Here is a 224,248-nt window from a genome sequence, read left to right on the forward strand (position 1 = left end):
GCTGCCAGAGGTGAAGATCACATACATCAAATCGGTTTCCGGCGCGTCCAGATCAGGATCCAGCGCATCGGCAGAGGCGGAAAGGTCTGCCGCGCCGATCACCGGCAAGCTGACGCCGTCAATCGGCCCGTCGCGATCCGGTGTCACGATAAACTCAAGATCAGGCAGATCGGCAACGATCTCAGCGAGGCCGGCGGCACAGGATTGTTCCACAACCAGCGCCTTGGCACCGGCGGCTTTCAGGATCAGCCGGTTCCGGCTATCGGGAAAACGGGGGTTTAAGGTCACGTAGGTCGCCCCAGACGCCATCACGCCCAGAATCGATGCGTAAAGCGTGGGTGTGCGCTTGCCGAGCACAGCCACCCGCATGCCCCGGCCAAGGCCTTGCGCGCGTAATTTGGTGCCGATGAGCGCAGCCCGGTCCCGGAACTCACCATAACTCAGGGTTTTCGCCCGCGCCCAGACCGCCAACCGGTCCGAATGCGCCTCGGCCATGTCAAATACAGACCGCGTAATATTGCTCACAAGACCCCCCGCAAAACTTGCCTGTCTTCGCTTTGATTTACTCGCAATCTGCCAGACAAAAAGCAAGCACCGCGCCGCGCTCATTGTCAGCAACCGGTGCGGCAGAGTTAGCGCGCTTGAACCTCATCAAGCCCGCGCGAGAAGAGTGTTGCCAGGAGCGCCATACCGGCCATCAGAGCCAGAACCAGCACCGGCCCGGCCAGCGCTGCGATTAAGCTGAATAGAGCCCCCGCGATCAAAACCAGGCCGACAATCGTGTTGGACAAGGCTGTGTAGGCGGCGCGGGTGTCTTCTGTGGCCATGTCGGTCAGATGCGTTGACCGCCCAAGCCGGACGCCTTGATAAGCAATCATGACGAGGAAAATCATGGCCGGCAGGGCAAAGAGCGGGTGCAGCCATCCGGCCAACGCCAGAGCGGCGCTTGCCACCAATCCGCCCGCACCCGCCAAGCCTGCTATCATCAACACTTTCCGGCTCGACCGGTCTGACAGCCATCCCCAGACATAGCTGCTGACAAGCGCTGCAGAGGCCGAGGCCAGGACAAGCGCACCCAGCGGCAATGCCCCGGTGGCCGAAGCCGCCGCCACCATGAAAGGCGGGGCCAAAGCTGTGGAGGTCAACAATGAGCGAACCAGGATAAACCGGCGCAGCTGGGCATCCTCTTTGAGGTAACCCATATTCTCGATCGCGGCCGAGAACGCTGCTTTTCCGCCGTCTGTTGCTCCGGAATGTTCCCTCAGTGTGATGAAATCACACGAAGCGGCCAGCCAGGCGAGTGCCGCCAAAAACAGCGCGCCGGTCACCAACGAAACGCGTTCGACCACGCCGGTCATAAGAGCCAGCGCAAACACAATCACCGTGACGGACGCGATAGTGCCCGCCAACCCGGTCGCCCGGCCCCGTCGTGTTTTGTCGACCGTCTTGCCGAGCACGTCCTTATAGCAAACCGAACAGACGCTGCGCGCCAGGGCGAGAACCGTCAAAGCAAGGAGGATCAAGGCTCCAGCCAGCGCGCCCTCCAGAAATACGGCGATCAACCCGATCGACAGAGCGGCCAGCGCCTGGAGCGCAGCTCCTGCCGCCCAGGCCCATTTGCGCTGTGGCAAGCGACGCAGAGCGCCTGCGGTAAATAATTGCGGTAAAAGCGCGCCAGCCTCGCGGATCGGCACCAGAAACCCGACAAGGGCAGCGGGTGCGCCCAGCTGCAGGATTAGCCAGCTCAACACCAGTTTCGGATCAATCAATCCGTCGGCGCTCTTCGACAAGGACAGCGCGCCCACATGGCGGAAGAAATTCCCGGCTTCCTCGCGACAAGCGCTGTCAGGAATATCCCGGCAGGTCCGCCCCTCATCGTCGATCGCGATCGCCTGAAAGGCAGGGGCCAGCCAACTACGGGATGCTTTTTCTGTGCCATCGGCCATGTCCGCACAGCTAGAGCAGACAACCTGCCTTACAAGACGTTAGAGATGATTGCCGCCGGGCCGAAACCGGCCTAAGTCGAGATCAACAGGTATTGGAGCTGGATATGAAACTGTCTTCCTTGATCGCCCTGGCCGCAACTGCAGTGTTTCTGACAGCCTGTGGCGGAGGCGGTGACACCGGCGAGGATGGCGTGATTTCGCACAATGGCGAGGACACCAGCCCGCCCGCCATTCCGACGGTTGATCTCTCCGCCCTGCCCGCTCCTTACAATGCTGCAGACTATGACACCGGCCGGCGCATGTTCCGCCGATGCGCTTCCTGTCACACCGTCACACCGGACGGTGGAAATCGGGTCGGCCCCAACCTTTATGGCATGTTCGGCCAAGTGGTCGGTACCCAGGATGGATTTGACTATTCCACGGCACTCGAAGAGGCCGATTTCATCTGGACGCCGGAGCAACTCGACGCCTGGCTGGCAAACCCGCGCGAGTTCCTGCCGGGCAACCGTATGTCATTTGTAGGCCTTCGCGACGAAGAGGACCGCGTGAACGTGATCGCCTATCTGATGCACGAAACCGGGTATTCGGCAGACTAGAAGCGGCGCCACCAGCTGACAATTACACCGGATTCGTCGATTGAGTTACGGCCATCAATCGTCGTGAACGCCCCGAACATCAACGTGCCATTGCCGATCGCCCGCCCCGCCGAGACCTGCAGCTTATGCTGACGGAACGCCCGGTGACTGCGTTGGCGGTCCGCTTCGCCTTGCGTGTAGAAGGATTGTGCGAGCAGCTGATAGCGCTCTGCCCATCGCCATCCCAGAGTCGCATCCAGCCGGTATTCCTCAGGATAGCCCTCGGCCCTCCAGGTATAACCGGCTTGCAGGTCTGCAAAACCGTTAGTGCCTAAAGACCGGCCGATAAGCAGGCGGGCTTCGGCTCCATTTGCGCCATCACCCAGGGGGCGATCCGCAATATTCTCGCCGCCCCCGGGGATAACCGCCGCCAACTGCGCCGATACAACAATTCTTCCCGATTGCCACAATCTCGCTTGAAGTCCTGCCCGGCTAGCGGAAAGGCCTTCGGCGGTGTCGGTGATGCCATTATTGTCCTGGCTCACGCGTTGGCTGGCCAGCTGAAGGATCAGAGTCAGGCGGTCGCTCAAACCGTATTCGGCATAGATCGAGGTTTCAAACTTGGAAAAAGAAAGGCCGGGGATTGTCTCCCCGGCCGCACCCAGCCCCGCTTCAGCCTGCGAGATTAACAGGCCTGAAATCATGATGCCTTGGCCTTTTTCCTGAACCCAGGCTCCAGCATGCACTGCCGGAGTCCAGATCAGCGCTGCGGCGAGGCTTACTGATCGTATCCCGGCGATTCCCGATCGACGCGGGTGCGCAGCGCATGCCAGGCGATTTCGGCAAACAGCTCGTTGTTTACCCCCTCGTTCGCCTGCGAAAACACCAGGTCCTGTTTTTCCTGATCCCATTCGATCAATTCCGAGCCACCCGATTGGGCCATGATCTGCATGTTACACGCCCGTTCGAGATTGAAAATCCTCAAGTAAGCCTGAAACGGATTTGCACCTACAGATAGTGTTCCATGATTGCGCAGAATCATCAGGTGTTTTTCCCCCAGATCCGCGACAAGGCGCGCCTTCTCGTCTTCGATCAGCGCGATGCCTTCATAATCATGATAGCTGACATCATTGAGGATGGTCATAGCCGTTTGGGAAATCGGCAGAAGGCCCCGCTTCTGCGCCGAAACGGCGACGCCCTGATCCGTATGCAGATGCAGCGCGACTTTCACATCCGGACGGGCCGCATGAATGGCCGAGTGGATCGTAAAACCCGCTGGATTGATTCCATACATGGACGGCGGGAGGACATTCCCGTCCAGATCTACTTTCACAAGATTGGATGCCGTAACATCCTCGTAAAGCAGGCCGAACGGATTGAGCAGGAAATGCTCGTCCGGACCCGGGACACGCATGGAAATGTGAGTGAAAAACAAATCATCCCAGCCGTGCATTCGCACCAGCCGGTAGAGCGCAGCCAGATCACAGCGGGCTTTCCACTCGTCTTCACTCACCTGTTCTTTGACGCTTGGCGGTTTTTGATCGTCCATAAAGGCCTCCAGATTTGATCCTAAAATTGAACGCTGTGCGGATGGCGTCAATGACCTACCTTTAGATGTGCCTTAACGAGCGCGTAACCATGTCTGTCATCGTGTGCAGACTCACGGTAATTTCGTTGACGGAAAACAGGCAGGCCAATGAGCGATATCGCTTCCGCCTTAACACAGATGGCGCGCATCAAGACGCCGGAAAGCCGCGCGGCTTTGGCCTTGGGCGTGACCGATATCTGCACGGCCAAACCCTTGTCCAATCGCGTGGAGCCGATTGCCAATGACCTGCTGCTCTCCCTTGCCCATAAGGTTGAGGAGCAAGTCCGCGTTCAGATGGCCAACAAGCTCGCCGGATGTAACTGGGCTCCGCGCGGCATAATCCGCTTTCTGGCATTTGATGCACCGAGCGTCGCGGAGTCGATTATTGCGCAAAGCCAGGTCCTGGAGGCCGAGGATTTGGTCGAACTGGCCGAAACCGGCAGCGAAAAGCACCGCATAATGATCGCAGAACGCCTCCATATCGGGATCGCTGTCAGCGATGCGGCTGCGTTCAAATCTGAAATCCGCGTTCTTCGCAGTCTGGCGCAAAACCACACTGCGCGGCTCTCGGAACGTACGCTCGACAAGTGCTTCAACGCGGCTGACGAAGATGACGAGATCGCGCACGATCTGCTCGAGCGCGATGACGCGCCGCCCAGCCTGATTGATACGCTGACCAGGAAGATCTCCGGCGCGGTCCGCGATCAGGTGGAAAAACATTTCGATCTCAAGCCGGGTGCCTTGGCGGAAACAGTAATTGAAACCACGACCCTGCAGCCAGCAGAAGATGAGGAAGAAGAAATCAGAAAACTGGTCGAGCAAATGTCGGCCATGGGCGAACTGGACGGAACGCTCGTCGTGCGCGCGCTAACTGACGGGAAAATCCTCTTCTTCGATTACGCCCTTGCCGATCTTTGCGGCCTGCCCGTGGAAAACTGGCGCGCAGCACTCGGGGCCTCCAGCATGCGGGCTACGGCACTGGCTTGCCGGGCGGCACGTATCGATAAATCACTCTTCCCGTCCGTTGTCCGTGGCATGCAAAAAGCCGGGCGAATCCAGGACGATCTGCCATCTGATGCGATGATGAGCGCTGCGAACATCTTCCAGAAGTTTACGCCGGGCAGCGCCTATGATGCCTTGCGCCGCCTTGCGCTAAGCGTTTGAATAATCCGGACCGTTTCAGGAGCCCGGAGTGAACGCTACCGCCTTGCCAGAAAAACCTGCTCTCGCCTTTCTGGCGAGTGACCGCCCCGAAGCACAAGAGGCCCGGACGCGCCTTGTGGCTCAGTATCGCCAGGTCACGGTGGACAAGGCGGATGTCATCATCGCACTCGGCGGCGATGGAATGATGCTCGAAGCCTTGCACGCTTCCATGGCCACCGGGGCGCCTGTCTATGGTGTCAATTATGGCTCGGTTGGTTTCCTGATGAACAGCCCGGCAGAAGATGATTTGATTGGTCATCTGCGACGTGCTGAACGCACATCAATCCATCCACTCAGAGCGGTCATGACAGATGAGGCCGGACACACGGCCACCCTTCTGGCTATCAATGAAGTCTCACTCTTGAGGGAAACCCGGCAGACCGCAAAAATCCGGATTTCAGTCGATGGCCGTGTTCGCCTCGACGAGCTGGCAGCAGATGGTGTCATGGTCGCCACGCCAGCAGGTTCAACCGCCTATAATGCCTCGGCTCATGGACCCATTTTGCCGCTCGGATCCCGCGCTCTTGCGTTGACCCCGATCAGTGCCTTCCGGCCCCGCCGATGGCGGGGTGCCTTGTTAAGCCATGACAGCACGGTCCGGTTTGATGTGCTCGAGCCGGCCCACCGCCCGGTCGCCGCTGTGGCCGATAATCAGGAATTCCGGGATGTAGTGTCCGTCGACATCAGCGAAGCCACCGACGTCACCCTGACCATGCTATTCGATGAAGGCCGCGCTTTGGGCGAACGCATCCTGATTGAACAGTTCCAGACCTGATCCCGCTTAGTCAGGCGTTAAACATACTCTGATAGCCATTATCCCAATCCGCATAATAAGCGCGGGATAGGGATGGTGATTATGGATAACGCGTCGAATGGATTGGGTATGACGGTGCTGATTTACAGCCGCTCGCGGCCTTTGCAACAAGCGCTACAGGCCATGCTTGGCGCGCTGGGATGCCCGGCCACCCCGACGGCTGGCACAGCCGAGGAGGCCAGCAATGTCTTCGCGGCTCAGGCCGTCGATGCCATTATTCTGGGACGCGATAGTGACGCCGCCGATCTGGCCGACACTTCACTTCCGATTGTTGACTTTACGCGCCCCTGCCGGATCAGCGAGCTAAAGTCTGCGCTCATTTCGGTCCACGCAACGCCGGCTGCTTCGCAATCAGCACTTGCCACCCAAGCCCACGCATAGGGAATTCTGACATGGTCAAGAAAGAACAACCGATTGAAATGATCACGCCGCCGAACATGCTACGCGTGAAGGTCGGCGGCCGCATCGGTCCAATTGATGAAAAGGCGATCGAACGCGCCGAAGCCGCGCTCGACGACATGAAAGAAGTTTTTTCCAACTGGCTGGAAAATGAGGTCGAAAAACTCGAAGACGCGGCTACTCATGTGGCGCGCGACGGGATCAACAGCCCGGCTGGTGAGACTTTGTTTGCACGGGCACACGATCTGCGCGGTATGGGCACGACCTACAATTTTCCGATTGTCACCCGCATGGCCGGATCACTCTCAAAATTGATTGAGACCGAAGAAAAGCGTGCCATTGCCCCCACCAAGCTGGCTTTGGCGCATACGCACGCCATCCGCGCGGCCCTTCGTCAGGGCGTGAGGGATGATCAAAATCCTGTTGGCAAAGCGCTGGCAGAGGAGCTTGAAAGCCAGGTTCTGGATCTAGTGGCAGAGTTTGAAGATCAGCCGGCGATGCGGGCTGCAGGCTGATCGTCTGCTTCATCCTGATCGAGGCGCGACAGGATATATTCCAGATCTTCTTCGGGAACGCCCTGAAACTTTGTCAGCGAGCGCTCAACAAGGCGGCGTCTGAACAGGATGCGCCCCTCTTCGCCCGGCCCCATTTCGATTGAGTGAACCGTATCAATAGCGGCACGAATGGCTGGCAGCAGTCTCTGCGGCAATCCTGTGCGCTCAAACACGGCCTTCAGCCCCAACGGGCCGGCATCATGGATCAATAGCCAGGCTTTGGAATGGGGAACACCAGCAAGCCGGGCAATGGCGTGCTCGAAGAACGCAATATGCCCGCGCAGCAGGCCGCGCAAAATAATGGATGGCGTCAGGCGTCCTGACGACTGCAATTGTTCGACAAAGCGGTCCATGTCCGGGGCAACGCCGGCTTGATCCACCAGATCAACGGTTGCCCGCTCTCGCGCGCCCTCGGCCAGATCAACAGCGATTTGCGGCGGCAGGGCGTGCTTCCTGACAAGGCGTTGCAACGCATCATCGCTGACGCGGGCAATAATTTTCTCGGTAATTTCAATAGGCAGGATGGAACGCGATACGAAGGAATCCATCACCGTTTTGGATTCACCAAAGCGGCTGATAGAGCGCTCGTAAGCCTCATCATCGAATTCCGCGCCGTCATTTGCCGCCACAATCCCCATCGCGGTTTCATCCGCATGATCGATCAGCGACATGACAACCGGCTTCGAAACGGTCTCGCGCGCCGCAACCGCCGCCAATTTCGCGCCAGGCTCGGATCTGACGATCTCGATCAATTCGGCATCGGTGAAGACCGGACTGCCGGCAATCACAGGCACGGCGATGGAATCGATATCCTTCGCCAGCTTAAGTGCGACATCCTTGGGCAGGTGCGGAGATTGACGCAGGGTGACGGCCAGCGCGCGGCGCACCAGCGTCGCAGCATCTTGAGCGATCATATTGATGATCGCATCGGCGGCCTGGCGCTCTTCCGCCGACAATTCCGGCGAATCAATGCGTTGGCAAATCTTGCGGGCCGCGAGCGCGCGATCTTCGGCATTCTCGCCTTTTACAAGGCGCCGGATATCTTCGTCAGTAAGGCGCGAACGCATCGCCACGATGCTCATGAGCTTCGTCCTGCAGCTTGCCAAATCACCCCATGCGATTCGGCCTCAAGGTAGAGGGTCCGACTCTCGTGTTAACGAAACCTTAGATTCGCGTGCCGGGGATTAACTTTCGTTCCGGTCTCGGCTGCCGGGTGCTTCCAGAGACGCCAGAATCGCAACGACTTCAGGCGACAGCGTCCCATCGCCGGTAATTCCCAGCCCGCGCGTAAAGAAGGCTTGCGCTTGCGCAGACACCGGCCGGTTGAATTCCAGCCGCGAGGGCGGCGACGGCGCATCTGGCACCGTATGTGGCGCTGACACCGGTGTTTCCCGGGTCAGCCCTGCCAATACTTCCTGTGCCGAGCGGGCGCGTCCGGCATCGAAAAACACATTGCGGTTCGCTGCTGCGGCTGCCGGGAACAGCTCGCTGGCGCGCATTCCCGGCGTTTCGGACGCCGTGTTGATCAATTGCGAGGCGCCACTCGCTCCGAGGAAATGTGCGGCATACAGCTCACCGGACGTCGGCTGACGTCCGATTCGCGATTGCAGGATGGACGCGTTTTCCGCCGCCAGCTCACCCGCCATTCGCGCCGCCAGCCCTGCGTTAAAACGAAGATCAAGAATGCGCTGTCGTTCAGCTGGGTCGGCAACAGTATAGCGGCCCTGAGCATTCTGTTCGATCTGAGAAGCCTCCATCGCCATCCCGTGTTGGGCACCATGACGGTTGACCATGGCCAGCCAGGTTTGATCGAGAAACTGGTACATGCCCGCAGCTGATGACGTCGTCGCACGGGCATTGGCGTCAAAATTCGATTCCCGTGCGGCGGTCCGCACCATGAAGTCAAAATCCGCACCGGTTTCCTGTGATGCCCTGGCAATCAGGGCATGTGTTGAATCGCCCGCAGGTGAAATCGTGCTCATAACCAGCCTCAACTTAGCTGAGCGCAGTCTTCAAAGCGTCGGCTAATGCCGCGTTAATGCGGTTCAAACCGACTTGGAGACAAGGCCGACATCCCGCTCGCGCCGGTCAGAATCATATCCGCCATCGATTCCGCCACCGCCGGTGCCAGCAAAACGCCATTGCGATAGAGCCCTGTCGCAAGAAAGACTCCACCGGTCTGGCCCGCGCCAAATATAGGAAGCCCATCGCGCGTTCCCGGCCGGATACCGCACCAGCGTTCCAGCTCGGTTTGCTCTTTCAAACCGGGAAGCAACAGGTTGGCGCGGTCCCGAAGCGCGGCAATAGCGGCCGGATCCACTTGGTCGTCGCATACCCCGGTTTCGCTGGTCGCGCCGATCACAACGCGGCCGCCTGGCTTCTGGGAGAGATAGACATCTATCGCACGCACACAGGCCGGCAGGTTCAGATGTGTAGCTTCAACCGACAACATCTGGCCTTTGACAGGAATAAGCTGAGACAGGGCCGGCTCAAATCCAGCAAGCTGCGCAGCTTCATGCCCTGTTGCGAGGATGACCGCATCCGCTTCAAACGCACCTCGGGCGTGTTGAACAACAACGCCGCCATTGATGTCGACCCCTATTACCGGCGTATTTTCATACACCTGACCACCAAACTGCCGGACGGCATCGGCCAACACCGGGCCGAGCCTCCGATTATCCAGTTCGCCATCCTGATTGAAGATCAGAGCGGTTTCAGCATTCAGTCCCGCAGTTTCCGGCTTGGCCGATTGAGTCCTGAAGCCGTGTGCCTTCGCATAGGCGGCAAGACCGTCCAGCCAGCCCTGCTCTACCGATGTTAAAGCCGATGCCAACACGCCGCTCGCACGGAAACCGATCCGGTCAGGCCCCAGCTCCTGCGCCCATTGATGCCAGAGCGACATGCTGCGTCTTGAAAGCTCGGCAAGATCAGGCGGCGCATTATGCGCTGCGCATTCAAATCCGCCTGCCAGCATGCCGCCGGACGCCCAGAGCGCGCCGCGCCCCACCTGTCCGGCCTCGAAAAGACTTACCGCCGCGCCCCTTTGCAGAAGGACGTAAGCACAGGCCAATCCGGCGATTCCACCGCCGGCAATCGCAACCTTCATACGTGGATTTAACTTGAAACTCATGCGGCACAGTCCCATCATTCCGTCAGCGGGGACATAACTCGTAGCAAGGAGTACGAGATGAGAACCTTGATTCTGGCGTCAATCGCCGCGTCAGCCTTTGCGGTAGCACCTGCCGGGGCGATGGGTGAAGAAGAAGACTCACCCCGCTGCCTGCGAATGACCAATATCAACAGCTACAGCGTCATTGATCGCGAACATGTGGTGTTCCGCGGCGGGGCCAGCCGGCACTATCTGGCGACAATGCGGCATCGCTGCCCGGACCTGAATTTTGGCATTCAGATCGCCACCTCATTCGGCAGCAATGCTACAATCTGTCATCCGGTTGTGGAATTCATTACGCCGCAGAACGGGTTTCGATGCGCCATCGACACGATCGAGCAAGTCGACAGCATGGATGAAGCACGCGCCTTGATCGCCGAACGGGCGGAAGCGGAAGCCGAAAGTCAGGAATAACCGCGCGAGGCGATATGCTCGCGCATGGCCGCAATCCGCGTATCGTCGGATGGGTGTGTCGACATGAATTCCGCAGACGATCCGCGGTGCAGCGACGACATGGCCACCCAGAAATCCAGTGCATGGTGAGGCTCATAACCTGACGCCACCATGTAATCGACGCCCAGACGGTCGGCTTCCAGCTCGTGTTGACGCGAATACGGCAAGATCACGCCATAAGTGACCCCGGCCCCGAGTGCCGCAGCCATATTGTCATCGAAGTTTACACCTTGCGACTGGAGCAGAGCGCCGGCGAGCTGCATTCCGATCTGGCTGGCTTGTTGCTGGCTGGCGCGCTCGCCCGCATGCCGCCCGGCGACATGGCCCATCTCATGGCCCATCACGGTCGCGACATGCCCGTCTTCTTCCATGATATCGAGAATGCCGCGATAAAAGGCGACCTTCCCGTTTGGCAAGACCCAGGCATTGACCTGATCGGAATCGATCACCACGAATTCCCAATCGAGATGCGACATACCGGAGCGGGCAACCATGTTGGAGCCGACGCGTTGCAGACGGCGATTATAGCCCGGGTCGCGCAGCACCCGTTCACGGGAAATGGCCTGGGTCCAAGCCTGCTGGGACAAATACATGATCTGATTATCGGACACGAGCTGCAGCTGGCTGCGGCCCAGCGCATCATTTTGTGCGCATCCTGCGACCGGAAGAATGCTTCCCGCCGCCAACCCAAGAACGATGTCGCGGCGATTCATCGGAAATTTCTTCATTGTCATAACTCGCCCCCTGAACGGCCATAATTGTTTGCGCTATACTAGCCACAAAATCCCGGCATGAAACCGGATACGCGCCAAAAAAATCGGAGACCTTTATGATTCGCCGCCTTCTGACCGTTGTGATCGGTCTCGTTCTGATCCTGATAATCGCTGCGATCCTGATCCCGATTTTGCTGCCGGAATCCTTCTATCGTGACCGCGCGCAAATCGCCGCAAGCGAGGCCTTGGGACGCGAAGTGACCTTGGCAGGTGAAGTACGACTGACCATCATCCCGAACGTCCAGATTACCGCCACGGATGTGTCCATTGCCAATGCCGAGGGCTTTGGTGACGCAGCTTTCGCGGACATGGCGGAAATGCGCGTCGGCGTTCAACTCTGGCCGTTGCTCTCGCGAAACGTGATCATTGACGAGTTTGTACTTGTGGACCCGGCGATACGTCTCCAACAACAGGGCAACCGCAATAACTGGACATTGGGCAGCCCGGCTCAATCCGCCGATGCCTCACCTGCATCCAGTGAGGGGTTTGTTCGTCGTCCCGGCGCCCTGCCCTTTGAAGCATCGCTGGGTGATATCCGGATCCGGAACGGATTCATCAGCTATGAAAGCGGGGCCACACGCCGGGAAATTCGGGGGCTGGATCTGAATATACAGATGCCCGGGCTTGATGAAGCGCTCGATCTGGACGGATCGCTTGCTGCTGATGGTGAAGCCATGACCCTGACGGCGCATCTCGGGTCTCTGCGCGGCTTTTTTGAAGGCGATCAAGTGGCGGCTCGTCTGACACTGGGAGGTGATCTGATTGATCTCAGCTTTGATGGCGATGTCCTGGAAGGTGAAAGCATCAGCTATGCCGGTTCGGCAGATATCAATATCCCCTCCATTCGCCAGCTTGCTGCTTTTGCCGGCTCGCCCCTGCCGCCTGGCGAAGGGCTTGAAGGATTTACCTTGAACGGTCCGGTTTCCGGCGACCTTGGCAGCATCCGGGTGGGAACAACGGAAACACCGGCACGCTTGCGCCTTGACCAGACATCGGGCACCGGCAGGATCGGCGCCGATTTCAGCGGCACCAAACCGGTTCTGTCCGGCACGTTAAACCTGCCGCGATTAAACGTAACGCCCTACATCCCGGTCGCCCCGGCAACGACGGCCCGCACCGGCGGCGTGTCGCCCTGGTCTGAAGACCGCATCGACCTCTCCGCGCTGGATATGCTGGATGCCAATCTGAATCTGAGCGTGGGAGAGCTGGAAATCCAGGATGTCGAAATCGCGGATGCCGTCCTGAATGTCGAGTTGGTGAATTCGCGCCTGGAAGCCAATCTATCGCAAATATCATTGTACGAAGGTGGTGGCAGTGCGCTTTTCGTCGCCAATGGCCGGGGGGCAACACCGTCTTTCCGCATACGATCGGACATGGAGTCGATTGCGGCCTTGCCCCTGTTGCAGGCAGCAGTCGGATTTGATCGGCTGTCGGGAATTGGGCTGGTGAATATTGATGTCCTGATGTCGGGAAACAATCAGGCTGAATTGATGCGCAGCATGGATGGGAATGGCCGCTTCGGCTTTGATAATGGCGCCATTCGAGGCGTGAATCTGGCGCAAGCCATTCGCGGCATTGAGACCGCTTTGACGACACGCCGCCTGCCCGAAGGCTTTGGCGAAAACGAGGAAACAGACTTCTCAACATTGGCGGGCAGCTTCACGATTCAGGATGGCGTTGCCACCAATAATGATCTGCTGATGCTCTCGCCGCTATTGCGGGTCGAGGGGCTCGGGACAATCGATATCGGCCAGCAGCGCCAATCCTATCGCCTGCGTCCGCGTGCTGTGGCCAGCATCCAGGGTCAGGGCGGTGACCGGGACCTGCGCGGCATTGTCGTGCCCATCGTGATTGGCGGCACATTTGACCAGCCCACCGTCGGCATCGATTTCAGCACCTTGCAGCAAAATCTGGTGCAGGGCGTGGTTCAGGGCATTGCCGGCGGGCAAAGCCCGGAAGACGCCATCCGCAACGCGATTGGTGATGTGCTGGGCATTGGCGGCAATTCCGGCACATCAGATCAAGGCGGAGAAGAAACCCAGGAACCTGAAGACCCGGCGGAACGCCTGCTACGCGGGCTGTTTGGAAATCGCGGGAACTCCGGTCAGAACACTGGAAACGAAGAGGGCGATGAGCCGGACGGCAATAATCCGCAATAAACGCAGATTTGTTGCCGCAGGTTCACCTTGATCGTAACAAGATAGCGGAGCTTGATGGATTTTTTGGCCAGACCGGGAGCTTGAAATGAACTGGAAGTGGGCATTAACCGCACTGATCGGGGTTTTGGTTTTCTCCGCCGCTGCGGACGCACAACGCGGAAACCGCGCGCTGACATTTTACTCGCAACCTAATTTCCAGGGTCAATCGGTCACGATCAACACGGATGTGACCAATTTCCAGTCGATCGGCTTCAATGACCGTGCCTTGTCGGTACGCGTTGAAGGCCGTGGCACCTGGACGGTCTGCCAGCACTCCAACTTCGGTGGCGTTTGCCGGCAAATCTCGACGGATATTCCGCATCTCAATGCGATCAGCCTGGACGGCCATATCTCCTCTGCCCGAATGGAATATGGCGCGGGACGTCCGGGTGGCACGCGGCCCGGTGGTCGCCCTGGCCGGGGGAACCGGGCGCTGACCTTCTATTCCCAGCCCAACTTTCAAGGCCAGTCCGTTACCATCGATACGGATGTCACCAATTTCCAGTCGATCGGTTTTAATGACCGCGCCCTGTCGGTGCGCGTTGAAGGGCGCGGCAGCTGGACCATTTGCCAGGACTCAAATTTCCGCGGTGTCTGCCGGGAGATTTCGCGGGACATCTCCCATCTCAACCAGCTCAGCCTCGATGGCCATGTGTCATCAGCGCGTATGGAATTTGGCGCCGGCCGCCCCGGCGGCGGTTCAGGAGGTTGGTCGGGCGGCGGTTATCGCGATGATGGCTCCATCACCTTCTGGTCCGGTCCGAACTTTACCGGGCGGTCCGTGACGCTTGATAGAGAAACCAGCAGCTTCAATCGGTTGGGTTTTAACGACCAGGCCATGTCCGCACAGATCAATGGTTATGGCAGCTGGACAGTCTGCGAAGACAATAATTTTGGATCTCCCTGCCGGCGCATTGACCGGGATATCCGCAACCTCAACCAGATCGGACTGGGCAATCGCATCTCTTCGGCCCGTCCGGACTATGATGATGGCGGATTGAACGGCGGCTACTATCCGGGTGGCGGCTATAATGATGGATATGGCGAGAGCGTCCTGATTCTGTTTGCCGGGCCGAACTTTACCGGCCCCTCGGTCCGCGTCCGCCGCGAAAACAACAATCTCAGCAACCGGAATTTCAATGATCAGGCCATGTCAGCCATCGTTGAGGGTCCGGACTCTTGGACCGTGTGTGAGGACGCCAATTTCGGATCTCCCTGCCGCCGGATCGACCGGGATATCCGCAATCTCAACCAGATCGGGTTGGGTAACCGCATCACGTCGGTCCGGCCCGAGCCCAGCTATAATTACTACGGACCCAAGTCCGGATATCGCGATCAACGCTGGAAAGGATAAAAATCCGATCCGAGATCAAGAAGGCCGGTCAGAGCATCCAGCGCTGTCCGGCTTTCTTCTATCAAGGCGGGGTCGCCGAGATCATCCGGGTGCAGCGCGTCGCGATAATGGGCTCGCGCCCAGTCACACAGCGTTTCATACCGCGCATCATTCATCAGGCAGGCGGGGTTAACCGACGCCAGCTCAGCCGGTGTCAGCACCACGCGCAACCGCAGACAGGCCGGCCCGCCGCCATTCCGCATGGACTGGCGCACATCGACGAAGTTCACTCGCCCGATGGGCCCATTCCCGGCCGTCAGCATGTCACAATAATTTCGCGTCGAGTCCGTTTCCTCGCACTCGATCGGCGCATTCAGCATCAACCGGTCGTCACCCGGCATGGCCAGTAATTGCGAGTTGAATAAATAGCTGCTGATCGCATCCCTGATCGGCACGTCGGCCTCGGCCACCTCGACAAATATAGGATCGAATAGTCCGGCCGCAGCTTGCCTGATCTGCTCGAGTGCCTCAGCCTTATCTTCGAAAGCAAGTGTATGGAAGAAAAGGGTTTTCAGCGTACCAACGCAAACAACATCATTATGAAAAGCGCCGGCATCAATCGCCGCCTGTGCCTGACGGATGAACACGCAACGCTTCATGTCCAGACCATGGGCGCGGGCGATGGCCTCGCAGGATTCGCGTGTCTGCCGGGCCGGATAGCGGCCCTGCCAGGTTTCTCCGCTTTCGCGGCCATAAACAAAAATTTCAACGCCCGGCTCACCGTGCTCGGCACACAAGCGGACATGATTGGCCGCCCCTTCATCCGCAAAAGTCGACTGAAGCGGCAGCGGGGCATGGACCTTGAACGCCTGCCCCGGAAAAACCGCGTTAAGCGCGTTCTGGGTTGACTTACCCTCGATGGACCGATGCAATGTCGTCGCCAGATTTGCCGGCGTCATGTGCAATCGCCGGTCCTGTGTATCTGCTGACGGAGATACCATGGCGGCGTTCGCCGCCCACATGGGCGAAGCAGAATAGACGTTTCGCACAAGCACCGGGTCAGCCCGCCATGCGGTTTCAAGCACGCTTGTGTCGGACCCTGAAAACCCCAGCCGCCGCAGATATTCCGTGTCCGGCCTCGCCTGTGGCGGCAATATTCCCTGCACAAGGCCGGCATCTGCCAGAGCTTTCGCCTTGCCCAGGCCTTCCAATACAGCGCCGAGCGGTGAGGAAACCGCGCCCCGGTTTTTATCCGAAGCGACATTGCCGAAGCTGAGTCCGGCATAATTATGGGTCGGGCCGATCAGGCCATCAAAATTAGCTTCAATCGCGCTCATTTCACGCCTTTCAAGGCGATCCGTTCCGGCTTTTCAGCGATCTGGCTGGCAACCGGATAGGCGCAATAATCTGCCGCATAGTAGGCCGATGGGCGCAGATTGCCTGATTGCCCCGGCCCGCCAAACGGCATGCTGGATGCCGCGCCCGGTGTCGGACGGTTCCAGTTGACGATCCCCGCGCGCGCTTCGATCCGGAACCGGTCCCAGAGGTCTGCATCATCGCTGACCAGCCCCGCAGACAGCCCATAGGCCGTATTATTCGCCTCCGCCAAAGCTGCGTCGAAATCTGAAACCCGGATGATCTTGACCAGGGGTCCAAATATCTCGGCATCCGGGTGATCGATCCCCGTTACATCAACTATTCCTGGCGTCACAAAGGCTTTGCCGCGCTCAAGAAGCGACGCCTCACGAATGGACTGTGCGCCCGCTTCCAGCAGCCTGGCCTGGCCCTGGATCACCTGATCGGCTGCGGCCTCGGTCACAAGCGGCCCCATAAACGGTTCAGGATCATCGCTCCAGGCACCCAGTGTCAGCTGATCGGTGAGAGCCGCAAAAGCCGCAACAATGTCATCACCGGCTTCACCCTCTGCAATAATGATTCGCCGGGCACAGGAACATCGCTGGCCCGACGTGATGAAAGCAGAAAACGCCGCAAGCCTCGCAGACGCTTCGGCATCAGCGGCATCCCAGATCACCAGCGGATTATTGCCGCCCATTTCCAGAGCCAGTTGAATGCCGGTTCGACCCGCAAATTTCTTATGAATGAACTGCCCCGTATTGTGCGAACCGGTAAACAACACCCCGTCCAGCCCGGACTGATCCAGCGCAGCCGCACCGGTCTCGCGCGCACCCGGGATCAGGTTCAAAACACCTGCTGGAAGGCCAACAGCCTCCCATTGCCGGATCATCCACTCACCCACTGCGGGCGTCAGCTCCGAGGGTTTGAAAACACAGGTATTTCCGGCAATCAAAGCCGGCACGATATGGCCGTTAGGCAAATGTCCGGGAAAATTATAGGGACCCAGCACAAACATTACGCCCAGCGGTTTATGGCGCAATTCCGCCGCGCCGAAATCTGTTTCCAGATGAGTTGCGCCGGTCCGGTCATCATAGGCCTTGATCGAAATGCCGATCTTTCCGGCCATAGCCGCTGCTTCACCCTGACTGTCCCAGAGCGCCTTGCCGGTCTCGCGCGAAATAAGCTCAGCCAGTTCGCTCTTTTGATCGGCCAACCGCCTGCCAAAGGCTTCCACAACGGCAATGCGTTCCGCCAATGGTGTACGCGCCCAATCAGGAAACGCTTTCCTCGCGGCGGCAAACGCCGCATCAACTCTACCTTGATCAGCGCTTTCGCCCCGCCAGACGACGTCACCGCTTGCAGGGTCCACCGACTGAAAGGCGCTACCGCCCCCGGCAGTCCACTTTCCATCGATATAGGATTGTCCGCTCAGTTTCATTCTGCACTCCAGAGTCGAACGGTTTCACCGCTTGTCACATCCAGCGCGCTTTGGGCTTCGCCATCCAGCAAAAGAAAATCGTCCTCAAATCCGACGCGCGTTCGCACCACGCGGAAGTCTTCAAATCGATTCGTCGACACCAACGCTTCGATCTCACCACTGCCGGATCCGACTGCCAACAACCGGCTTTCGCGGCCGGTCCGCGCCTCCCGTGTCGGCACCGACATCAGCGGGCCACCGTCAAAGACATCGACATAGCCGTTAAATCTCATGCCTTCCCATTCCAGCAATTTACGCGCGCCGATCCCGTGCTTGTGGGTTTTGCCGATCACGTCGCGGGCGGCTTCGGGCAGGATTTCCAGATAGATCGGAAATTTCGGCATCAGATCCAGAATGAACTGATTATCCGAGCTGGCGCTCATCTGATCCGCTTCCTCGAACGTCATCTTGAAGAAGGGCCGCGTGACATGATCGAAGAATGGAGAGGACCCGTCTTCGCGGACAACGCCCCGCAATTCAGACAACACGTTCGGGCCAAAGCGGCCATAATCCGTAGCGATCAGCAAATACCGTGATTGAGCGACTAAGCGTCCGGCGCCCAAACCGCGCGCTTTTTCACCCACGAAGAGCGTGCCGACCTCTGTGTCACCGGCAAAATCATTGACCAGCAGCATGACATGCATGTCAAAACGCCGGCCTGCCTCCTTCGAGGATTGCGCCAGCGTGACAATTTTGAAGTCATAGTAAGGCTTGGACAGGCCGACCGCATCCTTCACCGCCGAACAGCCCAGAACCGCACCGCTTTCCGTATCTTCCAGCATCAGCTGATAGACCAGTTCTGCGGGTGCGCCATGATCCGAGCCAAACGCCGACAGCGATGTTTCCAGCCGCGCGGCGAGCTCGTCGCGGCCAACGGCCAGGCTCGTAAAACCTGTGCCCGCCGCATCTGCCAGCTTCACAAATTCATCGATGTCATCACGGCGTGCCGCCCGCACTCTCAGCATCTACATTCCCCCTGCCGCCAGAGCGCGTGCAGCTTTGGCGTCAAATTCTCCCGATGCAAACTTCATCAGCATGATCGCGGACAGCTTGGCCCGTTCAGGCAGGCTGGACAGCAGAACCATCTCATTGTGTGAGTGGATGTCGGCACCACATGCGCCAAGCGTGTCCACATTGGGACAGCCCGCGGCCCAGAGATTATTACCTTCGCAGACCCCACCGGTCGCATTCCATTTGATGTCGAGCCCCAGAGCCGAACCCGCAGCCCGCGTCCATTCAAACATCTGGGCATTGGCCGGCGTCATGGGCTTGGCCGGACGGGTAAACCCGCCGAATAACTCCGCGGTAATTCCATCCCGTTCTGCAGTTTCCGCTGTCAGCCGGTCCAGATGGCCAATCACCCAGTCCTGATCCGCTTCCTCTGCAACCCGGACGTTGAAACGCACAACACCATTGGCCGGCACGACATTCGGCGGCCCACCGCCATCAATCCTCGACACATTAAAAGTCACCCCTTCGCGCTGACCATTCAGCGTATCCAGGGCCAGAGCGAACTCCGAAGCGGCGATGATCGCATTCCTGCCCAGGTGATGCTCCCGGCCCGCATGGGCTGCGCGGCCGGAGACTTTCAACGACCAGTTGCCCGACCCTTTGCGTGCACCGGCCAGCGAGCCGTCGGCCAGAGCCGGCTCATATGTCATGCCAATATCCGCCTTTGACCCCAGCCTGTGGATGTGCGGGCCAGATCCCAGTGAACCGATTTCCTCATCCGGGCTGATGAAGACATCATAGCCGATCTGCTCGCGGTCCGGATGTCGTTCAAGCGCCATCAGCGCATGAAGCATAACCAGCAACCCGCCTTTCATATCGGCGCCACCGGGCCCGTTCATCCGGTCATCATCCCACATCGACCAGGACTGGAAACTGTCTTCCTTGGGAAAGACAGTATCGTGGTGACCGGTCAGAACGATCCGTATCGGGGCATCAGGGCGCTGCCGCAGATGGAAGGACGGCGTATAGGTCTGCTGCGTGACCTCTCCGTTTTTCTCCACCACGGTTGTCGACTCAAGCGCTTGAGCCGCAATCTCGCCACAGAGCGGAGAAAAGGCCTCCTCCAGACAGGTCCGCATCTTTTCCAGACCATCGGCATTGTGGCTGCCAGAATTGATGTTCACCCAATCCCTCAGCCGGGTCACCATCCCGTCCGCTTGCTGATCGATCCAATCGAGCGCCGCTATTTCCCCGGTATTGAGTGAAATCTTACCGCTCATGAATTGCCTCAATTGAAAGCGTGAAAACCGGGACTGACTGCCGTTCTAGGAAGCCCGTCCAACCGGTCAAGCCTGCGGTGTATTGTTCGCCAGTGCGGCAGGCAGGCGCCCGCGGCGGCCACAAGCGAAAGCACAAAAGAAAACGGCCCGGCCTTATGGCCGGACCGCTTCTTTAGTCAGCTAACCGTCAGATTAGCGGAGGTCGATAAGGACCTCGGCGCGACGGTTGAGCGGCTCACGGACACCATCAGGCGTCTGAACCGCCGGGCGGCTTTCGCCCAGGGCCTGCAGCGAGACCGCGCTAGCCGGAACGCCGAGGCGGACCAGTTCGTCGCGAACCGCACGTGCACGGCGCTCGGAGAGGCCGACATTGTAGGCCGCAGCACCCGAACGGTCAGCGTGACCGTCGATCGAGACGCTGGACACGCCGCAATTGCGAGCCTGGTTGACCGCCTGGTTGATCACCGCACGAGCCTGATCGGTCAGGTTCGAACGATCCCACTCGAAGTAGACCACGAAGCCAACATCTTCACACACCGGGCCCGGAGGCGGCGGAGGCGGAGGCGGAGGCGGAGGCGGCGGCGGCGGCGGCGGAGGCGGCGGCGGAGGTGGAGGCGGCGGAGGCGGCGGAGGCGCTGCGAAGAGATAACGCAGACCGATCCATGCTTCATGACCGCTGAAACGATCCACTTTCAGCTGGGCCTGGTTGGCCGACGCCGCATTGCCTTGACCACCACCGGCTTGGGCGTTGATCGGCAGTGTCGTCGGGAACGGACCGTTATAGGACAGACCGTTGAAATCAGTCTCGCCGACCCAGACATAGCGATATTGCGTGTCAAGGATCAGCTGCTCCGACAGATGCCAGCCAACACCCGCAATCAGGTTGGCGATATAGGTCGCATCATTGTCGTCAACATGAACATAGGCGGCACCGATTGGATTCAGGACGGTGCCGGCTGTGCCGCCACCACCGAATGTCGGCACGCGGCCGCTGTCCCAACCGCCGATGCTGGCGTCAACCAGCGCGGCACCGATACCGGCACCCACGTAAGGAATCGCGAAACCGCTTTCGCCAAAGTCACGATACACATTGACCATACCGGACCACATGTGCATCGAGCTAAAGCTCTGCCCATGATGACCGACCGCACCAAAGTCGTTGAAACGGTGAGCTGCTTCCAACTCGATCCGCCAGCCATCGGCCCAGTCATAACCAAACGCGGCATTCTGGCGCCAGTCACCTGCCCCATCAATGTCGTCGCCTGGGAACAAACCTTCAACTTCAGCAGAGCCGAAGCCGCCATTACCGACGCCAACGCTGGCGTACCAGCCTTCGTCAGCATGTGCGGCACCGGACGCCACAGCGATGGCACCGGTCGCGGCTGCTGTGAGAAGCCACTTTTTCATTTTACCCCCTCCGGAGGCAAAAGCCTCCATCGCGTGAACAAGATCGTCTGGTCTAAAATCCAGACACAAAAGACGCGCTGTTTGAAAACGCGCTGCAAGGATAACTACAGGAATTTTTTTCGGGATGCCACCCCAAAGAGCGCTGAGATGCGTAAGCGGGACAGGCTTTTTTCAGCGCGGAAAGACTTAATAAAAACTCGCTTCTCAGGCGAGAATCCCGCGTCCAGCATTGAATAATGGCCCCAGACTCGCACGCAGCGGGTAATCTGCGTTAAGCAAACTGCGCCTCAGGCGGTGTTGCAATTACGCACCGGTTTGCAGGGATTTGGTCACACGGCGGAGCGGCGCAGTAAAATTGCACTCAGTTTCCAACACAGTGATCGATGTTCGCGGATAGAGATTCGCCCACATCGAAAACAGGAATCCATCACCGCCATTGCAGGGGTCAAAAACAGGGTCGGGGAAAATGGTGAGCCCGCACGGGTTCGAACCGTGGACCTACTGATTAAAAGTCAGTTGCTCTACCAGCTGAGCTACGGGCTCCCAAAGGAGGAGGCACGACGTATAGCGTCCGTCCGGCAAGGTCAATCTTCCGGTTAGAATAATCACATTCTTTCGTGCAGTTCGGAAAGGGTGACGATAGTATTCCGCACCATGAGATCATCACTGCCCCTTCTTGTCACCGCAATCATGATCGCCGGGTGCTCCAGCATGAGCGAGCGGACCGGTGGCGTGGCGTCATCCGGCGTTGAAACAACTCAAAGCGCGGTGCTAGATGCGCTCGGCCGCCCACAGGACCGGCCCGGCCAGATCATGGTCGATGAAGGCGATGAAACTGTTCCGACGCCCTATGGCGGCGAAGGGGCCCGGCGGGTCTGTTCAACCACGGCCCGGGATATTGCGCGGTTGACGGCCGTACTCGGGCCAGAGGCGATATACGTGCCTGAGCGTCAACAGAACGAAACCGAAGATGAACGCACCTGGCGCGAACGCAGCGCCATGTGGGCGCAGCGCGGCGGATCGGCTGTGGGTGATGGCGCTGTAGATCTCTATCGCTCGACGATTGTCGGTCTTAATCCAGCGCGGCCGATACTCCGCTTCGTCGGGCGGGCGGGTGAAATTGAGCGCGAAGCGCGTCAGCAGCGCACGACGGCCCTGAATCGCCGGGCTTATCTAAGAGGTCTTTTCGACGGCTTTGGATGCGGTGAGCGCTATCTGACCCGCGCATTTGACGAGTATGAATTGTCGCTGCCGGGTCAGGCCGACTAGGACCGGCGCGCTTCGCCTTCTGCCCAGCGCACGCGGAACTCACTGGCAAAACTATCAAACTCACCAGAGCGGATCGCCGCGCGCATACGCTGCATAAGATGCTGATAATAGGCTATATTATGCCAGCTTAGTAGCATGGCGGAGAGATATTCCCCGGCCCGGGTTAAGTGGTGCAGATAGGCCTTGGAATAATCCCGGCTGGCCGGACAATCGATCTCGGGCGCCAACGGTGTGTTGTCCTCAGCAAACTCGGCGCGTTTCAGATTAACCGGTCCATAGTCTGACCACGCCTGGCCATGGCGGCCCGAGCGGGTCGGCATGACACAGTCAAACATGTCGATTCCGCGCGCGACCGCCTCCACCAGATCAATCGGCTTGCCCACGCCCATCAGATAGTGCGGGCGGTCATCGGGAAGCGTCGGCACCGTGAAGTCGAGCACCTCGCACATCGCCTCTCGCCCTTCACCGACGGCCAAGCCTCCGACGGCATAGCCGTCAAAGCCAATCTCAGTCAGACGCTGTGCCGACTCCCGGCGGAGGTGTTCATAAACCGAGCCCTGAACGATCCCGAATAGAGCCTGAGCATCCCGCGCGCCGAACGCGTCCTTGCAGCGTTGCCCCCAGCGCAGCGAAAGCTCCATGGAGGTCCGCGCCTCCTCCTCCGTGCAGGGGAAATTCGTGCACTCATCAAGCTGCATCGAGATATCCGCGCCGAGCAAATCGGCCTGGATTTCTATCGCACGTTCCGGGGTCAACTGGTGTTTGGAGCCATCGATATGCGACTGAAACTCCACACCTTCCTCGGTCAACTTGCGCAAGCCCGCCAGGGACCAAACCTGAAAACCGCCGGAATCGGTCAGGATCGGTTTGTCCCAGCGCATGAAGTCATGCAGCCCGCCAAGGCGCTTCACCCGCTCCGCGCCAGGGCGCAGCATGAGATGATAGGTATTGCCCAGAATAATATCGGCCCCGGCCGCCCTCACCTGTTCCGGATAGAGCGCCTTTACGGTCGCCGCCGTTCCAACTGGCATGAAGGCCGGTGTACGGATATCGCCTCGCGGCGTTTTCAGAACACCGGTCCGCGCCGCGCCATCCCGGGCCTGGATCTCAAAGTCGAAACTCACTTCGCGCGCTCGATCAAGCTGGAATCGCCATAAGAGAAGAAGCGGTAATTTTCCTTGATTGCGTGGGCATAGGCCACCTGCATCCGGTTTAGCCCAGCCAGCGCGGACACCAACATAAAGAGCGTGGACTTCGGAAGGTGAAAATTCGTCATCAGCGCATCGGTGATCTGGAATTGATAGCCCGGCGTGATGAAAATATCTGTATCCATTGTGCCGGTTTTTACGCGCCCCTTATCCGCCATGCTTTCAATCGTCCGCAAGGCGGTCGTACCAACCGGGATCACGCGGCGGCCTTCTGCCATGGCGGCATTGATCATGCCGGCAGCCGAATTGGAAATTTCACACCATTCTGAATGCATCTGGTGCTCGGCGACATTTTCGGTTTTGACCGGCAGGAAGGTGCCCGCCCCGACATGCAAGGTGACTTGCGTCATCAAGACGCCGCGCGCCTTCAGAGCGTCCATCAAGCGGTCGGTAAAGTGCAGGCCTGCTGTTGGTGCGGCCACGGATTCAGACTTGTCATCATCGGCATAGATGGTCTGGTAATCATCGGCATCCGCCGCATCGACCTCCCGCTTGGACGCGATGTAGGGCGGCAGGGGCGGCGTTCCTGTGGCTTCAATAGCCGCATCAAGCTCATCGCCCGCCAAATCAAACCGCAGAATAACATCGCCAGCTTCGGTTTTCCGCTCGATCTCCGCGGAGAATGCGCCAAACTGAAGAATGTCGCCTTCGCGCAAACGCTTGCCAGGTTTGACAAAGGCCCGCCAGCCATCGCGGCCATCGCGCTGATGCAAATTCACCGAGACCGCCACATTCTGGCCCGTCGCATCGCGTGCCGGGCGGGTGCCGGACAGCGCGGCAGGCATCACGCGGGTGTCGTTGAACACCATCACATCGCCGGGATGTAAAAGATCCGGCAGATCGCGCACGCCACGATCCGCCAGCGCGCCCTTTGCCGGTACATGCAGCAGGCGCGCAGCATCGCGCGGCCGCGCCGGGCGCAGCGCAATCAGCTCTTCGGGAAGCTCGAAATCGAAATCACTCAGTTTCATCGCGGCGGGGTCTATATTCTGCCGCAAATCCCGGCAAGTAATGTTCTGCGTGTGATGGGAGATAGGGCGTGGCGTTGAGGTTCAAGCGGCGATCAATTGGACGACCCTATTTAACGGACCTCGCGGCGATCGGCCTGGGCTTTGTCGCCATTATGCTCTGGATTGCCCCGGCCTTTGGTTTTGCCGATCTTTACCGCCAGATCTGGCCGCTCTGGGCTCTTGCCTGCATCGCCCTTGTGATCTGGGCAGTCTGGCGCGTGCCATCCAGAGGGATCGCAATCGCGGTGTTGACCCTCGCCATCTGGCTGCCCTCCGCTGGCAGTTTCTGGCAAACCGCGTTTCAAGACACGTCGCGCGGCGACTCCGGCGATGCGATCACCCTCGCCAGTCATAATCTCTGGGGCCGCAATCGCGCCCATGATTTGACGATTGATGTCTTGCGCGAGATCGATGCTGACATCCTTGCCCTGCAAGAGGCCGGGGTCCGCACGCGCGCGATCCATACGGCGCTGGATACTGACTACCCGTTCGAAGCGGAATGCGGCCGGGCACCGGTGCGGCTGTATTCACGGCTACCGATCATCGACTCAGGCTGTATGCGCGACCTGCTGGATGCCAATCGCAGCCTCGGCGATCCGGAATGGTATTGGGATTTCCCGGCCAGCAATTGGGCGCGGATCCGTCATCCCGGTGGCGAAGACTTTGTGGTGGTGAATGTCCACTTCACCTGGCCCAACCCGCTCTCCCTGCAGGATCAGGAACGCATCAATTTCGCCCAGATCGTGAGGCTGTTTGAACAGGACACACTCATCATTCTCGGTGATTTCAACGCTGCAGCGCCTTCGGCGGCACTGGCCCGCTTTGATCGGGACCTCACGCCGACGCGGCGCACACATTCCATAGCGACCTGGCCTTCTCAGGGACGCTGGATAGATGAGCATGGAAACGCCCTGCCCATGCCGACCCTGTTCGCCGGAATTGATCACATCTATGCAGGGGTGCGTTGGCAGACGGTCGATATCAAGGTGGGTCCAAACACCGGTTCCGATCACCGCCCGGTCATTGGCAGGTTTGTGCTCTGGTCAAGACGAGAGCGTTAAGGCCCCAGCAAGCCAATCGTATTGCCCGCCGGGTCTTTCACCCAGGCAAAGGTCTCACCTTGCGGCGTGGGCAATGGCCCCACGATCGCCTCTCCGCCAGCTTGCGCGACCTCATCGACCGACGCCGCCACATCCTCTACGCGGATATAGATATTGACGTAGTTGTGCGGTTCATGACCCAGCGACGTGAAGTGTCCAGACATGCCGTCCGGGCCTGTCGATTCGACGGTACGGGACATGTCGCTGCCCGGCGACACATCCCAGCCGAAGACGCGCTCATAGAACGCCACGGTCTGTTCCAGGTTTTCACACCCGATTTCGAAATGAACAACCGGGCTGGGCATGGCTTAGGCCGCTTCCAGACGCGCCTGGATGATCTTACCCGGCTTGGCCGGCGGCTCACCCTTGGGCAGAGCATCCACATGTTCCATACCGGAAATCACCTCGCCCCAGACGGTGTACTGACCATCCAGGAAAGTCGCATCGTCAAAGCAGATGAAAAACTGGCTGTTCGCACTGTTCGGATCATTCGTCCGGGCCATGGAACACACGCCGCGCACATGCGGCTCACGCGAAAACTCGGCATTCAGATCCGGCTTGTCAGAGCCACCGGTGCCACGGCCCGTCGGATCACCGCCCTGGGCCATGAAGCCATCGATCACGCGGTGAAACACGACACCGTCGTAAAACCCTTCAGAGGCCAGCTCGCTGATGCGCGCCACATGATTGGGCGCGAGATCATCGCGAAGCTTGATGACGACGTCACCGCCATCGAGTTGAAACACCAGGTTTTGATCGGCCATTCATCCTACTCCGTTATGCGGACCGGCACATCAATCTCGCAAATGTCCGTTCCCTGAACCGTATAGGGCTCCAGCCAGCTGGCAAAAGCCTCGCTTGTTGTATCGACCACTTCCACCGTCACCTGACCGTCAAAGCCATCATCGGATCCTACGCGCATTGACCGGATGGTATCCGGCTGAAAGCCGATATCTTGCCCCATCGTACCCACCGCAATGGAATCCACCGCGTCCTGTCCGGCGCGCACGCGGCCCCAGACCGTGTATTGGGCATTCAGATGCTCGGCATTGCCGCGCGTGATGTAAAACTGGCTGCCGGCGCTATTGGGATCATTCGTCCGCGCCATCGCGGCCGCACCTACACAATGCAAAAGCCAGCTTTCCACGCGGCCATCTGCCGTGATGCCAGCCAGAGCAGACGCTTGCGTGCCCGCAGGGAAACCATTCCAGAAGCCCGCCCGGGCCATCGCCGGATTGCTGCGTTCATTGATGACACGGTCTTGTGTTTCCATGATCGTGATCTCGTTCGGATCGCGGCGGACCGTAAATTCACCCGGCACGGGCGGCAATTCGGTACGGTGGTTGGGATTGGTGCGGCTGCCTCCGCCCTGGGCCACAAATCCGTCAATCACCCGGTGCCAGACCAGGAAGTCGTAAAACCGCTCATTGGCGAGCGTGGTCATCCGTTCGACATGCAGCGGGGTGAACTCCGGCGCCAGTTCGACAATGACCATGCCGTGATCTGTTTCGATATAGAGCAGACGGTCTTGCGGCACTTCGCGCCAGGCCTCATCCGGAAACTCCACGGCGGCCACAGCCTCTTCTTCGACCGCTTCGGTCTGAGTTTCGGATTGTGACACCGTTTCCGTTACCGTGCCGGTTTCACTGGCAGCGTCAGCTGCGGCGCTCCCGGTTTCCGCGGCCGCGGTTTCAATTTCGGCTTCCGGCGCGCTTTCCGCGCAGGCCACAGCACTGAGCGACAGGGCGAAGACCGAGGTCAGCCAGATTTTTTTCATCACGCAAATTTCTCCAGCAACATGGCTTTGACCGAGGGGGACACAAAAGCGCTGACATCCCCGCCCAGCCGGGCAATTTCCTTGACCAGCCGCGATGCGACGGCCTGATGGCGCGGGTCCGCCATCAAAAACACGGTCTCGATATCAGGATTGAGCCGTTGATTCATCCCGACCATCTGAAATTCATATTCAAAGTCCGACACCGCGCGCAGCCCGCGGACAATGCTGGAAGCCCCCACCTCTTGGGCAAAATGCATCAGCAGCCCGTCAAAGGGACGCACTTCGATCTCGGTATCGGTTTTCAGCTGCTCAGCAACATGCTCGGCCATCGCCACGCGCTCGGTCAGCGAAAACAGCGGGCCTTTGTCTTCATTAATGGCAACGCCGATTACCAGCTTGTCGACCAGCTTCACCGCACGGTGAATAATGTCGACATGGCCATTGGTGATCGGGTCAAATGTGCCCGGATATAGCGCGATCCGCGAGGTCATGCGTCGGTTTCGCCTTCGGCTGCCGTCTCGTCGTCTTCATCCTCGCCGCTTTCCGCGATGCGGACAACCGAGACCACGGATTCCCCGTCTCGCGGCTTTAAGAGCGTCACGCCCTTCGTGGCGCGCCCGGCAATGCGAACACTGTCGACCGGGAAGCGGATCAACTGTCCGCCATCGGTGACCGCCATGATCTGATCGGCCTCTTCGACCGCGAAGCCGGCCGCCAGCGGCACGCCGCGCGACAAATCATGCCCGGCCACGCCTTGCCCGCCGCGATTCATCACGCGGTATTCATAGGCTGACGAGCGTTTGCCAAAGCCGTCGCAGGCCACCGCCAGGACAAATTCTTCCTTGCCGCCCAGTTCCGCGATGCGTTCCGGCGTGAGGGCCGCTTCCTCGCCCTCTTCCACGGAAATTTCTTCGACGTCTTCGCCGTCTTCGGCCCCGGCCACCGCCCGGCGCATGGCCGCAGCATGTTTCAGATACGCACGTGCTTCTTCTGGTGTGACATCGACATGATGCAGGATCGCCATCGAAATGACGTGGTCTTTGTCGGCCAGCTTCACGCCGCGAACGCCCACGGAATTGCGGCCTTTGAAGACGCGCACATCGGTTGTGGCAAAGCGGATCGCCCGGCCTTTTCGCGTGGTCAGCAGAACATCATCGCCTTCGGTACACAGGCGCACATCAACGATCTGATCTTCGCCTTCCAGCTTCATGGCGATTTTGCCATTGCGATTGACCTGGACAAAGTCTGACAGCTTGTTACGGCGGACCGTGCCGGACGTGGTGGCGAACATCACATCCAGATTTTCCCACTCGCTCTCATCTTCTGGCAGCGCCATAACGGAGGTGATGGTGACGCCTTCCTCCAGCGGGAAGATGTTCACCAGCGCTTTGCCGCGCGTATTGGGCGCACCAATCGGCAAACGCCACGTCTTGGACTTATAGACCATGCCGTCCGACGAGAAGAAGAGAAGCGGCACATGGGTATTGGCAACGAAGAGTGTGGACACAAAGTCCTCATCCTTCATCGACATGCCTGAGCGGCCTTTCCCGCCGCGGCGCTGCGCCCGGTAGTCCGAGAGCGGCGTGCGTTTGACATAACCGCCATGGGTCACCGTCACGACCATCTCTTCGCGCGCGATCAGGTCTTCGTCTTCGACTTCCAGTTCGACATCCAGAATTTCGGTTCGGCGTGGAACCGCGAATTTCTCTTTCGCTTCGAGCAATTCTTCCTTGATAATCGCCTGCACCCGGGCACGCGACTTCAAAATATCCAGCAAGTCCTTGATCTTGTCGGCAAGCCCTTTGGCTTCATCGCCCAGCTCTTCCCGGCCCAAAGCCGTCAGGCGGGCAAGACGCAGATCCATGATGGCCTGCGCCTGTTCCAGGGTCAGGCGCAGCGTATTGCCATCACTGATCACCGAACGCGGATCCGCCACCAGCGCCACCAGCGAGGCGACATCTTTCGCCGGCCAGTCGCGCTCCATCAATTGTTCGCGGGCTGTGGCCGGGTTCGGAGCTTTGCGGATCAGGGCGATCACTTCATCGATATTGGCCACGGCCAGCGCCAGGCCAACCAGGACATGGGCGCGTTCCCGCGCTTTTTTCAGCTCGTGCCGGGCGCGGCGGGCGACGACTTCCTCGCGGAATTGCAGGAATGTCTGCAGATAACCGCGCATTCCCATCAGCTCGGGTCGTCCGCCGACGAGCGAGAGCATGTTGACGCCGAAATTCTGTTGCAGGGGAGACCAGCGATAAAGCTGGTTGAGGATCACCTCCGCATTGGCATCTTTCTTCAGTTCGATGACGACCCGCATGCCATTGCGGTTTGATTCATCACGCAGATCAGAAATGCCTTCCACGCGCTTGTCGCGAACCAGCTCGGCAATCTTCTCGATCATCGAGGCCTTGTTCACCTGATAGGGAATGGCCGTGATGATGATGGCCTGCCGGTCCTTGCGGATCTCTTCAACAGTTGAGGCGGCCCGCATCACCACCGAGCCGCGGCCGGTCGACAGGCCTGCACGCGAACCGGCCCGGCCCACAATCTGACCGCCGGTCGGGAAGTCGGGTCCGGGAACGATGTCCAGCAATCCGAGATCGTCAATCTCCGGATCTTCCAACAGGGCAACCGTTGCGTCGACAATTTCGCCGAGATTGTGCGGCGGAATATTCGTCGCCATACCCACTGCGATACCGCCACCGCCATTCACCAGCAGATTGGGATAACGCGCCGGCAGGACGACCGGTTCGCTTTCCGAACCGTCATAGTTTTCGGCAAAATCAACGGTGGATTTGTCGATATCGGCCAGCAGCGCCTCGGCCGGCTTGTCCATGCGCACTTCTGTGTAACGCATGGCGGCCGGCGGATCACCGTCCACCGAACCAAAATTACCTTGCCCGTCGAGCAGTGGCAGGCTCATGGAAAAATCCTGCGCCATGCGCGCCAGCGCGTCATAAACGGCCTGATCGCCGTGCGGGTGATATTTACCGATCACATCACCGACGACGCGGGCCGATTTCCTGTACTGCTTGTCGCGGGTATAGCCCTGCTCATGCATCGACCAGAGAATGCGCCGGTGCACCGGCTTCAGCCCGTCGCGCGCATCGGGGATGGCGCGGCTGACGATGACGCTCATTGCATAATCGAGATAGGAGCGCCGCATCTCATCTTCGATGGAAATCGGCGCGACACCGGGATCCTCAGGTGGCAAATCGTCGGAAATCGGTGGCTCGTTTTCGTCGCTCAAGGAAGGCCTCTCAGGTCTGCCAGCCTCCGGCGATCCAGTGCGCCGGACAGGCAAATCGCCGGGTCAGGAATCACCAGCGGAAACGAACCTTCAAGCTAGCCGGAAACCCGTTGATTTACAAACATCGAAGGCCGCTCGATCACACCTGCGGCTTTCCCTAATCACACGCAATGAACGGCCTAACGTGTCCGCCATGAACTCACGGAAACTCAGCTGATTGTCGCCATCGCTATCGAGCTCTGTCACACGGCGCTCAGCCGCCTCCAGCGCCTCTTGGCCGGGCGCAAATCCGGTCTCTCCCGGCGCGATCGCCAACTCGTTAATCGACACCACTTCATCCACATTCCGATCCAGTAAGACGAAGCTGGCGCGCATCAATCATTTCCCGGACCGCTTCGCGGAGGCGGGTTCCGCGTTCTTCGCAGCGTTTCAGAAAAGCCTGTTTCATCGAGTACGGCACGCGCACTTCGATCATCTCGCTTTTCTTTTTGGGCCGCTTGGCGTTCGGGTCATTCTACTCTCCTCGTGTTGTCCGGTCGGGCAACAAGGCACAAAGCCCAGACTGCCGGAAGACGCCGACAGTTTGAGGAAACGCCTGTTCCAACACGAGAAAATATGTGTCCGGACACGCCGGAGTTCGGCCCTAGGGCTGCTCCGTCAATTCGCGCGTGCCCATCGTGATCGCCAGCAGCGCCTGATTTTCGCGAATATTGCGGATCACGCTTTGCTGGATATCCGGCCACAGGGCTTCGCCTTTCAACCATTCCGCTTGCGGCATGGCCGCATTGTTGGCTGCGGCATAATAAGCGCTGTCCGACCCGGAACAGATCCACCAGGGCGAAGCGGTACTGTTGAAAATATCATTCGACGAAAGCAAGCGATCCAGCGCCGCCTGCATACGCTGGGTCCGCGGCGTGATCTGGCCATCGGTGGTGATGTTCATCAAGGCGGCCACTTCCGCACCGGCCATATCCGTCATCACCGGCAGGCCATGTACGGCGGTTGAGTCCACACAGCGGCGTGCATCATAGATCGTCCGCGCCCGTGCGAGTAAAAACACATAAACCGACTGATCCGGATTGAAGGAAGCAAATCGCCGCGCGGATTCATACAGGAAAGCCGGCGGAATCGTATCCCGTACCGAATAAAGACGCTCGGCAATCTCGCGGTCACGCGAGGCCGGCTCTGCCCGCAGAAGGCCGACTTCGGAAAGCACTTCGCCCCAGGCCGACTGGCCAATAACAAATTGGGCCACCTGCCCATCCGGCGTCTGAATCTCTTGAAGCTGCGGATACCGGGTGCCGCCAAACTCGGTGTTCTGAGCTGCGGCCAGACCCGACATCATGATCGCGGCCAGAAGGCCGCCAAAAATACTCTTACGCGTCATCAAAACGGAATCTCGTCATCCATGTCGTCATTCCGGAAATTGTCGCGATTGTCGGACACCTGTCCGCTGCCACCGGAACGATCGCTCGCACGATCATAGCTGCCCCCGCCCTGATTGTCGCCACGGCTATCCAGCATCTGCAGTTCACCCCGATAGCGCTGTAAAACAATTTCAGTCGTGTAACGGTCATTGCCGTCACGGTCCTGCCACTTGCGGGTTTGCAGCTGGCCTTCGATGTAAATTTTCGAACCCTTGCGCAGATAGTTCTCCGCCACCTTGCAGAGGTTCTCGTTAAAAATCACTACGTTGTGCCACTCGGTTTTTTCTTTTCGCTCACCAGATCCTTTGTCCCGCCAGTTTTCGGAGGTCGCAATCCGCAGATTGCAAACCGGGTCGCCAGAGTTTAATCGGCGCATTTCCGGATCGGCTCCGAGATTGCCTACGAGTATCACCTTGTTGACGCTGCCCGCCATTTGCCCATCTTCCCTTCTCTGCTGGTGCCTGCCTTAACGGTAGACCCACACATGATGTTCACATAATGTTCTCGCGGTCAATTGCGCGATTCCCTGCAGTTGAACGCACCAAGAGGTTCGAGTCTATGGCCGATACCATGAAGTCCATTCGCGTCCAGGGCGCGCGCGAACACAATCTAAAGAACGTCACGCTGGAGATTCCGCGCGACGAGCTGATTGTGTTCACGGGCCTGTCCGGCTCGGGCAAATCCTCACTGGCCTTCGATACCATCTATGCCGAGGGTCAGCGCCGCTATGTGGAGAGCCTTTCCGCCTATGCGCGTCAGTTTCTGGAGCTGATGAGCAAGCCGGATGTGGATTCCATTGAAGGACTTTCCCCGGCCATCTCGATTGAACAGAAAACCACCTCGAAAAACCCGCGCTCGACCGTCGCGACTGTCACCGAGATCTATGACTATATGCGCCTGCTCTGGGCGCGAGTTGGCATCCCCTATTCACCCGCCACGGGACTGCCGATTGAAAGCCAGACGGTCAGCCAGATGGTCGACCGGCTGATGGAGCTGGAAGAAGGCTCGCGGCTCTACCTGCTGGCGCCTGCCGTGCGCGGACGCAAAGGCGAATACCGCAAGGAATTCGGCGAATGGCTGAAAGCCGGCTTTCAACGCGTGAAAGTCGATGGCGAGTTTTATTCCCTCGAAGAACCGCCCACGCTGGATAAAAAGTACAAGCACGACATTGATGTGGTCGTGGACCGGGTCATCGTGCGCGAAGGCATGGAACAGCGCTTTGCGGAATCCCTCGAAGCGGCACTGAAAATCGCCGACGGTATCGCGGTCGCCGAATTTGCGGACAAGGCTGAGGGCGAGGACGAGCCGCGCCGGATCATCTTCTCGGAGAAATTCGCCTGCCCGGTGTCTGGCTTCACGATTGAAGAAATCGAACCACGCCTGTTTTCCTTCAACAATCCGTTTGGCGCCTGCCCGGCCTGTGATGGTCTGGGACAAACGCTGAAATTCGACGAACAGCTCGTCGTGCCCGATCGCGGCAAGAGTTTGTATGACGGCGCAGTGGCACCGTGGAGCCGCACGACCTCAAAGCTCTATCAACAGACGCTGACAGCCCTCGCCGATCATTTCGGCGCGTCCATGTTCGAGCCCTGGCGCGACCTGTTGGATGATTTCAAGAAAGTCGTTCTTTACGGGACGAAAGAGAAGATAAAATTCAAATACGAGGACGGGCTTCGGACCTTCGAGACGACCAAAACCTTCGAAGGCGTTATTCCCAATCTGGAGCGCCGCTGGCGGGAGACCGATTCCAGCTGGGTACGCGATGATCTCGCCCGCTTTCAATCCTCCCAACCGTGCGAAACCTGCGGCGGCAAGCGTCTGAAACCCGAAGCTTTGGCGGTAAAAATCGCGGGGACGGACATCTCCGACGCCAGCCGGGTTTCAACCCGCGAAGCGGCAGAGTGGTTCGGCGAAGTGGCTGAAGGTTTCACGCCGAAAGAGAAGGCCATTGCCGAACGGATTTTGAAGGAAATCCGCGAGCGCTTGAAGTTCCTGGTCGATGTGGGTCTGGATTATCTCACGCTGGACCGGGCCTCCGGTACGCTCTCAGGTGGAGAAAGCCAGCGCATCCGCTTGGCCTCGCAGATCGGTTCGGGCCTGACCGGGGTGCTCTACGTGCTCGATGAGCCGTCCATTGGCCTGCATCAACGCGACAATACCCGCCTGCTGGAATCGCTTCAGGGGCTGCGCGATCTCGGCAATACGGTCATAGTGGTCGAGCACGATGAGGAAGCCATTCTGACGGCAGATCATGTCGTCGATCTGGGTCCGGCGGCCGGCGTCCATGGCGGGGAAATCGTCGCCTCTGGCAAGCCGGAAGAGATCAAGGCCAATCCAAAGAGCCTGACAGGGCAATACCTGTCCGGCACCCGTGAGATCGAGATCCCGGAGGCCCGCCGCAAGGGCAAAAAAGGCAAGAAGCTCATTGTTGAAGGCGCGACCGGCAACAACCTCAAAAACGTCACAGCGGAGTTTCCGCTCGGCGTTTTCCTGTGCGTCACCGGCGTGTCCGGCGGGGGCAAATCCACGCTGACGATCGAGACGCTCTACAAGGCGGCCGCACGCAAGCTGAATAAGGCCCAGAACGTGCCCGCGCCGTATGAGCGCATCAAAGGCCTCGAACATCTCGACAAGATCATTGATATCGACCAGTCACCGATTGGCCGGACGCCGCGGTCAAACCCGGCCACCTATACCGGCGCGTTCACGCCGATCCGCGAATGGTTTGCGGGCCTGCCGGAATCCAAAGCGCGCGGTTACAAGCCGGGCCGCTTTTCTTTCAATGTAAAGGGCGGGCGCTGTGAGGCTTGTCAGGGTGATGGCGTCGTAAAGATTGAAATGCACTTCCTGCCGGACGTTTTCGTGCCGTGCGATGTCTGTCACGGCAAGCGCTTCAATCGCGAAACGCTGGAAGTCACCTTCAAGGGCAAATCCATCGCCGATGTTCTGGATATGACGGTGGAAGAAGGCGCAGACTTCTTCAAGGCCGTGCCGGCGGTTCGCGACAAAATGGAAACGCTCAAACGCGTGGGCCTGGGCTATGTGAAGATCGGCCAGCCGGCGACGCAGCTTTCCGGCGGGGAAGCCCAGCGCGTCAAGCTGTCCAAGGAGCTATCCAAACGCGCGACCGGCAAGACGCTCTATATTCTGGACGAACCGACCACCGGCCTTCATTTCGAAGATGTCCGCAAGCTGTTGGAAGTGCTGCACGAGCTGGTCGAGACCGGAAATTCCGTGGTGGTGATCGAGCATAATCTGGACGTCATCAAGACCGCCGATCACCTGATTGATCTGGGTCCGGAAGGCGGCGATGGCGGCGGCGAGATCGTCGCCACCGGCACGCCAGAACAAGTCGCCGAGGTCGAGGCCAGCTGGACCGGCCGCTATCTCAAACCCATGCTGGACCGGGATGCTACACGCAAAAAGTCCAGGCGCAAGAAAAGCGCCTGACGGCGGCAATCCGCCTATTCAAACGTATCTGCGAGCGGACGTCCGCCATCATCAATCCGGAGCGCCGCATAGCAGGCAATCCCGCGCAGCATCGCCGCCGGGAAAATCGCCAGCGCCTGGAAGATGGCGTAGTAGACGATCAGCGAGCCCAGACCGGCCGAGCCGCCGCCGGGCAGCTGTCCATATTCGTTGAACGGCATGGCCGCATTAACCGACATGAGCACGAAATAGACAACGACGGCCGCCAGAACGGCCACGATCACACATCCCAGCAAGGGCCAGAAAATCTGGCGCGCACCGCGCATCCCTTCGATCAGGGAAACACGTTGGCGCAGGATGGTCAGCGCTGGCACGGGCGTAATGAGAATGCAGGCAAAGATGAACACACTCATGAACAGGATGAAGCCCAGCATTCCGCCGATAAACGCACCGGCCACGCCGCCGAAGCTGAACAGGAGCATGACGAGAAACATGCCGATGGTACTGACGACCAGGCCAATCAGCATCACCAGCAAGACCAGCACGCCCGCCAGCGCATAAACCAGCTCGTCGGCGCCGAGCCGGAAGGGGAACAGGCCTGTATTCTCGCCCCGGACGAACACGCGCAACCAGGCCGCCTCCAGAACAACACCAATAATCAGACCCACCGCCAGGTAGGGAAGCATGGCCGAAAAATAATTCCCGAAGGCGTTGAGCACCGCTTGGGTGTCGTCTGTCGTCGGATCCGGCCCCAGAGCCGAAACATCAGCCAGCGCCGCCATCTGAGGCCCCATCGCCTGCAGCTGGAGCGCGCTGATGACCGACCCGTACAGAATGGTCCAGACCGACAGGATCACAAAGGCGGACGGACGCGCGCGGATGACTTCAATGAAAAAGCCCAGCGCTTTGCCAAAATCGAATTCGAGCTTCATGGTACAATACGACTCCTGGCTGATATGCGTCTTACAGACCAGCCGGGAGCGAAAGGCAAGCCAAACCGGTCAGCCGGCGGGCGAAGTATCCACAGGCGCAGCGTCAGCCCGGTTATTGATCGCGATGTAAGCGCCCACGCTGTGCCAGATGGCCTCGATGATGGTTTGCATGAAGACCGACAGGGTTCCAATGGCGATAAAGGTCCCGATCGTGGCGGGCGACGTGAAGAGCTCGCCGAACAAGGCGCGGACTTCCTCGACACTCGGATCGTGGCCGGTTTCAGCCATCTGAATGAATTCACCCATCACCGGAAGCAGCGCGCCAAGAAACGCCAGATTGAGAACCACGCCAACTACAGAGCCCACAACCGCCACCAGGATGATGACGACCACATACGCGCCCAGCACCGGCCAAAACTTGCCCTTGGTCGCGCTCCAGGCCGGAAAGGCGATGCGGCGCTCCAGTATCGTCGTAGCGGGTGCGGCAGAGATCCGGACGCCGATAAAGATGGCGGCAATCAATCCCAGCATCAAAACCAGAAAAACGCCAAAGCCGCCCGCAAGGCCTGCGCCCAGCTCTCCGCCGCCGCCCGCGCCTACGGCCAGCGCCATTCCGCCGCCGACAATGGCAAAGGCGAGCCCGAACACAATCTGGAACGCTATCAACAGGGCTATCAGACCCAGATTGGTGACAAATAGGCGTCCTTCATCTCCGCCCAACCGGAACGGAATGACCGCCGCCATTTCGCCGCGCGTCAGAAGGCGCAACCAGGCGGCTTGTGCCATCAGGGCAATCAGAATGGCCCCGATGGTCACCAGCGGAATAAAGGCGAACATGCCCCCCATCCGCTCGAGCACTTCCATATCCGTCGGTTCCTGACCGCTGATCGCCATATTGATTAGCCAGATGTAGAAATCGCCAACCAAAAGCCAGCCAAGATAGACCAGACCGCCGTAAAAAACCGTCTGCCACAGGCCAATCCAGATCACCGCGGCGGGTTTCTCGCCCGCTACTCGGAAAAAATGGAATACGGCATCGCCGAAATCAAACGCACGGGTGCTCATGTACACCTCCCTGTCATCCCGCTCTTATTGTGCGGACAACAGAGGAAACCGCTAGAGGGAACGGAAAACTACTCGTCCCCGCCCCACGCGCGGTAGAGCGCAGCGGTCAGCCCGGCAAACAGTGGTGTCGTCAGGAAGGCGGCCAGCCAGCCATGGACAAAGGCCAGAGGGGCATAAACCGCCCAGCTGGCCACAAACCCGTCCGGACCGAACAGGCGGGCGGGTTGATGCACGGGTGTTGCAAAGCCTTGCTCGGCCAGAACGCCAAATCCATGCACGATCAGGCCAGCCGGAACAAAGCACAGGATCGCGCCCAGAACGACGGCAAAGCCGCGTTTCCTGGTCATCGCCATGACGGACAGCGCCTGCACTTTGCGCCGTGCAATACTGGCTGCCGGGGCCAGCAACAGCCGGCCGGCAAACCCGCCCAGCAAGATCAGGAAAAAACCGCCAATCAGAATGGCCAGCCCCCATTCTACCGGACCATAATAGGCCGCAAGCTCGGGAATATTGCCGCTGACCACCGGGTCTTCCGGCGCCAGCCCGGCCTCATCGCGCGAAACCATCGAAACCGCGCCCATGATGGACGCGAAGGCCACGGCCGCGATGCCGCCGCCAATAAAGATCAGGAAAAAGATCAGCGCCCAGCTGGCCGCCAGCTTCAGCTCGTCCGCGCCGAACTGCAGCCCCAGCACGCCTTCCGCTTTTCCCCGCAACACTATGCGAAACAGGGCGGCCTGGGCCATGACGGTGGCAAAATACCAACCGGCCAGAGCAATCAGATAAGCGCCCCAATTCGACGCGGCAAATTCGCTCGTGACCGCGCCGGTCCGATAGGTCAGCGCCACTGCGGCAAGGCCGGGCGGGATCGCCACAATCGCGGCCATCCCGGCATTCTGATGGAAAAAGGCCAGCGTCCGGACGATCGCGCCGGGCAAGGCGGTGAAGGAAGACAGTCGTGTCATGGCCGCGAAACTATACCCGGAACGCCGCCGGGCAATGGGTCAATTGCTGTCGGGGGCTTTGTCCGCAGGATCGTATCCCGGCAGGCACGCCGCCGCCTCCTCTTCCGCAAGAAACCATCCGGTGGCGCAAGGGCTGAAACCGATGATCCTGTAATCATCCCAGTAATTCCACCGCATTTCCCGGCCCCTTAGCGACCCGACGAAAGCGCTGGAAACTGGTCCCGGATAAGACAGGATTTGCCGCACATGACGGATTTCGCCATCCCGGTTGGTCTCGAGATCCAACACCACATAGGCCGTGTCGCGAACCTCTGAATCAAACCGGATATGAAAGCCGGGCAATTGTCCGCAAGCTTCTTGATCAACGCGGTAGGGGCGCTCGATATAGGCGCTGCCGAAGGCAAATATATCGTCAGGCGGGCTGATACCGAAATCATCGTCAAACGCTTCGGCAACCCTGACCCAATCCCGTTCCAAGGCATCCGTGCGGCGGTGAACCGTATTCGCGACATGAAAATAAAAGGCGGAGCCGCGCTCCCTCACAGCTTCCCGGGAAAACCCGGCGGCAAAGGCCAGCCGCGCAGCCAGCGGCGTCCAGGCACAGCGGCGATCCTCGAGCAAGCGCAAGGCGCTGGCCGACAACACGACGACCGCCTCCATATTGCCGACTTCCCAGGCCGATTGCGTGGCGAGGACCAGCAATTCTTCCCGGCCTGCGCATTCACCAATCAACTCGGACGCCTCGATGATCTGATCCGCGCCGCCCGCCCGGACCGCACGGCGTACTTCCAGGCGGTCGACAACTGCCTCACAAGCCTCAGGGTCGGGCGTTGCGGCCGTTGATTGCAACGCAGCGGCTACAAGTGCAAGAAGCATCAGTTCTCCATATAAAATTCCATCCGCACCACAATGTCCTCGCGGTCGACCGGGACACCATCGACCATGGCTGGCCGATACTCCCAATCTCTCAGGGCCCGCAGGCTGGCTTCACCGAACGATGTGACGGGAATGGAATAGACCGCTTCGGGGTCGATGATTTCTCCTTCGGAGGTGACATCAAACCTTAGCAACGCAAAGCCACTGATTCCGGCCATCGCCGCATCGTCGGGATATCGGGGCGGTCGCCGCTCGACCGGCTCGGCATCCAGAACGTCCACTGCCTCGCCAAACTGGCTGGCCCAATCAAAGGGGTAACACCCTTCACCATTGGTGGAACATTCTGCTGGCGCATAGCCACTGTCGCGAAGCCGGCGAAGCAGTTCGGCCCGTTCACCGGGTTGCAGTTCGCCGCGAATATAGCTCGCCCAGGCGGTCGCGATTGCGCTGGCATCCGGGCCCGAGCCAATCGCGTTATTGATGTAGCTGGAGATCGTCAGATAATAGGCAGCGTCTTCCTCCTGGCGTCTCACAGCAGAGCTCAACCCAGCGAGAAATGTCAGGCTGGCGGTGTCGTCATTCTGGACAGGGCCGATATCACCGAGTGCTTCCATCGCCTCCTGCGCAAAGTCACCACCGCGTATCGCTTCACGATCATTCATATGAGCAAACGCCCGCAGCATGTTGCCGTGATAGAGGCCAACCGAACGCGCCTCGCCTTCCGGCAAGCGCTCAAATCCCTGCACAGCTTCACGGGACAAACGCTTTGTCGCGCGATAATCCTGCAGCAGGAACCGCGCCTGCGCGGCATACCGCAAATAAGTAGATCTTGTTGCGACATCCTCATGACGACGTCCCATCAACTCCACTGCCCGTTCATAGGCTTCGGCGCTGCCTGCATTATTGCCAATTAATAGCGCGACTTCGCCGAAATTGGCCGCAAGAACGGTCGTCGTTTCCGGTGCAACGCCGCCCTCTTCCGCCGCGCGCCAGGCGGTTTCGGCCTGCCGGGCCGCTTCTGCCCAATTTTCCGCATCGAGAGCTGATTCATACGCGCGGTAGGCGTCCGCCACCGCCTGCGGCAATCCCTGCGCACTCGCAGAGGCAGCCAGTAACAAACCGCACAAAAGAGCGATCAGAACACGCATGAAACTCCCCATTTCCAACTTGCCGGAACTCTACACGCCTGAGGCGAGTTTGCGAAGGGGGCTTGGGGAAAAGCGGCGAAGGGATTATATCCCCGCGCCATGATGAAACCTGTTCACGTTATCGGCGGCGGCATGGCCGGATCCGAAGCCAGCTGGCAGCTCGCGCAAGCGGGCGTGCCCGTCATTCTGCACGAGATGCGCCCAGTGCGAAAAACCGAAGCCCACCAGACGGACGGCCTGGCAGAGCTGGTCTGTTCCAATTCCTTCCGCTCGGATGATGCCGAGAACAATGCCGTCGGCCTGCTGCATGAAGAAATGCGCCGGGCCAACTCGATCATCATGACCACTGGCGATATCAGCCAGGTGCCGGCAGGCGGTGCATTGGCCGTCGATCGGGAGCTGTTCTCGCAGCGCGTCACGCAAGCACTGGAAGACCATCCGCTGGTCACCATTGAACGCGGCGAAATTGCCGGCCTGCCGCCGGAAGAGTGGGACAGTGTGATTGTCGCGACCGGCCCCCTCACTTCCCCGGCGCTCGCCGAGGCCGTGCTGGAACTGACGGGCGAGGATTCGCTCGCCTTTTTTGATGCCATCGCACCGATCATCGAGACCGACAGCATCAATATGGATGTGGCCTGGATGCAGTCGCGCTATGACAAGGGTGAGACCGAAGCCGATAAAGCCGCCTACATTAACTGCCCGATGGATAAGGGCCAATACGAAGCCTTTCTCGACGCGTTGCTCAATGCGCCACAAACCGAGTTTAAAGACTGGGAAAAGGACACGCCCTATTTCGAGGCCTGCCTTCCCATCGAGGTGATGGCCGAACGTGGCCCGGAAACGCTGCGCTTTGGCCCGATGAAACCGCGTGGCCTGACCAACAAGCATAATCCCGATGTCAAACCCCATGCCGTTGTCCAGCTGCGCCAGGACAACCAGCTCGGCACGCTGTTCAACATGGTCGGCTTCCAGACCAAGCTGAAATACGGCGCTCAGGCCGAAATTTTCCGGATGATCCCGGGGCTCGAGAATGCCCGCTTTGCGCGGCTCGGCGGCATTCACAGGAACACCTTCCTCAACTCCCCCAAGCTGCTGGATAGCGAGCTACGCCTGAAAGCGCGGCCCTCACTTCGCTTTGCCGGTCAAGTCATCGGCGTGGAAGGCTATGTAGAAAGCGCCGCCATGGGCATTCTGGCGGGACGGTTCGCCGCGGCGGAACGCCTCGGCCAGCCAATGAGCGCACCGCCGGAAACCACGGCACTGGGTGCCTTGCTGACCCACGTGACAGGCGGGCATTTGTCCGGTCCAAAAGCCAGCTTCCAGCCGATGAATGTCAATTTCGGCCTCTTCCCGGCAATTGAAACGCCGCAGAAAACCGCAGACGGCAAGCGCATTCGTGGCAAGGAGAAATCCGTCGCCCGCAAACGTGCCATGAGCGCGCGCGCCCTGGCCGATATCGATGCGTGGCTGATGGATATGAAACAGGCCGCGTAAGGCCGGATCAAACCGGTTGAACTCGCGCTCAGGCTGAGTAACCATCCGGGACATCAAATGTCTCTGGGGGTTCTCATGCGTCGCTTTGCGATCCTGATCGGCTTCGTTTTTTTCGCTCTCGCGAATATTGGCCAGGCGGATGCCCGGCAATTAAGCGTAGACGCCTTTGCGCGCGATCCGGCGATTTCCTCGCCGGTCATTTCGCCCAGCGGTACGCATATCGCCTTCATCGCCAATCCGGATGGTACGCCCCGGATTGTGGTAGGAGAAATTTCGTCGGGCGAATTAATTTCCGCCGACATTTCCGAGATTCGCCCGGAAGCCGTTCGTTGGGCGGGAGATCGCTATGTTCTCCTGTCCGCCAGCGTTTCGCGGGGCAGCCGACGGGTCCACGGAAATCTTGATATCCACCGAACCGTCTCGATGGATATCGAGAATAATCTTGAATCCAGGCAATTGCTGGCAAATCTCGGATCGCGTTCTGCTCGCGTTGGGGGCGGACGTGTAATCGGCATTACGCCGGATGACCGCGTCATCATGATGCGGGAAACAGCGCTTGTTTCGGCTGATCCGAGCAACGGCCATGGCAGAAACTACGCTGTTGGAATTGATACGGCAGTGGGTTGGTATCTGGATGAAGACTCCAACCCCTTTGCCCGCCTAGAATATTCTAACCTGCACGATCAACAGCGTATTGTATTTACCGGGAATGGTGACCGGGTTGAAGCGGTTGAAATTCGTAACGCAACACAGCCGCATTTTTGGGGGCTCGGCCAGCTGCCCGATGGACGTTTCGCTATTCTGGAATATGCCCAGTTCTCGAACGCTTCCCGTAATGTGGTCCGGGCTGTAAATCCCGAAACGGGGGAGCGTGAGGACGTCATTTATTCTCATCCCCAATTTGATGTCGCCGGGGCCTCACTTGATCCCTACGACAATCAGATCGTGGCCATTCATTATACGGGTGAGAATTTCACCCACCCGGTCTGGCTGGACGAGGACTTGGGCGCTGTCCATGCCAGTTTGATGAGCCGCTTGCCCGAGGGAACGCCACCCCTGCAATTGTTGAACTGGGATGAAGCCCGGCGCCTGTTCGTGGTTGCGTTTGCGTTCGAAGACGCGCCTTCGGCCTATTTCCTCTACAATACTGAAGATGGCAGCCTGACCAATCTCGGCGCGCGTTTCCCGGAACTGGAAGGCACCACGCTGCCTCGCCGCCGGCTGATCAGCTATGCGGCCGTGGACGGAACGAACATCCCCGCCTATCTGACGCTGCCCGATACGCAAGGCCCGCATCCGCTGGTCGTGCTGCCGCATGGCGGTCCCGCAGCGCGCGACCAGGGCGGATATGACTCGCTGGCGCACTTTCTCGGTCATCGCGGCTACGCCGTCCTGCAACCGAATTTCCGGGGATCTGCCGGTTATGGCCATGCCTGGGAAACAGCCGGATTCGGTCAATGGGGAACCGGCGTCATGCAGACCGATGTCAATGATGGCGTCACCGCCCTGATCAATGCTGGTCTGGTTGACCCCAACCGGGTGTGCATTGGCGGCTTCAGCTATGGCGGTTATTCCGCTTTGGCCGGGGCGGCCTATACGCCGGATCTCTACCGTTGCGCCTTTGGCGTGGCAGGCCTCTATGACATTCCGGAAATGCTGGAATGGACGCAAGACCGGTTTGGCGAGTTTTCCTGGTTGCTGGATTATTGGGCGCTAGCCGTAACCGGCGATGAAGGCAGCCGGCGCCGCGAGATGGACCGCGTTTCGCCGCGCCATGCGGCTGAACACATCACCGCGCGCATCCTGTTGATTCACGGGCGTGACGACACGGTCGTACCCGTGGAACAATCGCGCATGATGAGGGCGGCATTGCGCCGCAACGGGCAGGAGCCGGCCTATCTGGAATTACCTTCCGCCGACCACTGGCTCTCGCGGGCGGAGAACCGGATCCGGATCTATCAGGAGATCGACGCGTTTCTGGCCGAAAACATCGGGAACTAGAGGCGGCCGGTCAGCGAGGCCCGGATCAGATCCAGCTGTCGGGCAAATTGCGGCCGGGCAAAGCCGGTCCGGTAAAGGTCGCCGGACTTCTTGGCCGTCTTCAGCGTCGCTCGTGCCAGCCTCGCCTGTCCGAGCACCGGAAACGCTTCTGCCGGACATGGCTCCGCACCCTGCAACTCGCCTAAAGCAGTATCCAGCGCCTCGATCACACCGGAAAAGGCCTGCCGGGCCAGTTCAGCTTCGCGTCCGGTCGCCAGCCGGTGCTCATTCAGACCGGCGGCCTCAAGATCTCGCGCCGGGATCAGCGGCAATTGCCGGCCAGCGCGGAACGCAAACTGCCGGACCCATTGCGCCAGACCCGAGGCGCGTGAAGCCGCCTGCATCATGTCGGGCGCGTCCATGGCCAGCACTTGCAACGCCAAGCCCATCACGCCTTCATGTTGCGCATCGACAAGTTCAAGCAGGCTTGCCATGTCGGTAATCGGTTCAGGTGACACTGCCGCTTCCAGCGCATCAATAAGGCCTATCAAGCCGGCCCGGGACAGGCCGGGCGTTTCAGCGGCGAGCGGCGCCAGACCTTCATAGGCCGCATGCCGGCGGATTTTTTGCGGGGAGGCGAAAAGATCAGCAACCGCCTCGCGATGCCAGGCAAAGCGCATGGCTTGAATGGCGGGCTCCTTTGCCCGGACCGGAATGTCTTCCACCTCTTCCAGCCAGCGATAGAACGCCAGCAATCGGCTACGCGCTGGCTCGGGCGCGAACATCGCCGCCAGCTCGCGATCGCTCTGAATTTTTTCCGCTTTAACTGCGTCTGTCATCGCAACATCATCATATTCCGGTGGAAAGCCCGTCCGAGCCTCCCATATGGAGAGCAGAGATAGAGCGCCCGCCTTGCGGCGTCCTGAACCAATGACAGATGGAGCTAAACATGGCCCACACCCTCCCCGACCTTCCTTATGCCGCTAACGCGCTGGAGCCGCATATTTCTGCGGAAACCTTCAGCTTTCATCATGGCAAGCACCACGCGGCCTATGTGACCAAGATGAATGCGGCAATCGAAGGCAAGCCGGAAGCTGATCTGTCCTTGCAAGACCTCGTCCGCAAAGCCGCCGCTGATGGCGATCAGGGTCTGTTTAACAATGCGGCCCAAACTTGGAACCACACCTTTTTCTGGAACTCGATGAGTCCCAATGGCGGCGGCGCGCCAACCGGTGATCTGGCCGATCGCATCGACCGCGATTTTGGCTCTCTAGAAGGTTTCAAGAACGCTTTTGCCGACGCTGGCGCGACCCAGTTCGGATCCGGTTGGGCCTGGCTGGTCGTGAAGGATGGCAAGCTGGAGGTCCGCAAAACGCTCAATGCGGAAACGCCTCTGACCGAAGAGGGGGTTGTTCCCCTGCTGACGCTGGATGTCTGGGAGCACGCCTATTATCTCGATTTCCAGAACCGGCGTCCGGATTTCATCTCGGCCTTCCTGAATGATCTGATCAATTGGGAGTTCGCGGCGGAGAATCTGGCAAAATCCGGCCAATAGCGCAGCACAACCGGACACCAAAAGGCCCGCCAATTGGCGGGCCTTTCTCATTGCACGTAAAGCGCGTTAGCCAAACAGCGTCTGCGCGCCCGCCATCGCCACCAGCATGGGCAGCGAGAGCAATGTGTTTGTCCGCGAAAACAGCATGGCCGTTTTGGCGGCTTTCGGCTTGGCGTCAGCCTCGGCTTCGACCAGTCCCAGCGCGATTTTCTGATTGGGCCAGATCACGAACCAGACATTAAACGCCATGATCAGGGCGAGCCACATGCCGATGCCGATCACGATGTGATAGGGCACGGAGAAACCATTGAGCGCGCCCAGCGTCAGCGCATCGACCAGATAGCGATTGAGGTGCGCCACAATCAGGCCCGTCAGCACAGTGAAGGCTGCGCCCCAGCGGAACCAGAACAGGGCTTTGGGCGCGATATGCTTGCCGATCGCCGGTTTCTGCTCATCCGGGATTTCCGGCATTGTCGGAATCTGGACGAAGTTGAAATACCATAAGAGGCCGATCCACATGATGCCGGCCACGACATGGGTCCAACGGGCAACGGCTTCCCAGAAGCTGAGCATTCCAGGGGCCCAGTTCAGGAAAAAGATCGCCGCGAAAAAGATGATCGCCAGCGCCAGCGAAATGTGAATGGTCGTGCGAAGATTGCCGAGAATGGCAGCCATGTGTGAATCCCTCCCCGATTCGTTTCGAGGCTGACTCTATCACCCGGCCGGGTATTGCAAAATGCGCTTTCGCTTCGGTCCGATTGCGCCCGATCGGGCTTTCGCCCGGACTAGCCTTCCACCGTGTCGCGCTTAACTTTGGTGATCAACAAAAGCGGCGCCGCAATAAAGATCGAAGAATACGTGCCGATGATCACGCCAAAGATCATCGCAAACGCGAAGCCCTGCAGGGCCGCGCCGCCGAGCGCCCAAAGCGAGATCAGCGCCACTAGCGTGGTCACGGACGTCAGAATGGTGCGCGAGAGCGTCTTGTTGATCGCGCGGTTCAGCACGACTTCGAGCGGTTCTTTCTTGAACTTCCGCAACTTCTCACGGATCCGGTCATAGACCACGACGGTATCGTTCATCGAATACCCGACAATAGTCAGGATGGCTGCAATGGTCGAAAGGTTGAATTCCAGCTGGGTGATCGCGAACATGCCGATGGTGATGATGACATCATGAACCAGCGCCAGAACCGCCCCGACGGAATACTGCCATTCAAAGCGGAACCAGATGTAGATCAGCATCAAAACGAGCGCGACGATGATGGACGTCACACCGGCCTGGACCAACTCGCCGGAGACTTTCGGGCCGAGCACATTGATCGAGCGGAACTCAATGCCCGGATACTGGTCGGTCAGCGCGCCCTGAACGGCCAGATTGGCTTCCTGCTGGGCCTCTTCGGCTTCCAGGCCTTCGCCTTCCTGTGGCTGAACACGGATCAAGGCACAACGATTGCCGAAACAGTCGGATTCGGGGTCGATTTCCGACAGGCCTTGCAGCTCGATCGCGCCAAGCCCCAGCCCGTTCAGCAACCCCCGCATTTCATCAATCTTGTCGGCGTCGATCTCTTCCTCGGTGCGCACTTCCAGCGTCACACCTCCGGTAAAGTCGATACCGAAATTCAGGCCCATCGTCGCAAACGCGCCAATGGAGCCGATGATCATGGCCGCAGAGACAATGAAGGCAACAAAGCGCGCCTTGATGAAAGGAATGGTCGTATCGGACGGCAGTATGTTGACGAGCGCAAGGGACATGGGCCGTCTCCTAAATCGGGAGCTTTTTGGGCTTCAGCCCCTTCACCCACATCGCAATCAGCAGGCGGGAGAAGACGAAAGCGGTAAACACGGAAGTCAGGATGCCGATTCCCAGCGTCACGGCAAAGCCGCGCACCGGGCCGGCGCCCAGCATGTAGAGCACACCGGCGGCAATCAGCGTGGTGATATTGGCGTCCAGAATAGCCGAAAGGGCTTCGGAATAGCCTTTCTCGACCGCATTGGCAGGCGTTCGGCCCATCTTGGTTTCTTCGCGGATGCGCTCATAGATCAGCACATTGGCATCCACGGCCATACCGATGGTCAGGATGATGCCGGCGATGCCTGGCAGGGTCAAAGTGGCCTGTAAGCCAGATAACGCCCCGAGGATCAGCGTCACATTCAATAAAAGCGCAAGATTCGAGAAAATCCCGAACACCGAATAGGCGGCCAGCATAAACAGGATCACGCCGATAAAGCCGATAATGATCGCGATGCGGCCCTTATTGATGGAGTCCTGTCCCAGGCCCGGTCCGACCGAACGCTGTTCGACCACCGTCAGCTCGGCCGGCAAGGCACCGGCTTGCAGCAGCACGGCGAGGTCATTGGCTGTTTCGAAGGTAAAATTGCCCTCGATCACACCGGATCCGCCCAGGATGGGCCCGCGGATCACCGGCGAAGAAATCGCCACATCATCCAGCAATATGGCAAATCGGCGATTCACGTTCTGGGCGGTAACGCGGCCGAAGGCTGCTGCGCCAGTCGTATCAAAGCGGAACTCAACAACGGGCCGCCCCTCCTGGAAGGTAGACCCTGCATAAGTCAGGTTCTCTCCCGATACCATGGCGCGGCGCTCGATCGCGATAAAAGGTTCGCCCGCCGTATCTTGCGGCACAATCCGGACGCCCGGAGGGGTTCGCGCCTCGCCATCTGCCCCGACCGGTACGTCTTCGCGGACCAGATGGAAGGTCATGACAGCCGTCGTACCCACCAGTTCGATAATCCGTTGCGGATCGCTTTCACCCGGCACTTGTACCAGGATCCGCGCATCGCCCTGACGGGCAATCGTCGGTTCGGTCGTTCCGGTTTCATCAATCCGGCGGCGGATCACTTCGATGGACTGGGCAATGGTGCGGTCACGGATGTCGACCAGCGCCGCATCTGTCAGTTCCATCCGGATCGTCCGCTCTGCGTCATCGCGGCTAAACGATACGGAACGGGATTGCACACCCGTCAGCGTCCCATCACCCACCGGCCGCGACAATTCCTGCAGACGCGTATACGCGTCTTCCATGTCTTCTGCACGGGCAATACGGATCACGACCTGTTCCCCGATCACGGCGTTGGCCGCCGTGGGGATGACCGGCTGCTGGCGCAACACATTATTCGCCTCACTGGATAGTCCATCCAGCCGGTCGGCGGTCACGCCGGGCAGGTCGACTTCGAACACAAGGTGCGAGCCGCCCTGAAGGTCGAGACCCAGATTGACCGTCTGGCCGGGAACAGGTGAGAAATTCGGCGCAGCGAACCAGATGCCAAGAGCGGCAACAACCAGGACCAGCGCAATCTTCCAGTTGGCGAAATAGAGCATAAGCTCTTACCCCGATACGGTTTTGTCGGTTTTCTTATCCGCCTTTGCGTCGTTGGCGGCTTTCGGCTGAGTGCGGGATCTCACTTCGGAAATCGTCGCCTTCATGACGCGGACTTTCACGCCGGTCGCAATTTCGACCTGGGCTTCGGCGTCATCAACTTTCGTCACCTTGCCGAGAATGCCGCCGGAAGTGACAACCTCGTCTCCCTTGGACAGGGCGGCGACCATCTCCCGATGCTCCTTCATCCGCTTTTGCTGCGGGCGGATCAGCAGGAAGTAGAACACCACGAAGATCAGGATCAGCGGTGCAAACTGGATCAAGGCCGCCATCGCGCCCCCCGAACCACCGGAGGCTGCTGCGATCTGAATTGCGTCAAACATGTAAGTTGCCCCTTAAGCGAGCCGTTTATTGGAAGGTCGCGGGAATATATCGGGACGCGTCCGGCTTGCAACAAGGGTTGGCGGTTAACTTCCCGGCAGGTGTTGCATCGGGTCTTCAGGTGTCACGCCCCGGCGGATTTCAAAATGCACCTGCGGGGAATCGACCGAGCCCGTCGAACCGGCTTCCGCAATCAGCTGCCCCTGCTCGACCCGGTCGCCTTCCGCCACTAAAAGCCGGGAGTTGTGGGCATAAGCCGTAACAAAGCCTTGCGCATGGCGGATCAGGATCAATTCTCCAAATCCCTGCAGCTCGCCACCTGCATAAACCACCGTGCCCGCGGCTGATGCTCGAACGCTATCGCCCTCATCGGCGCGGATATTCACGCCATCATTGCGCTGGCCATCAGGTTTTGGACCGAAGGTGGAAACAATCTCTCCCTGGATCGGCCATTGGAAAACCACGGGCCCTGTAGGCTCTGGCACCTCTTCGCGCGGCGCAGCCGGACGCCGGGTTTGCGGTGGCGGATCGGATTCTTCTACACGCACCGGCGTGTCCCGTGTGGCCGGTGGACGCGAGGACTGGCTTCGCGTGGGTGGAGGTTCCAGCGACACGGTCCGCACATTACCGCCCGGCAGGTTCAGTACCTGCCCAACTTCAACCGCATAGGGCGGTGACATTCCATTGTGAGCCGCAAGATCAACCCAGCTCATATTATAGCGCAGGCCGATCCGGTAGAGATTTTCACCGCGGCGAACGGTGTGGGTGGACGGCCGGGGAAACGACAAATCCTGACCCGCATAAACCTGATAAGGCGGTGTCAGACCATTCGCAGAGGCGAGCTCCGACGTGCTGACCCCGCAGGATTCAGCGATTTCCGACAGCGTATCGCCGGATTGCACCGTATACCGCTCGCCCGGTCCGCAACGCGGCGAAGCAGACGTTCGGGTGACCTCTGGCGAAGGCCCGCTGGTGTTCTGCGTGCGATAATCGATCCTCGCCGGCTCGCGCGGTGCCGGCGTCGCGCACGCAGCCACGGCCACACACGTCAAAACAGGCAAAATGAGACGGATCATCGGCATGATCAGGCAAGTCACCACGGCAAACTGCCGGTCAGTAAGCCTGACAGGCGTTAATCACGCGTTAGCCAAACGCGAATCACAGCGCTTTGGCTTCACCATCCACAAGCGGGACAAAGCGCACCGCCATCATTGCGGTTTCCTGCAGCTCTCCGCCCTCGGTTTTGACATAACGCATCAGGGTTTGCGCTCCCTGATCATTATCAACCGGAATGACGGCAATACCGCCGGGTTTCAGCTGGTCCAGCAGCGTATCTGGCCGAACAGGGGCGCCGGCGGTTACCATGACCCGGTCGAACGGCGCCTGTTCGGGCCAGCCCTTTGTCCCGTCGCCAATCCTTGGCGTAACATTTGTCAACCGCAGACGCGCAAACCGCTCTTCGGCTTCTTTGGCCAACGTGCGGTAACGCTCGATCGTGTAGACCCGCCGCGCCAGCTTCGACAGGATCGCTGCCTGATAGCCCGACCCCGTCCCGATCTCCAACACCTTGCAGCGGTCATCAACTTGCAAAAGCTGGGTCATCATGCCCACGACCAGCGGCTGACTGATGGTCTGGCCGCAATCGATCGGCAGCGGCCGGTTCTCAAACGCCTGATCAGAAAACCGTTCCGGTACAAACACATCCCGCGGCGTGCGCTCGATTGCCCCCAGCACTTTTGCATCCGTCACGCCCTCTCCGCGCAAACGCATGACCAGCTGGATAACGCGTTCGTCTGGCGCACCCATCAAAGGATCACGTCCGGGGCGGAGCGCCGCCTATCCGGCGGCGCAATCGGTGATGGGTTTCCAGATGGGTCAGATCCACATGCAGCGGCGTCACCGAAATCCGCCCGCCCATCACGGCATGCAGATCATCCCCTTCTGCCGGGCTTTGTGGTGCGCCGCGAAAACCAATCCAGTAATAGTCCACGCCGCGCGGATCGGTGCGCTTGTCAGCATGAACAATGCCCTGATCGCGCCGGCCCTGCCGCGTAACTTCCACCTCGGTGATCTCTTCCGGTGCCCGATCCGGGAAGTTGATATTGATCAGCACATCCTCCGGCCAGCCTTCTTCGAGAAGCCGCCGGATAATGGGCGCGCCAAAAGTTTCAGCCGTTTCCCAGGGCACTTCGGCCTTGGGCAGATAGGAATAAACCTGACTGAGCGCGATGGAAGGGATACCCAGTTGCATGCCCTGCATCGCGCCCGCGACCGTGCCGGAAAACGTCACATCCTCGGCTATATTGCCGCCGCGATTCACACCGGACAGGACCAGGTCAGGCTTTTTATCCGTGATCAGATCCTGAATGCCCATCAGGACGGCATCGGTGGGCGTGCCGGTGATGGCAAAGGCCTTGTCCTCGACTTTGCGGACGCGCAAAGGCTCATGCAGGGTTAGCGAACGCCCGGCTCCGGATTGCTCTTCCGCAGGAGCGGCGATCCACACATCGTCGGACAATTCAGCCGCAATCTTGCGCAGCGATTTGAGACCGCGCGCGCGGATGCCATCATCATTGGTCAGAAGAATGCGGGGATTTATCATGAGCTCACCTTTGAGCACCCGTGTCTAAACGCTTTCAAACGATTGACCAGCCCTGAAATTCTGCCGGATTCAGTTGGCGATTCTTCGATTTCTTGATATATCATGATGAACATTGGAGACCGCCATGGGCGAACAACGCGAAAAATTTGCCACCCAGATGGATGCCGCTTTGCTGGCAGATCTGCGTGAACTGGCCCGTACAGAGGGCCGTCAAATCCAGGTTCTGCTGGAAGAAGCGGTACGCGGGCTGCTGGACGACCGCGACGGCGCTTCACGCAGGGAGAAAGTCAAAGCGCTGCACGAACGTGCCATCGACCGGTATGAGGACGTCTTCCGGAAGCTCGCCGAATGAGCCGTATCTGGCTGACGCTGGAGGATGTGCTCGACATTCATGCCCGGCAGATTGCGGAATTTGGTGGCTCGAACGGCTTACGGGATGCCGGCGCACTGGAAGCGGCCCTCTTCCGTCCCCGGTCTGGCTATTATGACGATTTGATTGCCGAAGCTGCGGCCCTCTGGGAAAGCCTGTCGCACAATCACGCCTTCATCGATGGCAATAAACGCACTGCATTAGCGTCGACGATCATCTTCCTCGGGCTGAATGGGGTTGAATTGACGGCCACACCAGACGCGCTGATGGACTTCCTTTTGCCGCTCTATGAGAAGCAACAACTGGAATTCAACACCTTGGAGGCCTGGTTGCGCGAAAACACGCGTGCCGTTTAAGCCCCCAGCACCTCAAGCCCGCCCATATAGGGTCGCAGCACATCCGGCACGGTAATCGTACCATCGGCATTCTGGTGGTTTTCCATGACCGCCAGCAAAGCACGTCCCGTGGCCACGCCAGAGCCATTCAGCGTGTGCAAAAATTCCGGTTTTTTCTCACCCTCGCGGCGGAAGCGCGCATTCATGCGCCGGGCCTGAAAGTCTCCGCAATTGGAGCAGGAGGAAATCTCGCGATAGGTTTTCTGGCTGGGCAGCCAGACTTCCAGATCGAAGGTCCGCCGCGCGCCAAAGCCCATATCGCCCGACGACAGCTTCATTACCCGGTAGGGCAATTCCAAGCGGCGCAGGACTTCTTCGGCGCAATTCGTCATGCGCTCGAGCTCGTCATCAGAGTCCTCGGGTTTCGTCACGCACACCATCTCGACCTTGTGGAATTGGTGCATACGGATGAGGCCGCGCGTATCGCGTCCCGCCGACCCGGCTTCAGAGCGGAAGCACGGCGTGAATGCTGTCAGGCGCGCCGGAAACTCGGCTTCAACATGAATATGTCCGCGGAACAAATTGGTCAGCGGCACTTCCGAGGTCGGCACCAACCAATAACCATTGTCCGTATGAAAGGAATCTTCGGCAAATTTCGGAAGTTGACCCGTGCCGAACATGGCTTCATCGCGCACCAGATAGGGCGGGCTGACCTCGGTAAAGCCGTGCTCTTGGGTGTGCAGGTCCAGCATGAATTGCGCGAGCGCGCGCTCCAGCCGCGCTAGACCACCGGTCAATACGGCAAAGCGCGAGCCCGACATCGCGGCGGCACGTTCGAAATCCAGCTGCTTCAGCCCTTCACCCAGATCAACATGATCCTTCGGCTCGAAGTCGAATTCTGACGGTTCGCCCCAGCCGCGCACCTCTTCATTGGCATCTTCATCTTCGCCAACCGGCACATCATCCGCCGGCAGGTTCGGCAATCCGGCAAGGTGCTGATTGAGGATTTCTTCGAACTTGGCGGCTTCTGTGCCGCTTTCTTCCAGAACCGATTTCAGGCGCTCGACTTCCGAACGCAGCCGGTTGAATTCGTCCTCATCGCCCTTCGCCTTGGCCTGTCCGATCTGCTTGGACAGGGCATTGCGCTGGGTTTCCGCCTCTTGCTGGCGGGTGACAGCCTCGCGCCATTTGCGGTCCAGCCGCAACAGCTCATCGGCCTGCGGCTCCAGGAAGCGCTTGGCGAGGCCAGCATCAAAAGCGTCGGGGTTATCCCGGATAAAGCGGATATCGTGCATGGGATTTGCTCTGCGTCGTGTTTCGCTGCGTGATAGCGAGGGCTTGTTGCACTTGCAACAAGCCGTTAGGGCGCAATGGTGTTTTCCTTGCGCTCGACCAGCTTCACCGCTCCGATCGAAATGCCATAAAGCGCCATGAGGACCGTACCCAGGATCACCTGGCTGATCGGGTCTGGCGGCGTCACAAAAGCCGCAAAGACGAACACACCGAGCAACGCAAACTTCCAGAACTTGATCAGCATGGCCGAGTTCACAATCCCTGCCATCCCCAACAGCATCAGCAATACCGGTAGCTGGAAACTGAGACCGAAGGCGAGGATCAGCGTGGTCACGAGATTGAGATAATCGGACACCCGCGTCAGCAACTGGATCGTTGGCCCGTCTCCGGAGGAAAGCTGTTCCTGCCCCAGCGCAAAACGCATCACAAAGGGCAGAACGAAGTAATAGACAAAGGCCATACCTGAAACGAACAGGGCCGGCGCGCCGATCAGGAAGGGCGCAAACGCCCCCTTTTCATTCTTGTAGAGACCCGGCGAGACAAAGCCGTAGATTTCATAGGCCAGCCAGGGAAAAGCCAGGATCAAAGCTCCGAAAAAGGCGAGCTTCACCTTTACAAAGAAAAATTCCAGCGGCGCGGTAAAGATCAGCTCAAGCGCCAGATCATCACCCCGCACCCGCGCGGCAGCATCCTCAAACGGCACCAGCAGGAAATTGTAGATCTGCTCGGCGAAGATGAAGCAGATGACGAACCCCACCGCGAGCACACAAACCAGACGGATCAGCCGCGTGCGCAGTTCGGTCAAATGCTCCAGCAACGGGGCCCGGCTCGCCTCGACGTCATCTTCGGGCGGGGATTCGACCAGCTTGTCCGTCATTTCTTGACCGCCGGTTCTTTTTCGGTCACGTCGGCATCAATAACGGCGTCGGGCTTGTGATCGATCTGCTCCGGCGGTTTTTCATCCTGTTTGGCTTTCTCTGCTGCCGCGATTTTCTTTTCCACGATGTCCTCGTGTTCCAGATCCGCCAGTTCACGGCGCACATCCTCCAGCTCGCGCTTCAACTCGTTTGCGGGATTGCCGGCTTTCAAGGCCTCGATTTCCTTGCGGAGGTCAGCCATTTCGGATTCGCGGCCCATCTCGTCGAAACTGCGCTGGAAATCGCGAGCCATGGCGCGCGCCTGGCCGACAAATCTTCCAATCCGCCGGAACATTTGGGGCAGGTCTTTCGGTCCGATGACGATCAGGGCCACCACCGCCAGGACCAGTAATTCAGGAGCGCCAAAGCCGGGATTCATATCCGGCTCCTAGTTCCGCGGCGTTTCTTCCTCGCGCTCGGAGGCGGCGCTGGAGGTGTCCGCATCCTCGCTGATCGAGGCCGTATTCGAGCTTTCCGAGGTGTTTTCCTCTTCTTCAGCCCCTTCTTTCAAACCTTTGCGGAAACTGGTGATCCCTTTGGCCACCTCGCCCATCAGGCCGGAAATCCGCCCTGCGCCGAACAACAGCACGACGAGCACAACGATAATCAGAATTTGCCAGACACCCGGTGCCATTCAGTCCTCCTGCGGGCCTTCCCCACCAGATTTAGACGAGCCAGCGCCGAACGTCCATTTCCACGTCAGCTATTGCTGTCATCTTCGCCGTCTTCCATGAAGTCGACATGGAAGAGATGGGCATCCTCTTCCGGGTCCAGCGGGTCTTCATCCTCGCCGCTGCCCGGCAGGCCGGGATCGGGGATTTCAAATCCCGGCGGCAGGCGCGCATCCAGCAATCCCGCCGCTTTCAGATCCGCCTGCCCCGGCAGATCGCCAATACTGGCAAGGCTGAAATAAGCGAGGAAGCTTTGCGTCGTCCCGTAAGTGACCGGCCGGCCCGGTGAACGGCGGCGGCCACGCGGACGGATCCAGCCCAGTTCGAACAATAAGTCCAGCGTCCCTTTGGAAACCGCCACGCCGCGAATTTCTTCAATCTCGGCGCGGGTCACCGGCTGGTGATAGGCGATGATGGCCAGCGTCTCGAGCGCGGCATCGGACAGCTTGCGCGGTTCTTCGCGGATTTCTTCCAACAGCCCGCGCAAATCCGGTGCGGTTTCAAACCGCCAGCGGCCACCCACCTCGGTCAGTTGTACGCCGCGTTTGGCATAATCTTCCTGCAAAGCTTCCAGCAGCGATTCCACATCGCTTTCGACAGGCAGCCGGGTTTGCAGGGTTTCAATGTCGAGCGGCTCTTCAGCCGCAAACAAGAGAGCTTCCAGCCGCCGCATCCGCTGACGCTCCGCATCAACGGCCAGGCGTGGGCCTTTCGCATCACTGCCGGTCTCGGTCGCACCCTGCCGGTCGGCCCGTTCGCGCAGCTTCTCGATCGCCTCATGGATGGGATCGGGCTTGTTTTGCGTCTCATCGCTCATGAGGGCGCCTCATCAGAGTGACCGCGCACTTCAATCGGATCAAAGGCTTTTGATTGCCGCAAACGCGCATGACCGTCCTTGGTGACTTCCAGCACGGCAAGCGTGGAACTCGCCAGTACCGAACGCTTGGGCGGGGCGTCGGGCCCAAGTTCACCCGCATCCGGCAGCAGGCTATCCAGCGTACGCCAGTCCTTGACCTCTGGCAGCATCCGCTCCAACCGCAGCCGTGCGGTTTCCAGCCCATAGACTTTGGGCAATTGCGGCTTGTAGTCCGCGCGCACCATCGCCTGACGGCGCTTGGAATAGGCGCTCAGCAAATCATAGAGATTGGCTTCATATTTGGAGGCGCGCAGCGTGCGCACGCCTTCCGGCATGCCGCGCGGGAAGACATCGCGCCTGTGCAGCGTGCCCGCAAACAGCGCCTTGCCAGCCGCGCGCATGGCATCCAGACGGCGCAGGCGGAAGGCCAAAGCCGCTGCCATCTGCTCGGGCTCCATCTCGTCCTCATCCTTGGCCGGTTTTGGCAAAAGGAGACGTGATTTCAGATAGGCGAGCCAGCTCGCCATAACGAGATATTCCGCCGCCAGATCCAGCCGCTGCCGCGCGGCTTCAACGAAGGCGAGATATTGCTCGGCGAGCTCCAGAATGGAGAGTTTGGTGAGGTCGATCTTTTTCTTGCGCGCGAGCGCCAACAGCAGGTGCAGCGGCCCCTCATAGCCATCAATATCGACGATCAACGCCTCATGGTCGGCGTCTTCAGCGGCCTGGAACGGCAGGTCTTCTTCGAATTCCTCGCTCATGCCGCCTTACCTGACAGAAGGGTTTGCAGTTTCGCAAGCCCGGCCTCTGCATCAAAGTCTTCGCCCTGATTGCGCGCCGCTTCTGCCGCCTTTGCACGGCGCAGCGCAGCACCAGCCAGGAGGGGCGCAGCCTCTGCGACCGGCTCCATCTCCTTGCGCTGACCATTACAGTGCAGAACGATATCGCAACCGGCCCGGATGGACCGTTCTGTCCGCTCGGCAAACGAGCCGGTCAGTGCCTTCATCGACAGGTCATCCGTCATCAACAGCCCGTCAAAGCCGATCTCGCGGCGGATATGACCGATGGCTGGATCGGACATCGTCGCCGGAGTGTCCGGATCGAGCGCGTCGTAGACGATATGCGCCGTCATCCCCATCACCGCGTCATTCAATGCCTTGAACGGCGCAAAATCGGTTTGGGTCAGGGTTTCAAGGTCTTCCTTCACGCGAGGCAGATGGAAATGACTGTCTGCATCGGCCCGGCCATGCCCGGGCACATGCTTGATGACCGGCGCAACACCGCCCGCCATCAGACCTTCCATCGCAGAGCGGCCCAGCGTTGAAATAACGTCCACATCTGCGCCGAAAGCCCTATCACCAATCACCGCATCCGCACCTTCAATCGCCAGATCGAGACAAGGGGCACAATCGGCATCGACGCCGCTGGCGCGAAGCTCATCGGCGATCAAGCGATGATTGAGCCAGACGGCCTCCTTGGCAGCGTCCGCATCGCGTTGATACAGCGCGCCGAATACAGCCGCGGGTGGCGCATCCCGCCAGTTGGGTGGACGAAAGCGCTGCACTCGTCCGCCTTCCTGATCAATGAAGACCGGGGCTTCCCGTCCCACCGCATCGCGCAGGGCGACGCACAGCCGGGCAACTTGTTTTGGACCTTCGATATTGCGGGCAAACAGGATAAATCCCCAGGGCGCAGCCTCGCGGAAAAAGTCGCGTTCGCTGTGAGACAGCTCCCGGCCTTCCAGTCCGAAAATCGCCGCGCGCGAACTCATCTGCGCGCCGCGTAGCAATCCTGCCCGCGATCCTGCAAAGCCGCACAAAATGCCGAGGCTTCATCGCGGCCGGCAAAGGCGGCGACCCGCAAGCGGTGATAAGTGCCCCGCCCCTCAATTTCCGCAGATTGTATGTCCGGCGAAGAGCCTGCGGCGATATCCGAATAGCGGCTGATGAAATTGACCCATGCGCCTTCGGCTTCCTCCTCGGTGCGGAAGGAGCCGATCTGCACCACCCAGCTGCCTCCGCTGACCGGCGCGGGAATGGCCAGGTTGGACGTGGCCGGCGGCGGAGCAGAATCCGGCTCTGGCTCGGCCTCGCGAGGTTCGGGCTCGGTACGAACAGGCGTGGTGGAACGCTCTTCAGCCTGTGCCGGCGGCGGTGTTGCGGTTTCCACCCGCTCGGCTTCGGCGGGGGCTTCACGCTCCGGCGCGGCGTCATTTCCGGTTTGATCAGGCGTGGTTTCTTCCAGCCGCAAGCCCGGACGCCCGGCGGGCTCCTCCGGTCCGGCGCGCGGCGTCGTATTTTCGCCGCCCGTGTCTTCTCCGGAGATCCGGTCATAGGCATCGATATCAAGATCAGGCGTTTGGGTGCCACCAGGATCTGCCGGGCGCTCCCGATAGGGTTCGGCATCGGCAAGAATGCGCGGCGGCTCATCCCGGTCCCGCACGCCCTGTTGATAGGCGCTCCACACAACGGCGACAAACAGGATAAAAACGGCAAACGCCGTCGTCAGGAGCAGCGGACCCCGGCGCGAATCGCCGCGCGCATCGAAGGTCTCGTCGTCGCCGAAGTCTTCATCCGGATCAAATTGTGTGCGTCGGTCACTCATGGCGTTTCCGTTCCGATCGGGCGAATCACCTGATCCCCTGAAGATTAACACCATCCCGGCCCGCTTTTGCGCCTGCCAGCGCCAGCCTGGCTGTGAATAACCGGCAATGAATTACAGTCACCACAGTGTTGGCGGTGAACATGGCCAAGCCAAGGCAGCAGGCGACACCAGAAAGGTTTGCGTTTTGCGGCGTCAGCGCCATATATCGACACAGTTATGGAGGAGCGGACATGTCTGCGCCGAATATCGAACTGACCGAACGCGCCGCCAAGCGTATCAATGCCATCCTCGCCGCTGAAAAAGCAGGCGTGATGCGCATCGCCGTGGAAGGCGGCGGCTGTTCCGGTTTTTCCTATAAATTCGATCTGGACGAGGCCGCCACGCAGGACGATACCGTTCTGGAACGCGATGGCGCGAAAGTGGCGATTGATGCCGCCTCCCTGCCCTTCCTCGATGAATGCGTGATCGATTTCACCGATGATCTGCTGGGCGCGACTTTCAAGATCGAAAATCCGAATGCGACGGCGGCCTGTGGCTGCGGCGTCAGCTTCTCGATCTGATGGACGTTCTCGACGCGCTGAAGTCGCGCATTTCCACGCGCGGCTTTCTGGACAAGCCGGTTTCTGAAGCCACAGTGCGCGCCATTCTCGATGATGCGCGCTGGTCGCCATCCGGTGGCAATCTTCAGCCCTGGAAAGTGCATGTGGTTTCCGGCGAGGACCGGCAGGCCATTATCGACGCCGTCAAAGCCAAGATGGAAGTTGACCCCTTCGGCGATGAGAACGCCTTTCCCGTCTATCCGGAAAAACTTTGGGAGCCCTATCGCTCACGCCGCTATGCGGTGGGCGAGCAGATGTATGACATTCTGCAAATCCCGCGCGAGGACAAGGCCGGGAGACTGGGTCAGGTTCTGAAGAATTTCGAGTTCTTCGATGCGCCGGTCGGGCTGTTTTTCACCATCGATCCGAAGATGAATCCCAATCAATGGGCCCATCTGGGCATGTTTATCTATGCGGTCACACTGGCGGCTGAAGGCCATGGTCTGGCCACCTGCATGCAGGAAGCCTGGACACGGTTCACCAAAACGGTCGGCAAGGCGCTCGATCTGCCCGAAGACGAACAGGTCTATTGTGGCATGTCTTTGGGTTATGCCGACCCGGATCATCCCCTGAACACTATGCGGACCGAACGCGCAGAGCTTGACGAGATTGCGAGTTTTCGGGGGTTCTAACCTCCCGACCAGTCAAACGCGCCGTCAAAAAACGCGAATGAAATAAAGAAGATCGCAAAGATCGATAGCCCCCACAGGATCGGGGGAATAATGATGATCCGGATACCAACCACGGGCCGGAAGAAGAAAACGATCCAGCCGAGGATCAGCGAGCCTGCGGCCACGAATGGGCCAGCGAACATATCAATCATGACCAGGTTCAGGATCAGGCTGGCGTCGTCGTCCCCCATCACCGGGGCAAATGTCATCAAATTGGCGAACCACATGCCAAAACCGATGAGACCGATGAACACGGCCACCGCGCTGGCAAAAAGCAGGCGGAAGAAGCGCCAGCCCGTGAACTTCCTTTGCGGCGATGCTATCTCTTCATTCATCGGATTCTCTTACCCCCGGATGCGCCCATGACTGTCACCATCGCCACCTGGAACGTCAACTCCGTCAAGGCGCGGCTCCAGAACGTGCTCGACTGGCTGCGGGAAAGCCAGACCGACATTGTCTGCCTGCAGGAAATCAAGACGGTGGATGAAAACTTCCCCCGGATGGAGATTGAAGACCTCGGATACAATGTCGAAACGCACGGGCAAAAATCTTACAATGGCGTGGCTATTCTCTCGAAATTCCCGATTGAGGAAATACAGGTTGGCCTGCCCGGCGATGACGAGGATGAACAGGCGCGTTACCTCGAAGCCGTGATCTCCACCGATGACGGCGTGGTACGCGTCGCCTCAATCTACCTGCCCAATGGCAATCCCGCGCCCGGCCCGAAATATGACTACAAGCTGGCCTGGATGAAGCGGTTGAAAGCGCGTGCAGAAGAGCTTCTCACTTTTGAGGAGAACCTTGTCCTTGCGGGTGATTACAATGTCATCCCCGGCGATCTCGACGTGCATGATCCCGCCGCATGGGAGGGCGATGCCCTCACCCGGCCGGAATCGCGCGCCGCCTATCGCTCCTTACTGTGGCTGGGCCTGACCAGTGCCTTTGATCAGTGTGATGGCCGCGCCCACAAATATACCTTCTGGGACTATCAGGCCGGTGCCTGGCAAAAAGATCACGGCATCCGCATCGACCATTTGCTGTGCTCTCCGCAAGCCGCCGACAAGCTGAAATCCGTCGAGATCCACAAAGCCACCCGCGGCAAGCCGAAAGCGTCCGATCACGTGCCGGTGGTGGGCACGTTTGAGTTCTGATCCAGAGCGTCGAGAATTAATTGCTGCGCCTGCATCAAGGCCCTCAGATTGTCGTGAAAATAAGCCAGTGTTTCGTCCGCCAGGGGCGCATCCACGCTTTTTTCCGTCCGATAAAGACCGCCAATATCAACGCTCATATGAAGGCTCCACCCCGTCTGAGGGTGCCGGGTTACAGAAATGGCCAGTTGATTTTGCGGGAAGAGGTAACGCGCCTTGATGGCGGCTTCGCGTATGCGATCCGGAACGATATCGCCTTCCACCGATTTGCGGCCCCAGACCTGATAATACTGACTCAACGCCACGTCCTTGCGCTCGCTGCGCAGATAAGCGTCTGCCAGAAACAAATCTCTCTGATGGCGAATCTGACTGGTTATTTCATAGCGGCGGGGGAGCAGGATAAACGGTTCGATTTCCAGAGAATCCAGTGTGCGCTCCAGGACTTGTCCATAAAACAAAATTCGTGGAACCCGGCCGACCGGAGTTTCCATGGGCATGCCTTTTATCCGCAATTCCTCGATCGACAGGCCGAGCGCCTTTGATTGGTATCGGTGCGCGTGCTTGTACTCAAGGCCGCGTGGAACAAGGCCCAGCTCGGCGATGACGGGTGTTTTATCATCCGCAAATACGCTGTCGACGGAGTCCAGCCCGTAAGGCTCCAGCATAGCGGCTTCAACCAGACGCCGGATCTTCCGGTCTATCCCCGCCAAAGGCCTGTGCGCAAAATTCGCCCCCGCCGCTGCCACAGCGAGACCGGTGAAAATCGCGGCGCCTGGCCAATAGGAATAAATCAGGAAACCGATGGCCGTACCGAGTCCAACCGATGCGATGGAGCCGATGAAAAATAGCCGCTTGGTGCGGGCCCGCTCCTTGCGGATGGGAGCCAGCTTCAGCTCAACTTGCGTATCCAGAAGCTTCCGCTTCGCGCGAGACGCCATCATGACTCAACTCTGATCTGCCAGCACATTCTCGCCCAGCTCGGGCGGGCGGACCATCAAATCCAGCATGCCGGTGACCAGATCAATCTCTTCCAGAAGCGTGCGCACACGTTCTTCATCATCGAGCGGTTTGAACAGGCTGCCCGGCTCGAAGAGGTTTCCGGTTTCCACCGCGATCAACAGCTCGCCACCGCCTTGCCGATCATCAAAGGCGGCGCGGACTTTCTTGCCCTCTACAGCGGTTTCCAATGCCAGCAAACGCTCCATGAAGGTCGGGGTCAGCAAGTAACGCGACATCACCTGATCGGTGGAATAGACCTCGAAAATCTTTTCAAACTTCGGATCGACCAGGCCAACGCGCTCCAGCTTCTTGCTGCCGAAGGTTTTCCGGCCCCAGCCTTCAAACATGTTGAAGAAGCCCTTGTCACGGGTAATGACGGTCACGCCTTCGACGGTACGGGGAAACTCAATCCGCACCAGCAGACCGCGAAAGACCGTGACCCAATAAGTGCGGTTTTTGCTCCGGCGTTTTTCTTCCAGCTTGGCCTCATAAAGCTCGAATACCGAGCGATGGCGTTCACCGATGAAGTGATCTTCGAAACTGCGCCGGTCGGAATTGGGCAGCAAGCCATGCTCGCGGAACACATCAAAGCGGGCCGGTTCCGCCGGCTGCAGCGAATAGCGCATGTCCGAAGCTTCGGCGAGCTTGCCCAGAAGCCCCAGCTTCACTTCTTTTTTAAGTTCATTGAACTTGGCGCTGCCCACCGCGCCGCCAGCAACCGGCAAGCCGATCAAGGCAAACAAAGCAAAGGGAAACAGGCCGAACGCCAGCAGGATGGCCGCCGCGGTAATCCCTGCCGCAACGCCCAGCCCGGTTCCAACAACGATATTGCCAACGGCCTTCTTCCGGCGCTGTTCGCGTTCGGCGAGGAAGGGCGACAGCTCTTCGCGCCAGATGGCTTCCATTTCCGAGGACAGGGATTCGCTCATGGCACGGAGGCTAGCTGTCAGTTTGACGGGGTCAAACTCAATCTCTTCATCCCCGCGAAGGCGGGGACCCATTCTGTGACATGGAAGTTCCGGCATGGGTCCCGGGCTCACGCTTCGCGCGCCCCGGGATGACGCAAAAATTACCCCAACCGTGCCCTGGCCTCAGCCAAGGCCTCTTTCTGAGCGGTATAATCCGCCAGCTTCTCGCGTTCGCCTGCCACGACCGCTTCCGGGGCGTTGGCCACGAATTTCTCATTGCCGAGCTTTTTCTCAAGCCGGGTGATTTCGCCGGTGACCTTGTCGATTTCCTTGTCCAGCCGGGCGCGTTCCGCATCAAAATCGATGACGCCTTCCAGCGGCAGGGCATAGGTAACCTCATCCACCACGATCTGCGCTGAGCCGTCCGGCGCGGACTCGGCGGGCGCCACCGAGTCCAAACGCGCCAGACGGCAGATCAGGGCCGATTGCCGCTCCAAGCGCGCAGCAAGGTCCGCATCAGCCCCGACCGCCAGACCGTTCGGCTTGGCATTCGGCGGAATATTCATTTCCGAGCGCAGCTTGCGGATTTCCGTGATCAGGCCGACCAGCCAGTTCATCTCCGCCTGAGCTTCCGGATTGGCGAGGCCGTCCAGCTTTGGCCAATCTGCGACGATCAACAGGCTGTCGCGGCCACGCTCGCCTGCCGTTTTCTCCCACAACTCTTCGGTCACAAACGGCATGAAAGGGTGAAGCAGTTTCAGCGCAATTTCCAGCACATAGGCCGTGGTGGCGCGGGTCTCCGCCTTGGCGGCTTCGTCCTCACCGGACAGAAGCGGCTTGGCAAATTCCAGATGCCAGTCGCAGAACACATTCCAAACAAATCTGTACGCTGCGCCCGCCGCCTCATTAAAGCGATAGGTTTCCAGCCCCTTGGCCACGGCGGCGGAAGCCACTTCAGCTTCACCCAGCAGCCATTGATTGACGGTTTGCTTGACGGATTTGGGATCAAAATCCGGATCCTGCACACAATCATTCATCAGGCAGAAGCGCGCCGCATTCCACAGCTTGGTGCCGAAATTCCGGTACCCCTCGACCCGCTCTTTCGACATGCGGATGTCGCGGCCTTGTGCGGCCAGCGCGGCCAGCGTGAAGCGCACCGCATCGGCACCGTATTCATCGACCAGCTCCAGCGGGTCGATGACATTGCCCTTGGACTTGGACATTTTCGCGCCGTGCTCATCGCGCACCAGCGCGTGGATGTACACATCGTGGAAGGGAATTTCCTGTTTGAAATGAAGCCCCTGCATCATCATTCGGGCCACCCAGAAGAAGATGATGTCAAACGCGGTGACCAGCACAGAGGTCGGGTAGAAGCGTTCCAGCTCTTTGGTGTCGTCCGGCCAGCCGAGGGTCGAGAACGGCCACAGGGCAGAGGAGAACCAGGTGTCGAGGACGTCCTCGTCCTGCCTTAGAGGTTTACCGCCAGCCGCAGCAGATGCTTCGGCTTCGCTCTCGGCGACAAAGACTTTTCCGTCTTCATCATACCATGCCGGAATCCGGTGCCCCCACCACAACTGGCGCGAGATGCACCAGGGCTGGATATTGCGCATCCAGTTGAAATAGGTGTTTTCCCAGTTCTTCGGATGGAATTTGGTGCGCCCATCCTCGACGGACTCAATGGCCTCTTTGGCGAGAATATCCGCCTTCACAAACCATTGGTCGGTCAGCATCGGCTCGATCACCACGCCGGACCGATCACCGAAGGGCTGTTGAATTTTTTTGTTTTCAACGAACGGTTTTTCGCTGCCCTCTTCCGTTTTCACGGTGACGGCCAGGCCTTCCTCAGTGATCGCTTTGACGATTTTTTCCCGCGCTTCAAACCGGTCGAGCCCGCGATATTCTTCCGGCACCAGGTTGATCGCATCGACCTCGTTTTCAGATGGCAGATTCCCGGTTTTGGCGATCTCCATCGCCTTGGCGGAGTCTTCGGCATAGGGCGCGCCATCGGCACGCAGCGAGGCGCGCAAATCCATCAGCCGGTAGAGCGGAATATTATTGCGCTTGGCGACTTCATAGTCGTTGAAATCGTGCGCGCCGGTAATCTTCACCGCGCCAGAGCCAAATTCCGGATCGGGATATTCATCCGTGATGATCGGGATGAGGCGGCGGTGTTCTTTCGGACCCACCGGAATCTCACACAGCGCGCCCACGATGGGCGCATAGCGTTCATCATCCGGGTGCACGGCTACCGCGCCATCGCCCAGCATGGTTTCCGGGCGGGTGGTGGCGATGGAGATGTAATCGCGCTTTTCTTCGAGCACGATGTTCCCGTCCGCATCTTTTTCAACATAGGTATAGGTGCGGCCATCCGCGAGCGGATATTTGAAGTGCCACATATGCCCGTCGACCTCGGTGTTCTCCACCTCAAGATCCGAAATCGCGGTTTCAAAATGCGGGTCCCAATTCACCAGGCGCTTGCCGCGGTAAATCAGGTCCTGATTGTACAGCTCGACAAAGACTTTCAGGACGGCCTTGGACAGACCCTCATCCATGGTGAAGCGCTCGCGGCTCCAGTCACAGGACGCGCCCAGCCGGCGCAACTGATTGAGGATCGTGCCGCCGGATTCTTCTTTCCATTCCCAGACGCGTTCAATGAATTCCTCGCGGCCCATATCGCGGCGGGAGATATTGCCTTGTTCGGCCAGCTGGCGCTCGACCACCATCTGCGTGGCAATGCCCGCATGGTCCGTGCCCGGTTGCCAGAGCACGGATTTGCCCAGCATGCGGTGATAGCGGATCAGCACATCCTGCAGCGTATTGTTCAAGGCATGGCCAATATGCAGGCTGCCCGTCACATTCGGCGGCGGAATGACGATGGAATAGGTTTCAGCGTCCGGGTCATCCTTCGGCTTGAAGGTGCCCGCCTCTTCCCAGGCCGCGTAAAGGCGCGGCTCGGTGTTCTTTGGATCAAATGTCTTGGCAAGATCAGTCATGGCGGCGGATACATAAAGGGCGCCGACGATTTCGTCGACGCCCTGTTTCTGTTGGTGTCAGAGAAGGCTTAGCGTCGACGGGCAATCCGTTCGATTTCAGCTTCGACTTTCTGTTCGACAATGCTCGGCAGATTATTGTCGAGCCATTCTTTCAGCATCGGGCGCATCAACTCGCGGACAATGCCTTCAAGTGTTGCGCCATCATCGGTCGCCACGCGCAGATTGTGCGCCAGCGCATCGAAAGCACCCGAAGCTGCCGTTGCAGCAGGCGCGCTGACTAGAGCGTCTTCGTCCACAACCGGTTCGGGCTCGGGTTCTGGCTCCGGCGCGACTTCGGCCACCGGTTCCGGCTCAGGCTCTGGCTCAGGCACCGGGGCGACCTCTTCTTCCTCGCGATCGACAATCATGAGATCATCATCCAGCGCGAGCGGATCGGTGCCAGCGCCGGGTTCTTCGACCTTGTCCGTCAGCTCCAGCACTTCATCCTCGGCCGTAACTTCGGGTTCCGGCGCGGGTTCCGGCTCAGGCTCGGGCGCCGGTTCCGGAGCCGCTTCGGCGACAGGCTCATCAACGGCCTCCACCTCATCGGCGGCTTCGGCATTCTCACCACCGTCCTCGTCCTCATCAATGATCCGGCGGATCGAGGCGAGAATTTCCTCCATGGACGGTTCGTTTTCTGCAGCTTCGCTGGACATGAGCGCGCGGGTCCTTTGATCCGTAACTTCCCCTGTTGGGAGAATAAAACCGGTCTTGGGCCAAAGTGTCCAGACGGAAAGCCCAGTTAATGGCGAATTAATTCCACGGCGTGAAGTCGACAGGCTCCCGTTCAGGCGTGCTGGTAAAGGGTTCCGGCTCCGCCTCAATGTTCAGCGTGTCCGACGTCAACAAGCCCATCGCCTGCAGCAGGCCAAGCCCGGCCACGTAGGAGTCGCGTTCTGCTGTCACCAGCGTCAGCCGGGCATCCAGCAATTCCTGCTCGGCATTCAAGACATCCAGCGTGGTCCGAAGGCCCACAAAGGCTTCCTGTTGCACGCCTTCCAGAGCGATTTCATTGGCTTCCACCGAGCGCTGGCTGGACGTAATCACTGATCGGCTGGCCGCCAGATTATTGAACGCCGTGGTGACAATTTCTTCGACCTGTCGCCGGGCTTCGGTGACACGAATCCGCGCCTGATCCGCATTGAAAGCGGCCTGCCGGACCCGCGAGCGGTTGAGCCCGCCGGTATATAGCGGCACCGACACGGTTGCGGTTAGCGAATAGCGATCGGTTTGATCGCCTGAAAACGTCTGATCATTGGTCCGGCTGGCTGAACCGCTCAAGGACACATCCGGAGAAAACGCACCGCGGGCGATTCGCAGCCCGGCCCGCGCCGAATCTTCATTAAACGCGGCGGTCCGCAAAACCGGGCTGAAATCCAGCGCGATTTCCATGGCATCTTCCAGCTCGGCGGGCAGATCCGGCAAGGGCGGTTCTGGGCTCAGCGTGGCCGGATATTGTCCGACCACCGCGTTATAGCGTGCGCGGCTGGCCGCCAGTTGCGACAGGGCCCCGGCCAGCTGGGCCCGTGCACTCGCCAGGCGCGCTTCGGCCTGTGAGACGTCCGTGCGGGTGATCTCACCGACTTCAAACCGGTCTTCTGCCGCATCCAGCTGTGCCAGCAGAACTTCCACATTATTGCGGCGGATTTGCGCAATCTCGACATCGCGGCGGACGTCCAGATAAGCGGTCGCTGCCGCCAGCAAGACATTCTGCTCGGTCGTCCGCAGTCCTTCGCGGGCGGCCAGAACACTCGCTTCGGCCTGGCTGATTGCCCCACTGATTTCTCCCCCGCGCCAGATCGCCTGACTGGCATCGATACGATAGCTCTGCGGGGTCACGGTGTTTGACTGATTGAAGAAACCGCCGGTCGATTCTGTTCGCGCATTAGAGACACTGGCCTGCGCGGAGATATTCGGGAGCCAGGCCGAACGGGCCTGGACAATGCTTTCCTCTGCGGCCCGGACCGAAGCGCGTTGCGCCTGCAGCGTCGGGTTCGACCGGTAAGTCAGCTGCAGCGTTTCCTCAAAGGTTTGCGCAGTGACCGGTGCGGCCATCAAAGCAGCCGCAGCTAGAGCGAAGCCAGATAATCTCGTCAACATGAATGGGTCCCTCGGGTTTCGCTCTAATCTATACACCAATACGCGTGCGCATAGTGTCTGGTTTGTAACGATTGTCACGAAGCCGCCAAAGCGCGACAAAGTGAACACCGTTCACTTAGTAAACACGCATACGATGTCAAGCTGAAAACATCGACCCGGCCGCCGAAAATGGTGCCGAACTAGAAGACGAAACCCGCTTCGCGCTTGAAGCCCGGAAGCAGGCGCGGCGAGGAATCAAATACCACGCGTTGCCCGATACTGTCGCCGGAACGCTGGAAGACGGTCGCCTTGCCGATGGCGCCCTTTGATATCACAACGGCCAGGCGGCCCCCGTCTTTCAACTGATCGAACCAGGCGCGCGGTGGGGCTTCGACGCCGCCCTCAACAAAAATAACGTCATACGGTCCCTGCCCCGGCATGCCGTTTGCCGGATCGCCCTGAACCACAACGGCATTATCACAACCGGCATCCGCCAGGAGCGCCGAGGATTTTTCTACCAGCGTTTCATCTTTTTCCACGCAGACAACCGTCTCTGCCATGCGCGACAGGACAGCGGCCGCATAACCGCGGCCGCTGGCCGGGTTGAGCACCAACTCGCCCGGCTGGATATCAACCATGTGGATCAAGAGGGACAAATCACGCGGGCGCATCATGAAGCGGCCCGATGCTGTTTCAATCTCGGTATCGGCATAGGCCAGGGCGAGACGGCTTCTCGGCACAAACTTTTCCCGCGGAAGGGTCCGGAACGCCTTGAGCAGCCGCCGGTCCGTAACATCCGCCGTATGGATCTGGCTGTCCACCATGGCATCGCGTTCGCGCGTGAAATCGGCCACGTCATAGCCCCCTGTGTTCTCGCTGACCGCGCTTATATCGCGCGTTGAAAGCAAGCCGCAATAGCCGATGACGGTGGTAGAGAACCGGTGGTGTCCCGGACCGGTTCAAAGGGCGTGTTAAGACGCATTGCGGCAAAGCAATCGCTCGGTTACAAACCTCGCCCACACCACAAGGCGGCTCCGTGGCGGAGTGGTGACGCAGCGGATTGCAAATCCGTGTACCCCGGTTCGATTCCGGGCGGAGCCTCCAGCTTTTCGTCATTCCTGGTACAATTCCCGATTGAACTTGATGTACTTGTGTTGAATGCTCCCACTCAGTGAGGGGGATTAAAATGATCAAGCTTTCGGGGCCCGGCTTTCTGGGCAAAGTTTTGCTGGCGGGCTTTGCCAGCCTTGTCTTTGTGTCCGCCTTGCACGGCCAAGACACAACGGCGCCCCTGGTCAGCAGTATTGAACGGCAAAACCCCACATCTGAACGCACCTCGGCCGACGCGTTGGCCTGGCGGGTGACATTCAATGAAGGCGTTCGGGCGGCGGATCTTGGCCTGACCCAGTTTCAAAACGTCCTCGACGGTTCCAGCACGTTTTTTGACGGTTCGATTGCGCTGGCATCGGTCGAAATAGACGGCACCCCGTTGATTTTCGCGCCCGGTTTCCGTGACCATGGACTAACCGTTCTGGATATCACGCCCGATAATATTTTCCGCACCGTCCATAATGTGGCCGATAATGATGATGTCTACCTCAATCAGGCCGCAGCGGCTTATGTCCACCGGATCGGAGACACGCATTATCTTTATGTCGGCAGCCGGGGCGATGATGGCGTCAGTGTTTTCACGATCGCCAATAATGGCACGCTGACCAATATCCAGAATATTGGCGACAACGAACAACTCCAGCTGGGCGGCGTCAGTGATATTCACGCGGCATCAGTCGGAGGCCAGGACTACCTGTTTGTCACGGGTCAGGAAGACTGGGGCGTCAGCGTTTTTCAGATCGCAGCGGACGGACAGATCACGTCTGTTTTCAATGTAAATGATGGCGAAAACTCGGACTTCGAACTTGCTGGGGCCCGATCTGCGGTGACGGCCGTCATTAATGGAATTACCTATCTCTATGTTGCCGGAATCATTGACCACGGCTTGACCATTTTTTCCGTTGGAAATGAAGGCGCGCTAACGTTCCAGCATCGCATTATCGACACCGCCGCAATATTCGTGAATGGCGCGGGAGATCTGGAGCACCTCCAGATTGGCGAGCAGAACTACATTTATGTGTCCGGCTCGGCGGATCTCGGCGTCAGCGCGTTTTCCATCCTCTCGAATGGAAACCTGCAGTGGATTCAAAACCTCCAGAATGGGAATGGAATTCTGGCCGCGAATCCCAAAGAAATGACCGTCACCCGCTTTCAGGGCCAGACATTTCTGTCTGTGGCGAGCAGCGCGGCCTCTAGCGGAAGTCCGGATCGGGGCGTTCAGGTTTTCGCGGTTGGAAGCGATGGCCGTCTGACGCCCATTCTTCGCGAATTCGCCTCGCCGCAAACGCCGATGTATAGCGCTTTTTCGATCACCTCCCTGCCCACACCAACGGGTTTTCGCGTTTTTGTGGGCAATAGCAATGGCGCGTATATCACCATGCTGACGCTGGTGGTCGAGCCCATCGCCGCCGATGATTTTGAAACCACGGGCACAACCGCGACACTGACGGCCAGCCAGGCGGCACCGAATATTGTTGACGTCTCCGTATCTGGAGGCGATCTCGCCAGCCTGAATGGTCCTGTCACGCTCGCCATAGCGGCAGGACACAATTTGGCAGACCTTGCCGGAAACGCCCTGACAAATCTGTCGCCACAGGGCGCGGACGAAGGATTTACTGTCGACAATCTCCCGCCGGATGTCAGCCTGTCGCATAACGGCACTTTGCCGATTGATGCGCCTTTCACCCTGACCATTACCTTCACCGAGGGCGTCAGCGGATTTGATCAAGGCGATATCGCCGTCACCAACGCCTCCTTGTCGAATTTCCAGGCTCAAAGCGGGTCGGTATACACCGTCACCGTCACGCCCGCAGGGGAAAGCAATCTGACACTGGGCGTCGCACAGAATGCCGCCACAGACGGGGCTGGCTTTGGCAATACGGCTGCAACACCGCTGGACCTGGCCAGCGTGCCCCGTCGGACGGTCACCGTCACGCTGCCCGGCCTCGGTGCCGGCATGGTCACCAGCGTGCCCGCCGGCATCGAGTGTGAAAATGATTGTTCAGAAGCCTTCCTTCAGGGTGAGGCCGTGACCTTGACCGCAGCGGCGGCTTTCGGGTCAGCCTTTGCCAGTTGGGTGGAAGGGCCCTGCAGCGGCAGCACCAATCCGCAATGTGCATTTTCAGCCAATGAAACCCGGACGGTCGCAGCCAGATTTACATCCAACAATGTCCCGGAAGGCCGCATCGTCGCCGCTACCCTGCCCGCTGCCCGGTCGGGCTATACCGGAGGGCCGGACATAACGGTTTTCATGTCGGTCGTCAGCCGGGCGACAACGCCCGCCCAATCTTGCCGAATCACTGCCGCCGGTGGAGACCCCGTAACGCTGTCCTACCGGCGTGTGGATGCCAACAATGCCGCCATCGGGCCGGCCGATCCGGTCTTTGATCTCCTGGCCGGTGGGACCGCCAGCTTTGTGCTGGCGCTCAGCCCGGTCAGCGAGACTGGGTTACAGGGCGTCGATTTCCAGCCGCAAGTGACCTGTGAGAATGCCAATCTGGGATCCGTTGTCGGGTTGAACACGGTGTTTCTGTCTATCCAGAACGCGCCAGTGCCGGATATTCTCTCGATCAGTTCGACCGCCAGCGGCGATGGTACGATCCGGATCGCAGAGGCCGGGCGCGCAGGCGTGATGACGGCGGCCCTGGTCAATATCGGTGCGGGCGATGGCTCGGCCGGCGCCAGCGGCATCACCCTGACCACTACAGCCGATACCGGTGCAGCCAACTTGCCGGTCACAATCGAGGTCTGTCAGATTGATGCCACGACCGCTGCCTGCATTACGCCGCGCGGCCCCAGCGTGACGACCAGTAATCTTGGGCGTAATGAACCTGCCTTCTTTGCCGCCTTTGTTCGCGACAACAGCAATGGTGCAGGCATCCCCTTCTCTCCGGCCAATTCACGGGTGTTCCTGAGATTTTCGGATGCCAGCGGAACCGTAAGATCTGCGACCAGCGCCGCGGTAACCGTCCCGCCCACCGAATAGATCGACGTTCTACTCCGCCGCTTGCGGCCTCACGCCCGCGCGCTTCAGCTCGGCGTCCAGCTTTCCGGTGATCGCCAGCCACAGCATGTGATAATCGCCGCGAAGGGACCAAAGCGGATAAGTAAAGGTCGCCGGCTTGTTGCGCTCCACGAACGCATGGCTAACCCAGGCGAAGAAGTATCCGGCGACCGGCGGCAACAGCAACATCCACCAGCTTTGTGTCGCCAGCGCATAAACCAGCACGCCAATCGCTAACACCGAGCCGAAATAGTGAAGATAGCGCGTCGCAGGCTGGGCGTGTTCTTGTAGGTAATAGGGAAAGAAATCGCGATATGTTGTGTATTCCCGCATTTTTCTGACCTCCCCGTCAGGAATTTCGCAAACAATTTGAATCCTTTCAGACCAAATCGCCTTATCGTTAACCTAACATTTACCCTCTTTAGGGAAAGTGTAACGGTCTTCCCGTGAAGACACCCCACCATCCACCCAATGCCTTATCGGGAGCCTTTTTGGCTCCCGATCTTTCTTTGTGCAGTTTGATGCGTCAGAAGGCTTGCCGCAAGAAGGATTAGGGTGATATAGCCGCGCCCCTATTGAGACGGTTATTCCCTGGTAGCTCAGTTGGTAGAGCAGGTGACTGTTAATCACCGGGTCGGCGGTTCGAGCCCGTCCCAGGGAGCCACTCAAAATCTCATAAAAATGGTCGGTCGCCATAACAGCCCAGCAAATCACTGCCGATTAGGCTGTGCCAATAATCTGTTCTATAAGAGAAAAAGGAAACAGCGGGAGCGCGCTGGGGGGCTGGGAACGGCCCGAATGGCGCTCTTGGGAAGGGGCTATATGCCAATCAGGCCCGCTCCCGCTGTCTCCTCACCAACCGGCCGAGAACCCGTCCGGGGTGTTTTATCAAGCCGCGATGGATACGCGGCTTATCTCCTCATCGTGGCTGAGAAGGTCGCGCGGCTGACAATCCAGCTCCTGGCACAACGCTTCCAGCATCGAAAACCTTATGGCCCTGGCTTTTCCCGTCTTGAGGATGGACAGGTTGGCCTTTGAGATCCCGACCCGATCGCACAGCTCTGTCTGGGACAGGCGGCGCTCGAGAAGTATCCTGTCGAGGGTGACGCGAATGGCCATGTGTGACGTCTCCCTGACTTTGAACTCTGGTTCCCGGCGGCGCTTTTGAAAGCTACCGCCGGAACCGTTTTACCCTCACGCGACCACCGGTGACAGCGCCGCAAAGATACCGCCACCAACGGCAACGATAAGGAAAGCATTGATCGCAAAAGCTGCAACCGTGCGTGAAATATTGGACCCGACCATTTTGTTTTCTCCTTTGTTACGTTTCAAAATCGACCAGTTGTTTTGTTGTCCGGACGATCATTTCGCCGTCCGTGGAAGTATCAATACCATGGATTTATCGGTATGCAAGAAAAAAATATCGAAAATCGATATTATTTTCACGAAAACCGATAATTTTGCGCCGAAAAACAATAAATCTAGCCATCGCGACGGACGTATCTCAAGTCAAAATACTGTTGAATATCAGAGCCCTGGAAGACGGTTGAGCCATCTGGGTGACGATCGGTTTAATCGCTGCAGTTTTTCTGCAGTTTCCGTCTGGAAAGACGGCGGACACGCGTTCCGTCCGCCTATAGGCCGGGCGCGATCACCCCAATCGGAGACCCGAAGGGCAAAAAAAGCGAGTCAACTCTCGCAAAAGGCCGCGCCGGCGAGATCATAGCTGAGACCCGAGCCCATCCAGATCTCGCCAAAATCGAAGTCCCCGCGGTTGAGGAAAACCACCAGACTCTGTCCGCGTTCGACCGCAAGAATATTACGAACCTGAACGCCTGAGATGAACCCGCGCCGCTCCACAAGCGCGACGGAGCCATCACATCCAGCGAGCGGGGCCGAGAAGCTCCACGCCCCCAGCGCCACAAAACCCAGACGAGGGACACCCTCCCATAGCGTTTCAAGAGACGCTTCATCTAACAAGCGGCCTTCCATTAAGGCTGTGTTGAAGCGGATCAAGTCTTCCGGCGGCCCCACCAGCGCTCCGGCGGCCCCATAGAGTTCAAGATCGCGCCGCGCCGAAGCAACGCCTGCCCGGTCATAACCGATGACGGTGCCATCGTCTTCGCCGCCACCGACACGCGTACGCGTCATGCCCGCAGGCTCGAGAATGCGGGCTTGTAATTGGTCTTCCCAGGGTTCGCCGCTGACATGTTCGATTACCGCACCCAGGGCGACATAGTCGCAATTATTATAGTTGAAGGGCGCGTTCTGGCGGGCCCGGCCATCCGTGCAGAAATCAAAGGAATCAAATGTCGACGCATCGAACTCAGCCTCGCTGAGGTCATCCGGATCCGGCAAACCGGTCGTGTGCCTCAACAAATCCCGAACTGTGATCCGGTTGGCGCGCCGGACATCGAAACCGGGTGCGGCCTCACTTAGGGGTGTATCAAGGCTCACCCGCCCGTCTTCGACCAGTTGCATGACAAGGACCGCGACAACCTGTTTGGTAACCGATGCCCAACGCCAATCCAGTTGCGCTTGCATGGCTAGCGCGTTCTCCTCATCGGCGATGCCAATGGCGCGTTCAGAAGTTATCTCGCCATTTTCGCTGACAAGGACGACGCCGGAAAAATCAGGCACGCTTTCCAGAGCGGTATCTATGCGGTTGGGCTCGGCTTCGAGCACAAAACTCGCCAGGAATATTACGAAGGCAGATTTAAAGCCGATCATCGCCGCACCGTTTTCTTTTTACCCTGTTCAAGCTTACGGTATTCGGCCGGTTACGGATTGCGCGGCCGCAAAAAAAACGGCTCCAATACGATCACAAATACTGCTCAATTCCGAAAATCTTTGATCAATTCACGGATTAGGCCTCGCATCTTTGCGGGAATAGGCCTATCTCGCAGCTGCAGCACGCCCTTGGCGTGACAGGACAGGATTAAGCTCATGCGCCTCAATGGCCGATATATTGCCGCCCTTGTGATCGTCGTTCTGGTCGGCGGCTTTTTCCTGATTGGAACAATCTTCAACAGCAGGGACACTGAATCGGCTAGCGGCGATGTCGACGCGCCGTCGCGGGCGCCGCGCGTTGTGTACCAGACTGTAGAGGCCAGCGAACATCCCGCCTTTCTGGTCTTGCGGGGCCGCACCGAAGCCATTCGCGCGGTTGCCGTCCGGGCAGAAACGGGCGGACGGGTGATCGAAGCCCCGGCGATCGAAGGAACGCGAGTAGAAGAAGGCGATTTGCTCTGCCGGCTGGATGTGGATGCGCGCCAGGCCGCGCTCGATCAGGCAAGGGCGGATCTGCGCGCGGCTCAGCAGGAATATGAAGGCGCTGTGGCGCTGAGTGATCGCGGTTTTCGCTCACAGAATTCCGTCGCCGCACTCGAAGCCGTACGCGATGGGGCCCGCGCGCGCTTACAAGCTGCGCAGGAAGAAATGGCGAACACTTTCATTCGCGCGCCATTCGATGGCTGGTTTGACCAGCGTGAAGCGGAGATCGGCGATTTCCTCGCGCCCGGTGAGCCCTGCGGTCTCGTCCTTCAACTCGACCCGCTATTGGCCGTCGCACAAGTGACTGAAGACGATGTCGGCAGCCTGGAAACCGGCATGGGCGGACGTGCGCGCCTGATCACCGGGGAAAACGTCAATGGCGAAGTTCGCCGGATTGCGCGCCGGGCGGATCCCGCCACCCGCACCTTCCGGGCCGAGCTATCAATCGCCAACCCTGACGGCGCGCTTCGCGCGGGTGTGACCACCGAGATCATCATCCCGCTGGCGAGCCGTCCGGCACACCTTGTTCCGACGACGGTGCTGGCGCTGAATGATGCGGGTGAGATCGGTGTACGCGTGCTGGAGGGCGAGACCATCGTCCGCTTCCTGCCCGTGCAATGGCTGTCGGATGATGCCGGCGGCAGCTGGGTATCCGGCCTGCCGGATCCGGCCCATGTCATCGTGCAGGGCCAGGACTTTGTAGAGGACGGCGCCAGCGTTGACGCCGTACCGGCGCAATGACCGGTCTTGTCGATTTTGCGGTTAACCGCGTCCGCATGATCCTGGTCATCTTCGGCGTGATGCTGATCGCCGGACTGATTTCTTACCTGACCGCCCCGAAAGAAGCCGATCCAGACATTCCCATCCCCTTCATTGGCGTGACGGTGCCGCTGGAAGGTTTGTCCCCAGAAGATGCCGAACGCTTGATCCTGCGCCCGGCCGAGACCGAGTTGCGGGCCATTGAGGGGCTGGAGGAGCTCAATTCTACCGGGGCCCTGGGGGCTGGCGTGATGGTGCTCGAATTCGATATTACCTTCGATTCGGACCAGGCCATTCTGGACGTCCGCGAGGCGATTGATCTCGCCCGCCGGGAATTCCCCGAAGATGCCCGCGAGCCTGTTCTACGCGAAGTCAATGCCGCCCTCGCTCCTGCCATTGTGGTGCAGCTTTATGGCGACATCCCCGAGCGTGCCTTGTTCCGTATGGCCCGCAATCTTCAGGACGAGCTGGAAGCCTTGCCCTCGGTGCTGGAAGCCAATCTGGCGGGCACCCGCGACGAGCTTCTTGAAGTTATCGTCGATCCTGCGCGCTTGCAGGCCTATGGCATTACCTCTGCCCAGGTGATCCAGGCGGTTCAATCCAATAATCAGCTGGTGGCCGCCGGCGCTCTCGATACTGGCGATGCGCGTTTCCAGGTGAAAGTGCCGGGCCTGTTTGAAACCGCGGCCGATGCGCTCTCCTTGCCGGTTGCGCGTTCTGGCGACACGGTCATCACCATGGCCGACATTGCCGATGTCCGCCGCACCTTCAAGGATCGCGACGGCTTTGCCCGCTATGATGGCCGTCCGGCGTTCTCGCTTCAGGTCGTCCGCCGCCCCGGCGCAAACATCATCGACATGACGCAGGATGTACGCACCCGCGTTGAAGAGATCGCCGAAACCTGGCCGGAAACGGCAGGCCACGCCTTTTCTCTGGATGTCTCCACCTATGTGCAGGACAGCCTGAACAGCCTGACCTCCTCGATCACGCTGGCCATCGTGCTGGTGATGATCCTCGTGGTCGCCGCTCTGGGCATAAGGTCCGCGCTTCTGGTGGGGATCGCCATTCCCTCCAGCTTCCTGTTTTCTTTCCTGTTGCTCGCCGTCTTTGGTTATTCGGTGAACTTCATGGTGATGTTCGCCATGGTGCTGGCCGTCGGCCTTCTGGTCGATGGGGCCATAGTGGTTGTCGAATATGCCGACCGGAAGCTGGCCGAAGGCCGTCCGCGCATAGAAAGCTACGCCATGGCCGGCAAGCGCATGTTCTGGCCGATCATCTCGTCCACCTGCACCACGCTGGCCGCCTTCCTGCCTTTCCTGTTCTGGAATTCCATCGAAGGCCAGTTCATGGCTTATCTGCCGACCACGCTGATCTTCGTCTTGTCATCAGCGCTCTTGATGGCGCTGGTCTTCCTGCCCGCCCTCGGCTCCGTGATTGGTAAGCAACCAGCCAAGGGCGATGCCAGCGCGCTGGCAAGCCTGGCGGCCGACAGTGAATCGAAGCCTACCGAATTGCCCGGCTTCACCGGTGCCTATACCCGCATGATCGCCACACTGGTGAAACGCCCGCTGATGGTGGCGCTGGCGACGATTGTCGCGGTGATCGGTATTGTCATTTGGTTTGGGTCGACCCCTCACCGGGTAGAGCAATTCCTCGATGTCGAGCCGGAGCGCGTCTATGTCTTCGTGCGTGCCCGGGGGAATTTGTCGCCAACAGAACAATACGGGCTCGCCCTTCAGGTCGAAGAACGCATAGCCGGAATTGAAGGCATTCAAGGCTACTACACGACGGTTGGCGCCGCTGCAGGCGCGTCTACATTCAATGATGGCGCCTCAAATGCCCCGTCCGATACTGTGGCCCGCATCTTCATTGAATTCCTGCCTTATGGGCAGCGCCGCAATGGCCGGGAAATTCTCGCCGATATCCAGGACGCCGCGACCGGCATTCCCGGCCTTGTCACTGAGGTGCGCGAGTTTGAACAGGGCCCACCACAGGGCAAGGACATCCAGATCGAGCTGCGCTCGAACAATGAGCAGGCCCTCAACGAGGCGGCGCTGCTGGTTCGGGCCCATCTCGATGAAGATCCGCGCATGATCGACATCGAAGACACATTGCCCCTGCCCGGTCTGGAATGGGAAATCATTGTCGATCGCGAAGAGGCCGGGCGTTTCGGCGCAGATGTCCAGCAAATCGGCGCCGCCGTACAGCTCGTCACCAATGGCGCGCTGGTGGGCCGTTATCGCCCGGATGATGCCGATGAAGAGGTCGATATCCGTGTCCGCTTCCCGGAGAATTATCGCAGCATTGAAGCGCTCGATCAGCTGCGGGTGAACACTTCCGAAGGCTCGGTTCCACTTTCCAACTTCGTGACCCGCGAAGCCCGCCAGCGTGTCGATACCGTCAGCCGCCGCGATGGCCGCCGCGTGATTGATATCCGCGCCAACGCCGCTGAAGGCGAAGCCGGAAATATCCTGCGGGCTGAATTACGTGACTGGGTCTCGGAACAACAGGCTGAGGGCAATATTTCGCGGGACATTCACGTCCGTTATCGCGGCGCAGATGAAGGGGCGGCTGAAGCCGCGGCCTTCTTCGAGACGGCCATGCTCGTGTCCCTCTTCATCATGGCAGTTATCCTCTTATGGCAGTTCAATAATTTCTGGCACGTCTTCCTGACGCTCCAGGCCGTCGTCCTGTCGGTCGTGGGCGTGCTTTTGGGAATACAGCTATCCTTTCCATACATCTCGGTGCTGTTTGTCGGCACCGGAATTGTGACGCTTGCGGGTATTGTTGTGAACAATAATATCGTGCTGATCGACACCTATCACCGCATGCGTGATCTTGGCTTTGGTGTGGACGAAAGCATAGTGCGCACCGCCGCCCAGCGGTTGCGCCCGGTCATGCTGACCACGGTGACGACGATCTGTGGGCTTCTGCCCATGGTGTTTCAGATCAACGCCAATTTTGGCACCGGTGTCATCTCGATTGGCGGCCCGGCGTCTGAATGGTGGGTGCAGCTGTCCAGCGCTGTCGTCTGGGGCCTCGGCTTTGCGACCTTGCTGACATTGATCCTGACCCCGGTCTTCCTGGGTGTGCCGATGCGGATGGGGAATTTCCGCCGGAAGGTGGTCGCCTTCATCCCAATACTGGTAGCTTGGGTCCGCAAGCGTATGGGGCGGAGCACTAAAACCGATACTCCCAAGCCCGCCGAGTAAGACTCGCCGTTAGCGCGAAGTTCTGGCAATTTCTCCCCAACAGGGGAGATGATCATGCGCGTTTTGGTAATTCTAATGCTTTTGCTTTGGCCCGCTTCGGTGCTGGCACAGGACTATTCCATCAGCGCCCCGGATCAGGCTCATATTCGTCAGCGCATCGAAGTCACGTGGACAGCGGCCGACGACACTGGAAATCTGATCGAGATTCGCCCGACAGAGGAAGGCGCGCGCCGTGCGGGCTATTCCTATGTTCGCAATAATCCCGAAGGCATCGAAGTGCCTGAAGCACCAGGCGATTACATCCTCGTCTTTCTGCATGAAGGTGAGGTTGTCGCTTCACAAATCCTGACGGTTATTATGGCCGAGGCCAGCGTGACCGCGCCGGAATCCGCCGGAGCCGGAGAGACGATCGACGTCAGCTGGACGGGCCCCGCCAGCCGCAGCGATCAGATCACCTGGGCGGCACGCGATGGTGAGTTTATCCGCGGCACCTCCTATGGCTATGTCGGCGACCGGACGGCAGGCAGCCGCAATCTCCGCGCCCCTGCAGATGCCGGTGAGTACGACGTCATCTACCGGTCGGGTTCGACTATTCTGGCGCGGGCTCCGGTGACAGTCGGGTCCATCAGCGCAACCGTCACCGCGCCGACCACTATCCATGCGGGCGGCCAGATCACGGTCCAGTTTGAAGGCCCGGAGAATTCCGGCGACCGCCTCACCTTTGCAGATCGCGATGGCGAGGCCCGCAGTGGCATTGGAAGCTATAGATATGTCGGCAATACGAGCGGCAATGAAGCGCGCCTCCGCGTTGCCGAGACGCTTGGCGAATTTGATGTGGTCTACGTCTCAAATAACCGCGTCATTGGCCGTTCTCCCATCGAGATCGTGGCGGCCAGCGTGGACGTCACCGCCCCTGCCGAGGTCCGGACCCGCCAGCGATTCCTGGCGAACTGGCAGGGCAATGGAAATAGCGGTGATCTGATCATCATTACAGACGGGGCCGGCACCGAACTTGACTATCAGTATGTCGATCCAAACGTACCGGATGCGGAACTGACCGCTCCAGCTGAAGAGGGCGAATACGTACTTGAATACCGCTCGCGAGCCCGCGAGGTGATGGATACCGCACCCTTTTTGGTCGTGCCTGCGCCTAACCCGCCGGGCGAGCTGGCCGTGACGCAAAATCAGGCCGCCCTCGGCTCCGGGGATGCCGTTGAGATCATCCTCGATGCCTCCGGCTCCATGCTCCAGCGCATTGATGGCGAACGGCGCATTGAAATTGCCCGCGCCACGCTGAGCGAACTCATCGCAGACACCATTCCCCAAGGTACTGGTTTTGCACTGCGTGTCTTTGGCCATCGCGAATCCGATAGCTGCCGCACCGATCTGGAGATCCCGCTTGGACCACTTGATCGCGCGGCTGCTCAATCCACGATCGCGGGTATCAACGCCATGAATCTGGCCCGCACGCCGATTGCCGATTCCATAGCCGCCGTCCCGAGCGATCTGGACGGGGTGAGCGGCGAAATTGTGCTGATCGTCCTCACCGATGGCGAAGAAACCTGCGACGGCGATCCGGCCACCGCCATTCAGGCCTTGCGTGAGCGCGGCTGGGATATCCGGGTGAATGTCGTTGGTTTTGCCATTGATGATGCCGATCTGGAACGCACCTTCGAAAGCTGGGCCGCCGCTGGCAATGGCGAATACTTCAGAGCCGCAGATGCCAGCGGGCTGGCTGAAGCCTTGGTCAGCGCCGTCGCCACCCGGTTTGAGGTTCTCGATGAAAATGGGGAGATCGTCGCCAGCGGTCTGACGGGCGGTGAACCAATCTCACTCATGCCGGGCAATTACCGGGTGGTGGGCGGCGGCGGCGACGTGGCCGCTACAATTGTATCGGAAGAAACGACCGCGGTGGGTCTGCACTAGGCCGGGACGGTCTCGGCCTCTGCCTGGCGGTGCCACATTCGGGCATAGAGCCCGTCCAGCGCCAGCAATTCGCCATGTGTGCCGCGTTCCACAATGCGGCCGGCGTCCATCACCAGAATCTGGTCCGCACCCGCAATCGTCGAAAGGCGGTGCGCCACAGCGAGGGTTGTACGTCCCTGTGCGGCCTTGTTCAGCGCTTTTTGGACTTCTTCCTCGGTTTCAGAATCCAACGCGGAGGTGGCTTCATCGAGAATCAGGATGCGCGGGTTTTTCAATATCGCCCGGGCGACGCCCACGCGCTGTTTCTCACCGCCGGAGAGTTTCAGCCCCCGCTCGCCAACGCGTGTGTTCAGACCGTCAGGCAGGTTGCGGATGAAATCGCCCAACTGCGCCAGCTCGGCTGCGGCCAGCAACGCGTCTTCATCCGCATCCGGGTCGCCATACTGGATATTCGCGCCCAGCGTATCGTTGAACAGGACGACATCTTGCGGCACCAGGCCCAGCTCGGCGCGCAAACTATCCTGCGTTACGTCCCGCAGATCCTGCCCGTCGATCAACACCCGGCCGGATTCCGGATCGTAGAACCGGAAGAGAAGCTTCAACAGCGTCGACTTACCAGCACCTGAGGAGCCACACACCCCGGTAAAGCTGCCGGGCGGCAGCTCAAAGCTGACCTCATCCAGCGAGCGCTCCCGCCCCTCATGGGCAAAGCTGACAGCCTCAAACCTCACCTCACCCCGGCAATGGGTCAGCTCGTGCGCCTCAGCGGCATCGGCCACGTCCGGCTCAATCGCCAGGGTTTCAAACAAGCGCTCCATATCCACAGCCGCCTGCCGGATCTCGCGATAGGCCCAACCCAATATGTTCAGGGGCTGATAGATATTCATCAGGATCAAGGTAACGGCGGCGATATCGCCGACCTGCATTGTGCCATTCCAGGCTTTCAGGCCAGCCACGATCGCCATCGCCAACAGGCCGGCATTCATGATGAAGGCCTGCAAGCCATTCAGGAAAGCCAGCGAACCCATGGACTTGCTGGCCGCATCAGCATAGCGGGTCAGCGCTTCGTCATAGCGATCCGTCTCGCGCCGTTCAGCGGCGAAAGACTTGACAGTTTCAAAGTTCAACAGCGCGTCCACAGCACGGGCGCTGGCTTCATTGTCGGCCTCGTTCATGTCGCGGCGCAGGCGCACACGCCATTCGGTGACCAGCGCGGTGGAGACGGCATAGGCCGCCACGGTGACCACAGCGATGACCGGAAATTCCCAACCGTAGGCCACACCCATGACGGAGGCGGCAAGCAAAAGCTCGAATACGGTCGGGCCGATATTGAACACGAAGAAACGCAGGAAAAAATCAATCGCCCGGGATCCGCGATCAATGATCCGGTTCAGCGCCCCGGTCCGCTTGGTCTGGTGAAAGCCAATCGACAGGCGCTGGACATGTCCGAAGGCCCGCACGGCCGTCAGGCGTTGAGCATCCTGGCTGACCGGCGCAAACAGCGCATCGCGTAATTGCGGCGCGCCAACGCTCATGAAACGTGCACCCGCGTAGAACACGAAGGCCAGCACAAAACCCCAGATCACGGCATCCACCGCACGGTCCGCAATTGCATTAACGCCATTGCCGAACATGACAGGGGCGGACACAGCGAAGACTTTGGCGATCAGAGTCAGACCCAGCGCGAGGGCCATGCGCGGCCGCCAGCGTTTCATGTCCGATGACAAAAGCAGGCGGAAGAGCCGGCCCAGCGCGGTGCGGAAATTGCCTTCAGGCGGAGCGGTGTCCGTTTGAGCCATGTTGCGTCAAATAGGGTGTTTGGCTGGCATCCGCCAGCATTCAGACGTCACCGGAATAGAAAAACGCCGCCCGGACGAACCGGACGGCGTTTGATCCAATCGGTTGTGAAACCGGATCAGATGTCTTTCAGGCTCGCAGCCGGGCGGAAAGCCGCGGACGTCTTGGCCTTGGACATCATGGTTTCGCCGGTACGCGGATTGCGGACCTGACGGGCTTCACGATGCTTGGGGTAGAAGGTGCCGAAACCGGCCAGCTGGACATTGTCCTTGCCTTTCACGGCGCCAACGATGGCGTCGATCGTGGCATCCACGGCTTCGCCAGCCTGGGCTTTGGACATGCCGGTGGAGTCAGCAACGGCTTTGGCGAGTTCTGATTTGTTCATTTCGGGTCTCCCCCAATTGAGTTGACTGTACACGCCGCCGATGAACATCCGGAGGCGTACAACTGATGAGTTGACGCCCCAATTGAGGACGCGGGAGCCCTGTATGGCAAGGGAAAAACGCCAGTTTTTCGCCATTGCAGCATGGGATTCAGGGGTTTTTCCCGGCTTTTTTGCAGTCCGGCACGCGCTTTGCGCTGGTTTGGGCACCATGACCCGCAATGAACCACCCTTTTCACCTGTCCGTGCCCTGAGGATGATTCGGTTGATTCCCGCGCCGATTCTCGCCGCCATTGCGGGGTTTGCCGCCATGCGGGCGCTTGGTTTTGACGGATATTGGCCAGAGCTGACGGGCGCGATTGCTGGCGGATATGTGCTGGGCGTGGTCGCGCGGAAAAGCGCCGCGCGCAACTAGTTCATAGCCAGCTGGAAAATTGGCCACATCGCATAGATTACTGATGACAAGGCCATGATGACCCCACCCACCATCACCATCGTAATCGTGACGACCGAAAAAACTGCCGCACGCGTTATTCGCCAGCGCGGCGTGTAATTCGGCAGACCCGGCGTACCCCGGTAATGCGTGATCCCGTAGATCAATGCGATTATTACGATAGGCACGATCATCAAGTCCGGCGCATAGATGGTAATCGGCGACAGGAAGATGCCAATCAGCGACGCAATCGCCAGAATGGCGAAGGTGATATTCAGCCGGGCTTGCCAAGTCAGGCCTTTGCCAATCAGCCCGGGAATGAACCCAACAAGCCCCGTGCACAGCGCGATCAATGGCGTGTGGATCAGTTGTGCGGCATCGGCAAAGCGATCCACATAAGCCTCCAGGTCCATGTCTGCCTGCGCCAGCGACGCAACAAAGTCCGCGCGTTGTTCTGGCGGCCATTGCTCCACGCTGCGGCGGATGATGCCCTGATAGCCGCCCCAGATGAACGACACCAAAAACGAAATCCCGATCAGCCCCAGCCAAAGCCGGAGCGCGGGCGTGTAGGTAACCGTGTCACGTTGCGCATAGGCCGCAAAGACGGCCTGAGGCCGAATTAGCAGGTCTTTCAGCGTATGAATGGACCGCAGATTGATCCCGAAGATTTCTTCGGTCGCGCGCTTGATGTCGCCCGGATCTTTTTCCTGGATCGGATCGCGTGAATCGGAAGGCCTTTGCTCGCTCAAAGCTTGACCAGCATCTTGCCGGTATTTTCACCGGAAAAGAGCCCCATGAAGGCGGATGGCATGTTCTCAATACCCTCCTTAACCGTATTGCGCGGTGTCACCTTGCCGGCTGCCATCCAGGCACCAAGATCGCCGATGAAACTTTCCAGCATGTCGAAATGATCCGACACGATGAAACCCTGAATATGCAGGGATTTAGCGACGATATTCGTCAAATTATCCGGCAAGGGCTGAGCGCCCGCATCATTATAGCGCTGGATCATGCCGCAGGCCGCAATCCGGCCCTTGGGCTTCAAAACCTCCAGAGCCGCCGTCCAATGCGTGCCGCCGACATTTTCAAAATAGCCGTCCACGCCGCCTTCATTGGCTTGCTTCACCGCTTTGGCCAGATTGTCGGTGGATTTGTAATCCACGGCTGAATCCGCGCCGATGGAACGGCAATACTCCACCTTGTCTTGACCGCCGGCGGTCGCGACGACTTTTGCACCCATCGCCTTTGAAAACTGGATCGCCGCCGAGCCCACGGCCCCCGCGCCAGCGGAAATCCAGACGCTCTCCCCCGCTTGCAGGTCGATGCAGCGCTTCAGGCCGACATAGGCCGTCATGCCCGTCAGACCGGCAATGCCGAGATAATCTTCCGGCGCGATATGCGTGGTATCGAGCTTTTGCAGGCCCTGCCCTGGTGCCACATAGGCCTCGCGCCAGCCATTCATCGACATCACCCAGTCACCGGGTGCAAAGCCTTCATGGTTGGAGCTTTCCACCTGACCAACCGCGCCGCCTTCCATGGGCGCGCCCAACGCGAACGGGTCGATATAGGTGCGGATGCCGCTCATCCGGCCGCGCATATAAGGGTCAACCGACAGCCATTTATTGACCACGCGCACTTCGCCTTCAGCGGGCTCAGGGATGTCAGCTTCGCCAAGTTTGAAATGCTCCGGCGTTGGCTCGCCCTTGGGATAAGCGGTCAGATGGACTTCACGAGATTTCATTGAGAATTTCCTTGAGCTGCGGCTTCCGCGCTGAGCAAAAACAGGCGCCAGATCGACATGTCATGAGCTTGCTGCAGCGCAAAGTCGGCGATGAAGAGAAGCGCGATCGTCATCAATAGGAAAGTGATCGGCAAAATAATGACCAGGCCCAGTGTCTGCAGGGCGACAACAAAAGCATTCTGGGAATAAAAACGATAGAGAATCCGGGCCGTGGCCGCGAAATAGACAATCATCGCAAGCGAGAACCCGCCCCAGAACAGGAATTCCAAAGGCCCGATTGCACCGAGCAGCATCATCGGCAGCATGACGATGTAGGACGCATTGGTCGCCGCCAGATACGCTAGCAAATGGCCAAAAAAGGACCGCTGCCACTTGTAGAATTTGAGCATGATCAGGAAAGGCAGCGAGCTTAAAAAACTGACAATCGTCACAGACCAGCCGGACGCGCTTTGCAGGGTCGCCTCTACCGCCTCAAAACTTTCACTTGATTCATCCAGCCAGACCTGGACTGCCGCCTGGGAGGTTTCATCCGGGGCAAGTGTTTCGAGACTTAATCCTACTGGCAGGTTCAACAGCGCCATGATCGCGAACTGCAATCCAAACAGCACCAGGAACAACCGGATTATGGGGACATATTTTTCGCGGTCGCCGGCATAAGCCGCTTCAACGACACGCGGCGTGTGAACCAGCGTATCCCAGAGCGTCCGGAAGATGCGGGTATCCACACCAATGGAAGCATCGGCGATATCATCAACATCCGCTTTGGACGGACGCACATCATCCGGCTTGTTCGGATCACTCATCGCGATGTTCCTCCCTTCGCGAATAACCTAGCCTGCAAAGCGATTCTCACAAGGGTTTTGCCCCGCAAGACCCGGCAACAATTCTTGAAGCAGCGGGCTGCGCCATTTGCTTGCTGGTAAGAAACGTCCTGCTAACTCACCCCGTATGGCCATTCGTGACACAATTTTGACCGGCGGCGTCATTGGCGCAGGCGTTTTCGGCGGACACCATGCCCGCAAATACAACGCCAGTGAGCGCGCTCGGTTGGGCGGCGTCTATGATGTCGATACGGCGCGGGCGCAAAAACTCGCTGACGAGCTTGGCACGACCGCTTTTGCCAGCATGGACGACCTGATCGCCGCTTGCGATGCCGTCACCATCGCCAGCCCCGCCATTGCGCATTATGGCGCGGCGAAAGCTGCGCTGAGCGCCGGCAAGCATGTGCTGGTTGAAAAACCCCTGGCGGATACGGCCGCTTTGGGCAGGGAGCTGGCCGATCTGGCGCAAGCAGAAAACCTGGTCCTGCAAGTGGGCCATCAGGAACGATTTGTGTTCAACGCCATGGGCGTATTCGACATTCCGGATTCACCGAAACGCATCGCGGCGCGCCGCATGGGCCTTCGCTCGACCCGCAATCTGGATGTGTCCGTGACGGTCGATTTGATGATCCATGATCTCGATCTCGTCATGGCGCTGGCAACAACCAAGCTGGTTGATCTGGAAGCGCGCGCCGAGAAGATTTTCACCAACACGCCGGACGCCGCAGAAGCCCGCCTGACCTTTGCTGACGGGTTTGAGGCGCGCCTGGACTCCAGCCGCGCCGCCGAAGACCTCGATCGCGTCATGCGCATTGATTATGCCAGCGGTTTTCTGGAAGTGGATTTCGTCGCCAAGACCTTCACCAATGAAACCGGCTACGATTTGAACCCGGATTTTGCTGAAGACCCGAAAGCCAAAGATTCGCTGGGCGCCAACGTCAACTCTTTCATCGAAAGCGTGCTGGATGGCGCGCCCGTTGCCGTGCCCGCCGAAGCCGGATTGGCAGCGCTGGCTATCGCCCGCGACATCGACCGCGCCGCCGGACTGGATCGCGCCGCTTGAACCGGACCTCGCGCGGGTCTAGATCGCGTCCATGACACGCCTGCGCATCGCCTCTGCTCAGCTTAACCCAATTGTCGGGGACATTTCCGGCAATCTGGAAAAGGCGCGTGCCGCACGGGCGGAAGCCGCAGCAAATGGCGCTGACCTTCTGGTCCTGCCGGAGTTGTTTATCCTTGGATATCCCCCTGAAGATCTGGTTCTGAAACCCGCAGCCGTTGAAGCCTGCCACGAAGCGATTGAAGCCTTCGCCGCGGAAGACGGCATCGCCACCCTGATCGGTGCGCCCTGGAGGGAGGACGGCAAGCTCTACAATGCCGTCATCCTCATCGATCAGGGCATACAAGCCGTGCGCTATAAATGCGATCTGCCCAACTATGCCGTCTTTGACGAAAAGCGGGTTTTTGCCTCCGGCCCAAAACCGGAGCCGGTGGAATGGCGCGGCATAAAGCTAGGCCTGCCAATCTGCGAGGATATCTGGCTGGAAAGCGCCCCGCGCGCGCTTGCTGAACAGGGCGCGGAGTTCTTCATCTCGATCAATGGCTCTCCCTGGCGGCGCTCCATCGAAACCGAGCGCCAGACCGCTTTCGCCAAATGGCGCGACATCAATGTGCCGCTGGTCTTCGTTAATCAGGTCGGAGGGCAGGACGAGCTGGTCTTTGACGGGGCCTCTTTTGCCTGGCTACCGGATGGCACCGAGATCCAGCGCCTGCCCGCGTTTGAAGACGCTATTGCTTATTCCGATTGGGAAAAGACGGACACCGGCTGGACGGGCGTCAGCGACGCCAAAGCCCGCACCTTCACCGGTCTGGAAGCCGACTGGAAAGCGATGTGCCTCGCGCTCGGTGATTATGTGAACAAGAACGGCTTTCCCGGCGTCGTGCTGGGCATGTCCGGTGGCATCGACAGCGCGATTTCTGCGGCCATCGCTGCTGATGCGCTTGGCCCCGACCGCGTCTGGGCGGTCATGATGCCGTCCAAATACACTTCCACCGAAAGCCTGGAGGACGCCAAGGCGTGCGCCAAAGCACTCGGTGTGAAATACGACATTATTGATGTGGAACCTGCCATTGCCGCCATGAGCAGTGTACTGGCCGAGGCCTTCACAGGCCGCGAGCCCGACACGACGGAAGAAAACATTCAATCGCGCATGCGCGGCGTAGTGTTAATGGCGCTTTCCAACAAGTTCGGGCCGATGGTCTTGTCCACCGGCAACAAATCGGAAATGGCCGTGGGCTATGCCACGCTCTATGGCGATATGAATGGCGGCTATAACGCGCTGAAAGACATATATAAAACAGAGGTTTATGAACTCGCCCGCTGGCGCAATGAACAGAATGCCTCACCTGGCCTCGCACCCGCCGGAACGGTCATCCCGGAACGCATCATCACCAAGGCACCCTCCGCCGAACTGAAACCCGATCAGACCGATCAGGACAGCCTGCCGGATTATGCCGTGCTGGATGATATCCTGACCGGCCTTGTCGAGAATGAGGAAGGCCCGCTGAAAATCGGAACGCGTGGCCATGACGCAGCGCTCATCTCGCGGATCGAGAACATGCTTTACCGCGCGGAATACAAACGCCGCCAAGCCCCGCCGGGCGTCAAGATCGGCCGAAAGAACTTCGGCCGCGACCGCCGCTATCCGATCACGAACAAGTTTCGATCGGTGAAATAACCCCTCACCCTCGAACACTCGCCTTTACGAAGGCTCGTATTCTTTCCCTCTCCCTCGAGGGAGAGGGAAGAGCGCGAATTCGCAGAGCGATGAGCGGTCAGGGTGAGGGGTTGAGAAACGCAACTTCTTTGTCATCCCGGATGTCGCGGAGCGGCAGTCCGGGACCCATGCCGTGTTGTTGATGTTCCAGCATGGGTTCCGGGCTCACGCTCCGCGTGCCCCGGAATGACGCGTGTGTTCGCGGATAAACCAAACTTATCCCCACGCTCTCATTCCCACCTACAATGCCTCCCACCTCACACCTTATGGAGCAGCGGGCTGCAGGCCGTCTGTAGGTCGGGTGAGAGGGGGATGCCTCGAGTGGGGGTGACTTAACGGATCACTTTCATGAAAGAGCGCCTGGGCGCGCGTCGTCTCCGGATGAACGGAGGCGTACGGGACACCCTTGCAGGACATGAGGATGGAATGAGGTCTTCAGACGAGTCCGGGAAGAAAACAGCGGACAGCGACTCTGGAGAAACCGGCCATCGGTTGGGCGCAAAGTATCGCGGCCCATGCGGTTCGGCGGGCTGGTTGAAGCCATACCCTAAGCGGTCCCGGACAGGCGAAAAGACATCCCGCGCGGGAGGCCTCATAAGCCACCCACACACAAAGTTTTCGGCTTGCGAGATACCTCCCGCGCGCTGCTTCTACCCTCGTACCTCGCGGCCAAGGCCGGCGGGGGGGTTGGTCTTTCGATTTACTTCCGGGTCGCCAATGCCTAGAACGCCCCCGCCAACAAGGGAGGCGAAAATGCCAAAACACATAGATGAAAACGCCCCTTGCTTTCGAGCCGACAAGCAAGCGTCGTAAGGGCTATCCCAGCGAAACAAACGTCAAGCGCGGCCACCGTTTCATCAAAGGCGGCGAGATAGAGTTGATCGAAAAACTTGGGCGAAACGACCCCTGCCCCTGCGGATCCGGACGGTCCTTTCAAGCGATGCTGCATGAAATCCGGCCGCTATGATGGTTCAAACAGGGATGACTACTTTTAGATAGGCAGGAGAGATCGGAAGGGGCAACCGCCCCTTCCCCTTGCCGCAAACCCGCATCAGCGCTAAGCCGCGCGCTCTTGTTTTTGCAGGCCTGATCCCATGACGACCAAAGTCCGTTTCGCCCCCAGCCCGACCGGTAAACTGCACGTCGGCAATGTCCGCACCGCGCTGACGAATGTACTTTATGCCCGCCAGACAGACGGCACGTTTGTGCTGCGTATTGATGATACGGATCTGGAGCGCTCGACGAAGGAAAACGAGGACCTGATCAAGACAGACCTCAAATGGCTGGGTTTGAACTGGGATGAAACCTTCAATCAGTCCGACCGGTTTGAAAAATACGACGCGGCCGCCGCGAAATTGAAAGAGACGGGCCTGCTCTACCCGGCCTATGAGACGGGAGATGAGCTCGACCGCAAACGCAAGATCCAGCGCGCACAAGGCAAGCCGCCGGTTTACGACCGCGCCGCGCTGAACCTGACGGATGAGCAAAAGGTCGCTTATGAAGCCGAAGGCCGCAAGCCGCACTGGCGCTTCAAACTGTCCGGCAATCCGGTCAGCTGGACCGACCTCATCCGCGGCGAAACCACGATTGAGACCTCCTCTCTGTCCGACCCGATCCTGATCCGAGAGGATGGCTCTTATCTCTACACCCTGCCCAGCGTGGTCGACGATATCGAGGCCGGCATCACAGCGGTGGTCCGCGGCGAAGACCATGTCACCAATTCCGGCGCGCAGATTGAGATTTTCGAAGCCCTCGGCGGCAAAGCCCCGCTTTTTGCGCATTCCGCGCTGCTGGTTGGAGCAGATGGCGGCAAGCTGTCTAAACGTCTCGGTACGCTGGCGATTGCAGACCTGCGCGAAGAAGGCATTGAGCCAATGGCCATCCTTTCGCTGCTCGCCAAGATCGGCACGTCTGATCCGGTCGATGCGCACCCATCACTCGACACACTGATCGAAGAGTTTTCGTTCGAGAAATTTGGCCGCGCCCCGGCCCGTTTCGATCCGGAAGAGCTGGCGCGCCTCAATGCCCGCGTGTTGCACCAGTTGGACTATACGGCGGTCAAAGACCGGCTCGTCGCGATGGAGGCCGATGGTGGCGAAGCCTTCTGGCACGCGGTCGCCCCGAACCTCGAATCGCTTGCGGATGCGAAAAGCTGGTATCAGCTGATCGAAGGCCCGGTCACACCGGTCATCGAAGAAGCGGATTACATTGCCGAAGCTGCCGCCGCCCTGCCCGCAGGCGAACTGACCGGTGAGAGCTGGGGGCAATGGACCAACGCGCTGAAAGAGCAGACAGGCCGCAAGGGAAAAGCCCTCTTCATGCCGTTGCGTTTGGCGCTGACCGGCGAACAGCGCGGCCCGGATATGTCTGAGCTTTTACCGCTGATCGGCCGGGACCGGGTGCTGGAACGCTTGAAGAGCTAAGCGGCCAACTTGCCCAACAAACGCTCCACGGCTTCTGAAGCCGTGTTATGAATCGTGACATGATCGTGGAAGCCATCCGGCGTGAAGCCTTCCTGTTCGGTCCGGAGCAGGAGTTTGAAAAACGGACCCCAGAATTCGTCCACATCGAGAAAGGCGACCGGTTTGTCATGTTGCGACAGACGCTGGCGGGAAAGCACATCAAAAATTTCTTCCAGCGTACCTACCCCGCCTGGCAGGATCAGAAAGGCATCGCTTTCCTCAATCAGCATATTCTTGCGGATCGACATGGTCGTCACAACGCGCGTTTCAGCGTCTTCATAAAGGCCTTCGGTGCGAATCATGAATTCAGGAATCACGCCCAACACCTTGCCGCCGGCCTCCAGGGCCGATTTCGCGGCAATCCCCATCAAACCTACGTCCCCGCCGCCATAGACCAGCCGCGAGCCGGAATCGGCAATCGCCTCACCTGCCGACTTTGCTGCACGACCATAAGCCGGGTCCCGCCCTGCTGCGGAACCGCAAAAGACACCGATCGACCGCACTTTCGCCATTTCTTTTTGTCCTGTTATTTCGCAAATACATCTTATGCCGCACATCGGCGTGTTGCGAGCTTCAATGGCCGTGATACACCGTTTCGAAAAGGAGAATTGGCATGACCGCCATGCGGTCCCTGATCATGGCAGCAATTCTTGCCGCGCTTGCGATTGGCGCAGCAGCCGTCTTCGTGCTGACCCGGACGCCTGCGCCAGTTGAAGAAACACAGCTCGGGAACGACGGACCGGCGTCCGAAGCGGGTTCACTTTCTGAGCTGGCCACACAAGCGCCGCCCCCCAGCTTTGACATTGTGCGGATCGACCCGGCGGGCACCGCAGTGATTGCCGGCCGCGGCGAACCGGGCTGGATGCTGGCCATTCTCGCCAATGGCGATGTGATCGACGAAACCGAGATTGATGAACGCGGCGAATGGGTGGTGATTATTGATGAACCCCTGCCCGCCGGCTCACTGGAATTGTCGCTTCAGATGACGGACGAAAGCGGTCAGTCACGCCTGTCGGAACAAACCGTCCTCGTTTCGATCCCGGAATCCCGCGATGAGATCCCGCTGGTCGTGATCACCAATCCGGGCGAAGCCTCCGAAGTCCGCCAGGGACCAATGCAAGGCGTATCATCCGGTCCCCTAACCCTGGAAACAGTGGATTATGACGATGAAGGCGCGGTAATTTTTGCCGGTCGGGCCACGCCAGGCAATCGCGTTCGCGTGTTCGCCAATGGCGCGATCGTGGGCGAAACCAGTGCGGATGGAAATGGCCGCTGGTCGCTGCGTGCGGCTGAAGCTCTCGCTCCGGGCGTTTATGATCTGCAGATCGATATGCTGTCGGTTTATGGCGATGTTGAAGCCGTAATTGCGCTGCCGTTTGAACGGACAGCGCCAGCCGATATTCAACTCGGCGAGGGCCGTGTGGTTGTTCAGCCGGGCAACAGCCTGTGGCGGATTGCCCATCGGCTCTATGGCGAGGGCATGCGCTATACGGTGATCTATGAGGCCAATCAGGATCAGATCCGAGATCCTGATCTGATCTATCCCGGACAGGTCTTCTCCACGCCCAGCCAGGGCGATTCGCCAGATGATAATCCGGAACTGGAAATCCAGCCGACGGAGAACTAGGCCGCGCGGGACTTGCCTTCGCGGGCGGCCGTCAGGGCTTCGGCAATCCGGAAAGCCATATCCAGCGCCTGATCGGCATTCAGCCGTGGATCGCAATGGGTGTGATAGCGCGACGACAGGTCAGCTTCCGTCAGGGCCTTGGCCCCGCCGACACATTCCGTCACATCCTGGCCGGTCATTTCAAAATGAACGCCGCCGGGATAGGCCCCTGCTTCGGCTACCGCCTGCATGAAGCCTTCCAGCTCTGACAGAACGCGGTCGAAATCCCGCGTTTTATAGCCGCTATCGGTCTTCACCGTATTGCCGTGCATCGGATCGCACGACCAGATCACAGAGCGGCCATCAGCCTCCACAGCTTTCACCAGATGCGGCAGCCGGTCGCGAACCTTATCCGCCCCCATGCGGGCGATGAGTATAATGCGCCCGGCCTCGTTTTCCGGGTTCAGCTTGTCGAGCACCGGGAAGAGGTCATCCGCGTCCATCGTAGGGCCGCACTTGATGCCGACCGGATTGATCAACCCGCTGGTAAATTCGACATGGGCGCCATCAGGCTGGCGCGATCGCTCTCCAATCCACAAAAGATGAGCCGATGTGGCGAGGTGACCGGTGCCCGTGGAATCGCGGCGGGTCAAAGCCTCTTCAAATGGCAGGTGAAGCGCTTCATGGCTGGTATAGAAATCAACGCCCTCAAGACTGCGTGCGGCATCGCCGGTCACGCCGCAAGCCCGCATAAACGCCAGTGCCTCGGAAATGCGCCCTGCCAGCTCGGCATAGCGGTCACTGGCCGGGGAATCCTTGACGAATTCCAGCGTCCATTGATGGACATTGCCCAGATCAGCGAAACCGCCCGAGGCGAAGGCCCGCAAGAGATTGATCGTCGCCGCCGATTGTTCATAGGACCGGATCAGGCGCTGCGGATCCGGCATACGGGCCTCGGCCTCAAACGCCATGTCATTAACGCTATCGCCGCGATAGCTGGGCAACTCCAGACCGTCCATGGTTTCGGTCGGCTTGGAACGCGGCTTGGTGAATTGACCCGCAATGCGTCCGACTTTCACCACGGGCTTTGCCGCAGCAAAGGTCAGGATGACCGCCATCTGCAGAATCACGCGGAAAGTGTCGCGGACATTATCTGCCGAAAATTCCTTGAAACTTTCAGCACAATCCCCGCCCTGCAGCAGGAAGGCATTCCCCGCCGTAACCTGCGCCAGCTGACGGCGAAGGCGGCGCACTTCTCCGGCAAAGACCAGAGGCGGTTTGCTGGCCAGCTCGGCCTCTACTGCCTGCAAGCGCGCTGCATCGGGATAATCGGGCAGCTGCGCCGCAGGAAAGCGGCGCCAGGATGACGGGGTCCAGTTCACGAGATTTCCGGCGGTGTCCATTTTTCTTTCAACGTCACCAATTCTTCAGCCACGGTCGGGTGCACAGCGCAGGTAGCGTCAAACTGCGCCTTGGTAAGGCCCGCTTTCACGGCAATGCCAACCGCCTGAATGATTTCAGGGCTGTCATCGCCTGCCATGTGCACGCCGACCACCTGTTCGCTATCCTGCCGCACAACAAGTTTAACCACCATGCGGCTTTCCGACCCGGACAGCATGTTTTTCATCGGTCTGAAATTCGCCTTGTAGATATCAATCTGGCCGAACTTGCGCCGGGCCTCGGCTTCCGTCAGGCCGACTACGCCGACAGGCGGCTGGGTGAATACGGCGCTGGCGATATCGGCATGATCAAACGCCGTTGGCGTTTCACCAAACACGGTTGCCGCGAAGGCCGCGCCTTCGCGAATGGCCACCGGGGTCAGATTGACCCGGTTGGTCACATCACCAACGGCATAGATGCTATCGACACTGGTCTTCGAGTATTCGTCGACTTTCACAGCGCCTGCCTTATCGAGCTCAACGCCGGCATTCTCCAGCCCGAGACCCTTTGTATAAGGGTTCCGGCCGACCGCCTGGATCACGGCATCGGCCTTGATGGTATCGCCCGTATCCGTCTCGACGACGCGCTGGCCTGTCCCGTCTTTCGAGACTTTGATCGTATTGGCGTGGGTCATCACCCGCACGCCCGACCGCTTCAATTCACCATGAACATGCGCGCGAATGTCATCGTCGAAACCGCGCAAGACGGTATCGCCACGATAGATCTGGCAAACCTGCGAGCCCAGCCCGGCAAAAACCTGTGCGAATTCGCAAGCAATATAGCCTCCGCCATTGATCACCACGTGACGGGGCCGTTCCTTCATCAGGAAGACATCGTTGGAATCCAGCGTCAGCTCTTCGCCCGGAATGCCCATCCGCGCAGGCTGACCGCCGGTGGCAATCAGAATATATTTGGCGGTGATGGTTCGGTCGTCATCCTGAAGCCGGATAGTATGGGCGTCCTCGATTTCAGCGCGTTGGCTGTAAATTTCGACGCCCGAATTGGACAAATTCTTCCAGTAAATCCCCGACAGGCGGTCGACCTCTGCATGCAGATTATCGCACAGAGTCGTCCAATCGTGCGAAGCCCCGTCCACGCTCCATCCATAGCCTTCCGCCTCCTTGAAGGCTTTGCCATAGGCAGACGCGTAAACAAGAAACTTCTTGGGCACACAGCCGCGGATCACGCATGTGCCGCCCACGCGATATTCCTCGGCAATGGCCACTCGTGCGCCACGCATGGCCGACATGCGTGCAGCGCGAACTCCTCCGGAGCCCGCACCGATAACGAACAGGTCGAAATCAAAATCAGACACGTGAAAAATCGCCTAGCGGTTCTCGATCAGCGTCTGGATTTGCGGCATCGCATTTGTCATCGCCTGCTGGCCGAGACGCTCACCAACAACTTGCGCCTGTGTCGCGATTTGCGGCTGAACCTCGATCAGACGCTGGCCGACCGGCGAGCGATAGAAATCCAGCAATTGCTGCAATTCTTCTTCGGTGAAGTTCTGCGCATAAATCGCGCTGATCTCGGCAATGAATTGAGGCATCAGCGTGCGGATCTCATCAATAAAATAACCGACGATCATCTCACCCTCGGGCTGGGTCAGATCCGGGACATCGGCTCTGAAGGCCTCGATGATCAAAGGCGAAGTTGCCTGAATGGTCTGAATCATCATGCTGTCAGCCCCGGACTCCCGCACGACCTGCTCAGCCAGGGCCTGCCGATTGTCTTGCGCCTGTGCGGCTGCCGTTACCACCAACATGGCCAGAGCGGCCACGATAAATTTCAAATTCAAAGACATAGTCTAAAGCTCCATAACCCGCGCGCCGCGATCCTCGCCGACAATCACAACACGCGCCAGTCCGATGAACAGGCCATGTTCCACCACGCCCGGAATCTGGACCAGGCGCTGGCTCAATTCCGACGCATTGGGGATAGCCTCGCACGCGCAATCCAGAATGTAGTGGCCGCCATCTGTCACAAAGGGCGCGAGACCATCGCCCTTGCGCCGCAGATTGACGTCCGCGCCTTTCACACCGCAGGCGCGCAGCGTGTCGAAAATCTTCTTGGCGGTGATCGTAAACGCAAACGGATCGACCTCGACCGGAAGGGGAAACTCACCCAGCTGACCCTTCAACTTGGTCTCATCGACTATCACCACCATCAGGTCCGAGGCATGGGCGATGATTTTTTCGCGCAACAGGCAACCACCGCCGCCCTTGATCAGTTGGAAGCGGCCATCAACCTCGTCTGCGCCATCCACCGTGACATTGATGCGGTCAACATGATCGATGGGCTTCAGCTCAATCCCGCTTTGGCGCGCGATCTCTGCGGTCTGCTCGGACGTGGGAATGCCAATGATGCTCAGCCCGTCGCGGACCCGCTCTCCCAGCTGCCGCACGAAGACTTCCGATGTCGAGCCGGATCCCAGGCCGACCACCATACCATCGCTGATATAATCGAGCGCAGCAGCTGCCGCATTGGTCTTCTGCTGAGATGCACTCACCCGTTCACTCCAGCCAGCAGCACGTATTTGAGCTCGGTGAACTCTTCTACACCCCATTTACCGCCTTCGCGGCCAATTCCGGATTCCTTGACCCCGCCAAATGGTGTGGAAGCCGAACCCACCATCGGTGCGTTAACGCCGATCATGCCATAATCCAGCTCTTCGGTCATTCGATGCACCCGGCCAATATCCCGCGTGTAAAGATAGGCTGCCAGCCCGTAAGGCGTGTCATTTGCCAGCTGCACAATCTGCGTTTCATCACTGGCGCGATAAACCGACGCGACCGGGCCAAAGATCTCGCTTCGGGCGATCTCGAGATCAAAGCTTCCGCCGTCCAGAAGCGTCGGCGCGTAGAACGACCCTCCCAGCTCGTCGGCCAGCGGCTGCCCACCAGTCAGCACTTTCGCGCCCCCCGCGACCGCGCTTTTCACCAGCGCGTCGACGCGATCCACCGCTTCATCGTGAATCAGCGGCCCGATATCGCTGGCGCTGTCAAATCCATCGCCGGCTTTCACGCTGGCGATCTTTGCCTGCAAACGTCCAACAAAGGCGTCGGCCACACCTTCCTGAACGATGATCCGGTTCGGCGACACACAGGTTTGCCCGCCAGAGCGGAATTTCGCCTGGGCCACACCCGCAGCGGCTGCATCCAGATCCGCATCATCCATAACGATGAAGGGAGCATTACCGCCCAGCTCCAGCGAGACCCGTTTGATCCCGTCCGCAGCCTGCCGCATCAGCAGCTTGCCGACTTCCGTCGAGCCGGTGAAGCCGATCATCCGCACCTCAGGCGATCCAGTCATAACCGGCCCCAAATCCTGTGCATCGCCACAAATAACATTGAAGACGCCAGCCGGGAAACCGGCCCGGTCTGCCAGCTCCGCCAGCGCCAGAGCGGTCAGCGGCGTCTCGGGCGCCGGCTTGATGACAATAGAGCATCCCGCCGCAAGCGCAGGCGCGGCTTTACGGGTGATCATGGCGGCCGGGAAATTCCAGGGCGTAATGCAGGAGACCACACCGACCGGCTGACGCAATGTCCAGCCGCGCGCACCGGGCGCCGCGACCGGCAGTGTCTCGCCGTGAACACGCGCAGCTTCCTGCGCCGACCACTCAATAAAGGCCGCACCATACGCCACCTCGCCCTTGGCCTCGCGAAGGGGCTTGCCCATTTCCGCTGTGATCAGCGTCCCCAGATCATCGGAATAGCGCTGGATTAGATCATACCATTTCAGCAGGACGCGGCAGCGCTCGAAGGGTGAGGTCTTTTTCCAGCGCTTGAGCCCTTCGCTTGCCGCAGCGATCGCCGTTTTTGCGCCCTCGGCGCCCACATCAGTCACGTCGGCCAGGGTCTGGCGGTTCGCCGGATTATAGACGGGAAAAGACTTATCCCCGCTGGTCCATTTGCCACCAATATAAGCCCCGGTCTTGAAAAGGGCCGGTTCGGTCAGCCGTTCAGATATAGTCATGGCTCAGCTCTTTGTTTTTCGTTTTTCCATCGCCGCACGAAAGCGCGCCGCCCAGCCATCCTTGTTCACCTGACTGGCCCGTCCCAAGGCCAGCGCATTATCGGGCACATCTTCTGTCACCACACCGCCCGATCCCGTATAGGCGCCGTCGCCGATCTTCACCGGTGCAACAAGCGAGGAATTCGAGCCGATGAAAGCTCCCTGCCCGATATGGGTCTGATGCTTGCCATATCCATCATAATTACAGGTGATCGTGCCCGCGCCGATATTGGCTTTCGCGCCAACCGTCGCGTCACCAATGTAAGAGAGGTGATTGGCTTTCGCGCCCTCACCGAAAGTAGACTTCTTGACCTCGACGAAATTGCCGATCCGCGCTTTCGATCCGATATCCGCGCCCGGACGCAAGCGGGCATAAGGCCCGATATCCGCACCGGCGCGAACGACCGCGCCTTCCAGGTGAGAGAAGGCATGAATGATCGTACCGGATTCGACAGTCACGCCGGGTCCGAACACGACATTCGGCTCGATGATCACATCGCGCTCGATCTGGGTATCGTGCGCGAAGAAAACAGTTTCCGGCGCGGTCATAGTGACGCCCTCGCGCATCAATTCGTCGCGGCGGCGGCGCTGCCAGCTGGCTTCGGCTTCCGCAAGATCGACGCGGGAATTCACGCCCAGCACTTCAGCGGCATCACCCTCAACGGCGACCGCTTTCAAGCCGCGCGCCCGGGCAAGTCCCACAACATCGGTCAGGTAATATTCGCCATTGGCATTTTCATTTGTGACCTCGCCCAGCAGCTCGAACAGCAAGGGCGCAGGCGCCGCCAGAACACCGGAGTTCACAAAGCCAACAGCCCGTTCTTCGTCATTGGCGTCTTTAAACTCGACGATCCGATCGAGAATACCATTCTTGACGATCAATCGGCCATAGGCGCCGGGATCATCCGGTGTGAAGCCCAGCACCGCCACAGACGCCCCTTCGTCCAGCGCCGCAAACACCTTCTCCACAGTTTCAGCCGTAATCAGCGGCGTATCGCCATAAAGGACAATCGCGTGTCCTTTGAAACCCGCCATGGCCGCTTCAGCCGCCTGAACCGCATGACCCGTGCCCAGGGGCGGATCTTGCAGCGCTGTGGCGGTCTTGTTGGCCTCACCGAGTTCACCGATCTGCGACGATTTTTTTCCGTAGACCGTGACGACGCGCTCCGACCCGGTCTTGCGCGCCAGATCGATCGACCATTCCAGCATCGGGCGGCCACCCACGCCGTGCATGCATTTGGGCAGATCGGACTTCATTCGTGTGCCCAGACCGGCGGCAAGAATGATGGCGGCGCGTTTGGCTGTCATGGACGGAACTCCTCATCCCATCGCGGATTGCAAAAGAGACAACGCGCTATAGACCAAGTTGGCGAGGGATGCGACCGCACAAAAGGCGTAACCGCAGGCAAGAGAGGTCAGAATTCATGACAGACTGTTTCCGGGGCGCAGGCATTGCATTCGATCTGGATGGGACGCTGGTGGATACCGCCCCCGATCTTGTGCGGGCGCTGAATGTGGTGGTCGGAGAAGATGGGCTGGACAATGTCGCGCTCAGCGATGTGCGTGCCATGGTGGGCCGGGGTGCACGGGTTCTGATTGAGCGTGCCTATGCCGCGCAACAACGCCATATCGAAAGCGCCGACATCGACACGAGGGTTGACCGCTTCATCGAGGTCTACAAGGCCGGCATAGCCGATCTCAGCCAGCCTTTCGAAGGCTGCCTGAACGTATTGGACCTGCTCGAAGACAAAGGAGCCCGCCTGTCTGTCTGCACAAACAAGCCCAGCGTCCTCGCAGATGCACTGCTGGACGCTCTGGGCATGACCCGGCGCTTTGAACGGATCATCGGACCCGATCGGACCCAAGCGAAGAAGCCGGATGCGGCGCACTTCTGGAGTGCGGTCGGCGACGCCGGACCCAACTTCGCCCTGATCGGCGATTCCATCACCGACGTATCCTGCGCCAAGGCGGCCGGCATCCCGTCCGTGATCCTGACGCATGGTTACAGTGAGATCCCGCAACAGGCCCTGGGCGCTGATGCGGTGATCAATCGGTTTGATAGCTTGCCCGATACGCTGGCAGAGCTCTGGCAGGGCCGGTGTTAGGCCGAGCGCAACTCCGGCAGGCGGTCATTGGCGGTCCGGCTGGGCGCCGAATCATTGGCTGCGCTCTGACGGCGCGGCATGCCATTGACCATATTCGAGCGGACATCGGTCCGGGCAGACCGCATAGCCGGCATAAAGCCAGCGTCCACAAGTTCAATATTCACATCATAGCCACGATCAGCCCAGTAGGCTTCGATTCGTTGCTTCAGTCGGCGCGCGCCTTCCGGCGTGCAGAGGTCATTGCTCATAGCGATACTCCGAACCGGCGGTTTATTCCGCCTGGGTTACGTGCGCTCCCCTCTAGGAAATCGGAAACATCAGGTACCAACACCGCGTTTCCACACCGCCTGTTAACAGGCTGGCGGGTCTATGACGAGTTCGTGACGAAAGGTCAACCCATTCCTCAAAAAAAATCGAAAAATTTAGATTCCAGCCATTCAATTGTGCGTGAGGCTTGACCTTTTACCAGCTCAACGCCTATACGCCGCGCCTTCAGGAATGGGCGATTAGCTCAGCGGGAGAGCACTGCCTTCACACGGCAGGGGTCGCTGGTTCAATCCCAGCATCGCCCACCATTCCTATTCCTTCAAAAGACAGTCGCTGCTCCTGCGGCAGAATCGCTTCTTGCGAAACATTCGCAAAAGTGTAAACCCGCTGAGCACAAAAGACCGGAGAATGACATGTTGAGACGATTGCTGCCCGCAGCCCTTGGCCTCGCCTTGGCGGCCTGCTCCCAACCGGCAAGTGACAGCGATACCGCTGATCAGACTGCAGGATCGCAGAGCCTCAACGTCTACTCCTCCCGCCATTACGAGTCGGACCGGGTTGTCTATGCGGCCTTTACCGAGGAAACCGGCATTGAGATCAACCTGATCGAAGCCGGCGGCGATCTGTTGATCGAACGGATCCGTGCCGATGGCGAGCGCAGCCCTGCGGACATCGTCATCACGGTTGACGCTAACCGCCTTCACCGCGCCGAGGCGGCCGGCCTGTTTGCGCAGGAAGATTACTCAGATATCGCAACCGGCGTTCCGGGCACCTTTATCGATCCGGACGGGCACTGGCTGGGTTTTGCGCTGCGGGCCCGCGTCATCGCGTATGCAAATGATCGCGTCGATCCGGCCGAAATCGGCGATTATCTCGATCTGGCTGATCCGCGCTGGCAAAACCGGATCTGTGTCCGCTCGTCCACCAATGTTTACAATGAGTCACTGACGGCGGCCTTGATCGCTCACCATGGAGAACAAGCTGCAGAAGCCTGGGTGCGGAGCATTGATGCCAATCTCGCCCGCAATCCGCAGGGCGGCGACACAGACCAGTTGCGGGCGATCCATGCCGGTGAATGCGATGTCGCCATGGTCAATCATTATTATTATGTCCGGCTCGCCAATTCCGATGATGCCAATGACACGGCTGTCTCGGATGGTATTGGTCTGATATTTCCTGAAGGTGAGCATGGCACGCATGTGAATATTTCCGGTGTAGGTATTGCCGCCAATGCTCCAAATGCCGCGAATGCCGAGACCTTCATTCGCTTCTTGCTGAGCGAGCAAGGCCAGCGGGCCTATGCCGAGTTGACCAATGAGATCCCGGCCGTCGAAGGTGCCGCGTTCGAAAATCCGCGTCTGCGGGCAGTCATGGACTTCCAGGCCGATACGCTCAATCTCTCCGAGCTTGGAGACAATTCGGAGGCCGCTCGCCGCATTCTTGACCGGTCGGGCTGGCCCTAGGGCTTTATGAACGGAGCGAAAACCGGACCGGCATTTCTCGGAAGTCTGGCCGCGCTTATCGCAGCTGGACCCATTCTGGCGGTTGCCTGGGTCGCGTTCAGCTCCCCCTGGGGCGATTACCTGATTCATCTGGCCCAGACGCGGCTCGGCGAATACGTCGCCAATACCGTGCTCGTAACCGGTGTCGCGATAGTAATTGCCGGATTGATTGGCACGACAGGAGGCTGGCTGATTGCCCGCTTCTCATTCCCAGGACACAGAATTTTCGGCTGGGCGCTGGCGCTTCCCCTGGCGGTTCCGGCTTATGTCGCGGCCTTTGGCTGGCTGGATCTGACCCAGGGGTCAGGCCCCATCAAAACGCCCTTGCGCGAGGGCGGATTAGAGTGGCTGGCTACTAGCTTGCCGACCGTCAGCGGACCGCTGGGAGCCGGATTTATCTTCGGCGTCACGCTTTACCCTTATGTCTACCTGATTGCCCGCCAGGCTTTTGCAGACCAGCCAGCGGAAATGGCCCATGCCGCCCGGACACTGGGCGCATCGGATTGGCAGGTCTTTTCGCGGGTTACACTGCCGCTTGTTCGTCCAGCGATTGCGGCTGGCCTCGCGCTTGTGGCCATGGAATCGATCGCCGATTTCGGGGCGGTCTCACATCTGGGTGCACCCACGCTGACCGTCGGCGTCGTACGCACCTGGGCGGGCGCTGGATCGCTTGCAGACGCCGCCCGGATCGCGATTGTGCTTGCGCTCTTTGCCTATCTTGCCTTTGCGATCGAGCGCCAGAGCCGGTCTCGCGCGAGATTTGGTCAGACGCGCGGCAAAGCAGCAACCCAACCCCTTGAAACCTTATCCTCAAGCAAAGCTGCGCTCGCTATACTCGCCTGCCTGACGCCCATCTTGCTCGGATTGGTTTTGCCTCTTGGCCGCCTTGTCTATCACGCCTTTACCGAACCCCTCGCCCAGGGCGTCCCAGGCGCGCTGGTCAATTCCGTTACGCTTGCCGCAATCACGGCTGTTCTGGCGGCGCTGTTGGGATTGGGCGCGGCCTATGGCATTCGGAGCGGCACGCGCTTTGGCAAGCTCGCCGCCCGCCTGGCCAGTCTGGGATATGCCGCTCCAGGAGCGGTCGCTGCAGTTGGCGTATTGATTGTGTTTGCCGGTCTGCAAACCCTTCTGGACGGGCTCTGGGGCGGCATGTTCCCCCTGCTTCTCACGGCAACTGCTGGAGCCTTGATATTCGCCTATGTTTCACGCTTTGCAGCCGTCGCAATCGCGCCAAGCGAAACGGCCCTGTCACGAGTAACCGATAGTCTCGACAACGCCGCCATGACACTCGGAGCGGGACGCCGCAGAATTGTCCGCGAAATCCACTGGCCGCTGATCTTGAGCGGTGTGGGCATCGCAGCTTTGTTAGTATTCGTTGAAGTGATGAAAGAGCTTCCAGCCACAATGATCCTGCGGCCATTCAATACTGACACGCTTGCCGTCATTGCCCACAATCTGGCGGCAGACGAGCGCCTTGGACAAGCAGCGCTGCCGTCATTGATGATTGTTCTGGCCACATTGCCGGCCATGATCATGGCCGCGCGTACATTGACATCGGGACAACGACAATGACTGCCCCGCTCCTGGACATTCGCGCGGCAAGCAAAGCCCTCGGAGGATCACCGATCCTCAATGGTGTCGATTTGACGCTTGGTATTGGCGAAATCGCGGCGGTATTGGGACCCTCGGGGGCAGGCAAATCCACCCTCCTGAAAGTGGTGGCCGGCCTCATCAGGTTGGATCGAGGCCAACTCACATCGCTTGCACAGAATTGGGATGCCGGGGCCGAGTTCATCAAGACCCAGCAACGCGGCGTGGGCTTTGTCTTTCAGGACTACGCCTTGTTCCCGCATTTGACGGTTCAACAGAATATCGCTTTCGGTCTCAAAGGCTTGATGAACGGTGACGAGATCGCGACCCGCATTGCCGGTCTGATGAAAACGGTCGAGATCGGCCATCTCGCCCGGTCATTTCCGCATGAACTTTCCGGCGGAGAAAAACAACGCGTAGCCCTGGCCCGTGCCTTGGCCCCGCGCCCCAAAATTGTCTTGCTGGACGAGCCCTTCTCAAGTCTCGACCGGCGCTTGCGGTCAGACCTCAGGGCGCATACGATTGCCGCCATCCGCGAAGCCGGAGCGGCCGCCTTGATGGTCACTCATGATGCCGATGAAGCCTTCGAACTCGCCGACCGGCTTTTCCTGATGGAAGACGGGCGGATTGTTCAATCGGGCGCGCCGGCAGAGGTCTATCAGACACCGCAATCGCGCACCTGCGCTCAATTATTGGGCGATGTAACCGTTTTTAACGGCACCGTCAGCAATGGCGAGATTGCGAGCCCGCTCGGCGCGGTCAGAACGGCCCTTCCCGACGGCAGTGATGCCGTTTTGCTGGCGCGGCCGGAAGCGGTGATTGAAAGCCAGAAGGGTGCGGAATTGCGCGTCGCCGATGTCCGCATCCGTCAGGGACGCTTCCGCATCACAGCGATTGCAGCGGACGGCTCAACTTGGCTGACGGATTTGCCCCTTACTCATGGCAAAAAGACCGGCGAAACGATCCGCCTGGCTCTGGATGAAGCAGCGCTTTCAGTGGTATCGCGCTAGTCAGCAGCCGCTTTGCTGGCGGCAGCTTCTTCCAGGCGGGCCCGGGCCATCTCATCAGCGATCACATTTGATGGACGGCCTTCATTCTCGGCGCGATCGAGGATTTCACCCAGCGTGGCTTCCAGATTGACCAGCTTTTGCTGCACCCAGGCGGTGTCATAATCCCCGCGGATTTCGCCGGTCACATTGATGATGCCGCCTGCATTGATGACATAGTCGGGCGCGTAGAGAATACCGCGGCGTTGTAGCTCGGCACCCATTTCCAGCATTGCCAGCTGATTATTGGCGGCCCCGGCAACAACGCGGACTTTCAACCGGTCAATGGTCTCCGGATTGATGATAGAGCCAAGAGCACACGGCGCAAAAACATCCACGACCTGATCGTAAATATTGTCCTTGTCGACAATCACCGCCCCGAATTCAGCTTTATGCTTTTCAAGCGCGTCGACATTCATGTCAGCGACGAAAATTTGCGCGCCAGCCTTGTGCAGATGGCCACATAGATAGGTCCCGACATGACCGGCTGCACCCTGTACGGCAACGCGAATGCCCGACAAATCGTCCGACCCCGTTGCCCGCCTCACGCAAGCGCGAATGCCGCGGAAAACCCCTTCAGCAGTAACCGGCGACGGGTCACCGGACGCTTCCGGAAGTCCGGTGACATGCCGCGTCTGCTTTCGAACGCTCACCATATCGACCGGGCTGACCCCGACGTCTTCGGCCGTGATATAATGCCCATTCAGGGACTCAACAGCGCGGCCAAAGGCTTCAAACAGCGCTTCACGATCGAATGCGCCAGCGGGCTTCATGATCACGCTTTTTCCGCCGCCAATCGGCAAATCCGCCATCACATTCTTATAGCTCATGCCTTGCGATAAACGGAGCGCGTCATTGAGCGCATCCGCGGAACTTTCATAGGTCCAGAAGCGGCATCCACCGCAGGCCGGTCCGCGAGCAGTTGAATGAACCCCGATGATCGCTTTCAAGCCGGTCTTTTCGTCTGTCGCGAAAAGCACTTTCTCGTGATTATCGAAGGAGGGATGCTCGAAAACGCTCATTTCAGAGTCCAATCGCTGGTCAGAACAACCTTGCAGAAAGCCCCGATAGCGGGGTTGTGCATTGCGGCGCCGGAATAGCTCTAGATGCCCTGCACGACAAGCTTTGCGCGCGGCTATTCGAGCAACAATTTCATATTGCGCTGCAGCATGGGTAAGAGGTCGTCCGCAAACCAGGCATGCCGCTTTAGCCAGGCATTATTGCGCCAGGACGGGTGCGGTAAAGGAATGTAGCTCGGCGCAAACTCTTCCCACGCCGCAACCGTCTCAGTCACCCGGCCCTTATAGCGGTCTTGCAAAACGAATTTTTGCGCATATCCGCCAATCAACAGCGTCAGGCGCACATCTTTCAAATGTGCATCCAAAGGCGCCTGCCACAGCTTGGCACAACGCGGTCTGGGCGGCTTGTCACCGCCTTTGGCATCCAGTCCGGGAAAGCAAAAACCCATAGGCGTGATCGCAATCTTGGTGGGATCATAAAAAAAGTCCGGCGACACGCCCATCCATTCGCGTAATCGGTCGCCAGAGGGGTCGGTGAACGGTCTGCCTGATTCATGAACACGCGTACCTGGAGCTTGGCCAATGATGCGAATGCGGGCACCCGAAGCGGCTTGCACCACGGGTCGCGGCTCGGGAATTTCCCCCTCGCAGGCGCGGCAGGCGCGAATGTCAGAAAGGAGCGCGCCGAGGTCAGACATCAGGCAGGGAGATCCGATAGACGCCTTTGAAGCGTTCAGGATCAACGGGCTTGCCCTTGCGCAGAATGGCGACACGCCCGGCCAGTGCAAGATCTACCGCGCGTCGGCGCACAAGGCCCAAGCGGCTACGCCAGTTTTCGGTATCCAGTTCGCGGGCCGCTTCGCTGGGGCAGATGGACTTGCCTGCGCCACGCGCCTCGACAAGTTTCAGGATGGCGTTATCCACACTCTCGTCATTCATGGTTTAATGCCTAGCGCGTGAAAGAAGAAATGCGAAGAGATCATCGCCCCTACTGGATGCATTCTGCCTGGGAACGCTTTGAAAATGCCTGGGCGCGGCATTTCCTCGCCCCGCATTTCGAACGCCTCGGCCCTGCGGTAAAACTCACGCAGCCCTGGCAAATCGAGGTTTTCGGCCCGAATATTTCAGCCGGCACGTCGTTGAACATCGTCGCGACGGCGGACAATAAGGTGCGCCTTACGGTCTGGTCGCCGCAGGATCAAGCGGGAGAGATCGAGATCGGCGATGCGGTCTTCATGGCACCGGGCACCCGCATTCTGGCGACAAAATCCATCCGGATTGGCCATGCCTGCCTGTTTGCCGCCAATGCGACAGTTACCGATAGCGACTGGCATGGCCTCTACAACCGCATCGACCCCGCCCCGGAAGGCCGCCCGGTTGTGCTGGGGGAGAATGTCTGGGTGGGCGATGGAGCCTTCATCGCTAAAGGCGTGACCATCGGCGATCATGCGGTCATTGGCGCGCGTTCCGTTGTAACAAAAGACGTGCCAGCCTATGGCGTGGTGGCGGGTGCCCCCGCCAGGTTGATCAAGACACTCGACCCCGACCACCCCATGCAGACACGGCTGGAGATGGTCGGTGAGATCCGCGGCATTTCGCGCTTTATGGACGATGCCTACCGCAAGGAGCTAACGGGCAACTCCACGCTTGGCTGGTTGCGGTCAAAATTATTCCCGCGCCGGGGTGACTAGCTGAACAGGCTCATCGGCAGAACCCCGATCACCGCGCCGGTCATCAAAGTCGCAAACGTGCCGGAAATGAGGGCTTTCGGTGCCAGATCAAGAATGTCTTCCCGGCGGCTGGGCGCGATGGCCAACATGCCACCGATCAGGATGCCAACGCTGGAGAAGTTCGCAAATCCGCACACCGCATAGGTCATGATCAGATTGGTCCGGGGTGAGAGCTCCGGTCCGATTTCACTGAGGCGGCCATAGGCGATGATTTCATTGAGCGCCGTCTTCAGCCCCATAACGGCCCCGGCCTGTGTCGCTTCAGCCCAAGGCACCCCCGCCAGCCAGACGATTGGCGCAAACACCCAGCCGAGAATGCGGTCCACAGACAGAGGTGCCCCACCAACATCGGGAAAGGCGCCAAGCATCATATTCACAAGCGCTACAATGGCGGTAAAGACGAGCAGCATGGCGATGATATTGATGAAAAGCTTCACGCCATCCGTGACGCCGCGCGTCAACGCATCCATGGAGGAATGATAAACCTCGGTGGGGATTTTTTCCGTCGAGCGATCTTCCTCCCCGGCACCATCAGCAGGATACATCAGCCGTGCCAGCAACACAGCGGCGGGGATCGAGATCAGCGAGGCCGTCACAATATGCCCTGCCGCGCCGTCGATGATGCCGCTGAGCTGGCTGACATAAACGGCCATGACCGAACCCGCGACGGTGGAGAAACCCACCGTCATGATCAGGAAGAGATCACTCCGGCTGATCTGCGGCATGCGCGGTTTGATCAACAGCGGCGATTCCGTCATTCCAAGGAAGATGTTGGCCGATGCGCCGAGGCTAGCCGCACCCGACAGTCCCAGCGTTTTGCGGAACGCCCAGGCAAAGCCTTTCACGACAAATTCCAGAATTCTCCATCGCCAAAGCAGAGCCGAAAGAGCCGAGAGGAAAATCACCATGGGCAAAGCCTGGAACGCGAAAATAAACGTCCGGCCAGCATTGTTCTCATCAAGGACAAAAGGCGCATTGGCACCCGACAGATAGCCGAAAACGAAATCAACGCCTTCCATTGTGGCGGCTTGCAACGCACTGACGACGCCCGTCAACGAAGCCAGAAAAGCGCGGGTCGGCCCGAGGGAATAAAGCGCAATGGCAATCGCGAACTGAAGGACAATCGCACCGATTATCAACTTCCAGGGCAGCGATTTTCTCGGGCCAAGCAGCCACGCAATCCCGATAAATGCAAACAGGCCCAGAAAGCTGCGCAGCTGCAAACCCAGATCTTCCATGAATGATGCCCCCGGCGATGAAGGCAAACCCTATTAAGCTTCCGGGCCTTGCGGCAAGTCTTGCCTGCACGCGGTCAGCCGTGACAATGTCCTGTTATGACGATCTGGAGCCCTTGCAAGCAAATCTGTTTTGTTGATCCGGCGGCTGGTCTGTGCGTCGGATGTTTCCGCACGCTCGATGAATTAGGGCAATGGACCGCTTATTCAGACGCCGAGCGCAGGCAGGTTAAAGAACAACTGAAAACAAGAGAGTTGAAATACCGGGCCAGCAAGGCGGTTAGCACCTGATTATCCGCCAAGAAACGCTTCCCGAAGCAGGCTGAATGCCGTCGCAACAAGGCCGATGGCAAACAAGCGCCGCAAGAGGGTTTCCGGCATGGAATGCGCGAGCTTTGCGCCAATCGGCGCTATGAAGAATGCCGACGCCGCCAGGATGAGAAATCCCAAACCATCGACATAGCCCAGCGCGGTGGGCGTACGGCCCGGCTCATCAAGGCCCCAGATAACGAAACTTAGCGCCCCGGGCACACCAATCGCGACGCCAAATCCGGCTGCCGTAGCCACGGCCTGTCGGATCGACTTTCCGCATAGCGTCATCAGCGTGACGCCAAAAACCCCGCCACCGATTCCCAATAGAGATGACATCGCGCCGATAAAGGAGCCCAACCCCGCCCTGATCGCACCGCCCGGCATTTGCGACGCAAGCTGCCAATCCGGCCGACCAAAGAAGAACTGAGCTGACAGCAACAGCGCCACAAATCCGAACAATCCCGTCAACCCGCGGCCCGGGATGATGTCCGCGACGAAGCCGCCGACGAGTGCGCCAAAAACAATCCACGGTACCCAGGTTCGCAGGATACTGAAATCCACCGCGCCATGTTTGGCATGCGCAGAAACAGATCGAAGCGAGGTTGCCACAATGACGGCGAGCGACGTGCCGACCGCCATATGCATGCGGGGGCCATCTTCATACCCCAGCGCGCCGAGGACGAAGTAAAAGGCCGGCACCATGACCACGCCACCGCCAATGCCGAACAGACCAGCAATCAGACCGGCAAACAATCCCGTTGCGATAAGCGCCGCGGCCAGTCCGGCAAGTTCGGCCGTCATGCGGGCATCATGGCGGGTTGAGTGGCGGCGAGCGCGTCTTCGACAACCTCAAGACCGGCGCCATCGCGAACAGCGCGTTCGGAAAGGATGCGCCGCCACTGGCGGGCACCCGGCCGTCCATGAAACAGGCCGAGCATATGGCGTGTGATGGAATGAAGGCGTGTGCCCTGGGTCAGTTGCGCTTCGATATAAGGAAAATAGGCGCGCACCGCCTCATGCGGCGATTGGATCGGGTCCGGCTGGCCATAGACAAGGCTATCGACCAGCGCCAATTCCCAAGGCGTATGATAGGCGGCCCGTCCCAGCATGATCCCGTCGAGATTCTGTTGCGCTTCAATACCGGCTTGCAGAGATTCCAGCCCGCCATTGAGGATGATTTCCATATCCGGGAAATCCTGCTTGGATTGATGAACCAGGCCGTAATCCAGCGGCGGAACCGTCCGGTTTTCCTTCGGACTCAATCCTTTCAGCCACGCTTTACGAGCATGAATGATCGCCGTTTTGATGCCGCGCTCACGAACCGCGGAAAGCAAGGCTGGAAGCGCGTCTCGCGGCTCCTGATCATCAACGCCAATGCGGCATTTTACCGTAACCGGCACATCGACTGCTTCGGCCATGGCTTGCAGGCAATCCGCAACAAGGCCGGGCTCGCGGATCAGACAGGCGCCAAACCGGCCGGATTGAACCCGGTCAGACGGACAGCCAACATTGAGATTGATTTCTGCGTAGCCGAGATCTGCACCAATACGCGCCGCCGACGCCAATTCATCAGGATTGGAGCCACCCAATTGAAGGGCAACCGGTTGTTCAGCAGCAGTAAAACCAATCAATCGCTCGACATCGCCATGCACCACGGCCGCACTCGTTGCCATCTCGGTGTAAAGCAAAGCTCCACGCGTCAGCACGCGATGGAAGACCCGGCAATGCCGGTCAGTCCAATCCATCATGGGCGCCACGCAAAAGCGGCGATCGAGAGGCAAAACGGTCGTCATGTGCGCTCACATACCGCGCAAGCTGGAAATCAACAAACCGGACGAGCGGCTTAACGCTGTTCTAAGGCCTGTCTCGTAAACTTCTGGCTCAATCCGGAGCAAAGTCATGGCAAAAGCGGATTTTCACAAACATCAGCGCGTCTTTGTGCGCCCGGTAGGAACCTGGGCGCTGATCGAACAGGTCAAACCCCATTGGGTGAAAGGCGTCGAGGAACCGGTCCGGATTTCCTATGATTGCGGCCTGGGTCGGGATTTCACGGCCGACGAGTTGAGCGAAGAAGAACGCCAGGACGCCGAAACTGGGCGCTGGCGGCTGATGCGCGCCAAAAACAAATGGCAAAGCCTGGATGAATGCGCACACCACCCTTTCCCCGGAACGTTTCCTGTGGTCGTGACCGACGAACAGAACTGGGGCGGCTGGCGGGTTCCGGGGGCGGAATACGACCGCGATCCGCAAAATATCGAGTTCCAGGCCCGGTTGATAACGGCGGCTCCCACCTTGATGAAGCTCGCCGAACGCCTCGCCAGCGAGGCGCAGAAAGCCGATGAAATGCCGGAGGAAATCCGCAGCCTTTGCGAGGTGGCCAAAGCGACGCTGAAACGCATTCAATCTCGGCCTGCAGACAAGCCATCCCACAACGAGCAGGCAGCTTAACGAGGAGCTAACGCTTTGTTTCTAATCTGACCTTTCACATTCGAAGGGGCGGATGGGATGCCGGCGAATCTGAGCAAGCTCTCCTTTCTGGTTGTTGATGATAATGCGCACATGCTCAAGATCGTGCGCACTATCCTTAACGGCTTCAATATACACACGATTTACGAAGCGTCGTCGGGACAGGAAGCGCTGGAAATTCTGCGCAATGAATCCATCGACGTTGCCATTCTGGACTTCCAAATGGAGGGGATGGATGGTCTGGAACTGATCAAATTCATGCGTGATGAAGACCGCATGGATAACCCCTTCATGCCGATCATCATGCTCTCGGCATACGCGGAGAAAAGCCGTGTGATGGCCGCACGCGATGCTGGTGCCACCGAATTTTGTGCGAAGCCAATTACCGCGACCGACCTCTACCGGAAAATCGGCGCTGTGATTGATCGCGCCCGGCCTTTCGTTCGAACCAAGGTATTTTTTGGTCCGGATCGGCGTCGACACGATCCGGATAAATACAAAGGCCCCGAACGGCGGTCCGACGATCCGGCTCAGCCTAACGTCGCCTGATCAACTCGATATTGCTGGTCGACAGGGGGGCAAAACCGCCTCTATTCTGTCGGGAATGATTCGCCGCAATGCAGCCCGGACCGCGCCCAAGCGGAGTGCCCGACCGGCCAGGCGGGCCCCTGCTCATGGAAAAGGATCCGCCGATTTTTCAGGCGAGGTCCGAGGTGTCGTCTGGATTGTTCTCTCGGTTGTGTTGTTCACCGCAATGTTCGGCGGTGTGATTGGATTCAAGCTATATCAGGAAAACACTTCGGCGCGCGCTGAGGCCCAACAAAGTCATTCCAGAGATGCGGGCTATCGCGCGGAGGCCGCGGCCGCGATTTTGCGGGAAACAGCAACCGCATTGAATATCGCGCTCGCTGATACCGGCGCTCTGGACCCGCAGAGCCTGGAAACAACGATTGATCAGCGCCTTGACACAATCCGGTCCCTTCGGGCGGTCAGTGCCGCAGCCTTCCTCGTACCCGGACAACAAGCTGAACCCCGCATTCAAGCCCTGGCCGATGTCGCACTGGCCTCACCGGGCGGCTTCGTTTCAACGCGTCCGGCGAGTGGTTTGCCACCTCAACTCGCTGTTGCCATTCCCGTCCAGATCCAAACGGGGGCCGTGGGCGCAGTTCTGATTCAGCTTGATCCGGCAGCCCTTCTGCCACAGGCAGATCCACGGCATGTCGCCATCCTTGTGGATACAAGCGGTTATGCTTTGTCGATGCAGCCTCCCAGATCCGGCGGCTTGTTCACCGAATCCCTGCCGGAGCGGTTCGGCATCCCTGCGGATTCCATAAACAGAATTGCGCAATCCGGCGAAGCTCTGACCGGCCTGCATATTGGCGAGCGCGAAATGGTTCTGGCGGCAGCGCCCCTGCCCTATGGCGATCTCAGCGTGGTCATCATTGGCGATTCCAGCATTGATTTCGGCACGTGGACTCGGACCCGGATCCTTTACGGGCTTTTGTTCGTCGCGCCTGTGATCTTTGCAATCGGCTTATCCGCAGCCCTTTCGACCCAGATGCGCAGTTTAAAGTCTGCCCGCTTGGCACTGGGCGACAGCGAGAAACGGTTCCGGCTGGCGATTGAAGGTGCCCGCTGCGGCGTCTGGGACTGGGATCGGCGAAATGACACCGTCTTTCTAACGGATTCATTTGCACGAATTCTTGGCCGTGAAGAAGCGATGGTTCTATCCAGCGCCGAGTTCCTCTCGCTATTCAGTCACCGCGACCGGGAACGCATCGCAGCAGCAATCCGGGGGTCGGCGAAGGCCAGAGATATCGACATTGAGGCTCAAGCCAGCAGCCTTCCGCTCTGGTTCCACTTGCGGGGGCGCCCATGGGGCGAATCCGAGGACGAGCACACAGGCCGCCTGGTGGGCGTCGCCATAGACATCACAGAACGCAAAGGGGCGCAGGCACGTGTTGCCGCAGCCGAAAACCGGCTGCGAGCCGCTCTAGAGTCCATGTCGGAATCTTTCGTCCTGTGGGATCCGCGCCGCCGATTGATAATGTGGAACCGGAAATTCCGGGATTTCTTCGATTTCACGGCGTCAGCGCTCAAACCCGGCATGAGCTACGAGCAAGTCGAAGCCGCAGCCAGCCGGACCATCAAATCAGTGCAGTCCGGCGCAAGTCCGGGCGATGCCTACGAGATGGAGCTCGGCGACGGACGCTGGTTACACTATTCAGAGCGGTCTACCAGCGATGGTGGTCTGGTCAGTGTCGGCGCGGACATCACGGACCTGAAAAATCAGGAAAGCGCGCTGAAAGAATCCGAACAAAGGCTGCGGAATACGGTTGAGGACGTCCGCCGCAATCAACAGCGCATCGCCGAACTCGCAAACAAATATGAAGAAGAGAAAATCCGCGCCGAAGAAGCCAATCGCTCGAAAAGCGAGTTTCTCGCTAATATGAGCCATGAATTGCGAACGCCCTTGAATGCCGTAAACGGATTTTCTGAAATCATGCTCCGGGAGATGTTCGGTCCGCTTGGGGATGAGCGGTATATTGACTACGTCAAAGACATTCACACGTCCGGCCAACACCTGTTGTCCTTGATCAACGATATTCTCGACATGTCGAAAATCGAGGCTGGCAAGATGCAGCTTCAAAAAGAACCGGCCAGCCTGGCGACGATCGTCGAGCAAAGCTTGCGGCTGGTTAAAGCGCGCGCAGATGAAAAATCCATCCGGCTGGTGTCGGAACTGGATGAGACGCTGCCTGATCTAACAGCCGATCCACGCGCAATGAAGCAGGTCGTGTTGAACCTGCTGTCAAACGCTGTGAAATTCACGCCTGAAGAAGGCCGCGTGACAGTGAGAAGCTTTGAGATTGAAGGGCAATTGGCGCTTCAAGTGGCCGACACAGGCATCGGCATTCCCAAGGAAGATTTGCCGCGCCTCGGTCGACCGTTCGAGCAGATCGAAAGCCAGCACTCAAAGAGCCATCAGGGGACCGGGTTGGGCCTTGCTTTGTCCAAATCACTCATCGAGATGCATGCAGGGCGCATGGAGATCGACAGCGAATTGGGTGAAGGCACAACGGTCACAATCATCGTTCCCTATGACGGTGGAGAAGATGAAGCCGATTCATCTGACACGGTCGATCGCGAACTTGTTGTGGAACCCGCGACCGGTACCGGCTAGCTAGAAATCATCTCTTGGGGGCGGCCGGCGATCACGCCTGGGCCGGTGAGGCCGACGGCCAGCTTCCAAAGCCCGAATTCTTTCTTCGGCAGGAAGATCTGCAACAAGATCAAGCACAATGTCTTCTACAGCGCTTTCAATTTCGAATCGGCGTTGACGTAAATTGTCGAGCGCGGTGGCAGCAGCTTCGGCGTCATAAGGGTTGGCCAGAAGAGCGGCCTCCGCCTCCAGTTGAGCTTCGCGGCCCGCGAGCATCAACGCGCGAACGGTCTCGCGTTCAGCGTCAAATCTTTGCCGGGCCATTTCGCGATGCTCTGGCGGCAAGTTGCGCAAAAAGCCGCGGATGTTGAATCCGCCGGTGCGCATACCGCGCGAGCGTGGCGGCGGAGGTCGCATTTCATCCCGCGAAACGACATCGCCTAACCGGGGAGCCCCTGCGAGCTGATGAAGGACCAGACCGGTCATAACTCCATTTGCGGTCAAGGAAATGAGAAGTGCGATGATCCAGGGGAGCGCGCGGTTCATGTGTCGCTCCAATCCCAAGCTGACCAATCTTCCTCTAGACCATCAAAGGGGTCAGCATAGTCCAGGGAAACCAGATCATCATCCTGTTCGGAGACCGGTGTCACCAGCCCACCTGCAAACCCGCCCGCCAATCCAAAGATCAATGCAAATGCCGCAGCTATGGCCGGGCGCCGCCAATCTGCATCAAAGGCGGGTTTGGGCGCAGATTGCAGAATCTTTCGGACCAGTAACTCACTTGCCGGCACCGCCTTCACACCGGCCAAAAGGCCATCAATCTTGGCAGCATCTCTCAAATAGTCCGTTGCAGCTGTTTCTTCTGCGGCGAACGCCTCGGCCTGCTGGCGCACGTCTTCTGGCCAACGCTCCAACTCACCGCCATAGATGTCGGCGAGTTCTTCAAAACGCTTCATATCCATCACATCACCTCCGGCGCCTGCGCCGCCCCTTCTGAAAGGCTGTTCACCAAGTCCCCGCGCTGCGGCAGCAGAATCTCCTTCAGTTTCCGCCGTCCCCTGGCGAGTAAAGATTCCAGCGCCTCAACGCTAATGCCCATTTCGGCGGCAGCTTCGATATTCGTCATCTCCTGAAAGTGACAAAGTTCAAGCGCTGCACGCTGACGCGATGGCAACGATTTTACCGCCTCCATCACACTCGTCTTTGCATCACGAGCGACCAGGTCTGAATCCGCCGAAACGGTTCCATCCCGCATTTCCGGCGGGGTATCCATTGCGGTCTCTCGCCTCTTTCTCAATCGATCCAGGCAAAGATTAGTGGCAATCCGGCACATCCAGGTTTCGACCCTGGCCTGGCCTGGCTGCCAACGGCCAGCCGCTTTCCAAGCGCGCAAAAACGTATCCTGGGCTACATCCTCCGCTTCGACCGGATCCGCCAACATTCGGTTGGCGATAGCCAAAATCCTCGACAAGGAGCGGTCCATGAGGGCCAAGGCCGCAGACCGGTCGCCGGAGGCGATACGTTGCATCAGCGCTGCATCATCCTCTAACAAAGTCTGGTCCGGATGAATACCGGTCGGTTTCCCGGCTACCATGCCCGATCAACTACCTTCCTTACCCGGCCTGGTCCCGACGCCTACTCGCGCCACCAGAACCGGCGGCTCTCCCGGCGTTCACGCGCATTTTCAACCGCCGCGTCCAGCTCGTCCGGTGTAATGACACTATCATTGTTAGCATCAAGCCGCTCGAATATGCGATTTTCGCCGCCGAGAAATTCTTCACGCGAGATCTGGCCATCGCCATTGGTATCGCGCTGTTGACCCCGACGCGCACGTCGCCGTTCCCGCCGGCTCTCGCTTGCACCTTCTGCTTCACGGATCGCGGCTAGACGCTGATGGACCGGCGAACGATCGGCTCGAGAAAGGACGCCGTCACCATTCCGGTCCATCCACTCGAACATGTCGGCCTGCAATGCCTGCACTTCCGAAAGCGTAATGTTGTTGTCACCATTGGCGTCAGCCGCCCGCAACATCATCATGGCGCGTTCGGGCCCGTGCCGCCCCTGTCCACGATGTTGAGCGTCGGCGGTTGCCGCAAAAACCATAACTCCGGCCAAGCCGGCAATAACGAGGGAGGATTTCATTTTGGTCTCCTAATTGTTGCCCCGCACCCACTCAACGAAGTGCGACGGCGTTTCCGTCGCATCGGGACTGAGATGACCGATATTTAATTCGAATGCTTTGCGCACCTCCCTCGCCGTGCTGTTTACATGCGCAATCAGATTGGACATGGACGCCTGACCGCTGAGTTTTGAGAGCCGCCGCGAAAATCCGCTGGATGCAGAGTTGGGATCGAAACCGGAACCATGCGCCGTTCGGATGATCTGCGACAATGACAGCCAGAGTTTCAACGCTCTGCAAAAAAGGTCTGCATCCTCATTTGTGAGGAGGCCGGCCGCCTCGATAGAACGAATTTGTGCCGCCGTATCCGGTTGAGGGACATAGCGGCCAGCTTGACCGAGTAGAAGCTGTCCAAGCTGCGCGACAAACTCGATATCGAGAATTCCACCAGGCCTTAATTTCAAGTCCCAGTCGCCGATGGCCGGCCGTTCCCGTTCGAGACGCCTCCGCATTTCAAGCGCGTCGCTGATTATCTGCTCTGACGACCGCTTGCTTACAAGTGCGGCGTTTATCGCTTTAGCTATGTCGGCAATAAGCGCGGCATCCCCGGTAATCGCGCGTAAGCGGGTCAACGCCATCCGCTCCCATGTCCAAGCCTCGGTCAGGTAATAATCGCGGAAACTCGACAACCGCACAGCAATCGGCCCTGCTTTTCCCGACGGACGAAGCTGCATATCTATCTCATACATGCTGCCTTCCTCGGTCGGCGCAGACAACGCGCTGACCAGGCGTTGTGCAAATCGAGAAAAATAGGAGGGCGCTTCGCCTTCTGCCCCGTCAGCAGGATCATAGACCAGCATGATGTCCAGATCGGAATCAGCGGCCAATTCCCGGCTACCAAGCTTGCCTAATCCAAGAACTGAAAACCGGCCGGGCGGATCCCCAAAGCGATCGACAACCCGTTCAAGCGCAACGGTCGCCATGGCCGAAATGGCAAGATCCGCAACATCGCCGAATGCTCTGCCGGCCGCGCTGAAATCCGCGCGTCCGACCAGAAGCTGACTGCCGATCCGAAACCGTTCTTCGCGCACCAGCCGCCGGGCCCGGTTCATCGCGTCCTCGGGATCTATCGCCTCGGACATATGCGCGGCCATACGCTCACCCAACTCGCCAGTCGGGTCATCCTTGAGAGGACGCGCGAAAGGCGCATCCATCATGACGTCCATGACCGCAGGGCGCTGCGCCAGCGTCGTCGCCATGCTGGGCGCGAGGCCGATGACGGTCACCAGCTCACGCGCCAGATCTGGCTCATTCTCCAACATGGAAAGCGGCTGAACGCCTATCGGCAGCCCTTCGATAAATGCCGCAAATCGGGTCAATGCCGAATCGGGTTCACCGGTATCCGCCATCGCCCTCAGGAGCCGCGGTGCCAGCCGTGTCAAAACCTGGCGAGCGCGCGTAGTGCGCATCGCTCTGGCTCCCCCGGATAACCAAGCATTCATCCGCGCCCATGCAATATCAGGAAACTGGAAGCCCATCGCGCTCAACGTATTCAGCGTCTCCTTCGCCGGATCGACACCGGTGAAGACGAGACTACCCAGCTCATCTGCCAAACTGTCCGCTGCGCCGAACTGACTGGAAAAATGGCCATGAACCGTCTGCAGTGCAGACGTGATGCGGTCGTCAAACTCCTCCAGATTGGGAAATCCGCAAAAAATTGCGAGCTTGCGTCGTGCGCCATTCTCGCACGGCAGCTCCTGTGTCTGCTCATCACTCACCATTTGGAGCCGGTGCTCAACACTCCGCAAAAACCGGTACTCGGCCTTCAGGTCCGCGATCGCAGCCGGTTCAACAATTCGACTGGCGGCGAGTGCATCCAGAGCCTCGAAGGGCGAACGGATTCTCAATTCAGGCTGCCTGCCGCCCAGGACCAGTTGTGGAATTTGGGCTGTAAATTCGATTTCCCGAATACCGCCCCGGCCGAGTTTCAAATCATGGCCCGCAGGCTTGATTCTGGCGCGAGCGCCGACCGACTGGATTTGACGTGCCAGGGAATGAATATCCTCAACCGCACCGTAATCAAGCGTCCTGCGCCAGATAAACGGTCGTAGATTTGCCAGGAAATCGACGGCACATTCACGATCTCCAGCACAGGGGCGCGCCTTGATATAGGCGGCCCGCTCCCAATTCTGCCCGCGCGATTCATAATAATTCATCGCCGCATTGATGGAGAGAATGGCGGGCGTCGATGAAGGGTCAGGCCGCAGCCGCAAATCCATCCGGAAAACATATCCATCCGGCGTATCGTCATGGAGCAAGCGGGATAGCGCCTTGATCAAACGCGGCAATCGACGTTCAGGTTCTGCAGCGATCAGGCCGGTCAGCGCTGAGGAATCATAAAGGGCGACCAGGTCAATATCGCTCGAGAAATTAAGCTCCTCTGCGCCGAGCTTTCCGAGGGCGAGTATAAAAACGCCGGGCAAAGGGTTGGCCCAGTCTGCGGGCTCTTCGAATTTACCGGTTTCAAGCCCCAACCGCACATGACCTTCAAGCGCGGCGCGAATACAGGCGTCGGCCAACCGCGATAAGCCCTCTGCCGACTCCATAATATCCAGGGCCCCAGAAAGCTCGCCGAGTGCGTGCACCAGATGCGCATCGCCTTTTAACTGCCGCAGCTGGCCGGCAAGTTCAGATTCATTCGAAACACTCATAGGCAGATCGAGAATGTGCGCTTGCAAATCGTCGAGCACCTTGGCGACCGGTAGCCCCTTCAAGGTCGCGATCAATCCCAGCCGCGAGCGGGCCAAGCGCGCGAGATAGGGCGACAACGCAAATACGGATTCGAGAAACCGGATGTCGGCCTTTGTCAATGAAGCGGGAAAATCGAGCCCGCTTCCCTCACCGATTTCGATCCCGGAAGAGAATGAATTCAGGTCGAAAAGAGAATCTGTCCCGGCCATTCAAGCAGACTTGACGCTTTCGGTGGGAATTCAAGCCCTGTCTTCGACAGATGGAAACACCAGCGCAATCCGGAGCCCCGGCCCCATGCCGTCCAGACCGCCCGCACCTTCGTCGAGCACCAGTTCTGCCCGATGAACATCGGCAATGGCTTTTACCAGACTAAGCCCCAAACCGGAGCCGGGCTGATTTCTCGATTTCTCAAGGCGTACAAATCGTTGCGTCACACGAGCACGCTCTTCCAGCGGGATTCCCGGGCCGGTATCAGTTACCGAAATTTCAGCGCGTCCGTCGCTGCAGCGTCGCAAACGCAATTGAACGGCGCCGCCAGCCGGTGTGTACTTCACAGCATTATCCAGCATGTTTGCCATGGCCTGCGATACAAGGCTTTTGTCACCGCGCAACCGCAATCCTGAGGCGCTTTCCAACCCGAAAGCGTGACCGGAATCCTCACAAACTGGTTCATAGAGTTCGCCCATATCTTCAACGATTTGGGCTGGGTCAAAGACTTCAAAGGAATCGCGCCTCTCCCCTGCCTCGATACGCGAGATGGACAAAATGGCGTTGAAAACACCTAACAACTCATCTGAATCATTGAGTGCCTGTTCCAGAGCGGCCTGGCGACTTGCGCGGTCGCCGTCCGCTCGTAGAGCCGCCTCCATCCGATTCCGCATGCGTGTTAGCGGCGAGCGCAAATCATGGGCGATCGAATCGCCGACATTGCGCATGCGATGAACCATCTCCTCCAGCCGGTCCAACATGTCATTGAAATTCCCGGATAACTCATCAAGCTCGTCACCGGAGCCATTCTGGCGCGCACGGGACGCCAGCTTTCCACCCCGAACGCTGCGCGCAACGGAGTTGATATGGTCCAGCCGCCGCGAAAACCTCCGGGAGACTACGACACCTGAGGCAATACCCAACGCGATGACCAATGCGGATGCAATGAGAATGGCCCGCAGCATTCGGCCAATCAGCCGGTTTTCATCCTCAACATCGACGCCAACAAAAACCGCATGACCGCTACCAATCTGTACCAGCCGGGCGCGGGCGCGCCGCTCGTCCTGCGCGTCACTCTCATCGCCTGTTGGCGCCCGTCCATAGACGAAGTCCAGCCATCCTTCGCTACTGGCATCAACTTCGGGCAACCCATTGAGGTTTCCAGAGAGCAATCGGCCGTTTTCATTGACCAGCAGGTATAGAAAATCGCTCCCGCCCACCGTTCGCTGGAGGATGTAGCGATTTACGCCATCGATGCCGGCCTCGTCGTAGCGGCGTCCAAGCGCAGCCAGTTCATCGTTGATGACCGCGTCTGTGCGATTAATAGCAGCGCCAGCGGACGCGGCATATACAAAGGCAAGGATCAGAAAACTGGAAAGTGCGAACAGACCGGCTGACAAAAGCGTCAGCCGGAATGCCGTGGTTCTAACAAAGGACGGCAGACGCCGTGTCATGCACTCATCCGATCCGGCTAGGCTTGCAGCCGGTATCCTGCACCCCTGACTGTATGCAGCAAGGCGTCATCAAAGGGCTTATCGATCTTTGAGCGTAACCGCGAGATGTGCACATCGATCACATTGGTCTGGGGATCAAAATGATAATCCCAGACCTTTTCCAGCAACATCGTTCGGGTCACAACCTGCCCGGAATGCTTCATTAGAAACTCAAGCAGACGAAACTCGCGCGGCTGCAACAGGATTTCCTCAGCATTGCGCACGACCTTGCGAGCCAAGAGATCCATCTCTAGATCGCCTACGACAAGCTTTGTTCTGACCGCTTCAGGATCGCGGCGCCTGGCTAATGCCTCGATCCGGGCCAGAAGCTCGGCGAAGGCATAAGGTTTGACCAGATAGTCATCACCACCGGCCTTCAGGCCTTCCACGCGCTGATCCACTTCGCCAAGCGCCGAGAGAATTAAAACGGGAGATGACACCCCTTCGTCGCGCAGGGTCTCGATTACTGAAAGTCCGTCGAGCTTGGGCAGCATCCTATCGACGACAAGAATGTCATAATCAGCGGCCCGGCCGAGTTCGAGGCCTTCCTCACCATCGGCCGCATGATCCACGACATGGCCCGATTCCTTGAGGCCTTTGCGAATATAGTTGGCCGCCTCACGGTCATCTTCGATTATCAGAATACGCATGTCAGCCAGCCTTTCGTTGGGTGTATAGCTTTCTCACAGCCGTTCAATTTGCAGGGCAACATACCGTTGGCCCGCTGCGCCTTGCACGAGAAGGAGAATGGCATTGCGGCCATCGCCGCGCGCCGCATCAATGGCGCTCCGGAATTCCTCGACGGTGGAGACTTCTTCGCCCCCTGCCTCGCGAATTACATCGCCCGTCCGCAATCCTTTTTCTGCGGCCTCGCTTCCCTGCTCAACGTCAGAAACCATCAGTCCAGGCATATCCACCATACCGAGGCGCTCCGCGCTGTTTTCGTCCATCGGCTGAACAGACATCCCGAAGAAAACCGATGCGGGTTCGTCCGGCTCATCAACGGATTGCAGCGTGTTGAGTTCGCTTTCGCCCGGACGATCTCCGAGCGTGGCCGTAATGACAATTTCCTCCTCGTCCCGGATCACATTGAAAGAGACGTCTTCACCGGCCGCAAATTGCGCAACGCGACGCGTCAAATCAGCGGAACTTTCGACCGCTTCGCCATTAATCGCTGTGACCACGTCAGAACGCTCGAATCCCGCACGATCCGCTGGACCTCCGGAGACGATTGACGAGACAATGGCTCCGCGTGAGGATTCAATTCCGAGACTATCAGCAATATCAGCCGTAACATTCTGGATTTGCACGCCTAGCCAGCCTCGCGCAACGCGACCATCTTGCAGGAGTTGGTCCACAATCCGGGCCGCGACATCCGACGGAATCGCAAATCCAATCCCGTCATTGCCGCCGGATCGTGAGATGATTTGAGAGTTCACGCCGACGACGTCGCCGTCGAGATTAAAGGTCGGACCGCCGGAATTACCTCGGTTAATGGCGGCATCGACCTGCAAGAAATTATTGTAAACATTGGTTGGTAATTCGCGTCCCGTAGCGGAAACCATCCCGAACGTCGCGGTTCCGCCCAATCCAAATGGATTTCCTACCGCGATTACAAAGTCTCCAACCCGGATGTCCGGGGTGCGATCCAGCGTCACAAAGTCAAAATCAACATTATCGGCGTCGACACGGAGCAAGGCGAGATCCGTCAACGGATCGGCGCCTACGATTTCGGCCTCATACTCGTCGCCGTTGGAAAGTGTAACGGTTATTTCTGACGCATTCTCAATGACATGATTGTTGGTAACAACGTGCCCTTGCGCATCAACAAAGAATCCGGATCCAAGCGAGCGGCCTTCAGGGCGTTGTTGCGGCTGATCGGGAAATTGACGCTCGAACCACTCACGAAACTGCGGCGGCATCCCCTCGAACTCAGGACCAAACATTCCATCCGGACCCGTGGGCGCAGTGATGCGCGCATTGATCGAAACAACTGATGGGCTCACATCCTCGACCAGATCAGCGAGCGAGAGCGGCAAACCGCTCGGCACTGCTTCTGCATAACGCGGAACGTCCTCGCTTTGGGCCAAGGCCGGTGCGCCAAGCACACAGGACACAGCCAGAAGCGGGATCAGGGCAACAGAACGAACTCTGGTAAGCATTGGGCGTTTATTCCTCTCGCACTATAAGCCAGCCTGTCAGCAAGGTGACAGGCGACGGATATCGTTGAGATGTCCGCTTTCTTACGAAAACATTACGAACCGTAGTTTGGCAGCTTTATCGCGCAAGCCGCGTGCGCACCTTCACCTCAGCATGAAAGGTGCGGTGGACCGGGCATTTGTCTGCGATTTCCATCAGCCTCGCGCGCTGATCGTCATCCAACGCACCTTCAAGGCGGATCTCTTTTTCGAAGACGTCAATCTTGACCGCCTTTCCCGCCTCACAACTCTCGCAATCATCCACATGGCTCTTGTTATGCACCACGCTGACCGTTACCCGGTCGAGCGGTATTTTCTTGTGATCTGCATACATCCGGATTGTCATGGACGTGCAGGCGGCTAGACCTGCCGAGACATAGCCATAAGGCGTCATACCAGAGCCCAGGCCTCCTACAGCCCCTGGTTCATCAGCGAGAATCGCGTGGTCCTGATTGACCACCCAGTTCTGAAACCGGCCCAGACCGGTCTCTTGAACAATGACCCCGTCTTTTATGGGCTTCGGCGGTGCCGGGAGCGGATCCGGCGCCGCATACCGTTCTGCCCAAGCCGACACCACGTCCGCGACATGGTGCGAGTCGGTTTCATTGGACAAAAGATGATCCGCAGTATCCAAGCTTAAAAAGCTTTTCGGGTGCTTGGCAGCAACAAACAACCGGGTGGCATTATCTATGCCGACAGTTGCATCAATCGGTGAATGACAGACCAAAATCGGTCGTTTCAGATGCGTGACCGCTTCTTCAAGCGTTCGTCCGGAAATGTCATCAAGGAATTGTTTCTTGATTTTGAATGGGCGCCCGCCGAGCGCGACCGTTGCCTCACCCTCGGTTTCTATTTCAGCAATAGAACCGGCGAACTGTTGAGCCACGTGCTCGGCATCAGCCGGCGCTCCGATTGTCACGACCGCTCTCACAGATGGAATTTCATGGGCTGCTGCGATTACAGCCGCTCCACCAAGGCTATGGCCGATGAGGATGGCCGGGGCCTCGAATTCGGACTCAAGGTGCCCCGCCGCTTTCACAAGGTCGGCGATGTTTGAAGAAAAATTGGTGTTTGCGAAATCACCCTCGGAGTGCCCTAGCCCGGTGAAATCAAACCGCAGGACGGCGATGCCATCAGCTGCCAGCCGTCGCGCAATTCGGGAGGCTGCGTGAATATCCTTAGAACACGAAAAGCAATGGGCAAAAAGCGCAAAGGCACGCGGATACCCGATCGGCAGGTCAAGTTTCGCTGCCAGCTTGTCACCCAAAGCACCTGTAAATTCGACTTTCCTCGATTGTGGCATCCCGGCCTCCCATGAACTCATGAAGCCGATTTGGACGCCTTCGTGTATTATCGCAAGTCAATCCTTGCTCACACGAGCGTTAGCGCCGCCGTGAAGCCAATCCGATTAGTAATGCACCTGCGATCAACAGGAGAACAGGGGCAGCATATAGCGGAAAAGTCTGCGCCGTGAGACGCGGGCGGAGCAGAACTTCGTCTCCATAGCGCTGTGACATAGCAATTCGCACCGATTCAGGATCTGCGCCTGCGCCGATCTGGGTCCGAACAAACAGGCGCATGTCCTGCGCAAGGGGCGCGTCGGAATCGCCAATAGATTGCCCGTCACATACGACACAACGGATTTCCCGCATGAGGGCCGCTGCCTCAGCTTCCTGTTCAGGCGAAAGCACCGTCGTCTGCAGCAGCAAGCCAATCAGAAGCACCTTGATCATGTCGCAGCCTCCCGTCGGCGTGGCTCAAATGCCCTGCCAATACTGGCAATAATCCCGCCAATTACGATCAGTGTCCCGCCCAGGCCCAGCAGCCAGACCAGGGGATTGAATGTGGCACGAAGTTCGTAGGCGATCGTACCGTCCTCCCGCTCGCGCGGCTCACCCAGTGAAACGTAAAGATCACCATCGATCGCAGAGCGGATTGCGACCTCTCGCGTCGTTTGCTCGGCCGCGGTATAAAACCGGCGTTGGGGTGTCAGTACGCCGCCCTCGCCGTCATTGATCAACAAGCGGGCCTCATCGGCGAGGAAGTTCGGGCCGTCTGCCCGCGTGACATCAGCCAGCGTAAGCTCGTACCCGCCCGCGCTGAGGCTTTCTCCCAGCGCAATGGCCCGCGCATTCTCCGGATCACCTGTTGAGTCTGCAACGGCTCCCAATGCAATTGCCGCGACGCCACCATGCGCGAGCACCCGGCCGGCCAAACCAAACTTTACTGCCACTCCGGCGAGTTGCCGATGCTGCCAGATATCCGCGAGAATTCCGGCCAGCGTCCAACCGCCGAGAGCCGCCGCGCCGATCGCGACGCCCGATCCGCCGATCAAGAAAGCCCAGATGCCGGCGAGCACGCCGGGCAGGATCCAGAGGGAAGCGCGAAGGGCCAGTCGCCTGTTCAGCCCGGCCCTGCCCCATGGCAGGAAGGGAGCCAAGGGCAGGAAAATCAATAAGGCAGCCAAGAAGGGCGAAGCTGTCGCATTGAAATAGGCGGCACCAACTGAAATGCCGGTGGCACCCAAAGCGGAACCGATCAAAGGATACAAGGTCCCGATCAAGACAGTCCCGGCAACAGCACAGAGCAGAAGATTGTTTGCCCCGATGAAGGCTTCGCGGCTTGTCAGGGCAAACCCGTCGCCTTTACCAAGCGTATGGGATCGCAGCGCGAAGAGTGTAAGACCTCCGCCTGCGAGGACCGTCATGATCCCCAAAATCCACATCCCGCGTTCCGGATCCAACGCAAACGCATGAACGGATGTCAGCACGCCTGAGCGGACCAGAAAAGCGCCCAGCGTCGACATGGAAAAGGCGAGAATGGCCAGAAAGGCCGTCCATCCCGCATAGTTCCCGGACCGTTCAGTCGCGATCGCCGAGTGGATCAAGGCTGCCGCTATCAACCAGGGCATGAAACTCGCGTTTTCAACCGGATCCCAGAACCACCAGCCGCCCCAGCCAAGTTCGTAATACGCCCACCAGGAGCCTAGCGCGATACCCGCTGTCAAAGCGGTCCACGCGACAAGCGACCAGGGCCGCAAGGCAGACGCGATAGCTCTGCCTCCCCGGCCTTCAATCAGTCCCGCAACTGCAAGTGAGAAAGCCGCCGACAGACCGACATACCCGACATAAAGCGTTGGCGGGTGAACCGCGAGTGCCGGGTCTTGAAGAATTGGGTTTAGATCAGCACCTTGAATCGGTACTTCGACAAGCCGGTCAAACGGGTTCGAGGCAAATGCCAGAAACCCCAGGAACATGATCTGAAGAACAGCCTGAACAGCAACCGATCTGAATTTCAAACTCGGATCATGCGCCAGAGCGAACCGCGCCAGCGCAGCGCCAACGGCCACAAGCATGACGCACCACAGCAGCATCGAGCCTTCATGGCCGCCCCATGCTGCGGCGATCTTGTAGAACAGAGGTTTATCGACGTGAGAGTGGCTGGCGACGTAAGCGACCGAAAAATCCGACTGCAAGAATAGCACGATCAGGAGGCCAAAGGCAGTCACGGCAGAAGCCAGAGCTGCATAGGACGCCCGCGCGGAAAGCTGGGCCATCGCGGCGGCACCAGCCCCCGCAAACCTCCAGCCAGCAGCCAGCTGAACGAATGACAGAATCAGCGCGAGTGCAACAAGGAAACGGCCGATCTCTGCGATCATCGACTTTCCTCGCCCTGCCAGACGCCGGTTTCACGCAGCGCTTCAGCAACTTCCGGCGGCATATAGGTCTCATCATGCTTGGCCAGGACGGTCGAAGCCTGGAAAACTTCCGGGGACTGAAACGCCCCCTCGGCGACAATGCCTTGCCCTTCACGGAACAGGTCAGGAAGAGAGCCTGAATAGCTGATACGGATCGTCTCAACCCCGTCAGTGACGGAAAAATCGGCCCCCCCCTGGGCGGGGCGCACCACGCTGCCTTCAACGACCAGACCGCCAACGCGAATACGCTCACCAATGGCAGGAGGTTCGGCGGCGACTTCGCTTGGGCTGTAAAACAAGACAATGGCGTCTCTCAATGCCACCAACGCCAATCCGACGGAGGCAATCAGGATCAGTCCGGCAACGCCGACCATGATCAGTCTTTGGGAACGGGCTCTCATTCTTCAGCCTCATTTGATTGTTGTAACGCCGCACTCAGCAAGTCGAGGATCGCCATCGCCCCTGCATTATCAGCATATATGATGCGGGCCTCATTCAAGGCTTCAATGGCGCCGGTTTCATTCTCTATCAGGCCGCGAATTCGGATGACACGGAGCCAGTCGGCGAAACTTGCCTGACCGTTTTGTACGCGCGCTTCCAAGCGTTCAACCATGGCCGCAGCTCGCGCTGCCGGCTCCAGATTTTCATCATCAGCAGCCTGACTTACTGCTTCCTCACTCACTTGAGGTTGGGATAGAAGCTGGAAAGCTTGCTGCGCAATCAGAATCCTGTACGGCGAATTCTCATCAAGACGGGCCAATATATCAAACCAGGCCTGCTCCGCGGCCTCGATATCGCCCGACTGAAAAGCCGCAAGCCCCAGGAAAAACGCAGGTTCCGGCAGGGCCGGATCCAATCGCCGCGCTTCTTCAAAAGCCGCTGCTGCTTGCTCTGTGACCGTGCCATCATTCAAATTGATAAAAGTCTGGCCAAGGTCCGAAAGCGTTTGTGCCCGCATTTCAATTCGTAACGAGCGTTGAAACGCGCTAATGGCCTCGAGCTCGCGCTCGCTGCGCGCCAGCATCCGGCCAAGTTGGGCCCAGCTGTCGGCATCCTGATCGTGTTCTCTTATCAAATCACGCAACCGCTCAATCCGCTCCGCCGGTGACAAGGATGTCGGATCCGCAGCCAGGCGTGCCTCCGCGCGTTCCGCATACGGAGCCCCGGGTTGGCCTGGTTGCGCACCAACGAAATAGGCAAGGGCAGCAGACAACACGATGCTGGAAAGGATAAGAGGCGCGCGCCACTGGGGTGTAGAGCGCGCAATCGGCCAAATCACAAAGGCCGCGATGGCAAATCCGATGACAGCAAGAGAAATCGATAGCGCGATCATTTCACCAGTCGCTGAAAAACGAGCGAAAGATTATTCGCGGGCATATCAATCCGCGATGTGAGCTCGAAATTATACCGCGCGAAGAGATCCGTCACCGCGTCAAGCGCGCGCACGCCCCATTGCGGATTTCGTACCCTTAAACTTGCATCGAATTGAAGATTCGAAGATGCCGTTGCGTTGCCTTCGAGGTAAGGGCCATAGAGAAACACGAATCCATCACTTTCCAGCAGGCTGTCCGCTGCCTGTGCAAGGTTTTCTGCCACGTCCCAAGGCGAGATATGGATCACGTTACAACAAATCAAAGCATTGAATACACCCAGCCCTGCTGACCAATCCGGGCTAGTGAGATCGAGCGCGAGCGGATTCTGTAACCCTTCAATCTCTATAGATCGCGCAGACTGGCTTGCGCGCGAATCCGGATCGGGGTCGCTCGGTGTCCACCGGATGTCGGGCCGGAGCATGCAGACGGCTTCGCCGTGTTCGCCCGTACCTGATCCAACTTCCAGCACGTGGGCATCTTCCGGCAATAATCCGGTCAGCACCTCCCGGATAGGGCCGCTATTCCTCGTCGCACTCGGCGAATAGAGCTTCGCCGCCGATTGGGCCCGCGCCTCGAGCGCTAAAATGTCAGGGGAGGATGTTTTTGCCATGGCGCGCGGCTTATCACCCCGGCCAAGGAAGGCAAGAAAATCAGGCGGCGTTTGCCCGGACCGCGACGGCGCGACGCTGGATCAAAGCTGCGTTTTCTTCATCCTTCGAGGCGCGCATGTAACGCACACAAAGTGCAATCGCTTCAGACGCTTTGTCAGAATCTTCGCCCTCTGCGGTCCGGAGAATCTCAAGCAAGGCGCGGGCGCATTCGTCAATTTCCTCACGAGCAAAATCTGCTGCGTGTTTTTGCGAGCTTCCGACGGCGGCCTGGCTGGCCCACTCTCCTGCCAGCGCAAGAAAGCGAAGACCGGACTCGGCCTCGACTATCCTGGCTGGGTCGGGCATCGCGCCGGGCTTTGCCAGTCCATGCTGGCCTTTGGCTGGGTGTGGAAGCGCACGCGAAAACGTCTTTTCCACATGCTTGAAAAAGCTCTCCAGCGATTCGGATGCTTTCGCTCGAATAGCAAATAGCGATTTTCCCCAACGCCCGTCTTTCCTGATACCGAATTCACGTGTCATTCCCACCGTGACTTCAACATATTTGGCTAAAGCCGCCCCGGCCGCATCCGCCTCTTCCAGAGATTTGGGCTGTTTGGAAAACTGATCGGCCCAGAATTCTGCATTGGCCAGCACGAGATCGCCGATATCCGCCAGGTCGGTTTTTGATACCAATGCATCGTCACTGCGTTTACCGATTTTTTCGACGGCCCGGAAAATCTGAGCCGTTTTCTCAAGCCGTGCTGTGACGATATACAGGAACCAGAGACTGGCTTCAGGTGCTTGTGAGCAAATTCGTTCATAGGAATCGCGAACGCCGACAACCAATTCCTCCGAGAAATTTGGGATCGATTTCGGCAACCCTGCAATTTCCGAACAAATGGCTGTGTCATGTTTGAGCAGGCAGGCGATTTCGTTGAGCTCGTTCTCGAACGCAGGGCCTAACAAATCGGTGAGAGTTTTCTTTAGCGATTTATCAGTTCGGGCGCTCTCCATCTTCGACAGAACGCTATCTGCCGCTGCTGTCCGCCATGATTGTTGCTGATCAATATTCGCGGCCTGACCGGGCCAATTCCGGGTGTCGGGGTCGCATATTTTCTCGACCTCTCTTAAACAGTCTTCGGTGAAACGGGCGTGCGTTGGTGGCTGATCAATCCCGCCAATCAAGTCTTTGAATACGCGAAACCGTTCAAAAAATTCATCCTCGGATGCGCGAGGGCATTCGGCGGCTTCGGAGTCGATTTCTTGGAGAATCTGACCCAGCCGACTGTCGTGTGCAGCCGCCGTCAAAAGGCTTTCACGTGTTACCGTCGGCAAATTGCGCCAAAGCGCAATCAGGCTGATTTTCTGTTTTTCAGATAAAGCTTTCATGGCCTCGGATCGCAAATGACAGTGGAGGCTAGGCAAATATCGTTAATCGGCCTTTAGCGATGCGCGCCGGGCAGCAAAAGTGTGGCTGCTAACCCACCCAGATCTGATGTGCTCAATTCAAGTTCGCCACCGTAAACTCGGGCCAGGTCCGCCACAATGGACAGACCAAGCCCGGTCCCCGGAGCTTCCTCATCCAGTCTGACACCTCTTTGAAGCGCCAATTCCATCTGCTCCTGGCTCATTCCCGGGCCATCATCTTCGACGCTAATTTTGATCACGCCGTCAGCTCCGAACGTCCCGGCAACCCGTATCTTTCCGGACGCCCACTTGCAGGCATTGTCGGCAAGATTCCCTATCATTTCCTCGAGGTCTTGCCGTTCACCACGAAAGACGAGGCCATCTGCCGTATAGGCGTCAATTGTTTTGGCCTCTCGCGAATAGATCCTTGATAAGGTTCGCGAAAGATCATCAATCACGCTGTCAACTTCCGTTCTCGCACCGAACGCTTTTGCATGAGCGGCCGCACGAGCGCGCCGGAGATGGTGATCCACCTGTCGCGACATGGTGGTGGTTTGCCGCTGAACGACCGACGCCAATTCACCTTCCGAATTTCGGGATTCATTTAGCAAAACCGCAATCGGTGTCTTCAGCGCGTGCGCCAGATTGCCGACATGAGTTCGGGCACGATCAACGACCTCACGCGAATGATCCAGCAGAGAGTTCAGTTCGCTGCCCAGAGGCTGCAATTCGACAGGGTAATCGCCTTCAACCCGCTCCGCCCGGCCCTCCCGGACTTCAGCGACGGCATCGCGCATCTTGTATATCGGGGCGAGGCCGATACGCACTTGCACAATCACACCAGCCGACAGTGCAACTCCGAACACCAGAAAAATAATGATGGAGACGACCGCAAAACGACGCACTTCTGCATCTGCCGGACGGCGATCTTCTGCCGCCAGAACAAGGACGCGGCCATCATCACCCGGCAACTCGATGGCTTGCATGATAATGCGGAGCGTCTGATCGTCCGGTCCTTTAATGTTGTACGCGATCGGCTGTCCGAAGTTCTGTAATGCCAGACTGAAGGCATCCGCCTCCACCGGGATAACTTCATCGAGCAGCGATTCAGATTCGCCGATGACCTCGCCTACGCTCTCATCGACAATTTCGTTGATCTGCCAGTAGCGTCCCTGGAAGGCACGGTTATACCGGCTATCGAGGGGCGGTTGCGACGGCTCCACCCGGCCATCACCATCACGCTCTGCTGTCGCGATAACGGTGAGTGCAACAGCCTGTAAACGATCGTCCAGGTCCCGCAGCACAGAGTTTTGAAATAGCGTGGTGAGTGCCAACGCCACAGCAATCAGGGCCACTAGGGTCCATACAATAGCGGTAAGGACCAGCCGCCGGAATAATGATCGGGTTGGCTGACTCACGCGGCCTTGGCGTCTGGATCGATCAAGCGATAGCCCAGTCCACGCACGGTTTCGATCCGGTCAGAGCCAATTTTCTTGCGCAGCCGGCCGATAAACACCTCGATCGTGTTCGAATCCCGGTCGAAGTCCTGATCGTAAATATGCTCGACGAGCTCGGACCGAGAAATGACACGGTCCTGATGGTGCGCCATGTAGCTGATCAGACGGAATTCATGCGATGTCAGTTTGATCGGTGCCCCATCGATGAACAAACGAGCACCGCGCGTATCGACGGACAGCTGACCGCAATCAATGCTGGAAGAGGCGTGTCCGGCCGCTCGACGTGTAAGAGCGCGCAAACGCGCCAATAGCTCTTCGGTATGGAAAGGCTTGGTAAGATAGTCATCAGCGCCGGCATCAAACCCCGCAACCTTTTCGCTCCAGCGGTCCCGCGCCGTCAGAATAAGCACGGGAAAATCCTTGCCGTCTTTGCGCCAGCGCTCGAGCACTGTGACCCCATCAATCTGCGGCAATCCCAGATCCAGCACAACGGCATCATAGGGTTCTGTGTCACCCAGAAAGTGACCTTCTTCACCATCCATGGCGGCATCGACCGCGTAACCAGCGTCCGTTAGTGCCCGGTTGAGCTGGCGGTTCAGATCGGGATGGTCTTCAATCACCAAAACGCGCATTTCGTCACCTATCTCTCACCAAGGATACGCCCGGAGCGGGCGTCGACGATCACATCAACGCGGCGCCCTTCACGAGTAAGAATCGTCACAACATATTGGGGTGAAGACCCGCGCTGTAGGCGGGCATCTAACACATCGGCACCCGGATAACGGTTGCGCACGATCGAAATGACCCGAAGCGCTGGCAGGACATCACCGGCATCCCGGGCATCGCGCGCCTGAGGTGCCGTATATCTGTTCTGCATATCTTGCGCCTGAGCCACTGGAGCGCCCGCCGCAAACAATGCCAGAGCCCCGAGCCCTGCAGTTATGACTTGTCGTCTGTTCATGGGCGGCAAATTGCCCTCGCGTCACTGAACACCCGCTGAATGAACAGATAATCAGATTTTTATGTTTTTGCGAGGCTTGTATTCTGATGGGGGAGTCCAGCCGCGCAAGAGATCGGTTAAGCCTGTATCTGTCGGGACATCGACCATCAAACGGACAATTTGGTCGCCCGGCGCATGATTTTTCCGGGCGATTCCCCGACCCTTGATCCGCAGAAGCGTTCCAGAGGTCGAGTTTGGCGGAATTTTCAGATCGACTGCGCCCGCCAGTGTAGGGACGCGGACTTTAGCGCCCGTAACGGCTTCCTTGATGCTAATTGGCAAGTCGAGTCGAACTGTGTCGCCATCCCGGCTGAACCAGCGATGTGGCTTTACTTTGATAGAGATCAGAAGGTCACCAGCGCGGGCACCGCGTTGACCCGCCTGCCCCTGCCCAGCCAGCCGCAGCGTTTTTCCGGCTTCGACACCTGCCGGAATCTTAACGTCGACCTTGCGTCCCCCAGGCAGTTGAACCCTGCGGCTGCCGCCCCTGGCGGCCTCGGCGAATTCGAGATCAAGCGTTGCAGTAATGTCGGCACCGCGCTGTGGCGGGGAAGCGGCACCAAAATCGCTGAACAGATCGGAGAAAATATCGGAGAACTCGCCATGCGGCCGGCCGCGCCCTGTCTCTCGGAAATGAGAATGTGGCGCAATGTCATCGCCATTGGCGTCAATTTCGCCGCGATCGAAACGAGACCGCAGATCCGGATTTGACAGAAGACGAAACGCAGCACTCGCTTTCTTGAAATTATTCTCTGCGGCCGCGTTATCGGGATTGGCGTCCGGGTGCCATTTCTTGGCAAGCTTGCGATAGGCCGCGCGGATTTCATCCTGCGTTGCTGTTCGGGATACGCCAAGGATTTGGTAGGGATCGCTCATCAGCGACACAGCTGCCGCAATCCATGTCCAAAGGCAAGTTCAACCCGCTGAAACGGTGAGACTCGCTAGCTTTCCGGGCCCGGTACGCTGCGAGATTTGTTGCACTTTCATTTCGAAAGTCAGAGGTGCCGATCCCATAATCGCTTCAAACTCATCGATACTCATTTCAAGCGACGGCGTTTCGGTTTCACGCGCCTCTATAAGGACGCCGTCCAGGTAAAACCCTAGGAGATACTTTTCCTCATTCTCGTCGAGAAGGACGTCTGCAGATTCCCAGTCATCTCCGCCAATTCGACTTCGCCGGATCCACGAAAATTGCCAATCAGCAGTTTTATGTCGTGCCTTGAGGTGAACGGGCGCGAGAGGTTCAAGATCCCTGCGCTGGTAAACAAAGGTGTCTGCTGCATCAGTGGGTGGTTGCCCCGCGGGACCGGCACCGAAGAGGAGCTCTGCTGAGTGTTCGTACGGAGCCAATGGCAGGGGGCCAACGGCAAAATCCAGGATGACGCAGCGGCATGGGGCCAAGGCTTGGCCGAGTTGAATTGCATCGTCCGTTAGTAAGCCTGAAAGCCGATAGGCCCGGGGCGCCAACAATTCAGCGCGTTCAAATTGGAGCGTGAACCAGCCTCCCGATCCTTCAACAGCAACCCGGTTAGCACCGTCCAATACTTCGCGCGGGGGTCTCGTCGTGAGCGATTCATCTTCCAGAATTACATCAACAAAGTTATTGCGGTGCCACCTCCCCGGCTGAACTTGTTCCAGATCGGTCGCGGTCATTCCAATAATGGCCGGCTGCGTGGCGGTTCGGCGATCGATGAAGCTGGAGGGGGTCTCACCTGCAAAAACAGAGATGTCGCCGGGCCAGGGATCCGCGAAGACCGCCGCGAGCGGCCCATCGCGGTCGACCGTTTCATTCGGCTGCAATGGCATATCGATCAGAATGAGGTCGGGCTCTGTAACCGGACCCAAAACGCCACCCGCATCATCTGGCGTACTCCCGGAGAGATAATAGCTGAGCTCCCCAAACGGTGCAGCGTTCAATTCGGCGACGTCTTGTCCGGTTCTGCTATTGATCATCATTCGATGATCGTCGAATTGCACACAGTCGCCTGCTTCAATTGAAATCAGGGATGGGGCAAGCGTAAAGCGAATTTGGGGCGTTGACGCATGGGCGTTTCGCAGAAAGTCATTTGCCCAAGCTGACGCAGTGCTTTCATCTGCCAGCAGAGGCAGCTGGATATCGACGACAGCCTCCAGATCGCCAGTTTCCTTTCGAGCATACAGGCTGGAAACACGATAGTCCGCACTATCTCTTTGATAGAAAACCCGAACATCGCGCGGCAGTTCGCTCGGGTCAGCTTCAGTCATGACATACGAGCCCGCCTCATCCGAAATCGTGAGATTTTCGGCATCGATAACTTGCGGAATAGCCCGTCCAGGCTGAAGCGCAACGGCACCAGCAGCGCGGTCGACAAGCGAAAATCCGAAGGCAGCCATCAGCGGCGACAGCGCATCACGTGCCGACATGGGCCGGTCAATTACATAGCCGGATACCATCCCGGCGATCCCAGATGTGTCGATTACGAGGCCCACTCGTTCCGCAATATCGCGAACAATAATTTCGAGCGGCGATATTCCCATGCGGCCATTCAACCAATGACCCAGCCGCCAGTTATCGGCATCTGACCAGGCGCCGGACCGGACCGGAAAATCTGGAAAGGGCCGGGCGTCCCACGTCCATACATGAATGTAGTCAGGGTCAATCATCGACCCGCCATACACAGAGGAAACCGGATTATTGCCGGACTCGACCGCCCAGTATTCAAGTTGCGCTTCTATATACCGCCGTTGAATCAAATCGTCTCGAGAGCCCCCGGAGAAATAGGGCATGAAGCTCTCCGAACTTTTTGGGTCAACAAAAACATTGGGTTGATTGCTACCCTTGTCGATTGCCGGGCAACCGACTTCGGTGAACCAGACAGGTTTGGACTCTGGAATCCATGGCGAAGCAGTGGTCAGCTCTAAACCGGCACGGCGGTCAAAGTGAGGATTAGACCACCAGTTCCGGATATCTTTGTAGCGATAGACCCAGTGTTTCTGATATCCGCTATCGCTGATTGGCGTGCGCACCTGACTCAAACGATCGGAATCATTGGCATAATACCAGTCATACCCTTCCCCGCCCTCCACATTGCCGGACAGATAGGACAGATCATGCAGGGTCTGAATGCTGGCGGCATCGAGATGATCATCGCCTTCGCGCCAGTCGGAGAGCGGGGCGTACCAATCGATAGCGACCGCATCAATGTTGGGATCAGCCCATAAAGCGTCGAGGTGAAAATAAACATTTCCGCTGCCATCGGCAGGCTGGAATCCAAAATATTCGGACCAATCGGCCGCATAGGAAAGTTTTGTGTCCGGGCCGACGAGGAGACGTACTTCATTCGCGAGATCGCAGAATTGATCAACGGCCGGAAAACTTTCGCCATCGCCACGGATTGTAGTGAGCCCACGCATTTCGGTGCCAATAAGGAAGGCGTCCACACCGCCTGCAGCTGCCGCGATAGCGGCATGGTGCAGGATGAAGCGGCGGAAACGCCAGTCTTCAGGTCCCGCATAAGCAACGCTTTCATGATCGACGACAAAGTCGGAAGCGCTCGCTGTGCCAAAAAAATCGTCAACCTGCGTTGCAGCAGCCTGACTGCCATCCACTGTCCCCGGTTCGCCCGCTGCAGGGAAACAGGTGATGCGTCCGCGCCAGGGGAAAGCGGCTTGTTCGCTAGCGCCGTAAGGATCAGGACGAGAATTTCCTGCCGGGATGTCCATCAGGATGAAGGGGTAGAGTGAAACCGAGAACCCGCGTGACTTGAGATCCCGAATGGCTTCGATCAGTGATCGGTCGGACGGCGTTCCGCCATAAATGGGCTGGCCATCGATTTGTGAGATTAAGTAGGCCGTCGATCGGTCCTCGCCCGCGACAGACCAGGTGTGCGGCGTTGTCACCTTGTCCCGCGCTTCGGTGCCAGGCCAAATTTCGCAGTCACCGCATCTGAGGTCATTCCCAAACCAGGCCGATACAATGAGCACGGATTTGCAATTCGGCAAAGACCTTTCCAGATCATCAATGGCCACTTCAAAGTCAGACGCGCCGCGAGCATTGTTTATGTTGATGGCCCGCTGCCGGCCGGGACCCAGCACTTCATTGATCGGTGTTGTTGAATAAGCAAACTCACCGGAAGCCGGGATGAGGTCTACGCCCCGAATTTTGTTTTCCAGCCGATCCGGGCCCGACGTGTCTTGCGGGCTTCGAAAGACTTCAAAAGACAGGTTGGGAACACGATTGCCAAAATTGTCTAATCCCATGTCTTCGAAAACGATATAGGCCAGACCGCGGAATGCAGGACAATTGTCAGACCCCTCGATCGTTTCGATCAGCGGGTCGAGCGCTTGCGTTTCCTCGCCTCGGTAAAGCCGGAAGTGAACACCCTTCGGGTCGAGCAACTCTCCATTCGCCCAGATCCGGCCAATTCCGTCAATTTCGCCTTCGCAAATGCCGACGGCAAAACTAATCGAATATTTGTAGTTCGAAACGCGGGGTCCGCCTTTGCCGCCACCCGTGCTTGACCGGTGCTCGGTATATCGGGAAGCCCAGATCACCTGCCCGGCCAAACGGCCTCGGCCATAGATCAAGGGGATGGGAGCCCCTTCTGTTGACCCCTGCACCGGCAAGGCGTCCAGCCGGGGGCCGTCAATATGTCCCGGTCTGAACAGCGCGCTGTCCAAAACACTGCCAAGTGCGGCCCCCGCCAATCCACCCAGTGTCTGGCCCGACACATTTGGCCCAAATGCCGAAAGACCGTTTGGCAAAAGGGCCTGGCCAACGGATTTGCCCAGCGTCCCGAAAACGAGTTGTCCCATAAAGCTACCTGTCTGGAAAAGAGTAAGCGCGGCATTCGCGGCGCGACCACCATGCTGTGATCGCGGTTTCGCTGACTGCGCGGCGCCAATAGGTGTGAATCAGCCGCTGATGCGGGGCAAGAATGCCGCAATGACCCGCAGGGTCATTGTGTCGCCATCTGAATGTCATGACATCGCCCGGAACCGGTTTTGATGTCTCGGTCATCCAATAGTCGAGAGTTGCCGTCAGATGATTGTTGGCGGGGTGTTCTGGCCAGGGCGATACCGGCAGTCCTTCGGGCTCTGTGCCGTAGAGTTCTCGCCAGACACCTCGAACCAGTCCGGCGCAGTCGCAGCCCACGCCGTGCCGGCTGGCCTGTGGATGAAAGGGTGTTCCTATCCATTGGCGGGCAAGCGCAAGCGCTTCCCTACGGATCATGTTGGCGTGCCACGTGATCCCCCGTCCCGGCTTCGTTCTGAAGCTGGAGAAGCCGCGAGTGCGTCCAAGCCGGGGATTAATGAAAAGCCGCGGAAATTCTGTATGTTGGAAAACTTGTCCCGACAGGTCGCATGCCGCTTGTCGCATCCTGCAACAACATCAAAAGTATCCCCGGCCTCGACGAGTGACTGGTCGGCATCAAGCGTCAGAACAACCTGACCTTCCGAGATATGATGACGGCGGACGCGGCTCCGCTGGCCCGTTGATGTGCCGCTGGTCCATTCAAGCCAACCGCTCGAAAACCAGCCATCAGAGTAAGTGTTCAAACCATCAACCGCGAAACCCGACGGCAACAAGGCGGAGACCGTTCCAGAACTATGGAATTCCGCTGATGACGCATCCAGGCCGCAGCGTGGATCGCCGAAACTTGCATCACAATGACGCGAATAGATGCGCCCGATCGAGCGTTCCAGCCGGCGGCTGTAACCGTGAAGCTCGGCACGATAGGAAACGCCATCGTGCGAAATGCTGCCGAACTCACCGATCCAGGTTTTTACCTTCAGTGCAGGAGACGTCCAATCCACCCTGAAGACCTCGATCATGGCGCCATTCCACAGGCCGTTGCGCAAATCGGCAGCGGTAATCGCATCATGATCGAAAACGCCCGCAACCTCGCCAGTTGCGCTTTCGCGCCCTGTGCGGACATCAAGCTCGGAACCAGTTAGACCGGAGTCCGCTACATAGCTCAGCCCATCTATCTCCAGCTCACCATCGTGATCCGTAAATCCAAACACCTGTCCATCGCGTCTCTCCACCCGCCAGCACCAGCACAAAGTGGTGACACCACCATCAAGGCGCGCCTGGAGCTCATTTGGAACAGATAACATTGGTCAAACCAGAATTTCGATTAGGGGAAGATCCGAAATTTCGCCGGCTCTAAAAGCGTCCAGCGATATGTCCAGCCGGTCGGTATCGAATCTGACGGGCACGTCGAAACGGAATCCAGCCGTCAGGACATCGCCCGCATCCGGCGGGCTGAGAAAGCAGACCTTGCCGGTATCGAACTCGACGGTCGCATCCATGCCTATTTCAACTTCTTCACCATTCCTGCCGAGGCGTACGCTGCCCGGAACCGGCTTCTGGATCGGACGTTCATAGATGCCAGCCTGATCGGCATAGCGCTTGATGAGTTGGAAGTCCGTAGCCTGGCCATCGCCAACGCCAAGAGGCTGATCCGAGGGCGACACGGGATCGCCGCTGGCGTTATCAACAGGATCGCAAAACCGGAAGCCATGCAGCTGACCGCGCCTGGCCTCGAAGAAATCCTGCAGCAGGCGAAGATCGTGCAACGATTTAATACCCGGAGACGCATTCCAGCGGCGGCGGGAATGGGCCCATGGCGTGTTCCGCTCTTCCTTCCCGGAGGCCAATGTGACGATCTCCGTGCGCCGGACAGGTCCGCCACTCGCGCCCATCGCAACAGAAAACGGAAATTGAATATCGTGGAAAACCGACGTCATAACCGGGCCGCCCCTTTCCGCACCGCGCGAGCCAGCGCCGTCGCGATTTGGGTTTCCGTTTGCCGCAACTGGGAGGGCTTTGCGCTGCCCTCAAACCGAATAGAAATATTGATCGGGTTCGTCGTGCCAATCTGACCCGTGGTGCCAGGAACAAACAATTCCGGCCCGCGCTCTCCGACCAGATAGGCGCCGCCGGATTGAACCGGCCCGCCTTCCGCACGTGCACCCAGGAAAGGAAGCTGGCTTCCGATTTGGCCGAGCAGGCTATCGATCGGTGCCTGGATAAAGCGTTCTGTTGCCAGCCTTGAAAGATCCCGCAGGATCGCGTCCGCCATTGCGCTGAAGCTGAATTCGCCCGACCGCGCAGCCCGGCTCAGGGCCGATTCAATGCGATTGCCCGCTCTATCAAAGGCTTCACTCATAACGTCGGCTGCTTGTTGCGCCGGACCTTCGGCCAGGCGCAGAAGGGCGTTGCCGGCCCGAACAGCCTCTTCTTCGATGCGCTCTGTTTCAAAATCAGTGTCCATTTTTCTTGTCCGGATAGGCTTTCAGGAGATTTGATAGAGCGCTGCGTTGCAACGCCGGGGGGCTTTCCGAATGGGTCAGCGCCAGCCATTCCATCAGCGAGAGGGCCCAGAATTGGTGTGGCGCGATCCCGTAGCGTTCCGCCGCCAGCCGCAGCCAGGCCCGAAAAGGCAAGCCCGTCACAATCCGCAATCAAAGCAATCCGCAACGGCTTTCACCGCTGCTGCCGGGTCTATGCGCGCCGTTGCCAGATCCAGTTTCACGCCCTCCCCGCCTGCCAGAAGCGCCTGAACGACCCGAACGAGATCGCCCGCTGACAGATTTTTCATGCGCTCGCCCATTTCGGTAAAACCTGAACAGGCAAGCGCGGTTTCGATCTCGGCCAACGCACCGAGCGTCAGGCACAAAGTGCGTTCTTCACCATCAATGATCAGCGGCACCTCACCGCGCGCGCGGTTCATGGTCATGCGATGGCATCAAAAGAGAGCGCCCCGGCCGAGGCGAGCGATAGCGAATAGGTCGCTTCCCCGTCATGCCGCCCGGCATACTCGAGCGCGGCAATCTGGAAGGCGCCCTCAATGGTTCCGAAGTCCGGGATCACAAGCTGCCAGTTCGGCGCGCTTTGATCGAAGAAGGCTTGCCGCACGGCTTCATCAGCCGCCGCATCCACAAACAGCCCGGCACCCGAAACCGCACAGGATTTCAACCCGGCCCCCGCCAGCAATTCCCGCCAACCGTCCGGGCTGTCGGATGTGGTGGCATCGATGGTTCGGGCGTTCAGCGTAATGGTGCGAGCCCGCAGGCCCGCCACGCTGATAAAGCTTTCCGGCGAACCGCCGTCACCGATTTTAAGCAACAGGTCTTTTCCGCGCTGAGCGGTCATGAATTAACTCCATCAGTATTTTGAATGAGCGCCTGAACCCGCAGCACGCCATGCGCGAGCCGGTTGTCAGAAGTCCGGAAAACATCGGAATAGACGACCCGGCAGGAAATGAGCGAGAACCCGGCAGCCAGCGCGAATGAGCTTTCATGGATCGCCGCGCGGATGGTTCCCAACGCCTCTTTTGTGTCTCGCCGGGCGATATCTCTTGTCCACAAATGCAGCGTCAGCCGGTGTTCGATCAAATCGGTATCTGCCGCGTCGCGCAGCTCGCTGACACCCCGCCCGACCGTCAAATAGGGATAGGCTGTTCCTTCCGGAGCTCCGTCATGAATGCGGGGCGGATCGCCCAGAACCGTTTGCACCTCCGGGTGCTCTGCCAACCTTGCGAGCAGCGCATCCTGAAACACCGCCTCCGCACTCATAGCCGCACCCGTTTGAACGGAGCGAGCAGGCTTTGAACCGCCATCGGCAGCGGTCTTTCCGTTCGCCCTTCCCGGTTGAGATAGGCATCGGCGGCCAGCCGCATCACGGCTTCGCGCAACGCCTCCGGCACGTCATCGCTCGCAGGGCCGTATCCCGCCTCGAAAACGATCTCGATGCCGGCTGCTTCCCGGCCGGGCCGCGGAAACCCACCAGAAACGGGCACAATGCGGCCCGGATCGGACTGCGTATCGACGAAATAGTTCGCCGCATTCCAGACTTCGCCGGTTCCGTCGGCATCAAAAACCGTCACAGACGAAACCGAAACCAGCGGCGGCATTAGCAGCCGGAATTGTTGGCCATTGGCCGCGATCCGGCCGGGCACATCCCAGCGATCCAGCGCTTCAAGATAGGTCCGCGAGATCAACGCCCGACCAATTTCTGCCTCAACGCGCTGGCGTGTAGAGGCAATCAACTGCAATATAAGATCGTCTTCGGCAGCCGTCCCGACCCGCAAAAACGCCTTGGCGTCAGGCAGGGCAACGGGCTCGACCACCGGCGGCGTGACGAGTTGGAGTGTCATTGTGTCCCTTTCAGGTGATGAAAAAGAGCGTCAGTCGGACAGAGAAGCTAAAGGCCCACAGTCTTTCGGTCGTGATCTGTTGAGCGCGATCTCTTGGGAGGTTTTTGGCCCGTTCATATTGATCGCAATGATCGCAATCGGTGTATTCGTTTATTCGCTTTTTCCGCAGATCGGATATCTGGGCGCTGGCGGTATTTCCCTGGCAATCGTGCTCGTGGTCTTTATTGCCATCGGAAAGAAACGGAAACCGGATGACAGTTGATCATTCTTACCGAACGCATCCCGTTCGGATTGCGGTGATCGTTTGCCTGCCTCTGCTTTTGTCGTCGCTCATCATCGCGATTGTTGCCCATAATCTGGATAACCCTGCGGCCTTGAGGCTCGCAACACTCGTCCAAGCGGTCGCCTTTCTCGTTACCGGTTTCGCCGCAATCGGAGGCACCCGCTCCAATCGCTGGTTCCAAAGCCCACAGGATGTTGCGAATTTCCCTAGCCTCTATCCCAAGGAATTGGCCGCCCGCATTCTCTTAGCCTTTTCGATATTGTGCCTCATTATCATCGGGATAGTGTTCGAGGCTTATCAGAGCTCCGATGGCTCAGCGCCAGAGGCGCTAGCAAGCGTGTTGAACGACATGAATGCCACATTCCTGCTTGGTACAGCGGCTCTGACTTGGGCGATTGTCGGCAATGCCGTGTACGCTTCGATGTCAGCCAAACGCGCGCTCAAGGGTGACCACGGCCGAAACTGGCATGATGTGTTTCTGCCTCAGTTCATCATCACCGAACGCTTTGAGTACTATCAGACTTGGATGCGATATCACGGCCCGGAGCGAGGCCGGAACCCCGCCCCGGAGCCAGGCAGCACAGATTAGCTCACCCCAAACTTCAACAGCTTGATCGCGTTGAAATCCTGCACCCCACCGCCGACACGCTTGGTTGTGTAGAACAGGACGTACGGCTTGACGGAATACGGATCGCGCAACACCTGCACGCCCTGACGATCGACCACCAGATAGCCACGGCGGAAATCGCCAAAGGCAATCGCGTAAGCATCCGAACCAATGTCCGGCATATCTTCGGCTTCCGTCACCGGATAGCCCAGCAGGGTGGCCTGCCCGCCCTCGGTCAGGGAAGGCTGCCAGATATAATCGCCATTGGAATCCTTGAACTTTCGCACAGCAGACACCGTGCGGCGGTTCATCACAAAGCGGCCTTCGGTGCGATAGCCCGGCTTGGGCGCATAGATGAGATCGATCAGATCATCCGCCGGATCGCTCGCGGCAAAATCACCATCGACGCCCGTCGCAACATAGCCAATCTCACCCCAGACCGCCGACACATCCGCCGTCTTGGTGTAGTTCAGGAAGCCGCGCGGCTTGTTGGTGCCATTGCCGTTGATGAATGCATCGCTTTCCTGCGCGGCAAACACATCCTGCACTTCTTCGGCCAGCCATTGATCGATATCGACCAGCGCATCATCCAAGAGCGCGGTTGTCGCTGCCGGCATGGCGTAAAGCTCCGCCGTCGGGAAATCGAGCAGATCCAGCGTCGGACTGTCGGTTTCTGGACGCGCCGCCGTTTCCGACACCCAACCTGTTGCTGCGCCATCCAGGCTGACCGGTTTTTTGAACGTGTTGGCCGTGGTCTGTTTGACGCTGGCAATCGCGCGGATGGGCGAAGCCGTCGTCAGCAGACGATCAATCAGCGCCTCGGTTTCTGCCGGAGCCACATAGCCGCCATCAGAGCCGGTGCCGACCGACAACGCTTTGCCTTCGATCAGGCTGGCGGTTTCGCCGGTGCGCATATAGCCATCCCAGGCTGCCTTGGTTTCACTCGCAGCCTTGCCCTCCAGGCCCGGGCGGGACTGATCCAACGCCAGCCGGTCGAGGCGGTCCTGCGCCTTGTTCAGCGCCGCATCAATGCGCGCGACCTTATCATCCAGTAACGGATCAGCCGCGGATTTGGCCTCGATCTCGTCGAGACGCCGGTCATTGGCATCCTTGAACGCTTCAAACGCGCACAGCACTTCGCTCAGCGCCGCGCGGGTTTCCGCCGACGGCGCCGCCATCTTGGTTTCCTTCGTCATGTAAATCCTCTTGTTGAGACGATGGTTATGCGGCCACAGCCGCGGGCGCCGCGACGCGCAATCGCGCTTGCGGCAACATGGGGAAGGTCACGATCGACACTTCCCAAAGATCAATATGTTGAAGCTCCCGCCCGCCGCCGGAGCGCGGGGCAAACCGCTCGGTCCGAAAGCCAATGGACAAGCCATCTACTGCGCCCTGACGGATGAGCTCAGCCGTCGCCCGGCCTCTCGGCCCGGCCATCAAAACCCGGCCACTGACGAACAGGCCCTCTGAGTCCTCGCGGATTTCATCCCAGACGCCAACGGGCTCTCCGGCATCATGCTGAAACAGCATTCGCACGCCCTTGATGCCGCGACGCTGCAGACCACGCGCAAATGCGCCGCGCCGGACGATATCCTTGTTGAGGTCCGCCAGGCCAAACAGGCTGGCATAACCTTCTATCCGCAGCGGCTCAGCCACTACGCCGGTTTCTGTCATCAAGCTCTCCGTTAGTGTTCGCGTTCGTCCAGACGCCGTTCGATGCGGATCAATGTTTCCTGCGCCTGCAGGATCTGCACTTCCAGCCGCGCCAGCCGTTCAGATGCCGATTCATGGATCACGGCTTCATCTTCCAAACGGTTCAGCCTTTCACTGGCTGCACCGGCCCAGATCAACGCGCCTCCGGTTTGCATCACCAGCGCGACGACCACACCCAGCGTGACCGTCCGCTCCACCCGCCAATTTGTCATGACGCGTCCGGCAGACCGAGCAGGCGGCGCTTTTCGGCGTCGGTCAGAAAATCAGCCTCGCTGATCCGCGCCCAATCGCTAGTGCGTTCACCGGCCAGGGCGGGAAGCGCGCTGGTATCCGCCACGATCTCGAACTCGTTTTCAAACCAGGGCGACAGCCAGCCGGTGAACGCCCGGGCCGATTTCCGAACTAGCGGGAGCACCGTCTGCCGCCAGAACGCCAGATTGGCCTCCTTGTAATTTGCATAGGTGTTGTCGCCCGGCAGACCGAGCAACATCGGCGGCACGCCAAAGGCCTGCGCGATCTCCCTTGCGGCTTCTCGCCGGGCTTCAATGAAGTCCATATCCGCAGGGCTCATCGCCATCGGTTTCCAGTCCAGACCGCCCTCCAGCAACATGGGCCGGCCTGCATTGGCAGGACCGGTATAGGCGTCCATCAACTCGGCTTTCAGACGGTCGAATTGATCATCGGTCAGGTTCGAGCCCTCGCCCGCATTAAACACCAGCGCACCAGATGGCCGGGCTGCATTGTCCAGCAGAGCTTTCGCCCACGCGCCGCCTGAATTGTGGACATCGATGGACGCAGCCGCCGCCTCCAGCGGACTTAACCCGTAATGATCATCTGTCGGATGAAAGCTACGCATATGAAGGATGGGCGAGCGACCGCTGGCACGGTCGCGCGCAAACGTCACTTTGCGTCCATTCGCGGAATACTCCCAGCCATCCGGCCAGCCCCGCTTTCCGGGTAGAACACGCATCCGGTCGGGCCGCAGCGTGAACACTTCGCGTGGCGCACCATCAAGCGTGGCGACTTCGGCATAGGCATTTCCGGCGATCTGCAAAAAGCCGTAATGGGTTTCGAAAAACTCCTGAGCAGATTGATCCGGATTGGGTTGAGCAAGAAGCCTCGCCACCGGGTGTTCGCCCTCGCCCGCCGATTGCACAGCCAACGGCGTCGAGGCGGCCGCTTCAGAGATCAATCGGACACAGCGATGCACAATTGGATTGCGCGCAAACCCTTCCTTGGAGAGCGCCGCATAGTCGCGTGGTGTCCAGGCAGCGCGCGACCCAAAGGACAGCGCGATCAGTGGCTTGGCCGCCGATGTTTTGGTGGTCAGCCCGAGCGTCCGGGCAAGTTGATTGAGCATATTTCTCTCTAAAGCTGCCTCAGCCTTGGTGCCGACTGCGGCGTCATCATCAAATCCGTGATGCCCCAGACCAGCGCATCCACACGGTCAGGGCTTTGCGATCCGGCTTCCGGGGATCCGAATGCACACATTTGGTCTTCGAGCGCTGCAAAGCGCCCTGAATGTTTCACCCGGCCCGCCGAATAAAGCGCCGCAATCGGTTCCGCGCGGGCGCGCTTTCCCCGGCTGGCGCGGACCAGCTTGACCGGTAGATCCGGCCGGCCGGCTTTCAGAACCGCCGCGACCATGTCTCCGCCCTGATTGGATTCCGCGACCACGCAGTCGGCTTCAAATCCATCGAACGCCGCGGCAACTGCATCAGCCCAGGCCGATGGTTTCGCCGGGCCGAAGGAGCGATCGGCCAGCACGCTGGCTATTCGATCGCTACCCTCGCCCGACGCGCCTGCGACGATAATCCCGCATTCATCCGAGCGGTCATGGCCGGTTGCGGGAGGGTCAACCGCCACAACAATCCGCTGCGGGTCCACAGGGGCATCCGAGCAGGCGTTTTCAATATCGTTTCGGGTCCAGAGCGCGCCTTGCGGATCTTCGATCAGCACGCCATCCAGCTCTTGCCGGCCCAGCAGCGAACCGCCATAGGCGGCCTGCATCGCCGGGATAAAGCCGGCGGCCAGATTCCCGGCATTCTCTGCGCTGGTGGACCGCGTCATCGACACACCGGGTCGCTTGACCAGTGCTTTCAGCGCCGGGATCGGCCGGGGTGTCGTTGTGATGGTCAGCCGGGGATCATCGCCCAAGCGCAAGCCCATCAACAGCGTATCCAGCGTCTCCTGAGGATAAGACCAGGCCGCAAACTCATCGGCCCAGATTGTATCAAATTGCGGACCGCGAAGACTGTCCGGATCTTCAGCCGAAAACACGTAGCCTTCCGCGCCATTCGGCCAGATCAATCGCCGCCGCGACGGCTCATAGTTTGGCCGTTCGGCCTCAGGACCAATATTCCGCAGGCCGGACGGCCCGCCAATCATCACCTCTCTGGCATCATTCAACGTCGGTGCAACCAACCCGATCCGGCGACAACCGGCTAAGATCCGGTTTCTCACCCACTCCGACCCGGCCCGTGTTTTCCCGGCCCCGCGCCCGCCAAGGAATAGCCAGATCAGCCAGTCTGTCTCGGGCGGCAGCTGAGCGGGCCGCGCCCAGAATTCCCAATCACTCAGAAACCCCTTCGCTTGGTTCTTCGTAACCAAGTTCAGCCAGGCTTTTTCCTGCGCTTGCGGCCCGTAAGCGAGCAAGCCGGCGTTCAAGCTCGACCTTGGCATCTGTGAAATCGTCAGCCTCCACAGGCGTCCCAGTCGCCGCATCGCCACACTGATTGAATTCGCTTTCCAGCTTGATCAGCATGGCTAGCGCGCGCATGCGTTTCACCGAACCCTCGACGTTGCCGCACATCAAATCGGTCTCGGCGCGGATCAACTCACGGCGCATAGCCTCCAGATGATGCCGATCACGATCTGTTTTTGGTTCTGACCGGTGGCGGCCAATTTTCGTGTAAACCCATTGTGTGCTCAGCCCGGTTTCCTGGGCAATGTCCGCGATGGGCGTTCCGGCCTCATACTGCCGGATCCGCATTTCCCAATCGGTCCGGTCGAGACGCTGTCTCTTTGGCTTTTTTCCGACCATGCCGGTTTATAGCCCCGGGACCGCGCGCGACGGATTTCTTCCAAAGATTAATTTCAATATATTGTAATCATGCAGCTTTTATCTGCGCGTCTGCGGATAGGCAGTCATCTATCCCCGCTTTCGCCCGGCCAATCGGTCACAAACGCTTCGAGACTGTCTTCATCGACCTGCAGTTCCGAAATCACTAGGCCACGAACACTCATGCCCGCTTTAAAGGTCGATTGTGGATCCCCGGTGACCAGCGGGTGCCATTCAGGCAAATCCTGTCCTTCATGGATCAGCCGGTAGGCGCAGGTGTTTGGCATCCATTCCAGCTGGCCGACATTTTCAGGCGATAAGACTACACAATCGGGCACCCTGACGGACCTGTTGCTATAATCTTTGCACCGGCCGGTTGCGCCGTCATAGAGTTTACAAGAAACAGATGTGAAAAGCCGGTCCCCGTCCTCGTCTTCCAGCTGCACAAGGCAGCACTTGCCACATCCGTCACATAGAGACTCCCATTCTTCGCGCGACATCTCTTTCAGCGATTTCACTTTCCAGAACGGGTCGTTAGACATTAGGCCATAACCTTACGCATTCTTGGGAGCCCGTGCGGGTCAATGCCCCCGTTTAGAGCCGATCTTCTAGCTGAAAAAAGCAGGCGCCGCGAACGGCTGGCCTGGATCGTAACGATAGTGGTCGCGTTGACCGTTTTGATTGGCGGGGTTGCAGGCGGCACTTTCTGGCGGTGGGCGTTCTCAGACATGCCGTCATTGCCCGAAAATCTAGAGGTTCTGTGGGATGTCCGTCGTGAGAACTCGATCACCCTTGTGGACCGCCATGGAGAAATCATAGACGTCCGCGGACCCCTTTATGGTGCCCCCGCACAGATTGAAGATTTGCCGGAACATGTCGCGCAGGCGTTTCTCGCCATCGAGGATCAACGGTTTTACGAGCATTCCGGCGTGGATGTCTGGGCCGCCGGTAGATCTGTGCTGGCCAATTTGAGGGCTGGTGCGACCGTACAGGGCGGCTCGACGATCACTATGCAATTGGTCAAAAATCTGGTGCTGACCCCAGAGCGCTCTATGCGCCGGAAAATTCAGGAAATGCGTCTTGCCTGGGCATTGGAACGCCGCCTGACAAAGGAGCAAATTCTACAACTTTATTTGAACCGGATTTATTTTGGCGCGGGTGCTTATGGCATCGAAGCTGCGGCGCTGCGATACTTCAACAAATCTGCGACCGAGCTGACGCTCGCCGAGGCCGCCATGCTTGCGGCCCTGCCAAAAGCGCCAAGCCGTCTCGATCCGACGAATAACCTGTCAGCTGCGCAAGCGCGTGCAGCGATCGTGCTGGCCGCGATGGAGGAAACGGGTTTCATTTCCGCTGAGCAACGTGCCGCTGCGGAAGCCAGCCCGGCGGAACCGGTAATTCGAGAGCCGGAGACACGGCGCGACCCTGATGTTTATGGCCATGTTTTTGATCTCGCGGTTCAATTCGCCCGATCCGAAATTGGGGACCTTCCCTCGGATGTGGTTCTTCAAATCTCTATTGACCCTGACCTGCAGGAGACCGCGCATGAAAGACTGACCAGCCGGATGGATCAGGAAAGCGAAGCAGAACGCGCTGGCGAAGCCGCGCTCGTCGTATTCGCCTATGATGGTCAGCTTCTGGCTCTGATTGGGGGACGGGATTATGCCGTCAGCCAGTTCAACAGAGCCGCACAGGCGCGGCGGCAACCGGGCTCTGCTTTCAAACCCTTTGTCTTTCTGGCAGCGCTGGAGGATGGGGCGTCACCCTTCACCGCCTACCTTGATGAGCCCATTGATCTGGAAGGTTGGCAACCCCAGAATTTTGGCGGGAATTTCCGGGGCCGCGTAACGCTACAGGAGGCGTTCCGGCGATCCATCAACACTGTCGCTGCCCAAATCGGCGCGCAAGTCGGGCCTGAAACGCTTGTAGAAACAGCGGCGCGTTTGGGCATCGAAACCGAGCTGCCACCTCTGCCGGCGCTGGCACTTGGCGCGGTTGAAGTTACGCTGGTGGAATTGACTTCCGCCTATGGCACGATCGCCACAGCTGGCCTGCGGCATCCGCCCGTTTTTCTGCAACGGATCAGCAATTCGCGCGGAGATATACTGTGGGAAGCGCCGATCACCAGCGATCCGGAACGCGTGGCCGAGGAAGCCGATATGCTAACGCTTTCCACCATGATGCAGGACGTTGTTTTGAGCGGCACTGGTGTCAACGCGCGTATGGGAGATCGGCCTGTAGCGGGTAAAACCGGTACCAGCCAGTCCTTCCGGGATGCCTGGTTTATTGGATTCAGCGCCGACTATGTTGCCGGTGTCTGGGTGGGAAATGATGATGACACGCCGACACGGGACGTCACGGGTGGAGGCCTGCCGGCCCGCATATGGCGCGACTTCATGATCGACGCGCATTCCAGCCTGCCCCCGCGCTTGCTGGCGGCTCCGGCCCCACGCGAACGGACAGAATATGAAGAGCGGCTCGCAGCCTTCTATGCTGACCTGACAAGCGCTTTCGAAAGGGAGGTGAATGCGATCCCCTAGCGCTTCTCGAGTGCTTCGCGAAGCGCTTTGAGTTCGTCACGGATTTCCGTTAATTCCGCATGCACGACATCGCGGTCCGCCTGGGCATCCGCCTCACTCTTTGCCGCCCGCTCTTCCTCTTCGTCGAAGTGTTTCGATTGCAGGGAGTCAACGATGACCGCGATGAACATGTTCAAAACGGCAAAGGTCGTCAGGACGATGAAAACGACAAAGAACAGCCAGGCGAAGGGATAGGCTTCCATGGTTGGCCGCGCGACATCCATCGACCAGCTTTCCAGCGTCATCACCTGAAAAAGCGTGAACGCCGATCCGCCCAGCGTCTCGAACATTGGATTGCTCTCGCCGAACAGCTTTGTGCCCATCACAGCCGAAACGTAGAAGATAAGAGAAAGTACCGCGAGGATGGCCCCCATACCGGGGATCGCCTTCATCAGCGCCTCGATCACTTTTCGCATGTCCGGCATGATCGAGAATAAGCGGAATACCCGCAAAATGCGCATTGCCCGCAACACCGAGAAGGCGCCTGCATCCGGGACCAGCGAAATCGAAACGATGATCAGATCGAACCAGTTCCACCCACTCCGGAAAAACCGCGGCCCGTACGCAATGAGCTTCAGCGTAAGCTCCACGACAAAAATCCCGACGATAATGGAATCGATAACCGGCAGGGCATTGGCAATCCACGGCGTTTCAATGGGGTAGGTTTCCAGTCCCAGCGTAAACGCGTTGAAAAGAATGATGCCAATGATCGTATTGAGAAAAAGCGGGCTTTCGACGAAGCGTTCCAACTTCTGGCGCCAGCTCAGGCGGGTAGTCTCCGTCATATCAGCACGCTCCCGGGATTGATCGGCCTCAATATCGCTCACAGGGGCAAGGCGCAATGACATTTCGCGGAATGAATTAACCTCGGCTGGCCACGCTTTCTTTACCGGTTTTGCGGAAACTCAGGTTTCAAGAATTCTGGCGGTTTGAATGTCGGTCCAATCCAATCTTCACAAGCTGGTCGATCTGGCCAAGGAAAAATCGAGTGACCGGCGCCGGGAATTGCTTCGTGAAGTCACCGACCATTTCTTCGATGATATTCCAAGCGCAGGGTCTGCGACCCATTCACAGTATGACAACGTCCTCTCGCGCCTGGCGGAAGAAACCGCTCAGGATGCGCGAGAGGAACTGGCGGAGCGCTTCGCGGGAACGGACGCCGCGCCTCATGGTCTGGTTATGCAGCTTGCGCGGGACGTTATTGAGGTCGCAGCCCCGATTTTGAAATCATCCAACACCTTGTCCGAGGATGACTTGCTTTCGCTCGCGGAAGAGAAAGGCCAGTCACACCTGAGAGTCATCACACAGCGCGAGAATGTGCCGGAGTCCGTTTCGGAAACGATCATTCGCCGCGGCACAGATGAGACAGTCGCTTCACTCGTGAAAAACGCCGGTGCGCGCCTTTCGCGAAAAGCATTCGAAACAATCACCGAACGTGCGGAAACCAGTACGGCGTTGCACGAGCCCCTGGTCAACCGGAAAGAAATGCCGGCCGATCTCCTGAATGACATGATGGCAGTCGTCGAAACGCGTTTGCGTCATCGAATTCTTGATAGATTTGACGGCATCGACCCGGAAGAGCTTCAAAAAGCGATGGAAGCCTCGCACGCGCGCCTTGAGGCCCGCCTGGGCAATGATAAGGATGCCGACGAGGCCAAGCGATACATCAATGCGATGAAGCTTCGTCGCCAACTGGACAGTGCTCTGGTTATCAAGTTGATGCGGGAAAAACAGACAATGCGTTGCGCCGCAGGCCTGGCGGTGCTCGCGGAAACAGATCTTGGCACCGCTAAACGCGCGCTAGAGAGCCCGAGCATTGATCCACTTTGCCTTATCTGCAAGGCAGGCGGTCTGGATCGCTCGCTCTTTGTCACTCTGTCCGTCCTTCGCAATGCCGGGAAAGGCGACGCCCTGCGTGATGCACGCGAGTATGGTCGGATTTTCGACGAACTGTCTGAACGCGAAGCGCAACGAGCCTTGCGCTTCATGCTGTTGCGGAAGAAGGCAGAGGCCGCTTAAGCGGCCAAAATGCCCGACAGAGCTTCGGTTCAGCCGCTTTCTCCGCCGGAGTTAGTGGGCTGCTGGATCTTTTGGGCTTCCGCCTTGAGATGCGGTGGCAAGAAGACCTCCGAACCATCATCGACATAGACGGTCTGTGACGGGAAGGCGAACGATGTCCCGGCCTCATGGACAATCTTCATAAGCTCAAAGGCGAGCTCCTCCTTTATCCGCAACCACTCCGTCCAGTTGGTCGTGACGGTAAACGCGTAGAGCTTGAAATCGATCGATGAGGGGCCGAAAGCATCAACCCGCATGAAAGTCGTAACCTCCGGCGGTTTGGCGAATTCCGGATGGTTGAGCACAAAATCCAGCGTCTTGTCCCGGATAAATGCCAGCTGCTCTGTCGTCGTCTTGTACTCTACCCCGATCGCCCAGCTGATCCGGCGGTGCGTCATACGCGAAAAATTGGTCACGGCGTTGTCCGAAAGCTTCGAGTTGGGAACGTAGACGGGTCCTTTGTCAAACCGCCGGACAACCGTTGACCGGAAGTTGATTTTCTCGACCGTTCCTTCAACCACGCCGTCAACCTTTACCCAGTCTCCAGGCAAGAATCGGCGCTCGGTGAGAATCAGGACACCAGCAATCAAATTCTTGAATAGATCCTGGGCCCCGAGCCCGACGGCCACGCCAAACAATCCGAGACCGGCGACAATTGGGCCAACCGGGATCGACCAGATTTCAAGAACAGCGGCCGCCCCCACAATGATAAAGATGATCTGAAAGGCTTTTGTCAGCCAATCGATCATAACCGGCGTCAAGGCCTCAGCCAGGGCATCAAGACTGTTAGCAACCGGCTTCACCGCGTTGTGCAACGCCCAGAAAAGAGAAATCGCGATCAGTGACTGCACAATCCGCGAGCCCATCGAATTGTCGCCGCCAAATCCCAAAACAATCCCGGCCACATAGATAGAGACAATCACCGGGATGAGTTTCATGGGTCCGGCGAGGGCATCAACGATGGCATCATCGATCGGCGTCAAGGTCCGGCGGACAAATCGGCGTAGAAAACCGATCAGCCATTTTGCAATAAGGCCTCGGAGCAGAAGCCCTGCCAGCAAGGCCAATACGGCTAGCAATCCTTGCCCCACGCTGGCGCCCAGAAAACTGGTATCCCAAACGTCGAGCGCGAGCGCCCACAGCGATTGCGCTTCTTCGGTGACCTCGTTGAAAATTGATAGATCCGGCTGGCTCACTGGTTTCGCTCCTTGGCCCGAAGGAATTTCAGGTCAGGCCATTTTTCTTCCGAATAGCCAACTTCCCAAGCCGATTTGGCCAGAAATACCGGATCACCATCAATATCTTCCGCCATCGCGCTTTTATGCCGGTCCGCAAAAGCGTCGATGTCCTTATCGCTGCCGCTGAGCCAACGGGCAGTTTCGTAAGGGGCGGGTTCAAAAGTCACATCAAGCCCGTATTCGGCCGACACGCGTTCTGCCATAACCTCGATCTGGAGCTGACCGACGGCCCCAACAACAAAATCGCCGCCAATGACCGGCCGGAAAAGCTGGGTCACGCCCTCCTCCGCAAGAGATTCCAGGGCTTTCTTCAAATGTTTGGCTTTCAGGGGATCAGCCAACCGCGCACGACGCAAGATTTCGGGCGCAAAATTCGGAATGCCGGCGAACACAATCTCGCCGCTCTCGCTGAGGCTGTCGCCCACCCGCAAAAGGCCGTGATTGGGGATACCAATCACGTCACCTGCAAATGCCTCGTCGGCGATTTCCCGGTCCTGCGCAAAAAACATGATCGGCGAGGAGACGGTGATTGATTTGCCCTTATGGGTTTTCAGCTTCATGCCCCTTTTGAATTTGCCTGACGCCAATCGCAAGAAAGCGACCCGGTCGCGATGGTTCGGGTCCATATTGGCTTGTACCTTGAAAACAAACCCGGAGACGTCTTTGCCATCAGGCAAAATCTCGCGGTCAGCTTTCTTGATGATCGCCGATTCCGGCTGAGGTCCGGGAGCAACATCGGCAAGTGCATCCAGCAGCTCGGTAATCCCGAAGCGCTTGAGCGCCGAGCCAAAATAGACCGGCGTCAGATGCCCTTCCTCATAAGATTGTTTTTTAAATGGCGGGCAGAGCTCGCGGGCCATTTCGACGCCTTCGGTCAACTCCCCATAAACGTCGGGCGTAAGTAGCCCTTCGAGCTGATCCGCACCAACCGGCGCTCCGGACGCCATCTCGCCCTCCTCCGGCTTGAAGGGCACAAATTTGTCTTTTGCCAGATCCATCACGCCGGCAAAGCGTTGGCCTGAGGCTGCGGGCCACTGCATCGGCGCCGTGTCGAGCGCCAGCTTGTCCTGGATGTCATCCAGGAGGGCCTCAGGCGCGAGAGCTTCCCGGTCGAGCTTATTGATGAATGTGAGGATCGGGATATCGCGTAAGCGGCAAACCTCAACGAGTTTCAGGGTTCGCGGCTCTACACCCCGCGCAGCATCGAGCACCATGATTGCGCTGTCCGCGGCGGTGAGCGTCCGGTATGTATCCTCGGAAAAATCTTCGTGACCCGGCGTATCGAGGAGGTTGAACGTCAGCCCCTTGTATTCATAGGTCATCACAGAGGCCGAGACGGAAATTCCCCGATCCTGCTCGATCTTCATCCAGTCAGAACGCGTCCTGCGATTTTCACCACGTGCACGAACCTGCCCGGCCAGCCGTATCGAGCCGGCGGCAAATAGGATATTCTCTGTCAGCGTCGTTTTACCGGCATCAGGGTGCGAAATGATGGCGTAGGTCCGCCGCGTATTCCATGCGCCGATAGGGGTCGTTGCGCTCATAATTGATCGCCAATTCGTTCTGGTATTTGCGGGGACCTAATTGCAGCCGCGCAGCAGCGCAAGCCTAATCCATGCGCTCAACCGGCTCGGTCAGAAAATGACGCCCCTCGCGATCTTCCAGTTCAACAACCCAGAGGTCGGGATCATCCTCAATCCGGCGTTCGCAATACTGGCCGATTCTGGCCTCGTCGACGGGCGCGTTCCCAAGTGGCTGCGTCCAGATTCGCTGCCCTTCCATGTCCCGTGCCGGGACGTAGAAATCCGCCGTTCCATCCAACCGCGATACACGTAAAAGGATAGCGCCGGCATCTTTATCGCCTGAGCGGAGAACTCCCCCCATCACCCCTGCAACCATAGCGCGGCGAAGCAAGGCTTGCACCCAGATTTCTGCCCTGATTTGCGTCATTTCCATTGATGGCAAGCCAATTGCTTAATAAAGTATAAAAGGGTGGGGAGCGTATCATGTTTGTACGAGTATCGCGTGTGCTGTTGGCATTGATTCTGGCTGGCTGGTGGGCGACGGCCATGGCGGAGACGCCTGACGATGTCTCGGTTCAAGAAACGCCGCTCGCAAATCTCAATCAACCAATTGGCAATCTCTCGATTGATGCTGACGCGCCGGAGTCGACCATTCAATTTGCCTTGGGACCGACGATTGAGCCATCGGGGGGGCGCCTCGTCCTTAACCTGAGACCCGCTCCGAGAAACCGCTCGGCGTTATTGGTCATGGTCAATAATAGCCGTGCCGTGCGGATCGAACCCGCAGACCAGCCCATCCTTGCAGAAATTGATCTTCCATCATCCACGCTCCAATCCGGTACCAACCTCGTCACAATCGTTCTCGAGGATCAGGATCAAGGCTACTGGAGTCTCGATGGCAGCGAGTCTCGATTGCGTGTGGAATACCAGAATGCTGCCGGGCTTGCTTCTCTGGGTTCTGCTGAGGCGGCGATGATGGCAGATTTCCCGCGACTGGATCGTATCCATATCGAGGATCAGCCGGACGAAATTATGCTGGAGTCCATTCTGGCCCAGGGCGTGGCGCTGAGAATGAACCGCACGCCTGAATTCGTTGCTAACGCAGCTGATGCTGACATAAGCATCGGATTCGAGCTGGATGCCGATTTGACAGGACCCGAGATCCGTTTCGACAGCCAAGGCCCTCACCAAATCCTGATTGCTGGCCGGCAGCGCCGGGACCTGGAAACAGTGGCACGGGTGTTTGCCAGCCGATCGATAAGAAGCGGGAGCCAGGTATTCCGCGTTGCTGACGCGTTGAACGCCGGCGTAATTGGCCGCGAGAGCACCCAATCCATTCCGTATTCGAGCGCGCTCGGGAGCTTTGCAAATGCCCAACTTCCATTCGGTGAAGGTCGGGGCGCGCAAGCGTCCGTGATTGTAACTGAGCCGGACGGAGAAGCCCGGCTCGCTGCGCTTTCGATCATGAGCCGAACGGCACTCGCCCACCAGACCGCATGGATATATGCTTGGTACGGCACCAACAGCTTCGACGCACCGGCGGATCGGCACACCGTTTTCATCGGAACCGGAGCGTTGACAGATCGTGCCTTTGTGAGGGGTGCCCCGGCAGAATTCCGGACAGCCCTGCGCGCAGCAGCAGCGCAAACCGGGCAACGCAATAGCTTGCGCCTGAGTTCTGCCGCCTACGCTGATGATTTGTTACCTGCCGCTTCAGGCGTGGCAACAGCGTTCACGGATCCCGAAAACCCGACGCGATGGATCGCCGGATTCACCTCGCCGCGTCCATCGGGATTCTTGCGCGCCTCGCAAATGCTTTCCAGATCAGATCACTGGTCGGCTTTAAACGGACGGGCGGCGTTCTGGGATGAAGGAGGGGTAACGGCTTATGACTACTCTGTTGATGACGACATTTCTCTCGCTCAACGCTATGGGCTGCCAGAGCTGACGCCTCGCGAAATCGCCTTCGTCCTGTTTATGTTGGCGGGTCTGTTTTTATTGCGCGCAATTTGGCGCCGGCGGCGGATTCACGACAAATCAACCGGTTGGCGGTAATTTGACCCTCCTGAACGGAGGACGCCATGCAAGCCGTGCTGGCCGCGTTCGTGCTGGCGGGCGCGAACGTCCAGACCCCAACGCCGCTTGATACCTTTGCGCAGCGGGCTCTTGCTCGCGCGTTGGATGATCGGTGCGCCCTGTTCAATGAGCAGGAACGGCTCGCACTCGATGGGGCTTATCTGCAGACCCGTGGCAGCTTGCTCAGGCAGGGATATTCGGCGCAAACCATTGACGAGAGCTATCAGCAAATTACGCGGAATGCCGCCAGTCAATCCTGCAACGCGGAAGCCACGTCCAATCTTGCGGGGATTATCCGGTTTGCGTTTGCAGGCTGGCTTCGCGAGCGCACGCAGACATATGTCAGTGCGCCGGGCGCCTGGCAAGCCACCCGGCCCTTCGCATATGATAGCTGGGTAATTTCGCAGGGATTTGCGGGCCCGCGGCTGCCCATGGTCTTCGGGATTTATAATCGCAATGGCGAGCAGTCACTTGCGGCAGCTGTTCACCTTGATGCAGATGTCGCGGCAGTAAGGGTCCGGATGCGCGATCCTGAGCGTGTGCCCTCATTGTACGATCCAACGCTTGGCGGCCTTTTGACAATCAACGGCGCACCGGAGTGGACGTCCTATCTGCCTCCCCAGCATGGCAGCCATCAGTTTCTGGCCTCGGCACGAATTGCAGCTGAAGACGGTATATTCTTCAACTTTCCGTCCGCAGCACTGGAGTCGCTCGTCGAGCTCGACCCGCGTGAGGCGATTGAAGTGTTGGCCTTTGACGCTTCTGGAAACCGGATCGCCACCCGCTTTATCGGTGTCGGCGACTTCGCAGCCGCCCTGGCGTTCGTTCGATCAAGTCCGGATCTATCTGCTGGACGCTGAAACGATTGACTGGCCGGCAGTTTGCGCGCGTTCAATCCGGGTATGGATTTCAAGCGGTTCGGCAGCATCTCCCGCGCTTGCTTCCTTGTGAATCACCGGCATTGAAACAGAGACCGTTGTTCCCTCGCCCACTTTGCTGGCCAGCCTCATTTCCCCGCCGTGCATTTCAGCTAATGCCTTCACAAGCGAAAGCCCGAGGCCTGATCCGCGTTCAGTGGTTCCTTGCGCGGTCGACGCTTGCACATAGCGCTGCCCGAGCATCTCCAGCTCCGCTTCGGGAATTCCCGGCCCACTATCGCCGACGGCTAGCGAGAGGCGCTGGCCCTCAACTTTGGCCATAACCACAATCACGCCGGCCGCGGGCGTGAATTTGATTGCGTTGGATAGCAGATTCAATAGGATCTGGCGCAATGCCTTGCGATCTGCTTTGACGGGCAAATCGTCCTCAACCGCGAGTTCAACTGAGACCTTCGCATCATCCGCGCGCTGGGAGAGCATCCGCACGCACAGTTCGATCACATCCCGGGCGTTAAAGCGCTCCAGCGATAATTCGTAACTCTCAGCCTCGATTTTGGAGAGATCGAGCACGTCACCAATCAGCTCATGCAGATGCCGACCGCTCTCATGGATCAGTTCTGCATATTCCGCATATTTTGCGGGAACCGGGCCGAATAGCCGCGATTTCATGGCATCGGAAAAGCCAATAATCGCATTCAATGGTGTTCGGATTTCATGACTGACCGAGGCAAGAAACTCAGATTTTGCCTTCGCCTCCAACCTGGCCTGATCACGCTCCTCGGTCAGTTGGCGTTGAACCTTTACAGATGCAGCATCGGAGTTGGACGGGACAAGCGCTGTGACACCCGATGGCGTATGAAATATCTGGACGCCTTTGGCATTACCGGATGCTCCACGAATTTCGACTGTGTTAGACGCCGTCGCAAAACCGGCGTCAAAATATGCCCGGTCTTGCTCTGAAAATGCCAGATCGCTTAAGGGCAATCCGTGTAAATGAGGCGGCAATCCCGGCAACATGTCACGTGTTGCTTTCGAGGCAGCGAGAATATTACCGTCTTTCGAAACAAGAATTGGCAGAGGTGCATTTTCAAATGCCTGGCTTTGGGCGAGGTGTTTCCGTACCAGCCGGCCATGGCGCACGGTCTGCCGGACACTCCTGATCGCGGCGAAGGCGAAGCCGGTGGCGACAAACCACGCGGCCGCAAACGATCCCGCCAAAATCATATCGGCACCAACAGAGATTACCGGCAACAAGCCCAACAATTGCAATCCCAACAACAAGATCGAAGTTGCTCCAGAGAGAGCCGCCGCCTCAATAATGGCCCCTCGGCCACCAAATGACGCAATTGCTGCAACGGGCAGAAGAAATGCCCAGGCTGCCGGTCCCAAAACGCCGCCAGTCATGACTGCGCACGCCGCTGCAAGGCCGACCCACATCAGCGTCAGGAGAAGCCGGGGAAAACGGTCCGCTGACCGGCGTGCATAAAGAATTCCAAAAACTGCCGGCAAAAGCGCGGCTGCAATACCGGCCGCCAGGACGAGCTGTGAGGCCTCGAATCCGTCAAACCAGGCAAGCGCCATCACAACAACTGCAATCGCCCAGCCAAGGTGGACGAGAAATCCGCCGGAACGGAGAATGAGGTTGGTCAGTCGCATCAGAGCAGCGTCTCGTTTTGCCGCGACTCGCTTTGGAGCCGCACTCTGAGCCTTCGCTCACCCACTTAACAAGGGGTTAACCCGCCGCAAAATTCGTTAACGCAAGATTTCATCAAGAATGACTGCAGCAAACTCCAAACACGTCTGGCGTGATGGCGTTGAACCGACCATTATGCAAATTGGGTCCCGAAGAGGAGTGTTTGATTGTGATTGATATCTTGATTTCCGCTGTTGCTTTCATGACAGCCATTCAGGATGCGCCACAAACGCAACCTGCAGAGCAACCCGTTCTGCGATTGGATGTCGCCCAAACTCCCGCGTCCGACGAGAACGATCTCGTCCTTCGATCAGCCAGTCAGTATGCCGGGTTTCACCGTACACTGGGTGAAATCCGCGAGCGCGAAATCACATCGGGGGCCGTTCTCGACCAATCCATGGATGAACTGGCCGTCTACCTGGCACGCGAGCGCCTAGTCCGCGCCTGGCTGGCCTATTCCTCCCTCATTGCCGAGCGCCATCCCCAATTTCTTGACGATGTTAGGGATGTCGCTGACTTCTACGGACGCGATGCAGCAATTTCCGCTCTTGTCAGCGACCCTGCGTACGCGGGAGCGTTCCGGTATTCCGACCAGGCCAGCGACTCTGTCATTGAGGCAATCGAAGCCGATTCAGGCGAAATCCGTCAAATCGGAGAACAATACCGATTGGCTGCGTATGACCTTCAGAATGAGCGTTGGGCCAATGCGGTGGCGCGTGATCGTCAAAACCGCCTCGCTGCTCTGACGGCGGCAGATAGTGTTTCTGCACCCCTCGCGACAGATATGTTCTCAACCCGTTTTGTAAGCGAGGCCGAACTGGCGCCGGCATCATCCTTGTTTGCATCGCCAGCACCGCGTTTGCCAACGAGCACGCCTGATCTGTCACTTGATCCAGATGTCCCTTACGAACCCGACCGGGTCCGTGTTGGACGAATCCTGTCAATCGCAGCCTTGCGTGCGATCGGGAATGATTCCCGTTATTCGGAAGATTCAATCCGGACGCTGCTGGCAGATCCGCTTGCGCAACGCTGTATTGATTGGGCCCGCGTAAACCTTGCCCAATGTGTCGCTGCGGCCCATTTCGAATACGAAGATTCATTCTGCATTGCCCAGCATGCACTGCTGGATGTGTCTAATTGCCTCGAAGCGGCACAGAATCGCAGCAATTAGGGCTGCAACGACGTCAGGTGTTTCACAACGATACAAACTTAACAACAAGTAAAGAAGTCAAACTGATTTCTATATATTAGAATTCGAACGATCTGCTTTTTTGTTTATTTTCTATTAACTCGCGTTTCGATGGAAATCTGCGCCGGCTTTGGTTAGCCTCCTTCTTGCAGATGGGACATGTGTGTCATCAACAGAACGGGCTGACCAAATGAGCATTGCATTTCGCGCTATTTTCTGGATCGCCATTGTCTCCGCTTTTGCGCCTGCCGCTGTCTTTTCCAGCGAAGGTATGACCGCGCCGGACGACATTTCCGAAATGATCGAGCAGGGCCAACGATTGCACCAGGTCTGCACGGATCTGCCCGCCCTCTGTGATCTGGCCAGCGAAGCGGGCGGTCTTGTCACCATCGCAGCCAGCGAGTCGCTGGACCGGGTCGATACCTGGCTTGATGAGCGCGAACATACGAGCGCTGACGCATCGTGATTTCTTGTTATTGAGCGAAAGACGCTCTATGTGCCGGGCATGGCCCCGGATACCCAAACTGACATCGACGATCTCATTGAAGAATTCGACTTCCTGGACGATTGGGAGGAGCGATATCGCTATTTGATCGACATGGGCAAAGCCCTGCCCGCCTTACCGCAGTCCGAGAAAACAGAAGCGAACCGGGTCAAGGGATGCACCAGCCGTGTCTGGCTTGCTATCAGTCCGCCTCAAAACAACGTCTTTGAATTTCAAGCTGACTCAGACGCCCACATCGTTAAAGGTCTCGCCGCCTTGATGATCCGGCTATACTCGGGCCGGGCTGCTAGCGAGATCGGCGAAATCGATGCGCGGTCGGTGCTGGAAAAAATCGGGCTTGCGGAACACCTGTCGCCCCAGCGCTCGAATGGCCTCAACAGCATGATTGCACGGATCAAGACGGAGGCGGCCGAGATTCAGGCCGCACATCGCTAGCGCGCAGCATACCATAGTGGATCGCAAGGCGCTGCAACGCGATCTTGAGAACGGCCTTACCGGCGCGCCGGGGCCAACCCTGTTGCCGCTCGGCTGCTTCCATGCCTTTCTCCCTGATACAAACCTCAATCAGGATTTGATCCAGACCGGCACCTACGGCATCCAGCGCGGCAAAAACACGGTCCTTGGCGTCCCGGGCCGAATTGGATGCGTCCTCCCTTGCGCGGCCTCCGCTGCTTCGCGAGGGGGCTGCATAACTCGCCCAATCGGCGGTTATCCGCTCGGCGAGCACGGAACCATTGTAGTCATCACGCAAGCGCTCCCCGGCCTCGAACTCCGAAACGGAAAGATAGGCCTTGCCCGTTGCGGGATCACGCTTGGTCCATCGTGAAAGCGGCGAGTCCGCAATATTGATCTCGCGATTCTGGATATGGCCTTCGGCGGAGATGAAATTCTTCCGCTTCGAGATCGTGTGCTGGACTTGAAAATCACCCAACCGGCGCGCCGAAGCCGCCTCCGGATCCGTCGCGAGTTCGTAGGCATCAGCAGAAACTGGCCGGATCACACCTTCAGCTCTTGCTGCCTTAACGACATCAAAACTGATGCGTGCAAGCGGCCGTTTACGCCGGTCGCCCTTCGGAAAGACGCCCCAGATGTCCGGTTCGGCGGGGATTGGCCGCAATTGACCGCTGGAGGCCGCTAGCCGTCTTTGCCAGGCAGGCACCCTCATATCTAGGCCGCCTGTCCCGTCCGTTCGGGTTCCGGCGCCGTCCTTAGACAATCCTCCAGACCGTCCAGCCAGGCATCAAAGGCCGGATCATCTCGCCGATCCTCTACTATCTGGCAGGCATGAGCCGCGGTTGAGCGGTCGCGTCCGAAGGCCAGCCCCACACGCGCCAGATTTAGTTCGAATGCAACATGCGCAAGATACATCGCAACTTGTCGTGCAAACGCGACTTCAGATGAGCGCCGCGTCGGGGCCGCGATTTCGTCAGCCGGCACATCAAACGCAAATGCGACGGTTTCGCGGGCAAGCCGGGCACGTGCCAGATCCCGTTCAAGTAATTGTTGTCCACACATCTCTTTTATCGATCTCCACTGCTCCGCGCAGTCTAAGAGCGGTTCTGGAATGTGAGGATAACTTTCCTATCTTTGTGGCGACATGTCTATATACACTTTATAATTGTGTACAAATTTCTGGAGGATAAGCTGGCTATCCTGCGAAATAGGCGATCAGCATTACGATCCCCAGCAGGACACTTGTCCAGATAGCCAGCACCCCGCTTGGGACATCGCGGCTCATCGCGCCTGCTGGACTGAACAGGTTGAACAGCTTGCCCGACACGTCCCGGCCCAGGTTACGCACGCGATTACCGATCGCGGCGCTTAACCGGTCGATCATCTGCCAACTCCACCGGAACACACCATTGCCAACCTTCCGGTATATCCAGTCCGTATCGAGATTTACCGATCGAACCTCTTCGGGATAGAGCTTGAACCTGACGAGGAAGGTAAAGGCGAACAGCGCCGCAAGGAGGAGCTGCATTTGCCCGACAATATGGTCGAATGTGTACGGCTCATACTCCACCGCAAAGGGCAGCAAATCGTACAAAACTCCGTAATTCACGCCCAGATAAATGCAGAGGAAAGAGGCCAGCCCCATGGCCAGTAGCATGTTCCAAGGTGCTTCTTTCACGCGATGACCCTGATCGTGGTGGAAGAAGGCAAAATACGGAATTTTGATACCCGAGTGTTCCAGCACACCGGCTGAGGCAAAAACGAGTATCACGAAGGGAATCTCGTAACCGGCATAGGCCACGGCCGAAATCGTCAGCGCCTTGGCCACAAAGCCCGAGAAGAGCGGGAAGGCCGAGATCGCCCCCGCTCCGATCAAACAGAAGAAGGCGGTGAAGGGCATGGATTTATAAAGCCCGCCCAATCGCGATGCCTGGGTATGGCCGACGCGCATGAAGACAGCGCCCATCGTCATGAAAAGCAGCGCCTTGTAGATAATATGCACAAAGGCATGGGCTGCAGCACCATTGAGCCCGAGCTCGGTACCCACCCCGATGGCGGCAACCATGAATCCCAGCTGGTTGTTCAGCGAATAGGCCAGGACCCGGCGGAGATCGTTTTCGATAACCGCATAAAAGACCGGGAAGGCCACCATGATGCAGCCGATCCAGACCAGCACATCCAGTCCCGCAAACCCGCGGGCCAAGGCGTATATAGCAAGCTTGGTGGTAAAGGCCGAAAGGACGACTGCGCCTGTCGCGGTCGACTTGGGATAGGCATCCTGCATCCAGTTGTGCAAGAGCGGGAATGCCGCCTTGATCCCGAACGCTATCAGGATCAGCAGACCGCCCGGCGCGTTCACATCAATCGCATTGAACTGCCAGCTTCCCTGATGCTGAGCGAACATAACGGCGCCAGCCAACAACATTACGCCCGAGAATACATGAATCGCGAGGTATCGCAGTCCCGCGCGATAAGCAGCGGGATTCCGGCTCGCCCAAACGAGGAAGACCGAACTGATTGCGGTCAGTTCCCAATAGAGGAAGAGGGTTAGCAGATCTCCGGCAAACACCGCGCCGAGACCCGCGCCGGAATAAATCAGTGTCGACGCATCTGCCAGCTGATCCCGGTCGTGCAGAGCATAAATCGAGTTCAGAAAAATCGCGAGGATGAAGACCAATCCCCACACCCGGGATAAGGGGTCAAACCGGTAGGTTTCCAGCGTAAATCCCGCGACCTCGAAAATGCCGAATATTCCGACGTCTGAACTGAACCAAACCGCCGCGGCCGCAAGCGGCGCGGCAATCATCAGGATTTTCCGTAGCGTGTAAGACGGTGAAACCGTTGCAATTAGGCCCGCAAGGATGACAGGGAGTGCCGGCGAAAGACCGGATGCGATGAGATCAGTCATGATCTCCCTCCACATCGTAATATTCTTCCGGCCGACCCAACAGGCGACGCAGGGGCCATCCCATCAGCACGGCGAGACAAAACCCGACGAACCCCTCGATTTCGTAGAATCCGATGACATCATCCCATTTCGACACAGCATGAAGCGGAAAGAAAAACTCCAACACCAGAAGCGCCAAGGCCAACGCACCGAAAATATAAAAAGGAGCCGCTTTAACGGCTGGCTTTTCGAGCCATAAAAATGGCCGGGCGGCAGGATGGACCTGGTCGTCGGCGGCGTGCGCGCCCGTCGTCGGGTTTTTCTCGCTCATCTTAAAGCTCCACCTCAAACACCGGTGCCAGAAATTCAGTCAATGGGCCAATCAGGAAAAACAGAACCGTAATGCCGGCCGCCGTGATGACCGGAGGCAATACGGCCAGGACAGGACCCGGCTTTTTCAATCCTTCTTTGGGCGGCGGATCAAAGAACCCGCGTGCTGACAGCGGCAGCAGGTAGGCGACGTTCAAAACCGATGACAGGATCAACGCCCCGATAAGGGCGAGCTGACCGGCGCTGGCGGCGCCGAGCATCAAATAAAGCTTTGGCCACATGCCACCAAAAGGCGGCAGACCGATGATGGCGAAGGCCCCGACGGTGAACGCGCCAAATGTCCAGGGCATCAAATGCCCCAGCCCCCGCATATCGGAAATCTCCGTCTTCTTGGTGGCGGTATAAATCGCGCCCGCGCACATGAAGAGTGTGATTTTTCCCCAGGCGTGCATGACGATCTGCAAAGCCGCCCCCAGAAGGGCAAGCGGGGCCGCGATCATCGCGCCCAACGTCACATAGGAGAGCTGGCTAACCGTCGAAAACGCCAGCCGTCGTTTCAAGTTATTGCTCGACATCGCAATAATAGATGCGAGGACAATCGAAATCGCCGCAATCCAGGCCAGCCACTCTGACGCTGGCGCTGACTGGATCGTCTCAGGGCCAAAAATGTAGGTGGCTACCTTTAAAATCGCGAACACACCTGCTTTCACAACGGCAACGGCATGTAGCAAGGCCGATACAGGTGTCGGCGCGACCATCGCGTTTGGTAGCCAGGGATGCACAGGCATTAAAGCCGCCTTGCCGATTCCAAAAGCGAACAGGATCAAAAGAACACTGGCAATCAGTGGTGTGACCTGGCTTTTGAGAAGGCCACCCACAATGAAATCCGTAGAGCCGGCGATAAACTGCGTCGCAATAATCGCAGGCAACAACAGGCCAATGGAGGTGCCAAGCAGAATAGCAAGATAGATGGCCGCGCCGCGCCGCGCATTCCCATCGCCCTTATGCGCGACGAGCGGATAGGTCGACAATGTCAATGCTTCATAAAAAACGAACATTGTCAAAAGGTTGGAGGCCAAAGCCACACCCATCGCACAGGCAATAGCGATCGTGAAAAAGACATAGAACCGGGTCTGGTTCTGCTCGTTATTGCCTCGCATATATCCGATCGAATAGAGCGAATTTACGATCCATAACCCACTTGCCACGGCGGCAAAAACGGCTCCGAGCGGCTCCAGCCTGAACCCGAAGGACAAACCAGTATCGCCAATGGCATAGGTCAGTTCCGGCCGGTCGCCTGTGACCGAAACCAAATAGGCAACATTTAATGCGAGCAGAACGGCTGCCGTCAGCGTTGCGCCTTCCCGGAAATTCGGCGTCTTGCCCAGCAGCCCAACAAACAGCCCGCCGATCAACGGGATCACGAGCGCGGCAATTAGAGCGATTTCAGGCGACCACATCATCGGCTTGCTCCTGCCAGCGCGGCCTCTGCGGCCGCATTGGCCAAGCCGACAAGAAATTCCGGCTCGAAGAAGAACCAGACATTCGCAATTGCAAGCACCCACATCGGCACCAACATCATCAGCGGTGCCCGGCTCGAAGCAATGGCTCCGGTGCGGTCATGGTGCGGCTTTGCCACCCAGATCGCCGCCAGCATGCGGGCAACATATGCCAATGCGATCAGCGATGAGATAATCAACGCCGCCACGGCCCACCACCAGCCATTTTCGAAGGCTGCGACGCCAAGATACCATTTCGACCAGAACCCGACTGTCATGGGGACACCCACGAGGCTGAGGCCTGCGATGGTGAAAGCAATTGCAGTAAATGGCATGGTGCGCGCGAAGCCGTTCAGATCGTCAATTCGTCTGACACCAAAGCGGATCGCGAAGGCTCCCAGCGCCATGAACAAGGCGCCTTTCATCATGGCGTGGTTCACAAGATGAAGCATCCCGGCGGATACGCCGGCCAGCGTGCCAATACCCAAGCCGAGCATCATGTAGCCAACTTGCGCGACCGAGGAGAACGCCAGCAATCGGCGCGCATCGTGTTGAAAGACCGCCTGGATAGAAGCCACCAGCATCCCGATGATGCCAAGGATTGCGAACACCCACAGGAAGCTGATCTGCACAAAAGGCGCTTCCGGCCAGAAGACGTCGAACGCGAACCGGACGAGCGTGTAGAATGCGACCTTGGTGGCCGTTGCCGCCAGAAATGTCGTTACGAAATTGGGCGCAAACGCATAGGCGTTCGGCAGCCAGATGTGCAACGGGAACATAGCCGCCTTGAGGCCCAAGCCGACAATGATGAAAGCAAAAGCAGCTTGAATTACCCGGCTGTCGCTCAATTCGGGAATGCGCCCGGCCATGTCAAACATGTTCAGCGTGCCGGTCGCCATGTACAGGAAACCCACCCCGATGACGAAGAACGTCGCGCCGATCGTTCCGAGGATCAGATAATTGTAAGCTGCTGTGAGGGCTCGTCTGTCGCCCGAAGCCCCCATGCCAACAAGAATGTAGGTCGAGATCGATGATATCTCGAGGAACACAAACATGTTAAAGGCGTCGCCCGTAATCGCCACCCCAATCAGTCCGGCAAAGCAGACCAGGAAAGCCGCATAGAACAAGGCTTGCCGGTTTTCCGCGATTTCATCTGCAACACTCGGGAGCGCGTAAATCACGCTCAACACGCCGGTAAAGGCGATGAGCAACAATAAGACCGCATTAAGATCGTCAATACGGAATTCAATGCCGGCGGGTGGCTCCCAGCCTCCCATTGCATAAGAGATCACGCCTACGCTCTGAACATTCACGGCAACGGCAATGGCGACGAGAGCGGAGGCCACCGTCGTAACCAAGGCAATGGTCCAGCCCGCTTTACCATTGGGCATCACGGTAGCGACCGCAGCCATCAATAGCGGGATGACGACGACGATCGCCGGCCCGTGCTCCATAATCTGGGCCGGCATCATAGCGGCTAGAAACTCCATCAGGTGTTTCTCCCGGCGCTATCGACAGCGTAATCTGCCTTGTTGATGTCGTCGTCTTCGATGGATCCATAGGTTTCGCGGATGCGCACAACCAATGCCAGACCAACCGAGAGCGTAGCGACGCCGACGACAATCGCTGTCAGGATCAGCACGTGCGGCAGGGGGTTGGAATAGATGGCCTCCGCCGCCGCTGTCGCCGTTTCCTCTGCGGAATACGCGGCATCCGGGCTGGCGTCGCCACCGCCGCTGTCATACCCGTTACCTTCCGACGAATAGAGCGGATAGGGCAGGATGGGCGGCTGCCCGCCAAATACCTTGCTGGTTGTAATGAACAGCAAAAATACCGACGTCTGGAAAAGCGAAAGACCGACCAGCCGCTTGACGAGATTGCCAGTGGCAATCACAGCATAAAGCCCGGTCATCATTAATATGATGACGACGATAAAATTGAAGCGTTCCGCAATGATTTCAATCATTTCCATTCCTCTTCAGGAATATCAGGTGCGCGGCTCGCAAAGGCATAGAAAATCATCATCATGACCGCAAAAACCGTCGTCAGGACGCCAAGCTCGATCACAATAATGCCGATCAGCTGGCCGGTTTTATGGGCCTGGTCAGGATGCAAGGCGTCATAGTCGAGATAGTTCGCGCCCAACAACAAGGACGCCACCCCTGTTCCGCCATAAAGCAGCACACCAAAGGCCCCCAGAAACTTTACGAATGTTGGCGGCACGGCGCGCTTTGCGTTGTCGACGCCAAATATCAGCGCATAGAGAATGACCCCGGCAGCAACAATGGTTCCGGCCTGGAAACCGCCGCCCGGGCTGTATTCGCCATGGAAGTGCACATAAAGGCCGTAAACGACGATTATCGGGATCAGCAGCTTCGAGACGACACGAAGGATAAGGTAGGGATTCACGATCGATCCTCCTTATCTTGGCGATTGCCATTCAGGCCCAGCAGCAGCATGACGCCAAGTCCAGCCGCGAAAATCACAACGACTTCGCCAAACGTATCGAACCCACGATAACTGGCCAGAATAGCCGTGACCACATTAGGCACGGCGACTTCGGAAGGTGTACTCGCGATGTAATCCATACCGACATAGGAGTTAGCCGGCGAATTTATATCTCCATAGACCGGCATATCGCCCACAGCATAAAACAAGGCCGCACCGGTAACGGAAACCACCGTCAGGGCGGCCCAATGCCGGCCAGAACCAATCGGCTCGGCTTCCCGGGCAGTCAAAAGCATCGCCGCGAGCATCAATACAGTTGAAATACCCGCGCCCACCGCGGCTTCGGTGAAGGCCACATCGACCGCATCCAGAGAGACAAACCACGCGGCGGACACAAGGCTATAAACGCCCATCAGCATAACCGCCGCGAAAAGATTTCGCAGGCGCACTATCGCAACCGCAATTGCCACAAGCATCGCCATCAGCGCGTAATCAAGCAGCTGGGTCCAATCGAACTCGCTCATGACTTTCCCTCCCCGTCACTGGACTCCCGCGGGTGCGGTGGCTGATGTCTGGAGAGCAAAGGATTGAGCCCTGCACGATGGGCCGCGTTGGCAACAGCGTGCGTGGCGGTCGGACTGGTCAGGAAAAGAATAAATCCGACGAGCGCCAGCTTGGCCGCCAGCAGCGTAAAACCGGCCTGAAGGATCAACGCCAGAATTATAAGTTCCGCCCCGAGCGTATCGGTGACACCCGCCGCATGAAGCCGCGTGTAAAAATCCGGCAAGCGAACCACACCGATGGCTCCGGCAAGCACGAATATAACGCCGATCGCCATCAGGATGGCGCTCACGATATCACGGATCAGTAATAGCGTTTCCATCAATCATCGTCCCCGTCTACGGCCCGCCGCAAGGACATCTGCGCCAGGGCGATCTCAAGCGAGCGGTAACGGAAAAACTTCAAGACAGCGATCGTCGCAACGAAGTTGATCAACGCATAAAGCAAAGCAATATCAACACCATCGGCACGCCCGACCAGCAGGCTGAATATCACGAGCAGCAAGACAGTTTTCGTGCCAAAAGAATTAGCGGCAAGCACGCGATCATACAAACTCGGCCCTGCGAGAAGACGCGCCAGCATAATGGCCATTGCAACCGTCATGGACAGCGCGGCAATCAGATTGACCCAATCCATCATTTCGCGCGTCCGTCTGTTGCGCGTGCCGCATTCAAATTCATTTCCGCGAAGGCGTCAGCATCTGAAAAACTGCCGTCCAGAGCATGAACCAATATCGCGTCATCCTCGACTTCCACCGAAACCGTGCCAGGGGTCAAGGTGATCGAATTCGCGAATACGCAGCGCGCGAGGTCTGTGTCCGCTTTGACAGGAACCCGAACGAGACGCGGCGTGATGTCGATTTCCGGTTTCAAGGAGGCTTTCACGACCGCAATGCAGGACTTTGCCACCTCTCCACCCAACCAGGTGTAGTATGGAATGAGTGTCGGTAGCCGCAGAAAGGGTGACGTTTCCCGGTCCAGAATACGCATGCGGAAAACAAGCACCATCGCGATAAAAACACTGGCGGCTCCAAATGAAAGCAGTATGACCTTGTCATAGCCGGACAAGATCCACCACAGCAGAGCCAGAACGAGGCTCAAACTTACTGCGTAGATCATCATGCCTCCCAAACCCGGACGCGCGAATACGCGCTGTGGAGAGGCTTTTAACCATGCCCATGCAGCTTGGCCAGTGCTTCAGGCCGATTCCTTCACATGAATTGTGACAAGACTATTTGGTACGGTCGCTTCCGGCTTTCGACCAATCCCAATAGCGTAAAACGGTCTGGGCCTTCTCAACAGACAACCCATCATAAATGTGCATCGCGCGGTCGCGCCCCCCGCCCTCGCGCAAACCGGACAGGGCAGAGCAAAGCTGGTCGAGCACCGAACGATCTGCGCCGGTCGCTTTGCAAAGAATGGCGAGAGGTTCGCCACCCAGATCCTCACAAATGCGAAGCGCGAGCGAATCGCTGATACCAGCAAGGAGGCCTAGCTCGCCGATTCGATCCCGGCTAACCCCTGACGACTGCATATTGGCGATAAGTCCTTCGAGCGACCCGTATGAGCTTTCTTCAGCTGCTTCGCGATTCCTTTGCCGGCGGTCAACAAAACGCAGCGCTCGGTTCACCAGCGGATCGGACCACCCCTCTCCGGCTGCCATGGCAAAGACGCCGTCTGCAGCTTCGATCATCAAGGTTCGCGAAACCGCAAATCGGGCGAGGATTGCCTTGCGATTAGTAGTGTTGCACGTCCAGAAAAGCTGAAGCGCAGCTCTTGGGCGCAATTCCGGTCGCTTCAGCAAGGCCGGCACATAGAGCTGATCATCCTGCGCAAGGCTGACAATGTGAGAAACGGTTGGCGCAGCAAACCGGGCCTGCGCATTTTTCAATAACGCGTGCACAACAGCGGGCTCACCTAAGGAGGCCAGGGCCGCCGTTACCGTCTCGGATACCCCATCTCGACGCGCAATCAGGACGCGGTGATCCAGTGTACCTAGTCTCGCAATTTCCATCAGGTCGAAATCAGACAGCGCACCCGAGGACGATAATAGCGGCTCTGCAATATCGATTGCATCCGCGGCAAGCAGCTTCACGATATTGGCTGGCGCATCCTTTATCTCTGCAAGGCGTTGGGCACAGCGTTTTCGAATCCGGGCGTCGCTATTGCGCAAGATCTCATGCAACAGATCGCCCACTATCCATCTTTCTTGCGGGCTGATCACGCTCGACGGCAGACAAATCAGATCAGCAAGACGCCGCGCCAGCACGCCGCGTGCATTGCCTACCTCCAGCGCCGTTTGAGAAAGAGTGAGGGGTTCAGACTGAGTCATTTGCTTACCTGTTAACGACGAAAATGCCGGGACAGGCGTTAAACAAGCGTGAGCGTGTATGAGCGCTGTTGGCAATCCGCACCAATAGCTGTGAAGCAGCTTGTCGCAAGCGCGCCAAGACAGGCATAATGATAGAGAACAAACGCTTTGAGGAGTTCGTCCATGTTACCGCGCATTCTTGCGTTCTGCAGCGGATTGGCGGCCATCGCCCTGCTAAGCGCCTGCAGCCCTGCAACAGAAGCCCCGAACGAGTCTGAAGTTGACCGCGATGCTTCGCCCGAAACTCAAACTGAAACGGAAGTCGAGACTGCCAGCATGAGCCTGATTGAAAGAGCCCTGCAGATCACGCCTCCAGTGGCCGAACAACGCCCTGTGACAATCGAACAACTCGGCCGCACACGTGTCGATGAATTTGCGTGGCTGCGTGACGACAACTGGCAGGAAGTGATGCGGGACCCGTCGGTACTTCAAGCCGACATCCGGGCGCATCTGGATGCCGAGAACACCTACTATGACGCGGTGATGGAGCCGACACAGGCCTTACAAGAGCGCATCTTTCAGGAGATCCGCGGCCGGATCCGTGAGGACGATAGCTCGGTGCCCGAACGAGATAGCGAATTTGAGTACTACACGCGCTATCGCGAGGGTGGGCAGTATCCAATTTACGCGCGCAGACCGGTCGACCCGTCTTCGCCCGAGGACGATGCCGAGCAAATACTTCTGGACGGCGATGCAGAAGCCGAAGGCATTGAATATCTGGACTTCGGAGGCGTATCTCACAGCCCCGATCACCGCTTTCTTGCTTATGCGGTCGATACGCGGGGGTCGGAATATTACGAAATCCGGATCCGCGATCTGGCCACGGGTGAAGACATCGCCACGATGACAGATGAAAGCACCGGGAATTTCACCTGGGCGAATGACTCCCAAACACTGTTTTGGGTCTGGCGCGACGATAATGGCCGGTCAAAACGCGTTTACCGTCAGGATCGCGGTTCTGAGGCCAGCGAGCTCATCTACGAAGAAGAAGATGACGGCTTTTTCGTCAATGTCGGAAAGACCGCTGGTGACAGCTATGTGGTCATTTCTACCTCTGGCCATACCACCAGCGAGCTGCGTCTGATTGATGCCAATGCACCGGAGAGCGAGGCCATTTTAGTGGCCGCGCGGGAGACCGATGTCGAGTATTCGCTGACTGAAACCGGAAACGGCTTTTATATCCGGACCAATCTTGGCGGCGCTGTCGACTTCCAGATCATGCGAGCGCCAATCGACGCCCCGCAGCGGGAGAATTGGGAAACCGTTATCGCTCATCGCCCCGGCACGCTGGTCACGGGACTTCTGGGTTTCAGAGACTGGATGGTCCGGGCGGAGCGGGAAAACGCCCTGCCGCGCATTGTGGTCCGAAATCTGGAGTCCGGCGAAGAGCATAGCATCGCGTTTGAAGAAGAAGCCTACTCTCTGGGCGTGAACCCGGGTTACGAGTTCGCGACCGACGAAATGCGCTTTTCTTACGAAAGCCCTGCCACGCCCGAAGAGACATATGACTACAATATGGCTTCGCGAGAGCGCGTTTTGCGTAAAACGCAGGAGGTTCCCTCCGGTCACGACCCTGCAGATTATGTGGTGCGCCGTATCATGGCTCCCGCACATGATGGTGAGATGATCCCGGTGACGATCCTTCACCACCGCGACACGCCTGTGGATGGGTCGGCTCCGCTGATGCTCTACGGCTATGGCAGCTATGGCATTACAATACCGGCATCGTTCCGCGTTACGCCACTTTCGCTTGTGGATCGCGGTATGATCTACGCTATCGCACACATTCGCGGCAGCCAGGCGCGCGGCTATAGCTGGTATCTTGATGGAAAGCTGGAAAACAAGATCAACACGTTCCGCGATTTCATTTCCGCCGGTGAGGCCCTGATCGAAGAAGGGTTCACGTCGCGCGGCGATATGGTGGCCTATGGCGGGTCAGCAGGCGGATTGCTGGTGGGTGCGGCGATCAATATGCAGCCCGACCTCTTTGCCGGCGCCATCGGAGCCGTTCCCTTCGTCGACGTCATCAACACCATGTCCGATCCGAGCCTGCCACTCACGCCGCCGGAATGGCCGGAATGGGGCAACCCGATCGAGGATCCAGACGCCTATGACACCATCGCGGAATACAGCCCCTACGATAATGTCGTGGCTCAAGACTATCCGCATGTGCTGGCAACTGCCGGCCTCACAGATCCGCGGGTGACGTATTGGGAACCAGCGAAATGGACAGCGCGGCTGCGGGACCGGCGGAACGATAATGGCCTGACACTGATGCGGACCAATATGGGCGCCGGCCATGGCGGAGCATCCGGCCGCTTTGATAGCTTGCGCGAAACCGCCGAGAACTGGGCCTTTGCACTTATGACGGTTGGCCTGGCCGACGCGGAAGCTGACGAAGCAGAGTAGGATTGGAGGCCGGGCTTCGCGCCCGGCCTCACCTCGTCTAGTCGGCAATCTGGAAATCGATCTGCGTCGTCAGATTTCTCTGAACCACAGGGTTGCCGTCAACAATTCTAGGCGAATACCGCCATCTTTCCATTGCGCGGACAGAATTCCGTTCAAACATGCCGCTCGTACAATAACTCGCGCGGATGTTGATCGGCACACCGTCCGGACCGATATCAAAATTCATCGTGCAATAGCCTTCAATGCCCCGTTCCAGGGCCCGCGGCGGATAGACCGGTGCTATCCGAACCATTGGATTTGTTTCGCGATCCGTGGCGTTCCAAGTGATGGCACTTGATTGGATCACCGTCTCCCCGAAGTCGGGAATCCCGCCAACCACAATCTCGAGCCCGTCGTCTGGCCGGCTGGCCGCCTCGACATCAATTGTGGGTAGCGGTGGCGGCGGATCAATACGACTGATATCCGTCATGTCCAGATCGCTGGCAGGCTCGACGAGTTCAACCCTCGGAAATAGATCAAGCGTCAGCTCGGTAGTGTCGGTATTGGGTGTTCCCTCAACCCGGATCAGCCCGCTCATAAAGGCGGCGAGAGATAGAGTGATCAGCCCGGCCAGTGGCAGGCTGATAGTTGTGCGTAAAATGCGTTGCATTCGGCGCTCCCCTTCCAAAAGCGCCCCCTCAAACCCCGAAAATGAACATCCTGTAAGATTGCGGCGCGGATAAGCCGGAAGCACGGCATTCTTGCCAAAGAAAAACCCCGGCAGGTCAGCCGGGGTTTTAGAGTTCAAGTTTCAGCTCAAACTAACCAGCGTCGCTGTCGCCTTCGGCCGCGGCAGCGGCTTGTTCAAAGCCCGGCCCGGCAATCTGCTGGCCGAACGAGTTGAAATAGGGCTGACACTCTTCAGGCACCGAAACGCGGATATTTCCTTCGTCGTCGATATCTTCCTCGGATCCGATAATCGTCGCAAGATTGATAGCATCCCGCACAACATTGCGGCAGCCTTCAACGGTTACACGCTCACGAAGCAGGCGGCGTTGATCTTCGGCATTGATCTCATTCGTGATGAAGGTGACCCAGCCATTGCAGGTTCGGCGGCTATAGGCATACCCACCGCACTGGCGGAACGCCTGGAGCGCACCCTGACGGTCATTTTGCTCATAGCGAACAGTTCCCAGCAGCGCGATGGCATCTCCGGGGCGGTTCAAACCGCCGCGGCTGATCGCCGTTTGAAACGCCTGCTCGGCTTCGGGCAACCGATTTTCCTGATAGTAGGCTTCGGCCAAATTCAGATAGTCGGACCCGTCACCTTGTTGAGCGACCGCTTCCAGCACCGGAATCGCACGTTCATATTCTCTCGCCTGACGCCAGATATTGGACAGGATTTCCAGATTCTCACGGTTGCGGGCGATACGGCCGGCATTCATTTCGCGTTCCATGATCACGCCGCCGCGATAGGGATACTCAAAATAGCTGTAATACTGGGCCAGCCTGACCAGCTCGCGTTCCTCACGCAACATACCATTGAGGTACATCAGCTTGTTGGCTTCGAACGCACCGGATTCGTTGTTGGTCTGCGCCATCAAGGCCACCAGAGACGTCCAGATATTCCGATCGCCAGGCCAGCGCTCAACCATATCTGAAATCAAGCGGAGCTGATCTGACGTGCGTTCCAATTGCTGATAGTACAATAACAACATATCATAATGACGCCGGTCGCGCGGACTCGCCAGATTGTATTGGGCCTCCGCATAGCGAAGACCGCCACTAAACCGATCAGCCTGTGCATAAGCTTGCGCCATCAGCATGGCGAGGCTGGACGTCAACTCGGCACCATCTCGGATAGCTTGCTCCAGAGAGTTGATGCCTTCCGTATACCGTTCGGAAATGATGTAGAGCTGACCGACATTTGTCCGCAGAGCGACGGCTTCATCGAAGGTCGCCGCGCCGGTATTCAACGCGCTTTCAAAATCGCGGATCGCATTCGCGATCTGTTCCTGATTATAATAAGCGACACCGCGCATGCGGAGAATAACGAAGCGCTCAAAGGAGTTGAGTTCCGTACTTAGAAGCGGATTGAGGTTGTTGAAAACGCAGCCATAATCTTCAACATCGAGGCATTCCTGAGCAGCCAGAACAGGCTCGCCAACCGCATTCGACATCGTCCGATTTTCGGCGCTGCCTTCCTGTTGATCGCGATTGCGTCGCTGAGCATCGGCATCCGGAATAGCAAATGCCGTTATCAGGACGGACGAGATTGCAAAAACAATAAATCTGCTCAACATTGATTTACCTTCGTCTTCGTTCGACTTTTTTAGCTAACTAGGCTGCAGGAAACGCCAATCCTGCCTACTCCGCCAAATTAAACTCGATCCGGGTTACCACGCCAACCCGCGTCTGGGCGACCCCGTCCACGATCCGCTGGCTGTATCTCCAACGCTCCACTGCGCGGATTGAAGCCCGCTCGAACATCCTGCTGGTGCAATTTGTTGCCTGAACATCGATCGGTGTCCCGTCTGGGGAAACATTGAACTGCATATCGCAATGCCCTTCCAGGCCGCGTTCCAATGCGCGGGGCGGGTATTGAGGCGGAATACGCACCAGTGGCTGGGCATCGCGGTCCGAGACGTTGAAGCTCACATTGCCCGAATTGAGGTCCGGCGCCTCGAATTCCGGAATGTTGCCCACAATGGTCGACAGGCTTTCTTGCGGCAGGTCGGCCGCCTGACGTTCAATCTGCGGTGGAGGCGGTGGGGGCTGAACCTGTTCCACATCCTCGATAGATGTGTCCCGTGTCCGGGCATTCAATTCTTCAACCTGAGGGTTGATGTCGAAGCTGAGATCATCCCCGACGTCTTCAATCTCGACCTCGTCAACGGAAATGAGCCGCAACATCAGCATGAAGAGAGCGAACGTGATAACGGCCGCAACAGGAACACCAATTATGATCCGAATCAGATTTCCCATAATCGCCTCCTATGGCTCGTCCGAGATGTGGACTTCTTCGACGCCAAGCTCGGTCAGCATTTCCTGAACATCCAACACTGTGCCAACCGGCGACCCTTCATCGGCCTGGATCATCGCCTCTGCGCGGGGGTTTTCCGACAGAAGCTGCTCCAGAACGCCGCGGATCTGATTCATCTCGTAAACATTCCGATTGATCCAGATTTCATCAGCTGAGGTCACCGCCACCAGAAGGGTCGGCTTCATGCGCTCGCTGCCCGCAACATCCGGGCGCAACACGTCAATGCCAGGCTCCTTCACGAAGACGGCCGTGACGATAAAGAAGATAAGAAGGATGAACACAACATCCAGCATGGGCGTCATGTTCAGTTCGACGTCCTCTTCATCCGTTTGTACGCGGCTCCTACGTCGCGCCATAATACCCTCCCCGGGCTAGTTGCCTTCTTCGTTCGATCGTTGGATCGAAACCGGAATTCCATTGCCGCGCATATCATCCCAAATCAGGGACACAGTTCCTGTTAAAGCCTCGTCATTCGGCTGAATCAAAACCGCACTCTGCGGGTTTTCAGCCCGAATCCGCTGCACTGCGGCGAGCACCCTGTCTTCACTGGTAGACCGCTGGTTCACAAAGACGCGATTCTCGGCATCAATCTGAACCAAAATCACCACGCTATCAGGGTTGTCCGGGCAATCTTCACACGGCGGCGGCGGACGCATATCAAAGCCCTGCTCTTGCAGGAAGGTCGCCGTCACGATGAAAAAGATCAGTAGAATGAACACGATGTCGAGCATCGGCGTCATGTTCACTTCGGCCTGATCGGGCTTTCTACTGGCTCGTCTACGCATAGCGCCTACTCCAGTTCGAGTTTGTCGGCGAGAACGGCCGTGCGATACCGAGCCAGACGCTCGATCTGGTTGGAGAAAACCAGACCTGACAGCGCCGCCACCATGCCCGCCATTGTTGGGATGGTTGCACGGGACACACCGGCTGACATCGCGCGAGCATCCGACGAGCCTGAAACGGCCATCACGTCAAACACCTGCACCATGCCGGTCACCGTACCCAGGAGACCGAAGAGCGGTGCAACAGCAACGAGCGTTTTGACAAGCTCGACATTGTTTTCCGCTTTCTGCTTGGCCTCGGAGATCAGCTGATCACGGATCGCGTGAGCGTGCCATGATGTCCGGTCGGACCGTGCGGACCATTCCTTGAGAGCGCGCTTGGCATCGCCCGCCTGGGCGAAGAAGAAGTATGCCAAGCGCTCAAGGATGAAGGCCCACATCACGAACGTCAGCGCCATGATCCAGACGAGCACGAAGCCGCCTCGATCCAGGAACTCGTTCAGTCCGCCAAGGGCTGCTTGGAAATCCATATTCTGGACCTCCCCTTAAGCCGAGCCGCCAGCACGCTCTTCCGCATGGCGCGCCACGATACCGGCTGCTTGCTCTTCCAGCGTCTGCTGCACACCGCGCGAGAAGCTGGATGCGAAGCTGTGAAGGAACAACAGCGGAATGGCGGAAATAAGGCCGAGCACCGTGGTTACGAGCGCTTCGGAAATACCGCCAGCCATGATGCGCGGATCGCCAGTACCGAAGAGTGTGATCTGTGTAAATGTCCGGATCATACCGGTCACCGTACCCAGAAGACCCAACAGCGGTGCGATACCAGCTGCGAGCTTCAGGAAGTTGAGACCAAATTCCAGCTTCGGCGTTTCTTTGAGGATGGCTTCATCCAGCTTCAGCTCGATGACTTCCTCATTGTGATCCTTGACGGATTCGTAAGCCAGCATGACGCGGCCAAGCGAATTGCCTCTTGACGGGGTCGAACGGCGTTTCTGGCCCGCAACCGCCATGGACTCGAGCACCAGCATCAACAAGCGGAAGAGGCCGAATGCGACAGAAACCGCGAGGAGACCCAGAATGATCCGGCCCACGATACGGCCTTGATTGATCCGCTCGCCCAGATCCGGAATATCCCGGTAGACAACCAGAAGACCACCACGCGACGGATCAACCGGACCCGAAACGATCGTGCCACGATCAGCGTTGAACAGCTCAACAGCCGGACCTGTAATGCTGGCCGGCGGCTGCGCGCCAAGCGCGATCAGGCTATAATCGGCGTCGCCGATTGCGTTTTCTGGCAGCGTATATTGGGCAAAGACCGCCTCACCGCCACACACCGCGTAGGCGACGAACACACCGACGCGGACAACCGAGTAGCCGCCAGCGCAGGTCAAGTCAGCCACAGGGGCTTCGAACGAAGAGATCTCCGCCTGGTAGATCATCTCGGCGGTGATACCCCGCCAGATTTCATCCAGTTCTGCGCGAGTCGGCAGGACGCGGCTGTTGGACAATTCGATCAGCGCATCGGCGCGGCCCGGGTGTTGGGCGCTTGCAATCGAGCTGTCGATCAGTGAGCCGAATTCGCCAGCTGTCTGGCGCGCAACACCGAACAATTCACCGAATTCGCCCTGGGCGACGCGGAGCTCCTCGGCGAGTTCGTCGATCCGGCCCTGGTTCGTTGCGAACTGCGCTTCAAGCGCGTCGGCTTGTGATTCCAGAGCAGCAAGCTGCGAGCGTGCGCCGGCCAGCAAAGAGGTCTGCTGGTTGCGTTCTGCCCGGAAGCGTTGCAGGCGTTCCTGATTTTCAGCTGAGGCCTCGCGCACATCAGAGCGCAACCGGTTCAGCAATTCATTGATGTTGGATGCCGGCGCGGACTGGGCGAGAGCGCTGGCAGTACATGCGGCCCCGAAGGCGACCGCTGCGGCAAGTGTTTTGAGATTGATCTTCATCACAAATTCTCCGTCAGGGCCGGGTTACTGGGCTTCCGAGCCGGGAAGCGGCACGGTGAAGACTTCAGGGGTCGTAACTTCGCGGGCAATCCGGAAGGCACGCTGAACATCGTTATTAAAGCTCGCAGGAACGTCCATCCAGCCTGAACCATCACGATAGAGCATGGACAGGCTTTCATCCGGGTTCTGACGGATCAGAACCGTGCGGCCAACCTGCAAATATTCGTAGGTTACGTCGGAGTCGTCCACGATGGTGTCTTCCGAGTAGGTGCGAAGTCCGCGGCCATAAGACGCTTCGATTTCGTAGCGGTTCAGAATGACGCGGTATTTTTCAGCTGCGGACACTTCCGGGTCGTCAATGAGGTCATAGAGCTCATCAATTTCCGCCAGACGGTCTTCCTGCTGGAAGGGCAGATCAAGCTCGACAAACTCACGGAGGTTGTCGACCATCTCCCGCAACATCGGAATGAGATCGCGCTGGATATTGCCGACACTGTCGATCTGCAATTGAAGAGAGGCAATTTCATTGTCTTGCGACTGAATGAAAACTTCCTGCTGGGCCACGTAGAGCCGCTGGCTTTCGATCTGCTGCAGCAAGGCCCGGTATTCGAGCTCTGCATCAGTGCGCTGATCATCAATGGAATCGATCTGCGACTGGGTTGAAGCCCCGTCCTGTGTGGATTGGGCACCTGTGGAGAGTGCCTGTTGGATTTGCGCATTCGCGACACCGGCCCCACCGACGGAAAGAACCGCCGCTGCGACAGAAGTGCAAAGCCACTTTTTCATGTTCGCCATGTCTCGCCTCACGTTGAACAGCGCAGCAGTGCATCTGCTACGCCTGACTGACTGTTTTCGCTTTGCCGGCGCCCCCGCGCCGGATTAAGCCCCTGCTTGTTCTGAGGCCGGACGGCGTACTCGTACCGGCCCGAACCTGCAGATTCGAAAAAAGCGGGAAGAAACCTCGAAACAACCCCTTCCCCTCGCTTTGCGGAAGTTTGCCTTCCGTCTCGTTTGGCGATTTCCGCCTTCTTGGTGTCGGACGCTAAACAAGAGCCGCGCGTCAATCAATAGAGGTATACGGCATCAATGCGGTTCAAAACGCATTTTGTTGATGGTTTTTCGTGTAGTCGGGGTATTGGCTGCAAACGCCTGCCTTCACACGCGAATTCAACCCATCTCAGGTTAAGGGTATTCGGCTGAACGCGAAGGTTCACAAAAATTTGTTCTAAGCCGCGCTGTAAAAAGTTGCCGTGTTTTTCAAGATCAGTGCGTTCGGATCGCTCTTGGCGATCGACCCGATCAATTGTCTTTGATTCAATTTCCGCGGAAAAATGATGGCTGGGGCGGGAGGACTCGAACCTCCGCTCTTCGGTACCAAAAACCGCTGCTTTACCAACTAAGCTACGCCCCAGCAGGCGTCCGCATTGCGCGGCGGAGGCGCTAGATAGACTCTCACTGCACATGATGCAACGGGGTGATGCTGTAGTCATTGAATCCTGCAAACGAGTTGGCTATAAGCCCGCGCTCCGGTCGGAGTATAGCTCAGCCTGGTAGAGCACCGTCTTCGGGAGGCGGGGGTCGCAAGTTCAAATCTTGCTACTCCGACCATTTGCCGCTTCCGCTCTGCTGCCCTCGTGGTTTTCCGGGCACAGGCTCGAACAATCTCTCACGATAAAGACGCAGGCGCTGGCTTTTCCTGGAGCCTTGGCGTGCAATATTATCTGCAGAGAATTTCCGGTTCCAGCTTCAGGGCGTTTCATGAAACAGTTTTTCATCACTTTGTTCGGCTCGATAGTCGGCGTCATTATTGGCTCCATTCTAACCGTCTTCCTTTTGATCTTCGGGCTGATTGGATTGTTCGCCTCACTCGGTGCGGACGCTTCTGAAAACGCCGCACTACCACCGGGGCGCATGGTTCTCGAGATTGACCTTCGCGAGCCGCGGCTGGATCAACCCTCCCGGTCTCCGTTCGCATTCGCAGATCCAGCCTCACTGGTCGATCTGGTTCGCTTGATCGACAGAGCGGGGGATGACAACCGCGTTGCGGGGCTGTTCATCCGCGCCAACGAATTTGGAATGGCTGCCGCCGAGGCCGAGGAAATCCACCGTGCCCTGTCTGCATTCCGGGAGACGGGCCGCCCCGTTCTCGTCCACTCACAGGGTTTCAGTGGGACATCCGTAACCAACTACCTTGCCGTTTCAGGCGCAGATGAGATCTGGCTGCAAGACACAGCGAACTTTTCCTCAGCCGGCCTCTCAGGTGAGATCGCCTTTTACGGCGATACGCTCGAGCGGATCGGGGCGGATGCCGAATTCATTCGCTTGTTCGAATACAAGAATGGTCCGAATGGCTTTACGGAGTCTGGATTCACGCCGGAACACCTCGAATCGACCCTCTCCTATTTCCAGTCGATCTATGACACGGCACTGGAGCAGTCCGCGCAAGGCCGCGGGATCGACCTGGAATCCCTTCGCGAACTGATCGAGAATTCACCCCACAGCGCTGAAGATGCTCAGGCAGCCGGCCTGGTCGACGAGCTCAGCCATGTCGCCGCGGCACGGGATGCAGCCATCCGTCTTGCGGGCGGCAATGCGACGATCACCGACATCGAAGATTATCGCCTAAGCGGCGTTCTGATTCGTCCCGGTCCACGCATCGCGCTGGTGGAGGGCCAGGGCGCGATCGTAACGGGTTCTGGAATCTCCTCGCCATTCGGCGGCGAACCCGTTATTGGAGGGGACTCCATGGCAGAAGCCATCTCCGCAGCGGCAGCAGCCAATCCGGAATCAATCATTGTCCGGGTGGATTCACCCGGCGGATCAAGCATTGCCTCCGATCAGATCTGGGACGCTATCCGGCGGGCACGCGAAGATGGCATTCCGGTCGTTGTCAGCATGGGCGGCGCCGCCGCGTCAGGCGGCTATTATATTGCCGCTCCGGCAGATCATATTGTTGCCAACGCAACGACGATAACCGGCTCCATAGGCGTCTATGGGGGCAAGATTGATCTTGGTGAGACCTTTGGTCTTTTGGGAGTCAATTTTGAACAGGTCACAGTTGGCGGAGAATTTGCCTCGGCCTATTCGGGCAGCGAGAGCTGGACGGAATCGCAACGCAATGCGGTCGAGGAGACGCTGGTCGATATCTATCAGGACTTCACAAGCCGGGTTGCCGAGGGCCGCGGAATGGATTTGTCGGATGTCGAGAACATTGCGCGTGGCCGCGTCTGGACAGGTGAACAAGCACTGGCAAACGGCCTCGTCGACGAGATTGGCGGTTTCATGGAAGCGGTTGCAGCCGCGCGCGAGCTTGCCGGAATCGAGGCTGAGCAAACTGTAAATCTGCAGCGTTTTCCGAGACAACAAACACCGTTTGAAGCGTTTCAGGATATTTTCGGCGTGTCCGCTGAAGGGGCCCAATCATTGGCGCAACTCAATGCGCTCATGAACACGCCCGAGTTTCGGGTTTTGATGGAAGCGCGACAGGCTAATCAGCAAGGACGCGAACTGCGGGGAAATCCAATCGAACCGCGTTAGCGATCAAGCCGCGAGAACACCGATGAATATCAGGAGCAACGCTGCAAAGCTGAGCACGATAAGATAGGTGAAATCGAGGGTGATCGTCCTGACGATGGACATGAAACGACCATGCTCATACACGGCTCGGTGTATCCGGTAGACGTAATAATTACTCCAGATCAGAAAGATCAGGATGCCCCAGCCGCCAATGACGGGGTTGGCCAGCTGTAACAAGAAAAACATGACGAACAGAAAAGCGTGGAGGTGAAGCGAGACGATCAAATGGTCGTAGAAATAAAACCCACGCCGCCAGATCTGGCCGATCGCCAAAACCAGCGCATAGACCGGCAGCAATCCGAACATGAGCCGGGGTAGCCATCGCTCCATCGCATCGAACAGCAGGCCGGGTTCGTCAATGACGCGCTCAAACTGACCGACCAGCTGGCGTCGGGCCGGTAATGGAAGCCAGGACAAGCCGCCCGTATCAATTGAAACCTGGATATCTTGTGGATCCCCCACAACGACTTCCGAGCTGGCTGCCACCTCTTCACCTGGAAAGTCTTCTGGAATCAATCCACGGCGCAGCTGGTCTTTCATCTCTTCACGCATCGATTGCGTATCAAACACTTCAGCCAGTGCTGTTTCGCTGATATCGGGCGTTTCCAGGTCTGCCGGCCGATTGCCGATTTCACTTTCTAAGCGTTCGGCAAGTTCGGGATTGCTTTGCGCCAGCTCTCCAAGGGTCTCTTCAAGTTGGGCGCGCTGCTCCGGATCAAGCTCGGCAGCGTTGACCATTCGATTATCCCAGCTGCCATTGGAGAAATTGAAGAGAAGGAAAAACGCGATACTGGCAAAGAGGTATAATCGGAAAGGTTGGACATAGCGCGCCCTCACCCCTTCAAGATATCGGCGTGTCAGATAGCCGGGCCGGAACATCAAAGCAGGAAGGGTCCGCCAGAAACGCCCGTCAAAACCGATTAAACCATCCAGAACTTCCGAGATCAGGGTCCAGACTGGCCGGTGAAAGTTTGCACTGTCCTGACCACAGCTATGACAAATGCGTCCGCGCAATGACGTACCGCAATTCGAGCACTCGCCATGCGTTTCATTTTCAAATCTGGAATGACTTGAGTGACGCCGCGAAGCGCGGGCTTCCTCTGCTGCCGCATCGGCTATCACGCCGTCCGAAATTGGATCAGACACGAAAAAACCCTCCCCCACCGGGCATTAAAGCCGATGGGAGAGGGTTTTGAAAGTTGAGTATTACCTCAATTACTCGGACGCTGTATCGCCAGAGCTTCCAGCATCAGCGGTTTGCGCCGAATTCAGACACATAAACCGTGTCCGGTGGATGTGGACGACATTGTCTTCCCAACCTGTCACGTCCGGGCTGACGACAGCGCGATTGACGTAGAACACGATCGGAATGAGCGGCATGTCATCGATCATCGCCTGCTCGGCCTCGGCAAGAAGGCTTGCGCGAACTTCCATGTCCAGCTCGCGATTCCCGCGGGCAAGGAGATCATCATACTCCGCATTGCGATAGCGGGAGTAATTCATCGGGATCGAACGCTCTTCCGCCAGGAACAGGAAGTTGTAAGGGTCATTATAGTCGGCAATCCAGCCACCATCACCAATTTGGTAATCGGCCGAGCGCAGATTTTCATAGTGAATCTGGGTTTCGATCTGGACGATCTCGACATTCACCCAATCCGCAATGCTTTCCCAATCCTGCTGGACCACCGGCGCAATACGCGGGTTGTCGCCCGTTGACCGGTGCGTGTACTCGAACTCCAGCGGATTATCGGGACCATAACCGGCTTCGACGAGAAGCTCACGCGCGCGCTCGCGGCGCTGCTCCATCGGCCAATCAGCCCATTCCGTCGAAACGCCACCGGCATAGTTGGCGACATTTGGCGGAACCAGCGAATACGCTGCTGCGCGGCCATCGCGGTAGATTTCGTCCGCCAGAAATTCGCGATTGATCGCCATGCCAAGCGCATTGCGAACCCGCACGTCGGAGAACATCTCGATGTCGTTATTCATCGAGAAATAGACCGTACCCATATAGGGATAGACACGTACATATTCAGGGATCTCTCGGCGCAGCCGATCAATGTGCTGGCCAGGAAACTCGTTGTTGACGTGTAGCTCGTCATTTTGAACGCGGCGGACTCCAGCAGAAGAGTCGACTGTTGGATAATAGAAGACCTCGTCGATGCAGACATTTTCATTGTCGAAGAACAGTTCATTGCGTTCCACATGGACGAAATTATTGGTGGACCACTGTACCAGCTGATAAGGGCCATTCACCTCGATATGTTCGGGCTGAACCCATTGATCGCCCACTTCCTCCACAACATGGCGTGGCACCGGGAAGGTGGTGTAATGGGTCAGCAGTCCCGGCAGATAAGGTGCCGGGTTCTCGAGCCGGATCACAAACGTATCGTCATCAACGGCCTCAACACCGACCGCTTCCGGTGGCATCTCGCCCTGGTTCACAGCCTGTGCGTTTTCGATCGGATAGAGCAGGGAGGCATATTGAGCCAAAGTTGCGGGTGCCAGAATTCGCTGAATAGCGTACTCAAAATCATGAGCTGTGACAGGCACGCCGTCAGACCAGGTCGCCTCACGAAGCTCGAACGTCCATGTCAATCCGTCTTCACTGACTTCCCAGCTTTCGGCCATTCCTGGAATCGGAGAGCCGTAAACATCATCGGTGAACAAACCGATGAACATGTCGCCAATGATATTGTTTTCCCACGTGCCGCTGGCCTTGTGCGGATCCAGCGTCAGAGGTTCAGCACTATTGCCCCGGTGAAGGGTAACCAGATCGGAGTCAACATCTCCCGATCCGCCACACGCCGCCAGCAATCCGGCAGACACCGTCATTAACAAGGCAGTCCGAAACTTGGTTTTAGTCGTCATGGTCAGGACCCTCTCCGTTCCCGATCTGAAAGCTGTTTATCGCTAACTGATAATTGCGGCCCGAGGTCGACAGACCCCTTGGCGTCCCTCATATTCTGCGAGACGCAAACACTGATATCAAGCTTACGATGAATGTGAGATTACTAGCCATTGGTTTTTCGGTTGTTTTTGCGCTGCCAGCGGCCGCGCAAGACATAGGCACGCCCCTATCTCCTCTTTTTGAATGCCGTCAAATCGACGACTCAGCCGCGCGCCTCGCCTGCCTCGATGCTGCCGTGGACACGCTTTATGAAGCGGCAAATTCGGGCGAGGTGGCGGTCGTGAGCCGAAATGATGTCGAGGCCGCTGAGGAGGCGACCTATGGCCTCAACATTCCCGATTTCAGGCTGCCCAGCGTACGAATGCCTCAGCTGTTCAATTCCGGATCGACCGATATAGCAGAAGCTGCAAATACCACGACCGGGACTTCCGGCGGATCAGAAGGGACCACTCGCGTCGTCGAGCGCAATGATCAGGGTCAAATCACCCGGATTGAAGGCCTGCCGGTGCAAAGCATTGATCGCGATCGGCAGAACCGGATGATCATCACGCTGCAGAATGGCCAGATCTGGCGGCAAACCGACGACACGCGGATTTATTTCTCGCGGAGGGCGGTCGTGGAAGACATGATCGTGCATGTGCGAAGTGGCGCACTGGGGTCGCACTTCATGCAGTTGAATGATCAAGGCCGTTGGTTCCGTGCCAGGCGCGAGCGCTAGTTGAATTGGATAATCGTATGATCGACCGCAAAAAATACCTGACAAGTACGCTGGCGGCGTCTGCGCTGCTGGCCATAGCGATCGGCGCCGGGGCTCATGCCCAGGAAGCAGATGTTCTCGATGACATTCTGGTGTGTCAGCAAATTTCCGACCAGTCGTCACGTCTGGCCTGTTTCGACGCAGCGGCGGCCCGTTTGTCCGCAGAAAGAGATAACGGCCTGGTCGGCGTTTACCGACAGGACATCGAGGCTGTCGAACGGGACGCCTTCGGATTTGATTTGCCTAGCATGCCCAGCCTCAGTTTTTCCATGTTCAACGAAAGCGGCAATGCGTTGGATCCATTGGATCCCGCGACAACGCCAGATCGCATGGCATCGAACGAAACTGCATCGAACGAGACAGTGGCACCGGCTGATGTCACCGTCACGGTTGCTGAAACCGCTCGCGAACCTGCAGCGGCTGCAAGCCCCGGATCCGCAGAAGAGGAGCCACGGCGCCGTGGTGGAATTTTCGCCAGGTTAACGAATCGGGGCGGCCCTGACGCGCGGGAAGAAACCGTCAGGCCCACGGATACTCAAGCCATCAATGGTGTTGAAGTGGTCGAACGCGACGAAGACGGCGGCGTTGAGCGTATCGTCATGGATATCGAGCGAATTCGCGAAATCGCCTACGGCCGCCATCGCTTCTACATGGCGAATGGCCAGGTCTGGGTTCAGTCCGGATCGGAGCGATTCCGGTATGATGAGAATGCGGACAACGTTGCTGAAATCCGGCGAGCTGCGATGGGCAGCTATTTCATGCAAATCAACGGCACCGGACGGGCGCTGCGGGTCCGGCGCGTTCGCTAGGCGAGCTAGCGGTCTTTCGGATCAATCGCGTCGCGGACGCCATCGCCAATAAAGTTGAAGCAGAACAGCGTCAGCATCATCGTGGCCGCCGGCACAAACAGCGTCCATGGCGCAATTTGCATGTCTTGGGCTCCGGTCGCGATAAGCCGGCCAAGTGATGTGAGTGGTTCCTGCACGCCCAGCCCCAGAAAGCTGAGGAAGCTTTCAGCGAGAATCACCACGGGGATCATCAACGTGACGTAAACAATCACCGGTCCCAGCACATTGGGAATAATATGGCGCTGGATTGTCGACCAGCGAGACACCCCGGCAGCTTCTGCTGCCTCCACAAACTCCATGGATTTGATGGAGATGGTCTGCCCGCGGACAATCCGGGCCATCGTCAGCCATTCCACCGCGCCGATTGCAACAAAAATCAGAATGATATTTCGCCCGAAAACAACCATCAGGATGATCACGAAGAATATGAAGGGAAGCGAGTAGAGCACGTCCACAATACGCATCATGATCTGGTCTACGCGGCCACCAATGAACCCCGCCGTGGCCCCCCAGATCACGCCAATGACCAGCGACACAAAAGACGCGACGATCCCGACCATTAGCGACACGCCCAGGCCGATCATCGTGCGCGCAACAAGATCGCGGCCTTGCGCATCTGTTCCAAAAATATGCCAGTTCTCGAGCGTTGGCGGCAGCGAGACCCGATCCCGATAAATTGTTTCATGGCTGTGCGGCCAGATAAACGGACCTACCACCGCAATTAGAACCAGAAGTCCGAGGATAATCATGCTGCCGACGGCAGCCCGGTTGCGGAACAGCCGCGCAAGCGCGTCATCCCAGAGCGAGCGGCCTTCAACCGCCGCCGTTTCGAGGGCTTCCGCATTGGCTTCCGATGAAAGGACTGTGTTCATTCGAACTTCACTCTCGGATTCAGTGCGGCGTAAAGCAAGTCCGCCAACAGATTCAGGATGATGATCAGCGAGGCGTAAACGATGACAACGCCCATGACGACTGTGTAGTCGCGTTGCAGAGCCGCCATCACAAACTGCCGGCCGATGCCTGGCAACTGAAAGACCTGTTCAATGACAATTGAACCCGTCACCAGCGCGGCAGATGCCGGACCGATATAGCTGACCAGCGGCAATATCGCTGCGCGCAAAGCATGCCGGAATAGAACCACAGGTCCTGAAAGCCCTTTGGCCCGCGCCGTCCGGATATAGTTGGAGCGCAGCACTTCAATCATGCTGGCTCGCATCAATCGCGACACGATTGCGATTTGCGGCAGCGCCAGCGTGATAACCGGCAGGATCAATCGTTCTGGCGTCATTCCGAATCTTGGATCCAGACCGCCGGTTGGCAGCAGACCCAGATACAAACCGAAGACCAGGGCCAGAATCGGCCCCATTACAAAGGGCGGAATTGTTATCCCCGCCATTGCAAAGCCCATTACCGCGTAATCACTGGTTTTGTTTTGCCGTAACGCAGCCAACGACCCCAGAATAGTACCGACGATTAAGGCCAATCCGATCGACAATAGCCCGATCGTCGCACTTACCGGAAATCCCTCGACGATAATGTCGGAGACCGTCTTGTCCCGGAATCGCAAGGACGGGCCAAGATCGGCCTGAGCCAGATCACCGAGGTAGGACAGGTATTGCACATAAAGGGGCCGGTCGAAGCCAAAATGCTCGAGAATGTTCTGCCGCACCTCTTCCGGCATTGGACGTTCCAAATCGAACGGACCGCCCGGGGCAGCGCGCATCATGAAGAATGCGACCGTGATGATCACCAGAATGGTAGGAATGGCGATCAGGAGTCGCCGGGTGATGTATCCGAGCATGAACGCGCCGACCCTGCTGGTGTTAAGCGCTATTTCTTGCGTTGCCAGGCAATGTCAATCAAGGGGCCGCCGCAGTGTAATGCTGCCATCTTCTGCGTAGATTGTATCTGTGGGGAGCGTCAGAAAGCCCGGACTGGCTTGAACAACGGCAACGATCAGCAAGACAAACACCGCCCGGCGCAAACGCGCGGACACAAAGTTCATGGCGCTGATCCATCCCGGCATGGTACATTCCCTTGTCGCTTCCATGGACCATCGCAAGGAGCGTACCGGATTGAAGACAAGTTGGGCGTTGGAACACACGTGACAGACCATGAATAGCGCATTTTGGTGGTCAGACTGGTCGCTCGAGAATGGCCGTGTTGCGGTAAAAAGCACGGGCCATCACCTGCCTTTAGGCGGGTCGCTTGTCTTCGTTTGCCTTCGATGGCTTTTATTCTTTGCGTGCATTCAAATCTGGCGCCTGCGTACAATTGGCAAGCCCGGCATCAGGGTGGCGTTTTATCCGAATTCACCCCGGCCCTGGTACTTTGTTTGGGCCTGTCTCCGCTTGCGTGGTGCGCGTTTTACAAAAGCGGCAGAAGAGGCAGATCTGGTCTGTTTCTTTGAGGATCAGACGACCGCAAGCTGGCAGAAAAAGATAGAGGCACAAGCAACGCTCAATCAGGAATGCCGTGATGTCTCGAAATCGCGGGTTGGCGATATCTTCGAACGCGTTTTTGGATACTCCATCGCCGTCGATCCGATTTCTCACGCCGGCGACCTCGTTGAAAAGTCTGAGAAGAATGGCGCCCATGACGGGAGGGTGGTTGCAGGACCCTGCAAACGCCGTTTCGGTTTTGCCTATCAGCGCTTGGTCGATAACCGTTTTGCGGGCGACCTTGTGCGTGACTATCGCTGTTTAGTGGTCGGACCGCAGATTCCGGTGGTGTTCGTCAAGGAACGCAAGCTTGAGACGCGCTTCTCGAACCAGAATTCTTCTGTGACGACCGCAGCGCCCGAAACCCTGTTTTCTGCCAGCGAAACCGAGCGACTTGTCGTATTCGCGCGCGAAATCGGTCTCGAATGGGGGGCAATCGACGTGTTGCGGGATCGAAAAAACGGCCGCCTTTACATCGTCGACGTCAACAAAACGAATATAGACCCGCCAAGCGCGCTGGGGCTCTTTGAGAAGTTGGGCGTAACGTCAAGAGTTGCAGACGCATTGGACCAGTTTTTGGTACTGAAGCTTCAGGGATAAAGACGTTCCTGCGACCAACCGCTTTTGTCGCGGTGGAAAACCAGCCGGTCGTGAAGACGAAAGGGCCGATCCCGCCAGAACTCGATTTGCGTTGGAATTAAGCGGAAACCCGACCAGTGCGCAGGCCGTGGGACATTGCCGACACCAAACCGGGCGGCTTCTTTTGCGACGGCTTTCTCCAGAGCAAAGCGGCTTTCCAGCGGACGGGACTGCTTGGATGCCCAGGCTCCAATCCGGCTGTCGCGGGCGCGGGAATTGAAATACTCATCCGCCTCTTCTGCGCTAACAGAAGTCACATCGCCTCTTACCCTGATCTGTCGCCGCAATGACTTCCAATGAAAGCACAGGGCCGCTTTTTTAGTCGCCAATAGCTGTTCCCCTTTGGCGCTCTCAAGGTTCGTGTAGAAAACAAAGCCGTCCTGATCATAGCCCTTCAACAAGACCATTCGGACATCCGGCAGCCCGTCCGCATCAACCGTCGCCAGCGCCATCGCATTGGGATCATTCGGTTCTTTTGATTTGGCATCGGCAAACCAATCGGCAAACAAGGCGAAAGGCTCTTCTCGATTGAAAATCTCAGCAGCGTTCGCGTCAGCGGTCGCTTGATAGTCATCGGAAGTCGGAGATGCGGGGATATCTGCGGATTTACGGTTCATAGGGCACCTCCTCGATGAGCCAGATATATAGAGGCTTGCTGGACATCAACCAATCGGGAACACACTCCCCGCTAATCTGCGCCTCATGACACTTCCGAACTCGGATCTTCAATCGGCGATGCAGGTGCTTGGCCTTACGGAAACGGCCAGCCTTACGGAGGCAAAAAGCGCCTTTCGACGTCTTGCCAAAGATCTGCATCCAGATCGCACGCCCGCGACCCCGGAAACGCTCCGCAGGCTCGCGGATGCTGTAGCGGCCATAAGGCTGATTGAATCTGTCCCGGCGATAGTTGTTGATCTGGAAATAACCGCGGCCGAAGCAAAGGCCGGAATCAATCGGGTTCTCAAAGTTCGCAATCAGTCCGTGATGTTCCGGATACCGCAAGGCGCAGCAAGCGGTGAAATAATTCAGGCCCTCGGCGAGCCGGGTATATCGGCACGAATTCTTGTGCAGCCCAAAGCAGCCGGCATGGAACCCAAAAGCTGTAGCGATCACCTCGATGAATTTGTACGAGACTTCGTGGATCAATCGCCGAACAGCCGCTTCGCGAAATGGGTGCGCAAAGCTCGCAGTGCCGCGTGACCTCCGCTGCACCATCCTGTAGTTTCGAACCAAAGCGGCTCGGGAAACACCATGTCTCACAACAGCTTCGGAAAATTGTTCCGGGTCACGACCTGGGGCGAAAGTCATGGTCCTGCCCTTGGGACGATTATCGATGGCTGCCCGGCGGGCATTCCGCTGACGGAGAGCCTAATCCAACCCTGGCTGGATAAGCGGCGCCCGGGTCAGAACCGGCATGTTTCGCCACGGCAGGAAGCAGATGAAGTCAAGATTCTGTCTGGCACTTTCGAGGATGATCGAACGGACGGCCCGGTAACAACAGGAACCCCCATTTCGCTTCTAATTGAAAATACCGACGCAAGATCCAAAGACTACTCGGACATCCGCGATAAATGGCGTCCTGGCCACGCAGATTATACTTACGACGCCAAATACGGTGTTCGTGACTATCGAGGCGGTGGCCGGGCATCGGCGCGGGAAACGGCGGCGCGCGTGGCTGCTGGCGCTGTTGCCCGGCAAATTCTCGGGCCGAAGGTGCAGATTCGTGGGGCGCTGGTTTCACTTGGCGGGACCGTGATCAACCGCGAGAACTGGAATTGGGAGGAAACCAATGAAAACCCCTTCTTTTCGCCTGACCGTGAAATTGTCGGAAAGTGGGAAAGCAAGCTGGATGATTTGAGAAAAGAAGGAAATTCGACCGGAGCCATTGTCGAGGTCCGCGCCAGCGGCATTCCGGCCGGCTGGGGAGAACCGGTCTACGGCAAGCTGGATGCAGAGCTGGCCGGAGCGATGATGTCCATCCCGGCGGCGAAAGGCGTCGAAATTGGATCCGGGTTTGCAAACTCGGCTATGAGCGGCAAGGACGCCGCAGATGAAATGAGGTCCGGAAAAGACGGGCCGGTCTTTCTTTCAAATCACAATGGCGGCGTTCTCGGGGGCATTTCGACGGGACAGGACATCGTTGTGCGTTTAGCAATCAAGCCGACATCGTCGATACGAATTTCGCGGAGAACGCTCGATCGCGATTTCAATGAAACCGAAATCGAAACACGGGGCCGTCACGATCCCTGCGTTGGTATTCGGGCCGTGCCTGTAGCAGAAGCCATGCTGGCGATTATATTGGCGGACCAGATGCTAAGGCATCGTGGCCAGATGGGCCAACCATAAACCTGAACCAATTGTTCATATTAGCGTCATGGCGCTTTTTTTAACCTTTCAACAAAGGTCGTCTGGAATCGCGAGGTCCATCGGCCGCTGCTGAAAGGAACTACCTATGATGACCCCCTTCAAAAACAGCTGCCTACTCGCTGCCTCTGCTCTTGCTGTCTCCGTTATTGCAACTGTTTCCGCGCCGGAGGCCGAAGCAGCTGCCGAACAGGCTGGCGAAACGCTACACCAGGTGGAGCTTACCTTTACTCAACTCGCCTTTCAGCAAAACGAAAATCGAGGTGCGAGAGGCGATCGGGGACCACGACGCGACGGTGCGCGCGGGGGTCGCGGCGGGCGCGGCGAAGGAACGCGAAACAGGGGCGGCCGCGGCGAAGGAGCGCGAAACCGCGGCGGTCGCGGTGAAGGCGGCCGGGGTGGTCGCGGCGGCGGTCGCGGTGAAGGCGGTCGGGGCGGCCGTGGCGGGGGTCGGCCGGATGTCGCCTTACCCAATGAGTCCGGCGGCTTTACGCAGTTTGATCCCGGCAACCAGCGCGGCGGTCGTGGCGATGGCGCTGGACGCGGCGGACGCGGTGACGGCGCTGGCCGTGGCCGAGGCGGACGAGGCGATGGTGCCGGTCGCGGACGCGGCGGGCGCGGTGATGGCCGGGGCGCTCGCGGCGGGCGCGGCGGAAATGGTGATAACTGGCGTGGCCGCGGTGGGCGAAATGATGGCCGGGGTGCCAGAGGAGGCCGTGGCAATGACAATTGGCGTGGCCGCGGCGGACGGTATGATGGACGCGGCGCCAGGGGAGGCCGCGGCAACGATAACTGGCGCGGTCGCGGGGGATACCGGGACGGGTTTAGAGATGGTCGGCGGACAACACGTGGCGGTTACCGCCAGGGATATCGCGACGCACGCCGGGACTCGCGCCGGTATAATCGCGGTTCTTTCCGCCGGGGGTATGTGAATGGCGTTCACGATGCCCGGCGCTATTATCGCAACTATCATCGTCCAATACGGACAAGCTGGCACTATCACACACGGTATTATGATCGCGGCTATGCCCGCTATAATTTCAATTACTATGATCGTGGGTGTCGCTCGAATGGCGATCAGGTCCTCGCAGGGGCGATTCTCGGGGCTCTGTTTGGAGCTGCAGTTGCCGATGATGATGCGGCAGGGATCCTGCTCGGTGGATTTTTCGGTGCCGGGATCGGCTCGGCATTGAATGACTGCGATCGTGGACAATTCCACTATGCGGTAAGCCACTCGTTCACGCATGGAAGCCCGTATTACTGGCATAATCCGTATTCCGGTGTTCGCGGCGTGGTCTATGCCCGGGACTGGTATGACTATGGTGGCCGCCGGTGCCGCTGGGGTGACGCGGAAATCTACATGCCGGATGGCAGCTTCGTTGTTGACGAGGTGCGGATGTGCCGGGACGCCTACGGCCGATGGCAGGTCGCCCGCCACCAGTAGACGACGGTAAGACTCCCACAGAAAACCGGTTCCTGAACAGGAGCCGGTTCTTTGTTCATGCTGGGCTCATCCGGTCTGGCATAGTTTTTGATGGAAACGCCGGATAACCCGGCCAAGCCAATGGAGACTTCTCAATGCCCGGCATTCGCAGCCTGCTTATCGCGTCCGCGTCCATCGTCGTATTGGTTCCGGCCGCAGAAGCGCAATCGCAGTATCATTCGCAAGCAGAATGCGAATCCAATCGTCAGGGGCGCCAGATTGCTGGTGCGCTGGTTGGCGCCATCATCGGCGGTGTTCTGGGTGCCGAGATCGAAGATGAATTTGATGATCGTGATAGCTATCGCGGCCGCCATGGGTATCGGGGACGTGGATACCGGGGACGCGGCGGATATCGCGGCCGTCACCGTTATAATGAGCGCCACGACAATGATCTGGCCGTCGCCGCTGGCGTGGGAATTGGTGCGCTCGTCGGTGCGGGTGTTGCTGGGGGCGAGCCCTGTGCCCCGGATTATCGCGGCTATGACGCTGGTTATTATGGCGATAATTATGGGTATCAGGAACCTTATTACGATCAGCATCACAGCCAGACCGACTATGGCTACGATCCCTACTATCAGGACCAGAGATCGGACCAGACTTACTATGGATCAGACGGGCTTGCAGGCGCACCGCGTCCGGAAGGCCGGGTCTATCAGGCCGGCACGCCGCGGACCGGAAACTGCCGCTGGATGACGACGCGCAGCCAAAACCAGTATGGCACCGTGACGGCCAACGAAGTCTATATGTGCCAGGGCGTGGATAGCATCTGGCGTCCGGCTCGATAGTCCTATGATTTGCGGGCGTGGATAAGCCATTCTCGATTGCCATCCCCGCCCGTAATCGGACTGTCCTTTTGGGCGACAAAATGAAAATCAGTTTGGGTGTCCAGCCAGGCTTTGAAAACTTCCAGCGCCGCCGCAATGGCGGCGTTGTCTTTAACGAGACCGCCTTTACCAACATGCGCAGGGCCGACTTCAAACTGAGGTTTGAACAAGGCAATCAGATCAGATGAGGGAGCCGAAAGCGCCAACGGTCTCTCAATTATCTTTGCTAGTCCGATGAAACTGGCATCGCAGGTGATGATTGCTGGTGCTTCCGAAAACTGATCAGCATCGAGGTCTCTGGCATCCTGTTGTTCCAGCGACAAGACTCTGGGATCTCGTTTCAGCTTTTCGTGCAATTGCGCTTTGCCAACATCAACCGCGATCACATGCTTGGCTGACGCTTCAAGTAGCACCTCGACAAAACCGCCCGTCGAAGCCCCGATGTCGAGGCAGGTTTTACCGCTAACGGAGACTTCAAATGTCTCCAACGCCCCTTTCAGCTTTAACGCAGCCCGGCTGACATAGGGATGCAGAGCTTCCGATTCGACCGACATGCCGTGCGAGATTCGAAAGGACGGCTTGCGCACAACTTTGCCATCAACGCTGACCCTGCCAGCTAGTATCGCTTCGCGTGATCGTGCACGTGTTTCGAATTGACCGGATTGGACCAGAAAGACGTCGAGCCGAGATCCAGTCACCGTTCTATTGTGCAGCACCGCCAATTGCGGTTATGGCCTCGTCGGCCCTTCCAAGCGCATCGAGTGCGCATGCCACTATATGCGGTGCGTTGAGACCTGCTTCGTCATACATGCGTTCCGGTGTGTCCTGGTTCTGGAAAATATCCGGCAAGGTCATCGTCCGGATCTTCAGACCGGTATCCAATGCACCGCGTTCTGCCAGCATGTGAAGCACAAACGCGCCGAACCCGCCGCGAGCGCCTTCTTCGATCGTCACAAGAACTTCGTGTTCTTTCGCAAGCCTGAGGATCAGATCTTCGTCAAGCGGTTTGGCAAAACGCGCATCTGCAACGGTTGTCGGCATGCCGCAAGCGGTCAATTCCTCTGCCGCTTTCAGCGCCTCTTGGAGGCGCCCGCCCAGAGACAGAATTGCGATCTTGGTTCCCTCATGGACAATACGTCCCTTGCCGATTTCCAATGGCTCGGCAATCTGCGGGATCTCGACACCCGTTCCGGACCCACGCGGATAACGGAACGCACTTGGGCCATCATCAATCTGGACGGACGTCGCGACCATTCGCGCCAGCTCTGCCTCATCTGAAGCCGCCATAATCGTCATGCCCGGCAAAGCGCCCAAATATCCCAGATCGAAAGAGCCGGCATGCGTTTGACCGTCGGCCCCAACGAGCCCGGCCCGGTCAATCGCAAAGCGCACCGGCAATTTCTGGATTGCGACGTCATGCACAACCTGGTCATAACCACGCTGCAGGAAGGTCGAGTAGATTGCCGCAAAGGGCTTCATTCCCGCGGCTGCCAGTCCAGCCGCAAAAGTAACGGCGTGCTGTTCCGCGATTCCAACGTCGAATGTCCGGTCCGGAAAAGCTTCGCCAAAAATATCAAGCCCCGTCCCACCGGGCATGGCGGCGGTGATGGCGCAAATACTATCGTCTTTTTCAGCTTCCCTGACGAGGGATTTGGCAAATACCTTGGTGTAGCTTGGCGGGCCGCCAGACGATTTTTTCTGTTCGCCAGTCACCACATTGAATTTTGCAACACCGTGATATTTGTCGTCTGACTGCTCTGCGAAGGAGTAACCTTTGCCTTTCTCGGTCACGACATGGACCAACACCGGTCCGCGTTCGAAGGCTTTGACATTTTTCAAGACCTGCGTGAGAGCATCCATGTCATGTCCATCAATCGGGCCGACATAGGTAAAACCCATTTCTTCAAAAAGCGTGCCGCCGACGGCCATACCATGGGCATACTCTTCAGCCTTTCGGAGCGTTTTCTCCAGACCAACAGCCTTCGCAACAGCCTTGCCCATTTTCCGGAAAGACCGATAACCGCGTGACGAAACGAGATTGGCAAAGTAATGGCTCATCGCGCCAACCGGCGGGGCGATCGACATGTCATTGTCGTTAAGGATTACGATCATCCGGCTATCGAGCGCACCGGCATTATTCATGGCTTCATATGCCATACCCGCCGACATGGAGCCGTCGCCGATAACGGCGATAACATTCTGATTTTCCTCGCGAAGGTCGCGGGCAACGGTAAAACCGAGCGCAGCCGAGATAGACGTAGAGGCATGCGCCGCACCGAAGGGATCATACTCGCTTTCTGACCGCTTCGTGAAACCTGATAGCCCCCCGCCCTGTCGAAGCGTGCGTATGCGGTCACGCCGGCCGGTCAGGATTTTATGCGGATAACACTGATGGCCGACGTCCCAAATCAAAATGTCATTTGGCGTATCAAACACATGATGAAGCGCGACAGTCAGCTCTACCACGCCCAGCCCGGCACCAAGGTGTCCTCCTGTTGTGGACACGGCGTCAATGGTTTCAGCCCTTAATTCATCTGCGAGCTTGTTAAGCGAATGAAGGTCCATACCCTTCAAATCACTGGGGTAATCAACCGTATCGAGCGTGGGTGTTTTGGGTGCCATGGGCATTCAACTTTCAAATTATGACCGCCGTTCAAGGACATAGTCGGCCACCTGATGCAACAGCGTGGCACATTCGCCGAAAGGTTCAAGATGATCTTTGGCTTGCGCGGCAAGACGACGCGCACGGTCTCGCGCGCCTTCGAGGCCCAAAATTGTTACGAAGGTGGCTTTTCCCTGATCACCATCCTTTCCGACGGCTTTGCCGGTTTCCTCGGCTTTACCCTCGGCATCCAGAAGATCATCCCGGATCTGAAAAGCCAGGCCAATATCGTGAGCGAAGCCTTCCAATGCCCGGCGGACGTCCGGACCCGCCCCGGCGAGAATAGCCCCTGATTCCGCCGAGTAGGCGATTAGGGCCCCAGTCTTCATACGCTGCAAGCGCGTGATAATGTTGATATCAGATTCGATCCTGTCCGCCCGCATATCGATCATTTGCCCCCCCACCATGCCTCTGGCTCCAGAAGCTTCGGCCAATCGCCTGATCAGCTCACAGCGGCGTTTGGGGCTACCCGTCGTCTCTTCGTCGGCGAGGATTTCGAAAGCGAAGGTCTGAAGCGCATCGCCTGCCAGAACCGCAGTCACCTCGTCATATTCCTTGTGCACGGTCGGACGGCCGCGGCGCATATCATCATCGTCCATGCAGGGAAGATCGTCGTGAATCAGCGAGTAGGCGTGGATGCACTCAATCGCTGTCGCCACGCGCAATAGACCGCGCTCATCTGCTCCGACCAAACGCCCGCACTCGATCGCAAGAAAAGGTCGCAAGCGCTTGCCTGGACCCAGCGCTGCGTACCTCATGGCAGAAATAAGCTGGGATTCCGGTCCCGTTGCCCGGGGTAGAAGCGCATCCATCGCGACGGTTACGCGGTCAGCCGTTTCGGCCAGCAAGGCTTTGAAATCAGACAAAAGGTGACCTGCAGACGGACAGTCGATCTGTGGCGAACACTTCAAGGCCGGCCATTCTTAAAGATCCGCGTCCTCGGTCTTGACCGAACCGGAGTCATCAAGGACGATTTTCTCCACTTTCAGCTCGGCCTCGCGTAGTTTTCGCTCACAATGGGCTTTGAGCGCAGCGCCCCGCTCGTAAATTTCGATCGATTTCTCTAACTCGACGTCGCCAGACTCAAGCTGTTGAACGATAGATTCAAGTTCGGCGAGTGCCGCCTCGAAACTCAGTACCTTGATATCTGAAGCTTTGTCGTCAGACACATCCATTCTCCTAGCTTGGGCTGAACATTAAGCAGGCTATCAGCGCGCAGCAATGGCCCGCTAGCGGATCAATTCATAGCGGCGGCAGGACCAGTAGGTATCGCCACCATCCTGAACGCATTTCCAGCCGCGCCGCCTCAAGGGTGGACGAAGCATTCGATTAAACCAGCCATGCGCGCATAACAGGACGGGCCCATCCTGCGCAGCGATCACCAGCTTGTCGGCGGCCCGCTCCGCCCGGAATTCCGCTTCCTTCCGCGTTTCCAGCCCTCTAGCGGCACCGAACCACCAGAAAATACGGGCATAGACGCCCCAGGTACCCGGCTTAAGGACTCCCGAGAATTGCGGCGGCGGAAGGGGAGCCTCAACGAAGTCAGCATCAATCACAAGTTCGCGGTCAGGCGCGGCCGCTGCCGCTGTTTCAACGGCGCGGGGCAGAGTGCTGGCAAAAACCACCCGCGCTTCTGCCGCGGCTTGAACCAGCACCTCGGGTGGGGTCTGCCCCGGTGCCAGGCCCGCAGCATCATAACCTTTCCACCACTCTTCATACCCTTGCCAATTGATCTTCACCGTCCGATCAGCGTCAGGACGGCCATGCCGCGCGATCGTAATCGCGCCAGGCGCATGAACATGGTCTGTGCGCGTCTCGATCATGGCACCTGCATGAGGGGGCGTCATTGGACTGCCGACCGGTCCCCTACCCTTGCGACAGTGTTTCGATAAACGCTGCAGCCGAACGGCCCAGCGCGCCCAAGTCGTAGCCGCCCTCCAGGCAACACACAAGTCGGGAAGATGCCGTTTCCCGTGCCAATGCACACAGTTGTTCCGCCGCCCACATATAGTCGCTCTCGTCCAGACGCAGATTTGCCAACGGGTCGGCTGCATGGCCGTCAAATCCAGCCGAAACAAATATGAATTCTGGTTTCTGCACAGCGATCGGAATCAATAATTCGTTCTCGATCTTTTGCCGCCAGACATCGCCCACCGTGCCAGCGGCCACGGTCACATTAATAACATTGCCGTTGAGACCGGTTTCGGACTCTCTCCCGCTGCCGGGATAAAGTGGAGATTCATGGATCGACCCGAACACAATTCGCGGTTCGGTTTCGGCAACATCCTGGCTGCCGTTTCCATGATGAACATCAATATCGATGATGGCCACTTTCGAAAAACCGTGGACGTCGAGCGCGTGCAACGCCCCGATCGCGATATTATTGAACAGGCAAAATCCCATGGGCTTGGCACGCTCAGCATGGTGGCCCGGTGGACGTGTGGCGCAAAAAACGGCTTCCACGTCACCCGCCATAATCAGATCGACTGCCTGCGCGGTACACCCCGCGGCCCGCAAGGCGGCTTCCAGCGATCCGCGCGACATGAAGGTATCAAAATCGAACCCGTGAAAGGACTCATGATCCTCGGGCTCACCGTCAAAAATGGCGTCAATATGAGCTGATGTATGGACACGCGAGAGTTCTTCCCACTCTGCCCGCCGGGCCTGAATCACTGGCACCTGGCCTAGCAGCCGGGTCTCCGCGATGGCGTCCCTGACCGCCCTTAATCGCGCGGGATTTTCAGCGTGAGGCGGCGGAACACGGTGCTCATAACCTGCATCGGACGTCAGAATGACGGTTTTCATTCGCACTAATGCGACAGCGAAATATTCATGATGTTTACACCCTCTGGCGCGGGCGGATTCTCTGGAACGAAGAAATCAGGGAGAAGTTCGTCGCCCGGCGATACAGCGTATTGGTCAAGGTTGGTGACGCCTTCAGAGACCAGAAAACTATCATCAATCAGGAAGTTGCCGGTAAATTCTGCTGCCGGCTTGTTCAAAACCAGATAAGCTGTATCCGCCAGAATTTCCGGTTTCCGGCAATTCTTGAACGCTTCTTCGCCGGCCAAGACGTTTGCTATCGCCGCGGTTGCGATCGCGGTGCGGGGCCAGATGGCATTGGCGGCAATTTTTCCCTTGAACTCTCCCGACCAACCCAGAATGCAAAGACTCATTCCATATTTGGCGCTGGTATAAGCCACGTGTGGCGCAAACCATTTCACGTCCATGTCGAGCGGCGGAGACAGGGCGAGGATGTGCGGGTTTTCGGCCTTTTCCAGATGCGGCAAGCATTTCTGCGTTACCAGATAGGTGCCACGCGCATTAACCTGATGCATGAGGTCCCAGCGCTTGACCGGCGTGTCCTTGGTGCTGCGCGGGAAAATCGCCGACGCGTTATTGACCACAATATCGATGCCGCCGAAATGATCGACGGATTTGGCAATCGCCGCCTCGACATTGGCTTCATCGCGAATGTCGACAACCAGCGGCAGCGCTTTTCCACCCGCTTTTTCCACGGCGTCGGCGGCTGTGTAGATCGTGCCTTCAAGCTTCGGGTGCGGATCAGCGGTTTTAGCCGCCACTACGATATTGGCACCATCGCGGGCACAGCGCTCTGCGATCGCCTGACCAATGCCGCGGCTTGCCCCCGTGATGAATAGTGTTTTTCCTTCAAGCGACATGACACGCTCTCCAATTTCTAGAGTTGCAGCCCGCGCCAGACGCGGCCCGCCGGGCAATAAATCCCTTCCTGGCGCTGGCAGCGCTTGAAGGTGAACATGACCGTTTCTGCCCGCCCGACCACTTCCGTGAGTTCTACATAACCCACTGAAGAAAAACGGCTGTCGACACTGCTATCGCGATTATCGCCCATAACAAAGACGGAATTCATCGGGACGCGAAAGGGGCCGACATCGTCAACGCTATCAAAGTCCGAGCGCTCATAAATATGGTGCTGTACGCCGTTCGGAAGCGTTTCAATATAAGCCGTCACGGTTACAGGTCGTCTGTCGCCATGGGGCATATAAGTCCGTTCTTCAATGCGCTCGCGTTCAACCTGTTCGCCATTGATGAAAAGCCGACCACCCTGGACGCTGATTACATCGCCAGGCAGACCGATCACGCGTTTGATTAGGTTTCTTGGATCATCCGGATTGCGGAATACCACGACATCGCCCCGTTCCGGATTGCGAGGAAAAATACGTAAATCGACGCTTTCTGGCACGTGATAGCCAATACCCAGCGGCAATGAGTGGCGCGAATATCCATAAGCCCATTTCGAAACCAGAACCCGGTCACCAACCTCAAGCGAGGGCTGCATACTCTCGGAAGGGATATGAAAGGGGGCGAACAGCACCGTGATGATGACAAGCCAGACGGCGGCAACTCCGGCGAAGAACCGGACAGTGTCCATGACTTCTCCGGCCGCATTCCCGGCCATGCGCTTCATAAAGGACATCATTTAAGCTTTACCGCTGTGCCATAGGCGAGGATTTCAGAAGATCCCTCCATAATGGCCGATGTTGAAAAACGAAAGCAGATGATCGCATCCGCGCCCATGCTCTGGGCATTTTCAAGCATCCGCGCATAGGCTTCGGAACGGGATTCTTCCAAGAGTTCTGAATATTCATTGACTTCCCCGCCAACGATGTTTCGCAAGGACGCAAAAATGTCGCGCACAAAAAAGCGCGCCTTCACAACACTTCCGCGTGCGACCCCAACGATTTCACCGATTTCGCGGCCAGGCACGTTAAGCCCCATCGTGACGGGAATGGTCATTCATCTTCCTCCGCTGCCGCACGGCGGCGTTCTTCGATCGCCGTTAAAAATACCAAGGCAATCCCTGATGACGGGATCAACGCCATCACATACCAGGCCAGTGACCAGGGCCAGGCGAGGATCTGGTCTGAAACAGCATCATACAGCAGCGCGCCCGCCAGAATGATGCCCCCGCCAAAGACGAGACCATATCCAAGCCATAAACGGTTCTGAATGCGCTGCATGCAGGTTTTCCTGACCGGCCCTTTTTGGCCATAGTTTCATGGTGCGTTGCACGTATAACGAAAACAAGCCTTTGATGGCATTACAAATGATTGAGGCGCAGATGAAAAACGTAACCCCGACCGCGAATTCGGTGAGTGAATCCAATGAGCGCTTACTCGCTGGCATCACCTACGTTCTGTTTCTGATTGGACCGGCAAATGGCGTTTCGATGCTGATCGCCGCAATCATCGCGTGGTTCAGACGGGACAAAGCGCCTCAATGGTTGGCAACACATTACGAGTTTCAGCTGCACACGGTGATCTATGCGATCGCGTTGCTGGTCGTCGCGTTCATCTGTCTTTTGACCGTGATCCTGATTCCGGTGGCCGTCGTGATTTACTTGCTGTGGACGCTTTGGGTAATCGTCAGGGTAATTGTCGGCCTCATTCGTCTGATTGACGGACGGCCCAATCCCGATCCCACCACGTTCTGGTTCTAGGCTCCCAACGCCGCATCATCCGCTAGCAGATCCGCGCCAACCTGAACCGCACCCAATGTGGAAGGCGCAAGGCTCAACACGGTTTCGGCAAAATGACGCGCGAGGCGGATTTTGCCGTGGGCAAAGGCGGGGTCCCCCTCGCCCTCTTTCAGTCGCCGTTGAGCTGAGACGGCGCCGACACATAACAACCACCCACCGATCACATCACCCGCGAGTTTTTGATAAGCGGTTGCACCCGCCAGCATATCTTCGCGATCCTGACCCGCAGATGTGAGCCAGGCTGCACCGGCCTCGAGCGCATCGGCAGCTGGTCCCAGGCGGGTCGCAAGTTTCGGCAGCTCGGGATTAGACGAGGTCGCGCAGTCTTCGACCGTCTGCCGGATATCTTCCAGAATTTCGCGAAGCGCGGCACCGCCCGACATGGTGAGCTTCCGGCCGACAAGGTCGATGGCCTGAATGCCGTTCGTGCCTTCATAAATCGGTGCAATGCGCGCATCCCGGAAATGCTGAGCGGCTCCGGTTTCTTCGATGAAACCCATGCCACCATGCACCTGAATGCCAAGCGACGACACTTCAACGCCAACATCCGTCGACCAGGCCTTGGAAATCGGGGTGAGCAGTTCCTCGCGGCGCTTGGCGAAAGCCCGATCTTCTTCGTCTTGCTCAAACTCGGCTTCGTCTGCGGCCACAGCGCAGCAATAGCAAATCGCCCGGGCCGCCTCGATCTTGGCTTTCATGGTCGTCAGCATATTGCGGACGTCCGGATGATGGATAATGGCATGCGGCGCCTCGCCGTCGATCCCGGGCGCACGGCCTTGCTTGCGGTCCATCGCATAGGCGAGGGCTTGCTGATAAGCCCGCTCGGCGATGCCAACGCCCTGAACGCCAACTGCGAGGCGAGCCGCATTCATCATGATGAACATCGCCGCCATGCCGCCAAACTCTTCACCGATCAGCCAGCCTGTTGCGCCATCCATTTCCATCACACAGGTCGGACTGCCATGAATTCCCAACTTATGTTCCAATCCAATCGCCTTGATCGCGTTGCGTTCGCCCAACGAACAATCCTCGTTCACGAGGAATTTCGGGATCAGGAAAAGGGAAATGCCCTTTGTGCCAGCAGGTCCGTCCGGCGTGCGGGCCAACACGCAGTGAATGATATTCTCAGCGCAGTCATGCTCGCCCCAGGTGATGTAGATTTTCTGGCCGGAGATCGCGTAGCTTCCATCGCCATTCGGCTCGGCCTTGGTCCGCAGAGCGCCAACATCAGAGCCGGCCTGGGGCTCGGTCAACTGCATTGTCGCCGACCACTCGCCGGTCAGCAGCTTTGGCAAATAGGTGGTTTTTTGTTCGTCCGAACCGCGCGCAATCAGCGCCTCGATGGCGCCAAACGTCAGCATTGGCCCAAGGGAAAAGGCCATATTGGCAGATTGCAGCGTTTCCATGACCGCTGAACCGAGGGCCCGTGGCAGCCCCATTCCGCCGTGCTCTGCCGGGAATTGCAGACCTTGCCAGCCGCCCTCCACGAATTGCGCATAGGCCTCCTTGATCCCTGGCGGGGTGGTGACAGCGCCATCATCCAGCTTACAGCCCGCCAGATCACCTGGACGGTTTAGTGGCGCCAGAACATCATTGGAGAACTTGCCCGCCTCTTCGAGGATCGCCGCCGTCAAATCGGACGAGAGATCCGGGAACGCGCCCGTCGTCTTCAGGCCGTCCATGACGGCAATTTCTTCCAGAGCAAAGCGAATATCGTCGACAGGTGCGCGGTACATGATCTGATCTCTCCATCCCTGCCCCGCAAGATAACGCCGGATTTTCAGGCGTCGAGCATTGGGCTGCGCGTCATTCCGCCCTACCTTCAGCAATGTGAAACGATTAATTCTTCTCTTGCCGGTCCTCTTGATCACAGCGTGCGTCTCCGCGCCGGTCACGGATCCGGTAGCGTTGCCGGCCGGGGATTGGCGGCTGGATCGGAACCATGCTTCGGTTCACTGGCAAGCCCGCCACTTTGGCCTCGCTTGGTATACAGCCCGCTTTGATGAACTGGACGCCAGCCTGACGTTCGACCCACTCGCGCCTGAAGCGGCCCGGCTTACCGCGATTATTGCGGCAGACTCGATTTCGACCGGTAACGAAGACTTCGATGAACGGCTGCGCGGGCCGGGCTGGTTTGCTGCTGATACCAGCCCACAAATCCTGTTTGAAGCGCATGGGATTGCCGTGACGGGCGAAAACGCTGGCTATGCCGATGGAAATCTGACCATTCGTGGCGTTACCCAGCCTGTCCGGATGGACATTGTTTTCTATGGCGGAAATTTCAACTTTCTGGAAAATCGGGATGTCATTGGCTTTGGAGCCGATATGGTGGTGTCCAGAAGTGAGTTTGGGATCGGCCAGCTGGTCCCGGCGGGCATCGCCGGCGACGAAGTAAGAATCCGGATCGAGGCCGAGTTCCTTCGGGAGGAATAAGGCATGACCGAATCGAAGCGATACACAGGCGTTGCGATATCGCTTCACTGGATCATGGCGATCACAATCATCGTTTTGATTTTTGCGGGCTGGCGGGCTGGTGACATGAGTGATGCGCTTTTTGCCGGGGACACATCGGTCAGCTTTACTGATGTCACAACGCTTTATAGCTGGCACAAGACTTTTGGCATTCTGGTGCTCGTCTTGAGTGTCTTTCGGTTGCTCTGGCGTTTTATGAACCCGCCACCGCCCCTGCCGGACAATATGAAACCATGGGAAAAAACAGCGTCTCGCTTCACTCATTGGGCGTTCTACGCGCTCATGATCGGCATGCCGATTGGGGGGTGGCTAACGGCTTCTGCGTCCGGTTTTCCAAATTATCTCTTCAATGTGGAGAGCATAGAGCTCCCCAATCTTGTGAGTGAAAACGAAGCGCTACATGAGGTCACGGCACGCGCTCACAGCGCCGGCGCCTGGATCATACTTGGGCTTTTGGCGCTTCATATTGCTGCCGCATTGCAGCATCACTTTATCAAGAAGGATGATGTGCTTACGCGCATGGTGATCTTCCTGAAACAACGAGACTAAAAATGAAAAACCTCCTCCCCCTTGGACTGGCGCTGGCCTTGTCAGCGCCAGCCGTCGCCAGCGACTGGACACTGGACAATGAAGCCAGTTCCGTCCGCATCGAAACGACCGCATTCGGCAGCACCGTGTCCGGAGAGTTCAGCAATTTCGAAACCGAAATCCGTTTCGACCCTGAAAATTTGCCCGACGCCCGAATTGTTGGCCGTGTCATGGTCGAGAGCGGGGACACCGGCAATCCCCAATACAATTCTGAAATGGTCAGCGATGACGGGTTGGATGCAGACACTTTTCCGCTGGCCGTTTTTGTCGCGACCGATGTGACCTCGTTCGACGCCTGCGCTGAAGGAGACGGCGAATGCTATCTCGCCAGCGGCAGCATCACACTGCGCGATTCCACGCAACCCGCTGATCTGGCCTTTCGTCTTTCGATTGAGGGAGATCGCGCGGTTGCAAGAGGCGAGTTGACGCTCGCGCGCGAAGATTTTGGCATCGGAGCTGGCAATTGGGCCAGTTCAGCTGAGACAGTAACGGTCAAGCTGCACATTGAAGCCGCGCGCTAGGCTTGATTCACCGGCCGTCCCGGCCCAATCAGACGCCATGTCGGCTACGATCAAATCCGCAACCGATCCCGATGCGATCGCAGAAGCCTGCACCACGCTGCAATCAGGTGCCCTGGTCGCGATTCCAACGGAAACGGTCTACGGGCTCGCGGCAGATGCGACCAGCGGCGAGGCCATTGCACGAATTTACGAAGCCAAAGCGCGTCCGCGCTTTAATCCGTTGATTGCCCATGTCAGCAACAAAGCTATGGCAGAGCAGCTTGTCGCCTTTAATCCCGCAGCAGAAAAGCTCGCTGAAGCCTTCTGGCCCGGCCCTCTGACATTAGTTTTGCCTCGATTGCCGCACTGTCCCGTCCACGATCTGGCCAGCGCCGGGCTGGATACGTTAGCGGTGCGTTGCCCGGACCATCCTGTTCCGCGAGCGGTTATTGCAGCTTTTGGCAAACCGCTCGTCGCGCCCAGCGCCAACCCCTCAGGAGCGGTCAGCCCAACCACTGCCCAACATGTCGCCGAAGGATTGGGCGAAAAAGCCGATCTTATTCTCGATGCGGGGCCGTGCGCGATCGGGCTGGAGTCTACCGTCATAGGCTTTAATGGAGAAAATGCTGTCTTGTTGCGCAAAGGCGGCCTCGCGCGAAGCGACATCGAAACGATCACGGAACCGCTCGCCGCCCCCGAAACCGACGCAGCATTGTTGTCGCCCGGCATGCTTTCCAGCCACTATGCGCCAGGAGCACCCATCCGCCTGAATGCCGCCAAAAAACAAGAAGGCGAAGTTCTACTTGGATTTGGCGGTCGGGCTGACGCTGATCTTGACCTGTCCCCAAGCGCTAGCCTGAAAGAAGCGGCGGCCAATCTATTTGCTTTTCTGCGGCAACTCGACGCCCGCGCACCGAAACGCATTGCAGTTTCCCCCATTCCTGACGAAGGTCTGGGCGAAGCCATTAATGACCGCCTTCAACGCGCCGCTGCACCACGAGACCAGACATGATCTCTATCGAAACGCTGACCGCCCTTAAAGACGCCGTTGGCGCCAAAGGCTGGAGTGACGACCCACATGAACTTGCGCCTCACACGTGCGACTGGCGGGGCCGTTGGCAAGGTGAAACGCCTCTACTGCTCAAACCGGCCACAACGGAAGAAGCAGCAGCCTGCGTGCGAATTTGCGCGCGGGAAGGTATCGCCATCACCCCGCAAGGCGGGAATACCGGGCTTGTCGGTGGGTCTATTCCGCGTGGTGAGGTTCTTATTTCCCTTTCCCGCATGAAACAGGTTCGCGAAATCGACACCGCAAATGATGCCATCACCGTCGAGGCGGGCTGCATTCTTGAGAGCATTCAGAATGAAGCGGAAAAAGTGGACCGGCTATTCCCGCTCAGCCTGGGCTCGCAAGGCTCGGCGACGATTGGCGGATTGATCTCCACCAATGCCGGCGGCGTGCATGTGCTGCGCTATGGCATGATGCGGGATCTGGTGTTGGGGATTGAAGCCATCCTTCCAGACGGACGCATCTGGAACGGGCTGCGCGGCCTTCGCAAGGATAACTCCGGTTATGATCTGAAACAGGTTTTCATTGGCGCCGAAGGCACTTTAGGCCTTGTCACAGCCGCGACGCTGAAACTCTTCCCAAAACCCGCCGAGACCAGTGTCGCATTCGCGGGAATCCCATCACCCGCAGCCGCGGTAGACCTGCTCGGTCTTGCCAAATCTGCTTCCGGTGGCACGCTTTCAGCGCTTGAAATCATTCCGCGCAACGCGCTCGACCTGGTCTTGCAACACATCCCCGATACCCGCGATCCGCTGGATCAAACGCACCCCTGGTATGCCCTTCTTGAAATCGGCGCCGCCCGGGTCGGCGAAGGCCGCGCGGCTATGGAGGACGCCCTTTCCTCAGGGTTTGAAGCGGGCCTGGTCACGGATGCGGTTATCGCTGAAAGCGAGAGCCAGGCGCACGCCCTTTGGCAACTCCGCGAGCCGATCGCAGAAGCCGAAAAAGCCCATGGCAAAGCGGCAAAACATGACGTCTCAATCCCGGTTTCGAAAATCGCCGCCTTTATCGTGGAAGCGACAGCGGCTTCTGAACGCCTGGTCGAAGGCGCCAATGTCATCGCGTTCGGCCATGTCGGAGACGGCAATGTTCACTTCAATGTGGCCAGCCAGGAAGCCGGCGCAGGGGATGCGTTCCTTGAACGCTGCCAGCCCGCCACTGAAGCGATCTATGATCTGGTCCAGAAATATGGCGGCTCGATCGCCGCTGAACACGGTGTCGGCACCCTTAAATCAGACGATCTGGCCGAGCGCCGGCCTCTGGAAGTGGAACTGATGCGCTCTATCAAATCAGCGCTTGATCCCAAGGGCATCATGAATCCACGGGTCTTGATCCCTGTTGCGCGCTAGCGGGCCTTTAAACCCGCCGCCAATCAAACTACATCGGGGTCAGGAGGTTGCCATGCTTGTTCTTCTTTCGCCTGCCAAACTTATGAATTTCGAGGATCAGCCGTCGCCGGAAACAACCCAGCCGGAATTGCTGGCGCGTGCCGCGACGCTGTCGAAGACAACCCGCAACCTGACCCGGTCGAAAATTCAACAAATGATGGGCTTGTCGGATGATCTGGCGCAACTGAACTATGAACGCTTCCGGGCCTTTGACCCTGAGAACAAAAGTGGCAAGGCGGCCGTGCTCACATTCAATGGTGAGGTTTACAGGGGCCTTGGTGCTTCTGATCTCGACAAGGATGACCTGACCTGGGCGCAAGATCGGCTTCGTATTCTGTCTGGTCTCTATGGCGTATTGCGCCCGCTTGATCAGATTCAGCCCTATCGTCTGGAAATGGGGACAAAGCTGCACACCAGAAAGGGCGAAACGCTCTATGATTACTGGGGCAGTGATATCGCGAAAGCGCTCAATGCCTCGCTCGACGCTGCCGGGACCGACACGATCCTGAACCTGTCGTCGAACGAGTATTTCAAAGTGGTCGACAAGAAAGCCCTAAAAGCCAACGTCATTGATGTATCCTTTAAAGAGGAAAAAGACGGCAAATCGCGTCCGCTCTTCATGTTCACAAAAGTTGCGCGCGGATTGATGGCGCGCTGGGTCATCGAGAATCGCGTGACGGACCCGGCCCAACTTTCAGACTTCAATATTGACGGGTATCGCTTCGATGCCGAGGCCTCAACGGACAACAAGCTGGAATTTGCTCGCCCCCAACCGGCCCCGAAGAACGCGAAAAAAGCCGCCTGAAGCGTGAAATCTCATATGGTGCAATGCAGCATTTTTTGTTAGGCGACGCCCTATGACCAGTATCCAAACAGATTTGAGCGGCCATGCTGCCGTTATCACGGGTTCGACCAGCGGCATAGGACTGGCTTTGGCCGAGGGACTTGCTGCCGCGGGCGCCAATATCGTCCTCAACGGACTTGGCGATAGCGATGAGATTGAGACCACCCGCGTCGATCTGGCGCAACGCCATGGCGTGGACGTGCGCTATCACGGCGCGAATATGTTGAAGCCGGACGAGATTGCCGACCTCATCGCGTTCACAAAATCCGAACTCGGCCGGGTCGATATCCTCGTCAATAATGCCGGCATTCAGCACGTCGCAAAGGTCGAAGAATTCCCTGAAGGCAAGTGGGATTCGATCATTGCCATCAACCTCAGCTCGGCTTTTCACACGATCAAAGCAGCCGTTCCGATCATGAAAGATCAGGGACGCGGACGTATCATCAACATCGCCTCCGCACACGGGCTGGTCGCCTCGCCATTCAAGTCGGCTTATGTCGCCGCCAAGCACGGCATTATGGGCCTGACCAAATCAGTAGCGCTCGAAGTTGCCGAGTCTGGAATCACGTCCAACGCCATCTGCCCTGGCTATGTGAAAACGCCTTTGGTGGAAGGCCAGATTGCTGACACCGCCAAAGCGCGCGGCATTAGCGAAGAAGACGTCGTCAATGATGTCATTTTAAAGGCGCAACCGACCAAGCAATTCGTAACTTATGATCAGCTCAACGGGCTGATGCTTTACCTGGCCTCGGATGCAGGCGCATCCTGCAATGGTGCGGCCTATCAGGTCGATGGCGGCTGGGTCGCGCAATAGGGTGAGCCAGCCGGTCTCTCTGGCCCTTCAGGGCGGTGGCGCACATGGCGCATTTACCTGGGGTGTAATCGACCGGCTCGCGGAAGACGGGCGTTTGCTTCCCTCCGCGATTACGGCGACCAGCGCGGGTGCCATGAATGCTGTCGTCTACACCGATGGTGTTCGCCGCGGTGGCTCTGATGAAGGTCGGGCTGCGCTGGAAGGCTTCTGGCAGAATGTTTCGCGCGCAGGCGCAACCTTTCATCCGGCCAAGCTTCCAGGTTTCCAAGCCGCAAATCAAATTTTCCCGTTTCTCGATGCGCTTTCGCGGATCACCAGCCCGTACGATCTCAATCCTTTTGATTTCAACCCACTAAGGGACATTCTCAATTCAAGCGTAAAATTTGAAGCGCTGGCTTCGTGCAAGGACGTGCAGCTTTTCATCTGCGCAACCTCGGTCCGATCCGGCCGGCCCCGCATATTCTCTGGCGAAGACATAACGGTGGATACCGTGCTGGCCTCAGCCTGCTTGCCCTTCCTGTTTCAGGCGATCGAAATCGACGGTGAAGCTTTTTGGGATGGCGGCTTTACCGGCAATCCAGCGATCTGGCCGCTCTATTACGCTGACACACCGCGCGACATTCTGATCGTAAATCTCAATCCTGTTGAGCGACCCGAAACGCCGAAATCGGCCGCTGACATCATGAACCGGGTCAACGAGGTCACGTTCAATGCCTCGCTGCTGGCAGAATTGCGCGCGCTCGCCTTTGTGAAGGACTTGATGGAAAACAACCAGCTGACCGGTGAATCGAAGGAAAATTTCCGCGACATGCTGGTGCATGCCATCCGGGCTGATGACGCGATGCGCAAATTGCCCGTCGATTCCAAATACGACACGCGCTGGAGCGCGCTTACCGCACTGCGCGATGCTGGTCGGCAGGCGGCGTCCGAATGGCTCGAGACATGCGCTGAACATGTCGGCCAGAAATCAACGATCCGCCTCCACGAAGAATTTTTGGGCCGCTAGGCCGCATCCACTTTCAGCGTCCCATCCGGAGCGGGTGCCGCGAGCTCCAGAAGGAACTGCGGATCCGCCTCGGCATCCAACCAGATCTTCTGCGCGTTCTCGTCGAGAATGACCGGCATCCGGTCATGATAGTCCGCCGCATCCGCATTCGGTGTCGTTGTCAGAATGGTGAAGGTCAGCTGTTTCTGGCCATCACCCCGGTCTCGGGCTTCCCACAAGCCGGCAAACACCAGCAGAGAGCCATCCACCTTTGAGAAGCGCCATTTCGTCTTGGCGCCGGGTTTTCCGGTCCATTCATAAAAGGCGACTGCCGGGACCAAGGCCCGCTTTCGTTTGAATGCGTTCCGGAACATCGGCTTTTCCGCGACCGTCTCCGAACGCGCATTAAACATGGGCCGGCGGGGTTTTTCTTTCATCCAGCTGGGCTCCAGCCCCCAGCGCATTAAAACCACCCGGGTCTGACCGTCCTGCCCCACCGCAATCACCGGTCCCCGATCGCCCGGCGAAAAGTCCGTATTGGCGATGAATTCGGGGACCTCCAGGCCGAGCATCTCGCCCAGCGTCTTGGGATCCACCTCAATGTCATAGCGGCCACACATGGGCTGGTCTCTCCATCGATTTGGTCTAGCTTCGCGACGCACCGCCCGCCGTCAAGGAGCCGACATGTCTGAAACGAAACGTCCCCTCGCCTGTGTTGGCGTTGTGTGCCGCCGCGGCGATCAGGTTTTACTGATCAAGCGTGGCCGCGAACCCCTGAAAGGCAAATGGTCTATTCCCGGTGGCAAAGTGGACTTTGGCGAGCAGGTCAGAGACGCAGCCTTGCGGGAGCTCAAGGAAGAGACCGGCGTTACCGCCCGGATTACGCGCCTGATTGATGTGGTCGATTCCATTATGGAGGGCCAACATTTCGTTTTGATCGACTTTGAAGCCGAATGGCTCAGCGGTGAGCCTGTTCCCGATGATGATGCTGATGCGGCAGAATTCGTACCGGTTGACGAAGCGATTAAGCGCGTCAGCTGGGATGAGACCCGGCGCGTGATCAGGCCTGCCTAGACCTCGCCGCAATGCTGCGGCAAACAACGACCATGAAGTGGCTCGTACTCATCTTTATGGCTTTCTGGGCGGTACCCGCAGTGGCACAAGACAAGCCGCGCGAATATGCCGAACCGGCGCATGTCCAGGAAGAGCCGGAACCGTTCCGAGATCCGGGCCGAACGCTTCCCTATCTGGCGTACACGCTCGGTCAACTCCATTATCTGGCATTCGCGTGCGAAGGCGAAGACAATCAGCAATGGCGCGACCAGATGATTGCACTTCTCCGCCTTGAAGCCCCCGTATCAGGCGTTCGGCGATCGCGGTTGATCGAAGCCTTCAATGACGGTTATCAGGTTGAACAGCAGACCCGGACGCGGTGCGGCGCGGAAGCCGAGGCTCAGCGCCGACAACTAGCCCAGCGCGGAGCCCAGATGAGCCAGGCCATGCTAAACGAGGTACTGGACTAGCCGTAATAGTCGCCTTCCGCCGCGCGCAATTTGGATTCGTCCTTATGCGGCGGGAAGACTTCCAGCTTCACATGCTGGCGGCGATTGGTCGAAATCACGAAGAATCGCATGTCCGGATAGTCTATCTTGCATTCCAGCATGGCCGAGGTGATGAGATCGACATTTTTCGGGTCATCATCCGACATGCCAAAGCTGTGCTGAAGGTCGCGTCCATAGGCGTCCAGGCCGCGTTCAACGCATTGGCGGATTGCCTTGCGCTTCAAGCCAGCCGTTGTGAGGTGAGGCCCCAATTCTTCGCGAACCTCAGGATTCGAAACACCGAAGATCGACACATAGTTCGGGCTTTCCGGGATCTCACCGGCCTCTTTGAGCAGATTAATCCCGGCCTTGATCGTTGAACGCGAATGCTGGCGCGCCGTGACGACAGCGATCGGCCGCTTCTTGAGAACAGCATAACGGAAAATATCCCAGGACGGCCCCTTCCAATCGCCGCCCTCTAACGCCCGGCGGATATCTCTGAGCAAGTATTCCTCACCATTCCGGTCTTTTCCGTCTGCGAACTCGCGAAACGCGCGTTCTGGCGGTGCGGCCCAGTCTTCCCAATCGCCGGCGACGCCGAGATAGGCCCGAATGCCCTCGAACTCGCGCTGCGACATGGTTTTCTCTTCGCCGGTAACGGTGTTGAGAAGATGTACCTTGGTCGGAAGATGAAGGATGTTTTCGTCAATATCGAAGAAATAAAAGCTGGTGCGCTCGGACATGATCTTTGTTCCCTTCAGCCTTCCAGAATTCTGCCGCGCGATCCGTCCGCGCCCGGTTTTCTAAGCTTTCCAATATCATACATCACAAAACCTGCAGCGTGCTGAGCTCAGTCAGGCTTTTCTGTTCTCTCCAGAAGTCGTTCGGCTGCTCCAATAACAGCTTCAACACGCAGATCGTCCAGCAAGCTCGACGGGTGTTGGCGCCAATCCGGAAACTCTGATTTCGTGGCTTCCAATCCGCGAGGCCCCCGAACCGTTGCGCATTGCTCGCCATAGGGCCCGTACAACATCTCGTCCGACGGACCGAACAGGCCAAGCGTCGGCGTTCCCATAGCAGCAGATATGTGCATGACGCCCGAGTCATTGCCGATAAACAGCCGCGCTCGTTCAACAATGGCTGCGACATCGGACAAATAGAGTTTGCCGGTCAGATCCACAACGCCATTATCGGGAAGAGCCGCCAGTATAGGTTCAGCATGCGGTTCGTCGCCAGGCCCGCCGACAATCACCACTCCCGCTCCCGCCATGGCTCCGCCGGGCGAAACAAGTGTTTTTACCAACTCTGCAAAGTGTGTGGCGGGCCACATTTTGAAAGGCAGGCTGGCCGAAGGACACACGGCAAGCCAGTCCCGGCCCGGTGGTATCCACTGTAGGGCGCGTTGCCGTGCTTCTTCCGGCAAATAGAGCCTGGGCTCAGGAGGCGGATCAAGGCGCAACACTCCGGCTGCCTCGCGAACCTTATGCATTTTCACTTTGGTTGACCGGAGGACTTTCCGTGTATTTGCGGCAAGCAGATAGGCAATCGCAGATCCGCGCAAATCAACAATCAAATCCCAGTGCTGAAAAACAACCCGCCGCCACAGGCCTAACCAGTGCAAGCCAAAAGATTTTTTCCTGACTATGATCAGCCGCTCCAGCCCGGGCGTGTTCTCGAGAACGGGCTGGGCCAACGGCCCGCATGCAACCGTGAACTTCGCATCCGGCCATTGCCGCACGAGATAGTCCAGCACACCGGAATTGATGACTGCATCGCCAATCCGCGTAGACGTGATGAACAGAATCCGCTTCATGAATTGCGGCTTAAACCAAGCCCGCCCCCTTGGCCAGCACCACACTCAATGCCATATCGCGGCTATGTCATCACACGTCAGACACCTCGCAGACCGTTCTGTTATCCGCATTGCCGGGCCAGACACTTCAGAGTTTCTCCAGCGCGTCATCACCACCGACATTCCGGCAATCAGTCCCGGCGAGATCAAATCCGGCGCGCTGTTAACCCCGCAAGGAAAAGTCATTGCCGACTTTCTGATGCATGGCACAAAAGATGGGATCGATCTTGATATCTGGCGAGAGGCCGCCGAAAGCCTGGTAAAACGGCTCACGCTCTATCGCCTTCGGGCCAAGGCCGAGATTGTTCTGGACTCAAACCTCGCCGTAATCGTTGGCGAAGGCGCTGCCGATCCGCGGTCCCCATCGCTGCCGCACAGGAGCATCCAGCCGGCCTCGTCCGGGTTTGAACCGGGCGACAGTGAACAAACGGCAGCAGAGATTCGCAGCGGCGTGCCGGCACTTGGCCGTGACTACTTCGAAACCGAGGTGTTCCCGACGGACGTGAACCTCGACCTTTATGGCGGAATCGCGTGGCGAAAAGGCTGCTTCATTGGTCAGGAAGTTCTGTCACGAATGAAACGCCGAGGAACAATCCGCAAGCGCACTGTGAAAATCGAGGCGAAAAACACACTGCTCAAACAAGGTGATATCTTGCTGGCTGGTGATCGGCCTCTCGGGACAGTGACATCGGCTTACGACACCACCGCGCTTGCAATTGTCCGGCTTGACCGGTTGGAGGTCGCTGAGGTTCAACCCTCCATAGGCGGCATAGCTGTGAATATCATCCAGCCCGAACTGGACTGAGGCCGCGCTCTCGCCAGATCGGATTTCCCGGTCTAAAGCGAGTGGATGACGGCACAAGGTTTAACGAGATGCCCCTGGGCTCCTGATGGTGATCCGCTTTATGCGGCCTATCACGATACCGAGTGGGGCGTTCCCGAATACGATTCCCGAGCGCTTTGGGAAAAGCTTGTGCTCGATGGCATGCAAGCCGGGCTGGCCTGGATTACCATTCTGAGAAAACGGGAAACGATCCGCGCCGCCTTTGAGGGCTTTGATCCGGAAAAAGTCGCCGCCTATGAGGAACGCGACATTGATCGGTTGCTAAATGATCCCGGCATCATCCGTTCGCGTCCGAAAATCGCGGCGACCATAACAGGCGCCCGCATTTTCCTGCAGATGCGCGATCAAGGCGAGGACTTCAGCACCTATCTGTGGGATTTTATTGGCGGGCAACCGATTCAGAATTCATGGCAGACCATGGCTGAGGTCCCTGCAAAAACGCCCTTGAGTGAGGCGCTGTCAAAGGACCTGAAGAAGCGGGGTTTCAAATTTTGCGGACCTGTTATCGTCTATGCCTTCATGCAGGCTGTCGGCATGGTCAATGATCATCTTGTAGGCTGCCCCCGGCATGCCGAGGTGAAATCGATGGGAGCGCGCGAATGAAATCTTCCGTTTTACTGATTGCTGCTGGGTTATTACTTGCGGGATGTTCCACGTTGAATTGGCCACCTGAGCGTGACAATGAAGATTTGACGGCTCAGGATTTACATCGCGGAGAATGCCGGCTGGCCAGGGCATCTGATCCGGCGGGTCCAGGCGAATGGGTCTGCGAAAACCCTCGAACCGGTGAGATCGAACGTCAAACCAACAACCCGATCTACAACGACCAGTAGTTCCGGCTCTATTCACGGATCTTCCAGATGCACAATGCGGTAATTCGATCCAGCGGCTTATGGACCCCGCCCGAAAGCGTCAGCAATGACGAATTGGTCGCCTGCTACAATGCGTGGGTCGAACAATGGAATGCCCGAAATGCGGACGCCATTGCGGCAGGCACTCTGCAGGCAAAAGAACCATCGTCATCAGGTTTCATCGAGAAAGCGTCGGGCATCCAGTCCCGATACACAATCGACAAGGCCGGCGTGCTGGACATTGATCGGATGCGACCCGGCGTCAGGCGGCGCGGCGACAATGAAATTTCCGTTATGGCAGAAGCGGGACTAGTAGCTGCGAAAGCCGCTCTCGAAGCTGCGGGCCGTGATCCGTCGGAAGTTGACGGCGTCATTTGTTCGGCAACCACCATGCAACGCACCTACCCCTGCATCGCCATCGAAATTCAAAACGCATTGGGAATAAAAGGGTTTGGCTACGATATGAGCGTCGCATGTTCGTCGGGCACGTTCGGACTGATAAACGCCGTCAACGCCATTCAGACCGGACAGGCACGGTCGGTTTTGTTGGTGACACCCGAAATTACAACGCCCCAGCTCAATTTCCGCGACCGGGACAGCCATTTTATTTTCGGTGATGTTGCGGTCGCGCTGTTGGTTGAACGTGAGGAGGACGGCCTTGACGGATGGTCTGTCCGCAACATGCAGATGAAAACCGTCTACTCGAATAATATCCGGTCGAACTTTGGCTTCCTGAACGCCTGCGAGACGCCGGAACCTGGCTTTGAAGACCGGTATTTTGTCCAGGAAGGCCGGCGGGTTTTCAAAGAAGTCTGCCCCATGGTGGCTGATTTGATCCTCAAACAACTTGCCGCCAATAATCTGGCGTCCACAGATATGAAGCGGCTCTGGTTACATCAGGCGAACATCAATATGAATATGATGATCGCCCGTAAGGTCTTTGACCGGGAATTTTCCGAGGACGAAGCACCCGTTATTCTAAACGAGTTCGCGAATACAGCCGGGGCGGGTTCTCTGGTTGCGTTCCACCGTCACAGCGATGGCTTCGCAGCTGGCGAAAAGGGGCTAATGTGCTCATTTGGAGCAGGCTACTCAGTCGGCTCAGTAATTTTGGAGAAACGCGCGGCATGAGAGATTGCGTCATTCGTTCCGTGGGCTGGACCGCGCCGGAAAGCCGGATAACCAATGCCGAGCTGGTTGAGGTGTTTAATGCCTATGCCGACCAGTTCAACGCTGAAAACGAAGCGGCAATTGAAGCAGGCGATCTCAATGCCGTTCCTCATTCGAGCGAACAATTCATCGAACAGGCCTCTGGTATTCTGAATCGGCATGTCGTCGACAAGGACGGCTTGATGGACATCAATCGAATGCGCCCACGAATTCCGCATCGCGAAAAGGAAGCTATGGCTTTTCAGGCGGAATTTGGCCTGAGCGCTGCCAGAAAAGCCCTGGAGAAAGCCGGACGGACCGCCGAAGATGTCGACGGGTTGATTGTCGCCTCATCGGCTCAACAGCGGAATTTTCCCGCCGTTTCTGTTGAAATACAGAACGCCCTCGGCATGACACGCGGATGGGCTTTTGACATGACCATGGCCTGCGCTTCAGCGATCTTCGCTATGCAGCAAGCGCGCGAACTGATCCGGACCGGTCAGGCAGACGCCATCCTCATTGTCTGCCCGGAAATCATGAGCGCAATCAATCACTACCGGCGTCGCGAGGTTCATTTTATTTTCGGGGACGCAGCCGCGGCTGTTTTGCTCGAAGCGGGTGACCGCGAGGCCGGCGGTTGGGAGTTACAAGGCGTTCGGCTGGAGACGAAATGGTCAAACGCCTTGCGGTCCGATTTCGGCTTTATGAACCACACCGAATTTGAAGAAGGTGAAGCCTTCGAGGCCTTCGTGGATCAGGATGGTCACCGCGTTTTTCGTGACGTCATTCCGATGGCGTCCAAAGTGTCGTCCACCCTTATCTCGGATCTCGGCTACAAGCCCAGCGACATCCGGCGCGGCTGGCTGCATCAGGCCAACATCCGGATCGTGCAGGCGGTTGTGAAAAAAGCACTCGAGCGCGAACCGAATGCCGATGCCGCTCCGATTATTCTCAATGAATATGGTAACACATCTTCCTCCAGCGTGTTGATGACGTTCGATATGCACTCCGACGATCTTGTTCCGGGAGAACGTGGATTGATGTGCGCGTTCGGAGCAGGTTATGGATGCGGAGCCGCCATCGTCGAAAAACGCTAGGAGGCGGAGTATGCATAGGTCAGCAATAGCCGGGATTTCGGGCGCATTTTTACTTGCGGCCTGTTCGCCGGACCAAGCGGTTGATGAAGTCCAACCGGACACATCGGACGACAACACCGAAAGTGCCGCAGAAACCGAAGCGCCAAGATCAACAGACGACGAAACCGCTGGCCTGCCGGATACAGATATCGCCGTTGCCACGATGACTTGGCAGGACGGACTTCCTGTCATTGATCAGCCGCGGATTTATACGACGCAGGGCCTTTACGACAATCAACCGGCCTTTGACGAGGCCGGTGGATTCTATTTCACCACAGAAACGCCGGGCAATCAGACCGATATCCGGTATATGCGCCAGGACGGCACGGTCAGCGTTTTCACCGCAACACCGGACATCAGCGAGTATTCGGCCCGTCGGTCACCTGACGGCACGTCCGTTACCTATATTCGCCAGGCGCCAGGTGATGTTGGCGGTCAGGTTTATCGGACCCGGGTCGATGGCGCGTCATCAGCACCGGTTCATCCCTATGGTCCATCCGGGTATTACGCATTGTCCGGCGACCAATCGGTCATGCTTTTGTTTGCGCTGACCGATCCCTTCACCTTGCGCTGGGCGGATAATGACAACGGCATTGAACGGCAGGTTACAGCCGAACCCGGCCGCGGGCTTTACTCGTCTCCGGATGGGCAATCGGCGTATTTTACACTGGCGCACGCCGAGGGCGGTTTCACGATCCACGAATACGACTTTGCATCCGATTCGATTTTGGAGCTTTTTCGTCTCCCGGGGGAGAGTCAGGATTACGCGGTCTTTTTGAACCCGGAGGGCCAGTTAAGCTGGCTTTCTTCGTCGGGCGATACGCTGTTTTACCGCGATGAAGATCATGCTAGCTGGCAGTCCATTTCCGATTTAGGCGGAATGGGGTTTTCAGGCGTGACCAGGCTGGCAGTCTCGCCGCAAGCGGACCGCATTGCGATCGTTTTCGAAGAATAGACTAGACCTTCTGAACGTCTGTTATCTTGTAGGTGAGATCTTCTCCATCCGCCTCATGGATGGTGAGATATTCGCCGAGGCGCAAGACATGGTCTCCCAGCCTGTAGACCGGCTCGTCCGGCCCTTCATCTTCCTCATCATAGCGGAAGTACCAGTGACTGCCGCGATGAGTCAGCCATCCATCGGCTTTCTCATCTTCATCGGGTGAAAACCGCAGAACGATGCATTTTTCGCGGTTCTTGCGCCAAAAATCCAGGTCCAGATGGCCGGACCCATCAAGAGGCGCAACAATTGTATACCCCCGGTGGTCGTCGCCATCAGGATGGCTGGTACCGGGATTGCGGCTCAATCTCATGACAACGCGTGACAAGGCCATCTCTTCCCTCCAAATAACCCTTCGCCATTTAAGGGAATGGCAGCCAAAAACGTCAATGGGCAAGCAACATGGCCGGACCATCGGTCGCAGCCAGAAGTGTGCGTGTAACACCGCCGAAAACGAACTCCCGCAAGCGCGAATGGCCATAGGCTCCGGCAACGAGCAAATCATGGTCCTGTGCACCTTGAAGCAGGCATTCGCCGACATCCGGACCAAACGCATCAATATCTACCGTTTCTGATCGCTTGCCGCGGACCGAGAGCCAGTCGTAAAGCCGGTCAACCGAGGCTGCCCGCCGATCCCGATATTCCAGGCCTTTCTCGGACTGCAATACAGTGACTTTCTCTGCGGCGGATATCAGGGGAGCGGCAGCATACATGGCGCGGGCTGCCTCGCGCGAGCCATCCCAGGCGATAGCGACTTTTGCCGGAGGTGTATCCTTTTCCCCGCAGACATAAATAGGTGTTTGTTCGTCGATTAGGATTGCCGTCGCCAATGCAGAAACCGGGCCGTTACCGGATGCTGCATAGCGCGATGTAACGACCAGGCGTGACAGACGGGTTTCCGCAGCAGCGTCCTCGGGTTGATCTGAAATTCTCAGAAACCGCCCCCGGATCGCCGTCAGATCGGCATACTCGAGCGCATCAATAAAGGTCATTTTTGCCTGTTCAACGCGCTTGTCGGACTCTTGCTGGATCGACGACAGCGCACCGGCCATAACGGAAACTGCAGCGCCGCTTGGCCCGGCCCACATCATGAAATCGGTTGGATCAGGCTCCAGAAATATGGCATCGAGCGTCGCGTCAAATCGTGCCGCCAGTCGTGCTGCCGCGCGCGATGGCAGGATATCGATATCGTCACCCTGCAGCGTTACGACAATCCGTTCTTTTGCCATCTAGTGCTCCGCTTTCACTCATGCCCATGCTTGATATCCAGCGTATCGGGCTTAGGAAGTCAGAGGGTTAATAGCGGCTGATTATTCGGGGATAAAGCGAAATGAGTAAGCGGGTTCGCGCTAAAGATGTTCCACTTCGGGCCTGGCAACGCATGTTGTCCGGCCGACGGCTTGACCTGCTCGATCCCTCTCCGCTCGATATTGAAATCGATGATATCGCCCATGGATTAGCCCGCGTCGCGCGGTGGAATGGCCAAACTCGGGGCGCCCATGCCTTTTCTGTTGCGGAACACAGCGTTTTGGTCGAACAGATCGTCTCAACGCTTTATCCCAAGCTGGAAACGAAATGGCGGCTTGCCGCTCTGCTTCATGATTCTTCAGAATATGTCATCGGCGACATGATCAGCCCGTTCAAAGCGGCACTGGGCGTAAATTATCGCGAATTCGAGGACCGTCT

Annotated in this window: 232 protein-coding genes and 6 tRNA genes (2 of these 238 running past the window's edge); 79 read left to right on the plus strand and 159 right to left on the minus strand. The window is 58.2% G+C overall.

The window, feature by feature from the left end; translation table 11 throughout:
• Both ACO079_RS04405 and ACO079_RS04410 read right to left on the minus strand, forming a co-directional pair.
• On the minus strand, positions 1-525 hold the 5' portion of the coding sequence (locus tag ACO079_RS04405) for an amino acid adenylation domain-containing protein (RefSeq protein ID WP_421792096.1). 1,047 nt of this gene lie to the left of the window's left edge; 525 of the gene's 1,572 nt are visible here — the first part of the coding sequence; its start codon is at positions 523-525; its stop codon lies off the left edge, out of view.
• 107 nt (positions 526-632) lie between these two features.
• A complete protein-coding gene (locus tag ACO079_RS04410; protein WP_421792097.1) occupies positions 633-1,946 on the minus strand; it encodes an MFS transporter in 1,314 nt (437 codons plus the stop codon).
• Between the two features lie 104 nt (positions 1,947-2,050).
• On the opposite strand from ACO079_RS04410, the gene ACO079_RS04415 reads away from it, so the two are divergent.
• On the plus strand, positions 2,051-2,542 hold the full coding sequence (locus ACO079_RS04415; RefSeq protein ID WP_421792098.1) for a c-type cytochrome: 492 nt from the start codon (positions 2,051-2,053) through the stop codon (positions 2,540-2,542).
• Here the strand turns inward: ACO079_RS04415 and ACO079_RS04420 are convergent.
• Positions 2,539-3,225, minus strand: coding sequence for a hypothetical protein (locus ACO079_RS04420; RefSeq protein ID WP_421792099.1), 687 nt, complete (start codon positions 3,223-3,225; stop codon positions 2,539-2,541). The two genes, ACO079_RS04415 and ACO079_RS04420, sit on opposite strands and share 4 nt — an antisense overlap.
• Before the next feature lie 74 nt (positions 3,226-3,299).
• Positions 3,300-4,070 (minus strand): class II aldolase/adducin family protein, encoded by a 771-nt coding sequence (locus tag ACO079_RS04425; RefSeq protein ID WP_421792100.1) that lies wholly within the window; start codon positions 4,068-4,070, stop codon positions 3,300-3,302.
• 147 nt (positions 4,071-4,217) lie between these two features.
• On the opposite strand from ACO079_RS04425, the gene ACO079_RS04430 reads away from it, so the two are divergent.
• The 4 genes from ACO079_RS04430 (at position 4,218) to ACO079_RS04445 (ending at position 7,040) form a co-directional block, all read left to right on the plus strand.
• On the plus strand, positions 4,218-5,273 hold the full coding sequence (locus ACO079_RS04430) for a DUF2336 domain-containing protein (RefSeq protein ID WP_421792101.1): 1,056 nt from the start codon (positions 4,218-4,220) through the stop codon (positions 5,271-5,273).
• Positions 5,274-5,301: 28 nt separating this feature from the next.
• Positions 5,302-6,087 (plus strand): NAD kinase, encoded by a 786-nt coding sequence (locus ACO079_RS04435; RefSeq protein ID WP_421792102.1) that lies wholly within the window; start codon positions 5,302-5,304, stop codon positions 6,085-6,087.
• A gap of 81 nt (positions 6,088-6,168) precedes the next feature.
• Positions 6,169-6,507 carry a hypothetical protein gene (locus ACO079_RS04440; protein ID WP_421792103.1) on the plus strand — a complete coding sequence of 113 codons (339 nt, stop codon included), beginning with the start codon at positions 6,169-6,171 and terminating at the stop codon, positions 6,505-6,507.
• Positions 6,508-6,518: 11 nt separating this feature from the next.
• Positions 6,519-7,040 carry an Hpt domain-containing protein gene (locus ACO079_RS04445; RefSeq protein WP_421792104.1) on the plus strand — a complete coding sequence of 174 codons (522 nt, stop codon included), beginning with the start codon at positions 6,519-6,521 and terminating at the stop codon, positions 7,038-7,040.
• Here the strand turns inward: ACO079_RS04445 and ACO079_RS04450 are convergent.
• The 3 genes from ACO079_RS04450 to ACO079_RS04460 all read right to left on the minus strand — a co-directional run bounded on the left by ACO079_RS04450 (position 7,013) and on the right by ACO079_RS04460 (position 10,209).
• Entirely contained in the window at positions 7,013-8,161 is a 1,149-nt protein-coding gene (locus ACO079_RS04450; RefSeq protein WP_421792105.1) for a DUF2336 domain-containing protein, read from the minus strand. The genes ACO079_RS04445 and ACO079_RS04450 overlap by 28 nt on opposite strands.
• Before the next feature lie 102 nt (positions 8,162-8,263).
• The gene (locus ACO079_RS04455; RefSeq protein WP_421792106.1) at positions 8,264-9,061 is read right to left on the minus strand and encodes a hypothetical protein; all 798 of its coding nucleotides are present in this window, start codon (positions 9,059-9,061) and stop codon (positions 8,264-8,266) included.
• 53 nt (positions 9,062-9,114) lie between these two features.
• Complete coding sequence (locus ACO079_RS04460; protein WP_421792107.1) at positions 9,115-10,209, minus strand: NAD(P)/FAD-dependent oxidoreductase; 1,095 nt, start codon at positions 10,207-10,209, stop codon at positions 9,115-9,117.
• A gap of 57 nt (positions 10,210-10,266) precedes the next feature.
• Here ACO079_RS04460 and ACO079_RS04465 point away from each other — a divergent pair, with 57 nt between their 5' ends.
• Positions 10,267-10,662 carry a DUF6491 family protein gene (locus ACO079_RS04465; protein WP_421792108.1) on the plus strand — a complete coding sequence of 132 codons (396 nt, stop codon included), beginning with the start codon at positions 10,267-10,269 and terminating at the stop codon, positions 10,660-10,662.
• Here ACO079_RS04465 and ACO079_RS04470 read toward each other — a convergent pair.
• Positions 10,653-11,435: a M48 family metallopeptidase gene (locus tag ACO079_RS04470; RefSeq protein ID WP_421792109.1), complete on the minus strand. Its 783-nt coding sequence runs from the start codon at positions 11,433-11,435 to the stop codon at positions 10,653-10,655. The two genes, ACO079_RS04465 and ACO079_RS04470, sit on opposite strands and share 10 nt — an antisense overlap.
• Before the next feature lie 95 nt (positions 11,436-11,530).
• Between ACO079_RS04470 and ACO079_RS04475 the strand changes: the two genes are divergently transcribed.
• Both ACO079_RS04475 and ACO079_RS04480 read left to right on the plus strand, forming a co-directional pair.
• Positions 11,531-13,633, plus strand: coding sequence for an AsmA family protein (locus ACO079_RS04475; protein ID WP_421792110.1), 2,103 nt, complete (start codon positions 11,531-11,533; stop codon positions 13,631-13,633).
• Positions 13,634-13,718: 85 nt separating this feature from the next.
• Positions 13,719-15,026, plus strand: a complete 1,308-nt coding sequence (locus ACO079_RS04480; RefSeq protein ID WP_421792111.1) for a beta/gamma crystallin-related protein — start codon at positions 13,719-13,721, stop codon at positions 15,024-15,026.
• Here the strand turns inward: ACO079_RS04480 and astB are convergent.
• The 6 genes from astB to ACO079_RS04510 form a co-directional block, all read right to left on the minus strand.
• Entirely contained in the window at positions 15,008-16,342 is a 1,335-nt protein-coding gene (astB, locus tag ACO079_RS04485; protein ID WP_421792112.1) for an N-succinylarginine dihydrolase, read from the minus strand. The genes ACO079_RS04480 and astB overlap by 19 nt on opposite strands.
• Positions 16,339-17,799 carry a succinylglutamate-semialdehyde dehydrogenase gene (gene astD / locus ACO079_RS04490; RefSeq protein ID WP_421792113.1) on the minus strand — a complete coding sequence of 487 codons (1,461 nt, stop codon included), beginning with the start codon at positions 17,797-17,799 and terminating at the stop codon, positions 16,339-16,341. The genes astB and astD overlap by 4 nt, the downstream gene beginning before the upstream one ends.
• The gene (locus ACO079_RS04495) at positions 17,796-18,803 is read right to left on the minus strand and encodes an arginine N-succinyltransferase (RefSeq protein ID WP_421792114.1); all 1,008 of its coding nucleotides are present in this window, start codon (positions 18,801-18,803) and stop codon (positions 17,796-17,798) included. The genes astD and ACO079_RS04495 overlap by 4 nt, the downstream gene beginning before the upstream one ends.
• A complete protein-coding gene (locus tag ACO079_RS04500; RefSeq protein ID WP_421792115.1) occupies positions 18,804-20,069 on the minus strand; it encodes a hydrolase in 1,266 nt (421 codons plus the stop codon). It lies immediately after the preceding gene.
• Positions 20,070-20,261: 192 nt separating this feature from the next.
• The gene (locus ACO079_RS04505; protein ID WP_421792116.1) at positions 20,262-21,476 is read right to left on the minus strand and encodes an OmpA family protein; all 1,215 of its coding nucleotides are present in this window, start codon (positions 21,474-21,476) and stop codon (positions 20,262-20,264) included.
• 467 nt (positions 21,477-21,943) lie between these two features.
• Positions 21,944-22,019 (minus strand) — tRNA-Lys (locus tag ACO079_RS04510).
• A gap of 168 nt (positions 22,020-22,187) precedes the next feature.
• Between ACO079_RS04510 and ACO079_RS04515 the strand changes: the two genes are divergently transcribed.
• On the plus strand, positions 22,188-22,745 hold the full coding sequence (locus ACO079_RS04515) for a hypothetical protein (protein ID WP_421792117.1): 558 nt from the start codon (positions 22,188-22,190) through the stop codon (positions 22,743-22,745).
• Here ACO079_RS04515 and tgt read toward each other — a convergent pair.
• Both tgt and queA read right to left on the minus strand, forming a co-directional pair.
• Entirely contained in the window at positions 22,742-23,869 is a 1,128-nt protein-coding gene (gene tgt, locus ACO079_RS04520; RefSeq protein WP_421792118.1) for a tRNA guanosine(34) transglycosylase Tgt, read from the minus strand. The genes ACO079_RS04515 and tgt overlap by 4 nt on opposite strands.
• Positions 23,866-24,924, minus strand: coding sequence for a tRNA preQ1(34) S-adenosylmethionine ribosyltransferase-isomerase QueA (gene queA, locus ACO079_RS04525; protein ID WP_421792119.1), 1,059 nt, complete (start codon positions 24,922-24,924; stop codon positions 23,866-23,868). The genes tgt and queA overlap by 4 nt, the downstream gene beginning before the upstream one ends.
• A 68-nt stretch (positions 24,925-24,992) precedes the next feature.
• Between queA and ACO079_RS04530 the strand changes: the two genes are divergently transcribed.
• Positions 24,993-26,024, plus strand: coding sequence for an endonuclease/exonuclease/phosphatase family protein (locus ACO079_RS04530; protein WP_421792120.1), 1,032 nt, complete (start codon positions 24,993-24,995; stop codon positions 26,022-26,024).
• Here the strand turns inward: ACO079_RS04530 and ACO079_RS04535 are convergent.
• From ACO079_RS04535 to ssb, 8 genes are all read right to left on the minus strand, one after another.
• Positions 26,021-26,368, minus strand: a complete 348-nt coding sequence (locus tag ACO079_RS04535; protein WP_421792121.1) for a VOC family protein — start codon at positions 26,366-26,368, stop codon at positions 26,021-26,023. The genes ACO079_RS04530 and ACO079_RS04535 overlap by 4 nt on opposite strands.
• A gap of 3 nt (positions 26,369-26,371) precedes the next feature.
• Entirely contained in the window at positions 26,372-26,827 is a 456-nt protein-coding gene (locus tag ACO079_RS04540; protein ID WP_421792122.1) for a peptidylprolyl isomerase, read from the minus strand.
• 5 nt (positions 26,828-26,832) lie between these two features.
• Positions 26,833-27,840, minus strand: coding sequence for a peptidylprolyl isomerase (locus tag ACO079_RS04545; RefSeq protein WP_421792123.1), 1,008 nt, complete (start codon positions 27,838-27,840; stop codon positions 26,833-26,835).
• Positions 27,840-28,331: a pantetheine-phosphate adenylyltransferase gene (coaD, locus tag ACO079_RS04550; RefSeq protein ID WP_421792124.1), complete on the minus strand. Its 492-nt coding sequence runs from the start codon at positions 28,329-28,331 to the stop codon at positions 27,840-27,842. The genes ACO079_RS04545 and coaD overlap by 1 nt, the downstream gene beginning before the upstream one ends.
• On the minus strand, positions 28,328-31,087 hold the full coding sequence (gene gyrA, locus ACO079_RS04555; RefSeq protein ID WP_421792125.1) for a DNA gyrase subunit A: 2,760 nt from the start codon (positions 31,085-31,087) through the stop codon (positions 28,328-28,330). The genes coaD and gyrA overlap by 4 nt, the downstream gene beginning before the upstream one ends.
• Positions 31,088-31,177: 90 nt before the next feature.
• Complete coding sequence (locus ACO079_RS04560) at positions 31,178-31,462, minus strand: hypothetical protein (RefSeq protein WP_421792126.1); 285 nt, start codon at positions 31,460-31,462, stop codon at positions 31,178-31,180.
• Positions 31,463-31,730: 268 nt separating this feature from the next.
• The gene (locus ACO079_RS04565; protein WP_421792127.1) at positions 31,731-32,474 is read right to left on the minus strand and encodes a hypothetical protein; all 744 of its coding nucleotides are present in this window, start codon (positions 32,472-32,474) and stop codon (positions 31,731-31,733) included.
• Complete coding sequence (gene ssb, locus ACO079_RS04570) at positions 32,474-32,947, minus strand: single-stranded DNA-binding protein (RefSeq protein ID WP_421792128.1); 474 nt, start codon at positions 32,945-32,947, stop codon at positions 32,474-32,476. Before ssb ends, ACO079_RS04565 begins: the two co-directional genes overlap by 1 nt.
• Before the next feature lie 125 nt (positions 32,948-33,072).
• On the opposite strand from ssb, the gene uvrA reads away from it, so the two are divergent.
• Positions 33,073-35,964 carry an excinuclease ABC subunit UvrA gene (gene uvrA / locus ACO079_RS04575; RefSeq protein WP_421792129.1) on the plus strand — a complete coding sequence of 964 codons (2,892 nt, stop codon included), beginning with the start codon at positions 33,073-33,075 and terminating at the stop codon, positions 35,962-35,964.
• Between the two features lie 14 nt (positions 35,965-35,978).
• Here uvrA and ACO079_RS04580 read toward each other — a convergent pair whose 3' ends face one another.
• The 5 genes from ACO079_RS04580 to ACO079_RS04600 all read right to left on the minus strand — a co-directional run bounded on the left by ACO079_RS04580 (position 35,979) and on the right by ACO079_RS04600 (position 40,929).
• Positions 35,979-36,875, minus strand: coding sequence for a hypothetical protein (locus ACO079_RS04580; RefSeq protein WP_421792130.1), 897 nt, complete (start codon positions 36,873-36,875; stop codon positions 35,979-35,981).
• 69 nt (positions 36,876-36,944) lie between these two features.
• Positions 36,945-37,940 (minus strand): hypothetical protein, encoded by a 996-nt coding sequence (locus tag ACO079_RS04585; RefSeq protein ID WP_421792131.1) that lies wholly within the window; start codon positions 37,938-37,940, stop codon positions 36,945-36,947.
• A gap of 68 nt (positions 37,941-38,008) precedes the next feature.
• On the minus strand, positions 38,009-38,905 hold the full coding sequence (locus ACO079_RS04590; RefSeq protein ID WP_421792132.1) for a hypothetical protein: 897 nt from the start codon (positions 38,903-38,905) through the stop codon (positions 38,009-38,011).
• Positions 38,906-38,944: 39 nt separating this feature from the next.
• Positions 38,945-39,781, minus strand: a complete 837-nt coding sequence (locus ACO079_RS04595; RefSeq protein WP_421792133.1) for a hypothetical protein — start codon at positions 39,779-39,781, stop codon at positions 38,945-38,947.
• Positions 39,781-40,929 (minus strand): energy transducer TonB, encoded by a 1,149-nt coding sequence (locus tag ACO079_RS04600; RefSeq protein WP_421792134.1) that lies wholly within the window; start codon positions 40,927-40,929, stop codon positions 39,781-39,783. The genes ACO079_RS04595 and ACO079_RS04600 overlap by 1 nt, the downstream gene beginning before the upstream one ends.
• 102 nt (positions 40,930-41,031) lie before the next feature.
• Here ACO079_RS04600 and trmFO point away from each other — a divergent pair, with 102 nt between their 5' ends.
• Positions 41,032-42,423: a methylenetetrahydrofolate--tRNA-(uracil(54)-C(5))-methyltransferase (FADH(2)-oxidizing) TrmFO gene (trmFO, locus tag ACO079_RS04605; RefSeq protein WP_421792915.1), complete on the plus strand. Its 1,392-nt coding sequence runs from the start codon at positions 41,032-41,034 to the stop codon at positions 42,421-42,423.
• A 75-nt stretch (positions 42,424-42,498) separates the two neighbouring features.
• A complete protein-coding gene (locus tag ACO079_RS04610; protein WP_421792135.1) occupies positions 42,499-44,424 on the plus strand; it encodes a prolyl oligopeptidase family serine peptidase in 1,926 nt (641 codons plus the stop codon).
• Here the strand turns inward: ACO079_RS04610 and ACO079_RS04615 are convergent.
• Positions 44,421-45,242 carry a squalene/phytoene synthase family protein gene (locus tag ACO079_RS04615; protein ID WP_421792136.1) on the minus strand — a complete coding sequence of 274 codons (822 nt, stop codon included), beginning with the start codon at positions 45,240-45,242 and terminating at the stop codon, positions 44,421-44,423. The two genes, ACO079_RS04610 and ACO079_RS04615, sit on opposite strands and share 4 nt — an antisense overlap.
• A gap of 110 nt (positions 45,243-45,352) precedes the next feature.
• Here ACO079_RS04615 and ACO079_RS04620 point away from each other — a divergent pair, with 110 nt between their 5' ends.
• Complete coding sequence (locus tag ACO079_RS04620) at positions 45,353-45,958, plus strand: superoxide dismutase (RefSeq protein ID WP_421792137.1); 606 nt, start codon at positions 45,353-45,355, stop codon at positions 45,956-45,958.
• A 66-nt stretch (positions 45,959-46,024) separates the two neighbouring features.
• On the opposite strand, the gene ACO079_RS04625 is transcribed toward ACO079_RS04620, so the two are convergent.
• From ACO079_RS04625 to surE, 7 genes are all read right to left on the minus strand, one after another.
• Positions 46,025-46,633, minus strand: coding sequence for a urate hydroxylase PuuD (locus ACO079_RS04625; RefSeq protein WP_421792138.1), 609 nt, complete (start codon positions 46,631-46,633; stop codon positions 46,025-46,027).
• 110 nt (positions 46,634-46,743) lie between these two features.
• Complete coding sequence (gene secF / locus ACO079_RS04630; protein ID WP_421792139.1) at positions 46,744-47,712, minus strand: protein translocase subunit SecF; 969 nt, start codon at positions 47,710-47,712, stop codon at positions 46,744-46,746.
• A gap of 10 nt (positions 47,713-47,722) precedes the next feature.
• The gene (secD, locus tag ACO079_RS04635) at positions 47,723-49,300 is read right to left on the minus strand and encodes a protein translocase subunit SecD (protein ID WP_421792140.1); all 1,578 of its coding nucleotides are present in this window, start codon (positions 49,298-49,300) and stop codon (positions 47,723-47,725) included.
• Positions 49,301-49,306: 6 nt separating this feature from the next.
• Positions 49,307-49,681: a preprotein translocase subunit YajC gene (gene yajC, locus ACO079_RS04640; protein WP_421792141.1), complete on the minus strand. Its 375-nt coding sequence runs from the start codon at positions 49,679-49,681 to the stop codon at positions 49,307-49,309.
• An 84-nt stretch (positions 49,682-49,765) separates the two neighbouring features.
• A complete protein-coding gene (locus ACO079_RS04645) occupies positions 49,766-50,755 on the minus strand; it encodes a peptidoglycan DD-metalloendopeptidase family protein (RefSeq protein ID WP_421792142.1) in 990 nt (329 codons plus the stop codon).
• 82 nt (positions 50,756-50,837) lie between these two features.
• On the minus strand, positions 50,838-51,485 hold the full coding sequence (locus ACO079_RS04650; protein WP_421792143.1) for a protein-L-isoaspartate(D-aspartate) O-methyltransferase: 648 nt from the start codon (positions 51,483-51,485) through the stop codon (positions 50,838-50,840).
• Between the two features lie 7 nt (positions 51,486-51,492).
• The gene (gene surE, locus ACO079_RS04655) at positions 51,493-52,281 is read right to left on the minus strand and encodes a 5'/3'-nucleotidase SurE (protein WP_421792144.1); all 789 of its coding nucleotides are present in this window, start codon (positions 52,279-52,281) and stop codon (positions 51,493-51,495) included.
• 124 nt (positions 52,282-52,405) lie between these two features.
• Here surE and ACO079_RS04660 point away from each other — a divergent pair, with 124 nt between their 5' ends.
• Together ACO079_RS04660 and ACO079_RS04665 are read left to right on the plus strand one after the other, a co-directional pair.
• Complete coding sequence (locus ACO079_RS04660) at positions 52,406-52,633, plus strand: hypothetical protein (protein WP_421792145.1); 228 nt, start codon at positions 52,406-52,408, stop codon at positions 52,631-52,633.
• Positions 52,630-53,007, plus strand: coding sequence for a type II toxin-antitoxin system death-on-curing family toxin (locus ACO079_RS04665; RefSeq protein ID WP_421792146.1), 378 nt, complete (start codon positions 52,630-52,632; stop codon positions 53,005-53,007). Before ACO079_RS04660 ends, ACO079_RS04665 begins: the two co-directional genes overlap by 4 nt.
• Here ACO079_RS04665 and serS read toward each other — a convergent pair.
• From serS to ACO079_RS04705, 8 genes are all read right to left on the minus strand, one after another.
• Positions 53,004-54,281 carry a serine--tRNA ligase gene (serS, locus tag ACO079_RS04670; RefSeq protein ID WP_421792147.1) on the minus strand — a complete coding sequence of 426 codons (1,278 nt, stop codon included), beginning with the start codon at positions 54,279-54,281 and terminating at the stop codon, positions 53,004-53,006. The genes ACO079_RS04665 and serS overlap by 4 nt on opposite strands.
• A 65-nt stretch (positions 54,282-54,346) precedes the next feature.
• A complete protein-coding gene (tatC, locus tag ACO079_RS04675; protein ID WP_421792148.1) occupies positions 54,347-55,156 on the minus strand; it encodes a twin-arginine translocase subunit TatC in 810 nt (269 codons plus the stop codon).
• Entirely contained in the window at positions 55,153-55,575 is a 423-nt protein-coding gene (gene tatB / locus ACO079_RS04680) for a Sec-independent protein translocase protein TatB (RefSeq protein WP_421792149.1), read from the minus strand. The genes tatC and tatB overlap by 4 nt, the downstream gene beginning before the upstream one ends.
• 9 nt (positions 55,576-55,584) lie before the next feature.
• The gene (locus ACO079_RS04685; RefSeq protein ID WP_421792150.1) at positions 55,585-55,830 is read right to left on the minus strand and encodes a twin-arginine translocase TatA/TatE family subunit; all 246 of its coding nucleotides are present in this window, start codon (positions 55,828-55,830) and stop codon (positions 55,585-55,587) included.
• 65 nt (positions 55,831-55,895) lie between these two features.
• Entirely contained in the window at positions 55,896-56,684 is a 789-nt protein-coding gene (scpB, locus tag ACO079_RS04690) for an SMC-Scp complex subunit ScpB (RefSeq protein ID WP_421792151.1), read from the minus strand.
• Positions 56,681-57,484 (minus strand): segregation and condensation protein A, encoded by an 804-nt coding sequence (locus ACO079_RS04695; RefSeq protein ID WP_421792152.1) that lies wholly within the window; start codon positions 57,482-57,484, stop codon positions 56,681-56,683. The genes scpB and ACO079_RS04695 overlap by 4 nt, the downstream gene beginning before the upstream one ends.
• On the minus strand, positions 57,481-58,494 hold the full coding sequence (gene nagZ, locus ACO079_RS04700; protein WP_421792153.1) for a beta-N-acetylhexosaminidase: 1,014 nt from the start codon (positions 58,492-58,494) through the stop codon (positions 57,481-57,483). Before nagZ ends, ACO079_RS04695 begins: the two co-directional genes overlap by 4 nt.
• Positions 58,491-59,327: an SPOR domain-containing protein gene (locus ACO079_RS04705; RefSeq protein WP_421792154.1), complete on the minus strand. Its 837-nt coding sequence runs from the start codon at positions 59,325-59,327 to the stop codon at positions 58,491-58,493. The genes nagZ and ACO079_RS04705 overlap by 4 nt, the downstream gene beginning before the upstream one ends.
• Positions 59,328-59,557: 230 nt before the next feature.
• Between ACO079_RS04705 and ACO079_RS04710 the strand changes: the two genes are divergently transcribed.
• Positions 59,558-59,887 carry a HesB/IscA family protein gene (locus ACO079_RS04710; protein WP_421792155.1) on the plus strand — a complete coding sequence of 110 codons (330 nt, stop codon included), beginning with the start codon at positions 59,558-59,560 and terminating at the stop codon, positions 59,885-59,887.
• Positions 59,887-60,558 (plus strand): nitroreductase, encoded by a 672-nt coding sequence (locus ACO079_RS04715; RefSeq protein ID WP_421792156.1) that lies wholly within the window; start codon positions 59,887-59,889, stop codon positions 60,556-60,558. Before ACO079_RS04710 ends, ACO079_RS04715 begins: the two co-directional genes overlap by 1 nt.
• On the opposite strand, the gene ACO079_RS04720 is transcribed toward ACO079_RS04715, so the two are convergent.
• A complete protein-coding gene (locus ACO079_RS04720; protein WP_421792157.1) occupies positions 60,555-60,932 on the minus strand; it encodes a hypothetical protein in 378 nt (125 codons plus the stop codon). The two genes, ACO079_RS04715 and ACO079_RS04720, sit on opposite strands and share 4 nt — an antisense overlap.
• Before the next feature lie 27 nt (positions 60,933-60,959).
• Between ACO079_RS04720 and xth the strand changes: the two genes are divergently transcribed.
• On the plus strand, positions 60,960-61,748 hold the full coding sequence (xth, locus tag ACO079_RS04725) for an exodeoxyribonuclease III (protein WP_421792158.1): 789 nt from the start codon (positions 60,960-60,962) through the stop codon (positions 61,746-61,748).
• Here xth and ACO079_RS04730 read toward each other — a convergent pair.
• The 6 genes from ACO079_RS04730 to ACO079_RS04755 all read right to left on the minus strand — a co-directional run bounded on the left by ACO079_RS04730 (position 61,715) and on the right by ACO079_RS04755 (position 69,617).
• Positions 61,715-62,686 (minus strand): hypothetical protein, encoded by a 972-nt coding sequence (locus ACO079_RS04730; RefSeq protein WP_421792159.1) that lies wholly within the window; start codon positions 62,684-62,686, stop codon positions 61,715-61,717. The genes xth and ACO079_RS04730 overlap by 34 nt on opposite strands.
• A 3-nt stretch (positions 62,687-62,689) precedes the next feature.
• Positions 62,690-63,673: a DUF3137 domain-containing protein gene (locus ACO079_RS04735; protein ID WP_421792160.1), complete on the minus strand. Its 984-nt coding sequence runs from the start codon at positions 63,671-63,673 to the stop codon at positions 62,690-62,692.
• Positions 63,674-63,813: 140 nt separating this feature from the next.
• Positions 63,814-66,645: a valine--tRNA ligase gene (locus tag ACO079_RS04740; protein WP_421792161.1), complete on the minus strand. Its 2,832-nt coding sequence runs from the start codon at positions 66,643-66,645 to the stop codon at positions 63,814-63,816.
• A 68-nt stretch (positions 66,646-66,713) separates the two neighbouring features.
• Positions 66,714-67,340 (minus strand): DUF2497 domain-containing protein, encoded by a 627-nt coding sequence (locus ACO079_RS04745; RefSeq protein WP_421792162.1) that lies wholly within the window; start codon positions 67,338-67,340, stop codon positions 66,714-66,716.
• A gap of 97 nt (positions 67,341-67,437) precedes the next feature.
• On the minus strand, positions 67,438-68,784 hold the full coding sequence (locus ACO079_RS04750; protein WP_421792163.1) for a TolC family outer membrane protein: 1,347 nt from the start codon (positions 68,782-68,784) through the stop codon (positions 67,438-67,440).
• Between the two features lie 179 nt (positions 68,785-68,963).
• Positions 68,964-69,617 (minus strand): protein-L-isoaspartate O-methyltransferase family protein, encoded by a 654-nt coding sequence (locus tag ACO079_RS04755; RefSeq protein ID WP_421792164.1) that lies wholly within the window; start codon positions 69,615-69,617, stop codon positions 68,964-68,966.
• Between the two features lie 176 nt (positions 69,618-69,793).
• Here ACO079_RS04755 and ACO079_RS04760 point away from each other — a divergent pair.
• Positions 69,794-69,867, plus strand: a tRNA-Cys gene (locus ACO079_RS04760).
• Between the two features lie 82 nt (positions 69,868-69,949).
• Positions 69,950-72,859 (plus strand): Ig-like domain-containing protein, encoded by a 2,910-nt coding sequence (locus ACO079_RS04765; RefSeq protein WP_421792165.1) that lies wholly within the window; start codon positions 69,950-69,952, stop codon positions 72,857-72,859.
• Between the two features lie 9 nt (positions 72,860-72,868).
• Here the strand turns inward: ACO079_RS04765 and ACO079_RS04770 are convergent, their stop codons facing one another.
• Complete coding sequence (locus ACO079_RS04770; RefSeq protein ID WP_421792166.1) at positions 72,869-73,210, minus strand: Mpo1-like protein; 342 nt, start codon at positions 73,208-73,210, stop codon at positions 72,869-72,871.
• Positions 73,211-73,465: 255 nt separating this feature from the next.
• On the opposite strand from ACO079_RS04770, the gene ACO079_RS04775 reads away from it, so the two are divergent.
• A tRNA-Asn gene (locus tag ACO079_RS04775) sits at positions 73,466-73,541 on the plus strand.
• A 224-nt stretch (positions 73,542-73,765) separates the two neighbouring features.
• Here the strand turns inward: ACO079_RS04775 and ACO079_RS04780 are convergent.
• Entirely contained in the window at positions 73,766-73,996 is a 231-nt protein-coding gene (locus ACO079_RS04780) for a helix-turn-helix domain-containing protein (protein WP_421792167.1), read from the minus strand.
• Between the two features lie 570 nt (positions 73,997-74,566).
• The gene (locus ACO079_RS04785) at positions 74,567-75,607 is read right to left on the minus strand and encodes a serine hydrolase domain-containing protein (protein ID WP_421792168.1); all 1,041 of its coding nucleotides are present in this window, start codon (positions 75,605-75,607) and stop codon (positions 74,567-74,569) included.
• A gap of 216 nt (positions 75,608-75,823) precedes the next feature.
• Here ACO079_RS04785 and ACO079_RS04790 point away from each other — a divergent pair, with 216 nt between their 5' ends.
• Genes ACO079_RS04790 through ACO079_RS04800 form a run of 3 tightly spaced genes read left to right on the plus strand, consistent with a single transcriptional unit; the run spans position 75,824 to position 82,047 of the window.
• Positions 75,824-76,891 (plus strand): efflux RND transporter periplasmic adaptor subunit, encoded by a 1,068-nt coding sequence (locus ACO079_RS04790; RefSeq protein ID WP_421792169.1) that lies wholly within the window; start codon positions 75,824-75,826, stop codon positions 76,889-76,891.
• Positions 76,888-80,121: an efflux RND transporter permease subunit gene (locus ACO079_RS04795; protein ID WP_421792170.1), complete on the plus strand. Its 3,234-nt coding sequence runs from the start codon at positions 76,888-76,890 to the stop codon at positions 80,119-80,121. The genes ACO079_RS04790 and ACO079_RS04795 overlap by 4 nt, the downstream gene beginning before the upstream one ends.
• Positions 80,122-80,175: 54 nt before the next feature.
• On the plus strand, positions 80,176-82,047 hold the full coding sequence (locus tag ACO079_RS04800; RefSeq protein ID WP_421792171.1) for a vWA domain-containing protein: 1,872 nt from the start codon (positions 80,176-80,178) through the stop codon (positions 82,045-82,047).
• Here the strand turns inward: ACO079_RS04800 and ACO079_RS04805 are convergent.
• Both ACO079_RS04805 and ACO079_RS04810 read right to left on the minus strand, forming a co-directional pair.
• A complete protein-coding gene (locus tag ACO079_RS04805) occupies positions 82,044-83,846 on the minus strand; it encodes an ABCB family ABC transporter ATP-binding protein/permease (RefSeq protein ID WP_421792172.1) in 1,803 nt (600 codons plus the stop codon). The two genes, ACO079_RS04800 and ACO079_RS04805, sit on opposite strands and share 4 nt — an antisense overlap.
• A 116-nt stretch (positions 83,847-83,962) precedes the next feature.
• Positions 83,963-84,229 carry an HU family DNA-binding protein gene (locus tag ACO079_RS04810; RefSeq protein WP_421792173.1) on the minus strand — a complete coding sequence of 89 codons (267 nt, stop codon included), beginning with the start codon at positions 84,227-84,229 and terminating at the stop codon, positions 83,963-83,965.
• Positions 84,230-84,332: 103 nt separating this feature from the next.
• Between ACO079_RS04810 and ACO079_RS04815 the strand changes: the two genes are divergently transcribed.
• Complete coding sequence (locus ACO079_RS04815; RefSeq protein ID WP_421792174.1) at positions 84,333-84,641, plus strand: hypothetical protein; 309 nt, start codon at positions 84,333-84,335, stop codon at positions 84,639-84,641.
• On the opposite strand, the gene ACO079_RS04820 is transcribed toward ACO079_RS04815, so the two are convergent.
• The 3 genes from ACO079_RS04820 to ACO079_RS04830 are packed head-to-tail and all read right to left on the minus strand — an operon-like array spanning position 84,638 to position 87,203.
• Positions 84,638-85,408 carry a hypothetical protein gene (locus ACO079_RS04820; protein WP_421792175.1) on the minus strand — a complete coding sequence of 257 codons (771 nt, stop codon included), beginning with the start codon at positions 85,406-85,408 and terminating at the stop codon, positions 84,638-84,640. The two genes, ACO079_RS04815 and ACO079_RS04820, sit on opposite strands and share 4 nt — an antisense overlap.
• Positions 85,405-86,400: an NADP-dependent oxidoreductase gene (locus ACO079_RS04825; RefSeq protein ID WP_421792176.1), complete on the minus strand. Its 996-nt coding sequence runs from the start codon at positions 86,398-86,400 to the stop codon at positions 85,405-85,407. The genes ACO079_RS04820 and ACO079_RS04825 overlap by 4 nt, the downstream gene beginning before the upstream one ends.
• Positions 86,397-87,203 carry a hypothetical protein gene (locus ACO079_RS04830; protein ID WP_421792178.1) on the minus strand — a complete coding sequence of 269 codons (807 nt, stop codon included), beginning with the start codon at positions 87,201-87,203 and terminating at the stop codon, positions 86,397-86,399. The genes ACO079_RS04825 and ACO079_RS04830 overlap by 4 nt, the downstream gene beginning before the upstream one ends.
• A 145-nt stretch (positions 87,204-87,348) precedes the next feature.
• Between ACO079_RS04830 and ACO079_RS04835 the strand changes: the two genes are divergently transcribed.
• From ACO079_RS04835 to gltX, 4 genes are all read left to right on the plus strand, one after another.
• Complete coding sequence (locus tag ACO079_RS04835; protein ID WP_421792180.1) at positions 87,349-88,284, plus strand: Gfo/Idh/MocA family protein; 936 nt, start codon at positions 87,349-87,351, stop codon at positions 88,282-88,284.
• A 31-nt stretch (positions 88,285-88,315) separates the two neighbouring features.
• Positions 88,316-89,959, plus strand: a complete 1,644-nt coding sequence (locus ACO079_RS04840; protein ID WP_421792182.1) for an NAD+ synthase — start codon at positions 88,316-88,318, stop codon at positions 89,957-89,959.
• Positions 89,960-90,767: 808 nt separating this feature from the next.
• The gene (locus ACO079_RS04845; protein WP_421792184.1) at positions 90,768-90,965 is read left to right on the plus strand and encodes an SEC-C metal-binding domain-containing protein; all 198 of its coding nucleotides are present in this window, start codon (positions 90,768-90,770) and stop codon (positions 90,963-90,965) included.
• 127 nt (positions 90,966-91,092) lie between these two features.
• Complete coding sequence (gene gltX, locus ACO079_RS04850; protein ID WP_421792186.1) at positions 91,093-92,421, plus strand: glutamate--tRNA ligase; 1,329 nt, start codon at positions 91,093-91,095, stop codon at positions 92,419-92,421.
• On the opposite strand, the gene ACO079_RS04855 is transcribed toward gltX, so the two are convergent.
• Entirely contained in the window at positions 92,418-92,972 is a 555-nt protein-coding gene (locus ACO079_RS04855; RefSeq protein ID WP_421792188.1) for a TIGR00730 family Rossman fold protein, read from the minus strand. The genes gltX and ACO079_RS04855 overlap by 4 nt on opposite strands.
• Before the next feature lie 101 nt (positions 92,973-93,073).
• Here ACO079_RS04855 and ACO079_RS04860 point away from each other — a divergent pair, with 101 nt between their 5' ends.
• A complete protein-coding gene (locus tag ACO079_RS04860) occupies positions 93,074-94,087 on the plus strand; it encodes a LysM peptidoglycan-binding domain-containing protein (protein WP_421792189.1) in 1,014 nt (337 codons plus the stop codon).
• Here the strand turns inward: ACO079_RS04860 and ACO079_RS04865 are convergent.
• From ACO079_RS04865 to glmU, 6 genes are read right to left on the minus strand one after another with little or no spacing between them, the layout of a single operon-like run.
• Positions 94,084-95,469, minus strand: a complete 1,386-nt coding sequence (locus ACO079_RS04865; protein WP_421792191.1) for a class II 3-deoxy-7-phosphoheptulonate synthase — start codon at positions 95,467-95,469, stop codon at positions 94,084-94,086. The genes ACO079_RS04860 and ACO079_RS04865 overlap by 4 nt on opposite strands.
• Entirely contained in the window at positions 95,445-96,821 is a 1,377-nt protein-coding gene (gor, locus tag ACO079_RS04870) for a glutathione-disulfide reductase (RefSeq protein WP_421792192.1), read from the minus strand. The genes ACO079_RS04865 and gor overlap by 25 nt, the downstream gene beginning before the upstream one ends.
• 12 nt (positions 96,822-96,833) lie before the next feature.
• Positions 96,834-97,310, minus strand: a complete 477-nt coding sequence (locus ACO079_RS04875; RefSeq protein WP_421792194.1) for a DUF2059 domain-containing protein — start codon at positions 97,308-97,310, stop codon at positions 96,834-96,836.
• Positions 97,311-97,313: 3 nt separating this feature from the next.
• Positions 97,314-98,015: a ribose-5-phosphate isomerase RpiA gene (gene rpiA / locus ACO079_RS04880; RefSeq protein ID WP_421792195.1), complete on the minus strand. Its 702-nt coding sequence runs from the start codon at positions 98,013-98,015 to the stop codon at positions 97,314-97,316.
• Complete coding sequence (locus tag ACO079_RS04885) at positions 98,012-99,481, minus strand: NAD-dependent succinate-semialdehyde dehydrogenase (protein WP_421792196.1); 1,470 nt, start codon at positions 99,479-99,481, stop codon at positions 98,012-98,014. Before ACO079_RS04885 ends, rpiA begins: the two co-directional genes overlap by 4 nt.
• Before the next feature lie 3 nt (positions 99,482-99,484).
• Complete coding sequence (gene glmU / locus ACO079_RS04890) at positions 99,485-100,828, minus strand: bifunctional UDP-N-acetylglucosamine diphosphorylase/glucosamine-1-phosphate N-acetyltransferase GlmU (RefSeq protein ID WP_421792197.1); 1,344 nt, start codon at positions 100,826-100,828, stop codon at positions 99,485-99,487.
• A 116-nt stretch (positions 100,829-100,944) separates the two neighbouring features.
• On the opposite strand from glmU, the gene ACO079_RS04895 reads away from it, so the two are divergent.
• Positions 100,945-101,625: an HAD-IA family hydrolase gene (locus ACO079_RS04895; RefSeq protein WP_421792198.1), complete on the plus strand. Its 681-nt coding sequence runs from the start codon at positions 100,945-100,947 to the stop codon at positions 101,623-101,625.
• Here ACO079_RS04895 and ACO079_RS04900 read toward each other — a convergent pair.
• Positions 101,622-101,873, minus strand: coding sequence for a phosphoglycolate phosphatase (locus tag ACO079_RS04900; protein ID WP_420431668.1), 252 nt, complete (start codon positions 101,871-101,873; stop codon positions 101,622-101,624). The genes ACO079_RS04895 and ACO079_RS04900 overlap by 4 nt on opposite strands.
• A gap of 252 nt (positions 101,874-102,125) precedes the next feature.
• Between ACO079_RS04900 and ACO079_RS04905 the strand changes: the two genes are divergently transcribed.
• The 4 genes from ACO079_RS04905 to ACO079_RS04920 all read left to right on the plus strand — a co-directional run bounded on the left by ACO079_RS04905 (position 102,126) and on the right by ACO079_RS04920 (position 105,997).
• Positions 102,126-102,200 (plus strand) — tRNA-Val (locus ACO079_RS04905).
• A 105-nt stretch (positions 102,201-102,305) separates the two neighbouring features.
• Complete coding sequence (locus ACO079_RS04910) at positions 102,306-103,355, plus strand: extracellular solute-binding protein (RefSeq protein ID WP_421792199.1); 1,050 nt, start codon at positions 102,306-102,308, stop codon at positions 103,353-103,355.
• A 6-nt stretch (positions 103,356-103,361) separates the two neighbouring features.
• Complete coding sequence (locus tag ACO079_RS04915; RefSeq protein WP_421792201.1) at positions 103,362-104,969, plus strand: ABC transporter permease; 1,608 nt, start codon at positions 103,362-103,364, stop codon at positions 104,967-104,969.
• Positions 104,966-105,997: an ABC transporter ATP-binding protein gene (locus ACO079_RS04920; protein WP_421792203.1), complete on the plus strand. Its 1,032-nt coding sequence runs from the start codon at positions 104,966-104,968 to the stop codon at positions 105,995-105,997. The genes ACO079_RS04915 and ACO079_RS04920 overlap by 4 nt, the downstream gene beginning before the upstream one ends.
• Here the strand turns inward: ACO079_RS04920 and ACO079_RS04925 are convergent.
• The 3 genes from ACO079_RS04925 to ACO079_RS04935 form a co-directional block, all read right to left on the minus strand.
• On the minus strand, positions 105,994-107,055 hold the full coding sequence (locus tag ACO079_RS04925) for a Leu/Phe/Val dehydrogenase (RefSeq protein WP_421792205.1): 1,062 nt from the start codon (positions 107,053-107,055) through the stop codon (positions 105,994-105,996). The two genes, ACO079_RS04920 and ACO079_RS04925, sit on opposite strands and share 4 nt — an antisense overlap.
• Positions 107,056-107,168: 113 nt before the next feature.
• Entirely contained in the window at positions 107,169-107,750 is a 582-nt protein-coding gene (locus ACO079_RS04930; protein WP_421792206.1) for a uracil-DNA glycosylase family protein, read from the minus strand.
• Positions 107,743-107,991, minus strand: a complete 249-nt coding sequence (locus ACO079_RS04935; RefSeq protein WP_421792208.1) for a DUF3253 domain-containing protein — start codon at positions 107,989-107,991, stop codon at positions 107,743-107,745. Before ACO079_RS04935 ends, ACO079_RS04930 begins: the two co-directional genes overlap by 8 nt.
• Before the next feature lie 29 nt (positions 107,992-108,020).
• Here ACO079_RS04935 and ACO079_RS04940 point away from each other — a divergent pair, with 29 nt between their 5' ends.
• Entirely contained in the window at positions 108,021-108,743 is a 723-nt protein-coding gene (locus tag ACO079_RS04940) for an acyltransferase (RefSeq protein ID WP_421792210.1), read from the plus strand.
• Here ACO079_RS04940 and ACO079_RS04945 read toward each other — a convergent pair.
• Positions 108,740-110,020, minus strand: coding sequence for a NupC/NupG family nucleoside CNT transporter (locus ACO079_RS04945; RefSeq protein ID WP_421792211.1), 1,281 nt, complete (start codon positions 110,018-110,020; stop codon positions 108,740-108,742). The genes ACO079_RS04940 and ACO079_RS04945 overlap by 4 nt on opposite strands.
• Before the next feature lie 96 nt (positions 110,021-110,116).
• On the opposite strand from ACO079_RS04945, the gene ACO079_RS04950 reads away from it, so the two are divergent.
• Entirely contained in the window at positions 110,117-110,308 is a 192-nt protein-coding gene (locus ACO079_RS04950) for a DUF1289 domain-containing protein (protein WP_421792213.1), read from the plus strand.
• Here the strand turns inward: ACO079_RS04950 and ACO079_RS04955 are convergent, their stop codons facing one another.
• On the minus strand, positions 110,309-111,130 hold the full coding sequence (locus tag ACO079_RS04955; protein WP_421792215.1) for a sulfite exporter TauE/SafE family protein: 822 nt from the start codon (positions 111,128-111,130) through the stop codon (positions 110,309-110,311).
• Positions 111,127-112,122 carry a tRNA dihydrouridine(20/20a) synthase DusA gene (gene dusA / locus ACO079_RS04960; RefSeq protein ID WP_421792217.1) on the minus strand — a complete coding sequence of 332 codons (996 nt, stop codon included), beginning with the start codon at positions 112,120-112,122 and terminating at the stop codon, positions 111,127-111,129. Before dusA ends, ACO079_RS04955 begins: the two co-directional genes overlap by 4 nt.
• A 106-nt stretch (positions 112,123-112,228) precedes the next feature.
• Here dusA and ACO079_RS04965 point away from each other — a divergent pair, with 106 nt between their 5' ends.
• The 3 genes from ACO079_RS04965 (at position 112,229) to ACO079_RS04975 (ending at position 115,979) form a co-directional block, all read left to right on the plus strand.
• Positions 112,229-112,777 (plus strand): hypothetical protein, encoded by a 549-nt coding sequence (locus tag ACO079_RS04965; RefSeq protein WP_421792219.1) that lies wholly within the window; start codon positions 112,229-112,231, stop codon positions 112,775-112,777.
• 57 nt (positions 112,778-112,834) lie between these two features.
• Positions 112,835-113,344, plus strand: coding sequence for a response regulator (locus ACO079_RS04970; protein ID WP_421792220.1), 510 nt, complete (start codon positions 112,835-112,837; stop codon positions 113,342-113,344).
• A gap of 190 nt (positions 113,345-113,534) precedes the next feature.
• A complete protein-coding gene (locus tag ACO079_RS04975; protein WP_421792221.1) occupies positions 113,535-115,979 on the plus strand; it encodes a PAS domain-containing sensor histidine kinase in 2,445 nt (814 codons plus the stop codon).
• Here the strand turns inward: ACO079_RS04975 and ACO079_RS04980 are convergent, their stop codons facing one another.
• The 29 genes from ACO079_RS04980 to ACO079_RS05120 form a co-directional block, all read right to left on the minus strand.
• On the minus strand, positions 115,980-116,504 hold the full coding sequence (locus ACO079_RS04980; protein WP_421792222.1) for a periplasmic heavy metal sensor: 525 nt from the start codon (positions 116,502-116,504) through the stop codon (positions 115,980-115,982). It abuts the gene before it with no gap.
• Positions 116,501-116,920, minus strand: coding sequence for a hypothetical protein (locus ACO079_RS04985; RefSeq protein WP_421792224.1), 420 nt, complete (start codon positions 116,918-116,920; stop codon positions 116,501-116,503). The genes ACO079_RS04980 and ACO079_RS04985 overlap by 4 nt, the downstream gene beginning before the upstream one ends.
• Positions 116,920-117,552, minus strand: a complete 633-nt coding sequence (locus ACO079_RS04990; RefSeq protein ID WP_421792226.1) for an RNA polymerase sigma factor — start codon at positions 117,550-117,552, stop codon at positions 116,920-116,922. Before ACO079_RS04990 ends, ACO079_RS04985 begins: the two co-directional genes overlap by 1 nt.
• Positions 117,553-117,593: 41 nt before the next feature.
• Positions 117,594-118,100: an EF-hand domain-containing protein gene (locus ACO079_RS04995; RefSeq protein WP_421792228.1), complete on the minus strand. Its 507-nt coding sequence runs from the start codon at positions 118,098-118,100 to the stop codon at positions 117,594-117,596.
• Between the two features lie 9 nt (positions 118,101-118,109).
• Positions 118,110-121,037: a bifunctional [glutamine synthetase] adenylyltransferase/[glutamine synthetase]-adenylyl-L-tyrosine phosphorylase gene (locus ACO079_RS05000; protein WP_421792230.1), complete on the minus strand. Its 2,928-nt coding sequence runs from the start codon at positions 121,035-121,037 to the stop codon at positions 118,110-118,112.
• A 30-nt stretch (positions 121,038-121,067) separates the two neighbouring features.
• Entirely contained in the window at positions 121,068-122,489 is a 1,422-nt protein-coding gene (locus ACO079_RS05005) for an ATP-binding protein (RefSeq protein ID WP_421792231.1), read from the minus strand.
• Positions 122,490-122,506: 17 nt separating this feature from the next.
• Positions 122,507-123,178 carry a winged helix-turn-helix domain-containing protein gene (locus ACO079_RS05010; protein ID WP_421792233.1) on the minus strand — a complete coding sequence of 224 codons (672 nt, stop codon included), beginning with the start codon at positions 123,176-123,178 and terminating at the stop codon, positions 122,507-122,509.
• Positions 123,179-123,211: 33 nt separating this feature from the next.
• Positions 123,212-124,690 (minus strand): Do family serine endopeptidase, encoded by a 1,479-nt coding sequence (locus ACO079_RS05015; RefSeq protein ID WP_421792234.1) that lies wholly within the window; start codon positions 124,688-124,690, stop codon positions 123,212-123,214.
• Between the two features lie 115 nt (positions 124,691-124,805).
• Positions 124,806-126,029 (minus strand): alpha/beta fold hydrolase, encoded by a 1,224-nt coding sequence (locus ACO079_RS05020; protein WP_421792236.1) that lies wholly within the window; start codon positions 126,027-126,029, stop codon positions 124,806-124,808.
• A gap of 79 nt (positions 126,030-126,108) precedes the next feature.
• Entirely contained in the window at positions 126,109-126,459 is a 351-nt protein-coding gene (locus ACO079_RS05025) for a cytochrome c-type biogenesis protein (RefSeq protein WP_421792237.1), read from the minus strand.
• Positions 126,456-128,384, minus strand: coding sequence for a heme lyase CcmF/NrfE family subunit (locus ACO079_RS05030; RefSeq protein WP_421792238.1), 1,929 nt, complete (start codon positions 128,382-128,384; stop codon positions 126,456-126,458). The genes ACO079_RS05025 and ACO079_RS05030 overlap by 4 nt, the downstream gene beginning before the upstream one ends.
• Positions 128,381-128,824: a cytochrome c maturation protein CcmE gene (ccmE, locus tag ACO079_RS05035; protein WP_421792239.1), complete on the minus strand. Its 444-nt coding sequence runs from the start codon at positions 128,822-128,824 to the stop codon at positions 128,381-128,383. The genes ACO079_RS05030 and ccmE overlap by 4 nt, the downstream gene beginning before the upstream one ends.
• Complete coding sequence (locus ACO079_RS05040; RefSeq protein WP_421792241.1) at positions 128,821-129,756, minus strand: tetratricopeptide repeat protein; 936 nt, start codon at positions 129,754-129,756, stop codon at positions 128,821-128,823. The genes ccmE and ACO079_RS05040 overlap by 4 nt, the downstream gene beginning before the upstream one ends.
• Positions 129,753-130,406, minus strand: coding sequence for a DUF938 domain-containing protein (locus ACO079_RS05045; RefSeq protein ID WP_421792242.1), 654 nt, complete (start codon positions 130,404-130,406; stop codon positions 129,753-129,755). Before ACO079_RS05045 ends, ACO079_RS05040 begins: the two co-directional genes overlap by 4 nt.
• A 40-nt stretch (positions 130,407-130,446) precedes the next feature.
• A complete protein-coding gene (locus ACO079_RS05050; RefSeq protein ID WP_421792244.1) occupies positions 130,447-131,775 on the minus strand; it encodes a hypothetical protein in 1,329 nt (442 codons plus the stop codon).
• A 53-nt stretch (positions 131,776-131,828) separates the two neighbouring features.
• The gene (locus tag ACO079_RS05055) at positions 131,829-133,148 is read right to left on the minus strand and encodes a sensor histidine kinase (protein WP_421792245.1); all 1,320 of its coding nucleotides are present in this window, start codon (positions 133,146-133,148) and stop codon (positions 131,829-131,831) included.
• A 59-nt stretch (positions 133,149-133,207) separates the two neighbouring features.
• The gene (locus ACO079_RS05060; RefSeq protein WP_421792247.1) at positions 133,208-133,882 is read right to left on the minus strand and encodes a response regulator transcription factor; all 675 of its coding nucleotides are present in this window, start codon (positions 133,880-133,882) and stop codon (positions 133,208-133,210) included.
• Positions 133,883-133,890: 8 nt separating this feature from the next.
• Positions 133,891-134,127, minus strand: a complete 237-nt coding sequence (locus tag ACO079_RS05065; protein WP_421792248.1) for a PepSY domain-containing protein — start codon at positions 134,125-134,127, stop codon at positions 133,891-133,893.
• Between the two features lie 135 nt (positions 134,128-134,262).
• Complete coding sequence (locus ACO079_RS05070) at positions 134,263-135,126, minus strand: DnaJ C-terminal domain-containing protein (protein WP_421792249.1); 864 nt, start codon at positions 135,124-135,126, stop codon at positions 134,263-134,265.
• Between the two features lie 39 nt (positions 135,127-135,165).
• Positions 135,166-139,044, minus strand: coding sequence for a baseplate multidomain protein megatron (locus ACO079_RS05075; protein ID WP_421792250.1), 3,879 nt, complete (start codon positions 139,042-139,044; stop codon positions 135,166-135,168).
• Positions 139,045-139,048: 4 nt separating this feature from the next.
• Entirely contained in the window at positions 139,049-139,462 is a 414-nt protein-coding gene (locus ACO079_RS05080; RefSeq protein WP_421792251.1) for a peptidase P60, read from the minus strand.
• Complete coding sequence (locus tag ACO079_RS05085; RefSeq protein WP_421792252.1) at positions 139,459-140,349, minus strand: DUF2163 domain-containing protein; 891 nt, start codon at positions 140,347-140,349, stop codon at positions 139,459-139,461. The genes ACO079_RS05080 and ACO079_RS05085 overlap by 4 nt, the downstream gene beginning before the upstream one ends.
• Before the next feature lie 3 nt (positions 140,350-140,352).
• Positions 140,353-140,982, minus strand: coding sequence for a phage distal tail protein, Rcc01695 family (locus tag ACO079_RS05090; protein WP_421792253.1), 630 nt, complete (start codon positions 140,980-140,982; stop codon positions 140,353-140,355).
• Positions 140,979-141,509 carry a phage tail tape measure C-terminal domain-containing protein gene (locus ACO079_RS05095; RefSeq protein WP_421792255.1) on the minus strand — a complete coding sequence of 177 codons (531 nt, stop codon included), beginning with the start codon at positions 141,507-141,509 and terminating at the stop codon, positions 140,979-140,981. Before ACO079_RS05095 ends, ACO079_RS05090 begins: the two co-directional genes overlap by 4 nt.
• A complete protein-coding gene (locus ACO079_RS05100; protein WP_421792916.1) occupies positions 141,499-141,690 on the minus strand; it encodes a phage tail assembly chaperone in 192 nt (63 codons plus the stop codon). Before ACO079_RS05100 ends, ACO079_RS05095 begins: the two co-directional genes overlap by 11 nt.
• Entirely contained in the window at positions 141,687-141,974 is a 288-nt protein-coding gene (locus ACO079_RS05105) for a GTA-gp10 family protein (RefSeq protein WP_421792256.1), read from the minus strand. The genes ACO079_RS05100 and ACO079_RS05105 overlap by 4 nt, the downstream gene beginning before the upstream one ends.
• Entirely contained in the window at positions 141,971-142,390 is a 420-nt protein-coding gene (locus tag ACO079_RS05110) for a phage major tail protein, TP901-1 family (RefSeq protein WP_421792257.1), read from the minus strand. Before ACO079_RS05110 ends, ACO079_RS05105 begins: the two co-directional genes overlap by 4 nt.
• Positions 142,387-142,812 (minus strand): DUF3168 domain-containing protein, encoded by a 426-nt coding sequence (locus ACO079_RS05115; protein WP_421792258.1) that lies wholly within the window; start codon positions 142,810-142,812, stop codon positions 142,387-142,389. Before ACO079_RS05115 ends, ACO079_RS05110 begins: the two co-directional genes overlap by 4 nt.
• Positions 142,809-143,393 carry a head-tail connector protein gene (locus ACO079_RS05120; RefSeq protein ID WP_421792259.1) on the minus strand — a complete coding sequence of 195 codons (585 nt, stop codon included), beginning with the start codon at positions 143,391-143,393 and terminating at the stop codon, positions 142,809-142,811. Before ACO079_RS05120 ends, ACO079_RS05115 begins: the two co-directional genes overlap by 4 nt.
• Before the next feature lie 79 nt (positions 143,394-143,472).
• Between ACO079_RS05120 and ACO079_RS05125 the strand changes: the two genes are divergently transcribed.
• Both ACO079_RS05125 and ACO079_RS05130 read left to right on the plus strand, forming a co-directional pair.
• A complete protein-coding gene (locus ACO079_RS05125; protein WP_421792260.1) occupies positions 143,473-143,655 on the plus strand; it encodes a hypothetical protein in 183 nt (60 codons plus the stop codon).
• The gene (locus ACO079_RS05130) at positions 143,645-144,265 is read left to right on the plus strand and encodes a hypothetical protein (RefSeq protein WP_421792261.1); all 621 of its coding nucleotides are present in this window, start codon (positions 143,645-143,647) and stop codon (positions 144,263-144,265) included. Before ACO079_RS05125 ends, ACO079_RS05130 begins: the two co-directional genes overlap by 11 nt.
• Here the strand turns inward: ACO079_RS05130 and ACO079_RS05135 are convergent.
• The 7 genes from ACO079_RS05135 to ACO079_RS05165 form a co-directional block, all read right to left on the minus strand.
• Positions 144,262-145,479 (minus strand): phage major capsid protein, encoded by a 1,218-nt coding sequence (locus ACO079_RS05135; protein WP_421792262.1) that lies wholly within the window; start codon positions 145,477-145,479, stop codon positions 144,262-144,264. The two genes, ACO079_RS05130 and ACO079_RS05135, sit on opposite strands and share 4 nt — an antisense overlap.
• A gap of 25 nt (positions 145,480-145,504) precedes the next feature.
• Positions 145,505-145,957: an HK97 family phage prohead protease gene (locus tag ACO079_RS05140; RefSeq protein ID WP_421792263.1), complete on the minus strand. Its 453-nt coding sequence runs from the start codon at positions 145,955-145,957 to the stop codon at positions 145,505-145,507.
• An 11-nt stretch (positions 145,958-145,968) separates the two neighbouring features.
• Entirely contained in the window at positions 145,969-146,208 is a 240-nt protein-coding gene (locus ACO079_RS05145) for a hypothetical protein (RefSeq protein ID WP_421792264.1), read from the minus strand.
• Positions 146,205-147,356 carry a phage portal protein gene (locus ACO079_RS05150; RefSeq protein WP_421792265.1) on the minus strand — a complete coding sequence of 384 codons (1,152 nt, stop codon included), beginning with the start codon at positions 147,354-147,356 and terminating at the stop codon, positions 146,205-146,207. The genes ACO079_RS05145 and ACO079_RS05150 overlap by 4 nt, the downstream gene beginning before the upstream one ends.
• 8 nt (positions 147,357-147,364) lie before the next feature.
• Entirely contained in the window at positions 147,365-148,678 is a 1,314-nt protein-coding gene (locus ACO079_RS05155; protein ID WP_421792267.1) for a DNA-packaging protein, read from the minus strand.
• Positions 148,569-149,039, minus strand: a complete 471-nt coding sequence (locus ACO079_RS05160) for a hypothetical protein (protein WP_421792269.1) — start codon at positions 149,037-149,039, stop codon at positions 148,569-148,571. The genes ACO079_RS05155 and ACO079_RS05160 overlap by 110 nt, the downstream gene beginning before the upstream one ends.
• A 104-nt stretch (positions 149,040-149,143) precedes the next feature.
• Entirely contained in the window at positions 149,144-149,599 is a 456-nt protein-coding gene (locus tag ACO079_RS05165; protein WP_421792271.1) for a YcgN family cysteine cluster protein, read from the minus strand.
• Positions 149,600-149,641: 42 nt separating this feature from the next.
• On the opposite strand from ACO079_RS05165, the gene ACO079_RS05170 reads away from it, so the two are divergent.
• The gene (locus ACO079_RS05170) at positions 149,642-151,597 is read left to right on the plus strand and encodes a transglycosylase domain-containing protein (protein WP_421792272.1); all 1,956 of its coding nucleotides are present in this window, start codon (positions 149,642-149,644) and stop codon (positions 151,595-151,597) included.
• On the opposite strand, the gene ACO079_RS05175 is transcribed toward ACO079_RS05170, so the two are convergent.
• Positions 151,594-152,421 carry an ion transporter gene (locus tag ACO079_RS05175; protein ID WP_421792274.1) on the minus strand — a complete coding sequence of 276 codons (828 nt, stop codon included), beginning with the start codon at positions 152,419-152,421 and terminating at the stop codon, positions 151,594-151,596. The genes ACO079_RS05170 and ACO079_RS05175 overlap by 4 nt on opposite strands.
• Before the next feature lie 148 nt (positions 152,422-152,569).
• Here ACO079_RS05175 and ACO079_RS05180 point away from each other — a divergent pair, with 148 nt between their 5' ends.
• Complete coding sequence (locus ACO079_RS05180; RefSeq protein WP_421792276.1) at positions 152,570-153,655, plus strand: DUF2336 domain-containing protein; 1,086 nt, start codon at positions 152,570-152,572, stop codon at positions 153,653-153,655.
• 29 nt (positions 153,656-153,684) lie between these two features.
• Here the strand turns inward: ACO079_RS05180 and ACO079_RS05185 are convergent, their stop codons facing one another.
• The 3 genes from ACO079_RS05185 to ACO079_RS05195 form a co-directional block, all read right to left on the minus strand.
• The gene (locus ACO079_RS05185) at positions 153,685-154,890 is read right to left on the minus strand and encodes a mechanosensitive ion channel family protein (RefSeq protein WP_421792277.1); all 1,206 of its coding nucleotides are present in this window, start codon (positions 154,888-154,890) and stop codon (positions 153,685-153,687) included.
• Positions 154,887-156,476 carry a peptide chain release factor 3 gene (locus ACO079_RS05190; RefSeq protein ID WP_421792279.1) on the minus strand — a complete coding sequence of 530 codons (1,590 nt, stop codon included), beginning with the start codon at positions 156,474-156,476 and terminating at the stop codon, positions 154,887-154,889. Before ACO079_RS05190 ends, ACO079_RS05185 begins: the two co-directional genes overlap by 4 nt.
• Positions 156,477-156,540: 64 nt before the next feature.
• Positions 156,541-156,816, minus strand: coding sequence for a DUF1491 family protein (locus tag ACO079_RS05195; protein ID WP_421792280.1), 276 nt, complete (start codon positions 156,814-156,816; stop codon positions 156,541-156,543).
• Between the two features lie 122 nt (positions 156,817-156,938).
• Between ACO079_RS05195 and ACO079_RS05200 the strand changes: the two genes are divergently transcribed.
• Both ACO079_RS05200 and ACO079_RS05205 read left to right on the plus strand, forming a co-directional pair.
• Positions 156,939-158,510 carry a hypothetical protein gene (locus ACO079_RS05200; RefSeq protein ID WP_421792282.1) on the plus strand — a complete coding sequence of 524 codons (1,572 nt, stop codon included), beginning with the start codon at positions 156,939-156,941 and terminating at the stop codon, positions 158,508-158,510.
• A gap of 26 nt (positions 158,511-158,536) precedes the next feature.
• Positions 158,537-159,391 carry a hypothetical protein gene (locus ACO079_RS05205; RefSeq protein WP_421792283.1) on the plus strand — a complete coding sequence of 285 codons (855 nt, stop codon included), beginning with the start codon at positions 158,537-158,539 and terminating at the stop codon, positions 159,389-159,391.
• On the opposite strand, the gene ACO079_RS05210 is transcribed toward ACO079_RS05205, so the two are convergent.
• Positions 159,374-161,065: an ATP-binding protein gene (locus ACO079_RS05210; protein WP_421792285.1), complete on the minus strand. Its 1,692-nt coding sequence runs from the start codon at positions 161,063-161,065 to the stop codon at positions 159,374-159,376. The genes ACO079_RS05205 and ACO079_RS05210 overlap by 18 nt on opposite strands.
• Before the next feature lie 206 nt (positions 161,066-161,271).
• Here ACO079_RS05210 and ACO079_RS05215 point away from each other — a divergent pair, with 206 nt between their 5' ends.
• The 3 genes from ACO079_RS05215 to ACO079_RS05225 all read left to right on the plus strand — a co-directional run bounded on the left by ACO079_RS05215 (position 161,272) and on the right by ACO079_RS05225 (position 163,231).
• Entirely contained in the window at positions 161,272-162,273 is a 1,002-nt protein-coding gene (locus ACO079_RS05215) for a hypothetical protein (RefSeq protein ID WP_421792286.1), read from the plus strand.
• Positions 162,274-162,481: 208 nt separating this feature from the next.
• Entirely contained in the window at positions 162,482-162,757 is a 276-nt protein-coding gene (locus tag ACO079_RS05220) for a hypothetical protein (protein ID WP_421792288.1), read from the plus strand.
• Between the two features lie 39 nt (positions 162,758-162,796).
• Positions 162,797-163,231 (plus strand): SufE family protein, encoded by a 435-nt coding sequence (locus tag ACO079_RS05225; RefSeq protein WP_421792289.1) that lies wholly within the window; start codon positions 162,797-162,799, stop codon positions 163,229-163,231.
• Here ACO079_RS05225 and ACO079_RS05230 read toward each other — a convergent pair.
• The 13 genes from ACO079_RS05230 to ACO079_RS05290 form a co-directional block, all read right to left on the minus strand.
• Positions 163,191-163,961: a DUF6456 domain-containing protein gene (locus ACO079_RS05230; RefSeq protein WP_421792290.1), complete on the minus strand. Its 771-nt coding sequence runs from the start codon at positions 163,959-163,961 to the stop codon at positions 163,191-163,193. The two genes, ACO079_RS05225 and ACO079_RS05230, sit on opposite strands and share 41 nt — an antisense overlap.
• Positions 163,962-163,963: 2 nt before the next feature.
• Positions 163,964-164,311 (minus strand): helix-turn-helix domain-containing protein, encoded by a 348-nt coding sequence (locus ACO079_RS05235; protein ID WP_421792291.1) that lies wholly within the window; start codon positions 164,309-164,311, stop codon positions 163,964-163,966.
• Between the two features lie 133 nt (positions 164,312-164,444).
• Positions 164,445-166,157, minus strand: a complete 1,713-nt coding sequence (locus ACO079_RS05240; protein ID WP_421792293.1) for a Na(+)/H(+) antiporter subunit D — start codon at positions 166,155-166,157, stop codon at positions 164,445-164,447.
• The gene (locus ACO079_RS05245; protein WP_421792295.1) at positions 166,150-166,467 is read right to left on the minus strand and encodes a hypothetical protein; all 318 of its coding nucleotides are present in this window, start codon (positions 166,465-166,467) and stop codon (positions 166,150-166,152) included. The genes ACO079_RS05240 and ACO079_RS05245 overlap by 8 nt, the downstream gene beginning before the upstream one ends.
• A 1-nt stretch (position 166,468) precedes the next feature.
• Positions 166,469-167,929, minus strand: coding sequence for a proton-conducting transporter membrane subunit (locus ACO079_RS05250; RefSeq protein ID WP_421792296.1), 1,461 nt, complete (start codon positions 167,927-167,929; stop codon positions 166,469-166,471).
• Positions 167,926-169,455 carry a monovalent cation/H+ antiporter subunit D family protein gene (locus ACO079_RS05255; RefSeq protein WP_421792297.1) on the minus strand — a complete coding sequence of 510 codons (1,530 nt, stop codon included), beginning with the start codon at positions 169,453-169,455 and terminating at the stop codon, positions 167,926-167,928. The genes ACO079_RS05250 and ACO079_RS05255 overlap by 4 nt, the downstream gene beginning before the upstream one ends.
• Positions 169,455-169,931, minus strand: a complete 477-nt coding sequence (locus tag ACO079_RS05260) for a sodium:proton antiporter (RefSeq protein ID WP_421792298.1) — start codon at positions 169,929-169,931, stop codon at positions 169,455-169,457. Before ACO079_RS05260 ends, ACO079_RS05255 begins: the two co-directional genes overlap by 1 nt.
• Positions 169,928-170,374, minus strand: coding sequence for a Na(+)/H(+) antiporter subunit B (locus ACO079_RS05265; RefSeq protein WP_421792299.1), 447 nt, complete (start codon positions 170,372-170,374; stop codon positions 169,928-169,930). The genes ACO079_RS05260 and ACO079_RS05265 overlap by 4 nt, the downstream gene beginning before the upstream one ends.
• Positions 170,371-170,937, minus strand: a complete 567-nt coding sequence (locus tag ACO079_RS05270) for a DUF4040 domain-containing protein (protein WP_421792301.1) — start codon at positions 170,935-170,937, stop codon at positions 170,371-170,373. The genes ACO079_RS05265 and ACO079_RS05270 overlap by 4 nt, the downstream gene beginning before the upstream one ends.
• Positions 170,934-171,296, minus strand: coding sequence for a monovalent cation/H(+) antiporter subunit G (mnhG, locus tag ACO079_RS05275; protein ID WP_421792302.1), 363 nt, complete (start codon positions 171,294-171,296; stop codon positions 170,934-170,936). Before mnhG ends, ACO079_RS05270 begins: the two co-directional genes overlap by 4 nt.
• The gene (locus ACO079_RS05280) at positions 171,296-171,613 is read right to left on the minus strand and encodes a monovalent cation/H+ antiporter complex subunit F (protein WP_421792303.1); all 318 of its coding nucleotides are present in this window, start codon (positions 171,611-171,613) and stop codon (positions 171,296-171,298) included. Before ACO079_RS05280 ends, mnhG begins: the two co-directional genes overlap by 1 nt.
• Positions 171,610-172,092, minus strand: a complete 483-nt coding sequence (locus ACO079_RS05285; protein ID WP_421792305.1) for a Na+/H+ antiporter subunit E — start codon at positions 172,090-172,092, stop codon at positions 171,610-171,612. Before ACO079_RS05285 ends, ACO079_RS05280 begins: the two co-directional genes overlap by 4 nt.
• A 112-nt stretch (positions 172,093-172,204) precedes the next feature.
• Entirely contained in the window at positions 172,205-173,305 is a 1,101-nt protein-coding gene (locus tag ACO079_RS05290) for a DUF2336 domain-containing protein (RefSeq protein ID WP_421792307.1), read from the minus strand.
• A gap of 162 nt (positions 173,306-173,467) precedes the next feature.
• On the opposite strand from ACO079_RS05290, the gene ACO079_RS05295 reads away from it, so the two are divergent.
• Positions 173,468-175,753, plus strand: a complete 2,286-nt coding sequence (locus tag ACO079_RS05295) for a S9 family peptidase (protein ID WP_421792309.1) — start codon at positions 173,468-173,470, stop codon at positions 175,751-175,753.
• Between the two features lie 37 nt (positions 175,754-175,790).
• On the opposite strand, the gene ACO079_RS05300 is transcribed toward ACO079_RS05295, so the two are convergent.
• The 9 genes from ACO079_RS05300 to ACO079_RS05340 form a co-directional block, all read right to left on the minus strand.
• A complete protein-coding gene (locus ACO079_RS05300; RefSeq protein ID WP_421792311.1) occupies positions 175,791-176,402 on the minus strand; it encodes an energy transducer TonB in 612 nt (203 codons plus the stop codon).
• A 151-nt stretch (positions 176,403-176,553) separates the two neighbouring features.
• Entirely contained in the window at positions 176,554-178,035 is a 1,482-nt protein-coding gene (locus ACO079_RS05305; RefSeq protein WP_421792312.1) for a hypothetical protein, read from the minus strand.
• A gap of 64 nt (positions 178,036-178,099) precedes the next feature.
• Positions 178,100-178,717 (minus strand): energy transducer TonB, encoded by a 618-nt coding sequence (locus tag ACO079_RS05310; protein ID WP_421792313.1) that lies wholly within the window; start codon positions 178,715-178,717, stop codon positions 178,100-178,102.
• A 9-nt stretch (positions 178,718-178,726) separates the two neighbouring features.
• Positions 178,727-179,131, minus strand: a complete 405-nt coding sequence (locus ACO079_RS05315; RefSeq protein WP_421792314.1) for an ExbD/TolR family protein — start codon at positions 179,129-179,131, stop codon at positions 178,727-178,729.
• 15 nt (positions 179,132-179,146) lie between these two features.
• Positions 179,147-179,560: an ExbD/TolR family protein gene (locus ACO079_RS05320; RefSeq protein WP_421792316.1), complete on the minus strand. Its 414-nt coding sequence runs from the start codon at positions 179,558-179,560 to the stop codon at positions 179,147-179,149.
• A 5-nt stretch (positions 179,561-179,565) separates the two neighbouring features.
• The gene (locus tag ACO079_RS05325; protein ID WP_421792318.1) at positions 179,566-180,087 is read right to left on the minus strand and encodes a MotA/TolQ/ExbB proton channel family protein; all 522 of its coding nucleotides are present in this window, start codon (positions 180,085-180,087) and stop codon (positions 179,566-179,568) included.
• Positions 180,088-180,102: 15 nt separating this feature from the next.
• Positions 180,103-181,506 (minus strand): MotA/TolQ/ExbB proton channel family protein, encoded by a 1,404-nt coding sequence (locus ACO079_RS05330; protein ID WP_421792320.1) that lies wholly within the window; start codon positions 181,504-181,506, stop codon positions 180,103-180,105.
• 24 nt (positions 181,507-181,530) lie between these two features.
• Positions 181,531-182,292: a DUF3450 domain-containing protein gene (locus ACO079_RS05335; RefSeq protein ID WP_421792322.1), complete on the minus strand. Its 762-nt coding sequence runs from the start codon at positions 182,290-182,292 to the stop codon at positions 181,531-181,533.
• Between the two features lie 549 nt (positions 182,293-182,841).
• Positions 182,842-182,917: transfer RNA gene (locus ACO079_RS05340), tRNA-Gln, on the minus strand.
• A 120-nt stretch (positions 182,918-183,037) separates the two neighbouring features.
• Between ACO079_RS05340 and ACO079_RS05345 the strand changes: the two genes are divergently transcribed.
• Positions 183,038-183,114, plus strand: a tRNA-Pro gene (locus ACO079_RS05345).
• 150 nt (positions 183,115-183,264) lie between these two features.
• On the plus strand, positions 183,265-185,043 hold the full coding sequence (gene sppA, locus ACO079_RS05350) for a signal peptide peptidase SppA (protein ID WP_421792324.1): 1,779 nt from the start codon (positions 183,265-183,267) through the stop codon (positions 185,041-185,043).
• Positions 185,044-185,046: 3 nt separating this feature from the next.
• Here the strand turns inward: sppA and ACO079_RS05355 are convergent, their stop codons facing one another.
• Both ACO079_RS05355 and ACO079_RS05360 read right to left on the minus strand, forming a co-directional pair.
• Positions 185,047-186,228 (minus strand): DUF3667 domain-containing protein, encoded by a 1,182-nt coding sequence (locus ACO079_RS05355; protein WP_421792326.1) that lies wholly within the window; start codon positions 186,226-186,228, stop codon positions 185,047-185,049.
• 69 nt (positions 186,229-186,297) lie between these two features.
• Positions 186,298-187,953, minus strand: a complete 1,656-nt coding sequence (locus tag ACO079_RS05360; RefSeq protein ID WP_421792328.1) for a peptide ABC transporter substrate-binding protein — start codon at positions 187,951-187,953, stop codon at positions 186,298-186,300.
• A 128-nt stretch (positions 187,954-188,081) separates the two neighbouring features.
• On the opposite strand from ACO079_RS05360, the gene ACO079_RS05365 reads away from it, so the two are divergent.
• Positions 188,082-188,711: a hypothetical protein gene (locus tag ACO079_RS05365; protein WP_421792330.1), complete on the plus strand. Its 630-nt coding sequence runs from the start codon at positions 188,082-188,084 to the stop codon at positions 188,709-188,711.
• Between the two features lie 17 nt (positions 188,712-188,728).
• Entirely contained in the window at positions 188,729-189,559 is an 831-nt protein-coding gene (locus ACO079_RS05370; RefSeq protein WP_421792332.1) for a hypothetical protein, read from the plus strand.
• A 5-nt stretch (positions 189,560-189,564) separates the two neighbouring features.
• On the opposite strand, the gene ACO079_RS05375 is transcribed toward ACO079_RS05370, so the two are convergent.
• From ACO079_RS05375 to ACO079_RS05385, 3 genes are read right to left on the minus strand one after another with little or no spacing between them, the layout of a single operon-like run.
• The gene (locus ACO079_RS05375; protein WP_421792333.1) at positions 189,565-190,470 is read right to left on the minus strand and encodes an ABC transporter permease subunit; all 906 of its coding nucleotides are present in this window, start codon (positions 190,468-190,470) and stop codon (positions 189,565-189,567) included.
• On the minus strand, positions 190,467-191,399 hold the full coding sequence (locus ACO079_RS05380) for an ABC transporter permease (protein ID WP_421792335.1): 933 nt from the start codon (positions 191,397-191,399) through the stop codon (positions 190,467-190,469). The genes ACO079_RS05375 and ACO079_RS05380 overlap by 4 nt, the downstream gene beginning before the upstream one ends.
• 54 nt (positions 191,400-191,453) lie before the next feature.
• The gene (locus ACO079_RS05385; RefSeq protein ID WP_421792337.1) at positions 191,454-191,624 is read right to left on the minus strand and encodes a hypothetical protein; all 171 of its coding nucleotides are present in this window, start codon (positions 191,622-191,624) and stop codon (positions 191,454-191,456) included.
• Positions 191,625-191,712: 88 nt separating this feature from the next.
• Here ACO079_RS05385 and ACO079_RS05390 point away from each other — a divergent pair, with 88 nt between their 5' ends.
• On the plus strand, positions 191,713-192,639 hold the full coding sequence (locus tag ACO079_RS05390; RefSeq protein ID WP_421792339.1) for a hypothetical protein: 927 nt from the start codon (positions 191,713-191,715) through the stop codon (positions 192,637-192,639).
• On the opposite strand, the gene pdxH is transcribed toward ACO079_RS05390, so the two are convergent.
• Positions 192,630-193,295 carry a pyridoxamine 5'-phosphate oxidase gene (gene pdxH / locus ACO079_RS05395; RefSeq protein ID WP_421792341.1) on the minus strand — a complete coding sequence of 222 codons (666 nt, stop codon included), beginning with the start codon at positions 193,293-193,295 and terminating at the stop codon, positions 192,630-192,632. The two genes, ACO079_RS05390 and pdxH, sit on opposite strands and share 10 nt — an antisense overlap.
• A gap of 118 nt (positions 193,296-193,413) precedes the next feature.
• On the opposite strand from pdxH, the gene ACO079_RS05400 reads away from it, so the two are divergent.
• The 5 genes from ACO079_RS05400 (at position 193,414) to ACO079_RS05420 (ending at position 197,310) form a co-directional block, all read left to right on the plus strand.
• Positions 193,414-193,878, plus strand: coding sequence for a DnaJ domain-containing protein (locus ACO079_RS05400; RefSeq protein ID WP_421792917.1), 465 nt, complete (start codon positions 193,414-193,416; stop codon positions 193,876-193,878).
• Positions 193,879-193,929: 51 nt separating this feature from the next.
• The gene (aroC, locus tag ACO079_RS05405; RefSeq protein ID WP_421792343.1) at positions 193,930-195,024 is read left to right on the plus strand and encodes a chorismate synthase; all 1,095 of its coding nucleotides are present in this window, start codon (positions 193,930-193,932) and stop codon (positions 195,022-195,024) included.
• Positions 195,025-195,191: 167 nt separating this feature from the next.
• On the plus strand, positions 195,192-195,974 hold the full coding sequence (locus ACO079_RS05410; protein WP_421792345.1) for a hypothetical protein: 783 nt from the start codon (positions 195,192-195,194) through the stop codon (positions 195,972-195,974).
• Positions 195,971-196,486, plus strand: coding sequence for a hypothetical protein (locus ACO079_RS05415; protein ID WP_421792346.1), 516 nt, complete (start codon positions 195,971-195,973; stop codon positions 196,484-196,486). Before ACO079_RS05410 ends, ACO079_RS05415 begins: the two co-directional genes overlap by 4 nt.
• Positions 196,487-196,620: 134 nt before the next feature.
• Complete coding sequence (locus ACO079_RS05420) at positions 196,621-197,310, plus strand: hypothetical protein (protein ID WP_421792348.1); 690 nt, start codon at positions 196,621-196,623, stop codon at positions 197,308-197,310.
• Between the two features lie 2 nt (positions 197,311-197,312).
• On the opposite strand, the gene ACO079_RS05425 is transcribed toward ACO079_RS05420, so the two are convergent.
• The 10 genes from ACO079_RS05425 to ACO079_RS05470 are packed head-to-tail and all read right to left on the minus strand — an operon-like array spanning position 197,313 to position 205,014.
• Positions 197,313-198,047, minus strand: coding sequence for a TlyA family RNA methyltransferase (locus ACO079_RS05425; RefSeq protein WP_421792349.1), 735 nt, complete (start codon positions 198,045-198,047; stop codon positions 197,313-197,315).
• Positions 198,048-198,051: 4 nt separating this feature from the next.
• Positions 198,052-199,971, minus strand: coding sequence for a 1-deoxy-D-xylulose-5-phosphate synthase (dxs, locus tag ACO079_RS05430; protein ID WP_421792351.1), 1,920 nt, complete (start codon positions 199,969-199,971; stop codon positions 198,052-198,054).
• Positions 199,972-199,989: 18 nt separating this feature from the next.
• Complete coding sequence (locus ACO079_RS05435; protein ID WP_421792353.1) at positions 199,990-200,877, minus strand: polyprenyl synthetase family protein; 888 nt, start codon at positions 200,875-200,877, stop codon at positions 199,990-199,992.
• A 57-nt stretch (positions 200,878-200,934) separates the two neighbouring features.
• A complete protein-coding gene (locus tag ACO079_RS05440; protein ID WP_421792355.1) occupies positions 200,935-201,186 on the minus strand; it encodes an exodeoxyribonuclease VII small subunit in 252 nt (83 codons plus the stop codon).
• A 54-nt stretch (positions 201,187-201,240) separates the two neighbouring features.
• Entirely contained in the window at positions 201,241-201,834 is a 594-nt protein-coding gene (locus tag ACO079_RS05445) for a histidine phosphatase family protein (protein WP_421792356.1), read from the minus strand.
• A gap of 43 nt (positions 201,835-201,877) precedes the next feature.
• Positions 201,878-202,816 (minus strand): histone deacetylase family protein, encoded by a 939-nt coding sequence (locus tag ACO079_RS05450; RefSeq protein WP_421792358.1) that lies wholly within the window; start codon positions 202,814-202,816, stop codon positions 201,878-201,880.
• A gap of 5 nt (positions 202,817-202,821) precedes the next feature.
• Positions 202,822-203,694 (minus strand): SDR family oxidoreductase, encoded by an 873-nt coding sequence (locus ACO079_RS05455; protein WP_421792360.1) that lies wholly within the window; start codon positions 203,692-203,694, stop codon positions 202,822-202,824.
• 17 nt (positions 203,695-203,711) lie between these two features.
• Positions 203,712-204,473 carry a signal peptidase I gene (lepB, locus tag ACO079_RS05460; RefSeq protein ID WP_421792362.1) on the minus strand — a complete coding sequence of 254 codons (762 nt, stop codon included), beginning with the start codon at positions 204,471-204,473 and terminating at the stop codon, positions 203,712-203,714.
• On the minus strand, positions 204,470-204,790 hold the full coding sequence (locus ACO079_RS05465) for a YbjQ family protein (RefSeq protein WP_421792363.1): 321 nt from the start codon (positions 204,788-204,790) through the stop codon (positions 204,470-204,472). The genes lepB and ACO079_RS05465 overlap by 4 nt, the downstream gene beginning before the upstream one ends.
• Positions 204,787-205,014 (minus strand): hypothetical protein, encoded by a 228-nt coding sequence (locus ACO079_RS05470; protein ID WP_421792365.1) that lies wholly within the window; start codon positions 205,012-205,014, stop codon positions 204,787-204,789. Before ACO079_RS05470 ends, ACO079_RS05465 begins: the two co-directional genes overlap by 4 nt.
• A 101-nt stretch (positions 205,015-205,115) precedes the next feature.
• Here ACO079_RS05470 and ACO079_RS05475 point away from each other — a divergent pair, with 101 nt between their 5' ends.
• Entirely contained in the window at positions 205,116-205,493 is a 378-nt protein-coding gene (locus tag ACO079_RS05475; protein WP_421792367.1) for a hypothetical protein, read from the plus strand.
• On the opposite strand, the gene ACO079_RS05480 is transcribed toward ACO079_RS05475, so the two are convergent.
• Positions 205,490-207,271 (minus strand): acyl-CoA dehydrogenase, encoded by a 1,782-nt coding sequence (locus ACO079_RS05480; protein ID WP_421792918.1) that lies wholly within the window; start codon positions 207,269-207,271, stop codon positions 205,490-205,492. The genes ACO079_RS05475 and ACO079_RS05480 overlap by 4 nt on opposite strands.
• A gap of 124 nt (positions 207,272-207,395) precedes the next feature.
• Here ACO079_RS05480 and ACO079_RS05485 point away from each other — a divergent pair, with 124 nt between their 5' ends.
• From ACO079_RS05485 to ACO079_RS05520, 8 genes are read left to right on the plus strand one after another with little or no spacing between them, the layout of a single operon-like run.
• Complete coding sequence (locus ACO079_RS05485) at positions 207,396-207,965, plus strand: YceI family protein (protein WP_421792368.1); 570 nt, start codon at positions 207,396-207,398, stop codon at positions 207,963-207,965.
• Positions 207,966-207,968: 3 nt separating this feature from the next.
• Complete coding sequence (locus ACO079_RS05490; protein WP_421792369.1) at positions 207,969-208,553, plus strand: cytochrome b; 585 nt, start codon at positions 207,969-207,971, stop codon at positions 208,551-208,553.
• Between the two features lie 2 nt (positions 208,554-208,555).
• A complete protein-coding gene (locus ACO079_RS05495) occupies positions 208,556-209,113 on the plus strand; it encodes a YceI family protein (RefSeq protein ID WP_421792371.1) in 558 nt (185 codons plus the stop codon).
• A gap of 37 nt (positions 209,114-209,150) precedes the next feature.
• Entirely contained in the window at positions 209,151-210,104 is a 954-nt protein-coding gene (locus ACO079_RS05500; protein ID WP_421792373.1) for an L-threonylcarbamoyladenylate synthase, read from the plus strand.
• A complete protein-coding gene (locus ACO079_RS05505; RefSeq protein ID WP_421792375.1) occupies positions 210,101-211,510 on the plus strand; it encodes an FAD-binding oxidoreductase in 1,410 nt (469 codons plus the stop codon). Before ACO079_RS05500 ends, ACO079_RS05505 begins: the two co-directional genes overlap by 4 nt.
• Positions 211,511-211,562: 52 nt before the next feature.
• Positions 211,563-212,354, plus strand: coding sequence for a peroxide stress protein YaaA (gene yaaA / locus ACO079_RS05510; protein ID WP_421792377.1), 792 nt, complete (start codon positions 211,563-211,565; stop codon positions 212,352-212,354).
• 52 nt (positions 212,355-212,406) lie between these two features.
• Positions 212,407-213,207 (plus strand): 3-hydroxybutyrate dehydrogenase, encoded by an 801-nt coding sequence (locus ACO079_RS05515; RefSeq protein ID WP_421792379.1) that lies wholly within the window; start codon positions 212,407-212,409, stop codon positions 213,205-213,207.
• Between the two features lies 1 nt (position 213,208).
• On the plus strand, positions 213,209-214,213 hold the full coding sequence (locus ACO079_RS05520) for a patatin-like phospholipase family protein (RefSeq protein ID WP_421792381.1): 1,005 nt from the start codon (positions 213,209-213,211) through the stop codon (positions 214,211-214,213).
• Here ACO079_RS05520 and ACO079_RS05525 read toward each other — a convergent pair.
• Positions 214,210-214,812, minus strand: coding sequence for an SOS response-associated peptidase (locus ACO079_RS05525; RefSeq protein ID WP_421792383.1), 603 nt, complete (start codon positions 214,810-214,812; stop codon positions 214,210-214,212). The genes ACO079_RS05520 and ACO079_RS05525 overlap by 4 nt on opposite strands.
• A gap of 64 nt (positions 214,813-214,876) precedes the next feature.
• Here ACO079_RS05525 and ACO079_RS05530 point away from each other — a divergent pair, with 64 nt between their 5' ends.
• Both ACO079_RS05530 and ACO079_RS05535 read left to right on the plus strand, forming a co-directional pair.
• Positions 214,877-215,266 (plus strand): NUDIX hydrolase, encoded by a 390-nt coding sequence (locus ACO079_RS05530; protein ID WP_421792385.1) that lies wholly within the window; start codon positions 214,877-214,879, stop codon positions 215,264-215,266.
• A gap of 32 nt (positions 215,267-215,298) precedes the next feature.
• Positions 215,299-215,715 (plus strand): TIGR02301 family protein, encoded by a 417-nt coding sequence (locus ACO079_RS05535; RefSeq protein WP_421792386.1) that lies wholly within the window; start codon positions 215,299-215,301, stop codon positions 215,713-215,715.
• Here the strand turns inward: ACO079_RS05535 and ACO079_RS05540 are convergent.
• Both ACO079_RS05540 and ACO079_RS05545 read right to left on the minus strand, forming a co-directional pair.
• Positions 215,712-216,476 carry a hypothetical protein gene (locus ACO079_RS05540; RefSeq protein ID WP_421792388.1) on the minus strand — a complete coding sequence of 255 codons (765 nt, stop codon included), beginning with the start codon at positions 216,474-216,476 and terminating at the stop codon, positions 215,712-215,714. The genes ACO079_RS05535 and ACO079_RS05540 overlap by 4 nt on opposite strands.
• A gap of 107 nt (positions 216,477-216,583) precedes the next feature.
• Complete coding sequence (locus tag ACO079_RS05545) at positions 216,584-217,546, minus strand: glycosyltransferase family 9 protein (protein ID WP_421792390.1); 963 nt, start codon at positions 217,544-217,546, stop codon at positions 216,584-216,586.
• Between the two features lie 64 nt (positions 217,547-217,610).
• Between ACO079_RS05545 and ACO079_RS05550 the strand changes: the two genes are divergently transcribed.
• Genes ACO079_RS05550 through ACO079_RS05575 form a run of 6 tightly spaced genes read left to right on the plus strand, consistent with a single transcriptional unit; the run spans position 217,611 to position 222,520 of the window.
• On the plus strand, positions 217,611-218,390 hold the full coding sequence (locus tag ACO079_RS05550; RefSeq protein ID WP_421792391.1) for a YgfZ/GcvT domain-containing protein: 780 nt from the start codon (positions 217,611-217,613) through the stop codon (positions 218,388-218,390).
• A gap of 45 nt (positions 218,391-218,435) precedes the next feature.
• Entirely contained in the window at positions 218,436-219,032 is a 597-nt protein-coding gene (locus tag ACO079_RS05555) for a DNA-3-methyladenine glycosylase I (RefSeq protein ID WP_421792393.1), read from the plus strand.
• Complete coding sequence (locus ACO079_RS05560) at positions 219,029-219,262, plus strand: hypothetical protein (protein WP_421792394.1); 234 nt, start codon at positions 219,029-219,031, stop codon at positions 219,260-219,262. The genes ACO079_RS05555 and ACO079_RS05560 overlap by 4 nt, the downstream gene beginning before the upstream one ends.
• Before the next feature lie 27 nt (positions 219,263-219,289).
• A complete protein-coding gene (locus tag ACO079_RS05565; RefSeq protein ID WP_421792396.1) occupies positions 219,290-220,411 on the plus strand; it encodes a beta-ketoacyl-ACP synthase III in 1,122 nt (373 codons plus the stop codon).
• On the plus strand, positions 220,408-221,526 hold the full coding sequence (locus tag ACO079_RS05570; protein WP_421792398.1) for a beta-ketoacyl-ACP synthase III: 1,119 nt from the start codon (positions 220,408-220,410) through the stop codon (positions 221,524-221,526). Before ACO079_RS05565 ends, ACO079_RS05570 begins: the two co-directional genes overlap by 4 nt.
• A gap of 10 nt (positions 221,527-221,536) precedes the next feature.
• Positions 221,537-222,520, plus strand: a complete 984-nt coding sequence (locus ACO079_RS05575; protein WP_421792399.1) for a hypothetical protein — start codon at positions 221,537-221,539, stop codon at positions 222,518-222,520.
• Between the two features lies 1 nt (position 222,521).
• Here ACO079_RS05575 and ACO079_RS05580 read toward each other — a convergent pair whose 3' ends face one another.
• Positions 222,522-222,896: a hypothetical protein gene (locus tag ACO079_RS05580; RefSeq protein ID WP_421792400.1), complete on the minus strand. Its 375-nt coding sequence runs from the start codon at positions 222,894-222,896 to the stop codon at positions 222,522-222,524.
• Positions 222,897-222,948: 52 nt separating this feature from the next.
• Positions 222,949-223,791 (minus strand): universal stress protein, encoded by an 843-nt coding sequence (locus ACO079_RS05585; protein ID WP_421792402.1) that lies wholly within the window; start codon positions 223,789-223,791, stop codon positions 222,949-222,951.
• Between the two features lie 101 nt (positions 223,792-223,892).
• Between ACO079_RS05585 and ACO079_RS05590 the strand changes: the two genes are divergently transcribed.
• A protein-coding gene (locus ACO079_RS05590; RefSeq protein WP_421792403.1) for a YfbR-like 5'-deoxynucleotidase crosses the window boundary here: on the plus strand, positions 223,893-224,248 show its 5' portion. It continues 280 nt past the right edge of the window; the window shows 356 of its 636 coding nt (coding positions 1-356); its start codon is at positions 223,893-223,895; its stop codon lies beyond the right edge, outside the window.

The organism is Hyphobacterium sp. (genome assembly GCF_965228115.1).
Taxonomy (GTDB): Bacteria; Pseudomonadota; Alphaproteobacteria; order Caulobacterales; family Maricaulaceae; genus Hyphobacterium.

What these genes read in the sequence shown, in the direction of transcription:
- ACO079_RS04410 (WP_421792097.1), bottom strand. Translation starts at nt 1,946, where the DNA reads ATGGCCGATGGCACAGAAAAAGCATCCCGTAGTTGGCTGGCCCCTGCC.
- ACO079_RS04415 (WP_421792098.1), top strand. Translation starts at nt 2,051, where the DNA reads ATGAAACTGTCTTCCTTGATCGCCCTGGCCGCAACTGCAGTGTTTCTG.
- ACO079_RS04420 (WP_421792099.1), bottom strand. Translation starts at nt 3,225, where the DNA reads ATGATTTCAGGCCTGTTAATCTCGCAGGCTGAAGCGGGGCTGGGTGCG.
- ACO079_RS04425 (WP_421792100.1), bottom strand. Translation starts at nt 4,070, where the DNA reads ATGGACGATCAAAAACCGCCAAGCGTCAAAGAACAGGTGAGTGAAGAC.
- ACO079_RS04430 (WP_421792101.1), top strand. Translation starts at nt 4,218, where the DNA reads ATGAGCGATATCGCTTCCGCCTTAACACAGATGGCGCGCATCAAGACG.
- ACO079_RS04440 (WP_421792103.1), top strand. Translation starts at nt 6,169, where the DNA reads ATGGATAACGCGTCGAATGGATTGGGTATGACGGTGCTGATTTACAGC.
- ACO079_RS04445 (WP_421792104.1), top strand. Translation starts at nt 6,519, where the DNA reads ATGGTCAAGAAAGAACAACCGATTGAAATGATCACGCCGCCGAACATG.
- ACO079_RS04450 (WP_421792105.1), bottom strand. Translation starts at nt 8,161, where the DNA reads ATGAGCATCGTGGCGATGCGTTCGCGCCTTACTGACGAAGATATCCGG.
- ACO079_RS04455 (WP_421792106.1), bottom strand. Translation starts at nt 9,061, where the DNA reads ATGAGCACGATTTCACCTGCGGGCGATTCAACACATGCCCTGATTGCC.
- ACO079_RS04460 (WP_421792107.1), bottom strand. Translation starts at nt 10,209, where the DNA reads ATGAGTTTCAAGTTAAATCCACGTATGAAGGTTGCGATTGCCGGCGGT.
- ACO079_RS04465 (WP_421792108.1), top strand. Translation starts at nt 10,267, where the DNA reads ATGAGAACCTTGATTCTGGCGTCAATCGCCGCGTCAGCCTTTGCGGTA.
- ACO079_RS04470 (WP_421792109.1), bottom strand. Translation starts at nt 11,435, where the DNA reads ATGACAATGAAGAAATTTCCGATGAATCGCCGCGACATCGTTCTTGGG.
- ACO079_RS04475 (WP_421792110.1), top strand. Translation starts at nt 11,531, where the DNA reads ATGATTCGCCGCCTTCTGACCGTTGTGATCGGTCTCGTTCTGATCCTG.
- ACO079_RS04480 (WP_421792111.1), top strand. Translation starts at nt 13,719, where the DNA reads ATGAACTGGAAGTGGGCATTAACCGCACTGATCGGGGTTTTGGTTTTC.
- astB (WP_421792112.1), bottom strand. Translation starts at nt 16,342, where the DNA reads ATGAGCGCGATTGAAGCTAATTTTGATGGCCTGATCGGCCCGACCCAT.
- astD (WP_421792113.1), bottom strand. Translation starts at nt 17,799, where the DNA reads ATGAAACTGAGCGGACAATCCTATATCGATGGAAAGTGGACTGCCGGG.
- ACO079_RS04495 (WP_421792114.1), bottom strand. Translation starts at nt 18,803, where the DNA reads ATGCTGAGAGTGCGGGCGGCACGCCGTGATGACATCGATGAATTTGTG.
- ACO079_RS04500 (WP_421792115.1), bottom strand. Translation starts at nt 20,069, where the DNA reads ATGAGCGGTAAGATTTCACTCAATACCGGGGAAATAGCGGCGCTCGAT.
- ACO079_RS04505 (WP_421792116.1), bottom strand. Translation starts at nt 21,476, where the DNA reads ATGAAAAAGTGGCTTCTCACAGCAGCCGCGACCGGTGCCATCGCTGTG.
- ACO079_RS04515 (WP_421792117.1), top strand. Translation starts at nt 22,188, where the DNA reads ATGAGCGAGCGGACCGGTGGCGTGGCGTCATCCGGCGTTGAAACAACT.
- queA (WP_421792119.1), bottom strand. Translation starts at nt 24,924, where the DNA reads ATGAAACTGAGTGATTTCGATTTCGAGCTTCCCGAAGAGCTGATTGCG.
- ACO079_RS04535 (WP_421792121.1), bottom strand. Translation starts at nt 26,368, where the DNA reads ATGCCCAGCCCGGTTGTTCATTTCGAAATCGGGTGTGAAAACCTGGAA.
- ACO079_RS04540 (WP_421792122.1), bottom strand. Translation starts at nt 26,827, where the DNA reads ATGGCCGATCAAAACCTGGTGTTTCAACTCGATGGCGGTGACGTCGTC.
- ACO079_RS04545 (WP_421792123.1), bottom strand. Translation starts at nt 27,840, where the DNA reads ATGAAAAAAATCTGGCTGACCTCGGTCTTCGCCCTGTCGCTCAGTGCT.
- coaD (WP_421792124.1), bottom strand. Translation starts at nt 28,331, where the DNA reads ATGACCTCGCGGATCGCGCTATATCCGGGCACATTTGACCCGATCACC.
- ACO079_RS04560 (WP_421792126.1), bottom strand. Translation starts at nt 31,462, where the DNA reads ATGCGCGCCAGCTTCGTCTTACTGGATCGGAATGTGGATGAAGTGGTG.
- ACO079_RS04565 (WP_421792127.1), bottom strand. Translation starts at nt 32,474, where the DNA reads ATGACGCGTAAGAGTATTTTTGGCGGCCTTCTGGCCGCGATCATGATG.
- ssb (WP_421792128.1), bottom strand. Translation starts at nt 32,947, where the DNA reads ATGGCGGGCAGCGTCAACAAGGTGATACTCGTAGGCAATCTCGGAGCC.
- uvrA (WP_421792129.1), top strand. Translation starts at nt 33,073, where the DNA reads ATGGCCGATACCATGAAGTCCATTCGCGTCCAGGGCGCGCGCGAACAC.
- ACO079_RS04580 (WP_421792130.1), bottom strand. Translation starts at nt 36,875, where the DNA reads ATGAAGCTCGAATTCGATTTTGGCAAAGCGCTGGGCTTTTTCATTGAA.
- ACO079_RS04585 (WP_421792131.1), bottom strand. Translation starts at nt 37,940, where the DNA reads ATGAGCACCCGTGCGTTTGATTTCGGCGATGCCGTATTCCATTTTTTC.
- ACO079_RS04590 (WP_421792132.1), bottom strand. Translation starts at nt 38,905, where the DNA reads ATGACACGACTGTCTTCCTTCACCGCCTTGCCCGGCGCGATCGTCCGG.
- ACO079_RS04595 (WP_421792133.1), bottom strand. Translation starts at nt 39,781, where the DNA reads ATGCTTCTTGCACTTGTAGCCGCTGCGTTGCAATCAACGGCCGCAACG.
- ACO079_RS04600 (WP_421792134.1), bottom strand. Translation starts at nt 40,929, where the DNA reads ATGCGTGTTCTGATCGCTCTTTTGTGCGGTTTGTTACTGGCTGCCTCT.
- trmFO (WP_421792915.1), top strand. Translation starts at nt 41,032, where the DNA reads ATGAAACCTGTTCACGTTATCGGCGGCGGCATGGCCGGATCCGAAGCC.
- ACO079_RS04610 (WP_421792135.1), top strand. Translation starts at nt 42,499, where the DNA reads ATGCGTCGCTTTGCGATCCTGATCGGCTTCGTTTTTTTCGCTCTCGCG.
- ACO079_RS04615 (WP_421792136.1), bottom strand. Translation starts at nt 45,242, where the DNA reads ATGACAGACGCAGTTAAAGCGGAAAAAATTCAGAGCGATCGCGAGCTG.
- ACO079_RS04620 (WP_421792137.1), top strand. Translation starts at nt 45,353, where the DNA reads ATGGCCCACACCCTCCCCGACCTTCCTTATGCCGCTAACGCGCTGGAG.
- ACO079_RS04625 (WP_421792138.1), bottom strand. Translation starts at nt 46,633, where the DNA reads ATGGCTGCCATTCTCGGCAATCTTCGCACGACCATTCACATTTCGCTG.
- secF (WP_421792139.1), bottom strand. Translation starts at nt 47,712, where the DNA reads ATGTCCCTTGCGCTCGTCAACATACTGCCGTCCGATACGACCATTCCT.
- secD (WP_421792140.1), bottom strand. Translation starts at nt 49,300, where the DNA reads ATGCTCTATTTCGCCAACTGGAAGATTGCGCTGGTCCTGGTTGTTGCC.
- yajC (WP_421792141.1), bottom strand. Translation starts at nt 49,681, where the DNA reads ATGTTTGACGCAATTCAGATCGCAGCAGCCTCCGGTGGTTCGGGGGGC.
- ACO079_RS04645 (WP_421792142.1), bottom strand. Translation starts at nt 50,755, where the DNA reads ATGATCCGTCTCATTTTGCCTGTTTTGACGTGTGTGGCCGTGGCTGCG.
- ACO079_RS04650 (WP_421792143.1), bottom strand. Translation starts at nt 51,485, where the DNA reads ATGGGTGCGCCAGACGAACGCGTTATCCAGCTGGTCATGCGTTTGCGC.
- surE (WP_421792144.1), bottom strand. Translation starts at nt 52,281, where the DNA reads ATGATAAATCCCCGCATTCTTCTGACCAATGATGATGGCATCCGCGCG.
- ACO079_RS04660 (WP_421792145.1), top strand. Translation starts at nt 52,406, where the DNA reads ATGGGCGAACAACGCGAAAAATTTGCCACCCAGATGGATGCCGCTTTG.
- ACO079_RS04665 (WP_421792146.1), top strand. Translation starts at nt 52,630, where the DNA reads ATGAGCCGTATCTGGCTGACGCTGGAGGATGTGCTCGACATTCATGCC.
- serS (WP_421792147.1), bottom strand. Translation starts at nt 54,281, where the DNA reads ATGCACGATATCCGCTTTATCCGGGATAACCCCGACGCTTTTGATGCT.
- tatC (WP_421792148.1), bottom strand. Translation starts at nt 55,156, where the DNA reads ATGACGGACAAGCTGGTCGAATCCCCGCCCGAAGATGACGTCGAGGCG.
- tatB (WP_421792149.1), bottom strand. Translation starts at nt 55,575, where the DNA reads ATGAATCCCGGCTTTGGCGCTCCTGAATTACTGGTCCTGGCGGTGGTG.
- ACO079_RS04685 (WP_421792150.1), bottom strand. Translation starts at nt 55,830, where the DNA reads ATGGCACCGGGTGTCTGGCAAATTCTGATTATCGTTGTGCTCGTCGTG.
- scpB (WP_421792151.1), bottom strand. Translation starts at nt 56,684, where the DNA reads ATGAGCGATGAGACGCAAAACAAGCCCGATCCCATCCATGAGGCGATC.
- ACO079_RS04695 (WP_421792152.1), bottom strand. Translation starts at nt 57,484, where the DNA reads ATGAGCGAGGAATTCGAAGAAGACCTGCCGTTCCAGGCCGCTGAAGAC.
- nagZ (WP_421792153.1), bottom strand. Translation starts at nt 58,494, where the DNA reads ATGAGTTCGCGCGCGGCGATTTTCGGACTGGAAGGCCGGGAGCTGTCT.
- ACO079_RS04705 (WP_421792154.1), bottom strand. Translation starts at nt 59,327, where the DNA reads ATGAGTGACCGACGCACACAATTTGATCCGGATGAAGACTTCGGCGAC.
- ACO079_RS04710 (WP_421792155.1), top strand. Translation starts at nt 59,558, where the DNA reads ATGTCTGCGCCGAATATCGAACTGACCGAACGCGCCGCCAAGCGTATC.
- ACO079_RS04715 (WP_421792156.1), top strand. Translation starts at nt 59,887, where the DNA reads ATGGACGTTCTCGACGCGCTGAAGTCGCGCATTTCCACGCGCGGCTTT.
- ACO079_RS04720 (WP_421792157.1), bottom strand. Translation starts at nt 60,932, where the DNA reads ATGAATGAAGAGATAGCATCGCCGCAAAGGAAGTTCACGGGCTGGCGC.
- xth (WP_421792158.1), top strand. Translation starts at nt 60,960, where the DNA reads ATGACTGTCACCATCGCCACCTGGAACGTCAACTCCGTCAAGGCGCGG.
- ACO079_RS04730 (WP_421792159.1), bottom strand. Translation starts at nt 62,686, where the DNA reads ATGATGGCGTCTCGCGCGAAGCGGAAGCTTCTGGATACGCAAGTTGAG.
- ACO079_RS04735 (WP_421792160.1), bottom strand. Translation starts at nt 63,673, where the DNA reads ATGAGCGAATCCCTGTCCTCGGAAATGGAAGCCATCTGGCGCGAAGAG.
- ACO079_RS04740 (WP_421792161.1), bottom strand. Translation starts at nt 66,645, where the DNA reads ATGACTGATCTTGCCAAGACATTTGATCCAAAGAACACCGAGCCGCGC.
- ACO079_RS04745 (WP_421792162.1), bottom strand. Translation starts at nt 67,340, where the DNA reads ATGTCCAGCGAAGCTGCAGAAAACGAACCGTCCATGGAGGAAATTCTC.
- ACO079_RS04750 (WP_421792163.1), bottom strand. Translation starts at nt 68,784, where the DNA reads ATGTTGACGAGATTATCTGGCTTCGCTCTAGCTGCGGCTGCTTTGATG.
- ACO079_RS04765 (WP_421792165.1), top strand. Translation starts at nt 69,950, where the DNA reads ATGATCAAGCTTTCGGGGCCCGGCTTTCTGGGCAAAGTTTTGCTGGCG.
- ACO079_RS04770 (WP_421792166.1), bottom strand. Translation starts at nt 73,210, where the DNA reads ATGCGGGAATACACAACATATCGCGATTTCTTTCCCTATTACCTACAA.
- ACO079_RS04780 (WP_421792167.1), bottom strand. Translation starts at nt 73,996, where the DNA reads ATGGCCATTCGCGTCACCCTCGACAGGATACTTCTCGAGCGCCGCCTG.
- ACO079_RS04785 (WP_421792168.1), bottom strand. Translation starts at nt 75,607, where the DNA reads ATGATCGGCTTTAAATCTGCCTTCGTAATATTCCTGGCGAGTTTTGTG.
- ACO079_RS04790 (WP_421792169.1), top strand. Translation starts at nt 75,824, where the DNA reads ATGCGCCTCAATGGCCGATATATTGCCGCCCTTGTGATCGTCGTTCTG.
- ACO079_RS04795 (WP_421792170.1), top strand. Translation starts at nt 76,888, where the DNA reads ATGACCGGTCTTGTCGATTTTGCGGTTAACCGCGTCCGCATGATCCTG.
- ACO079_RS04800 (WP_421792171.1), top strand. Translation starts at nt 80,176, where the DNA reads ATGCGCGTTTTGGTAATTCTAATGCTTTTGCTTTGGCCCGCTTCGGTG.
- ACO079_RS04805 (WP_421792172.1), bottom strand. Translation starts at nt 83,846, where the DNA reads ATGGCTCAAACGGACACCGCTCCGCCTGAAGGCAATTTCCGCACCGCG.
- ACO079_RS04810 (WP_421792173.1), bottom strand. Translation starts at nt 84,229, where the DNA reads ATGAACAAATCAGAACTCGCCAAAGCCGTTGCTGACTCCACCGGCATG.
- ACO079_RS04815 (WP_421792174.1), top strand. Translation starts at nt 84,333, where the DNA reads ATGGCAAGGGAAAAACGCCAGTTTTTCGCCATTGCAGCATGGGATTCA.
- ACO079_RS04825 (WP_421792176.1), bottom strand. Translation starts at nt 86,400, where the DNA reads ATGAAATCTCGTGAAGTCCATCTGACCGCTTATCCCAAGGGCGAGCCA.
- ACO079_RS04830 (WP_421792178.1), bottom strand. Translation starts at nt 87,203, where the DNA reads ATGAGTGATCCGAACAAGCCGGATGATGTGCGTCCGTCCAAAGCGGAT.
- ACO079_RS04835 (WP_421792180.1), top strand. Translation starts at nt 87,349, where the DNA reads ATGGCCATTCGTGACACAATTTTGACCGGCGGCGTCATTGGCGCAGGC.
- ACO079_RS04840 (WP_421792182.1), top strand. Translation starts at nt 88,316, where the DNA reads ATGACACGCCTGCGCATCGCCTCTGCTCAGCTTAACCCAATTGTCGGG.
- ACO079_RS04845 (WP_421792184.1), top strand. Translation starts at nt 90,768, where the DNA reads ATGAAAACGCCCCTTGCTTTCGAGCCGACAAGCAAGCGTCGTAAGGGC.
- gltX (WP_421792186.1), top strand. Translation starts at nt 91,093, where the DNA reads ATGACGACCAAAGTCCGTTTCGCCCCCAGCCCGACCGGTAAACTGCAC.
- ACO079_RS04855 (WP_421792188.1), bottom strand. Translation starts at nt 92,972, where the DNA reads ATGGCGAAAGTGCGGTCGATCGGTGTCTTTTGCGGTTCCGCAGCAGGG.
- ACO079_RS04860 (WP_421792189.1), top strand. Translation starts at nt 93,074, where the DNA reads ATGACCGCCATGCGGTCCCTGATCATGGCAGCAATTCTTGCCGCGCTT.
- ACO079_RS04865 (WP_421792191.1), bottom strand. Translation starts at nt 95,469, where the DNA reads ATGGACACCGCCGGAAATCTCGTGAACTGGACCCCGTCATCCTGGCGC.
- ACO079_RS04875 (WP_421792194.1), bottom strand. Translation starts at nt 97,310, where the DNA reads ATGTCTTTGAATTTGAAATTTATCGTGGCCGCTCTGGCCATGTTGGTG.
- ACO079_RS04885 (WP_421792196.1), bottom strand. Translation starts at nt 99,481, where the DNA reads ATGACTATATCTGAACGGCTGACCGAACCGGCCCTTTTCAAGACCGGG.
- glmU (WP_421792197.1), bottom strand. Translation starts at nt 100,828, where the DNA reads ATGACAGCCAAACGCGCCGCCATCATTCTTGCCGCCGGTCTGGGCACA.
- ACO079_RS04895 (WP_421792198.1), top strand. Translation starts at nt 100,945, where the DNA reads ATGACAGACTGTTTCCGGGGCGCAGGCATTGCATTCGATCTGGATGGG.
- ACO079_RS04900 (WP_420431668.1), bottom strand. Translation starts at nt 101,873, where the DNA reads ATGAGCAATGACCTCTGCACGCCGGAAGGCGCGCGCCGACTGAAGCAA.
- ACO079_RS04910 (WP_421792199.1), top strand. Translation starts at nt 102,306, where the DNA reads ATGTTGAGACGATTGCTGCCCGCAGCCCTTGGCCTCGCCTTGGCGGCC.
- ACO079_RS04915 (WP_421792201.1), top strand. Translation starts at nt 103,362, where the DNA reads ATGAACGGAGCGAAAACCGGACCGGCATTTCTCGGAAGTCTGGCCGCG.
- ACO079_RS04920 (WP_421792203.1), top strand. Translation starts at nt 104,966, where the DNA reads ATGACTGCCCCGCTCCTGGACATTCGCGCGGCAAGCAAAGCCCTCGGA.
- ACO079_RS04925 (WP_421792205.1), bottom strand. Translation starts at nt 107,055, where the DNA reads ATGAGCGTTTTCGAGCATCCCTCCTTCGATAATCACGAGAAAGTGCTT.
- ACO079_RS04930 (WP_421792206.1), bottom strand. Translation starts at nt 107,750, where the DNA reads ATGTCTGACCTCGGCGCGCTCCTTTCTGACATTCGCGCCTGCCGCGCC.
- ACO079_RS04935 (WP_421792208.1), bottom strand. Translation starts at nt 107,991, where the DNA reads ATGAATGACGAGAGTGTGGATAACGCCATCCTGAAACTTGTCGAGGCG.
- ACO079_RS04940 (WP_421792210.1), top strand. Translation starts at nt 108,021, where the DNA reads ATGCGAAGAGATCATCGCCCCTACTGGATGCATTCTGCCTGGGAACGC.
- ACO079_RS04945 (WP_421792211.1), bottom strand. Translation starts at nt 110,020, where the DNA reads ATGGAAGATCTGGGTTTGCAGCTGCGCAGCTTTCTGGGCCTGTTTGCA.
- ACO079_RS04950 (WP_421792213.1), top strand. Translation starts at nt 110,117, where the DNA reads ATGACGATCTGGAGCCCTTGCAAGCAAATCTGTTTTGTTGATCCGGCG.
- ACO079_RS04955 (WP_421792215.1), bottom strand. Translation starts at nt 111,130, where the DNA reads ATGACGGCCGAACTTGCCGGACTGGCCGCGGCGCTTATCGCAACGGGA.
- dusA (WP_421792217.1), bottom strand. Translation starts at nt 112,122, where the DNA reads ATGACGACCGTTTTGCCTCTCGATCGCCGCTTTTGCGTGGCGCCCATG.
- ACO079_RS04965 (WP_421792219.1), top strand. Translation starts at nt 112,229, where the DNA reads ATGGCAAAAGCGGATTTTCACAAACATCAGCGCGTCTTTGTGCGCCCG.
- ACO079_RS04970 (WP_421792220.1), top strand. Translation starts at nt 112,835, where the DNA reads ATGCCGGCGAATCTGAGCAAGCTCTCCTTTCTGGTTGTTGATGATAAT.
- ACO079_RS04980 (WP_421792222.1), bottom strand. Translation starts at nt 116,504, where the DNA reads ATGAACCGCGCGCTCCCCTGGATCATCGCACTTCTCATTTCCTTGACC.
- ACO079_RS04985 (WP_421792224.1), bottom strand. Translation starts at nt 116,920, where the DNA reads ATGGATATGAAGCGTTTTGAAGAACTCGCCGACATCTATGGCGGTGAG.
- ACO079_RS04990 (WP_421792226.1), bottom strand. Translation starts at nt 117,552, where the DNA reads ATGGTAGCCGGGAAACCGACCGGTATTCATCCGGACCAGACTTTGTTA.
- ACO079_RS04995 (WP_421792228.1), bottom strand. Translation starts at nt 118,100, where the DNA reads ATGAAATCCTCCCTCGTTATTGCCGGCTTGGCCGGAGTTATGGTTTTT.
- ACO079_RS05000 (WP_421792230.1), bottom strand. Translation starts at nt 121,037, where the DNA reads ATGGCCGGGACAGATTCTCTTTTCGACCTGAATTCATTCTCTTCCGGG.
- ACO079_RS05005 (WP_421792231.1), bottom strand. Translation starts at nt 122,489, where the DNA reads ATGACACGGCGTCTGCCGTCCTTTGTTAGAACCACGGCATTCCGGCTG.
- ACO079_RS05010 (WP_421792233.1), bottom strand. Translation starts at nt 123,178, where the DNA reads ATGCGTATTCTGATAATCGAAGATGACCGTGAGGCGGCCAACTATATT.
- ACO079_RS05015 (WP_421792234.1), bottom strand. Translation starts at nt 124,690, where the DNA reads ATGCTTACCAGAGTTCGTTCTGTTGCCCTGATCCCGCTTCTGGCTGTG.
- ACO079_RS05020 (WP_421792236.1), bottom strand. Translation starts at nt 126,029, where the DNA reads ATGCCACAATCGAGGAAAGTCGAATTTACAGGTGCTTTGGGTGACAAG.
- ACO079_RS05025 (WP_421792237.1), bottom strand. Translation starts at nt 126,459, where the DNA reads ATGATCAAGGTGCTTCTGATTGGCTTGCTGCTGCAGACGACGGTGCTT.
- ACO079_RS05030 (WP_421792238.1), bottom strand. Translation starts at nt 128,384, where the DNA reads ATGATCGCAGAGATCGGCCGTTTCCTTGTTGCACTCGCGCTGATTCTG.
- ccmE (WP_421792239.1), bottom strand. Translation starts at nt 128,824, where the DNA reads ATGAGAGCCCGTTCCCAAAGACTGATCATGGTCGGCGTTGCCGGACTG.
- ACO079_RS05040 (WP_421792241.1), bottom strand. Translation starts at nt 129,756, where the DNA reads ATGATCGCGCTATCGATTTCTCTTGCTGTCATCGGATTTGCCATCGCG.
- ACO079_RS05045 (WP_421792242.1), bottom strand. Translation starts at nt 130,406, where the DNA reads ATGGCAAAAACATCCTCCCCTGACATTTTAGCGCTCGAGGCGCGGGCC.
- ACO079_RS05050 (WP_421792244.1), bottom strand. Translation starts at nt 131,775, where the DNA reads ATGAAAGCTTTATCTGAAAAACAGAAAATCAGCCTGATTGCGCTTTGG.
- ACO079_RS05060 (WP_421792247.1), bottom strand. Translation starts at nt 133,882, where the DNA reads ATGCGCGTTTTGGTGATTGAAGACCATCCCGATCTGAACCGCCAGCTC.
- ACO079_RS05065 (WP_421792248.1), bottom strand. Translation starts at nt 134,127, where the DNA reads ATGCAGAACAGATATACGGCACCTCAGGCGCGCGATGCCCGGGATGCC.
- ACO079_RS05070 (WP_421792249.1), bottom strand. Translation starts at nt 135,126, where the DNA reads ATGAGCGATCCCTACCAAATCCTTGGCGTATCCCGAACAGCAACGCAG.
- ACO079_RS05075 (WP_421792250.1), bottom strand. Translation starts at nt 139,044, where the DNA reads ATGGGACAACTCGTTTTCGGGACGCTGGGCAAATCCGTTGGCCAGGCC.
- ACO079_RS05080 (WP_421792251.1), bottom strand. Translation starts at nt 139,462, where the DNA reads ATGATCCGTAGGGAAGCGCTTGCGCTTGCCCGCCAATGGATAGGAACA.
- ACO079_RS05085 (WP_421792252.1), bottom strand. Translation starts at nt 140,349, where the DNA reads ATGTTATCTGTTCCAAATGAGCTCCAGGCGCGCCTTGATGGTGGTGTC.
- ACO079_RS05090 (WP_421792253.1), bottom strand. Translation starts at nt 140,982, where the DNA reads ATGACGTCGGTTTTCCACGATATTCAATTTCCGTTTTCTGTTGCGATG.
- ACO079_RS05095 (WP_421792255.1), bottom strand. Translation starts at nt 141,509, where the DNA reads ATGGACACTGATTTTGAAACAGAGCGCATCGAAGAAGAGGCTGTTCGG.
- ACO079_RS05105 (WP_421792256.1), bottom strand. Translation starts at nt 141,974, where the DNA reads ATGACCATGAACCGCGCGCGCGGTGAGGTGCCGCTGATCATTGATGGT.
- ACO079_RS05110 (WP_421792257.1), bottom strand. Translation starts at nt 142,390, where the DNA reads ATGACCGCTCAGCGCGGAAAAGACCTGTTGCTTAAAATCGGTGACGGC.
- ACO079_RS05115 (WP_421792258.1), bottom strand. Translation starts at nt 142,812, where the DNA reads ATGAGTGCGGAGGCGGTGTTTCAGGATGCGCTGCTCGCAAGGTTGGCA.
- ACO079_RS05120 (WP_421792259.1), bottom strand. Translation starts at nt 143,393, where the DNA reads ATGACACTCCAACTCGTCACGCCGCCGGTGGTCGAGCCCGTTGCCCTG.
- ACO079_RS05130 (WP_421792261.1), top strand. Translation starts at nt 143,645, where the DNA reads ATGACAGTTGATCATTCTTACCGAACGCATCCCGTTCGGATTGCGGTG.
- ACO079_RS05135 (WP_421792262.1), bottom strand. Translation starts at nt 145,479, where the DNA reads ATGACGAAGGAAACCAAGATGGCGGCGCCGTCGGCGGAAACCCGCGCG.
- ACO079_RS05140 (WP_421792263.1), bottom strand. Translation starts at nt 145,957, where the DNA reads ATGACAGAAACCGGCGTAGTGGCTGAGCCGCTGCGGATAGAAGGTTAT.
- ACO079_RS05145 (WP_421792264.1), bottom strand. Translation starts at nt 146,208, where the DNA reads ATGACAAATTGGCGGGTGGAGCGGACGGTCACGCTGGGTGTGGTCGTC.
- ACO079_RS05150 (WP_421792265.1), bottom strand. Translation starts at nt 147,356, where the DNA reads ATGCTCAATCAACTTGCCCGGACGCTCGGGCTGACCACCAAAACATCG.
- ACO079_RS05155 (WP_421792267.1), bottom strand. Translation starts at nt 148,678, where the DNA reads ATGCCAAGGTCGAGCTTGAACGCCGGCTTGCTCGCTTACGGGCCGCAA.
- ACO079_RS05160 (WP_421792269.1), bottom strand. Translation starts at nt 149,039, where the DNA reads ATGGTCGGAAAAAAGCCAAAGAGACAGCGTCTCGACCGGACCGATTGG.
- ACO079_RS05165 (WP_421792271.1), bottom strand. Translation starts at nt 149,599, where the DNA reads ATGTCTAACGACCCGTTCTGGAAAGTGAAATCGCTGAAAGAGATGTCG.
- ACO079_RS05170 (WP_421792272.1), top strand. Translation starts at nt 149,642, where the DNA reads ATGCCCCCGTTTAGAGCCGATCTTCTAGCTGAAAAAAGCAGGCGCCGC.
- ACO079_RS05175 (WP_421792274.1), bottom strand. Translation starts at nt 152,421, where the DNA reads ATGACGGAGACTACCCGCCTGAGCTGGCGCCAGAAGTTGGAACGCTTC.
- ACO079_RS05180 (WP_421792276.1), top strand. Translation starts at nt 152,570, where the DNA reads ATGTCGGTCCAATCCAATCTTCACAAGCTGGTCGATCTGGCCAAGGAA.
- ACO079_RS05190 (WP_421792279.1), bottom strand. Translation starts at nt 156,476, where the DNA reads ATGAGCGCAACGACCCCTATCGGCGCATGGAATACGCGGCGGACCTAC.
- ACO079_RS05195 (WP_421792280.1), bottom strand. Translation starts at nt 156,816, where the DNA reads ATGGGGGGAGTTCTCCGCTCAGGCGATAAAGATGCCGGCGCTATCCTT.
- ACO079_RS05200 (WP_421792282.1), top strand. Translation starts at nt 156,939, where the DNA reads ATGTTTGTACGAGTATCGCGTGTGCTGTTGGCATTGATTCTGGCTGGC.
- ACO079_RS05205 (WP_421792283.1), top strand. Translation starts at nt 158,537, where the DNA reads ATGCAAGCCGTGCTGGCCGCGTTCGTGCTGGCGGGCGCGAACGTCCAG.
- ACO079_RS05210 (WP_421792285.1), bottom strand. Translation starts at nt 161,065, where the DNA reads ATGCGACTGACCAACCTCATTCTCCGTTCCGGCGGATTTCTCGTCCAC.
- ACO079_RS05220 (WP_421792288.1), top strand. Translation starts at nt 162,482, where the DNA reads ATGAGCATTGCATTTCGCGCTATTTTCTGGATCGCCATTGTCTCCGCT.
- ACO079_RS05225 (WP_421792289.1), top strand. Translation starts at nt 162,797, where the DNA reads ATGGCCCCGGATACCCAAACTGACATCGACGATCTCATTGAAGAATTC.
- ACO079_RS05230 (WP_421792290.1), bottom strand. Translation starts at nt 163,961, where the DNA reads ATGAGGGTGCCTGCCTGGCAAAGACGGCTAGCGGCCTCCAGCGGTCAA.
- ACO079_RS05235 (WP_421792291.1), bottom strand. Translation starts at nt 164,311, where the DNA reads ATGTGTGGACAACAATTACTTGAACGGGATCTGGCACGTGCCCGGCTT.
- ACO079_RS05240 (WP_421792293.1), bottom strand. Translation starts at nt 166,157, where the DNA reads ATGACTGATCTCATCGCATCCGGTCTTTCGCCGGCACTCCCTGTCATC.
- ACO079_RS05245 (WP_421792295.1), bottom strand. Translation starts at nt 166,467, where the DNA reads ATGAGCGAGAAAAACCCGACGACGGGCGCGCACGCCGCCGACGACCAG.
- ACO079_RS05250 (WP_421792296.1), bottom strand. Translation starts at nt 167,929, where the DNA reads ATGATGTGGTCGCCTGAAATCGCTCTAATTGCCGCGCTCGTGATCCCG.
- ACO079_RS05255 (WP_421792297.1), bottom strand. Translation starts at nt 169,455, where the DNA reads ATGGAGTTTCTAGCCGCTATGATGCCGGCCCAGATTATGGAGCACGGG.
- ACO079_RS05260 (WP_421792298.1), bottom strand. Translation starts at nt 169,931, where the DNA reads ATGATTGAAATCATTGCGGAACGCTTCAATTTTATCGTCGTCATCATA.
- ACO079_RS05270 (WP_421792301.1), bottom strand. Translation starts at nt 170,937, where the DNA reads ATGAGCGAGTTCGATTGGACCCAGCTGCTTGATTACGCGCTGATGGCG.
- mnhG (WP_421792302.1), bottom strand. Translation starts at nt 171,296, where the DNA reads ATGGAAACGCTATTACTGATCCGTGATATCGTGAGCGCCATCCTGATG.
- ACO079_RS05280 (WP_421792303.1), bottom strand. Translation starts at nt 171,613, where the DNA reads ATGATGGATTGGGTCAATCTGATTGCCGCGCTGTCCATGACGGTTGCA.
- ACO079_RS05285 (WP_421792305.1), bottom strand. Translation starts at nt 172,092, where the DNA reads ATGATCTACGCAGTAAGTTTGAGCCTCGTTCTGGCTCTGCTGTGGTGG.
- ACO079_RS05290 (WP_421792307.1), bottom strand. Translation starts at nt 173,305, where the DNA reads ATGACTCAGTCTGAACCCCTCACTCTTTCTCAAACGGCGCTGGAGGTA.
- ACO079_RS05295 (WP_421792309.1), top strand. Translation starts at nt 173,468, where the DNA reads ATGTTACCGCGCATTCTTGCGTTCTGCAGCGGATTGGCGGCCATCGCC.
- ACO079_RS05300 (WP_421792311.1), bottom strand. Translation starts at nt 176,402, where the DNA reads ATGCAACGCATTTTACGCACAACTATCAGCCTGCCACTGGCCGGGCTG.
- ACO079_RS05305 (WP_421792312.1), bottom strand. Translation starts at nt 178,035, where the DNA reads ATGTTGAGCAGATTTATTGTTTTTGCAATCTCGTCCGTCCTGATAACG.
- ACO079_RS05310 (WP_421792313.1), bottom strand. Translation starts at nt 178,717, where the DNA reads ATGGGAAATCTGATTCGGATCATAATTGGTGTTCCTGTTGCGGCCGTT.
- ACO079_RS05315 (WP_421792314.1), bottom strand. Translation starts at nt 179,131, where the DNA reads ATGGCGCGACGTAGGAGCCGCGTACAAACGGATGAAGAGGACGTCGAA.
- ACO079_RS05320 (WP_421792316.1), bottom strand. Translation starts at nt 179,560, where the DNA reads ATGCGTAGACGAGCCAGTAGAAAGCCCGATCAGGCCGAAGTGAACATG.
- ACO079_RS05325 (WP_421792318.1), bottom strand. Translation starts at nt 180,087, where the DNA reads ATGGATTTCCAAGCAGCCCTTGGCGGACTGAACGAGTTCCTGGATCGA.
- ACO079_RS05330 (WP_421792320.1), bottom strand. Translation starts at nt 181,506, where the DNA reads ATGAAGATCAATCTCAAAACACTTGCCGCAGCGGTCGCCTTCGGGGCC.
- ACO079_RS05335 (WP_421792322.1), bottom strand. Translation starts at nt 182,292, where the DNA reads ATGAAAAAGTGGCTTTGCACTTCTGTCGCAGCGGCGGTTCTTTCCGTC.
- sppA (WP_421792324.1), top strand. Translation starts at nt 183,265, where the DNA reads ATGAAACAGTTTTTCATCACTTTGTTCGGCTCGATAGTCGGCGTCATT.
- ACO079_RS05360 (WP_421792328.1), bottom strand. Translation starts at nt 187,953, where the DNA reads ATGACGACTAAAACCAAGTTTCGGACTGCCTTGTTAATGACGGTGTCT.
- ACO079_RS05365 (WP_421792330.1), top strand. Translation starts at nt 188,082, where the DNA reads ATGAATGTGAGATTACTAGCCATTGGTTTTTCGGTTGTTTTTGCGCTG.
- ACO079_RS05370 (WP_421792332.1), top strand. Translation starts at nt 188,729, where the DNA reads ATGATCGACCGCAAAAAATACCTGACAAGTACGCTGGCGGCGTCTGCG.
- ACO079_RS05375 (WP_421792333.1), bottom strand. Translation starts at nt 190,470, where the DNA reads ATGAACACAGTCCTTTCATCGGAAGCCAATGCGGAAGCCCTCGAAACG.
- ACO079_RS05380 (WP_421792335.1), bottom strand. Translation starts at nt 191,399, where the DNA reads ATGCTCGGATACATCACCCGGCGACTCCTGATCGCCATTCCTACCATT.
- ACO079_RS05385 (WP_421792337.1), bottom strand. Translation starts at nt 191,624, where the DNA reads ATGCCGGGATGGATCAGCGCCATGAACTTTGTGTCCGCGCGTTTGCGC.
- ACO079_RS05390 (WP_421792339.1), top strand. Translation starts at nt 191,713, where the DNA reads ATGAATAGCGCATTTTGGTGGTCAGACTGGTCGCTCGAGAATGGCCGT.
- pdxH (WP_421792341.1), bottom strand. Translation starts at nt 193,295, where the DNA reads ATGAACCGTAAATCCGCAGATATCCCCGCATCTCCGACTTCCGATGAC.
- ACO079_RS05400 (WP_421792917.1), top strand. Translation starts at nt 193,414, where the DNA reads ATGCAGGTGCTTGGCCTTACGGAAACGGCCAGCCTTACGGAGGCAAAA.
- aroC (WP_421792343.1), top strand. Translation starts at nt 193,930, where the DNA reads ATGTCTCACAACAGCTTCGGAAAATTGTTCCGGGTCACGACCTGGGGC.
- ACO079_RS05420 (WP_421792348.1), top strand. Translation starts at nt 196,621, where the DNA reads ATGCCCGGCATTCGCAGCCTGCTTATCGCGTCCGCGTCCATCGTCGTA.
- dxs (WP_421792351.1), bottom strand. Translation starts at nt 199,971, where the DNA reads ATGGCACCCAAAACACCCACGCTCGATACGGTTGATTACCCCAGTGAT.
- ACO079_RS05440 (WP_421792355.1), bottom strand. Translation starts at nt 201,186, where the DNA reads ATGGATGTGTCTGACGACAAAGCTTCAGATATCAAGGTACTGAGTTTC.
- ACO079_RS05445 (WP_421792356.1), bottom strand. Translation starts at nt 201,834, where the DNA reads ATGATCGAGACGCGCACAGACCATGTTCATGCGCCTGGCGCGATTACG.
- ACO079_RS05450 (WP_421792358.1), bottom strand. Translation starts at nt 202,816, where the DNA reads ATGAAAACCGTCATTCTGACGTCCGATGCAGGTTATGAGCACCGTGTT.
- ACO079_RS05455 (WP_421792360.1), bottom strand. Translation starts at nt 203,694, where the DNA reads ATGTCGCTTGAAGGAAAAACACTATTCATCACGGGGGCAAGCCGCGGC.
- lepB (WP_421792362.1), bottom strand. Translation starts at nt 204,473, where the DNA reads ATGATGTCCTTTATGAAGCGCATGGCCGGGAATGCGGCCGGAGAAGTC.
- ACO079_RS05465 (WP_421792363.1), bottom strand. Translation starts at nt 204,790, where the DNA reads ATGACCATTCCCGTCACGATGGGGCTTAACGTGCCTGGCCGCGAAATC.
- ACO079_RS05470 (WP_421792365.1), bottom strand. Translation starts at nt 205,014, where the DNA reads ATGCAGCGCATTCAGAACCGTTTATGGCTTGGATATGGTCTCGTCTTT.
- ACO079_RS05475 (WP_421792367.1), top strand. Translation starts at nt 205,116, where the DNA reads ATGAAAAACGTAACCCCGACCGCGAATTCGGTGAGTGAATCCAATGAG.
- ACO079_RS05490 (WP_421792369.1), top strand. Translation starts at nt 207,969, where the DNA reads ATGACCGAATCGAAGCGATACACAGGCGTTGCGATATCGCTTCACTGG.
- ACO079_RS05495 (WP_421792371.1), top strand. Translation starts at nt 208,556, where the DNA reads ATGAAAAACCTCCTCCCCCTTGGACTGGCGCTGGCCTTGTCAGCGCCA.
- ACO079_RS05500 (WP_421792373.1), top strand. Translation starts at nt 209,151, where the DNA reads ATGTCGGCTACGATCAAATCCGCAACCGATCCCGATGCGATCGCAGAA.
- ACO079_RS05505 (WP_421792375.1), top strand. Translation starts at nt 210,101, where the DNA reads ATGATCTCTATCGAAACGCTGACCGCCCTTAAAGACGCCGTTGGCGCC.
- yaaA (WP_421792377.1), top strand. Translation starts at nt 211,563, where the DNA reads ATGCTTGTTCTTCTTTCGCCTGCCAAACTTATGAATTTCGAGGATCAG.
- ACO079_RS05515 (WP_421792379.1), top strand. Translation starts at nt 212,407, where the DNA reads ATGACCAGTATCCAAACAGATTTGAGCGGCCATGCTGCCGTTATCACG.
- ACO079_RS05525 (WP_421792383.1), bottom strand. Translation starts at nt 214,812, where the DNA reads ATGTGTGGCCGCTATGACATTGAGGTGGATCCCAAGACGCTGGGCGAG.
- ACO079_RS05530 (WP_421792385.1), top strand. Translation starts at nt 214,877, where the DNA reads ATGTCTGAAACGAAACGTCCCCTCGCCTGTGTTGGCGTTGTGTGCCGC.
- ACO079_RS05535 (WP_421792386.1), top strand. Translation starts at nt 215,299, where the DNA reads ATGAAGTGGCTCGTACTCATCTTTATGGCTTTCTGGGCGGTACCCGCA.
- ACO079_RS05540 (WP_421792388.1), bottom strand. Translation starts at nt 216,476, where the DNA reads ATGTCCGAGCGCACCAGCTTTTATTTCTTCGATATTGACGAAAACATC.
- ACO079_RS05545 (WP_421792390.1), bottom strand. Translation starts at nt 217,546, where the DNA reads ATGAAGCGGATTCTGTTCATCACGTCTACGCGGATTGGCGATGCAGTC.
- ACO079_RS05550 (WP_421792391.1), top strand. Translation starts at nt 217,611, where the DNA reads ATGTCATCACACGTCAGACACCTCGCAGACCGTTCTGTTATCCGCATT.
- ACO079_RS05555 (WP_421792393.1), top strand. Translation starts at nt 218,436, where the DNA reads ATGACGGCACAAGGTTTAACGAGATGCCCCTGGGCTCCTGATGGTGAT.
- ACO079_RS05560 (WP_421792394.1), top strand. Translation starts at nt 219,029, where the DNA reads ATGAAATCTTCCGTTTTACTGATTGCTGCTGGGTTATTACTTGCGGGA.
- ACO079_RS05565 (WP_421792396.1), top strand. Translation starts at nt 219,290, where the DNA reads ATGCACAATGCGGTAATTCGATCCAGCGGCTTATGGACCCCGCCCGAA.
- ACO079_RS05570 (WP_421792398.1), top strand. Translation starts at nt 220,408, where the DNA reads ATGAGAGATTGCGTCATTCGTTCCGTGGGCTGGACCGCGCCGGAAAGC.
- ACO079_RS05575 (WP_421792399.1), top strand. Translation starts at nt 221,537, where the DNA reads ATGCATAGGTCAGCAATAGCCGGGATTTCGGGCGCATTTTTACTTGCG.
- ACO079_RS05580 (WP_421792400.1), bottom strand. Translation starts at nt 222,896, where the DNA reads ATGGCCTTGTCACGCGTTGTCATGAGATTGAGCCGCAATCCCGGTACC.
- ACO079_RS05585 (WP_421792402.1), bottom strand. Translation starts at nt 223,791, where the DNA reads ATGGCAAAAGAACGGATTGTCGTAACGCTGCAGGGTGACGATATCGAT.